We start from the raw sequence: 230,686 nt of genomic DNA on the forward strand, positions 1-230,686 counted from the left end.
CTTTTGTAATATTAAATCAATAGCCTTACTGGTTTTATTGGTGATTAAGTAGTTTGTTTTTGAAAGCTTTGATAAAAGATATTGTCGGTGGTATCAAAGAAACAACAACAATCAAAATGATAAATAAGCCAAAATATTTTTTAACAAAAGCATTATTACTAAAGAAAAATGCCAAATACACAATAGAATAAACCCAGATAAACGCACCGATAATACCTATTGCCACAAATTTAGTATATTTCATCCGTGCCATGCCAGCTGTGAAAGGCATAAATGTACGCACAAGTGGTGTAAACCTAGCAGATATAATAGCAGCTGGACCATACTTGTTAAAGAATTCTTGAGCTTTTAAAAGATGTACAGTCTTGAGAATTTTTGCATCTTCTTTAAAGATTCTTTTACCAATCATACGACCTAAGAAATAGTTACAAGAATCTCCACAAACTGCAGCTGCTACTAATATTGGCGCTACTAGGTGAACATTAAGAGTTGTCGCAGCTCCAGTAAGACCTATGGCAAAAAGTAATGAATCACCTGGCAAAAAAGGAATTATTACAAGTCCAGTTTCACAAAAAATCACTAAAAAAAGCAGTAAGCAAGTCCAGTCACCTAGTATATTTATATAAGTGCTAATAAATTGATCTAGATACAATACTATATTTAATAGTGCTGAAATTGTATCCATGGGTTATGCTTTTGAATGTTTTGTTATTTAGATTATAAAAAAATAATTTCTAAAGGTTAAGTTCTTTTTGCTTTTATTTTATTTATAATACTTTTAAGTAGCATTTGAATAATTACAGCAATGACTACTATAGTGATTAAAAGGCTTAGATTTTGTTTAACAAATTGGTTATTACTAAAGAAGTATATAGTATAGGTTATAGAAAAAGACCATATAATTGCAGATATTGTTCCTAATATGACAAATTTAGCATAATTCATTCTGCTTACACCTGCTACAAAAGGAGTAATAGTTCTAACAAAGGCGATAAAACGTGAGAAAATTATCGCTTTTGTGCCATATTTTTCTAAAAATTCTTTTGTTTTAATCAAATAAGCTTTCTTGAGAATCTGTGCATGAGTACTAAAGAGTTTTTCGCCAATAAATTTACCAGTGATGTAGTTGCACGAGTCACCGATTATAGCACCTAAGCATATTGTTAAAACTGCTAAATGAATATTTATACTTGTAGCAGCAGCTGTTATACCAATTGTAAAAAGTAATGAGTCACCCGGGAAAAATATACCTAAAACAATTCCAGTTTCACAAAAAACTATAAAGAATAATAAAATATAAAACCACACACCTAAAAGGTCAATAAAATAATTTATATACTCATTAAAATGTATAATAAAATCAAACATTGTATTTTACTCCGGTTTGATCTTTATTGATAAAGCATGAATATATGGCATTAAATTTTCAACAGCTTTGAATATTTGTTTGTGTGCTTGGATTTTTGTTATTGTGCTAAGTTTTTGAGAGTTTATATTAAGCACGAAATGATACTTACCTTGATTATAGCCTCTATGTTTTACATGTTTGTATGTTTCATCAATTACTTCGATTATAGCTTGAGGTTCAACTTTGGATAATATTTGAGTTTTTATTTGATCTGCTACAGTAGTACTATCCATAGTTATAATATCCTCGTAGGTGTAATAATTAAATCAAGCTTAATATCATGTATATCTCTGATAATAGCATTATTTTGCTGTTCATCAAAGGCTATACCTATAGTTAAAGGGTATTTATGAGTTTTTTTAAAGCTTAAGTTATAGTCATAAAAACCGCCACCCATACCAATTCTCAATTTATCGCTAGTAAAACCAACAATCGGTACTATAATAATATCAAGTTCCCAAGCTGTAACTATATCTTTAACAGAGTATATAGGTTCTTTGATTTTATATTTATTTAAGTAATAACTTTTAGAGTCTTTAGCAAACCAAAGCCCATGTTTTATAAAGGGATGAATTATAGGTAAATAGATATTTTCAAAGTGATTGTTAATAGTTTGAGTATCTATTTCATTTTTTAGTGATACAAAACTAGCTATCTTGGGATTAGTAAAATTTACTTGTATGTGGCTTATCAGTTTAGAGCTGATTTGCTCGCTAAGATAGGTTTTGTTTTTAAGAGAATTTCTAATATCTAAAAGCTGCCTACGTATTTGATTTTTATTCATGACTGCAAGTATGAAAAATTAGTTGTCCAGATTACCGTTTTTAGTCCAATATTCTTGATCCCTATAGTTTCAACGTTGGGCTTCTTTGTCAATGCTAAAGTATCAAAGCTTGCTCTCTAGTCAAAACACCAAGGCTCCTTTTTCTAAGTAGTATCGGTACAAGATTGTAACTAAATCACCAATAACCCAGACAACTAAACTCTTGATTACAAACTTATTATAAATCACTCTAAATACTGTTTGAATAATTTACACTAAAAAGTTTGTAGATATATTTCTTGACTTTTGAGTTAAGTTCTTTCTTTTGTTGATTAAATATTTGGCTGTTACTAACTACTAGCTGGTTTTAACTTTGGTTTTGAGCAGAATCTTATCAAAAAATACCTATAACTAATTATCTAGATACAGTAAAATAATTTAACAATATAATATAAAATAAAATTAATCTCTATGAAAAATGAAAAACCTAATTTTGAAGATGTCGCAGAAGCACTGAAAGTAATGCAGGCTTTAAGCTCGGCTTCTGAAGCTCATGGTTTACTTTGTGCCTTGTTTAGTTTTGGTGCTGAAGTTAAATTTACAGCTTGGTCAGATTCTCTAATGAATAAGCTAATTGAAGATGGTGATTTGATTACTAGTTCAGCTTTGAAAACTATGAAAAAACTTTATGATTACACCAAATCTCAATTCGATGAAAAAGGTCTGAGCTTTGATTTATTTATTCCAGCAGATAATGAGCCGTTAAGTTATCGAGCTGAAGCTCTTACATATTGGATAAGAGGGTTTCTATCAGGAATAGGTTTATGTGGTTTGGATTTTGAGAGTTCAAAAGATCAAGAAATCAAGGAAGCAATTAGTGATCTGATGAAAATCTCATATATGGACTATGAAGCTTTAGGTGAAGATGAAGGTTGTGAAGAAGATTTTTTCGAGTTGGTTGAGTATATAAAAGTAGCAGTTTTACTTATTAATAGTGAAAAAATTTAGGTATCAACATGAATACTAAATATGATGTGGCAATTGTTGGAGGCGGAATAGTTGGTTTATTTACTTCTCTAGCTTTAGCCAAGACTGGATGTAAAATTATTCATATTGAAAAAGATCAATTACAAGTAAAAAATGATAATAGAAGTATTGCGGTGTCTTATTCATCAATAGCTTTCTTAAATACTCTTGGTTTGTGGGATAAGGTTGCAAGTAAAACTCAAACTATTGAACAAGTTCATGTCTCAGATAAAGGTAACTATGGTCGAGCTGAGATATTTGCTAAAGATGAAAATTTGCCATTTCTAGGAGCTATTGCGCCAATACAACAGCTTCTGACAGTTGCCTTACAAAGTGTTGCTGATAATCCAAATATTGTTAAATCTTTTGGAACAAATGTTGTTAATTTAAATAAACACGATGATAAGTATTCTTTAGTAGTCAAGCAGCAAGGAGAGACTAAAACTATAGAAGCACAGCTAATAATCGCTTGTGATGGCGCAAACTCAAGTTTAAGAAAAATGCTAAATGTCGCAGCCAAGACAACTGATTATCAACAAGATGCACTTGTTTTTGATATTCAAACAGACCTTGATAATTATAATACAGCTTTTGAAAGATTTATGACTGATGGGGTACTAGCAATGTTACCTAAGGCAAAAACTACTATGGGCTGTGTTTGGACTATTGATAGAGATAATTCACAAGCAAAGTTAGTCTTAGATAATAAAGAGTTTGAACAGCTAGTCCAAGATCGCTTTGGCTACAGATTAGGAGAGATTAGACTTACTTCAAAACCCGCGGTTTTTCCTTTATATCTTGTCCAAGCTGAGCAAGTCCATAAAGACAATGTGCTTTTTTTCGGTAATGCATTACATTTTTTGCATCCAGTATCTGGTCAAGGGATGAATCTAAGTATACGAGATATTGGTTTTTTATATGATTTGCTTGCAAAGAGTGATTTTTCACAGAACTCAATTGTAGCTGTTTTAGCAGAGTTTGTCAAAGTCAGAAAACCAGATCATGATAGAACAATTTTTGTCATTCATGGTTTTGTAAAATGGTTTGTATCTAACGATGCTAAGTTAGTTGCAAGTAGAAATGCTGGTTTATATCTCTTACAAAGAAGCAAGTTAGCTAAAAAAGTTCTATCAAGAGTGATGATGGGTAAGCTTAGCAAAGGCTCAACTCTAATGAGAAAGGTGGTTGAAGATGAGCGTTAGAAATGTTCAAAAAGATGCTGTGATTGTTGGTGGTGGTATGGTAGGCTTAAGTCTTACTTTGGCATTGCACCAAAAGGGTTTGCAGGTTGCGCTTGTTGAAGCAAAAGAAATTAATGATAAGCCTTTAAGCACTGATAGAGTCGAAACTAGAGTTAGTGCTATAAACCATACCTCAAAAAGTTTTTTGCAACAATTAGGTGTCTGGCATAGTATTAAAAATAAGCGTGTATCACCATACTATCAAATGTGTGTATGGGATGGTATTCCTAGTGAAAGTATAAATATTACTGCCGAAGAAATAGCCGAACATAGCTTAGGATGTATTGTTGAAAATGATGTAATAGTTGCCGCGCTAATAGAGAAAATCAGTGCTACAGGTATTGAGATTTTTGCTAATCAAAAAATACACAAAATCCAAAGAAATGTTAATACTGAGAAAATATTTTTAGATGATAAAATCATTGAAACAAGTTTAGTAATTGGTGCAGATGGTGCTAACTCTTTTATTCGTGATTATTTTAATTTTGAAACTAAAGTTAAACCGTATAAACACACTGCTATTGTTGCAACAATTAAGCTTGAAAAAGACCATCAGCAAACAGCATATCAGCGTTTTTATGATAAAGGTGTACTGGCATTTTTGCCATTAGCAGATGCAAATAAAGCTTCGATAGTTTGGTCTGTAAAGACTGATTATGCTAATTTTCTTATGAGTTTACTAGATGAGAAGTTTGAGATAGAACTTACTAAGGCAATTGATAATAGTTTTGGTAGTCTTAACTTACTATCAAAAAGGTTTAGTTTTGAGTTAATAGAGCGTCATGCTAAGAGTTATATGCAAAACAATGTGGTATTAGTAGGTGATGCAGCACATACAATTCATCCATTAGCAGGGCAAGGAGTAAATATAGGTTTTAAGGATGTTATTGCACTAACTCGAGTTTTGAGTGAGGTTTTTGCAAAAGGGCGCTTGATTGGTCATATTTCAACACTAGATAAATATCAGCGTGAGCGTATGCTTGATAATACTAAGATGCTAGCTTTGATGAAGGCATTTAAAGAAGTCTTTGCTAGTGATAATCAATATCTCAAAAAAGCGCGTAGAGCTGGACTAGAATTTGTTGATAAGAATAGTATTTTAAAAAGTTTGGTGGTAAAGCAAGCCATGTAAACTCAAGAGAAAAAGAAACAATATGGAAAACGAAATAGTAGATGTAAAAAAGTATTTTTAGAGTTTGATAAGCAAGATGGTTTAGAAGAGATTATTGAAAATGTTGATACAATAGTAAAGTTACTATGCTTGATTTACTCAAGATGAATATTTTCACAAGTAAGCTATTTGCAGACCAAATTATCCAAATGAATACGATGATAGATGAAAATTTCGATCCTGAAAAGATACGAGTGAATTGCTTAGTAAATGTTTTGAATATGCTAATTTTTGTTTGACTTTAAAAAAATAGAAGTTTACTTATTTATGGTAAAGGTTTAAATGACTTATCAGATAAAGATTTTTTAAAAAAAATGTTTGATATTGATGATGATCAATTTATTAACGAAGTTCTTAATGACTATGAGTCACATAAAAGAAATAAAAGCAAATTTAAAAGGCACTAAAAAATAGTAATTTATAATATAAGGTTATTTATGAAAACAGATGATTTTGATTATAAATTACCAGAAGAGTTGATCGCTAGCTACCCATTAGAAAATCGTGATGCTAGTAGGTTACTAAAGTTAAATAAGCAAACAGGTGAAATAGCTGATCATAAATTTACTGATTTTATTGATTTTATAACGCCAAAAGATTTACTTGTTTTAAATAATAGTAAAGTAATGTTGGCGTGTTTGTATGGCAGCAAAACTACCGGAGCAAAGGTTGAATACCTTATAGAAAGGATCAAAACACCAAAAGTCTTTGAAGCACATATCAAAGCTAACCGTTCACCAGCCGTTGGTAGTGAAATATATATTGAGGATACATTAGCAAAAGTTTTAGACAAAGATGGTGGTATGTATCTACTTGAGCTACAAGGCGATGAAGATATTTATCAGCTGATGGAAGAGTTTGGTCATATTCCATTACCACCATATATGAAGCGCGAAGATGAAGAGTTTGATGCCGAGCGTTATCAGACTGTATATGCCAAAGATTTAGGTTCTGTTGCAGCTCCTACAGCTGGTTTGCATTTCTCACAACAGCTAATGCAACAGATAAAAGCTAAGGGTGTTGATATTGCTTATATAGTTCTACATGTTGGTTCTGGAACTTTCAAACCTGTTCAAGTTGATGATGTTGAGAGTCATAAAATGCATGCTGAGGTAATATCTGTACCAGCAGATGTTTGTCAAAAAATTCGACAAACAAAAGCAAATGGTGGTAGAGTAATAGCTATAGGCACAACTTCTGTACGCTCACTTGAGACAGCAGGACAAAATGGTCAGATTGGAACTTATCAAGGGGAGACAGATATTTTCTTATATCCTGGCAAAAAATTTAATGTTGTAGATGCGATGATTACAAACTTTCATTTACCAAAGTCTACTTTGATTATGCTTGTAAGTGCTTTTGCCAATAAACACAAAATTATGCAAGCATATCATCATGCAATAGCTAAAAAATATAGGTTTTTCAGCTATGGTGATGCGATGTTTATTTATTAAAAATATAATTTCTATAGATGCGCATATCTTTTGAATATTAGCTTAAATTGATAGGTTCCCATTTGTATTGGGAATAGCAAATATTTTAGATTATTAAGGAGAAAAATGAAAAATAAAGCGTTCTTTTTTGATATTGATGGTACTTTAGTATATGAAAACAAAGGGAAACTTTTTGTTTCAGAGAAAAATATTCAAGCAATAAAAAAATCTCAGAAAATGAGGCTATAAAACTTTCATAGCTACTGGTAGGACGCGGCTTTATTCCATTAGCGGTTCTTGAGTTACCATTACTGCTAATGGCTCAGTTGTGAGAGTCGGTGATAAACTTGTTTATAAAAAACTTTTCCCAAAAAGTGCTATAGATAGTGTTTTAGAATTCTGTGAGAAACACAATCATGACTGGCTCTTTGAGGGTGAGTATGCCTATGTAAATAACCTTGAATCATTAGGATCTCGACTATTTAATTATAATAATGTTGTTGTAAATAAAGACAAAATTATTACGACACACAACTATATAATGTCACAATCTATAGTAATTTGGTTTTAGGCAGAAATGTCGATGTTGTTGCCTTACAACATACACACGGTGATGATTATGTCACAGCTCCACATAATGAGTATGGTTATTTTGATTGTTATTTAGCTCGGCATACAAAGGCTAATAGTATTGATAAGGTAGTTGAATATCTGAGCTTAGAAGACTATGAGACTTATGCTTCTGGTAATGGTAATAATGTCTAGAGATGTTTGATAGAGTCAATGTTGCCGTTGCAATGGAAAATGTTTCACCACAACTAAAAGAAAAAGCCGATTTAATCACTAAAACAAATTAATAATAATGGTGTTTTATGCTCTAGTTAAACTAAGCTTAATTTAAACATTATATCATTTAGATGATTAATTGACTAAAGGAGAATAAAATAAAAAAATTTCTAGTTATAGCGTGAATAATATTAAAAGTTGAAAATTAGTCATTTGCTTTCCTATAGTTTTGTTAACCCTGGATAGTTGTGAACAGAGGATTAAAAACCTGCTATAATATAGCAAAATAGTTTATCAATAACAAATAAATTTTTGACAAGGAGTTCGGGTGCGCTTTGCTCATGTGATGTTGCGTGTAAAAGACTTAGATAAATCTGTATATTTCTATACAAATGTACTAGGCATGAAGTGCAAAAAACTGATAATCTATAATGTAAGTACACTTTAGCCTTTCTAGGTTATGGAGATATATCTAACCATACGGTTCTAGAGCTGATATATAACTGGGGTGAGGATGAGTATGATCATGGCACTGCTTTTGGACATTTATGTATGCAAGTAGAAGATATTTACAAAGCTTGTGATGATGTTAAAGCAAAAGGTGGGGTTGTAACTCGTGAGGCAGGTCCAGTAAAAGGTGGTACACAAATTATTGCATTTATAAAAGATCCAGATGGATATCAAATAGAACTTATTGAAAAAGCTTAATGAATAAAGACAGATTAAATATATTAATTATAAGAGGCTATTACAGTAAGAGTGATAGCATTGAGCATGTTGATGTTGATGGTATAAAAGTTAAGGTAACTACAGTAGCTTTGGGACGCCCTATTTTTGTCAAACGAAAATTAAAGCGTATTATTAATAAATACAAGATTAGTGCAGATAACTATGATCTAATTTATGCAATATCAATGTCTGCTGGCATTTCATCATTAATAGATGAGGCACTGTATCAGAAGCTTCACTTGATTACACCATTTTTTATTCATCATAAAACTATGCGTGTACTTGGTAAGGTCAAGATTAGGAAAATGCTTGGAGCATATTTTTTATTATTGATGAATGGTAAATTAGGTAAGTTTCATGAGGCTATTCAGGTTACCTTAGCAGAGAATGATCAAATCGTTGATAATATTTTTTTTTGAGAGTAAAGGTAATGTAAGTTATATCAAAAACATCGATCACACTCTTACCAAGAAAATTGTTGAAGAGATTATCCACAAAGATATTGATAATCTAAGAAAAGAAGTTTTTGGTGAGTTAGCTTTACCCTCGTGAGAAGGTTGAGTGATGAAATAGCCAATATATCAGCAATCCCCAGATACCAAATACTAAACCAACTAAAATCCAAATATTTTTTGGTAACAAAATAGTTGTAAGCCTTCTGTCTAAAACTTTGGGTATATCTTTGGCTATTCCTAGTCCACAGAAAATGTGAATCAAAACATTAAAAGCTGCGATTATAGGTAAAGAGTTGTTTATTAATGTTGCTGACATAGTGTTAATATCCATATATAAACCTTTAAAAAATTACTTTTGCGTGTTCTTTAGCATGATAAGAATTTTGATAGTAGTCTCGAATAATTTCAATAACCTCTTCAATAGTATCAACAAGGTGTAAAATTTTAAGATCATTTTTATCTATAACACCATTTTCTATCATTGTTGTCTTTATCCAATCTACCAACCCTCCCCAGAAATCTTTACCAAAAAGAATAATTGGCATATACGCTTTTTTCTTAGTTTGAACGAGAGTTGCAGTATCAAAAAGTTCATCCATGGTGCCAAAGCCTCCAGGCATTACTATATAAGCCATAGAATGCTTAATGAACATTGCTTTTCGAGTAAAAAAATATCTATAAAGTAGGCTAATATCTTGGTATTTATTAGGAGTTTGTTCATGTGGTAGAGTTATATTTAATCCTACACTATAAGAGCAACCCAAAGAAGCTCCTTTATTACCTGCTTCCATAATGCCTGGGCCACCACCTGTAATTATTGTAAAACCATGGTTAGATAGTTTTTCTGCTATTTTAACAGCTTCTAAGTAATATCTATTATTCTCTTTTAGTCTAGCTGATCCAAATATGCTTATAGCAGGAGTAAGTTTATCTAGACGTTCATATCCTTCTACAAGCTCGGATGTTATTTTCATAATATTCCAAGTTTCTTTAGCTCTATCAAAGTTTACTTCGCCATTCTGTGTAAGAACTATTTTTTTATTTTTACAATTCATAAAGTATAAATTAGTCTAGTGTTTTATTTTATGACTAATTATAATTATATAATACTTTGAAATATTTGTACTATATAATCAAGTTGAATGGATTCTAGTACTTAGATTTAATTTTTAAAAATAAAACATTCACAAAGGAGAGTTTAATGGGTTTTCTAGCAGGAAAAAAAATATTAATTACAGGACTTTTAAGTAATAAGTCAATTGCTTATGGTATCGCAAAAGCTATGCATAGAGAAGGAGCTGAGCTTGCTTTTACTTATGTTGGACAGTTCAAAGATAGAGTAGAAAAATTGTGTGCAGAATTTAATCCAGTAGCAGTTTTGCCTTGTGATGTAACTTCTGATCGAGAGATTAAAGATTTATTTGCAGAGCTTGGTAAAGTTTGGGATGGTCTAGATGGTATAGTTCATTCTATAGCTTTTGCACCGCGTGACCAGTTAGAAGGCAATTTTATTGATTGTGTAACTCGTGAAGGTTTTAGTATTGCTCATGATATTAGTGCATATTCTTTTGCAGCATTAGCTAAAGAAGGTCGTAGCATGATGAAAAATCGTAATGCTTCTATGGTAGCACTTACTTATATTGGTGCAGAAAAGGCTATGCCAAGTTATAATACTATGGGTATTGCTAAAGCTTCTTTAGAAGCTACAGTTAAATATACGGCTTTAGCTTTAGGTGAAGATGGTATTAAAGTAAATGCTGTATCAGCAGGCCCTATCAAAACTCTTGCAGCTTCAGGCATCTCAAATTTTAAAAAGATGCTTGATTATAATTCTATGGTTTCTCCACTTAAGAAAAATGTTGATATTATGGAAGTTGGTAATACCGTAGCGTTTTTATGCTCAGATATGGCAACAGGTATAACAGGAGAAATCGTCCATGTGGACGCTGGCTATCATTGTGTGTCTATGGGTAATGTTCTTTAGTTCTATCTTTTCAAACAAAGCTACTACTAAATTTAATCGTTCTTGTGATTATGTATAATAATTTCTTATATATAAGTATTATTAGTTTTTATTTATTATAATAATCATTGATAATGGCCTTATCAAAGAGATAAAAGGTTATTTTATGAATAAAAATATTTTAAATTTGACTCTTACATCTATGCTCACTATAGGTGTTTCACATGGTATTGCTAAAACTTCACCATAGTGCTTGGATAAGTTTTTACGTTGTAATTATTGGACTCTGGTGGACCTATAACTGATGATGCTAAGGGTATCAGCTGGAGAGGTTATATGGTTAGATGGTAAATCTAATATATTAATAGATGCTTGTGGTGGAACTTACATTAGGTTTGGTCAATCAGGCACTTGTTTAGAAGATTTAGAAATAATTAATATGACGCATTTTCATGCTGATCATTCTGTAGATTTACTTGCAATATTAAAAGGCGCATATTTTTCTGATAGAAAAACAAGCTTACCCTTATCTGGTCCAATTCATGGAGGACTTTTCCCAAGTGCTACAGAGTTTCTTAACATGATGCTTGAGAAAGCTACAGGTGTTTTGCATACCTACATTGGATATTTACAGGAACAGATGGTTTTTTCAAATTAGATCATGTTACTAACATTGATTATAAAAGTACGAGTCCTACAAAAGTTTTTTCGAAGAAAGAGTTTACAGTTTGGGCGTTAGGAATTCCAAAAGGAGATATGCCAACTTTAGCCTATAAGATTGTATCTGAAAAAGGAACTATTGTGGTAACAGGTGCTGGTGGTAGTAATCAGGCAGATAAATTTAGAGATGCTTTTATCACTTTTGCTAAAGGAGCAGATATTTTAATGATGCCTATGCCAATTGATGAAAATGCATATGCAGCGGACATTTTCTTAAATATAAAACCATAAACTATTATTAAAATTGCTGCTGTAAATCCAAAAGTATTAGTTTTGAACCATTTCTTAGGTAGAGGTCTAGTACTTAAAGATGAGTCTACAAAGATAGCTAAAAAATATTATAAAAGACCTGTTTATGAAGGTCGGAATTTAGCATGTTTTCCAGTTAGCGGAATTAAGTAAGGAGAGTTAATATGAAAAGTAAAATATCTTTAACAATTGTTTTAACAGCATCTATATCTTTTGGAATACTCTTGCAGAAGATGCAAAAGCTTCAAATACACACAAACACAGAATATTGAAGATTCTGAAGAAAGTAGTCCAATCGCTCAAGGTGAAGGTAAATGTGCTAGTAGTAAGGTGTGGATCGCTTAAAAAATTATGGGTTGTAGATGTTGATGTAGATGAGGCTGATAGTAAGCTAGTTAGAGTTCGAGATGGTAATTGTGGTACTAAAGTTGAAAATGCTTATAGCAAACAAAACAAAAAAGAGATAGCACAGTTAGGAAATGCTCTAATGGAGTTTGGTAGTCAATGATTAGCAAAGCTCAAGGTATTGGACTTAGATCTGAGCATCAATCAATACTTTCAACACAAAAAGTTACTGGAATTGATTTTTTAAAACTTTCTCCATAAAATTGGATAGGTTTAGGCGGCTTTAAAAGTGATTACCTAGATAAAGTTACAGAGAGATATCCAATAATAGCTCATGAACTTAATCTATCAATTGGTGGATTTCGACCTTTAAATAAGAAGTTTTAAAATGAGATCAGAGCTTTTTTAGATGATTAATAATATAGAAATATACAGTGATCATTTATGTTTTTCAGATGATAAGAAAGGTTATTTATCTGATCTTTTGCCAGTACCTATAGAAAAAGAAAATATTTTGTATATTTCTAACAGGATTGAGCAAGTTCAAGATATTCTTAAAAAGACCTCTAAGTTTAGAAAATATCTCCTATTATTATCAATACGATAATGATATGAATGAGCTTGATTTTATAAATGTTATTCTAGATAAAAGTGGCGCTAAATTACTTCTTGATATAAACAATGTTTATGTTAATAGTCATAATTATAATTATAATTATTATCCCTATGAGTTTATAAGAGGTATTAGAAAAGATAGTATCAGCTATTACCATATTGCAGGACACTATAAAAAAATGACTTTATCTTAGATACACATGGGAAAGATGTAATTCATAAGGTCAAAGAGTTAACTAAGTTTACAATAACTGGGCATGGCTGGCATCCAATACTACTTGAGCGAGATCATTTTGTTCTAAACTTGATAATTTAGTTAAAGAGCTAAATAGCATAACTAATTTTATATAGGAGAAAGTATGGATATTTCAGAACTGTAAAAATTAAGATGCAAAATTTTACTCAAGCAATACGTTATGGTAATTCAAATAGAGAATTTATTATTGGTAATGTATTAGGAGTTTTAGATAATACTTTTACATATTTTAGTTCTTATGCTTGTATAGAAATATCAGCTTCTAGAGTATATGAGAATGCAAAAAATTATTAAAGATATTAAGTTTAAGGATATTAAAAATATTCAAATAAACCGAATTTTGACATTTATATCTTTACCATTTGATGTAAGTAATTTAGATAAAAAGCTAATTAAAGAATCAGAGATTTTCTATGCGATTTATCGTAATACTAACCATAAAACTTCTTATAAAAAAATATCTAATCTAGAGTTTGTAACTATAAGTTTAACAGTTGAAAAAGGGGAGTGATATTTTTGGTTCTGAAGATTTTCAAAAATAAACAATAACTTTTAAAAGCATTTAATTCAAAAAATAATTGCTTGGCACAATCAAAATATGATTGTTTTATCAATCTAAGGGAGTGATTTATGATAAACAAAATATATGATATGTATTCTAGAACTGTTATAAAGTTTCAGTTTATAGATTTTTTTACTTTTGTTGGATATAAGACTTTATTTTGTCACTACGATGTTTGTAGGAGCTAGATCAAAGATTGAGGGGTTTCATACAACAGTAGTTTGGTTTGCAGCTCCAGCCTTTCAAAGGAGGACTAGGTCTGCCATTTCCTGAATTAATTGCAAGCTACATCTACGGAAGTTATTGGTTGTATAGGGTGTATAGTTTTGGGCTTGTTTACTAGATTAGTGTCTATACTAATGATGTTTGTCATGGGAGTTGCTAGAGCTATGGTGTATTGGACTCATGGTTGGCCAGCTATTGCTGATAAGGGTGCCGAGTCGACACAAAGTACTTGGTTAGCTAATAATTTTCCAGATAGATATAACTATGTAACATCTTTAGGTGATCCTGTAATGTTGAATGGTGGTATGGATTTTGCTGTTACATATTTTATTATGCTATTTACATTATTTTTATATGGTTGTGGTAGATATGTAAGCGTAGATCATTGGTTAAAAAATTTTATCAAATAGAAATAAATCAAATTTCTTTATCTAAGCCCAATTTTGACAAGATCATGCATCGTTATTATTCCTAGTATGTTATGATCTTCATCGATTACAGCTAAACTTGTAATTTCATATTTTTCCATTTTTTCGAGGGCGTTTACAGCCATTTTTTCTTTAGAGACGGTTTTAGGGTTTTTTGTCATGACTTCACAGATAGCTCGCTGAGAATTGAAACTCTCAGCTTCAAACATTCTTCTTAAGTCGCCATCGGTGAAAATACCTAAAATTTTGCTATTTTCAACAACTAAGGTACTTCCAACGCCTTTATCACTGATTTCTAATATTGCTTTACGGATATTATCTGTCGGTTTAACTATTGGTATCTCATTACCTTTACGCATAATATTTTCAACTTTTAAAATTAGTTTTTTACCTAAGGCACCATTAGGGTGTGAGAAAGCAAAGTCTTTTGCTGAAAAGTTTTTTGCCTTAAGTAATGCAATCGCTAAAGCATCACCTAATACTAAAGTTGCTGTAGTGCTTGATGTAGGAGCAAGGTTAAGTGGGCATGCTTCTTTGTCAACATTTAGATTAAGAATAACATCACTATTTTTAGCAAGTATAGATTTTGGATTACTAGTCATAGCAATTATTGGGATATCAAGGTATTTTAACATTGGCATTAATCCCATGATTTCTGAGGAGGTTCCAGAGTTGGAAATGGCTATTAATACATCACTTTTGGTAATCATACCAAAATCGCCATGTCCAGCCTCACCTGGATGTACAAAGAAAGCAGGTGTGCCTGTGCTAGCAAGTGTTGCAGCCATTTTTTTACCGATATGACCTGATTTTCCCATACCTGTTATTATTACTCGACCTTTTTCACGACTATTTTTTAAAATAATTTCACATGCTTTTTCGAAATTCTCATCGATAGAGTTTTTTAATTTTTCTAATGTTTCTATTTCTAAACGAAATGTTTCTACAGCATTTTTAATATGACCAGTCATGTTAATCTCCAAATAATAAAGCTTTCTAAACTTGCTAATAAATCTTTTTAACTAATATCTATAAGCATAAATTTTATATTTTATATAACCAGATTTTACTTTCAATATGATAAAATTTTCAAGTATATAATAATATATTTAAACTAGCTATTATGAAACATATTCAAATAAATCTTTCTATACTCTTTGCAGATCTTGCTAGATTAGGCGATGATGTTAAAGCAGTTTTAGCATCTGGGGCTGATAACATTCATTTTGATGTTATGGACAACCACTATGTACCTAATTTGACATTTGGACCTATGGTACTTAAAGCTCTAAGGAACTTTGGTATAACTGCTGGAATGGATGTTCACCTTATGGTTAAACCAGTAGATACTTTGATTGAGGGTTTTGCTAAAGCTGGAGCAACTAGTATCGTTTTTCATCCTGAAGCAAGTGAGCATATTGATAGAAGCTTAAAGCTAATTAAATCTTTTAGTATTCAAGCTGGACTTGCTTTAAATCCTGCTACTGGGATAGATTGTTTAAAGTATGTTGAGAAAAATATTGATAGAGTATTAATAATGTCAGTAAATCCTGGTTTTGGTGGACAAAAGTTTATTCCGGCTATGCTTAATAAAGCTAAAGAAGTCTCGCAATGGATTAAATCTACAGCTAGAGATATTTTGCTAGAGATAGATGGTGGGGTAAATCCTCAAAACATCGCTGAAATAGCAGCATGTGGGGTAAATGCCTTTGTTGCCGGTTCAGCTATTTTTAATTCTAATAGCTATAAGCAAACTATTGATAAGATGAGAGATGAGCTTAATAAAATTTAATTTAGCGATCATTCTCAAAACAATAGAGCTAGTGATATCTGTAATACTTGTATTACTAAGTTACTCTATACCTTTACATCTATTAAATTATGATACTAGTAATTTTAGTAGTTTTGACTTCATGGTGGTTTTTATAGCAGTAACATCTTTATTAATTTTTCTTATCGCTGAATATACTAATAGTGAAAAAGTATCTAAATCAAGGAATGTTCTAAAAGTTTTATTATGTGGATTAGCTATTGCAATTGTCATAACATCGTTAGCATTCTTTCTAAGGAGGTTCTCATTTCCGCGTAGCTTAATCATTTTGGGCTTTTTACTGCAACTGGTAATGTTATGCGTATCACGAAATATTTTTAGGTGGTTGATAAGAAATACTATCTATAGCAAAATCCTAATTATTGGTTTAGATCGAGAACAAGAGTGGCTTTGTGCGAAGGCAGAGACTACCAAGCTACCTAGAGAAATAATTGCTGGATATTTAAGTATAGATATCGATGGTTTTAACTTAGCTGATGTGGCATATAGTTATACAAAAGCATTTATCTCAGATAAGGCATTGAAGCTATTAGATGATAATGACTTATTAATTCTAGCAAATATAACCTTGAAGTGGTTCTCATCCCAAGAAAGTATGAAATATCAATTTGGGGTGCAATCCTAGTTCCTCTTGGTGATAGCTTAGCTATGAGTGTAAAAAATTTTGGTTTATCTTATGAAGCAAAAATTATCAAAAGAATTTTTGATATCTTTTTTGGTTTAGTAGTTATTATCTTAACATTGCCAATCATGTTACTAATAGCTGTGGCGATTTATTTAGAAGATAGAAGTTCACCATTTTTTATCCAAGAGAGGGTTACTAGAAATGGAAAAAGATTTAATCTAATAAAATTCCGGAGTATGAAAGTAAATGATGAATCACAAACTGGTGCAGTTTGGACTGTTGATAATGATACTAGAATTACAAAAGTTGGTAAAATAATTCGCCCTATATGGTTAGATGAGTTACCGCAGTTTTCAATGTTTTAAAAGGTGATATGTCTATAGTAGGACCAAGGCCAGAGCGACAAGAGCTGATAAATAAGTTTAGTCAAGAAATTCCAGAGTTTTCTTACAGAACAAAAGTTAAGGCGGGAATCACGGGTTATGCGCAAGTTTTGACAAGTTATGTAACTCTACCAGAGAATAAGTTAAAACTTGATCTTGTCTATATCAGAAGATGGAGTTTTGTCTTTGATTTGCTTATTATTATAGAAACTGTGAGAGTTATTACTATGAAAATTTTGCGACTGTTTATAAAAACTAAACAACAATCTCAGTCAAATTTTGTAGAGAGAAAAGATAAAAACTATATAGAGTATATTTATGAATAAAAAAATATTGGTAACAGGTGGTATAGGCTATATAGGTAGTCATGCAGTGGTAGAACTTCTTAATAAAGATTATCAAGTTGTGGTGGTTGATAATCTTTCAAATAGTAAACTATCTGTAGTAGATAGAGTTAAAAGACTCACAAATAAATATTTTGATTTTTACCAGCTAGATCTTTTAGATAAAGCTAAGCTAGCAAAAGTTTTCCAAGAATATGATATCTATGCAGTGATTCACTTTGCTGGCTTTAAAGCTGTAGGTGAAAGTGTTGAGAAGCCACTAGAGTACTACCATAATAATATCCAAGGCACGTTAAATTTACTTAAGCTAATGCAAGAGTATAAAGTTTATAACTTTGTCTTTAGCTCATCAGCGACTGCATATGGGGTGAATAATCAACCACCGTTTACAGAGGATATGCCTCTAAGTACAACTAACCCTTATGGTGCAACTAAGCTGATGTTAGAAGATATTTTGCGAGACTTGCAAAATGCTAATAATAACTTCAATGTCACTTGTCTTAGATATTTCAATCCAGTAGGAGCTCATAGCAGTGGTATGATAGGTGAGGATCCACAAGGTATACCTAGTAATCTCATGCCTTATGTAGCACAAGTAGGTGCTGGCAAGTTAGCTAAACTGAGTATCTTTGGTGGTGATTATGAGACTAGAGATGGGACTGGAGTGAGAGACTATATACATGTGGTAGACTTAGCAGTAGGGCACATATTAGCATTAGACGAATTATCACAAGATAAACCTGCTTGGCGAGCTTATAATCTTGGTTCTGGAAATGGCTACTCCGTATTAGAGATTATCAAAACTTATGAAAAAGCCCTAGGTAAAGAGATCCCATATCAGATAGTAGCTAGAAGAGTTGGTGATATTGCAGTGAGTTTTGCAGATGTTACTAAAGCTAAAAGAGAGTTAGGCTTTGAGACACAAAAAACTATAGATGATATTTGTTATGATATGCTTAGATGGCAAAACTATGCAAAAGAGAATAATATTTAATGTCAAAAAAAATTCTGATTGTTGCAAGCGTTGTTAAAACACATATTATGCAATTTCACATACCAACTTTTAAAATGCTTAAAGATATTGGTTATGAAGTTCATGTGTGTGCGAAAAATGATTATGAAGAAGTATTGCAGTGCCAGATACCTTTTTGTGATAAATACATAAATATAAGTTTAATAGGTCACTATTATCTATTAAAAATTTCAAAGCGTATAGACACCTAAAAGAGCTTATAATCAAAGAAAAATATAATGTTGTGCATTGTCACACCAGTTCCAAGTGTTTTAACAAGACTAGCAATAAAAAATATTAAGAAAAAACCTAAACTAATATATACAGCTCATGGTTTTCATTTTTATAAGGGAGCATCACTTAAAAATTGGTTAATTTTCTATCCAATAGAAAAATATCTATCAAAATATACAAATGTTTTAATAACTATTAATCAAGAAGATTATAATATAGCTAAAGATAAATTTAGAGCAAAAAATACTAAGTTAATAAACGGTGTTGGAACTAACCTGGGTAAGTTTAAACCATTATCAGCTTATGAAAAATTACAACTTAGAGAAAAGCTGGGTTTTCAAACAAATGATTTTATAATCATATATGTTGCTGAACTAGTCAAGAACAAAAGACAAGAGGATTTAATAAAAGCAGTACAACAAATTAAAAATAAAAAACTAAAATTATTATTAATTGGTCAAGGCAAAGAATATTTTAATTATACTAAATTTATCAAAGATGATAATTTAGATAAAAGAGTAAGGTTGCTAGGATATCAAAATAATATAAACGAATGGTTAAATATTGCAGATTTATATGTTTCATCATCACAGAGAGAAGGATTACCTGTAAATATACTTGAAGTGTTTGCTGTAGGATTACCTGTCTTCGCTTCAGATTGTAGGGGTAATAGAGACTTAGTTGCAGAAGAGTATTTGTTTGAGGTTGGAGATGTTGATAGGCTTAAAGACTTGATAGTTAAAAAGGTAAACACTATTCAAAAGTATACAACTAAAATCAATATAAAAGACTACAGACTAGATAAGTGTATTAGAGAGTTAAGGAAGTTTTATGACTCTTAATTTGAAACTATTGGAAGGATTTAAAAAATATTTCTTAAATACCGGATGGTTATTTATTGGTAATATATCAAGAATGCTAGCATCTCTACTAGTAGGAATATGGGTTGCTAGATACCTAGGGCCAAAAGAGTTTGGTGTTTTTAATTATGCTAGTAGTTTTGTGGCACTTTTAGTGTGCTTACAACTCTAGGACTAGATGGAGTAGTTGTCAGAGAATTAGTAAAGATTCAAATAAATCAAATACTATTCTGGGAAGCGCTTTAAGTTTGCTGTTGCTTGGTTTTTTTGTATTTTTGGTGATACTATCAGGGACTCTTTATCTTTCAGATGAGAGTTTTTATACCAAAGTATAATTTAGTAGTAGCTATTTCTACTATGATGCAGAGTTTTAATGTCCTAGATTTTTATTTTCAGAGTCAAGTAAAGAGTAAATTTGTAGCGCTAGCGAATTTAATATCTTTAATAATATCATCAACTACAAAAATAATACTTATACTATGTGGAGCTAAGCTAATCTATTTTGCTGCAGTTGTCGTTTTAGATAGCTTTACTTTATCACTAGGATTTATATATTTTTATCAATCTAAAAAGTTTGGCAATATCAGAAAATGGCGCTTTAAGTTTGCTGCTGCAAAATCATTATTAAGAGATAGCTGGCCTTTGATCTTGAGTGGTTTGGCAGTATCTATATATATGAATATAGACCAGGTTATGATAAATCATATGCTTGGAGTAGAAGAGGTTGGACAGTTTGCTGCAGTTGTGAAGATAAGTACAGTTTAGTATTTCGTACCAACAGTTATATCATCATCTCTTTTTCCTGCTATTATCAATGCAAAAAAGTAAGTGAACACTTATACTATACAAGGCTTCAAAGACTTTATGATTTGATGGTATGGATGGCTATAGCTATTGCAATTCCTATGACATTTTTAAGTGATTGGGAAGTTAATTTGTTATATGGGCAACAGTATAATCAAGCAGGTAGTGTGCTTATGATTCATATTTGGGCTGGGGTGTTTGTATCAGTTGGGGTTGCTAGTAGTAGATGGCTTTTAACTGAGAATTTGCAAATATTTTCTACGATAAATACTTTTATTGGGAGTGCTATTAATATTTTGCTTAACTATATTTTTATTACATATGTAGGAATTCAAGGAGCCGCACTAGCTACTTTAATATCATACTTTATAGCTGCATATTTTAGTCTTGTTTTTTGGCAAAAGACTAGAAAGAACTTTTTTAGTTTATCAAAAAGTTTTTTGATTTTGAGGATATTAAATGTTAAAAAAAGTTATTAAAATTATGTTACCTCAGGCAGTAAAAGATAAATTAAAGTATTTTAAAAATACTTATTTAGATGGATATGCTACCAAATCTTATTCTTAAGAGGGTGAAGATTTGATTCTAAATAGGATTTTTGAGTACCAACAAGAAGGCTTTTATATAGATGTTGGGGCTCATCACCCTAAGAGGTTTTCTAATACTTATTTTTTTATAAAAAAGGTTGGATGGGAATAAACATAGATGCAATGCCGGGTAGTATGAAATTATTTAATAAATTTTCCCAAGGGGATATAAATATAGAAAAACTAATTTCGGATAAAACACAGACTCTAACTTATTATGCTTTTAATTAACCGGCATTAAATGGTTTTTCAAAAGAGATATCAGAAGAAAGAGATGGTGAAGATAATTACTTTATAAAATTTACAAAAGACATTCAAACATTAACCTTGGCAGAAGTTTTTAATAAAAATTTATCTGAACATCAAAAAATAGATTTTTTGTCGATTGATGTTGAAGGTTTGGATTTTATTGTGATTAAATCTCATGATTTTAAAAAAATATAGACCAAAAGTTATATTGATTGAGATTCTAAAAAATAATCTAAGAGATATTTTCAATAATGAGATATTAAAGTTTTTGTATATTAAGGATTATTTAGTATATGCAAAATCAGTAAATACAATATTTTTTATATGTAAAAATTTTTATAAAGAAAGGTACGCGTGAAAATAACAATAGTAGGCTTAGGTTATGTAGGCTTAAGCAATGGTATTTTATTGGCGCAAAATAATGAGGTTTGCTTTTTAGATATCGATGATATTCGAGTTAATTTACTTAACAACAAAATAGCGCCAATTAAGGATGAACTTATACAAAAGTTTTTGTCAGAAAAATAGCTAAACTATTTTGCAACTATTGACAAGGACATAGCCTATGAAAATGCTGAGTATATTGTTATATCTGTACCGACAGATTATGATGATACTATAGATACTTTTGATGTTTCTATTCTAAAAGCTGTTATCAAAGATTGCTTAAAAACATCCTCAAGTCCAACGATTGTTATTAAATCAACAGTTCCAATCGGCTTTACAAAATCTTTAAAGCAGGAGTTAGGGGGTAGATAATATTATATTCTCACCAGAGTTTCTAAGAGAAGGAAAGGCATTATACTATAATCTCTATCCTATTAGAATTATTATCGGAGAAAAATCAGAGGTTGCTAGAGGTTTTGCAAACTTGTTAAAAGATGGCACATTAAAAAAAGATGTTCCAATTTTATATACGGACTCTACAGAAGCAGCAGCTGTGAAGCTTTTTACTAATACTTACTTTAGCAATGCGAGTGGCATATTTTAATGAGCTTGACACCTATGCCGAATCACATAATTTAAATACTCAAAATATTATCAAAGGAGTATGTCTAGATCCTAGAATAGGAGATTATTATAATAATTCTAGTTTTGGCTATGGAGGTTATTGTTTACCTAAAGATACTCAGCAGTTAAAAGCAAATTATTTAAACATTCCCAATAATTTGATTATTGCAATTGTACAGTCTAACCAAACATGCAAAGATTTTATTACACACCAGATATTAGATAGAAAGCCAAATGTTGTTGGCATATATAGGCTAGTAATGAAAGAAGGTAGTGATAATTTTAGGAAATCTGCAGTATTTGATATTATTGACAAGTTAGTTAAATCTAACGTTAAAGTGATAGTGTATGAGCCAATATTAAAAACTATTGATAATAATTTTGTTAAAGTAGATTGTTTAAAGACTTTTAAAAGTCTTTGTGATTTAATTATCACTAATAGAAATGATAAAAATCTACTTGATGTAGAATATAAAGTTTACACAAGAGATATATTTAAAAAAGATTAGTCTAAATAAGATGCAGAAATTAGCGCCCATAGTACTATTTGTATACAATCGTCCTTTGGCATACACAACAAACAATTGAAGCTTTACAAAAAAATAAGCTTGCTATAGATTGAGTTATTTATATATTCTGATGCTCCTAAGAATGAAAATACTATAGAAAAAGTCCAAGTAGTGCGAAATTATATTAAAACTATCAAGGGTTTTAGAAAAGTAACTATTATAAAAAGAGAAAAAACTGGGGACTTGCTGACTCTATAATTGATGGGGTTACTAAAATAGTTAATCAATATGGCAAAATAATAGTAATTGAAGATGACATAGTTACAAGCTCGTACTTTTTGAAATTTATGAACGATGCTTTAGAGTTTTATAAAAATGAAGAAAAAGTTTGGCATATTAGTGGCTGGAATTATCCAATAGAAATTGAAAACTTTAGTGATACATTTTTATGGAGAGTGATGAATTGTTGGAGTTGAGCTACTTGGGCTGATAGATGGGAATATTATAAAAAAGATGTGGATGAGACAATTAGAAAGTTTAATAAAAAAGATATCTGCAGGTTTAATCTAGATGGTGTTGAGAATTTTTGGGAGCAAGTATTGTCTAATAAAAATAGAAATATTAATACTTGAGCTATATTTTGGTATACAACAATTTTTTAAAATAATGGATTGTGTTTAAACCCAGCAAAAACATTTGTTGAAAATATTGGCCATGATTCATTAGGTGAGCATTGCGGAAATTCAAATAGTTATAAAAATAATAATTTAAACCTAAAGGAAAGCATAGAGTTTACTAGAAACATTAAAGAAAACTCAATCGCAGTTTTTAAGATAAAAGAATTTTATTTATTATCAAGAGAATCATTTTATAAGAAAATAAAAAGAAGTTATTAAAGCTATTGTAAGTAGAAGTGTTATATAGTGAACATCGATTTTTCAGATAAAAATCTATCAGATGTAGAAAAAAGAGATAGAAAAATTTTTAAACAGAAAAAGCCAAAACTTAAATGACCTTGAACAAATGTGGAGCTTTATGGATTTGGTTTGGGACAAATATGGTTGTCGATAATAAACACTTTGACTGGGATAAAATAAGTAAGTTTTATGCTCATCCCGTTTGGCTTTTGAACGGTCTTTTCATAGAACAACATGAAGAATCTATGAGACATTGCCATGTTATTAGCGATTGGATAGTACAAAGTAAGTTTAAAAATATATTAGATTATAGAGTAGGCTTTGGGACTTTAGCTAGACTGATTGCTCAAAAAAACAAAGCTACTACAGTAAATATATATGAGCCACATCCAAGTGAGTTTGGTCTTAAGAGAAAATTAGAATTTAATAAAATTAATATAATAAGCAAACTTGATCAGAATTATGATTGTTTAGTATCAGCTGATGTTTTAGAGCATGTTCCCAATCCAATTAATGATTTCGTTAATATAATAAAAAGTGTGAAAACAGATGGTTATTTAGTTATAGCTAACTGCTTTCATTCTGTAATAAAATGTCACCTACCACAAATCTTTCATTTAAAGTATACTTTAAATCAGTTTGCAAAGATGTTGGGGCTTGAGGTTATTGGATTGCTTGAAGACAGTCATGCAACAATTTATAAAAAAGTAGTTGATGTAAATCTATTTGGAAAGAATAAAGTTATATGAAAAGCTGTCAAAAATTATATTTTCTACTAATGGCGGAGCTGGTATAGCAGTGTATTAGACTACATAACTCTTTATTAGATGCTGATATGGATAGCCAAATGCTAGTTTTGGATAAAAGAAGTGATGATTATAGATTATTAGCTCCAGAATCAAATCTTGAAAAATTATCTGCTTTTTAAAAACCTAGAATAGAGTAAGTTTTAATTAGAAAAAAATATAAAAATAAATCTAAAGTACTATTTAACTCAGCAAATATATCATATAAAAATCTTGTGAAAAAGATTAATGCTATTAATCCTTATATCGTCCATTTACATTGGATTAATGGAACAATGCTAAAAATAGAAGATGTTCCTAAAATCAGAGCACCAATAGTATGGTCTCTTCATGATATGTGGGCATTTACTGTAGGGTGTCATTATACTAATTAGTGTTTAAACTATCTAAAAGGCTGTGATAATTGTCCAGTACTATCTAGTAATAGCTTAAATGATTTAAATAAAAAAATTTTAAAAGAAAACAAAAAACTTATAACAAAATAAATATGACTATTATTGGAATTAGTAAATGGTTAAATGAAACTTCTAAAAATAGTCCGCTTTTAAGAGATAAGAAACATATAAATTTACTAAATCCTATAAATACAGAAACATATAAACAATTTAATAAAGACCTATTAAGAGAATTGTGGAATTTACCTAAAAATAAGAAACTTATACTTTTTGGAGCTATGAGTGCAATAAGTGATAATAGGAAAGGTTTTGAAGAACTAAGTTTAGCATTAGAAAAAATATTAAATGCTAATAGCATTGAGTTAGTAATAGTGGGTTAGTAGTCAACCAAAGAATCCACCAGATTTTGGCTTTAAATCGCATTATTTAGGGATATTAAATGACGATGTTAGTTTAGCTACATTGTATAGTACGGTAGATCTTATGGTTGTGCCTAGTAAGCAAGAAGGTTTATCAAATGTGATTATGGAAAATCTATCTTGTAGTACCCCAGTTGTTGCTTTTGATATTGGGGTAATACAGATATGATGGAGCATAAAATAAATGGCTATCTAGCAAAACCATTTGATAGTCAAGATTTAGCTAGTGGTATAAACTGGGTTTTAGATAATGAACACTAAGATGAGCTTTGTAAAAATGTTCGAGCTAAAATTTTGGCTGAGTTTGATACTAGGTTGGTTGTACAGAAATATATTCAAATATACACAGGTTTTTTAGAAAATGAAAAATGATATCAAGCCTCTAATTACAGTTATAACAGTTGTATACAATGGAGAAGCATATTTAGAGAAAATAATTCTAAGTGTCATAAATCAAACTTATGAGAGTGTTGAGTATATTATTATAGATGGAGGATCTACAGATGGTACTATCGATATTATCAAAAAATACGAGTCTAAAATAAATTATTGGATTAGTGAAGCTTATAATGGTATCTATGATGCTATGAATAAAGGTATAAAATTAGCTACTGGTGACTGGATTAACTTTATGAATGCTGGAGATCTGTTTTATAATCTTAGTGTTTTAGAGAGGCTGCATAAGAATTTTAGTTTAGATTTATCTATTTTGTCTGGTAAGGTTGCTATGTTTTATTGATAAGAGTTTTATGGATGAGTATGGAGATCAGATGTGATACCACATCAAGCAACATTTTTTAATTCAAAAGATATTAAGCAACTAAATTTAATATAAAGTATAAGATTTTAGCAGATGGTGAATTGTTAAGTAGAATGAAACTTTTAGAGCACTATTGTTGTCAATATGTTGATATATTTATTGCCAAATTTCATTTGGGAGATGTTGGTAATAATCCCAAATATCTCTTTAAAAGAATAAAAGAACAGTGGGAAATAAAATCAGAGACGCAACAGAAAATATCATATAAATGGATATTGTTTAATTTATATAATATTTTAGGTCTATGTTTTTATAATATATTTGGTGAGAGAGGTTATATTATGTTTTTTTCTAAAAATAACTTTGCCTATTGTAAGGAATAAAAGGCGCTAAAGTATGATTAAGCAATTTGTATCAAGAATAATAAGAAACAAAATATTTTATCCATTTTGGAAGAAACTCAATTTTTTGTCATATTATTAGAATGAATTTTGGCGTAGCTAGTGGATTGCTAACTATAGTGGAGAACTTTATATTATCAAAAAAGTTAAAAAATTGTTATAGCCCCTAGTAAGTGGTTTAATGATGTTAGAATTAAGCAAGATGATATATGCCATAAATCATGGATAAGAATATGAATAATGTAAAGATATCAGTGATTATGTCAGTATATAATGCTGAGAAATATATAGCTCAAGCTATTGAAAGTATTTTACAACAATCATTTAAAGACTTTGAGTTTATCATTGTAAATGATGGTTCAACTGATAATAGTTTGGCTATAATCAAAAAATATGAGGAAATTGATAGTAGAATTAGGATTATATCTAGAGAGAATAGAGGTATTATTTACTCTCTAAACGAAGCTATTTTTTTAGCAAATGGTGAGTATATAGCTAGGATGGATGCTGATGATATTGCAGATAAAACTAGATTTGCGAAACAAATGGATTATATTACAAAGTATGGTTATGATGTTGTTGGAACTAATTTAGAATATATAAATAGTCATGGGGAAATAATAGATACAAAGACTTTCCCAGAAAGTAATAGAAGTATTAGGAAGAGAATATATTATAAATGTATAATCTCTCATCCATCTGTAATGTATAAAAAAGAAACCATTTTGAAATATAATTGTTATATGGGTGGTAAAGCTAGTGAAGATTATGATCTTTGGCTTAGATTAATGAGAGATGTATCTATAAAATTCTACAATATTCAAGAAAATCTAATGCAATATAGAATACATGTTGGGCAAATTAAAGGAGATAAGACTGCTTTTGCTGAGGTAGCAGGTTATTTTTTGAGAGAGGCTTTATATATGAAATCACTTAAATCTTTAGTGGAGTGTTTTGCCTATATTCTTAAAATATAATATGGACTTAAAAAGTATTAAAAAAATGAAAATCTACGTCTTTGATCTTGATAACACACTTTATTCTTACAAAAATGGTTTATTTGATAGCCAAATGGCGAGAATGAGTGAGTATATTAAACTAAAACTAAATATCTCAGCAGAGAAAGCAAATGCAATCCGTGATGAGCTATATTATGAGTTTGGTTCAACTATGCTTGGAATGATGCGTTATCATAATATTGAGCCTAAAGAGTTTCTAAACTATATCGATGATATTGAGATTAGTCACTTTATGCCGAATCAAAAACTAAACAATTATATCAATGATTTAAGAAAAAATAATCGTACTTATATTTTTACTAATGCTTCTGATTTCCATGCTAATAGAGTATTTAAGCAACTTGGTTTAGATAAAAGTTTTGATGGTATATTAACAATACAAGATACAGGCTTAGTTTCTAAACCAAAGATCAAATATTTTAAAATAGGTAGAGATAAATTTGATATTAATTTTGAAAAGACTATTTTCTTTGAAGATTCATCACATAATTTAATACCAGCAAAGCATTTAGGTATGCAAACAGTATTAGTCCATGCAGATGATCATAAATTAGAGGCTAATTTTTATGACAATTAGGAGATAGATTATTATGTTGCAGATATCGAGTCATTTTTTGAGGGTAGATATATAGCTACCAGGAAATAACCGTTACTTTTTTATCTAAACCACAATTCATTTTTGATTTTATTTTCTCAAGGCTTTCTGATGTTTGTAACCCTGATTTTGCATTAGGATATTGGGTTACATGACTTGCATTAATTAGAGCAAACTTTATAGAATTTTCGATATTATTTCCTTTGTAAATATTTGCACAGAAGGTTGAACTAAATGCATCACCGGCACCTAGTGTATTTATGACATTTTTAATACGTAGTGATTCACTATAGTATATTTTATATTTAGTTGCAGCATAGACACCATTAGCGCCATCTGTAACTACTATTATCCTTACACCTAGATCTAGACAGATCTTAAAGAAATCTTTAAGTCTAAAAGTGGAGTTTAAAAAGTTACTTTTTTCTTCATTAAGAGGCGTTTCTAGTCTATCTTTAGATTCAACAATATCTTTACCATCAGAGGATAGTAATGATAACATCAATTTTTGTGCTTCTTGGAAGTTTAGTACAAGAATATCAATACCGAACATTGAGTCTTTTATAAAGCTTTCACCAACACTTAGCTGACTAGAGCCAGGATTGATAGCAACTTTGGTGTTATTATCTGCTGCTAATTTAACTATTTCGGGTAACCTTGCTGCAGATGATTTACTCAATGATGTGATATATATAAAATCACTTACTATAATTGCTTGTGATGGTAAATCATCTTTTAGAATATCTTTGTTAGCACCGCGATAGGCAAAAATTGTTCTATCACCACTTAGAGCAGGCACTACATATGAGGTGGCAGTACCATATTTATTAGAATAGCGAATGTTAGAGATATCTATGCCATGATTTTTTAGTTCTTTAGTGATTTGCTCTCCTGCAATATCTTTACCAATTTTCCCAAAAAAGCTGACATCTATGCCTTGTTTTTTGAATGAAACAGCAGCATTAGTAGCCCCACCACCAGAAAAAGATTTTTGATCTGTCACTTCAATCTTAGCTCCTTCTTCAAGAAGCATAAAAGATTGGGTGGTATTTTTCTTTTGCATATTCATGGTGAACATTTCTTCATACTCAATAATCGTATCAAGTGCTGCACCACCAATTGTTAGAGCTTTGAGATTTTTCATTTTAGTTAGTTTAAATTAAATAATTATGTGATAGCATATCATCAATTATCAAGAGCGTAAATAATATTTGATGCGTATCAATTTATATCCTAAAAATAAACCTTTTTTATAGAAAAATTTTCAATTAATTAGTATTTTTTTAGCAAAACGCTATTTAGCGTATATGATTTAATATTATATATAAAGGAAATTTTTAAGATGCTTTCTAAGCCAGTAAAAAAGACCAGTGTGCGTATATAATGCCGATTGGTGGTGGTGAAGATAAGTTCGCAAGCCCACAGTTCTAGAAAAATTTGTCCAACTATCGGGTGGTGGTGAAGCAAAAATTGCTGTTATTCCAACAGTATCAAAACTTCCAGATACAGGAGATATTTATGTTGATATCTTTACAAAAATTGGAGTCAAAGAAGTACATAACCTAAAAATAGAAACACGTCTTGATGCTACTACTAGTAAAAGAATATCAAGATATACTTTCCAAGTGTACAGGTATCTTTATGACTGGAGGTAACCAACTTTTACTTTCAACTACTCTTGGCGGCACACCAGTAGTACAGCTTATTTATAGGTTAAATGCAAAGGGTGTCAATGTAGCAGGGACTTCGGCAGGTATAATGTTTATATCTGGCTTTATGATCGCAGGTAGTCAAGCAAGCCTTATTTCTAGATGTAATATGTTAACCTAGCTCCTGGTTTAAGTTTAACAAATAAACTTCTAGTAGACCAGCATTTCTCTCAAAGAGATAGACTAGGTAGATTTTTAGCCGCACTTTCATACAATCCGTATATGGTTGGTGTAGGTATTGATGAAGATACTTCAGCTTTACTGAATGCTGAAAATGTTATAGAGGTTATTTTGGCTCATGGTATGGTTACAATTAATGGATTTCTCTCACCTTAAGCACTCATCACTACATAACGTGAGTAACAATGCACCAATCAGCTTAGTTGATATTCGTATGTATATGTTATTAGAAGATCAAAAATTTGATTTAAATACTTGTCTAGTAGAGTTTTGATATTTTAGCTATATTTACTCTTTTTATTTGTCATTATCAATATTTAAAATCTAGTTGTAGCTTCATATAACTGTTTAGCTTTACTATCTATAAAGATGTGATTTTAATTTTATATTAATTTGTTTGTATTTTTGATTTAACCTAATTACTTTAATTGTATGAGTTTAATAATAATTTGGTTATAATCTGTCTAATGTAACTAAATACATAAATGGATATATTATGCAAAAAATTATAATTCACGGTGGTTGTGGAGCTAGAGAAGATAAAAACTTTTTACCAAGAAAAAATGTTATAAAATACTTAATATTAGTATTGACTTGAATATATCTATATATGTATAATACCTGTCATTGGCCAGATAGCTCAGTCGGTAGAGCAGAGGACTGAAAATCCTCGTGTCGGCAGTTCGATTCTGCCTCTGGCCACCATTAATTTTAAAATTGTCGGAGCATAGCGCAGTTTGGTAGCGCATCTGGTTTGGGACCAGAGGGTCGGGGGTTCAAATCCCTCTGCTCCGACCATTTTTGATGCGTCCGTAGCTTATCTGGATAGAGCATCGGCCTTCTAAGCCGAGGGTAGCAGGTTCGAATCCTGCCGGACGTGCCATTATAATGACATAGTAATTTGTAATGGTGGTTGTAGCTCAGTTGGTAGAGCCCCGGATTGTGATTCCGGTTGTCGTGGGTTCAAGTCCCATCAATCACCCCATTTATTGCGGACGTGGCGAAATTGGTAGACGCACTGGATTTAGGTTCCAGCGGGCAACTGTGGGAGTTCGAGTCTCCCCGTCCGCACCATTGTAATTTTAAAATTTTCAATTTTGAGTAAATAATTATTTAGTAGTTTTATTTAATTTTTTAAATAAAACTGATTATTTGATTCAATTGATAATCTATTATTTGCAAAGTTGCTTTTTTATATATAAAGTATAGCCTTTAGAATAATCAATTCTTTAAAATAAATGAAACGCTTTTCCAAAAGACATGCTTTTTTTGCCTCGGCAAGTACTATTGTTGAGTGGTATGATTTTATGCTTTTTGCATATTTAACTCCTGTGATAGCAAGTATATTTTTCCCTGATTTTAGTAAATATACCTCAATTCTTATGACTTTTGGGGTTTTTGCTGCAGGGTTTTTTATGGGGCCTATAGGTAGTGTAGTTATGGGAAGCTTTGGTGATCGCTTTGGTCGTAAAAAAGCTTTAGTAGTATCTATTATTATGATGATACTACCGATGCTGGTGATAGCTATATTACCAACTTATAGTAGTATTGGAGTTTTGGCGCCAATCATATTAGTGGTAATGCGATTACTACAAGGATTCTCTATTGGCGGCTCTTATGGTGGGGTGATGGTTTTTATGATTGAATCAACTAAGCCAAACCGTCGTGGTTTTATTGCTAGTTTTGCTACTATGTCATCTGGAACAGGAGTTTTCTTAGCTTCACTAGTTGTAATGTTATTGTTTGGATTGTTTAGCCGAGAGATTCTTGATTTATGGGGTTGGCGAATAGGTTATATTATTGGTTTAGTATTAGCATTAATGGCTTTAGTAATGCGCTTAATTATACCAGAGAGTTATTCTTTTGAAGAGTTGGAGGCACAAGGAGATATTTCTATTAAACCAGTAAGAGAGATGTTTAAAAAGCAGACTAAGCCGCTATTTCTAGCAATAGCCTTATCAGCTTATGCTAATATTATGTATTATTTGGTACTTTCTTACTTAAGTAGTCATTTTGTTGAACTGCATTATTCAGAGTTTTTTTCTTTGGCAGTTGTCACGATATTTAGTTTAATTTTCTCTTTTTCAGCACCATTATGGGGTTTATTGAGCGATTATTTAGGTAGAAAACCTTTGATGAAGTTTTCGATTTGGGTATATTTAATACTTGCATATCCTAGTTTTATATTAATGGATATGGGAGTCATTTACTTATTGTGGGCTATGTTTTTTTTAAGTGTTCCATTGATGGCGATATGGGGAGCTTATGGGGCAGCTGCACCTGAGCTATTTGATACTAAATATCGTTATAGTGGCAATGGATTAAGTTATAATATAGGTAACTCATTTTTTGGTGGAACTATACCATTTATAGCTACTTCATTAGTAGTTACATCAGGTAGTATGCTAGCGCCAGCATGGCTTTTAGTAGTAGCTTCTATTATTATGATACCAGTACTTTATTATATGCCTGAGACAAAATTTACTGATATTTAATGAGATTAAATTTTAATGACTTTGTATACTAATATTCTCAGTGATATAATTAATAATGTAATTTGTTACATTAAAAGGTAGCTACATTGGATTTTTGGTTAATTATAGGCGTATTTGCTATTTTATGCGTGTATCTAATAATAGAAAACATAGTACATAATACCAGTATTAAAAGTATTCCAATTAGAATTCATGTCAATGGTACTCGAGGTAAGTCAAGTGTTGCTAGGCTTATAGCAGCTGGTGTCAGAGCTGGTGGCTATAGAACTGTAGCTAAAACTACCGGAACTTTAGCTAGATATATCGATGTTGATGGTTCAGAGACACCTGTATTTAGGATAGGCTTTAGTAATATCGCTGAGCAAGTTAAAATTATGTTTAAGGCAAGAAGAGCAAAAGCTGACGCTATCGTTATTGAATGTATGGCTTTGCAACCACTTTTGCAATCGCTATGTGAGCTAAAGCTTGTTAAAGCAACACATGGAGTTTTGACAAATGCCCGCCCTGATCATTTAGATGTTATGGGTCCTACAGAAAGAGATGTCGCCAAAGCATTAGCAGCTACTGTTCCTGTTGAGGCTAAATATTTTACTGCAGAAGATATCCATTTAGATTTTTTTGAATATGCTTGTAAAGAGCGTGGTACAGAACTAATAGCAGCTACAGCACAAGATGCTGAGAAAATATCTGATGAAGAAATAAATAAATTTGTTTATTCAGAATTTAAGATAAATGTTGCTCTAGCATTAAAAGTAACAGATGATTTAGGTATACCTAGAGAGATCGCTCTTAAGGGAATGTGGGAAGCAACTCCAGACCCAGGGGCGATGACAGAGTATAATTTTAATATTAAAAATGCTGAAATAAATTTTGCTAATGCTTTTGCCGCTAATGATCCTGTATCAACAAAAATGCTTTGGGATAAGCTTTGTGATAAATATTCAGGCTGCAATAAAAAAGTACTAGTTGTAAATTGTAGAGATGATAGAGAAGATCGCTCAAAACAAATGGCAGAAGCTGCCTTAGGCTGGCAAAAACAAGATTTAATTATTCTAATAGGTACTGGTACAGAAGTTTTTACTTCCTTTTATAAAAAATATGCAAAATCACTAAATAAGCCAATGACTATAGTTATAGTTTGTGAAGAGATGACACCTATACAAATACTTGAGAAAACAGTTGAGTCAAATCCGGCGGAATCTTATATCCTCGTTGGTGTTGGTAATATTAAAGATATTGGTATGGAATTAGTAGATTTTTGTGATATTAGCCAAAAGAAGCATAATTTATAGTTTTAAGATTAAACAGGAGAAAATATGGATCTATTAACGCTCTCGATAGGGATTGGTCTTGTAGTTGGTCTAGTTTTTGTGTCACTACTAGGATTGTCTACAGGTGGTATGGTTGTACCAGGATATTTTGCTTTAGAGATGGGAGCTCCTGATAGAGTTATAGTAACTATTATCATCTCAATAATCACATTTGGTATAGTCAGATTTATGTCTAAATTTATGATTATTTATGGTAGACGAAGAATTGCTATTACAGTACTTTTATCATTTATATTAGGTGCTGTTTGTAATATGCTTTTTTCACAATATTTGACTATGAGTTTTTACTCAAATCAAGTTCAGGTAATTGGTTATATTATCCCTGGACTTATAACTTTATCTATAGATAGACAAGGACTTATAGAAACAATAGGATCTTTATTAATAGCTTCTATTATTATACGTTTGTTACTAATAGTTTTAATTGGACCTGAGATAGTAGGAATATAATGTGAAAACGATGTATTGGCACCGTAAATTTTTATCACGCTATATAATAGTGTTTTTAAGCGCATTTATGATTATATCTTTATATATAGTTGAGAAGAATCTAGTTGATGAAACAAAAGGTTATACACAAAAGCTTGTAGCTGCCGAATTAGCTGATGATGCATTTGCATTGACACAATACTTTTTTATGTCAAAAGGTTATCTGTGTAAGACAATGGGCGATGTTTCTTGTACTGGATTGATTGGTCTGTCAATGACTGAGATAACTACAGATTCTGGTGATCTTTATGCAAAGAGATCTTCGGTTAATCCAAATATGGCAGCAATATTTGTTGAATGGTTAAGCGAACTTGATCTTAAAGAAGGTGATATAGTAGCTATACAAGCAACTGGATCGTATCCAGCTTTAGATACAGCGATGTTGGCAGCTATTAAGACCTTGAAACTTAAGCTGTTAATTATATTCTCTGCTGGGGCATCACAATTTGGTGCAAATAGACCAGGCTTTACTTGGCCTGATATATATCATAATCTTGTCGAGAAAGGTATATTTGATTATGATATCTTAGGTATTACTTTAGGTGGTTCTCATGATAATGGTTATGGAATGACTCCAGGAGCTATCTTAAAACTTAATGATGCAATAAAAAGGAATGGTTATAAAGTCATTAATATTCCATACAAGCATGCAACAAATACATCTATTGCAACGCGTATAAAAATGTACAAAGAGGCCACAGGTGCTGACGATAAAATTAAAGCTTATATAAATGTTGGTGGTAACATGGCTTCGATCGGGCTAAAACATCCACAAATTAAATCATCAGATGTAGATATTAAGGATAATAAAAAATCTAAAAAATCTAGTACTAGTAATGCTGATGAGAGTATTATAAAGTTACCTAGTTTTCCTACTGGAGTGACTAAGAGTTTACCTCCAGAATATAAAACAGTTAATTCTGTGGCTGTGGATTTCTTAAAAGAAGGAGTACCAGTTATTAATGTCAGGGACATAAACTCAAGTATAATTAAAAAATATGGTATGGTTTATAATCCTAGCAGTGTAACACCACCGGGTCATGGTGCTATTTTTGCACAGAAAAAATATAATACTATGCTAGCAGCTATCTTACTTGTTATTGATATTGGTTTGGTAATATTTATGGCAATTATTTCAAGAAAATATCTAATTTCTTTCAAAACAAAGTAGTTATAAATTGCTTTGATCTATGATTCAATTTATCATTTAATTAGGTATTGTAAAAATATTTTGCTAAATATGTTTTGTTTCTATGACCTTAATCAATTAATTTCTAAATATCTTCCTGAAGCAGAAAGGTTAAAGATTGCTCAAGCATTTATATTTGGTGCTGATGCTCATGAAACCCAGGTTAGAAGTTCTGGAGAGCCTTATTTTACCCATCCTGTTACTGTAGCATGTATACTTGCTGAGCTTAGGATGGATGTTGATACAATTATTGCAGCTTTATTGCATGATGTTGTTGAGGATACTGAATATACCGTTGAGGATATTATCAATCTTTTTGGTGAAAAAGTTGCCCAACTTGTTGAGGGAGTGACTAAACTTACTCAAATAAGGCATAAAAATAGAGCAGAACAACAAGCAGAAAATTTCCGTAAAATGCTACTTTCTGTGACAAAAGATGTCCGTGTAATATTTATCAAGCTAGCTGATAGGCTTCATAATATGCGTACATTAGCGCCACTAAAACCTGAGAAAAAGCGTCGAATATCTAAGGAAACTTTAGATGTGTTTGCACCTCTTGCTCATAGATTAGGTATAAATACTCTTAAAGAGCAGTTAGAAACTTTAGCATTTGAGGGTATGTATCCTTATCGCTATCATATTTTAGAAGAAAAAGTAAAAAAAGTAGAAAAAAATAAAGAAAAGGTCTTTTATGAGGTAAAAGAGGCCTTAGCTGAAAAACTTGATGATTTAGTCTCATCAGAAGATATCAAAGCACGTAAGAAAACCTTGTATAGTATATATAACAAGATGCGTAAAAAAGGTATATCTTTTGATGAAATTATGGATATGTATGCTTATAAGATTATTGTCCCTAATAGAATAGATTGTTATGTTACCCTAGGTAGAGTTCATGAATTGTATAAGCCAATACCACAAAAATTTAAAGATTATATTGCAACTCCAAAAGCAAATGGCTATCGTTCGTTACATACGGTTGTCTTAGGACCATACAATATACCTTTAGAAATTCAAATAAAAACAGAGAAAATGGACCGTCAAGCTGAATATGGTATTGCAGCTCATTGGAGTTATAAAATAGGTGAGAAAACTGATAAAGCATTACAAAGATGGCTTAAGAAGATTTCTGATATCAATGTATATACTGCTAGTTCAGTAGAGTTTTTAGAAAATGTCAAAACAGATATTTTTAATAATGATGTATTTGTATTTACTCCTCAAGGGGAGATTGTCGAGCTGCCTGTAAATTCAACTTGTATTGATTTTGCTTATTATATACATACTGATATTGGTAATAAATGTATCTCAGCTAAAGTAAACCGCAAGATTGTTCCACTTAACTATAGGTTAAAGCAAGGTGATAGTGTTGAGATTATTACTTCAGCGATTGCCGATCCTAACCCAGCATGGTTGAAATTTGTCGAGACTAATAGAGCTAAATCAGCTATAAAAGACTTCTTGAAACAGCAATATCGTAATATTGATTATATTCGCGGTAAGGATATAGTTGAAGGTGAGCTTAGACTTTTAGGTGTTGAACTAAGAGAAGTTCCAAGTGAAATTGTTGATGGAGCATTATTCAATTATGAAGGAATAGATACAATAAATCGTTTTTATTTAGATACTGGTTTAGGTCTTATTGATCCAAATAACTTTATTGATTTTATTGTTAAGCATTTTGATGGCATGCGCAATGCTTATAAAAAATCATCATTATCAAAGCTACAAATCAGATATGGTGATGATCCTCGTATTGCTGATTGTTGTTTACCTCTGCCAAATGATGAAATAATTGGAATTGTCAACGAGGAAGGCAATGTCGAGATTCATAGGAAAAGTTGTAATGAATTATATACAAAACTTAAAGACGGTCAGACTAAAGAGATTCAAGCTGATTGGTTCACAAATAGTGATGATGATCCTAGTTTTAAAGCTAGGCTTGCAGTTACACTCAAAAATATTCCTGGTTCGATAGCGAAGATAACAGCAACTTTAGCACGAGAGGGTGTTGATATTAGAAGTTTTGATATGATGTCTGTAGATAATAAACAAGCCAAACTTGCTTGTGTAGTGGTAGTTAGAAATAGGCAAAAATTATACTTACTAATCCGTTTAGTAAGAAATTTAGATGTTTGTTTAAATATCGAAAGAATACTTAATAAGTAAATTATTATTAAATATTAGTTCTTGCATTAAAGGCATATAGTAAAGTTTGCTGATCTAAATATTCTAGTTCACCACCAAATGGTACACCAAAACCTATGCGAGAGATCTTTATATCTTTAGCAATCATTTGTGAAATAAAGTGAGCTGTTGTTTCACCTTCTACAGTAGGACTAATTGCAAGAATTACCTCATCAATTTCTCTATCGGTGATAATTTGTTCTAAAATGTTTAGCTTTAATTCACTCGGACCTATACCATCTAATGGAGAAATTCTACCATTTAAAATAAAATACTTACCTCTGTAGATTCCAGCTTCTTCAATAGCAATCATATCAAACATACTTTCTATTATACATAGTTTGGTGTCATCTCGATTAGTGTTACTACAGATATTACAAACATCATTCTCAGTAAGTGCTTGACAATATTTACATTTTTTGATACTTGCACTAGCATCCAAAAGAGAATTAGCAATAGTAACAGCTGTTTCTGGTGATTTGTCTAGCAGGTATAGAGCAAGTCTTTGAGATGTTTTTTTACCTATAGTTGGAAGCTTGTGTAAAGATTCTATTACAGCAGTAATTTTTGAAGAAAAAATTTTACTAGTCATTATTTAAAAGGAAAGTTAATACCACTAGGTAAGTCAATACCTGCGTCTTTTGCCATCTTATGGATATCTGTGGATACTGCTGAATTTTCTTCTACTTTTTTTACAGCGCTATTGACAGCAGCAGCAACTAAATCTTCAAGTATCTCTTTATCTTCAGACATAAGCGAATTATCGATACTGACATATTTGACATCATATTTACCTGTCATTATTACCGTAACAAGACCCGCACCAGATTCACCAATTACCTGCATATTTTCACGCTCTTGTTGAGCTTTTTTCATTTGTTCTTGCATTTTCTGTGCTTGTTGCATTAGCTTTGACATATCAAAGTTCATTTTGAATCCTTTACTTGTTGTTTAAAATTTCTTTTACACAATCTAATATTTGTTCACTTGAGTTTTTTATCAATGTTTTTTTTGCCATTTGTGACATTTGCTCAAGTTTAAATTTATCTTGATTAAGAGGCTTTATTATAGCGAGTAAATTTTCTAAAGTCATCTGTTGTTGTCTTAAACAAAAGCCAGCATTATTATTCACTATATTTTGAGCATTAAAAAACTGATGATCATCAACCGCTGATGGTAATGGGATAAATATAGCTGGTAGCCCAGCAATAGCACATTCTGATACAGTCAGTGCACCAGCTCGACAAATTACCAAATCAGCCCAATTATATGCTGTAGCCATATCATCTATAAAAGCAGCTATATCTTTGATATGGTTTTGTGATATATCTTTATAAGCATCTTTAGTTGCTTGGAATGATAGTTTACCAGTTTGATGCCAGATTTTTATATTTATGCCTTGCTCGCTTGCTTTTTGAATTAATTTGGGAATGATTTCATTTATTGCTTTAGCGCCTTGGCTACCACCTAGAACTAATATCTTTAATGTTGATGAGTCAGTGTATTTTTTTGTTTTATCATTAAGCGCAACAATATCTTTACGAACTGGATTACCGACAATTTTTGTTCTTGCCAATTGTTTAGAACTAAACTGATTATGGAGATTTTCGATCTCAAAAGCTAAGCATATCGTTGTTGCAAGTTTAGCTAATATACGATTTGTTAGGCCAATTTTTGCATTTTGCTCATGGATGATTATTGGGATGTTTATTTGTGCAGCTGCTAGACATATCGGCCCAGAAACATAACCACCAAAACCAATGACCAGATCTGCCTTAAGTTTTTTTAATAGAGTACGAGATTTTAAGGTATTGTAAGCAAGCTTTATCGGAAAAGTAATCTTTTTCATAATTCCTTTTCTCCTAACACCTGATGATTTAATATATTGGATATTAAAATAGTAAGGAACTATTGTAGTCTCCATACTATTAGGAGTACCAACCCAAGTTACATTGGCTTTATTTTGCTTGAGTAATTCAGCTACAGCCAGTGCTGGGTATATATGACCACCTGTTCCACCAGCTGTTATAATTATGTTTTTGTTTTCTAGACTCATATTTACATCATGAACTTTTATTTTTACAAATTAATTTTAAAGGATTTTTATGCTATTATCATTCTATTAGCTAAAATAAAGGTAGAGTTTTATTTAAGAGGAATTATGACTGAAATAAATCAAAATTATTTATATACAGATTCTAACCTATGGGTTGAGGTTAAAGGTAATATTGCAAGAGTGGGTATAGATGATTACTCTCAAGATAAATTTGGTGAAATTGTCTATGTTGATCTACCTAAAATTGGTCAAGAATATGCCAAAGACGATGAGATTTGTGTCATAGAATCAGTAAAGACCACATCTGATATTTACACACCGTTATCTGGAAAAGTTGCAAAAGTAAATCAAGAATTATTAGATAAACCAAAACTTATAAACCAATGTTGCTATGGCAAAGGCTGGATATTTGAAATTGAAATAGCTAATCTAGAAGAGCTTAAGAGCCTAATAAATCCTCAAGACTACCAAAACTATGTTAGCTAGAGTTTTATTAATTTGTATTTTAATTTTTTTATCATTATCTAGTTTTGCTGTAGAAGTATATCTTAATATACTATAAGATATATAACCTAAAAAAAGGTATAGAGTATGAGATATATACCAAGATATCTGTAGATTTTTGTAAATATTACTTAGAAAAATGTAATAAAGGATACGATAATAAATGTATTGCTAAAATGAATGGCTATCAGCGACTTTATAATACTAATTACTATGGATGTATTATATAATGTTGATTTTGATAGACTAAATAATTAATCAAATCTTTTTAATATTGTTATATCAAAATATAGAATTTAAAAGTATGCTGAAATTATATTCAGCATACTTTTTATTTTAGTGCTTATTTGATACGGCAAGTGACACTATTTAAATCACCGTTAACCAAATATGTAGCACTTATTTGGTTATTTTTAGGAAGTGGACATTTTACATAAGCAGAACACTAGCTTGGTGAGTTTTATTCCAAAGAATAATCGTTACTTGATAATTAGCTAAGTTAATATTACCAAGACTACTACTAACCATGCTCTAGTAATTACAGAATCATTTGAGTTGACTTGATAATAAGGTGTATTTGACTCAATACTAACATTAACATCTTGGTTTGTTGGTGGAGGATTATCATTATCATCAGCTATCTCTGAACTTACAACTTTAATGTTTATATCCTTCTGCCAAGCTTTTGCTTCAGCAAGTTCACTTGAGATTAATAAGTTTATAGTTTCCAGCTTTGATATTATCAATCTCTAAAGCTAGACCATAAGTATCCATAGGTGAAATCTCAATATCTGCTTTTCTATAAACTTGATTACCATTTTGATTTTACAAAACTACTGTTACATTAGCAGTTGTAGAGCTATGAGACATTATTTTTGCGTTTATATAAAGCTTTTCATTCGAACTAATATTGTACTGATCTTTGAAATCCATAAAATGAAGATCATTTTTTAGGTTTTGGCTAGCCTAATGATAGTAAAAGCTAATCTCATCATATGGTTTATCTACTGTTTGATAGATATATATAGCATTGCTATTAGGGATTTGTATTATTACTATCTTTAACACCAGCAATAATCTGGTTACTAAGATACTCGATCCTAATTTTATTAATTTTTTCAGTAAGTTCTAAGAACAAATCATTTGTACTGATTGCTTTAGGAACTGTAAGTAATGGGTAATCTGTAATAGTGCCATCTTTGAATACTTGTAGTGTGATCTTATCACCTTCTTTAATTTTTTTAGTAAATTTATCGTGAATTTTGTTGCTTCAAGAGGGAATTTATCAGAAGGATTATTTTGCTGTTGGTGATCTCTTATAAATGACTAAGATCCCTATTGTTCAACACTCAACTGTTGACCTGGGTTTACATACCATTTGTTTTGATAAACTTTGCCTTCAAAGATTATTTCAGTTTCTGGTGTTGGATATGATTTAGTAGGATCGTATGTTGGTGTTCCAGACGGTTGTGAACCATTATTATTACTGCTAGAACCATCAGGTAGAATTATAGTCAAAGCTGGCTTGCTAGTTGTAAAATCTAAGTCTAGTAAGATAGAAACTCATCCTGGTGTCATCAACATCCCATTCAGCCATAATGATTTGATAACCTAACCTATTTGGTATTGTACATGTAAATGTCAGACCATCTTTAGGTGGTTGGTTAGGTGCTACCCAAGTTGGCTGAGGATCATAACAATTTAGAGGTTTTTCTCCAAAGATATCTTGATTTAGTAGTTTATCAGAGTCCCAGTTAGACTTAGTTATATAGAATTTAAAATGCTTAGTTTATGATTGGCTATAAATTGCCATTTAATCTTTAAATGTTGTCCAGGTTGAACAACAGTTTTTGCTCAACGGCTTTGTTTTTGCTCATCAAAGGCCAAAACCAGCTACATCTGCGCTTCCGATATTATTATCTAAAACACCTAAATTAAATAGCTCACCGGCTTGCTCTATTGATTGAGGCTCATATTGAGCTCTTGAACCACAATTTTTATTTTTACCTTCTTTACATAGTAATACACGAGAAGCAGGGTTTTCGGCATAGCCATACGAATATGCTTCTGAACTAATTAATAAATGCTAAGCCAGTTAGTAATGTAATTTTATTTAGTTTCATGATAAGATTCCTTATCTATATTGTTTAAAAAACACAGCTAGTAAATAAACTATCTGTAGATTTAATCATACCAATTCTATTTAAGAATCCAAAATGGTAAAAATAGCTTTGCTTTATATCTAAAATAGTTGTTGAAAGGTTGTTTTTAAGCTAAGTACATGATTTTTAGCAGAATAATAAACATATGATTAATATTTAATTAATATTATTATTTTTGAGGGAAATATATTGACATTTTGATAATTTTTCATATCTTATATAATTATTTCTTATTACTTTTGATAACTTATATAAGATCTTTATATAAAGTTGATCACAGATTCATTTGCTTGTAAATATTTCAACATTTTTTATAAATAATTTACATAATTATAGCCATACAATATAATATATGCTATATGTGGATTTCATTAACAAATATAAAAATTAAGTATACTATAAATGATAAATATTAGATTTCCTGATGGTTCGATAAGAGAGTTTGAAAAGAGTGTTAATTCTTTAGATGTTGCTAAATCAATATCTCCAAGCTTAGCTAAAACTATAATAGTTGCATATATTGATAATCAGCTCAAAGATGCAAAAGATAAGATTAATAATGATTGTGAATTAAGATTGATAACAGTAAAAGATCCAGAAGGTCTTGAAACTCTAAGACATTCTTGTGCCCATCTCTTAGCTCATGCTGTCAAAAAATTATATCCAAGTACTGAAGTAACAATAGGTCCAGTAGTTGATAATGGCTTTTATTACGATTTTTCTTTCAAAGAGCCGATAGGTGAAGCAGAATTGCTGGTTATCGAAAAGAAAATGAAAGAACTAGCAAAGAAGTCTATGCCAGTTAGTTATAGAGTAGTTCCTAAAACTGAAGCAATTGCATTTTTTAAAGCTCAAGGTGAGAACTATAAGGTCGAAATCATTGATAGTATCGCTGATGAGCAAGTAAAAATATATACACAAGGTGATTTTAGTGACTTGTGTAGAGGTCCTCATATTCCAAATACTTCAGTACTAAAAGCATTCAAGCTAACAAAGTTGGCAGGTGCTTACTGGCGAGGCAACTCTGATAATGAGATGCTGACTAGAATCTATGGTACATGCTGGGCAACTAAAGAAGACTTGGAGCAATATTTAAATATACTCGAAGAGGCTGAAAAACGCGATCATAGAAAAATTGGTAAAGTTCTCGATTTATTTCATTTCCAAGAAGACTCACCAGGTATAGCATTTTGGCATGATAATGGCGTAAGGATCTGGCGCCAAGTAGAAGACTATATGCGTGCTTCTAATAATAAATATGGTTGTAGTGAGATTAGAACCCCACTTATTGCAGATTTTCGCTTATGGCAAAAGTCTGGTCACGCATCTAAGTATGCTGAGAATATGTTTGCAGCAAAATCTGAGAATAGAGATTTTGCTATTAGACCGATGAACTGTCCTACTTGTGTACAGGTCTATAACACAAAGCTGCATAGCTATAGAGATCTACCTATAAGAATGACTGAGTTCGGTATAGTACATAGAAATGAACCATCTGGATCGTTGCATGGGCTACTAAGAGTGAGAAGTTTTACTCAAGATGATGGGCATATTTTCTGTACACTGGGGCAAGTTGAAGAAGAAGTTATTTTGATGGTACAGCAGTGTTTTGAAGTATACAAAGATTTTGGTTTTAATGATTTTGTTGTCAAGATTGCTCTTAGACCTGAAAACAGGATAGGAGATGATGAAACTTGGAATAAATCTGAACAGATGCTCAAAAATGCTCTTGATACAAATAATGTTAGCTATGAACTACTTCCAGGTGAGGGTGCGTTTTATGGTCCTAAGATTGAGTTCCATCTCAAAGATGCAATTGGAAGAAGCTGGCAGTGTGGTACTATACAGCTAGATTTCTCAATGCCACAAAGACTAGGTGCTATATATATCGATAAAAATGGTGAGAAACAGGTACCAGTTATGTTGCACAGAGCAATTGTTGGTTCTTTGGAGAGATTTATCGGTATGCTTATTGAGCACTATGCTGGAAATTTACCATTGTGGCTAGCACCGGTGCAAGTAGCTGTGATGGGAATCAGTAATAACCAAGATGACTATTGCCAAGAAGTATTTACAACACTTGAAAAAAGTAGTGTTCGCACTAAATTAGACTTGAGAAATGAGAAAATTGGGTTTAAAATACGTGAGCATACTCTTTTGCGTGTGCCGTACTTTGTTATTCTTGGTAAAAATGAGCAAGATCAAAAGATTATCACAATAAGAAAGCATAATGGTGAAGGTCTAGGACGGATGTCTATAGGTGATTTTTGTGCTTTTTTAGATAAGCAAATACAAGCTAAAGAATAATAATTTCTGCGGAGGGAAAAGATTATTAAAACTGATAAAAAAATACCTATAAATGAGCAAATTAAAGCAAAAGAGGTGCGTCTAGTGGGTGTTGATGGTAAACAAATAGGTGTTGTATCTATCAATGAGGCTTTAGCATTGGCTGAAGAGGCTGGTGTTGATTTGGTTGAAATGGTAGCAAATGCTAATCCACCTGTTTGTCGTTTGATGGACTATGGTAAGTACTTATTTGAACAAGGAAAGAAAAAAGCACAAGCTAAAAAGAACCAAAAACAGACACAGGTAAAAGAAGTAAAGCTTAGACCTGTGACTGATGTAGGGGATTATCAGGTAAAACTACGCAACCTGATAAAATTCCTTGAGAAAGGCGATAAAGTAAAAGTCACATTGAGATTCAGGGGTAGAGAAATGTCACATAAAGAGCTAGGTATGGAAATGCTTCAGCGTATGGCAAATGATGCTGCTGAACATGGTGTGATGGAACACCAACCTAAACTGGAAGGTCGTCAAATGATTATGGTTTTAGGACCAAAAAAAAAGTAGAAAATAAATATAACAACTAATCACAAAATGCGGAGTATTTAAATATGCCAAAGTTAAAAACTAAAAGTGGTGCTGCTAAGCGCTTTAAAAAGACTGGTAAGGGTGGTTTCAAACACCGTTGTGCAAACCGTGCTCATATCAACACTAAAATGACAACTAAGAGAAAGCGTCATTTAAGAAGTATAAACCAAGTAGCTAAAGTTGATACTGCTAGCTTAGTTCAACAAATGCCTTATGCATAGGTTTGTTTATCAATTTTTAAAGTGGAGATTAAATTATGTCAAGAGTAAAAAGAGGCGTAATAGCACACGCACGTCACAAGAAGGTTTTAAATCAAGCTAAAGGTTACTACGGTGCTCGTTCTAGAGTATATAGAGTAGCTAAGCAAGCTGTGATTAAAGCAGGTCAATACGCTTATAGAGACCGTAAAATTAAGAAAAGAACATTTAGATCTTTATGGATCATTCGTATTAATGCTGCTGCTAGACAACACAATATCAGCTATAGCCAATTAATCAATGGTTTAAACAAAGCTGGTGTTGAGCTGGACAGGAAAGCATTGGCTGAATTAGCAGTATATAACAAAGATGCTTTCACTGCTGTTGTAGAAAAAGCAAAAGCTGCTTTAGCTTAATTTATTGTATTGTCTAAAATAATTTTTTTAAAAATCTAAGTGAAACATCAAAACCCCTTACTTATTAAAAAACTATTTTTAATATTCTTTTTGAGTTTTGGAGTTTTGTTGTTTTTAGGCTTCAATGGTTATAAATATTTGATCTAGATAAGCTTAACCTTGTGTATATTAGGGCGAATGCTTATGTTGATGAGGATATTATTTTAGCTTGTTTTAGCTATGCTTGTATTTATATTTTAACAGTGTTTTTTTCTGTGCCTATAAAACCATTTTTGAAGATACTAGCAGGTCTTTTATTTGGATTGGCTTGGGGTTTTATAGTTTGTCTATTTGCAGCTACTGTAGGGGCAATGCTAGCTTTTTTATTTATAAAATATTGGGGTGAAACATCTACTACTAATCCAAAATATAAAATTGTCTCTAAATTTAAATCTTTAGTAGAGAATTACCCTATAACTATACTTTTTGTCGCAAGGCTATTGCCAATACCTTTTTTTGTACCAAATATATTGGCAGGTATCTTAAAGGTTAAAAATAGTATTTTCTTTTTTACTACTTTAATTGGTATCATACCTGTGACATTTATTTATGTCTGGTTTGGAGTACACTTTAAAGAGGCTGTAATTCAAGGAAGTAAAGAAAACTTTATTGATACTAAGTTTATCTTAGCTTTGGCTTTTTTAGGAGTAATGGCTTTTGTCCCTATTTTTATAAAAATAATCTTTAGAAAACTTAACAAAATGAATGATGTTAGCTTTTAAAGTTAGCTATTTTATATTGTGATATAATATTATTATAACTGAAGTTAAATCTTAATTCTTTAAATAATTTTAAAACCTTTTTTTGACTATATTGAGAAGTTAGCATCTGATTTTACTTGGAAAATACTTGTTATATTTATATGTTTAGTTATTTTATTAGTTACAGTTTTTTTATCTATGATACATATACTTCAACGAACTAACTATCAAAATATGAGTGAGCAACTAATATTCTTGTAAAACTTGATCAAATTAAACATTATACTAAAACATCTCAAGAAGTTATGAATAATATCTATGAAGGGCTTAATGATATAGTTGTTGCTAAGCTTTTTGTTATTAGTGTCTTTACAAGAATATGACAACATTATTAGTAGCCTTTACCTTGGCTTATTTTTTACTTATTATTTGTGCCTAGTTATGTTAAAGGTAATAGTGATGATACATCAAGCATTGTTAGTAGGACTCTATTTTTAGCATCGGTTATGGTGATATTCTGTTATTTTATTCCTACAACTTGGCCTATATGGATAAGGTTTGGAGCTTTTCATTTTGGATTTAATTTTATTATATTGTATTGTTGATGTGGTATGGTAATAGAAAGAAGTAGATAAGGTTTTATAGGTTACTGAAAGTAAGTATTTTACTTAAAATCTTTCAATCTCACCATTTTTCTTTGCCATAATTACTATATCAGCTGGCTTAAGAGCAAAAATACCATTTGTTACAACACCTGTAATTTGATTTAGTTCAGTTTCTAATTTTAGAGGGTTATCAATTTTTAGATTGTAAACATCTAAGATAACATTACCATTATCTGTGATTGTTTGTTCTCTATATACTGGTTGACCACCAAGCTTTACTATTTGACGCGCAACATAGCTTCGTGCCATAGGTATAACTTCTATAGGAAGAGGGAAGTTACCTAGAGTATTAACTTTTTTTGACTCATCAATGATACAGATAAACTTCTTAGCTGCAGCGCCACAAATTTTTTCACGTGTTAGAGCACCACCACCACCTTTGATAAGTTCTTTGTGATTATTACACTCATCAGCACTATCAATATATAAATCAATTTCCCCAGCGTAGTTAAGGTCAATTACATCAAAACCTAGTGCTTTAAGTTTACGAGTAGAATCTTCTGAACTTGATACTACAGTTTTAATTTTATTTCTATAGTTTACAAGCTCTTCTATTAAAAATGCTACTGTACTTCCAGTACCTACACCTAGTGTGATTTCTGAGGTAATACTTTTAGTAGCTTCAATGACTGCAAGCTTTTTTAACTTGTCTTGGTTATTTTTTTTATTAAAAAACATTTTAAAACTTTCTCTTGTTAAATATATTGCTAAAAAATACTTACCTTGACAATATAGATAATCATACATGCCAAAGCAGCGATAAATTGCCGTATTATATAGGTATTGGTAAGAATATATAACCAATTGTAACAATAATGCAGATAAAAGGTATCATTATTCTCAGCATAATATTAAACAGAGGTGAAAGTCGAGTGTTTGTATTTTTGAGTATTTCATAACTAAGTTTTTGAGCATCATAAATCCAACCAACTATCAATACATCAAATAAAAATATAAAAATAATCACTAAATGTAGTCCAAACATTTTAGAGAAGTCTATATTAGCTATACCAGATTCTATAAATGTAATAGTCATAACAAATGGTATAAGTAAAACTAGGAGCTTTGTATAAAGTTTAGAACCAATTTCGAAGATATATTTTAATGCAGCAATAAAAACAACTAAATTAAGAGTTGTAAATATTACTTCAAGAAGTAAATAATACATCGGCGAATTGAGTTTAACGATTTTGAAAAAAGTCGTGATTTGTAAGCCTTCGGTCGATTGTAAATAGCTTCTATAATTACCTAAAATAGCATATATAGTAACGCAAATGATAAATGAGAAAATTATATTATAAAAAATACTCTTAAAAGCACTAGTTTTAAGCTTACTATAATTATCATCGCCGATATTTATTATATTTTTATAGAATGCTATTGATATAAAGTTACTTAAGATTGCATATATTAGTGCTAAAGCAAACATTTGACGCAATTGACTAATCTTTTGGTAATTTAAGTCTAAAAGAAAGTCTTTAATACCTAATATTCCTTGCGGTGAATATATTACTATTAGCATTAAAATAGTAACTAAATACAAAGATATATGGGCTGTAGTTTTTAGAGTTTCATTTAAATTTAGCTTTCTTTTATTAGCTAAAATAAACATTAAAAGGATTACAATAAATACTACAAGTAGTGAGACATATATAGGTAGGTTGTTATTAAATTTGAGACTCTCATCGTTTAAGCGATCAATAGCTGAGATGTTGTCAAAAAAATCTAAAACATAAGTTGCCATGTCAAACATTATCAAAGCTACTAAAATTATTATACAACCAGTTAATAAAACACTGATGGGCCTAAACTTAGAGCTTCCGGTAATTTTATTTACTAGCTTGCTGTGTGAGTTTAAATCAGGGAAAGCTTTTTGAAAATATATTGCAGCTATATTCATTGGATAACACAGCAATATAAGAAAAACTATGTAAGCATAAAAGAATTCAAGCCCATTGTATTTAAAAACATTTGTAAAGAAGCTAAAGCTAAAACAAATTGAGGCAGAAATAAGACCTGTAACTAGAGGTGTTGAAGTTTGTTTGATGTTCATTGTGGTTCCCTATTTAGTTTAGTTACGCAGTAATTACTGCAGAAAGTTATATTTTTAATAATCTTAGTATTTTTATCTATCGATACCAAAATTATATACATTAGTGCACCAAATTGGCCAAAGCGTGGGCTTCTATTTGCTATTATAAGACTATTCATAGGGGTTACCGGCATAGACTGAAGTGTTTGGATTAACAGCCTTACGAGAATATAAACACATGTTTCAATATTTGGGTCTATAGATACTTGGATTACATTTTGTGACATACTAAATTCTTGCATATAAGCATCAATATTTTTGCCAATCCATGCTTTTTTGTTGATCTATACTATTTCTGTCTGGTAGCACAGGAAAAAAGCATAGTAACTAAGCATGCTAATATAATTATTTTGGAGTAATCTCTTTTCATATCTTTTCCTATTTTATAAAACCAGTTTTTTCATATATATAGTCAATAATGATATAGCTGCAGGAGTTATACCTGGGATACGTGATGCCTCTCCTAATGTCGTAGGCTTTTGTTCAGTCAGTTTCTGTAGAACTTCATTAGATAGCCCTTTAACTTGAGTGTAATTAAAATCTGTAGGGATAACTTTTTGCTCAAGGGTTGCTGATTTTGCAATATCTTTATGTTGACGTTCTATGTAGCCAGAGTATTTTGCTGAGATTTCTATTTGTTCTATTACAGCCTCATCTTTTAAGTTTAGATTTAGCTCAGATATTTGTTGTAATTTGCTGTAATCTATTTCTGGTCTTTTGAGTAAGTCAAATAAAGTACTTTCACGTGTCATTTTTTTATCTAAGAATTTCTCTAAATCACGAGCTTTCTGTGTTTGTGGACCTATCCAAGTGTTTTTCATCATTGCTATATTTTCATTAATAGCATTTTTCTTATTGATGAAGTGTTGTTGATCTTCTTTATTTAAAAGCCCGAGTTCACAAGCTTTATCAGAAAGACGTAAATCAGCATTATCTTCACGTAGAATCAGTCTATATTCTGCACGAGAGGTAAACATTCTATATGGTTCTTTTGTACCTTTAGTAATCAGATCATCAATTAACACTCCAATATAACTGTTTGCACGAGTTGGGTACCATGATTTGTCACTATCTAAGCTAATAGCGGCATTAATACCAGCTACTAAACCTTGAGCACCGGCTTCTTCATAGCCAGTAGTACCATTAATTTGTCCAGCAAAATAGAGATTTTTGATATGTTTTGTTTCTAATGTTGGCTTTAGATCTCTTGGATCAAAGAAATCATATTCAATCGCATAACCTGGGCGTATTATAAAAGCTTTCTCAAAACTTTTAATTGATTGAATATAGTTACATTGAACCTCAAAAGGTAAGCTGGTTGATAAACCATTTGGATACAGCTCGATACTATTTAAACCCTCTGGTTCAACAAATATTTGATGTCTTTCTTTGTCAGCAAATCTAACCATTTTGTCCTCGATAGAAGGACAATAGCGTGGACCAATACCTTCTATTAAGCCACTGTACATAGCTGATTTATCAAGGTTATCAGTAATAATTTTGTGTGTTTCGTAATTAGTGTAAGTGATATAACAAGGTATTTGTTGAGGATGCTCTATCTTACCTTTTGAGAAAAATGAGAAATAAGGAGTAGGGTTATCACCATGCTGTACTTCCATAACATTAAAATCTACTGAGCGTCTATCTATACGTGGCGGCGTGCCAGTTTTAAGTCTATCCACTCTAAATGGTAACGATCTAAGGCGTGCAGCTAGTGCATTTGATGGTTGATCTCCTGCTCTGCCACCAGGATTAGAGACTTTACCAATATGTATCTTACCACCTAAAAATGTACCAACAGTAAGCACTACCTTTTTGGCCCTAAATGTAATTCCTGTTTTTGTAACAGTACCACAAACGGTATTGTTTTCAACAACCAAATCATCAACAGAATCTTGAAAAATATCAAGATTTTCTTGATTGTTGATAAGAGAATTTATAGCTTTTTTGTACAATACCCTATCTGCTTGTGCTCTTGTAGCACGTACAGCAGGGCCTTTACGTGAGTTGAGTATTCTGAATTGGATACCAGACATGTCAATAGCTTTTGCCATAATACCACCCATAGCGTCTATCTCTTTGACTAGGTGACCTTTGCCTATGCCTCCGATAGCCGGATTACATGACATTTGCCCAATAGTGTCAATATTGTGAGTTAGTAGCAGTGTCTTCGCGCCGATACGAGCTGAAGCTGAAGCAGCCTCAACACCTGCGTGACCACCACCAATAACTATAACATCATAAGTGAAATCATAAATCATAATAAGATAACTGTAATATGTAATTTCTAGCATATAAATTTTACTACATTTTATTCTAAAAAATAACTACTGAAATGATATTAATTATCTAAGTTTTACAATATGATTTAGGCTACGCTTTAAATACCTTAATTTAGTTTTTTTGTGCTTAGTTTAAATGAAGTTTATTCAAAATACATTGATCAAGATCCAATGCTGATTTTTCAGGATGGTGCTGTAAAATGTGTAGTTATACTTTTCTATTTTTTAGCGATAACTTCATTTTTTAATATCAATAAGAATTTGATTAGTGTGTCTATTTTATTTATCGCTAATCTAAGTGGGAATATTTTACTCGGGAGTATACAAGCTAAGCGTATAGTGTTTGTGATGTATTTAATTTCGGCAATAGTTGTTATTAATCTTTCAGCCTATGTACATAATATCTTTGAAAAAGATTTTATACTTTATTGTATTTGTGGTTTTTGTTGCGTTTTGGATTAGAAGATTTGGTGAGGCTTTTACAATATTTCCGATAATGGTAGTAGTTAACATGTATATGTTTTATTAGATTTACATTAGCAGAATATAATCATCTAAGTTTTACATTTACTGCAATACTTATAGGCTTAGCTTTTTACATTTTGATTATCAGAAACTATAAGATTATGAAGTCCGAAGATATCAAAAAAATAGTTCATGAGTTTATGTGCTTATATATAAGAAATTATCTAAATACTTTTGATAAAGCAAAGAGTGGAAAATTTACACAAACAGATATAGTAAGCGTGAGTAATCTAAAGTATCAGAATATAAATTCATTAAAAAATCATGGCTTGATGTTTTTACGCAAGAATACTCAAGAGAGCTGGAGATATTTAACTCATAACTTTATAGTCTTTAATAGATTAACACCAAAGTTTATCTTAAGTTATAAAAGACTAAGCTCAAATTATGTACTTTTGGGTTTTGAAGACAATCATGAAATTAAAGAGCTTTCACAAGATTTAGAAAGAGTCTTTAAAGAAACATTATTCTTGATGTTATATGTCCAAAAGAAAGCAGAATTATTTAAGAAAAAAGTGATGATATTGAACATTTGAAGTATAAATTAGAAATTGGTTATATCCAAAAATATCAGTCTGATAAACAAAAAAGAAAGTTGCTTTTCGATTGTATATTGCTACTAGATGATATGTTTATTAGTTTAAAGAATATTAAAGAGGCATATTATGATCTTTTTTTAAAGATAGAACTATAGATAAACTATCTGATACGACACTACTAGCTTATAGGGTTTTGATCGCTTCGACATTAGGATTAGTTATTTGTTACTCATCTTTAGTTATAGTGGTGATAGTGACTTTAGTGATAGAATATATTGGGTTGTTATAGCTGTAGTAAGTGTTGTAGCTAGTACCAGTACTAGTGTTGTATATACTCGAGTAAAAGCGATTATAATATTTTCGCTCCTAGAAACATCCACAGGCTCAGTAATATTAATGTTAGTACAAAAAAGTACACCTGATAACTTCACTATAGTAGCAAGCAATATTGTGCGGTATGGCTTTAGCATTATATATCTATACATTATTTGTTAATTTATGTAGCTAGTGTTTTCTTAATTCATATTTATTTGGTGATGTTTTTTGGTTTATTTATCGGTTGAGACAAAGAGTTTTTTTAGTACGGATTACTTGTATAGCTATCGGTACTATTTGTATTGTCTTAATTACTTTTCTAACTCGAGGGCAGAAATACAGAATTCTCTTTAATAAGGAAATGTATAGTTTATATGGCGAGCTAGAAAAACTCGTAGATGATGTTGATAAAATTGTCAAAAACCGCAGGCTTATTTCATTGATTGAACAAACTATTAAGCTTAATGAAACACTTTTAAATGCCAAATGTCAGTTTCCAACGATAAAAAAATATTATGAATATAAAATATAATTGTCTTGATTGATGAGTTGCTAATTCAATCTAAAAACATATAGAACCTTATTTATCCGGCAAAAAAACATAAAGATGATTTATCATAAAGAGTTAATTGATCATACTAAGCAACAAGTTAGAAGAAATTTTAAAAAAATAACAATTCGTTATGATAAGATTCTTTACCAATATATATTAGGTAGGTAAATTTTTAAACTGAACTATTTTTTGTATGAAAGCATTTCTAGATATAATTGGTTAAAATGTTGTTTTAGGTATTTTATCAATGAGTTTATTTTCTTAAGTTGATGTTTCACCAGTAGTGAAATAATAGATAATTTGGTAGTTTCAGCATAATCTAGCAAGACTTCGATTAAATTTCCATTTTTGATATTAGACTCTACATAAATATCTACAAGTCGAGCAATTCCTAACCCTGCTAATACGCTTGTTTCATAACTCTGCCACTGGTGACATGAATACTATTATTATGAATATGAAGAATATATCTATCCTTAGTCAAAACTAATGAGCATTGTTTGACACTGCCATAAATTAGTGGTAGGATCTTCGAGCCTGGGATTAGTTTTTGTCCGTGCTTTTGAATAAAATCACGACTAGCAGCATATTTGGTAGCAACAGTACGTAAAGATGAAACTATAAGGTTAGAATCAGCAAGGTTACCCATGCGTATTACTAAGTCGTAATCACTATCCAAAAAATTCACTCTGTGACTAGAAAAATCTAAATAAATATTAACTTTAGGGTTTTGTCTGTGAAAGCTCAGCAATATTGGAGCTATTACTTCTTCACCAAGTATTCCACCAATGCTATTTACTTTTATAATTCCATTAAGGTGATTACTTTCTTGGCTAGTAAGTTCGGTAGCAATAACTAAATCTTTGAGAGCTTTTTTGCATTTTTGATAATACTCTTGTCCTATTTCTGTTAGCCTGACGACATGCCTGTTGCTTCTAATAAAGTAGCTGTACTTTAAAATGATTTTCAAGATTTTTGATATTTTGACTAAGATTTGATTTTGCAATGCTTAGTTATCTACAGCCTTAGTAAAGCTTTGTTGTTCTGCTACATGGATAAATGAGTAGATACCACGCCAGTGGATATTGTTCATTATTATATATACAATGTTTTATTATTAGTATTTATCAGTCTAATAATATCCTATAGAATTTATAATGATAAAACACAGTAAAATAAAAAAATATAGGAGAAGTAAAATGCATAAATCATTAGTTGTAATTACGGAGCAAGTTCAGGAATTGGTGTAATTATTGCAAAACGTTTTTCTGAAGCTGGACATTCACTTTTGCTAATTGGTATAAAGAGTAGAAAAAATTGAAGAATTAAATCTACCAAATACACTGATTCGTAAGTTTGATGTGATAGATGCACAACTTTAGGAAATGCAATAAAAGAAGCAGAGGCGCAATATGGATCTGTAGATTGTCTAGTAAGTAAGGGCTAATCCTACTTGTTAAAATTGATACTTAAGATCCAACTGAGTGGAAAAAAGTATGATGTAAATGTATTAGCCATTGCTTAATGGCATACAAGCAGTACTAACTGATATGAGATCTAGAAAAACTGGGACAATTATCAATATAAGTTCAATCGCTGGTAAAAAGTCACTTGCCAACCATGCTGCGTATGTTGGAACAAAATTTGCAGTTTCTTCCATAAGTGAGAATGTACGTGAAGAGGTCGCAGATGATAATGTAAGAATTATGACAATCTGCCCAGGTGTTGTTGAAACCGAGGTTCTAAGTCATACTACTTCTGAAAAATAAAAGAAGATTATCAAAGCTGGAAAAAATCTATGGGTTCTTCTTTAGAAGAATTAACTAATACATAAAAACTTGAGTAGAGTCAAAATCTTATGTTTAGAAAATCCGAAAAAAATTATTTCGACTATTTCAATCAACTTTTAGTATTAAATCAACAGTCTAAATTATTTTACAAATAAGCTATACCATTCTAAATTATTAATCAACTTAAAGGTATGTTAAAATTCTAAACTAATAATTTAAATGAAATAAAAATTCGTATTTTAGATGTTTAGTAATCAGACTTTCTTATTTTATGATTTAGAGACTAGTGGCATAAATAATTCTTTTGATCAGGTTTTACAATTTGCTGCGATTAGAACTGATTTAGATTTTAATGAGATTGAGAGATTTAATTTTTTTGTAAAACTAAATCCTGATACAACACCATCACCTATGGCAACAATCACTCATCATATTTCTATTGCTCAAGCAAATACTGGGATATCAGAATATCAAGCAATCCGAAAAATTCATAAAATTATCAATATACCAGGAACTATAAGTATAGGTTATAACACTCTTGGTTTTGATGATGAGTTTTTAAGATTTGCATTTTATAAAAATATGTTACCACCATACAATCATCAATTTAAAAATGGTTGTTTTAGAGTTGATTTGTTTCCGATAGTTACTTGTTATTACTTATTCTGTACTCAAGTACTAAATTGGCCTAAAATTGTTGATGAGGAGGGTCAAGAAAAAACTTCTCTTAAACTGGAAAATTTAAATGAAATTAATAATCTCTATAGCGGTGGTAGAGCGCATAATGCTATTACAGATGTGATTGTCACTGTAGAGTTAGCTAAAAAGCTAAGAGTTGCAAATCCAAAGATTTGGCAATTTTTACTAGCAAAATTTAATAAGCAAAATGATGAAAATACCTTAGCACAACTTGATATTGGTCTAGATGTTAGTGATCATAAATATAAACAAGCTATTGCAATCAGCGGTATATTTGGCTCGAAGAATAATTTTATCTCGGCAATATTAGACTTAGGGCAACATCGACACTATAAAAACCAAGAAATATTTTTGTGTTTAGATAACTATCTTTTTAGTGAATTTATACAAAAATTTGGTAGTTTAGAAGCAGAGCACTGGCGCCTAACTTTAAACAAAAAGTGGGGCGATATCCCTCTCATTTTACCAGCTAAAACTCGTTTTGTAGGTAAGTTGCCACAGGATAGGCTAGATTTGATAAAAGCAAATAAAGAATTTATCCAAGGTAATCCAGAGATTTTTGCTAATTTTGTCGAGTATGTATTAGAGTATCAATATCCAGAAATTGAAAACATTGATATTGATGTAAGTATTTATCAAAGTGGTTTTATGAATATGGCTGACGAGAGAGGTTGTGATAAATTTCATAGCTTACCTATCACGCAAAAAGCACAAATGCTTAATCAATTACCAAAATCTTATTATGACAGAGCTGTGCGTATAATTGGTAGATTAGACTTCTCAAAATTACCAGCAAAAGCACAAATGGAGTTTCAAGACTATCTTAGCAAAATTGTCAGCCTCAATGCAGATGAGCTTTTGATTGATCATAAAGGTAAAACCCGTAAAACTCTAGAAGAAATTTACCAAGAAATCCAAGAGCTAAGAGCAAATCATGATTTGACTGAAGAGCAACAAGCATTGCTACATGAGTTAGAGGAGTATCTTTTTTAAGATGAACAAATTTAAACTAGTAACAAAATATGCTCCAGCAGGTGATCAGCCACAGGCAATACAAAGTCTTGTTGAGGGTATAAATAATGGCTTACAGCATCAAGTTTTACTTGGTGTAACCGGCTCTGGTAAAACTTATACTATGGCAAATGTCATCCAACAAACACAAAAACCATGTTTGATACTTGCACATAATAAAACCTTAGCAGCACAGTTATATTCTGAGTTTAAGCAATATTTTCCAGATAATGCCGTTGAATATTTCGTTTCATATTATGATTACTATCAACCAGAAGCTTATGTAGCCGCATCAGATACTTACATAGAAAAAGACTCATCTGTAAATGAGCATATTGAACAAATGCGTTTATCAGCAACTAAGGCAATACTTGAGCGTAATGATGTGATAATAGTTGCTACTGTCTCAGCAATATATAGTCTAGGTGATCCAGAGCAATATATGCAAATGTTGTTACATATTAAGGTTGGTGAAGATTTAGGACTCAAGAAAGCTCAAGCTAAACTTGTTGAGATGCAATATTCGCGTAATGATATAGATTTTAGTCGTGGAAGCTTTCGTGTGCGCGGAGAAGTTTTAGATATTTTCCCATCAGACTCTGAGAAAGATGCTATTCGTGTAGAGTTTTTTGATGATGAGATAGAGGCAATAAGCATAATTGATTCACTAACATTAAAGAAAATCAAATCACTGCATCGGGCTACAATTTTCCCAGGTACTCACTATGTTGCATCAAAAGAACGTAAAGAAATAGTAATAGAGGAAATCAAAAAAGAGCTCAAAGAAAGAGTTAAATATTTTGAACAAGAGGAGAAACTTCTTGAAGCGCAAAGGATTGAACAACGCACAAAATATGATATTGAGATGATTCAAGAACTTGGATACTGTACTGGGATAGAGAATTACTCAAGATTGCTTTCTGGAAGAGCTACAGGTGATCCACCACCTACTTTGATTGATTATCTTCCAGAGAATGCTTTAGTGATAGTTGACGAGTCACATGTGACATTACCACAGTTTAGAGGAATGTATAAAGGTGATCTCTCACGTAAGGCTAACCTTGTAAATTATGGCTTTAGGCTTCCATCAGCATTGGATAACCGCCCACTGAAATTTAATGAGTTTGAGAAACTACTCCCACAGACAATTTATGTATCAGCAACGCCAGCAACTTATGAATTAGAAAAATCTCAAAATACAGTTGAGCAAGTAATTCGTCCAACGGGATTATTAGATCCAGAAGTTTTTGTCCGTCAGGTCGCGATACAAGTTGAAGATGCTTTGTCTGAGATTAATAATGCTATTGCTAAAGATGAGCGAGTGCTAATAACTACACTTACTAAGAAAATGGCAGAAAATCTCGCTGAATATTTATCTGAACATGGAGTTAATGTCAGATATTTACACTCAGATATCGATACTGTTGAAAGGGTACAGATAATTCATGATCTTCGTCATGGGGTGTTTGATGTACTAGTGGGGATTAACCTTCTTCGAGAAGGTCTTGATATGCCAGAAGTGGGTCTACTACTAATATTTGATGCTGATAAAGAAGGTTTTTTACGTTCGGAAAAATCTCTTATTCAAACTGTTGGTCGTGTGGCAAGAAACCAAAATGGTAGAGCTATCCTATATGCAGATATTGTTACAAAGTCAATGCAAAAAGCCATGGATGAGACATTACGCCGGCGTAAACTCCAAGATGAATATAACCAAAAGCACAATATAACTCCAAAAACTATTATTAAGAATATTGATGATATGCTTGATAGTTCTCCAGAGATGCAAAAACGTGCTTATAAAAATAATTTGCGCTTAAAGGTTGATGATGTAGATGTTTCGGCTATACTAGGTATGACTGAGGCTTCAAAGGTTATCAAAACTCTTGAAAAGCGTATGCGAGCTTATGCAAAAGAGCTTGAATTTGAAAAAGCTACAACTATTAGAGACAAGATAGCTGAAATAAAGCAGAAGTTTATTAACTTGTGATTTTTGTTAGATTTTTTAAAAAGAAGTATTATTAATCATGGCAATAGAAAGTAGACTAAAAAAGGATAGACTTTTTTTGCGCTTTACTTGGGCACGGTTGCGAAACTACCTGATTAGAGCGAGAAAAAGCTTGTATGCCTCTATCATACTCTGTGGTTTGATAGTAGGAGTTGATTTATATTTAGGGAATGTTGAATTTGTGACTCAGTCGCTAGAGATTGGTATTACTCTAGCATTTGTATTATTTGTATTTTTTTTCTTAATAACAAAAGATGACAATCTTGTAGATATAATTATTTCTGGTGCAGAGGGTGAGACTACTGTACTTGATGAGTTAAAAAAGCTTGATAACAACTTTGTATTATTCAATAGAGTTGTTTTACCTGATGAAAAATCAACAGTAGGTAATAGAGAGATTGATTTTATCGCAATATCACGCAAAGGTATATATATTATCGAAGTTAAAAATAACCGTGGTTATATTGAAGTTGAAAATATGGCTGAGCGATGGAACGTATCTAAGACCTCACAGAATAATAAGGTTTATGCTAAGACAATTAAAAATCCTATCAGACAGACTTTTGCACAGAAAAAAGTTTTACAGACATTCCTTTACAATCAAAAGATTTATATCAAAGGTGTACCTGTAGTTACGATAGTTATTTTTGCAAATGCAGATGCACAATTAAGTGAAAATTTCATTGCTGATGATGCTAACCAAGCAGTTCTTTCTTTAGAGAATTTAATACCTTTTATTAAGGCAAAAGAAGAATATCTTGAGAAGATGTCTACTCGTTCACGCCGAAAAATTATTAGAAAACTTGAGAAAAAATAATGCTTAATAATAGACCTATAGGCGTTTTTGATTCAGGTATTGGTGGTTTGACTGTCGTTAAAAACCTTATGAACATATTACCAAATGAGAATATTATCTATTTTGGTGATATAGCTAGGATACCTTATGGAACAAAATCGCGAGCTACAATTCAAAAGTTTGCAGCACAAACAGCAAAATTTTTGATTGAGCAAGAAGTCAAAGCAATAATTATTGCTTGCAATACTATTTCAGCTATTGCTAAAGATATTGTCCAAGAGATTACTAAAACTATACCCATAATAGATGTAATAACTGCTGGGGTAAGCTTGGTAGATAATCTAAATACAATTGGTGTAATTGCCACACCAGCAACTATCAATAGTAATGCCTATGCTTTACAGATACACAAGAAGAATCCTAATATTGAAGTCTATAGTAATCCTTGTGGTTTATTTGTCTCAATGATAGAAGAAGGCTTTTTTAGTGGTCAGATAGTAGAACTAGTAGCTAAAGAGTATCTTAGTTATTTTTATGATAAGAATATACAAGCTTTAATTTTAGGTTGTACGCATTATCCAATTATCAAAGAGAGTATTGCAAAAATTTTAGGTGTGAAACTTATAGATCCATCATTGCAAGCTAGTAAAATGCTTTATTTGTTACTCTTTGAGAATAAGCTTTTAAATAAAGCTAACTGTAATCCGCAATATAGATTTTACGTAACTGATATTCCTTTGAATTTTAGATCAGTTGGTGAGATGTTTCTTCAAACACAGATGCAACATCTTGAGATAGTCAGCTTAGATAGATATTAAAAAAACTCTTTTGTAAACATTTCTTCTAAACAAAAATAAAACCATATATGATTTGCTAAATGTCAATTAACAACATTAGTGATAGAGATGTACGATAGAGATAATAAAAATGTTATATTACTTACTGGGGTTGGTACAATCTTTGAGTTTTATGATTTTGTTTTATACATGATTTTTCAAAAGAAATTTCAGCAACATTTTTTGCAGAAATAGATAATCCAACTATAAGGCATTTTTGACTGTTTTAATATTTTCAATCGCGGATCTGGTAAGACCTTTTGCAGGAACTATTCTTGGTATCGTTGGTGATTTGATAGGGCGTAGGCGACTTTTGTTATTTACAATATTACTTATGTGTGATTGTGAATAAGCAAAATAATGTGATGGTACTGATGTTAACTTAAATCCAAGTATTTTAGCTTTCTTATTCAAAAGATGAGATAAGGCTAACATAATACTTAACCCCAGTGAGCATATTAGCTAATAAATCTTGTATATTAACTGATTGAATGTGAAAATTACTAGATAATATATTTAGTAGACACTACGATGCAACAATCACTAAAATTAAGTGAATTTCTTGAACTTATAAAAAGTACTATAGAAATGAGCTTTGGCTATGAAGGTTTCTGGATAGTTGCGGAATTGTCTGAATGGCGTAAGTCTGGAAAACACTATTATGGTGAACTTATTGAGCATGATGGTATAAGTAAATATCCTATTGCTAAAATTAGGTGTAATTGTTGGGCAAATAAAGCTGATTACATTCATAACAAGTTTGGCTTAGCAACTGGAGAAAAACTTAGTTCTGATATGAAAGTCTTAATGAAAGTTATAGTAAGCTACCATATCAGTTTTGGATTGAGTCTAAATATTGTCGATATTGATCCAGCTTTTACACTTGGTGATAGACAAGCTCGCAAAATAGAAATTATTGAGAAATTAGCTAAAAAAAGCATACTAGAAAAAAATAAGTCTCTAGCTATCCCTTATGATTTTACAAGTATTGCTGTGATTACAAGTATAACAGCAGCAGGAAAGGGCGATTTTTTTGAAGAAGCTGATAAACTTCAATATTTAGGACTATGCAAGTTTGATATTTATGAGGCAAAAATGCAAGGTGTAGAATGTGCAAAAAATGTCTCTGAAGCTTTTGCTAAAATACAGCATCAGGCTGATAGTTATGATGCGATTGTACTTATCCGTGGTGGAGGTTCTCAAGCTGATCTTGATTGGTTTAACAATATCGTACCTGCTGAAAGTATTTGTAACAGTAAAATACCAGTGATGGTTGGCATAGGGCATGAGCGCGATTCTACAGTTTTAGATGAGATATGTACTAAAAGGTTTGATACACCATCTAAAGTCATAAATTTCATCACAAATACAATTATAACTAATGCTAAAAATGCCAAGTATAATTATGCAGCTATACTCAAGATTACGAGTAGTTTAGTAAGACAAAATAAACTCCAATTAGATAGTTTATATCATAATTTTAAAACTAAAATTGAATATTATTTATATCAAGCTAACCAAAATATTGAGAATAATTACAAATCAGCTATATCTATAACCAGAGGATTGGTAAAATTATATGGCAAATCTATAGATATGCAATATGATAATGTAATTTCTAATTCGCAAAACCTTATAAAAAAATCTCATAACAATCTTGAGGAGTCATATAATTACTCAATAAGTATCGCTAAAAATGTTATAAAATATTACAATCAAGCAAGTGCTTACTTATATAAGCAGATATTATCGGTATCTATTGAGCCTACTTTGAGAAGAGGATTTAGTATAACTAAAACACAAGATGGTAAGTATGTTATTAGCCAAAAGCAAGCACAAAAATACCTGAATTTAGAAATAGTCTATACAGATGGTCAAGTACAAGTAGAGGTGAAAAATAATGGCAACACAAAGTAAAAAATTCGCAAAAAACTATGATATATTAGCAGATATAAATGAGAAACTACAAGAGCAGCAAGATAATCCAGCATTACTAGATGAGTTAGCACCTATGCTTGAGCAAGCTTCAAAAAGCTATCAGCTATGCAAAGAGAGAATTGCTGCAGCACAAAAATTTATTGATGAATTTAAAAAAGATTAACTTAATCATTACTTATTTATTATTAATCATGCTCTGGCTTTGGAGTATTTTTAGGTATAGTGGTAGTATTTATATTTTCAAGCTTTTTATCAGAATCTCAAATGCATAGTTATGGGTGGAGATTGTGTTTTGTGATTGGTATGGTAATGTCATTATTAATGCTGCTTATATCATCGGCAACAGCAACATTTGTAGTTACTATTAATGAGCTATTTCCGACACATCTTAGATTTAGTGGTGTTGCAACTGGTTATAATGTTAGTAATACACTATTAGGCGGAACTGTACCATTAGTTTTAAGTATTTTGATTGTATATTTTGGTCATATGGCACCAGCATTGTATACTATTATAGCTTCAATAATGATTGTAGTGATTATTACAAGAATGCCTGAAACTAGAGTGATTGAGTTGGAAGAGTAGCTATTTATTAGCATCTATATCAAACAAACTCTTATCCATCAAATGACTAGGTAATACATTTGAAAGAGAGTTTAGAATATTACTTGGTACTTTTGGATTCTCATGTACCAAATCTTGAATAAGTTTTTTGACTTTCTTTCTTTTGAGATTTTCTTGCGAACCACATAGGTTACATGGAATTATTGGGAAATTCTCTTCTTTAGCAAATTCTATTAGGTCGCGTTCTTGTACTAAAACCATTGGGCGAATGACAGTATTTTCACTATCTTGAGTAATAAATTTAGGTGGCATAGATTTAATCTGACCTTGGTAGAGTATTGATATTAGTAATGATTGAATTAAATCATCACGATGGTGCCCAAGAATTATTTTATCCATTTTATGCTCTTTTGCATATCTGTAGATATTACCACGATGAAGTCTAGAACATAGTGAACAATAGGTTTTACCCTCTGGAACTTTATCAATAACCACTCCATAAGTGTTTTTTGTCTCGATTTCATAAGATACACCTAAATTATCAAGGTATTTTCTAAGTTGGCTACCATCCCAACCTGGTTGAGACTGATCTAGAGTATATACATGAAGATCAATATCGTAAGTTTTATCTTCAATAAAACTATGTAAGACTTTTAGAAGTCCAAAAGAATCTTTACTACCAAATAGGCAAAGCATAACTTTATCACCTTTATCAAGAAGCTTGTAGTCTGCAATAGCTTTGGTGATATAATGGCGCAGTTTTTTCTCAGTCTTCGTCATTTATTTATAAGCCTTTTTAAATAACCTGTCTTTTTCACGTGCCCAATCTTTGTCTTTTTGTACTTGGCGCTTATCATTAACTTTTTTACCTTGAACTAATGCTATTTCTACTTTTACTCGCGGACCTTTCCAATACATAGCAAGAGGTACACATGTAAAACCTTTTTGCTCAATTCTACCCATGATTTTATCAATCTCACAGCGATTAAGAAGTAGCTTACGCGTTGTTGCAGCATCTGCGACCACATGCGTTGAGACGGATAGTAATGGCGTAATTATACAATTAAGAAGCCACGCTTCACCATGCTTAATATGCACATGACTATCAACCATTTGTACTTTACCAGCGCGAATACTTTTTACTTCCCAGCCTTGTAGAACTATTCCAGCTTCAAATTTCTCTAAAATAGTATAATCATGCCAGGCTTTTTTATTTTTAGCAATAGTCGTTGGAGAAGCTTTATGTTTACTCATAACTTTATTATTTTTTGTAAAAAAATATACAATGTAAGGATTATATATTATCAGCAAATCACAAAAGATTAAATAAATGAATAAGGTTAATAAATCTGCAGTTGTAAATTATAGTGCTGCACAAATGTATGAGCTTGTAAATGATATTAGAAGCTACCCTAAATTTTTACCAATGTGTTATGATATTGAAATCTTTGAGCAGACTGAAATAGAAGCAGTAGCATCATTAAAAATAAAGTCTGGATTTGTCAGACTTGATTTTGCGACTCATAATACAATGGTCAAAAATGAGCATATTCATCTAAACTTAATGAACGGACCATTTAAAAGCTTAACTGGTGATTGGAAGTTTGAGCCACAAGGTGAAAACTCATGTAAAGTTTCATTAGATATGGAATTCAGCTTTGAAAATAAATTTGTCGAAATGGCGCTTGGACCAGTTTTTCGTGGTTTAGCAGATAAGATGTTAGGCGCTTTTTGTAAGCGTGCAGAAGAGGTTTATAAATAGTGAAAATAGAAGTTATCTACGCTTTAGCTAATGAGCAAAAGTCTTTTTTTGTTGAAGTTGACGAAGCTATAACTGTCAGACAAGCTCTCAAATTATCTAAAATATCACATAAATACCCAGAGTTAGAGGATATCGAGAATTTAAAAGTTGGTATATATAGCCAGCTAGTAGATTTAGATTATCAGCTAAAAGATAGAGATAGGATAGAAATTTATAGAAATCTAACTATAGATCCTAAGCAGGCACGCATGCTAAGAGCTGAACAAAAGCGTAAAAAAGAAGGTATTAGACTTTTTGGAGCATGATAAATAAAAAAATAGCTATTATCGGTGCTGGGCTTGCTGAATGTTCATTGGCGTATGAATTAAGTAAAACAATTAGCTTTGATATAACTATATTTGATAGGAGTTGTGAAGTAGCTCATGAAGCATCAGGTAATTTTGCTGGTATATTAGCACCATATTTAACTTCTGATAATAACTTTTCTGATCAATTTTATACTCTTGGTTATAGCTTATTAATAGATTTTATAAATGAGTACAGAAATTACATAGAAATTTACAATCAAGGAGTAATACAACTTTTAAGTGATCTAAAAGAGCAACACAGATATCAAAAAATTTTCACAAATAGAAATATAGATTCAAATGTGGCTAAATTACTATCAGCTACACAAGTTTCTCAACTTATAAATACAACTACTTCAAAAAGTGCTGTTTATTATCCAAATGCTTTAGCATTAGTACCTAAAAGTATTTGTCAACTATGGCTTAAATTAGCAAATGTGAAATTAAATTTACAGACCAAGCTAATGGTAATTAGTACAAATCAAAAAGGAAATTGGCAATTAGAATTTGATAATTTTAACCAAGATTTTGATATTGTAATTTTTGCAGGTGGATACCAACTATTTAAGCAAATAACTCAACTCCAAAAAATCCCAGTATATCCATCACAAGGTCAACTAACAGTTATCAAAAAAAGTTTTGATATCACAAAAACTATTATGGATAAGGGTTATATAATTCCAAACTATAAGCAAAATTTACAAGTTATCGGTGTAACCTTTCGTGATAATAGTGATACTAATACAGATATCAGAGAAGAGGATAATAACTTTAATATAACTCAAATAAAAGAAATGCTAGGTAATAGCAGTATAGCAAGTATAAATATAGTTGATTCAAGAGTAGCTACAAGATGTGTGACATCAGATCATTTACCACTAGTTGGTAAACTAGTTGATTATACTAAGTTTGAACAAGACTTTTATAAGCCATTATTAAAAGGCTATCTAAAAGCAAAAATGCCAAAGATTGAATATCAACAAGGCCTATATGTATCTTCAGGTTTTGGTTCAAAAGGTTTATGTTCATCATTGTTAGCAGCCAAGATTATAACTGCACAAATAACTAATCAAACACCACCATGTTGTGATAAATTATTAGAAGCTTTATCTTTAGAGCGTTTTTGGATTCGCGGCTTTAAAAAGGGTATAAAGTTTTTATAAAATTATTACTAAGCTTATTTATACATCACAATTATTGGCTATAATACTAAATTTTTTTAAGCTAAATCATAAAACTATGAAGTTAAGAGTAAAAGTTAGTAACTATTTAGAATGGGATGGTCTAGTTGTGGGATTAAATGGGAAACACCCATAAATGACAGTGATCCTTATGAGAAATATAATAGAAAAGTTTTCTATTGGAATAACAAGTTATATAGTTTTTTTACACCTGTTGTAAAAGCCTATAATTTTGTTGTTCCTGATGCAGTTCAGACAGGTATATTTAATATTTTTCAGAATTTGTTTGAGCCTAGTAGAGTGGCAAATGATCTATTCCAAGGTGAGTGGGGTTATGCAGGTGATAATAGCATGTGTTTATTAGCTAACGCTACACTTGGAGTTGTAGACTTCTTTAATGTTGCAAATAGTTGGTTTAATCTATCAATGAGGTACTACCAAGATTTTGCTGTGACATTACATAAATGGGAATTATATAAAAAGGGCTATGTATTGCCGTATATAATCTGACCAATTTTTGGTCCTGTAACTATAGAGGGATTAGTGATAGTGTTAATGCGCTGTTTAATCCACTTACATATTTATTTTTAGCTCCAGGGAGTAGGCACATTTACTGCGTATGTGGTTAACTATAGTGTTTATGGCTTATATTTATAAACCAAGGGGTTTCATATTTACCAGCATATTAAAATTTAGAAGAAGTTTCTATTGATCCATGTGCAGCTTTGCGTAATGCTTATATACAAAATTATGATTACGGTATGGCAAAAGTCCTTAAGCAAAAGATCCAGCATTAGATTCAACACAACAGAATAATCAAGCAATACTTATTATGTTCAAAAATCACACTGAGGTTATTAATGGAAAAACTATTTAGTAAATTTAATGTCATTGTTAATACTTTTACCAAGTTTAACTTTAATTGCTGCACCATTACTAACTGGTTATGATTTTATCCCCATTCAAGAAGAAATGTAGATTGCCCAACCAGTTGTGCAAAAGCATGGTATAGTTGCATCTCAAGAAGCTCTAGCAAGTAAAGTAGGTCTTGAAATTCTTAAACAAGGTAGTAATGCTGTTGATCTTGCTTTAGCTATTAGCTGTCACTCTTACCAAGAGCAGGTAATCTTGGTGGTGAATTTATGTTAATTTACCTAAAAAATAGCATAAAGTTGTTGCGATTAATTATCGAGAAAAAACTCCAGCAAAATCTTTTAGTGATATGTTCCTAAATGGTAAAGGTGATGTTGACTATAGTAAAGTCTCTAGTTCATACAATGCTTCAGGTGTCTCGGTACGGTTGCAGGCTTAATTGATGCGCAACAAAAATATGGTAAATTTGTCGATAAAGATGACAATATGGTTTCAAACACTTATACGCTAAATTACTACCAGGTAGTGGAATTTTGTTAAATAATGAAATGGATGATTTCGCTGCTAAAGTTGGCATGGCAAATGTCTTTGGTTTAGTTCAAGGTGAAGCAAATACAGTTACACCAAACAAAAGACTGCTAAGTTCAATGACTCCAACGATAGTATTTAGATAAAGATGGTAATCCTTTCTTAGCTACAGGTTCATCCTGGTAGCAACCATATTATTATAACAACTTTGCAAGTGATTTTAAATATCATTGATTTTAATATGAATCTTCAAGCAGCTGTGTTAATAACTCTCATGTTTATAGTCAATTATGGCCAGATGAGTTAGGTGTAGAGCAGGGTATATCTGTAGATACAATAAATCTACTTAAAGAAATGGGTAATAATGCTGTACCTTATGCTGCGATGGGAATAGCTGAATCAGTAATCTCTGATGGGCAATATGTCTATGGTGTAGCAGATTCACGTAGAGTGGGGCTTTAGCTGTTGGGTATTACTTTATATTGTCTGTCTTTTAATTTTTGATATGACATTTAAATATAATTGGCCAAATAACAGTATATAATTTTGTACTATTTTCCCTGATTCTTTAAACTTATCATAAAATCCTAGTTCAATTATAGAGCATTTTCTGTGACTTTTGAGGTATTTAGCATAAGCAGAAAAAGATTTGAGATATTCGATAAAACTATCGAAATTCATTTGTTTAGTTTGTTTAAAATCTGGAGCATCTAACTTGGGTAGATTAATATTGATATCTTTGTAAAAGTTATCACTATGTTCTTGTGGGAAGTACGGACGAATAATTCTATAAAACTCTTGGTAAATAACTTCAACCTTTGCGTTGATAGTAATGTTATGGTGGTATGCCCAAATAGCTACAATTCCATTAGGTTTAATTATGCGTAAGCATTCTTTTTTAAATTTAGTCATATCAAACCAGTGAGCAGCTTGTGGAAACTGTTATTAGATCTACACTTTGATCCGCAAACATACTATTAGTCTCATCTATTTTAAAGTATTTTATACTATTACGTTTTAAAGCTTTAGCTAGTTGTGCATTGCTAATATCAGTAGCATGAATCTCATTGATAAATTCAGCTAATTTGATTGCTGTTTGACCATTACAGTACCACAATTCCAAGCTTTTCCATTGGAGGTCATTTTTTCTTTTAGAAATCTTATAATCTCAACAGGAATACTAGGTCTAGCTTTTTGATATAGTGTTGCAACAGCACTAAAATCAACTTTTTACATTATTCATTATTATATATTAAAATTTGAATTTTAATGTTTACATATTTAAATATAGTATACTATTTATAAGTAGTTATTACACTTTTTTTGGAGCTGCTGAGCTATCAGCAAGAATTTCCCCATCGACATTTAACTCAACTTGTAACATATTTTGATTCATCTGCTGCCAAATATAATGCTGCATAAGCTACATCTTGAGCTTATCCCATGACTTTTAGAGGAATATAATTAATAATTGCTCTTATTGCTGCTTGTTTGTGATTTTCGTCTTTAGATAGTATTTCATCTCACATTCGTGTCAAGATAGCTCCAGGATGAATTGAATTACGGCGAATACTATATCTCATATTAGTGTAATAATAAAGCAACCGATTTTGTATGGTTTCTTACAGAAGCTTTACTTAAAGCATATGCTACAGCTTGAGATATTCCTACAAGTCCAGATCGTGAAGAAATATTAACTATACTTACACCTTTTTCTTTTATAAGTTTAATAGCATATTTACATCCTAAGACTACTCCATTATAATTCACAGAATGTACTTTCTGCTAAGAAGTCACATCTAAGTCTTTAGGATTATGTGGACCAGCACTTTCTATAAAACCTGTAATTCCTGTATTAAACTAAGATATTTAATTTACCAAATTTAGCTTTAATATATTTATAAAATTCTATCCAATTATCCTCATTACTGACATCTAAATGCTTGTATTCAATACTTTTGTATACAATACTTTTGACAAAACTACTACTTAAACTATCGTTGATATCAGAAAAAATAACTATAGCATTCTCATTAGCAAATAAAATTCTGCTGTTGCTCTACCTATTCCTCTAACAGCGCCTGTAACTAAAGCTATTTTATTTTCTAATCTTTTAATTATTAGGAGTCTTTAGTTTTTTAGATAGCTGAAGGTTAATTTTGTGGTAAATATAAAAATAATCTCAAATTAATGATGGTTAAAGAGTACCACGAGAAGCTTTTTTACGGTCTGATTCTTTTAGGTGTTTTTTTCTTAATCTAATGGATTTTGGTGTAATTTCAACAAGTTCGTCATCTACGATAAATTCTAAAGCATACTCAAGAGTAAGCTTAATTGGTGGTACTAGAGTTACAGCTTCATCTTTACCAGAAGCACGGATGTTAGTAAGTTGCTTACCTTTACAAGGGTTTACGATAAGATCATTGTCTCTGTTATGAATCCCGATAATCATACCTTCATAAACATCAGTACCATGGCCGATAAACATTCTGCCACGCTCTTGTAGGTTAAATAGAGCAAAAGCTAAAGCCTTACCAGATACCATCGAAACTAAAGTACCATTTTGACGAGCTTCAAGAGTTTGTTTTTTCATCGGGCCATAGTGGTCAAATACTTTATTTAAAATACCTGAACCTGATGTAATAGTTAGGAATTCTGTATAGAAACCTATCAAACCACGTGAAGGAATTATAAATTCAAGTTTGACACGACCTTTACCATCTGGCTCCATATTTTTAAGCTCGCTTTGGCGTAAGCCCATTTTTCCCATTACAGTACCTTGATGCTCTTCATCAATATCTATAATAGCTTGTTCATATGGCTCATGCTTTTCACCATTGATATCTTTGAAAATTACTTGTGGGCGCGATACTGCAATTTCAAAGCCTTCACGACGCATATTCTCAAGTAAGATTGATAAATGTAATTCACCACGACCAGAAACTTTGAATTTATCAGGATCATCTAGCTGCTCAACTCTTAGAGCAATATTGTGAATAAGTTCTTTTTCGAGTCTTTCTTTGATTTGTCGTGATGTTACAAACTTACCTTCTTTACCAGCAAAAGGCGAGTTATTAACTTGGAATGTCATACTGATAGTTGGCTCATCTACAGAAAGTGCAGGCAGGGCTTCAACATGCTCTGGATTACATAATGTATCAGAAATTTTTAGACCTTCCATACCTGTTACGCAAACTATATCACCAGCACTAGCTTCTGGTACTTCTTTACGCTCAAGTCCAAGGTAACCTAGTATTTGTAGCACACGTCCACTTCTTTTCTCACCTGCAGCATTTACAATTGTTACAGGAGTATTTGTCTTGATTCTACCTCTCTGGATACGGCCAATACCGATAGTTCCAGTGAAGTTTGAATAATCTAGTGAAGATATTTGCATTTGGAATGGACCATGCTCAATCAACATTAGGATACTCAATATTTTCAACTATAGCTTTGAAAAGGTCAGTCATATCATCTTTTTTTTGATTAATATCATTAGTTGCCCAACTATTAATTGCAGAAGTATATATAACAGGGAAATCTAATTGCTCATCAGTTGCACCTAATCTATCAAATAAATCAAAAACTTGATCAACAACCCAATCAGGGCGTGCACCATCTCTATCAATTTTATTAATTACAACTATAGGCTTTAGACCTTTTGCAAAAGCTTTTTCAGTTACAAATCTAGTTTGAGGCATAGGTCCATCAACGGCATCAACTAATAGTAATACAGAGTCTACCATTGAAAGTACACGCTCAACTTCACCACTAAAGTCAGCATGGCCTGGGGTATCTACGATGTTTATTCTATAATCATTCCACTTAAGAGCAGTGTTTTTAGCTAAGATTGTGATTCACCTTTCTTTTTCAATATCATTTGAGTCCATAACTCTTTCAACTTCCGGCCCACGTGTTTTAAGTGTTCCAGATTGTTGTAATAATTTATCAACTAGGGTTGTTTTACCATGGTCAACATGTGCAATAATTGCAATATTTCTTAAATTTTTAATCATTCAGTATTACCTATTTTTATAAAATCACATATTTAATTATAGACTAATAGAAGGTAAAAGTACTTAAAAACTTAAGAACTTTAATTTGAAATTAGTTTTCTATTCTTAGTTATAACCAACAAAGAAAATAATAAATGATAAAAATCTAAATAAGATAACTTAGATAACTTGTAAATCTATATAATGATTATATATTATATTGAAATATCACAATTAAACTCATAATTGATGCATTGTAATGATATATAGTTAATTAATAATCCAAAAATATAGCCAAAAACTAATAAACTACTGTCTACATATACAACTATTCCAAAGATAACTGATATGACCAATCAGTATCTGCAAAAGGAGATATAGGCAAAGTCAGATAATTTAAATTAGTATCATTAGTATAGTAATAAAATTAAAAATTTACAGTTAATAGCTTATCTTTAGTTATTTTCTTTGGTTGGATACTAAATCTATTATAAACAAGTATTGCAACTAATGGTAGTATTAGGTCATGGCTATACACTGCTAAATTATCAAAATACCTACTACTAATATTATGAAGAATCAATAAACTGAAACGAATCGATTATAGTTGCCAGCAGGTAGAAATACCAAGCATCTATTTTTGAAAGGACAAATCTTTATAGCAAAAATTAAGCTGAAGATTAGTATAAAAACCGCCATATTATAAGACAGCACTCATCTAAAATTATTTATTATTTAATTTTTAATAATAATAGAATAGTTAGTATAAATCTTAAGTAAATAAATATTTGACTTATTGATTAAAAAAATATAAAATATTGCTATACAATATTTAATTGTAAGTAAGTATTTGGCTTAACAACAATTTAAAAACATTTGCAGTATGGAGTTATTTTATGCGTAAATTATTTATTGGGTTTTTATATACTTTTTAAGCTTTTGCATTGCAGTATCTATGTACTCAGAAAAAGATATTGGATTAGAGTATATATCAGAAAATTTGAAAACAAGGCCAATAAAAGAAGAAGATCGAGATTTCTGGTACGATTTACATGCATCGGAATCTGTTTGTAAATATTTTAGAGATGGTAAAACAAGGAGTGCTGAGCAGGTTAAAGCGCAATTTGACAGAAGTCTCGCAAGGTTTAAAAATGGTGATCCAAGATATTTACATATGATAGAACAATTAATAGAAGGTAAATGGATTAGAGTAGGTGTTGTTATATTAGGCGGCTCTTCTAAACCTAAGTTTTTAGAATGTGCTATGATTACACACCCAGCTTTCGATACAGAAAATAACCAATATTTAGATATTGATTTCAAAAATAAAACTCTTGAACCACATAATCAAAAAGAAGTTAAAAATTCAATCACCCAATTTGGGGGAATAAAAATGCATCACGTATATTACAATGGGGGTTAAAAAATTATATTCCATTTATTTTAGAAACTAAAGCTAAATATTCTTGGGAAAATGACCAGGGAGAAGTGTTTGAAGAAGTATTTGATGGTTCACAATATATTGGGATCTATGCAACTGCAACAAATCCAGCTTCTATGAAAGTTCTAACAAATTATGGTTTTACTGAGAAAGGTAAAAGTGAATGCAATTGGGGTAGTAAGTATATATATGAATACTTATTTTAATATTTAATTAGGTTCTAGAACAAAAGTTTGTAAATTAATGGCTGATGTAATTAAATATAGCTTCCGAAGCTAAATAACTGCATCAATGGCAAATAAAATATTATATTCATGAATCTAATTGGTCAACTATATTGTCTTTTTTACAAGTTCAAAAAGCTTTATACAAAAGACTTACAAAAGTTTAGGAAATTTATTAAAGCTGTATATTACGTACTTAAAACTGATATCCAATGGTTAATAATCCAGAATATATGGTAAAAGTAGAGCTATTCATAAGAGCTATAAGGCATGGGCAGATAAGAGTATTTGCAGTGAACTAATATGGTTTAGATAAAGATTTAAAACAAGTTAATTTGATCAATTAAGTATCGTAAGCAAGAAGAAATGTAAGAACGATTTTTGTCAGTAATTAAGATCTTATCAGAATTTATACTTGGCAAAAAAAGCTCAATGTCACAAATCATAGTGATCAAGCACGAAATAATAAAATAGCTTATGAGATTTTGTCTAAGTCACATCCGACAAGTAAAGAAATCTTTTATGTTTTTAAATTACATTTTAGCAAGAAGATGGCAGAGTTTGCCGAAATAGTATACCTGCATCATGAAAATGGTTTCCCTATAGATACATAGTCAAACAAACAAAACCTTAAAAAATTTTATAAACAAATAACCAATCACCAAAATATGCCTATAGAGCTAAAAGATAAGTTTTTGAAAGCATTAGTAGATGAGTATGCTAGACTAAAGTATAGTATAGATAAAAAGGTTGGTTTTAAAACAAAGATTTACAATAGTGGTGGTCAATATAATCTTTTTTGACTTAGATTATTCTAACAATACTATTAATCTTATTAATCTTTTTATTGAATTACTTTCTGGGAGAAAAATATATTATTGTTAGAGTAGTATCAAAGTTTACTGATGTAAAAAAAGATTATTTATTTAACTCTATAGAAATTTTGAGAATTAAAGTAATTGAAAAATATAACCATGTCTTAGGACTTATAAGTAATGTTTTTAAACTGTTACTACTGTTATAGCACCGAGATTGAATTTAAAAGAGGTGATAAATGTATCTAATGATAATCTAGTAAATATCAAAAAACTTGAGATATCTTTTACACAGCTACACACTAGAAAACTAAGTAAAAAACTAAGAAAACAAGTATTACAAACTAAAAATAGATTCAATCAAAATGTATGCATAATAAAAACTCAGCTAAAAAGGTTAGATACTTAACTACAACAATGGCATAGATTATCTTTTAGTAAAGATGAGAAATTAACCAATAACATCGAACATGAGTTGGTATATGTTTTTCTTGAAGATAAAATGAGAATGTTTTTGTCATATCAGATGTATGAGTATATAAATCATAATCATAACTTTCAAACAAAAGAACAATATATCAAAGCTTATGCAAGATAGATTGTTAAAATCTTAAAAGAGCCATTAAACTTAGAAGACTCTTTAGTTTTAACAGCTATAGAGATGTCTCAGGCTATAAATCTTAGTTTATTAATTTAGTTAATCAAAAATTAGATACTACTTATAATTTATGTAAATATATTAAAACGAATATTTTTGAACTTAGAAGGCAAATACAAAAAATTTTAGTTGCACAATATGTCTAATTGATAAATCTTCTGTACCTTGCTAACATCGTTTGATTACCACTAATCCCGTCACAATGGATGTATATAATTGGTTTTGGTAGTTGATGATATTTTGCTAATAAAGTACGCCAAGCTATTGGATCATAAAGTAAATCAAATTCGATTTTTGTTTCTCTAAGTAGTTTTAGGTAGATATCGTAGTTGGCGATATCTAATTGACCAAAGCTATTTTTAAAATTTGGCGAGATGATCTTAGGATGAGCTAATTTAGCATCTATACTGGCAAATTGTTCTTTTAGATAGTCTGAGCTACCAACACATGGGATTGTATAGACTTTATTTGCTAAATATTTCTCAAGATATAACGCTGTTGTACCCGTGCCAGCTGCAATTACAACACTATAGTTATTTATATTATTTATTTGGCAATACTTGTTAATTTCTAAAGCACATGCAGCTATACCTTCTTCAGCATCGGCATTTCTACCGCCTTGATCAAAAAAATAAAGACTATTTTCTATCTGATAATTTGTTTTTACACTTTCTAAATTTAGAGGGTTTGTGATTTCAAATAGTTGCATACCATTTGCTAAAGCTAGTTTAAGATTACCATTTTTATTTTGCTTAAGAAACTTAGGTAGAGGTTTTATCCAGTAATGAAAATTCCAACCTTTAAGCTTAGCTAATTGTGATAATACCAACATAAAATTAGACTGATTACCACCGAAAGATACAATCGTTTGGATATGTGAGTATTTATCAGGATTGTTTAGAGTATAAGCAAGTTTTCTAGCTTTGTTACCAGAAAAGATAGAGTGGCTTAGGTCATCCCTCATTACAATAAAATCTTTATTTTCAAAAGATATTTTTTGAAATAAGGATAACATATAGAAAATTATTCTTCTAGAAGCTCAAACTCATCTTTACTAATACCACAGTCAGGACATTCCCAATCTGCTGGGACATCTTCCCATCTAGTGCCTGGTTCAATACCATCTTCTGGCCATCCTTCAGCTTCATCATAAATCAAACCACAAACGATACAAATGTATTTTCTATATTCCATAACTAACTCTAAAAAAAATTGATTAATAAATAAAAAGTTGCAATATTTTAGCATTATAAAAATTATATATCCAGTATCTTTATAACAACCTTACAAAAGGTTATCCTTAAATTCATCAACACCTATTTTATTTGATTTATTCGAAAAAAATATTATGTTATTTTCGACGAAAAGATTAGTTATTTGTTTAGGAATATCTTTGTCTAAATGTCTTCTAATAAGACGATAAAAAGCATCTTTATTATTTTTATTAAAATGTTTTTTGAAAGTTTTACAATTCTAGGTGATGGGCGTACTACATTATAGGTGAATATAAAAAGCCAAACGGTGAGTTGGTTGATTTTCATCTAAAAGGTGCTGGTTTAACAAAGTTTTCAACAGGAGATGATGACAAAGAAGTTTTAACACCTATGCTTAGAGAATATATATTTGGTGAGGCAATGTATAGCCTAGGTATACCAACTAGCTGTATCCTAGCTGTGATAACTATTGGTGAAAACACTCAAAGGAAATGAGCTACAACAAGGCATAATAGCTGTTAGAGTGGCTAGTAGTCATATCCACGTAGAAACTTTTCAATATGCAGCAATCTTAGATACTAAATATAATCAAGAGCTTTTAGACTATACGCTAAAAAGACATAATTATAAGTTATGAAGAGAATAAAGCAGCTCTAAGCCTACTTGATTATGTGATTGATAAACAAACAAGTTTAATAGCAGAGTGGGAAAGAGTAGGTTTTATTCATGGTGTTATGAATACAGATAATATGACTATCTTGGATAAAACTATTGATTATGGCCCATGTGCTTTTATGAATAGTTATGATCCAGATACAGTGTTTAGCTTGATTGAGTGATGGGAGATATACTTTTGCAAATCAAGCATCAATCGCTGGCTGGAGTATTCCAAGATTAGCAGAGAGTTTGTTGAAACTTATTTCAGAAGATAAAGAAGATGCTATTAAACTAGCTCAAGATAAATTGCAACGCTTTTCTGAAATTTATAAGAATAAATGGAAACAAATATTTCTAACTAAACTAGGTTTTGAGATTAGTCAACCAGCTGGTGATGAATTAATTTCAGACTTACTTATAGCAATGTTTGAAAATAAACTTGACTATACCAACACCTTTTACAATTTAACTTATAAAAACTTTGTAGCATTAAAAGATAGTGGTTTACGAGATTGGTTAGATAAATATATGATTAATAATGAGATAAATTTTGCAAATATGAAGAAAACAAATCCTGTAATTATTCCTCGCAATAACCAGGTAGAGAAAGTACTTAAGTCTTCCGAAGATACTAAGCTTGGCGATTTATATAATCTTGTAGCAGCATTTAAAACACCTTATGAATTTAATAGTCTAACTGAGAAATATATGGCAGAACCGGCTAAAGAAGAAACTTATAATTAGAGCAATCATCTGCCATGGCAAGCCAAAATAAGAGAAAACTACACCTGCTGCAATAAAAGCTGTACCAGGTATCCCTGAGACTCCAAGTGAAGCTAGCATACAGATTAGTGAAATTAGTACTACTGTTGAGGAAGTAATATCAACGCTAGTAGTATTCATAGTCATGATTGCTAATACTGCTGGAAATACGCCTGTACAGCTATTCATACCTAGAGTTGTGCCCATAGTTGGTACAAATGTGGCAATACTATAGTTGTAACATATTTATTTAAGCCATCAATTGATAATGGCAGTGTGTCCCCATACTCGATCTAGAAGTAGCAGCTACGAGCATAGCTTTCCAAATACTTTTGTAGAATCTAACAATATTAGTTCTAAATAAAATTAGAAGTATAATGTGTATTATCAGAACAATTATATAATGCAATATAACAAGTTAAGATAAAATACAAGACTGTTGAAATACTGTTCTTATCAAGCTCAATACTCATTTGTACCACCAAGACAAGTACACCGTACGGAGTGATAGCAATAATAATTCTAGCTAATTTTTTTATCCAAAAAAATGCTGAGTCAATAAAGCTAATAAAAGGAGCAGCTAACTTACTATCTTCGCGATGTGCAATTAGCATTGAAAAACCAAGAAGTATCGCAAATATTACCATAGCCATTACATTATTATTATCTATTTGATGGAGAATATTATCAGGTAAAAAGTCCAGATATACTCGAAGTCTTCATATCTTTAGTAACATTACCAGTAATAGATGTGATATATATCCCGTGTCCTAAATGCATAATAATAGCAACACTAGCACCTATTGCAGCACTTATACCTGTTAGGATTAAAAGTATAACTATTGCTTTATAGGAAAGTCTTATAACATAAGATCCTTCACAGTTTTTAAAGTTAATTACTGAGTGAGTGATTGATCTTAATACAACAGGGATAATCAACATCTTAAGTAAAGAAAATATAGTTATCAACTAAGATGTTACTAATTTGTATAAAACTATCACTATAGTAACTAGTAGAATTATTAGATAATACCAATAACGACACCAATGATTAAAGCAAGTATAGTTCTGAAATTAAAACTAACTTTTTCAGATGTAGAATTATTAAGTATTAAAAAAATTATAAGTAAAACTGACAACTACAAGTCTTAACATTATTCACTAAATCAGTTTACTATATAAACTATTAAAACTACTAGTACTGATTAAAAATTAATATATTCACTCAAAAATTGATATGATTTTTTGTTGTAAAAACAAAAAATCGCGCTTATAACGATTTAATCATAACTTTTTTATTTAACAGTAAAGATGACAACACTTATGTACCAAGAGGCAAGTAGTAGTTTTACCAAAGTCGCTAACTAGCTAAAATTAAACAAATATATCACTAGCTCAATAGTTAAAACACTTAAACAAAAACATATCAAAAGAATTATCACTATTGCTCGAGGTGGTTCAGACTGTGTGGCAAATTTTGCAAAATATTTGTTTGAAACTCATCTTGGTTTTAGTGTTTCTTCATTACCACCATCTATAACGACAATATATAGTAAAAATATAGGTGATGACCAAACACTAGCTATAGCTATCTCCCAGTCTGGGGAGGTAGTCCAGATTTACACTTAGCTTTAGAAGGTTGTAAGAAAGCAAGATGTACTACACTAGCGATAGTTAATGTAGAAAAATCTCCTCTAGCAGAAAGTGCAGATTTAGTTTTACCAGTAAGAGCAGATGTAGGAAATGCTGTTGTAGCTACAAAAAAGTGTCATTACATCTTTGGTGGCGCATTTGTAATATTACTAGCTGGTTTTATTACGGATATTATTGGTAGAAAGAGAACACTAATTGTCTCAGGGTTGATATTTATAATAATCAGTAATAATGGTTTACATGTCAGATAATTATGTTGAGATCCTTTTTGCTCGTCTAGTTTAAGGTATTTCAGTAGGTTTCGTTACTGTAACTATACCACATATTTTACAGAAACAGTTCCTGGAACTATTAGGGGTATTGCTGTAACATGCTTTCATCTCTTTCTAACTGCGGAAATATTGATTTCAAACTATGTTGGTCTTTTATTCGAAGTAACAGCAAATTGGCGTGGAATGTTTTTATCAGCACTAGTTCCCCAGAAGCAATATTTTTTATTGACGCAATTTTTTATGTAAATTGCCAAGATAGCTAGTATCGGTAGGTAAAGACAAAGAAGTAGAGAGTGTGCTTAATAAAATATTTGAGAAAAATGCCGTACAACGAAAATTAACTGAAATCAAAGAAGTTATTGAAAAATCTAAACAAGAAGGTAGTATTTTAAAATCTCTAAGCTATAGACACTATTTAATTTCTATGTTAATTATTTTTTGCAATAGCAATTCTAGCACAAATGACAGGTATTAATAGTATATTACAATTCTCAGCAACAATACTCAAAGAATTCAGGTCTTGGCTCTAATTATGTTGCTATACTTGGAGATGTTACAATCACTGTAATAAACTTTTTAGTAACTTTAATAGCAGTGTTTATAGCCGATAAATTTGAGAGAAAATTTATCATCACTTTTGGCTTTTATGGTTTCATTATCACTAATAGCCACCGGTTTAGTTATGTCACTAATTAGGCTTAGTGAAACTCAAGGTTGGCTAATCCTTGCGGGAATGGTTAGCTTTATCTTTTTTTTGCTATTGGACCTGGTGCTTATATTTGGGTAATTATGTCAGAATTATTACCAGGGGCTATTAGAAGAAGTAAGGTGCTAAGTATAGCACTATTTTTGAATAGTATGGCCATCAGCATTATTAGTATCAGTATTTTTACCTATTAACAATTTCTTAGGAAATAGCAGCATGTTTTATATATGTGGTACACTACTTTAGTATATAGTTTTATTGTATTTATAATTTGTGTCAAGAACTACTAGTCGTTCCCTAGAAGATATCAAAGCAGAGTTCATGAAATAATTTTTTGATATTTTTTAGTGTTTAATATAAAAATTTTTCGATAAATATTGTATTATAAGTTAGTTCTGAACAAAAACATCAAAGATAAATACTCAAAAGACTAACTCTAACAGTTATATTATTAATTTTTTCATTTAACCTATATGCACAACAGCTAATAAATCTCGACAAAATTGCTATTCCAAACAGTTTAGCTCTTTTGCCGCCACCCCCAGCTATTGACAATATTGCTTTTATGAATGATAAAGCAATATCTCAAGTGACATTTTTATCTAAAAATAAAACCACTCAGCGCTATATTCAAGCAAAGATTGATGCTGAGTATACTATAAAAGAGATAGCAGAGAATTTTTCTGAAAGCTTTGGTCAACAAATTTCTAAAGAGAAAACACCAGTTATAATATAATCTAATAGATATAGCTAGCGAAGTTGCATCAAAGTCAGAAAGCTACGCTAAGAAAGAATATATGCGGGTAAGACCATTTGTATTTTTTGATAAAGCTACTTGTAATCCACCAGGAGAGAAAAAATTAAGAAACAATGGCTCTTATCCTTCCGGTCATACCACAGAAAGTTGGGCTGTAGCGTTATTACTTGCGGAAATAAATCCAGCAAATCAGCAGCAAATTCTAAAAAAAGGTTATGAATATGGACAAAGTAGAATAATCTGTGGTGCCCACTAGCCTAGTGATGTACAAGCAGGATATCTACTTGGTAGTGCGGTGTTTTCTGCACTAAATGCAAATGATGATTTTAGAACTTTGATAACTCAAGCAAAGAAAGAATTAAAAACCAACTAGGCTGGATTAGCTATATCTATAAATTTTGTCTCAAAGTCAAACTTTTGTTTGAGTAAATCTGCAATAGCTTTTGCACCTTCTTTTTCTGTAGCGTGATGACCTGCTGAGATATAGTTTATACCTAGCTCGTAAGCAAGATGGGTTGTCCTTTCGGAAATTTCACCTGATATAAAAGTATCAGCCCCAGCTTGGTATGCGTACTCGATAAAATCTTGAGCACTACCAGTGCAGATAGCTACTTTGTTATTTTGCTGCTTAACAGCTATTACAGTAGGTTTTCTCTCAAGTTTATTTTCTATTAAATCGCTAAAATCATTCAAATCTAATTTACACTGACCAATTACTGAAATATCTGGTTTAGATCCTGTTTCAAAAAATTCTAAGTTACTTAAGCCTAGTTTATTGGCTAGTAGGATATTGTTGCCAATTTCACTATGACCATCTAAAGGGAGATGGTAAGCAAAAAGATGTATACCATTTTTGATAAGTTTAGCTATACGCTGATATTTAATGCCAATTATTGGATAGTTTTCACCTTTCCAAAAATAGCCATGATGCACGACAATAGCATCAGCATTTTCAGTAATTGCTTGATCAATGAGTTTTTGGCATGCTGTGACGGCTGTTATAACTTTTTTGATATTTCTATCGCCTTGGACTTGTAGTCCATTAGGACAGTAATCTTTGAATTGCTCAATAGCAAAATAATTATTCAAGTAATTTTCTAATTTTTTAAAGTGCATAGCTTATGAAAATTGATGTTTATAATGATATAATCTTAGATTGTATACTTTTCGAAGAATTATTTAAAAAAATATGATTTTTGGGTGCTTATATGAATAAAACAAGTGTTGTAAAAGTTGGAAATGTTTTGATCGGTGGTGATAATCCAGTTGTTGTTCAGTCAATGACAGATACGTATACTGCTGATGTTGAAAAGACAGTTAAACAGATTTTAGTCCTACATAAAGCTGGTAGTGAAATAGTCAGAATTACAGTTAATGATGAGCCAGCTGCTGCTGCAGTTGCTGAGATTGTCAAAGAACTTACTAAGCATGACTGTCATGTGCCTTTAGTTGGTGATTTTCATTATAATGGTCATACTTTACTGAGCAAATATCCAGAGTGTGCTAAGGCTTTGGCAAAATATCGTATAAACCCAGGTAATGTTGGCTTTGGTGAGAAAAAAGATATTCGGTTCACGGAGATTATACAAATTGCAATAGCAAATGACAAACCTGTGCGTATAGGTGTCAATTGGGGAAGTTTAGATCAAGTTTTATTGGCAAGACTAATTGATGAAAATAATGTTCAAGAGAATCCACTAAGCTTACAACAGATAATACATAAGGCACTTATAACTTCAGCTTTAGAAAGCGCTAAATACGCAGAGGAGTTTGGACTAGCAAAAGATAAAATCATAATCTCATGCAAAGTAAGTGAAGTGCAAGATTTAATCGTAGTATATCAAAAGCTAACTAAAGAGTGTGATTATCCTTTACACCTGGGATTAACAGAAGCTGGTATGGGTACCAAAGGTATTGTTGCTAGTGCTGTGAGTTTAGGAATTTTATTACAACAAGGTATCGGTAATACTATTAGAGTTTCATTAACTCCAGCACCAAATGCACCGCGTACAGAAGAGGTGCGTGTATGTCGTGAGATATTACAAAACTTAGGGATTCGTACATTTACCCCAAGTGTGACATCTTGCCCTGGTTGCGGTAGGACTACTAGTTCATTCTTTAGAGAGCTTACAAGTAAAGTTAAAGATCATTTAGATGAAAAAATGCACACTTGGAAAAAGCAATATCATGGTGTAGAAGCAATGAAAGTCGCTGTAATGGGTTGTGTAGTCAATGGTCCGGGAGAGTCAAAAAATGCTGATATTGGTATAAGTCTGCCAGGTTGTGGGGAGTCACCTGTTGCACCAGTTTTTATCGATGGTAAAAAAGCGCATACCCTAAGAGGAGATAACATCTCTGAAGAGTTTATAGAAATTTTAGGAAATTATGTTAAAAATCGTTATGGTAAAAAATAGGTAAATTTTAGAAGATGTCAGTAGTTTTTGTTAATACGCCTTTTGCTAGACTTAAATTAGGTTATACAAACAATACCCAAGGCTTTAGTAAAGAAAAATATGCTAAGTTTAATCTAGCTGATAACGTTGGTGATAAATACTTAGCTGTAGAAAAAAATCGTAACTTATTTAAATCGTATCTTAATGCTGAGATAAAGTGGCTAAGACAAAACCATACTAATATTGTTAAAAGTTTCGATGAATATAATGGTGATTTTTGTGATGCTATTATCACTGATAAACCTAGGCAAGCTTGTGTAGTTTTAACAGCAGATTGTTTACCTATTATCTTATTTGATAAGAAAATGACAAAAGTTGCTGCAATCCATGCAGGTTGGCGAGGTTTATCTCAAGGTATACTAAAAGTAGCTTTGAAAGAGTTTGTTGGGCTAGAGTTAGTAGCTTGGTTTGGTCCTTGTATATCTGCTAATTTCTATGAGGTTAGCAGCGATGTTTATGATAAATTTATTGAGCAACATCAGACATTTGGTCAAGCATTTCGTTCAAAAGTAAAGATAAATATCTTTTTGATATGAAGCTAGTTGCTAGACAGATATTAAATGATAGTCATTATTTTGATATAGTTTATTCTGGTGTGTGCACTTATAGTAATAAAAGACTTTACTCTTATCGTAAAGATGGTGTCACAGGCAGACAAGCTACATTTGTATGGTTTAAGTAAGTTTTAATAGGGGATAATATGTCTGAGAAATTACAAATCTTAAGAAATTTAATGCAAGAAAAAGACTATGATTTTTATATTGTACCTTCTGTAGATGATCATAATAATGAGTATGTTCCTAAGTGTTGGCAGTACCGTGCTTGGATAAGTGGATTTGATGGTTCAGCTGGAGATGTTTTAGTTGGTATGGATAAAGAATATCTTTCTACTGATGGTAGGTATTTTCTCCAAGCTGAGCAACAATTAGACAAAGATGATTTCGAACTAATAAAGCAGTCAGATTTTACACCTGGAATTGTCAAGTGGCTATGGAAAAATGCTAAAGGAAAAACTATCGCTGTAGACCCAGCTAAGCTTAGTTACAAAAGTGCTTTAGAGTTGTTAGATTTTCTTAATAGCAATGATTATAATGTGGTTTTTGATCAAAATAACCTTGTGCATAAAGCTCAGCAAGAGCTTGGTCAATTAGCTGATATACCATATACAGCAATACAAGAGCATGCTATTCAATACTCTGGTAGAAGTGTTGCTTCTAAAATTGAAGAGCTAAGACATACAATTAAAGAGACAAGCTCAGATTTTTATGTGGATTCAAAATTAGATCATATAGCATGGTTATTAAACATTAGAGGTAGGGATGTTGAATGCACACCTTTAGTGATAAGTTATTTATTTGTTTCTCTAAATGAGATAATTCTATATGTTGATGATAGAAAGGTTACTCCAGAAATAAAAAAATACTTCGATAATAATCATATTCAAATTAGGGATTATTATCAATTTTACCAAGATTTAGAATCAACTACAGGTAAGTATTTATTAGATGGCACTAATATCAACTATAAAGTTACACAAAGTATCAATCAAAATCAAAATAGTAGCTGCTATTTCTTAATGGTCGACTCTCCAGTAGGTCTGAGCAAAGCTCTAAAAAATCCTGTTTAAATTAACGGTGCAAAAGAAGCTCATCGTAAAGATGCTGTAGCATTTATATCATGGTGGTATTGGATCGAGAATAACTATCAAGGAGTTGATGAGATTCAAGCTGCAGCTAAGCTAAGAGAATTTCGTGCACAACAACAAGGCTACGTTGAAGATAGTTTTTCGTACATAGTAGGTCATGCAGCAAATAGCGCAATTATTCATTATATGGCAAAAAAAGATGTTAATTTGAAAAAGATTGATGACCAAACACCTCTTTTATGTGATTCTGGAGGACAGTATAGAGAGGGGACTACAGATATGACTAGAGTACTTCACTTTGGTAAACCATCAAAAGAACACAGAAGGTACTATACTTTAGTTCTAAAAGGTCATTTAGGACTTGGTAGAGCAGTATTTCCTAAAGGTACTACAGGATCACAGCTTGATTTTTAGCACGCGAGTATTTATGGCATTTCTGTGCAGATTATGCGCATGGAACAGGTCATGGAGTAGGAAGTTTCTTAGGAGTACATGAAGGACCACAAAGAATAAATTCAGCCTCAAAAGTTGAGCTAATGTCTGGGATGATTTTAAGTAATGAACCAGGAGCATATTTCCCAGATGAGTTTGGTATCAGAATAGAAAACTTATACTATGTGAAACAGTGTAATCAAGAGTCGCCTACAGGTCATGGACCATTTTACTGTTTTGAAGATCTGACTTTGGTACCTTATGAATACAAACTAATTGAAACTTGGATGCTAACTTATACTGAAAAGAAAACTATAAATAATTACTATAGTAGAATTAGAAAAGAGGTATTACCTTTGATAAATGATCCACAAGTTAGAGAATTTTTATTATTCAAAACAAGACATATAAAATAGTCAAAATACTATTATCTTTATCAGTTAAACAATAGGGTAATTTTTAGGTATGAAAAGCTAATAGCTTTTAATATTTTGAAAATAAACAAAAAAGTATTTAAACATGACAAAAAAAACACCAAAAGATACTAAAAGGCAAACGACTAAGAAGCTGATAAGTTTTAAAATATTTGTACTACTAGCTTTGACTATAGGTAGTGGCCTCTCTGGTATCTTTTTTGATAAATTTGACTTAAAAGAAAAGTTTATAAACTTTAGACATTCAGCATATAACTATTTCACTAGTGAGCCAATAAAGCACTATACTGCCAAAGATAACGAGAATATTATTGCTAGATTTTTTTCACAAAGTGATGAGACGAAAAAGCAACAGCAACAATCAAATGAATTTGATAATCTTAAGCAGTATCCACCAGTTAGAACTCTACCAGCAGTTACTGATTATTGTCATAGTTTTCTAGCTTATGGTAATCCTAGTTATGGTGTAACTGAAGGTTTAGGACAGGCAAATCTTTATCTATGTCGTGATGGTTATGTTGTAGGTTATAATTATCAAACCAAAGAGGCAAGCTGGGTAGCATTTAAGTTGACAAAATCAAAAGTAGCCAATCATCTTAAACGTGATGATAAATTCAAAGAAGACAATGATGTACTATTTGTCTATAGAGCGACATTAGATGATTATTCTCATTCCGGTTATGACAGAGGGCATTTAGCTTCGTATGCATCTATGGATTTTAGCAAGAAATCTGCAGATCAGTCATTCTTGTTATCAAATATGTTACCACAAAAAGTAGGGCTAAATAGGCAAGGATGGGAAAGACTTGAGACAGATGAGCGAATCTGGGCAAGTATGTATAATAGTATATATGTCTATACAGGACCAATATACGAAAAACAAAAAATTCATAAAACTATAGGTGATAATAAGATAGCTGTACCTGGTTATTTCTTTAAGATAATTTATGTACCTTCTAATAATAAGGCAATAGCTTTTGTAATGCCAAACGCAAGGGTTGATAAAACTAAGATTGCTAACTATAGAGTATCAATAAAAGATATCCAAGAGCGTACAGGATTGAAGTTTTTGACTAATATTCCAGATCGAGATTTTGTGATAAATAATGTCTCCTCAATGTGGCGTACTGCTTATTTATAACTGTTGGTTAGATCATTAGTTATCAACTTAGTAGCTTGCTGAATAATTTCTTCATTTTTGTGCATTTTTATCATTGGGATTTGGATATAAAATTCCTAGTGCAATAGGTTGCTGATTTTTAGACCATATAATAGCTACATCATTAGTCGCTGCATATTAACCGTTCCAGTTTTATCACCAATTATCTAATTTTTAGGCGTACCGAAAGTTATTTTATTTGCACCAGTATTGTTATCTTGTAGATACTTTATAAAAATATCTTTATGTTTTTTATTTAGAATATCACCAAATGCTAGTTTATAAATATCTTTAATAATAGCTTTTGGAGTTGTTTTATGTTATATCACTATCTCTTAGCTGAGTGTAATTAACTTCTGGTTCATCAGCTGCGATTATAGTCTCGTTATCACCTAATTTTTTTATAAATTTATTTAAGTTTTGTAAACCACCTAGTTGTCTAACTAAGATATTAGCAGCAGGATTATCACTTAAAATAACAGCATAACTAAGTTGCGAAATGGTTAATCTCTTCACATTTTTAGCAGTGATAGGTGCATAGCCAAATGTACCAATATCATTTTTTGATATTAGAATCTTTTTTCTAAGAAGCCTTGATTATGCATATAATAATCTAAAACTGCACCAACTAATAAAAACTTGAAAACACTACAAATAAGGAAGTGATAGTTTTGATTATATATTTATTATTTAGACTTAAATTATATAACAAATTACTTAAATCTTAAGACTATAATTTTTATATCAGTAATTGTGAAATTATTTAAAAAGCCTAGTGAGTCTGCTACAATAAATTTAGGAAATGCTATAGTATAAGAAACAAAATATTTATTAAAAAAATTTTATGCAATTACCAATATCTCAAAGCTTAAAATATCGTTTAATTTCCCGAAGTGATCAAGATAAGAAATTATGTACATACCTGGATACTAATCCTAAAAATAGAGAGTTTTTTCCAAACGGAGCTTTAACTGAAAAAGATATTTCAGCAATGTTAGAAAGATTTGTTGTAGGCTACGAAAAATATCAGGTTCCGGTTTTTTGATATTTGATAAAAATGATAATTTCATAGCTAGGGCAGGTTTTGCTTATGCACAAGAAATAGATGTTATTGAAATTGGTTATGTAATTGATCATAAATATTGGGGTAAAGGTTATGCTACAGAGATAGTTACGAATCTACTTAATTGGGCAGAAAATAATTTAGAACATAAGGAAATTTTTGCTTTTACTCTAGTAGCATTTAGCATCTATAAAAGTAATGCAGAAGGCACAAATGGAGTTTATAGATATAAGAGTGCTTAAAGGTGTTGAATGTGTTGTATATAGAGAATTATTATAAATTATTTTGAGTATTTCTCTTTTATAATTAGTCCAATCGCTATACTAAATATCAATAATAACCAAACTAGCAACATACCAACACTCATCCAAATAGTACGATAATCATTTAGATATATAGTTTGCTTAAGTGTGGCACGAGTATCTTTAGGTAGCTCTTTAATTATTTTCCCATTAGGTTCAATAACAGCGGTGATACCATTACTAGTAGTTGTAAGAACATATTTAGCATTTTCTATTGCTCTGACTTGAGATATTTGTAGTTGTTGCTCACGAGCGATTGAGTCACCAAACCAAGAGTCATCACTAATGATAGAAATAAGCTTAGCACCTTGTAGCTGATCACGGACCTGCTCAGGATATGTAACTTCATAGCAGATAAAATTAGCTAGAGGTTGACCAAAAGCTGTCATAATTGGTTGAATCTTGTCACCAGCATTGAAGCTACTTAAACCGACACTATCAACATAGCCAAAAAATTTGATTGGGAAATATTCACCAAATGGAACTAGGTGATGTTTATTATATACCCCTTGACCATTACCAATAATAATCGAACTATTGTAAATTTTAGCTCTAGATGCTGTTTGATCAATACTTAGTGAGCCAATAAGCATAGCATTATTATTTTTATCAACTAGCTCTTTAAGATTACTAAAATATGAGCTCATATACTGTCTATAATTAGGAATCGCATTTTCAGAGAGAATTATTAATGAGTTTTTATATTCAGCTGCGGCTTGTTGATAGTATTTTTGCATCCTAGCAAAATTATCAGGATTCCACTTAAATCCTTGGACAAAATTTCCTTGGATTAATACCACCTTTTGAGGTTGTTTTGTTTGAGTCTCAGGCTGGCAATATTTGATAGTGACACCACCTATATATAAAGAAGTTATGATAAAGATTACACTAACTGTTTTCTTCAAAGTAGTTTTATTACAAATATAGAAAGTTATCAAACATGCAATAAAAGTAATAATATAACTAACTAAATAAACACCACCAATATTAACATACCATATTAGAGGCGATTCAGTCTGTGAATAGCCTAATGATACCCATGGAAAGCCACCCCAGAGTAGATTAGCTTTAACTATTTCAAAAAGTGTCCACAAAGCAGAGTAGATTAGTAGTTTGGCAAAATTATTGGCTTTGCACGTGAGGATATAGCTAAATGTACCAAAAGGTATTATATGTAAGAAATTTGACAAGATTACCAAAGCAATTGCTGCAGATAAACCAGCAGCGATTGATTCAGTAAATAAATGTATACTTATATATACCCACGATATACTAGTGCCAAAGAAACCAATCCCAAATAATACTGCGGTAAAAAATGCACTGCGAATTTTAGTTGCTTTATTTAGCTGATAGAAAAAAAGTACTAAAGATACTAATGCTAGTATATCAATACGGAAAGGTGCAAAAGCTAAATTAAGTATAGCACCACTTAATAGCGGCGGAATTATTCTAAATATTAACTTTTTCATTATTTCTTAAACTTTTCAACTAAAATGTTAATAATTTTTCTATTATTAGCCTCTTGTACTGTAAATATCAAGCCATGAACGACGATGATATCACCCTTTTGAGGTAAACACTCTAAAGTTTGAATAATCATCCCAGCAATAGTATCATAATCGCTATTATCATCTATTGATGTACTAAAATATTCATTGAAGTCTTCTATTGTAGTTGTAGCATCTAATATAAACTTATTATCTGCCACTTTAACTATGTTTTGGCTAGTAATATCAAATTCATCTTCAATATCACCAACAATTTCTTCTAAAACATCCTCAATAGTAATTAATCCAGAAATAACACCATATTCATCAACAACTATGGCAATATGATTTTGACTATTTTTGAAATCTCTAAGCATTGCATTAAGTTTTTTAGTCTCTGGGATAAAGATAGCAGGACGCAGAATATTTTTGATATCTTCGGCTTTTAGTTCTTCATCATCAGCTGATTCAATTTCTTTTTCAAAGATTAGTTTTAGCAGGTCTTTTGAGTGTAAAATTCCTAACACTTCAGATTTGTTTTCACAGTAGACAGGCAAGCGTGTATGACTAGAGTTTATTGTTTTTTTTAAGATTTCCCTAATAGACATAGACATATCTAAAGCAATAATTTTTGTATGCGATATCATAATGTCACCAACATTTAGTGATGATATTTTCATCGCACCTATTAGCATATTCTGTGATGTTTTATCAATGACCTCATTAGCTGTAGCTCTATTGATAGCATTAATAAGAGCATCTTCACTTTTTATATTAAAAATGCTTGAGGTAAGTCTTTTTATAAAAGGATTACTGTCTGCCATTTTGTTTCTCTTGTTCAATATATGGATTAGCTATTCCTAGCTGTGCTAGTAGTTGTATTTCTAAATTCTCCATTACTTCGGCTTCTTGATCATCTTGGTGATCATAACTAAGCAAGTGTAACAAACCATGGATAAAAATATGCTGCCAATGATCATTAAGTTTCTTGTTTTGCTCTTTGGCTTCTTTCTCTATTACCATTGGTGCTATGATAATGTCACCTAAGAAATCAGCAGCAATATCATCAGGTAAGCCTTGAGGCTTCTCAAATTCAAAAGAGATAATATTTGTTGGCTTATCTTTATTACGGAACTGTTTATTTATCTGCTGAATTTCATCATTCGAGACAATACTTACATTCACTTCAGCATGGCTGATATGATGTTTATCTGCTACAAGTTGTAGGCATTTTAGCAGTAAATCTTGGCTAGGTATGGGATATTCGTCATCATTGATGACATTTATATTTAGACTATCCATTTTTAGTTTTCTCTTCATGCTTATCGTAAGCATTAACTATTTTCCGAACTACTTGATGGCGGACAATATCAACTAATTTCAAGTAGCTAATAGCTACACCTTCGATATCATTAAGGATTGATAATGCATGGCTTAATCCTGATGTGACATTTTTTGGTAAATCTATTTGGGTGATATCGTCTGTTATAACGGCTGTAGTATTAAAACCAATTCTTGTTAAGAACATTTTCATTTGCTCTTTTGTGGTATTTTGGCTCTCGTCAAGGACGATAAAAGAGTCATTAATCGTTCTACCACACATATATGCCAGCGGAGCAATCTCAATAGCTTGCTTTTCTATTAGCTTGGTGACTTTTTCTACTCCCATAAAATCAAACAAAGCATCATACATTGGGCGTAGATATGGATCAATCTTTTGGGTTAGATCACCTGGTAAAAAGCCAAGTTTCTCACCAGCTTCAACAGCAGGTCGTATTAGTACAATTCTTCTAACTTCACCTTTCTCATGAGCTGCTACAGCACAAGCAATTGCTATGTAGGTTTTACCTGTACCAGCAGGACCAATACCAAATGTGACAAAGTTATTTTTAATATTTTCTAAATATATTGCTTGGTTGTGTGTACGCGCTTTGAGCTTTTTGCTTCTTAGTTGAACTTCAGCTTCTTCAACTTTTTTGCGTGACTTAGCAGTGGCAGTGGCTTTATCTTTGGCAGCAGCATTGAGGATAGTTGTAATCTGCTCTAAATCAAATTCAGTATTACCAGCTAAAATCTCAGCATAGTAAGATTTGATAAATCTTTTTGCTTGGGTATTATTAGCGCTTGAATCACTAGTAATCTCAAACTCATCAGCACGATACCTAATCTCAACATCAAAATAATTTTCGATAGCATGAATATTTTCATCAAGATTGCCACAAAGTAGCATCATCGCATCGTATTTATAAGGTTCAAGAACAAATTGAGCTTTATTCATAGATTAAATAAGTTCTCCCTCTTAGAGAGTTTGGTAGGCTTTCAGTTATTTTAACCATAGCGAACTGACCAATCAAAGATTTATCAGCCTTAAAGTTTACAACTCTGTTATTTTCTGTTCTTCCAGCAAGGATATTATGATCTTTTTTAGATGTTCCTTCGACTAGAATTCTCTGGTTAGTGCCAACCATTTGTCTAGAGATTATTTGAGCATTACTATTTAGCAAATCCTGTAGTCGCTTAAGACGATATTTTTTGACTTCCATAGGAGTGTCATCTGGTAAATCAGCAGCTGGAGTACCAGGGCGCTTGCTATAGATAAAGCTAAATGATTGGTCAAAGTTGATTTCTTTTACTAAATTTAGTAGTTTTTGGAAATCTTCTTCTGTCTCACCAGGAAAACCAACAATAAAATCAGATGAAATTGTAATATCAGGGCGAATTGCTCTTAATTTTTTAATTTTTTGTTTAAACTCTAAGATAGTATGGTTTCTTTTCATATTGATAAGAATTCTATCTGAACCATGTTGAACTGGTAAATGTAAGTGGTTAGCAAGTTCTGGTACAGTTGCATAAGCATCGATCAAGTTTTGTGAAAACTCAACTGGATGTGAAGTAGTAAATCTAATTCTTTCAATACCATCTATCTCGGCGATGAAGTGGATTAGCAAAGCAAGGTCTGCTATTTGACCATTCTCCATTGGACCTAAGTAGTGGTTGACATTCTGTCCAAGTAAGGTGATTTCTTTCACGCCTTGTTCTGCTAAGATAGCACATTCTGCTAAGACATCTTCAAATAATCTATTTACTTCTGGGCCGCGGGTATATGGTACTACACAGTATGAGCAGTATTTATCACAACCTTCCATAATAGATACATACGCCTTAGCACCTTCAGCTTTTGGCTCTGGTAGATAGTCAAATTTTTCAACCTCAGGAAATGATATATCAACTTGAGATTGTTGAGTTTTTTGTTTTTGCTTAATCATCTCTGGAAGTCTATGAATAGTTTGCGGACCAAAGACTAGATCAACAAAAGGCGCTCTTTTGATAATATTTTCACCTTCTTGTGAAGCAACACAACCACCGACACCGATTATTAGATCTTCGTTAGTTTTTTTTAGACCTTTCCATCTTCCAAGCTCATGGAATACTTTTTCTTGAGCCTTTTCTCTAATAGAGCAAGTATTAATTAAGATGATATCTGCATCTTTATAATCATCTGTTTTTACAGTATGAAAATACTCATTTAGAACTTCATGCATTCTAGTAGAGTCATATTCATTCATTTGGCAACCCAAAGTTTTTATGAAAACTTTTTTTGTTCTTTCATTTAATCGAACCCCCTTTATTTTTGTATTGTAGTATAGTTAAAGTGCTATTAATTAATATCAAAATACACATAACTGATCTATGCTAATCTTGGCACGATTTCATTAAAGTTATATTTTAAAACTCTTACTTTGGGATATAAGAGGTTATTTTAAGCCCCAAAATTCTACCACAAAATTTAACTAAAAGCACTCTTAGAGTCTAGACTAATTTGCTTGATTAATGCAAAATACTCAGAGCTTTTTTAACATATTAATTTCGATGAAGCAAAATCAATTTATACAAGATGATATTTGGCAGTATTGTCTTGAGCATACTAGTGATTTATCAGATAATCTCAAACAGCTATGCAATTACACCTGCGAAAATATTAACGGTGCGCAAATGCTTTCAGAAAAGATAGTCACTAAATTGCTACAATTTTTTGTTTTTTCTACTAGGGCGAAAGTGTGTGTTGATGTTGGTACATTTACAGCGATGTCTGCAATTGCAATGGCTGAGGCATCGCTAGATACTAAAGTATATACTATAGATAGACCTAATCAAGCAGGTGAGCAGCTAGTAAAAGAGTTTATTGCTAAATACCCAAATATCGAATATTGCCAAGGTAATGCTATAGATATTTTACCAACATTACCAAATCAAATAGATATTGCTTTTATTGATGCTGATAAAAAACAGACACAAGAGTATTTTGACATTTTAGTCGCTAAACTAGCGGATACTGGTGTAATCATAGTTGATGACATCCTCTGGCGTGGTGAAGTTTTAGACCCTCAAGACAAGCGCAGTAAAGCCTTAGACAATTTTAACAAATATGTAAATCAACACGATGACCTAGAAACATTAGTCTTACCTATTCGTCATGGTATCAATATCATAAGAAAAAGAACTTATAAATATCGCTGAGAAAAATAATATTAATCTTTGTGATTGTTATGCAGTTTTGTTTTGTCACAGCTTATGCAGCTACATGTGATAGTGTAAATATTGATGGTGTTAAGTAGTATCATGATTCTGATGAAAAAAGAGCAATCTATCTAGAGATCTATAATTTAGCAGCACATAGAATAAAGCATCAAGTTAAAAAAGAGCATCTAAAAAGGTACATGGGGTGTTATATTGGATGTTGATGAGACAGCTTTAGATAACTCATGGCAAGAGTATGATAACTATAAAGATTATAGTGAAGAAGAGTTTCGAAAAGACGTAATTAAGTAAAAAGTAAAAAGTTTACCTGGTGCTGCTAAATTAACTAATCTTGTCCATAAACTAGGTGGGTATGTAAGTTTTGTAACTAATTGCTATGATTCAGATGATAAAATGATCAAAGCAACAGAACTAAACCTTACTGAAGAAGACATTTATTACGATCAAATTTTATTCTATAGTGAAAATGCTAAAAATCCTCATGATAAAAACTCAAGATTTGAGGTAGTTAAATCAGGTAAATATGCTGATGATATTATAGTTATAAGAGCTCCCAGCACATAAGGTGATAGCTTATTTTGGTAATAATATACCAGATTTTCCTCATATGACGCAAAAAAATATATACAATGTTGATAATAATAAGTATGCTGTTTTTGGTAGGAGATATTATATTTTTAAAAATCCGATATATGGTAGCTGGGAAATAGTAGAAGGCTTTGTTAGTGGCGAAATTATATTTTAGATATTCGGCAATGGATGCTGGTAAGACATTAGATCTTTTAAAAGTTGCCTATAACTCAGAAGATAGAGGTAGAAAGCCTCTAGTTTTAACATCAGCGATCGATAAAAGAGCAGGTTTGAATAAGGTCATATAGATCAAGATGCTTACTCATTGACTGACAGGGATAACATCTTTGAATTTGCCAAAAAATAATAATAGCAGAGATAAGATAGATTATGTCTTGATAGGTGAAATTCATTTTTCACTCAAGAGCAAGTTTGGCAATTAGCAGAGATAGTTGATGAACTAAATATACCGGTGATTTGTTATGGGCTACGCACAAATTACTTAGGCCATCAATTTGAGACATCAGCGCTATTTTTAGCTATTTCAGATACTCTCGAAGAGGTCAAAACAATTTGTCATTGTGGTAAAAAGACAAGCTTTAACATGATGGTGCAGAATGGCAAAGCAATAAAAAAAGTAATCATATAGTAGTTGATGATGATTCACTTAAAGAGATAGATACCAAATGTATATGTGTGTCGTAAGCATTTGAAAGATGGCGTGTATGAATAATAGCCATATAGTTTAAAATGGTAGCTACTTACCAAGACAAAGTAACTATCGATAGCGAAACAACGATAAACGTTTAAAATCAGGCTATAAGCAAATAGAAAAAGAAGTCCACAAAGTCCAAGTGCTAGATCTAGCAACTGGTACAGAAACATTTTTAGCAGAGGCGATTAAGTTTATCTACAATAACAACTTCAAATATATCCAAGGTGCTTGGAGTGGTTATGTAGAAGAGCATCTAATCCCTAGGTTAAATGGCTTTGAGCTACTAATGGTAAGCTATGCAATGGCACATCTAAAGTTAGATATGCTTTTGACAGAGACAGGCTACAAGCCAAAATCATCAAAAAGCCAACGCTTTCATATTTATTTGACAAACTCACTAGAAGAGTATCACTCTGACACTGGGATACTATTTGCTGACTGTCTAAGTAATGAAGCCAATGAGGCAAATCAAATTAAAAAAGATACTCCAGAGTAATGGTAGTAATAGGTAATCCGCTATATAGTGGCGAAAGGCCAATAAAAGCAAGTGGATAATCGACTTGATGAGGACTACAAAAAGAACCAATAGGTAGCAAGCTCAAGCTCAGGGAAAGAAATCCTAAATAGATAAATGATGACTATGTCTAATTTATGCGTTATAATCAGTATCATACTGAGAAAAATGGTAGCGGAGTTTTGGCATTTATTAATCAGCATGGTTTCTTGGATAATCCTACTTTTAGAGTTATGCGCTTATAGCCTGTAAAAACTTATGACAAAATTTATACTATAGATTTGCGTGGTAATTCTAAGAAAAAAGAGACTTGTCATGATGGCTCAAAAGATGAAACTGTCTTTGATGTTATGCAAGGTGTATCTATCAATATTTTTGTAAAAACCGGTGAAAAGAAAAGAGCGAGCTAGCAGAAGTATATCACTATGATTTATACGGTAAGAGAAATGACAAATATGAGTTTTTAGCTCAAAATAGTCTGAAAAATATACAATGGTCAAAGATTGAAAATATAGCTTTATAATACTACTTTGTGAAAAAAGATTGGGAGCTAGAATAAACAATATGAAGGTGGATTTAGTTTGCAGAATTTATTTCCAGTAAATAACGTGGGTATAGTTACAGCTAGAAATAAATTTATAATTCATGATTCTAAGCAAGAAGTACAAAATACGATTGAAAAATTTTTACGGTTAGATGACGAGGAAGCAAGAGCTAAATTTCATTTAGGTAAAGATGTATGGGATTGGAAAGTAAGTTATGCAAGAGCAGATTTAGAAGCTAATTATCAAAATGAAGGAGTTTTTACAGAAGTTGTTTATAGACCATTTGATAAAAATGGACTTTTTATATAGGTCAATCAAAAGGCTTTCATTATTATCCAATAAATGACACTATTAAACACATGCTTAAAGGCGAAAATGTTGGTATTGCAGTAGGGAAGGACAGGGGCAAGCTACTGGCTCTAAAAATTGGGATGTTGTATCGATAACAGACACGATTACAGATCTTAACTACTATAGAAGAGGCCGTGAAGTAGTATTTCAGCTTTATCTCTACCCAGATGATAACTCTTTAGATTCTAACAGAGCAACAAATTTGGATATGACTATTGTTAAGGATATTGATAAGAGTTCAGAGTTGAAGCCCGTAGCTAAGCCATACCCCGCCGACAAGTCGGCACGCCTCTCAAGAAGGGAATATTTCCCTTCGAGTGTCAAAGGGGTGGGCTGTGGAGTAGGTCATGGTAGTATTTCAAAAAACTAAACCTTTCTACTTAAAACCTTATACAAAACATAAGCAATCACAGCAGCTGCAATATTTACAAAAAATATCGCCTCAACAACTGAATTATAAACAGAGCCACTAAATAGTGTTGGCGAATTTAGAATCGTATAAATAGCAAAAAATATCAAACAAGCAGTTTTAAACTGATTATTTTTAAATAATGCTAAAATTGAAAATAAAAATAGCGCTAATTGAAAAATTCCTATCTGAAAAACAGCGGGAGTGAAAATCCATCCTTGAAATTTACTCATGCTATCCCCATCTGCTAAGTATACATAACTATTAATCAAAGTATAGAGACTTATATTACTGATTATAAAGTAGTTTGCGTAGATGTTCGCATGGTGCTTGGTATGAATAATGCTTGAGTGTAAAAACGCTATTATGAAGGGTGTGATTAGTAAACAAACACTTACAGTTGTAGTTACCATAAGTCATCAAAAATATTGTAGAAAATAGCTAGATTTTACAATAAATGCTTTGGCTTGTCATATGTTTAATAATAAACATATAGGCAATCTAATAGATGATAGTTAAAATTTGCTACTAGAAAATTGTTAAATAAATAAAAAGGAAAACTTAATAATGCAATTTACTGTAGAGAAAAAAGAAGGAATTCACTGTTCACTATTAATCGAAGTGCCAGCTAACGAAATTGATAGTGTAGTTTCAAAAGAAATCAATAGAACTGCAAAAACTATCAAGATGAATGGTTTCAGACCTGGTAAAGTACCTGCTGGGATGGTTAAGAAGAAGTATGGCGAGCAAATCCGTATGGAAGTGATTTCTGATCTTATTCCTCAAAAATATTCTAAAGCTATTCAAGATGAGAAGCTAGCAGTTGCTGGTATTGAAGTTGAATTAAAAGAAAATAAAGAAGGTCAGCCACTTAAGTTTGTTGCTAATCTTGAGCTTTTCCCTGAGTTTAAAGTAACTGGTTTTGACAAAATCGAAGTTCAAAAGCCTGTTGTTGAATTAACTAATAAAGAAGTTAAGCAAATGATCGAAAATCTTAGAAAGCAGTTTGCAATTTTCTCAGAAGTTGACAAAACTGTAGAAAAAGATGACAAAGTAACAATAGATTTCGTTAGTAAGAAAGATGGCGAAGCTTTCCAAGGTAGTACAGCAAATGATACAGATGTTATCATTGGTTCTGGTCAAATGATTCCAGGCTTTGAAGATGGTATCATCGGTATGAAAAAAGTGAGCAAAAAACTATTACTGTAACTTTCCCACAAGACTACCAAAGCAAAGATCTTGCTGTAGCTGAGGTTACTTTTGATATCACTGTTAAGAAAATTCAACAAGCTGAGTTACCAGAAGTTGATGATGAGTTTGTCAAGAAGTTTGGTGTAAAGGGTGGTGGTGATACTTTTGAGAACGAAATCAAAGAAAATATGCAGCGTGAGCTTAAATTCATCCTACAAAGAAAAGTAAAAGATCAAATTTTCAAAGGTTTAAGAGAAATCGCTGAGTTTGAAACTCCTAAATCTTTAATTAAGAGAGAAATTAATGCAGCTAAACAAAACCTACTTAAGCAAATGGGTGGTGCTAAAGGTTTTGATGTTAATCAACTTCCATATAACTTATTTGAAGCTAAAGCTAAGCAAAAAGTAGAAACTAGCTTAATTCTAGATAGTATTGTGAATTCACAAGAGTTCAAGGCAGAAGATGCTGAAGTTGAGAGTTTATTAAATGAGCTAGTACAAGCTTATGAAGAGCCAGAGAAAACTAAAGAGCAAATCAAGAAAAATGATAAAGAAATGGCTAATTTAAAAGTGCTAGTGATAGAGAATAAACTAACAGACTGGGGGTATTGGAGAAAGCTAAAGTAACAGAGAAAACAGAAGATTTCTTTGAGGTTATTAAGGAAAATATGCAAGCTCAACAGGCTGGGTTCTGAACTAGCTTTTAAAGAGAGGTTTAAATGATAACTAATAATTTGGTTCCTACCGTAATTGAAAAAACAGCTGGCAGTGAGAGAGCTTTTGATATTTACTCAAGACTACTTAAAGAGCGTATAGTTTTTTTAAATGGTGAGGTGAATGATCACTCAGCTAACCTTGTGATTGCGCAGCTGCTGTTTCTAGAGTCAGAGGATCCTGATAAAGATATTTATTTTTATATAAATTCTCCAGGTGGCATGGTTACAGCGGGCATGGGTGTCTATGACACTATGCAATTTATCAAACCTGATGTAAGTACTATCTGTATTGGTTTGGCTGCTAGTATGGGATCGCTTTTATTAGCTGGTGGGGCTAAGGGTAAAAGATATAGCCTACCAAGCTCACAGATTATGATTCATCAACCTTTAGGTGGTTTTAGAGGTCAGGCATCTGATATTGAGATTCATGCAAAAAATATCTTACGTATCAAGGATAGACTAAATAAAGTCTTAGCGCATCATACTGGTCAGGATTTGGAAACTATTGTGAAAGATACTGACAGAGATAAGTTTATGATGGCTAATGAAGCTAAAGAGTATGGTCTGATTGATCATGTGATTGAATCTCGCGAAGCAATTATTAAATAATTAAAGGAAGTCAACTTAATAAAATGGCTAGAATTCTATATTGTTCTTTTTGTGGTAAATCGCAACAGGAAGTCAAAAATATTATCTCAGGAAGAGATGGTAACATATGTAATGAATGTGTAAGTAAATGTTCCGAAAAAATCCGTAGTGCCGGTAGTACTACTGTAGAAGATGTTTCATTTGATAAGCTGCCAAAGCCAGTAGAAATCAAAAAATACTTAGATGATTATATTATTGGTCAGGATAATGCTAAAAAAGTATTGTCAGTAGCAGTATACAACCACTATAAGAGAATCACATCTACTCCAACAAAAGATGATGATATTGAGCTTAAAAAAAGTAATGTACTATTAATTGGGCCAACAGGCTCAGGTAAGACATTATTTGCCCAAACTTTAGCAAATTTACTAAATGTACCTTTTGCTATTGCTGATGCTACAACTCTTACTGAAGCTGGTTATGTTGGTGATGATGTTGAGAATATAATAGTCCGTCTTTTACAAAATGCTGATTTTGATGTTGCTAAGGCGCAAAAGGGTATTATCTACATTGATGAGATAGATAAAATTGCACGCAAATCAGAGAGTACATCAATAACTCGTGATGTATCAGGTGAAGGTGTGCAGCAAGCATTATTGAAGCTTATAGAGGGTACTGTGTCTTCTGTGCCTCCTAAAGGTGGTAGAAAACATCCTAATCAAGATATGATTCAAGTAGATACTACAGATATATTATTTATTTGTGGTGGAGCATTTGCTGGTATTGAGAAGGTTGTTAAGCATAGAATGTATAAGGTTAGTATTGGTTTTAATGCTGATGTTATTCAACAAAAAAATAGTTTAGATAGTGATAAACTAATGCAAAAGGTTGGGAGTGAAGATTTAACTAGATTTGGTCTTATTCCAGAACTAATTGGTCGCTTACCAATAGTTACAGTTCTAAAAGAGCTTAAGGAAGAGGATTTAGTTAAAATTCTTATAGAACCTAAAAATGCTTTGATTAAACAATATATTAAGCTGTTTAAATTTGATGATGTAAGTATTGAGTTTACAGATCAGGCTCTTGTTGAGGTAGCTAAAAAAGCAATTGCTAAAAAAACAGGTGCAAGAGGACTAAGAACTATTTTAGAAAATGTACTTCTTGAAGTGATGTTTCATGTACCTTCATATGAAGATATTGAAAAAGTTATTATCAATGACAAAGTAATTCTAGAGCAACAAGAACCAATCTTAGTGACAAAAACACAACAGCAAAAACAATTTAAAGATATAATCTAAAAATTTACAGGAGGATGTAAGTTTATGTCAGAAGCTCTAAATATCGTTCCTGTTATTCCTTTAAGAGATGTTGTTATTTATCCATCAATGACTCTTCCACTGAATGTTGGGCGTAAAAAGTCAATAGAGGCAGTTAAACAGGCATCAAATAATTATAATAACTATATTTTATTAGCTACACAAAAAAATGGCTCTAATGGGGGTGATTTTGTAGAAAACATTTATGATATTGCAACTCTTGCCAAAATTGTCCAGATTATGAAACTTCCTGATGGTAGTTTGAAAATAATAATTGAGGGTATCGCTAAAAGACTAGTAGTTAAGTATGAAGATATTGATGGTTGTATTTACGCTAATTTAGATAGTCTACATGTTGATGATAACTATGATCCTAGCCAAGTTGATAAAGAGCTAAAAGCTATTTTACTATCAGTTTCTAATTCGCTTAAAAAATTTGTTGATATCAGTGGTAGAGTTTCAAAAGAGTCGTTAGCTACACTAATAAATACAGAAGAGCCTCATAAGTTTATTTATGAAATTGCAACTATTCTTAATACAGAGATAGCTAAAAAACAAAAGATTCTTGAAGCAATGGATATAAAAAATAAAGCTTTGCTACTGCTTTCATATCTTTATGAAGAGTTAGAAATACTAGAGCTAGAAGCTAAGATTAAAGATAGAGTCAAAGCACAAGTTGATAAAAATCAACGTGAATACTACCTAAATGAGCAAGTCAAGGCTATATATAAAGAGCTTGGTGAAACTGATGAAGAATCAGAAGTGACTGCTTTGAAAAAAAGGATTGAGCATACTAAGATGTCTAAAGAGGCAAAAGAGAAATGCTTAAAAGAGCTTAAAAAGCTTAAAGCAATGCCACCTTCTTCTTCAGAGTCAGCTGTTTCAAGAAACTACATCGAGACTATACTTTCTCTACCATGGGGTAAGAGAGTGAAAGTTAAAAGAGATATTAACCTTGCTGAGAAAGTTTTAGAAAAAGATCATTATGGTATCAAAAAAGTTAAAGAAAGAATTCTTGAGCATTTAGCTGTTCAGATTAAAAGAGATAGCAATACCAAAGCGCCAATTTTATGCCTAGTTGGACCTCCAGGTGTGGGTAAGACATCTATAGGACAGTCGATTGCAAGAGCAACAGGGCGTGAGTATGTGCGTGTGGCATTAGGTGGGGTGCGTGATGAATCAGAAATCAGAGGACATCGTCGTACTTATATAGGTTCTATGCCAGGTCAAATTATCCAAAAGATAATTAAATCAAAGACAGAAAATCCTCTTTTCTTATTAGATGAGATTGATAAGATCTCATCTGATTTCAGAGGTGATCCATCTGCTGCGTTGTTAGAGGTACTTGATCCAGAGCAAAATAGTACATTTAATGATCATTATCTTGAGATAGATTATGATTTATCAAAGGTAATGTTCGTTGCAACAGCAAACTCGCTAGATATAGATCCAGCATTGCGTGATAGATTAGAGATTATCAATCTATCAGGCTATACAGAGATTGAGAAACAAGCTATTGCAAAACAGTATTTAATACCTAAAGCACTAGAAAATAATGGTTTAACTAAGGATGAAATTAATTTTACGCCAAAAGCTATTCTTGATATTATTAGATATTATACAAGAGAGGCTGGGGTAAGAAATTTACAGCAAAAGATAGATGGTGTCTGTCGTAAAGCAGTTAAAAATCTCTTAAAAGATCCAAATACTGGCAAAATTTCGATTACACAAAAAAATCTCGAAGATTATCTAGGAGTGTATCAGTATGATTATGGTGTCAAAAATGTTAAAGCAAAGGTTGGTCAAGTAACAGGCTTGGCTTGGACATCAGTTGGAGGTGAGCTTTTGACTATAGAAGCTCTAGCAATGCCTGGCAAAGGAAAAGTCAAATATACTGGTAGTTTAGGTAATGTAATGAAAGAGTCAATAGATGCAGCATTTAGTGTAATGCGCTCTATATCTAAAGACTATAAGCTAGAAGAGGACTTTTATGAGAAGAAAGATGTCCATATTCATGTTCCTGAAGGAGCTACTCCAAAAGATGGACCAAGTGCTGGTATTGCAATGACAACTGCTTTAGTTTCCGTATATACAAACAAGCCAGTTAGAAATGATGTTGCGATGACAGGTGAGGTAACATTGCGTGGTGAAGTGTTAGCTATAGGAGGTTTAAAAGAGAAGCTTTTAGCAGCATTAAGGGGTGGAATCAAGGAAGTTTTGATCCCTAAACAAAATGTCAAAAACCTTACGGATATTGATAAAGAAATCCTTGAAAAACTCGAAATAACTCCTGTAAGTAGTATAAAAGAGGTTTTAGATAGAGTTTTTTGATATTTAGGTATTGAAACACTGCATTTTTAGTGTTATAAAGTTAAGTGACACTTGTCAATTGTATAAAAATAAAGGAGTTTAAAACATGAATAAAAGTGAATTAGTAAGTGCTATAGCTAAAGAAGCAGATGTTACTAAAGAAGTTGCGAGCAATACTCTAGATGCTACTATTGCTGCAGTAACTAAAGCTTTGAAAAGTGGTGATAGCGTAACTCTAGTGGGTTTTGGTACTTTTCAAGTAAAAGAAAGAAGCCCTAGAGAAGGCAGAAACCCAAAAACTGGTGAAACTATTAAGATTCCTGCTTCTAAAGTTCCTAGCTTTAAAGCTGGTAAAGGTCTGAAAGACGCTGTAAAATAATAAAAATTTACAAAAAAGTAATTTTTACAAAGGCATGCTTAACAAGTATGCTTTTTTTTATCTATAATATTTACAAATTAATAAATTAATAAATTAATCATTATGAATTAAGGTCAATAAAATGTTACAGTTTTTAAATGATAGACTTAAAGGTCCTTTTACTTGGATTGTGGTTATCTCGATAAGCTTTATTTTTGTAATCTCAGGGATGACATTCTTTTTTACAAATATTGGTAGTAGTAGAACTTATGTTGCTAAAATTGGCGATAATGAAATAAGCTCACAGCAATTTCAACAATACGCTCAAAATGCTACTACAGATGCACAAAAGAGAGCTATTTTAGCTCAAATGATAGATCAGTATTTGTTATTAGCTGATGCACAACGCCACAATATTGTAGTGTCAAAATTAGCTCTACAATCAGTAATATTTACCAATCCAATGTTTTTTGATAAAGATGGTAAGTTTTCTGCTGGTAAGCTAAAACAAGTTGTTACATATTTAGGTGGTATGGATAGGTTAGAGCAGATATTAGCCCAAAATATCCAAGCAACAATAATTCCTAAAACTATAGTAGATACATCATTTACTACAGATTATGATAATAAATCGCTTGCAAGTATATACTGTGTAAATAAGTATATAGAATATTTCAAGGTTTCTCCTGCTGATTTTAAATCACAAATTAAACCAAGCCAGCAAGATTTACAAAGCTATTATGATACTTATAAAAATGAGTATATAATACCAGCAGAAAATACGATTCGCTACTTCATGATTACAAAAGATGATTTTACAACAAAAAATAATATTAATAACAATGAGTTAGAGACTTATTATCAAACCCATAAAGAACTCTTCAAAGATTTTGATGATAATACTAAAGCTACTATCCAAAAGATAATTCAAAATAGGCATGCCTTAGAGCAGTTTAATAAGTACACACAAAATGTTGATAGCATTAAATATGCTAAATTAGAGAAACGACTTGGCAAAGCTAAAACAGCTACAATTGTTGATAATAATGATACGAAAATTAGTAATATTGCTAATAGCCAGTTTTTTGCAAACTCAGATAAGTATGCAAGCATTTTTATAGCTAATAATAAGCTTCTGGTTTATCAAGTAGATAACTCAACCAAAGCAACTGAGCAAAAACTAGCTGATATTAAAGATAAAATTTCAAAGGCGTATATTGAGCAAAAATCACAACAACTTGCTGTACAGCAGGCACAAAACCTTTTAAATGATTTAACTAGTGGTAAGAAGATAGATAAAAGCTTTAAACAAGCCACAGTAAATAGTGACTCACAAGTGTTTAGCAAAGATTTTAATGATTATGTAATGTCCAATAGTAATAATCAATACCATGATTATAAGACTACTAATGGTGATATCTATATCTATAAGGTAGCTAAAGTTGAGCCAATAACTAATAAATCTACTCAAGTACCTAATCAAGTTATCGATACATATAAACAAGAAGAACTAAACTTCTATTTACAGGTAATTAAACAACAAATTCCAATTCAAGTTAATTATAAAAATATCTAAATGTGTAAATCAATCTATGGTCTGGCTGGACCAACAGCTTCTGGTAAAACTTCGTTGTCAATATCGTTAGCTAAAAACATCAATGCTGAAATTATTAGTGTCGACTCATCTCTTGTTTATAGAGGCATGGATATTGGTACAGCTAAGCCAACTCTACAAGAGCAAGATGGTATTAAGCATCATCTTATTGATATCACTGAGCCAACAGATAATTTTTCTGTAGCAGATTTTATATCAAGCGTAAATACTCTTAAAAAAGAGATATGGGCTAGAGGTAAAGAAGTTTTACTTGTTGGTGGTACAATGCTTTACTTCAAAGGTTTGATAGAAGGTTTATCTGCACTACCACAATCTCAAGCTGAGATAAGGCAAACGCTTGAATTAGAGAGAAAAGCAAAAGGCTTACAATATTTTCATCAGCAACTCAGCAAAATAGATCTAGAATCTGCTCAAAAAATTAATCCTAATGATGAGCAAAGAATCTTTCGCGCTCTTGAGGTTATTATGATAAGTGGTAAGAAATATTCTGAGCTTGTCAAAACATCTAAAATTGGTGGTTTAGAAGAAGAGCTAAAACTATGTGCTTTAGTACCAAATGATAGATCGATACTGCATAAAAATATTGAACTTAGATTGAGACAAATGCTGGCAGAAGGTTTTTTAGCTGAAGTACAAAAGCTTAGAGATAATCCAAATTTGAGTATAGATAGCACAGCTATTAGAAGTGTCGGTTACCGCCAAGCATGGCAATATCTTGATGGAGGTATTAGCTATGATGAGTTTGTCAATAAAGGTATAGTAGCTACACGCCAACTTGCTAAGCGTCAGCTTACTTGGGTTCGTAATTGGCAGAATCCTATAAATATAGTTACTATGGAGAGCGAAACTAAAGAGTTAGATATTTTAAAATATTTTGGTTATAAATAAGATTTGCTGATAGATATAAATCTTGCTAGAATATACGCGAAGTTTAATTGTTAAACTTGATAAAATAATAACTATAACAAAATAATTAAAAGGAAGTAAGACAATGTCAAGAATATCATCTTTACAAGACCCGTTTTTAAATGCTTTAAGAAAAGAAAAAGTTAGCGTATCTGTATATCTAGTAAATGGGATTAAATTACAAGGTCAAGTAGAAGCTTTTGACCAGTTCTGTATCGTGCTTAGAAACACTGTCAATCAAATGGTTTATAAGCATGCTATATCTACTATAGTACCAGCTAAAAGTGTAAGAATGGTTTATAGCTCTTTTAATCCATATCACCAAAACTCTAATGATGAGCAAGACGAGAATGTAAATGATATTCATTCTGATGATCTTGAAATTCAAGAAAATGAAGGTAATACTCACAAGTAATATAATCTTTTCTTTTTTCTTAATAATTCCATTGTGGAGTAATATTAGTTGATGGAATTTTTCCAATCTTATCAAGCAGGTAGTAAATGCCTGTTTGTAAATACAAATTTCAAGTACCATCGTGATCTTAATGCTGATTTGACTGAGTTAGAAGGCTTGGTTACAGCAGCAGAAAAATTGTATTGCAAAGTTTAGATTTTAATCATCCTGAACCTGATTATCAAATATTTTTGTGGTATAGGTAAAATCGAGATGATAAAAAATAAATGCGATGAACTAGACGCGGATTTAGTTGTTTTTAATCATCCTTTAACTCCTTCGCAAGAGCGCAATATTGAGAAATTTCTTGAGTGTAAGGTTATGGATAGAACTAGGTTAATTCTAGAAATATTCTCACTTCGAGCAAAAACTCATGAAGGTAAGCTTCAAGTTGAACTTGCGCAACTTAACTATCAATCAACACGTTTAGTCAAAGGATGGACTCACCTAGAGCGACAAAAAGGTGGTATTGGCGTACGTGGTGGACCTGGTGAAACACAGCTTGAGATAGATAGATACCTAATTAGACAAAGAATTAAGCAGATTACGCAAAAACTTGAGAAAGTAAAACACCATCGTAATTTAAGTAGATCTTCACGTAAGAAAAATAACATTCCAACAATTTCGTTTGTTGGCTATACAAACGCAGGTAAATCAACTTTATTTAATAAAATCACAAAAGCCAATGCTAAAGATCAGCTATTTGTGACTTTAGATCCTACTTTGCGTAAAGTGACTGTACCAAAGCTTGGTGAAGTTATATTTTCTGATACTGTAGGATTTATTAAGAATCTACCACATGATTTAGTTGAGGCTTTCCATGCTACTTTAGAAGAGGCTATAGAATCTGATCTTTTAGTACATGTCATAGATTATGCTGATGAAAATCATAAAAGTTATATTGAGCAGGTCGAAAAAGTACTTAGTGAAATTGGTATAGCAGACAAAGAGATGATTTGTGTATATAACAAGATTGATAAGCTAGAAAATATCAAGCCAAGTTTTTGTTCCCCTTGAGGATTCTGATAGTAATGTCGTCGCTAGAGTATATTTATCTGCACAAAATGGTGATGGTTTAGCAGAGCTCTATCAAGCATTAGCAACATTTTTTAATAAAGCATGGATAAATCAAACTATAGAGTTACCACCTAAGTATTCGAAAATTAGATCCAATATGTATGAGCTTGATGTTGTTGATAAAGAAGAGATTTCAGAGCAGGGTAATTATCTACTACAAATAAAGATATCAGAAGATGATTTTGAAAGATTTAATAGAGAGCTTAATTTAAATTTAGCCGAGTTTTTTACTCAAAAATAAGCTTACTCATACTTATAAGCTTTTCCAAACGTGAAAATATATTTTCTTAATTTGTAATTTTTATAGTTATATTTGCATTTTTTATTTTTAGATTAAAAATATCTCTAATTAGAACCATATTTAGAATTATCAATACAAGCTCTGCTAAGCATTTGTTAAATATTTGCTGATAGTGCAAAAAAATATAGAAATTTTTATATATAATAGTTAATGTGTGAGCTAAAAATACTTTATAAAGTGTATAGGAATGATAATTTATGATTAAAAAGATAAAACAAAAATGGTTTTGGAGTAAAAATTCGGAGCAAGGACCACCAGATTTAGAAGAAATGATTAAAAGATTCTTTGGTAAGAAGAACAAAACTAATAATGATGATAATGAGAGTATTTACTCAAAAAATGCTAATAAAAACAAAACAACATTTAACAAACCACCAGTTGCTAAAATAGCTACAATAATAGTGGCTCTGCTTATAGTTGCATGGGTTGGTTTTGGTTTTTATGTTGTACAGCCAGCTGAGCAAACTGTGGTACTTAGATTAGGTAAGTTTTCTAAATTAGTAGAACCTGGTTTATATTGGCATCCTTTGGGTATTGATAAGGTTTATAAAGAAAATGTTCAAGAGTTGAAAACTATTTCTCTAAAGCGTGACATGTTGACATCTGAGGAGAATATTGTACATATTTCTTTTACAGTTCAATATCGTATTGCTGATTTGGAAAAATACTTATTTGCTAATACAAATCCTACCCAGTTATTACAACAAGCTCTAGAAAGTGCGGTTAGACAGGTGGTCGGTGAGAATAAGTTAGAGCAAATATTAACTACTAATCGTGCTGTAATCACTCAGCAGGTTAGAAAAGAAATGGAAGCATTACTAAAAAACTATAATTCAGGTATTTATATAAGTGAAGTAATAATGCAGCCAGCTCAAGCTCCAGATGCGGTTAAAAGTGCCTTTGATGATGTAATTAAGGCGCGTGAAGATCGTGAGAGAGAACAAAACGAAGCTGAAGCATACGCAAATAGAGTAGTGCCAGTAGCACAAGGTAAGGCTCAAAGGATATTAGATCAAGCCAATGCATATAAGCAAAAAATTGTTCTAGAAGCTCAAGGTGAAATTGCTCAATTTGAACAATTATTACCGATTTATAAACAGTCTCCAGATATTGTGATGAATCAAATGTATTTTAACACTATCTCAAGTATACTACAGCATAATAAGATATTTTTGATAGATGGTGATGGTGCTAAGAATATTTTTTATGGTCTAAATAATACACAAAAACAAGCATTATTATCAAATATACAAGGAGGAAACTAAGATGAGTAAATTTCTAAAAATATTCCTAGTGCTTGTAGTAGTTTTAGCTATAATGGTATTAAGTACAAAATTTATTGTCAAACAAGGCTCGGAAGCAGTTATTCTAAGACTTGGTGAACTCGTAAAGGATAAAGATGGCAAAGCTGTAGAGTATGAGCCAGGTTTACATATTAAGATTCCATTTATAGATACTGTTAAAATTTATGACATGCGTAATCGAGTTTTAGAAGCTGATTCTGCATGTGTAGTTACTAAAGAACAAAAAGATGTCTTGATTAACGCCTATGTAGTTTGGAAGATAAATAATAACAATATTTCTACATTCTACACAAGTACTAGCAGTAGTGTTGATCGAGCTGAGACATTATTAAAACAATTCTTAGAGTCTTCTTTAAGAGCAGAGGTCGGTAATAATGATATTCAAAGCTTGATTAATAACAATCGTGATAAGCTAATGATTGCTTTAACTAAGAGTGTCCAACAACAAACCAAGCAAATTGGTGTAGATGTTATCGATGTAAGAGTTAAACAGATAGATTTACCAGATACAGTTACAGACTCTATCTATCAAAGAATGAGATCTTCACGTCAAAAAGTAGCTACTTCAATTCGAGCAGAAGGTAAGCAATTAGCTGAGAAAATAAAAGCCGCAGCAGATGCTAAAGTAACAGTTACACTAGCAGAAGCAGAAAAAGAATCCAAAACTATAATGGCAGAGGCAGATGCCAAAGCAGCTAAGATTTTCACAGAAGCTTATTCTAAGTCAGTACCATTGTATGAGTTTCTAAAGAGTATGAACTCCTATAAAGAGAGTTTCAATGGTGAAAATGAAGTTGTATTTATGCTTAGACCAGATAGCAAGTTTTTCCAAGGGTTTAAATTAGAATCTAATAGTAAGTTTACCGAAGATATGAAGGAAGTTAAATAAATGAATAAAGTAAAAGTACTTTTTGTATGTAAAGGTAATATTTGTAGATCACCGACTGCTCATGGTATTTTTCGTAATATCGTTAAGCAGCATAATCTCGATAAGCATATAGATGTAGCATCTTGTGGCACAAGCTCACGCATATGGGGACATGAAGGACATGGGGCTGATATTCGCACATTAGAAATAGCTAAGAAATATGATTGTGATCTTTCAGATCAAGTGTCTCAGCAGTTAGAGGAGTCTGCTTTTGTCGAATATGACTATATCGTTGCGATGGATCAAGAAAATATTGATACAATAAAAGAGATGTTTCCAAATGCTGATTTTTCAAAAGTCTCTAGGATGTTAGAATATACTCCTAATATTGCTTTAAATGATGTGCCAGATCCATATTTTGAAAACAATTTTGAAAAAGTTTTTTTGATGATAGCTACAGCATGTCAAGGGCTTTTTGAAAAGATAAAGTTAGAGTATAAGTTATGAACTATAGTAAAGCAAAATATATAATGGGTGTGGCAAAAGTTTCGCAACTTCCAGAAGATATTGGTGTCGAGGTCGCTTTTGCAGGGCGTTCAAATGCTGGTAAATCAAGCGCATTAAACACTCTTACAGATCAAAAAGGTCTTGCTAGGGTAAGTAAAACACCAGGGAGAACACAGATTATTAACCTATTTGATTTAGGTGATAATAATAGGTTGGTAGATTTACCTGGTTATGGTTATGCTAAGGTTTCAGAAACTATCAAGCGTCAATGGCAAAGTGAGATGGAGAATTATTTGACATCGCGTAAATGCTTAAATAGTATAGTACTTTTAGTAGATTCACGTCATGAGTTAAAAGAATTTGATTCTTTGATGATAGAGATAGCGATATCTTTTGGCTTGAACTTACATATATTACTGACAAAGGCTGATAAGTTAAATAATAAAGAACGAGCTCAAGCTAATAGAATGATAGAGAGTTTTCTAAAAACCTTTGTCACTATAGATAAAATATCATATCAATTATTTTCATCACTAACTAAGATGGGTCTAGATAAGTTTAAAGAAAAGCTTGATAGCTGGTACGAGACGAATGTCTAATAACCTTGGGTAAGCATTCAATTTACTTAAGCTAAGCAACCTTCTTTAAAAAATTCTCAATAAACTCGATTCTTTGCTCTGCAGTTTTTGTGGTTTTTATGATTAGTAGATCATGCTCTTTAGTAAGTCTAAAATCACTAGGCTGTGATTGAATAAGTTTTATTAGCTTTTGTGGTTCAAATTTTGCATTATTTGAGAAACTAATTTTACCATATGTTGCAAACATTTTTATTTGAGCAATCCCTAGTACTATTGCATCTATTTTTATATGTGCTACTTTTAGTAGATAAAGAACTTCTAAAGGTAGTTTACCAAAGCGATCAATTAGCTCAATCTTGATATTAACTAGCTCTTTGTGATTAGCTTTAGATATGCGTTTATAGATGTTCAAACGAGTATTGACATCATTAATATAATAGTCAGGAATTAATGTTGGAATATTTAACTCAACTTCGCAGATTGTAGAGTTAATAACCTCTTCAATATTTAGTTCTTTACCAGTTTTTAGATTTGCAATAGTTTTATCGAGTAGATCCATATATAGATTTAGACCAATACCATCGATATTACCACTTTGCTCCTCCCCAAGTATTTCACCGGCACCACGAATTTCTAAATCATGATTAGCTAAAGTAAAACCGCCACCTAGTGATTCAGTGTTGTTGATGGCTTCAAGCCTTTTTAGCGCATCTTTAGTAATACTTGCTTCTTTGGTATTAGCATATATGCATAAGCTTGGTGATGTGAACGACCAACTCTACCTCTTAGTTGGTGAAGTTGAGCTAAGCCTAGATTATTAGCATCTTCGATAATTAGAGTATTTGCATTGGGAATATCAATACCAGTCTCAATAATTGTTGTACAAAGTAAGATATGATATTTGTTATGTTTGAAATCAAACATAACTTTTTGGATTTCTTTTTCGCTCATTTGTCCATGAGCTATAGCTATGCGTAGGTGTGGGAATAATTCTTGAAGAATTTCTTTTTTCTTTTGAATAGTCTCAACTTTATTATAAAGATAAAAAATCTGCCCACCACGAATAGTCTCACGACTTACAGCTTCACGGATTATATTGTTATCATATTCTTTGACAAAAGTTTTAACTGATAAACGTTTTGCAGGAGGTGAGGCGATAATTGATAGGTCTCTTAGTGCAGAGAATGCTATACTTAAACTACGCGGAATAGGTGTTGCAGACATAGTCAAAATATCTATCTCAGCTTTTAGAGCTTTTAACTTTTCTTTTTGAGCAACGCCAAAACGATGTTCCTCATCAATAATTAGTAAACCTAAGTTTTTAAAGTCAATTTTTGATGAAATTAGTTTATGAGTGCCGATGATTATATCTACTGTTCCTTTTTTGAGGTTTTCAAAAAGTTGCTGCTGAGCTTTTGGAGTTTTTGAACGGGTGATTACTTCGATATTAACAGCAGTATTAGCGAATCTATCTTTGAAGCTATTATAATGCTGTTGAGCTAAGATTGTTGTAGGTACTAAGATTGCTACTTGTTTTTGATTTTGTGTAGCTAGAAAAGCCGCACGCATCGCAATCTCTGTCTTACCAAAACCTACATCACCACAGATTAGTCTATCCATAGGTTTGGCTGAGATCATATCTTTAAATACATCATTAATAACTGAAAGCTGATCAGGAGTTTCCTCATAAGGAAAACCTGCACAAAATCTAAGATATTCCTCCTCATCTAAGCTATTGCTAAAACCTTGACGCATTTTTCTTTTTGCATAAATTTTGAGAAGATTTGCTGCTACATCAATAATCTTTTTGATAGTTTTTTCTTTTTGTTTTTTCCACTTATCTGTACCAAGTTTATTTAGAGCTATCTTTTCGGTAAGTGAAGAGCTGTAAATAGAGATTAAATTTAACGATGTGATTGGTACATAGATTTTGGCATCATTTGCATATCTTAGTAATATAAACTCACTTTTTTACCATTTAGCTCAATACTTTCTAAGCCTTCATACCTACTGATACCATAGTCAATATGGACAACATACATTCATGGTTTTAAATCTGTAAGATCTTTAAGGTCAACACTAGAGTGGTAATCATGCTGTGAAACTTTAGTGGAGTTATAACTATGTTCAGGAAATAAATCTGCTTCTGTAATTAAAACAATTTTTTTGTCTATAATTACCCCTTCTTGAAAAGGTGAAATTATTAAGCAGAACTTAGCAGCTACTTTTAAAGCTTCATTAAAGCTTTTACAGCTTTTTATATTTAGATTAAGCTTATTTAAGTGCTCTAGAAGCACTTCAGCACGCCCATTTGAATTAGTTGAGAAAATAACTTTATCAAAGTTAGTTTTATCAACAAGCTGTTGCAAATCTCTAAATGGATTTGCAAGCTTGTAGTTTGCTGAGATTTTTTCTAAATGGTTTACTTTGAGTGTTTTAGATTTTGACTTTGGCTGTTGAAACCATTTGATATTTTTATATTGTCGATAGATATCTTGTATCTCTTGCTGTGAGTAAAAAATTTCTTGATAGGGTAGAATTGGTTTATCACTATCATGCTTAAGCTCATTATATCTAAATTTTACTTCTTCAGAGAAAGCTTCGATTGAATTAGCAATATTATCAACTAAGTGAATATTTGTTGATTGTGGTAAATAATCATAAAGACTAGTAAGCTTGTCATAAAACAAAGGTAAATAAAACTCAATGCCACTGAAATATTCATTATTCTTTATATATGTTGCAATAGTTGAATTAAGAGCTTTCTCACCGCATAATCTTTTGAGTTTATCCAAAGCAAAAGCAGTATTTTGATCGTTATATACTAGCTCATGAGATGGCGTAATGTTGATTGATTGTACTTGATTACCAGAGCGTTGAGTTTTGGTATTAAGCTCTTTGATACTATCAACCTCATCATCAAAAAAATCTATCCTAAAAGCAATTTTTGAGCCAATAGGGTATATATCGATAATGCTACCACGAATACTAAATTCACCTTTCTCAAAAACATTGTTTACTAAAGTATAACCTGCTTCTGTAAGGAGCATTTTATATTTGCTGATATTTAAGTTATCACTTGTTTTGAGTATAAAGCTATGCTCCTGTATAAAACTTGCTGGTGCTAGTTTTCTTAGTGTATTTGAGATACTTGTTATTATTAGAGTATTTTTGGGTTGATGTGTTATTTTATGTAAAATCTCTTGACGTCTAGATATAATATCTACAGCAGTTGAGAATCTATCATAAGGAAGGATTTCTAAATTTGGAAAAAATAGAATATCTATCTTTAGATTATCTTTATTGAGATATTTTAATTCTTTGTATATCTTATGTGCTTGTTGTGAGTCTTCAGTGACGATTAAATTAAACTGATTATTTTGCTTGATATACTCATTAAATAAAATACTAAAAGCAGAGCCATAAGCACCAGATACAACTGTATCATTGGCAGATATTTGGTTATTAAGCATTAGAAAATTATTAGATTAGAAATTTTAAGATAAATGATAATATAAATTATTATTCTCTATCGCCTATAGTACCAAAGATTTGTAATAGAGTTACAAATATGTTAAATAAAGAAACATAAATATTTACAGTAGCTAAGATGTAATTAGTTTCCTCACCTCTTACTATAGCATTTGTTTGCCACAAGATAAAACCACCAGATATAAATGCAAATACTAGTGACATAACTAAAGCCAAAGCAGGAAGTTGTAGGAATATATTAATAACTAAAGCTACTAAGGCTACAATAGCACCTATAGCACAGAATGAACCCACTCTGTTAAAATTTCTCGTAGGACTCATTGCAACTACAGATAAACCAAGGAAGATAAGACCTGTAGTTCCAAATGCCATCATGATTAGTTCAGCACCATTTTTAAACATAGTAAGATACATATTTAGTATAGGGCCTAATGAATAGCCTAAAAGCCCCGTTAAAGCAAAAGTTAAAACTATGCCCCATGGTGAATTTTTAGTAGCATTAATACCAAATAGTAAACCAATGTAAACTACTAGCATTAGTAATGGATTCATTATTGTTGCGCCTGTGCTCATCGCTATAAATGCTGTAAAAGCACTAAATAGTAGTGTCATAGATAGCAACCAATATGTGTTTCTAAGAACTTTGTTTGCTCTTAGTACAGACTCTTGAGAGAGTAAATTTATTACACGAGTGTTATTTTCAAAGTTATTCATTTTTTCTCCTTTAAATTTGTCTTGTATATTCAATAAAAGCTTATTAGCAAATAATTATGAAAAATTATAACATAATTGTATAGTGTTAGATATGAGGCGTAAAGCTAAATTTACAAAAAATTATTTATAAACTAATAGAAATATCATACAAGAAAGATACAAATATTAGCGATGAGAATATTAAATATAGTAGCGTTGTAGTGATAATTTCATTTTTGCCACCTACAAGTATTTTGCCAAGAGAGAAATATATTGGCACAATCAAAATATTTAAAACCAAAGCTAAAATGGTAGCAATCATAAGGATTATGTTGCTGATTAGGATATTATTTGTAAATATTGCTATCATTAAAATAAACACTCGTATAGCTTCGATATACAGCATCGTTTTGATGATATGCGAGTTTGTGATTGACTCAATACGCAGAGTTATAAATTTAAACCTCTAACCAAAATACATTATTATGCATAATAAATAGCCAGCTAATAAAAATAAAAAAGTACTAATCGCAGAATTTAGGTACTTTGGATTTACTACATGTTCGTATCTGAGAAAACTAAGATAAAAGATTTTATTTATAACTATAAGTGTTAGACTGAAGTAGATATATTTTAAGAGATTTTTACCATTTTCTTTGTTATTAGAAACCGTAAGAATATGTAAGTATATCAGCGATAGAGGTAGAATAATTAAGTTTAAACTGTTAAAAACATTTAGATTAACAAATAAATAAAAAAGTATAAAAGCAAATATAAAGAAAATCAAAAATACCCCATAAAAGCTTAAGTTGACTCTTTCTGTTTGACTTGTTAATGAGGTATTAAGCTTATAACTATTCTTAAGGAAAAATAACAATAAAAAGATTACTATAAAAAGATAGAGAATCTTAAAATGGTATATACTTTTAAGAATTAAAAAGTAAATAATAATTCCAGCAGCAACTCCAAGTAAAGCACTTGAATATACACCAATAAAGCCATATATTCTGCGAATATCTGTCTTGAGGTAAAAAGCACTTAAGTTAAAAAGTAAATTAACAATAACTATTGCAAGGCCAATCCATAATACAGCACAACTAAATAAAACCATATTATGAATAAAAGATAGAATAATCGCTACTATAATAAACTGTAGACCATGAATAATTGACTTAGTTGAGCCAAAAATATAGTTGCTAATACAGCCAAAAATCCCAGCAAAAAATACTACAAAAAGATGGTCATTACGATTATAAAAGAAGTTAATATTACCATAGTCATTTTTTATAGTCATAAAAGGAGCTATACATAAACATAAGCAAAAAGTTATAAAGGCTATAATATGTAAACCTTTAGGTTGCTTAAAGTTAATATTTACTTTTGAGATCTTTGTAGAATTTCTCATTATATAAGTGCTAACTCTTGTAGTTTGGTTAAATAGTTTTGTTCATCTGGGAGAGTGTTATATTTTTGTGATTTCCACATCTCCTCTGCAAGGTAGTCTATCATAATATGATGTACTTTATGTTCATCATTATTATATTTGTTTAGAAGTTGCTGATAAACATTAGTTATGCCAAATGGGCGATTAATTTGGATTTGTTCAATAATTGCTAAATGTAGACTTATATGTAAGAAAGGATTTATTTGTCCGATTTCTGGTGAGTAGTCTTTGTCAATATTATCAAGAGTAATCTGTTTATGATACTCTGGATGTAACTCTATAATCCTAGCTATTTGCTCTTCTAAGGCAGTCAAAGGCTTGTTATTAACAAACTTATCCCAGCTATCGATAAAAAGCTTGCGTAATTGGTATCTATCTTGAGAGAGAATCATCGATATTTTTCCTTATTTTTAAATTCACAATAATCATAAATTATACAATTACGACATTTAGGTCTCTGGGCTGTACAGATGTAGCGACCATGCAATATTATCCAGTGGTGAGCATCATGTAGATACTCTCTAGGAATAACAAGCAGAAGTTTTTTTTCAACTTCATTAACATTTTTACCCTTAGCTAATGGGATACGATTTGCAAGCCTAAAAATATGTGTATCAACCGCTATTGTCGGTTGCCCAAAAGCTGTATTAAGAACTACATTTGCAGTTTTTCTGCCTACACCAGCTAAAGATATCAGATCATCAAAATTATTTGGTACTGTACTATTAAACTTTTCAATCAAATCTTTACATGCTGCTATGACATTTTTAGCTTTGGTTTTGTAAAGTCCAATAGATTTTATATACTCAGCTAATTTTTGCTCACCTAAAGCGTATATTTGTTCCGGAGTGTTAGCAACCTTGAACAATATTTTGGTAGCTTTATTGACACCTATATCAGTTGCTTGAGCTGATAAAATTACTGCGATTAGAAGTTCAAAATTAGATGTATATTCAAGCTCTGTTGATGGTTTTGGGTTATTTCGTTTCCATGTTTCAAAAATTTGGATTCTTTTTTGCTTATTCATTAATTGGTGAAGATTTCTTTTTATTTCTAAACTTAGCTAATGAAGCCGCGATATAGGCTTTTTTGTCAATTTCTTCGGCAGTAGTGATATTTTTATAAACTTCTCTTTGTTTAGCCTTCGTTTGACTTACTCTTCGCTTATGATAATCGTATCTATCACGATAGTTATTTTTTTGATCTGTATAAACATCATCACTTAGATTATTAGGTTGTTTATTTGCAGATAAATCTACTAAAGATATACAGTCCATTGGACATGGTTCTACACATAGCTCACAGCCTGTACATTCTGCTTCAATTATAGTGTGCATGAGCTTTTTTGCGCCTACTATAGCATCAACAGGACATGCAAGTAAGCATTTCTCACAACCAATACACATTGATTCATCAATCTTTGCAACAGCTCGTGGTTTTTCTTGTCCTAGTGAACTATCTAAAGCTATTTCAGGTTTATTTAAAAGTTTTGATAGCTCTTTTAAAGTTTTTTCTCCACCTGTGATACATTTATTATGCTGTTTGCCATTTGTAATAGCTTTAGCGTAACTATAACAGTCAGGGTAAGTACATTTTTGGCATTGTGTTTGTGGTAATACTTTATCAATTGCTTCTATGGATATAATCATTTTAGTATAATTCTATGTTTGTTTTAGCTTCAATATTTTTTATATAATTGGTAATATTTGTTGGTATTTCAAGTAAATCTCTAGCCATTGTTAGGATAAAAAATATTGGAAGAATATTTATATCATCCCAAGAAAACTTCTTACCATTGATAAAAGGGGTTTTTATCAAAGGATCAATCTTTGCAAGTATTCGGTTTATTGCTCTGATCGAGTCATAAGGAGGATTTCTAAGTAAAGCATCAAAATCACCAATATATTGTGTTTTTTTATTTATAAAATATTCTTTAGCGCTTTGCGTTGGGAAGTCACATTCATTAAGTGGGTGATGAGGAATTCGTGGATATACAATTTTGCGGTAATGTGGTGCTAGTTCAACAATACAATCTTTGACAAAACTATCAATAGTTGATTCTGCAATCTCAAAATTCTGGGTCTTGGCAATAAACTTACAGATTTCATCACTTTCTTTGATAAAAGTGCCATCATTTTTTTCTAAAAACGGTACTTGTTTTGAGCCAATTCTATCGATATGAACTTTTTCATCATCATTTGCTAAGGTTATCATTTGATAGTCTAAATTGCTTAGGTCAGCAACTAGTCTTACTTTTATGCAGTAAGGGCAATGGTGATACATATATATTTTCATAATTGTTTATTTATACATTTATAATTTTGCTTAATTATATCATTTCTTGAGATTAGGTAAACTTGTTTAGGTAATCAGATACTATGTTAAAAAATACAAAATTTGCTAATTTTTATTTTTAGAAAAGATATTAGTATAAAATTTATTTTCTTTCGGAAATACTATGTTTAAAGATCTAAAAACAAAGCAAAGCTTTACAATTGCTACAATTACATTCTGGGAGTAGTTCGCCACTTATAGTTTCAGTGTTATTTTAATTCTTTATCTAACAAAGTCTGTTATAGATTATGGTATTGGATTTTTTGAGAACTACGCCTATTCATTTCAGGGTATATATATAAAGCCATGAATTATTCAATTATTATGTTTGGTGGTTATCTAAGCAGATAGATACCTTGGTTTGAGAAGGTCAATATTTTTAGGAAGTTTATTACTTGCTTTTGGTTATTTAACTGTGTTTTTAAGTGGTTTTTTGTCAAAGTAAGCAATGAATTTTTTATTTTTGTTTTTGCTCTAATACCTATATGTGGTTCATTACAAATAGGAACAGCCTCTACAATGGTATCTAAAATATATAGTGAAGATCCTAGTAAATGCTAAGAGTGCTATGACAATGTTTTATATATCTATTAACTTAGGTAGCTTACTAGCATTTATTATTGTTCCTATACTAATTGGTTATAAATTTGGCACATTGGCAGTCTTGAGTGTGGTATTTGTTGGTAAATTACTAGCTATAACTAATTTCGCATACTGATATAAAATATATGATAATGTTGTTGATGAGATTGATAAAAAACCAGTAACAACTGTAGTTAAAAAAATTGTTTTTAGTTATCTTGTTATAGTCTATATTTTACCCTTATTTGTTATCTCTATAGAAGAGACTATGCAAATGTTGTTGTAGCCGGTATTAGCACGATGTGTTTATTACTATTTATTAATTAAGAACAATGTTTTTCTTAAAGTCAGATGTACGTATTAAACAAATAGTTGGTTTGATATTGATAATTGTAGCTGTGGTATTTTTTGTTATTTTATAATCAAATGGAATCAACGCTTGTTATGGCAGCAAAAAATAACTCAGATCTCTTAATGTTTGGTTTTAGTTAATGCTGCGAGCTATCAGATGGTTAATCAAATTTTGATAATATTTGGTGGTGTGCTTTAAATAAGAATATATCCAATGTTTCCAAGATTTTATATACCCATATCAATTTGCAATAGGAGTTTATTAGCAGCTGCATTATTTATAATGTACTATGGCTAACTCTATAACAGGATTATTAAATCAAGTAGTTGCTCTACCAAAAGATGGAGTGAGCGCTTTAGAAAGTGCTAGTATGTATCAGAGTTATTTTTTTGATACTAATGTAAGTGTTATGTTAATTGGATTTTTAGTACTGATATGGGCATACTTTTAAATAAGATTTATTAAAGGAATATAAATTTTGCTTAGAAATTACTTAGTAAAGGTGCATTAAAATTTCTTTTAGCAGCTTCTTGATCTAGTAAATATAAACCACTGTCTTTGACAAGTTTGATTTTATTAATCATATTGCCAACTGTTGCTTCTTCTTCGACTTGTTCATCTATAAACCATTGTAGGAAACTCTTAGTAGAGTGCTCTTTCTCTTCTAAAGCTATATTCATTAGGTTATAAAATCTAGTAGAGACTTCTTGTTCATGTGCAAGAGTTGCCTCAAAAACTTCAAGTAATGAATTAAATTTATTTTGTGGTGGTGCAACAGATTTAACTTCGATACGACCATTTTTATCATTGATGAACTTCATGATTTTTTTGCATGAAAAAGTTCTTCTTCATACTGTGCCATAAACCAATTAGTAAAGCCGCCAAGGCCAAGATCTGTAGTATAGCCAGCCATAGCTAAATAAATATTTGCTGACTCTAACTCGTAGTTAAACTGATCATTTAAAGCATCTAATAATCTTTTTGATATCATTATATGTCTTCCTTGTTTTTTTATATATTTATTAAAGTCTAAAGGTTTTTGAAAGTATCTGCAAATTTATAATATTAAAAAATTGTTTGATAATCTTAATAACTAACTGGTAACTTAGGAATAAAGATAATCTTGAACTAATTATTTATAAATAGGAGTTTATCTTTTATAATGTAGGGAAATTATAGCTTAAGCGAATATGCTAAAAATATTATGAAAGAAATATCTAGTATAAAAGTAAAAGTCGAAAGTGGTAGTAAATATACTACAGATCATGGTTTTCATGCTGTCAAAGATGGCATCAGAAATAAGAAAGGTAATGCTGTGCATGTGCGTAAACCAGATTGGTTGAAGGTGCAAAAACAAGATTCTAAAGAATATCTAAAAGTTAAGTCTATAACAAAAAAACATAAACTATCAACAGTTTGTGAAGAGGCAAGATGCCCAAATATCAATGAATGTTGGTCCCATGGTACAGCAACAATTATGCTAATGGGAAGTGTATGTACTAGAGCTTGTAAGTTTTGTTCTGTAGATACAGGTAATCCAAAAGGTTGGTTAGATAAAGATGAGCCTATGAATGCTGCAGAGAGTGTCAAGCTTATGGGGCTTGAATATGTTGTACTAACATCGGTAGATCGTGATGATATAGAGGATGGCGGTGCTGGACATTATGCAGCAACTATTACAGCTATTAAAAATCTTGATGAGAATATCAAAGTAGAAGCATTGACCCCAGATTTTGCTGGTATTAAGGAAAATATTGATAAAATCATAAATACAAAAGTAAATGTAATTGCACAAAATATTGAAACTGTAGATCGTCTTACTCATCCGGTGCGTGATCCACGTGCAGGGTACTGGCAAACATTAAACTTCTTAAAATATGTTAAACAAAAATCTCCAAATGTGCTTACCAAAACTAGTATTATGGTAGGTTTAGGAGAGGCTGATGAGGAAATATACAAGACTATGGATGACGCGCGAAGTGTAGGAGTTGATATAATCACGCTAGGACAATATATGCAACCGACAAAGCATCATTTAAGTGTTGAGAGATTTGTGACGCCACAACAATTCGAAGAGTATCGCAAAGTAGGTCTCGAAAAAGGTTTCCTAGAAGTAGCATCAGGACCTATGGTAAGATCAAGCTATAGAGCTGATAGAGTTTTCAAAAGAAATAATTTAGATTTGTAAAATCAAAAAATATGTAAAGGTGAATAAAAATGGCAAAAGTAGCGATAGTATTATCTGGATGTGGTTATCTTGATGGTTCAGAAATATACGAAACTGTATTGGCAATATTAGCATTAGAAAAACAAGGTGTAGAATGGCAGGGTGTTGCGCTAAATACAGATCAAAAGCAGGTGATTAATCATTTGCATCAGTCTTTAGATAGCAAAGCATCAGCGCGTAATATTCTTGAAGAATCAGCACGCATTACCAGAGGGAATGTTATCGATATAGCTGATGCAGATAGCGATGATTATGATGCTGTAATCTTCCCAGGTGGTTTTGGTGCGGCTAAAAATATTATGGATTTTGCTTTTGTTGGCGATGATAGCTATCAAATGGATGAAGAAGTTTTAAAATTTGCACGAGCTTTTTATCTAGCTGATAAACCTGCTGGTTATATATGTATAGCACCATTGATGATACCTTTGGTATATCCAGAAGGTACAAAAGCTACTGTTGGTACAGATGAAAATACCACAGCTATACTAGCAAAAAAAGGTGCTGAAGCTATAATTATGGATGCTACGGATATTTGTGTTGATGAGAGTGTCAAAGTTGTGTCAACTTCAGCATATATGTGTGCAAGAAATATCTTAGAGGCAGCTCAAGGAATTGAAAAATTAATAGAAAAAATAGTTAGTTATATTTAGATAAAAGGTGTTAAAATGGCAGGTCATAGTAAATGGGCTAATATTAAGCATAAAAAAGCAAAAGAAGATGTAAAACGTGGCAAAATCTTCACAAAGTTAATTAGAGAAATAACTGTTGCTGCAAGATTAGGTGGTGGTGATAAAGATGCTAATCCACGTTTAAGAGCTGCAATAGCAACTGCTCTAGCAAATAATATAAGTAAAGACACTATCGAAAGAGCTATATTAAAAGGTGCAGGTGGTGATGAAAGTGGAAATGTAGAAGAAGTTCGTTATGAAGGTTATGGTCCTGGGGGTGTAGCAATTATTGTTAACTGTATGACTGATAACCGTAATCGTACTGTTGGTGAAATTCGTCATGCATTTATGAAAAGTGGTGGTAATCTTGGTACAGATGGTTCAGTTGCATACATGTTTACTAAAAGAGGAATCATCTCATTTCCACCTAGTGTAGATGAGGATACATTAATGGAAGTCGCTTTGAAAGTTGGTGCAGAAGATATAATCACTCATGAAGATGGCAGTATAGATGTATACACAGATCCACATGATTTTTCTGATATACAAGAGGCTTTAATTGAAAAAGGTTTTAATTCTGAAAGTGCTGAAGTTACTTTTGATGCTGAGACAAAAGCAGAATTAGATATAGGAACTGCAGAGAAAGTTATGGCACTTATTGATAAGCTAGAAGATTTAGATGATGTACAAAGTGTTTATTCAAATGCTAACTTTACTCAAGAGCTAATCGAGCAACTTGGTTAGGCTTTTTTATTCGACTATCATTATTATATAGTTTTCTATATATTTTTATTAAGCTGTAGTAAAATCTTGTAGTCATAGGGTGATTAATAAGTATTAAATGGTTATTTTAGGAATAGATCCAGGCTCAAGGATAACAGGTTTCGGAGTCATAAAAGTCCAAGATAATAAAATCTATTACGTCGCAAGTGGCTGTATTCGTATTACAGAAACAACTACGGCAAGAAGACTCAAGCAGATTGCTGATGGTATAACACAGATTATAAATATATACGCACCGACTGAGGCTGCTATTGAACAAATATTTATGTTTCAGAATCCTATGGGCGCTATTAAACTAGGACAAGCTAGAGGGGTGGCTATGTGTACGCTAGCAATTAATAACCTAGAGGTTAGAGAATACTCAGCCAAACAAATCAAACAAGCTGTAGTAGGTACTGGAGGAGCTGCTAAATCACAAGTCCAGCATATGATACAGTCTTTGTTAGGTTTGAGTAAAAAACCTCCAGAAGATGCAGCAGATGCTTTAGCAATAGCAATATGTCATTATCATAGTAGTAAATCATTGGCAAAAATCTCTGGAGCGAGCCGAGTTGCTCAAAAGAGAATTAAATGAAATATCAAAAAAATCATTTGTCTAAGTTTGATGTCAAACTTATAATAGCTTTATCATAAAAATTTACCAGTATTATTTTTATATGGGCACAAAGTATTATATTCGAGCTTGTACAATATGGCTTATCGGCGCTACATTTTTCTTTTATGAATTTTTTCTAAGGGTGTTGCCCAATTCACTCCATCAAGATATAGTTGATAGTTTTCATGCGACAGCTTTTAGTTTTTCATTGTTTGGTGGAGCTTTTTATCTGTGCTATTCATTATTACAAGTGCCAGTAGGATTTTTATTTGATAAGTATGGTATAAAAAAATCACTATTTTTTGCTACTATCACTTGTGCTTTAGGAGCATTACTTTTTTTACTAACGTCTAGCTTATATGTAGCTGTTTTTGCAAGATGCCTAATGGGTATCGGTGCAGCTTTTGGTTTCTTAGGTTTATTAATAATATCAACACAATGGTTCCCGATGAGGTATATGGGTATTTTATCTGGATCTACACAAATCTTAGGGACTTTAGGTCCTATTTTAGCTGGCGGTCCATTACTATTTTTTGTGAATTATTTGGATAGTTGGAGATTAGTTATATTAATATCAGCTATCGTAGGAATTTTTCTAGCAGCATTAATTCTGATTTTTGTTAAAGAGGGTGCTAAAGCTGTAGAAACTTTGAGCAAACAGGAAGTAAATAGTGAGATAAAAAGTAATCTTTTAAATAAAAAATTAATTACTATATATTTTTATGCTTTCTTTATTTACTGTTCTATACCTACATTAGGAGCTATTTGGGGAGTGAGCTTATTAGAAACTAAGGGGCTTAGTATCACTCAAGCTTCTTATTCTGTGGATTTTTTATGGTTAGGGCTTGGCATTGGAAGTCCTTTTTTTGGTTTAATGTATGATAAGTTTAAAGATAAGATAAATATACTATTTGTGGTTTCTTTACTAGGATTTACCTGTGTTTGTGCATTGTTATTTTTACATTTAAATCAAATAATAAGTATGATTTTACTATTCTTGATTGGTTGTGCTGCTGCTGGTCAGACACTTTCATTTACGGTGATAGCAAACTACAGGGGACAAAAACCTAAATCTATATTTTTTGGTATAAATAATACTGTAGTAATGTTTTCAGGGTTTATCGTGCCGATTATTGTTGGGGTATTAGTTAATAGTTTTAATTTAGATATTTCTTTAGCTCTTTTAATTCTTCCGATCGCTTTTATAGTAGCACTTATAATAAGCTTAAAATTACCAACAGTTCAAAGCAACTAAGGAATATTATTGATGATAAGTTTTATAAAAGGTGTATTGATAGAGAAAGATCCAACAGCTTTACTTATTGATGTAAATGGTATTGGTTATGAGGTTTTTGTACCGATGACAACATTTTATACATTAGGTGATATTGATAGTCAGGTTAGTCTTTATACACATTTTGTAGTTCGTGAAGATGCTCAGCAGCTCTATGGATTTAAATCAAAAGTTGATAAGAAAGTTTTTCAAGAGTTAATTAAAGTCAATGGTATAGGAGCTAGAACAGCTATTGCTATTTTATCTGGGATGGATTCAAAAACGTTATTACATTGTATCGAAAATAAAGATTATACCTTACTAGCTACAGTGCCTGGTATTGGTAAGAAAACAGCAGAGCGTTTAGTTGTAGAAATTTATGATAAATTATTGAAAATGGCTAATGAGATTTATTCTCAATCTTCAGATTCTACTATAACTCATCTAGATTCACAAGCCCAACAAACACCAACACCTACAGCGTTAGTAAACTCAATATTTAACGAATCTGTTGATGCATTGTTAGCCTTGGGTTATAAGCAAAAAGATGCCGAGAAAATGGCTCGCTCTGCTATAGGTGATGCAACTACAGCCGCGGAAGTAATTCGTAAAGCTTTACAAGGGTCAATAAAATCAAAGAGATAATCTAGAAACAGTATATAAATTCCTAGTAATAACTACTTACGTTTGAAGAATAAAATTAATAATAAGTAAATTTTAACTAGATAATTTATTGAGGAGTTAAATTAATGATAGTTGTAATTGGATTAATTAGTATTTTCGTAATAGTTCTATTTGTAATTCTTTTTATATTGTTTAACAAAAAATCCTCACAAGTTGATAATATCTGCCAAGCATTTGAGCAATACAAAAACTCTACACAAGAGGAGTTAGTATCACTAAGAAGTAAAGAAGTTACATTTAATATACTACTAAATCAAGAAAAACAAAAGAACATAGAATTAAAGCATGATAGCGTACAACGCATAGATGAGCTAAAACTAGAGTTAAAATTAGAGAGAGATAAAGCTTATAACTATATTGAAGAGATAAAAAATTATAAATCACAAATAGCAACGCTTGAAACTCAACTTAAAGAGCAAAATAATGCTCTAAGAGAGAAAATAGAATTATTGCAAAATAGTGAAACAAAGCTCAAATCTGAGTTTGAGAATTTAGCTAATAAAATTTTTGAAGATAGTTCAAAAAAACTCACTAAACGAAATCAAGAAAGTTTAAATAGTGTCTTAAATCCTGTCAAAGAGCAATTAAGAGATTTTAAGCAAAAAGTTGAAGATGTTTATGATAAAGAATCTAACGCCAGAAGTGCATTACAAAATGAGCTCAAAACTCTTAAAGAACTTAATCAAAAAATGACTACAGAGGCACATAATCTCACAAATGCTCTGAGAAGTAGTACTAAAAAGCAAGGTATATGGGGTGAGATGGTACTTGAAAATGTTCTTGAAAAATCAGGGCTTAGAAAAGGTTTTGAGTATTTTAGAGAGAAGCAGACTACAGATGATGAGGGTAAATTATATCGACCTGATGTCGTTATCAAACTACCTGATAATCGTGATGTTATCATAGATGCTAAGACTTCACTATTTGCTTATAATGACTATATGGTGGCTGATGATGATCACAAGTATTCTCACCTAAAATCTCATATTAGATCAATCAGAGAACATATCAAAGGGTTAGCCAATAAAAACTATGAAAATCTAAAAGGTATAAATTCATTAGATTTCATATTTATGTTTATACCAGTAGAGGGGGCTTTGTTACTTGCTCTTGATAATGACACAAGTTTATATGATGAGGCATTTAAGCAAAAGATAATTCTTGTTAGTCCAACTACTTTACTAGTCGCGCTTCGTGCTGTTGAAAATACTTGGCGATATGAAAAACAAGCTCAAAGTATCACAGATATATATACTAGGGCAGAAGAGCTATATAAAAAATTTGTTAGTTTTGTTGAAGATTTAGAAAAAGTAGGTAAGTCTATAAATGACGCTAATAAATCTTATGAAAATGCTTTTAATAAACTAAAAACTGGTCGTGGTAATCTAATAGGACAAGTTGAAAAACTTAAGCTAGTTTCAAATATAAAACCAAAAAAAGAGCTTGATAATAGTTTAGTTGAGAATGCAGTGATTGATAGCTAAATCATATTTTATATTAGCTAAGTTATTAATTTTAAAGTAAAATGTAAGATGTAATTTATAAAAAAACTATATTTTTCCTTAGAATCATTTTGGCAATATTTAGGACAGTCGTAGGATAAGAATTTTTGCCTTTTGCATTATTACTATAGCTATTTTGGTTATTATTCAAATTGTTGATAGTAATTTTGTACATACTCGTTACGGTCTGAGTTGGGGGAGCTTATGTATATATCTGTGATGGTGTGCTTATTGCTGTTTTAAGTATCTTTTTGCTATTCGCAGTATTCTATAAAAAAGCATTCGCTATTATTATCCTTATTTATTTAATGATTATTCATCTCTTAAATCAGATTTATCTGAGCTAGTAAAACTAAGACTGCCAAATGCAAGAAGTGGAAGTATAGTAGTAATTGTTCAAGGTTTTAGTTTACTAGCTTTAAGTATAGCTTGGATTTCTGAGAATATTTGGTTTATTGCTTGGAATTTCCAACTTGATTATGCTTAAAATTTAGAAGACTGACATAAAACTCTAGTTGCTTTTTTATTTCATGGAAAATATTTGTAAAGCTTTTATACTAAAAAACTTTTAAAAATTTCTGTTAACTTAGATAATCTATGATATATAGACACAAAAAATATTATTAAGCTATGGATATAATAGATTCACATATTCATTTTTGGGATATAAGAAATGGTTATAACGATTGGGTTAAAGATACGAACTTACCAGAACTAGTAACACCAGAACATTTGAATGCTAGTGCTTTTGTACATATAGAAGCTCATAGTGAAAAATTTGATTCTTTATGTGAATATAATTGGTTAAAATCTAAATTTAATAATAGAAATATTAAAATAGTAGCTTTTGTTGATTTTACTTTAGAAATTTCTCAGTTTGAAAAAAATCACATACTTAGCTGAACATGATGATATTGTTGGTATACGCCAAATTATGTCGAAAACATATAAATCAAGATATAGTCCATTTGAAAAGTCTATACCAAAAGATTTAGAACAAAAGTTAAAAATTCTAAAAGATCATAAACTTATTTTTGAAGCGCAAATGTATCCAGAACAGTTTTTACCTATTTTAGAAAAAATTAATAATTCTGATGTAAAAATGGTTGTAGAACATTTTAGTCTACCTTTATTTGGGCGTAATAATAATTTAATAGAATGGCAAAGATTTATACAAGAATGTAGTCAAAATACTAACTGGAATCTTAAGCTTTCTGGATTTGATTTAAATAATGAAATATCAAATGTAGAGAAAGCACTAGGCTTTGTTTTTGAGAATATTTCATTTCATCAATTATGTTATGGTTCAAACTTTCCTGTTTCAAATCATGATGATTATAATTCTTGGCAGAAATTTTTATATAAATAACTTAATAATAATGAAATATCTAAACATATCTTTAAAAATGTAGCACGTAGGGTTTACTTTGATAATCAAAAAATAGCATCATAAGGATTAATAATGAAGATAGTAGCAGTAGAAATATTTGATATATATTGTGATAAAAGACCATCTTGGTCACCAAGTATTTGTAAAAATAATAACTGATGAAGGTGTCACTGGTGTCGGTGAAGCGGGACTTGCTTATGATTTGGGTCATTCAGCAGCAGCAAATATGATTAAAGAGTTTGCACAAGAAATGGTCATAGGTTCAGATCCTTTTGCAAGTGAAAAATTATGGGATAGGATGCTACGTGAGAGCTTTTGGGAACTTGGTGGAGGTCCTGTGATTTATGCAGCAATGAGTGCTATTGATATTGCATTATGGAATATAAAAGGAAAAGCCCTAAGAATGCCGGTGTATCAGCTTTTAAGAGGTAAAACTAACAAAAAGCTTAGAACTTATGTAAGTCAACTTCAGTTTGATTGGGATGAATATGAGCGTAAAACATTATTTAAACCAGAAGATTATGCAAAAGCTACAGAAAAAGCTGTGGCAGAGGGTTATGATGCTGTTAAAATTGATCCTATGATGTTTGATAATAAAGGTGATACTCTTTATGATTGTACACTACCATTTCGCCGCGATCATTTGAATTTAATTCGTCAAAGAATGCAAGCTGTCAGGGATGTGCTTGGAGAAAATGGTGATATTATCTTTGAATGTCATAGCTTACCAAGTTTAACTTCAGCATTACAGTTAGGGGAAATTGCTCAAGATTTTAATTGTTTATATTTTGAGGAACCAGTTAATTATCTGAATAGTAAGCTTCATAAACCTTTAAAAGATAAGCTTAGAGTACCAATAGTTGCGGGTGAAAGGTTATATTTGAGACATGGTGTTAGAGAGAATACATAGAAAAACAAACAATTGATATTCTGCAACCAGATATTGGACTATGTGGTGGTCTTACAGAAGCTAAGAAAATCTGTGATTATGTCGATATGTATGATGTGAAAATTCAAGCACATGTTTGTGGGGGGCTATAGCTACGGCAGCAAGCTTACATTTAGAGAGTGCTATTCCAAATTTTATAATTCATGAACATCATACTTATGCTATTAAAGATTTTAATAGGGAACTTTGTATCCAAGATATTTAGCCCATTAATGGATATTTTGAAGCTCCAAATACTCCAGGCTTAGGTATAGAAATAAATGAAAAAGCTCTTTCTAGAAAAACAAATAAAATAGTTGTTAAATAAGATTTATCTATAATTTTTTGTTAGTGTTTTAAATACCTCAAATTCTAAATGGCAAGTGTTTATTTTGGTAAACTGCTCTACAGTCTTTTTACATATTTCTTGAGGAATTTGTCTAATTTTTTGACCTGTAGCGAGAGTTTTTACTTCAATTTCAATAGCTTGTTCAAAATAATAGTGCTTGTAAATTGCTTTTTCAATCGACTCTGCAGTTGTGATAATTCCATGATTATCCTAATATCATCATACTATTTTTTTTACCCAGACTAGTTACAATTGCTTTACCTTCACTATCTAGAGCTAGTCCATCATAATGGTGATATGATACATCATCATAAAATCTTAATGATTGTTGATTAGTAAACTGCATACCACATTCTAATGAAGATAATATTACAGCATACTTACTATGTGTATGGATAATAGCATTAATATCCTTTCTAGCTTTATATGTTTCTAAATGAATATTAGCAGCTTGTGGCATTACTTTATAGCTATTATCTGAAACTATTTCTCCGTTAGGTGTTACTGTGACGATATTTTTCTTAGTAACTTTATCAAAGGTTACATTGTGTGGTGTAATAATTATATTTCCATTTGGAAGCCTTGCTGATATATGTGTAGCGAGTAAGTCATCCCAACCATAATAATGTATTAAATGATGACAAACTGCCAATTTTTTCTGAATACTTTTTCTGTAGACATGTCTCAATAATTCACTTATAACTTGTTATTTTAAATTTTATCACTTAATTATAAATTTAATCTAGTTTTAAATTATTATATGTCTAAAGATTTATTTCTTCGATACAAAAATACTATCTTTGATATAAAATCTGTATGGCATATCTTTTGCTTTTGATATACCGATTCTTTGTGTCTGAACTATATCATTGTCATTGATTAAATCATTATTATATCTAAGATGAATAGGACTATTTATATCAAGTAAGTTAATACCATTATCTTTTAAAGTAATATTTAATGCCTGTGTTAATTTTGCTGGGCCTGAACATAAATCTGTTAGAATTATTTTTGATCTATTAATCTGCATTTGTTCAATTCTAGCTATTGGCTCAAGTGCTCTTATAAGTACAGCCTCACCAATCCCAAAATCTGATGTCACAACATTGATACAGTAATGCATTCCATAGGTAAAGTATACATAACTAGTCCCTGCTTGTGCATACATCATTGAATTCCTCTTTGTTTTATTGTTATATGAGTGACAAGCAGGGTCATTATACAAATATGCTTCGGTTTCAACTATTTTCCCTACTAATATTTTATTATTATATTTACTCACTAAAAAATGCCCTAGTAATTTTTTTGCAACATCAATAGTTTTAAGTTCAAGGATTGCTTCTAAATTATTCATGGTTCCAAATTAATAACTCTTTATTGGTTATAATTTTAGCAAAATTCAATAGATGTTATATTGATTAAGCTGCAAGGATTATATAGTATCTACTAAGATATTATTAACTAATAACGGTAATATATGTCTAAATTATTAGTTGTCATTGATATGCAAAAAGGTTTTGATTACCCTGAAGCTAGAGCTATAATTGTAAATCTCAATAAGTTTTATTCTTATTTCAATAATGTTAATTTTGCAATGTTCGAAAATAGAAAAAATTCTCTTTTTGAAACTCAATTAAAATGGGTTAATTTTCAAAATGAAGAAGATAGAAAGCTTATTGATAGTATAGAATTACCAGAAAATGTTCATTTTACCAATCATCATAACTATACGGTATACAATGATGAGCTTAAGGCCTTAATAAAAAAACTTAAACCGACAAAAATCTATCTTGCTGGATTGTTTTCAGATGTTTGTTTATTAAAAACAGCTATGGATATGTTTGATGATGGTATTGTTGCTTATGTTGTCAAAGATTTGAGTGCTTCACCACATGGTGATGTTACCAATCATATTGCTTTTGCAACTATGAAAATGATTATAGGAGCTGATCGTATAATATCTACTAGAGAGGTAGCTAATGGATAATATATATCAATGGATAGTATCATCATTTTATGATTATCAATCATATTTTGAGTTAGTTGCTGCTGCAACTGGCGTAGCTGGAGTATATTTTTCATATAAAAGAAATATTTTAGTATATATTGTCAGTTTTATATCATCAGCAATATATGTATGTTTGTTGTATGATTGGGAGCTTTTTGGTGATATGTTACTGAATTTTTATTATTTAGTAGCAAATGTTATCGGCTTTTTTGCTTGGGTAAAGCACTTTGAAGGCGATAGTAAGATACACGTTTATGTAACAAAAGCAGACAGTCATCAGAAAAAAAATTCTTTGTATATATTTATAATTACTTTTGCTATTACACCATTTATTTACGCACTACAAAAACAAACTTCTATTATAGATTTACCTATATACTCATTTATAGATGCGTTTGTTACAGCAATATCTTTTGCTGGGGTTTATTTGCTGATAAAAAGAGCTATAGAGAGTTGGTATTTGTGGGCCATAGCAGATATTATTTCGGTACCTTTATTCATTTATAAAGGTTATAATGTCACCGCTTTGCAATATGCAATATTCTTGATATTAGTTTATCTAGGTTATAAAGAGTGGCTGCGTGATTATAACCAAAATAAACATCATTCAATTTAATTCCATATAGTCTAGAATTATATTTATTATAATCAAGCAAGAAATCTAATATCTAAGTTGTAAGATGATTAAAACAAATATATTAGATCATTTAGTATTGACAGTCAACGATATTGTTAAAACTGTTGAGTTTTATACAAAAATTGGTATAAAAACAATTAATTTAAACAAAACCGCGTAGTATTAAAAATTTGGTGAGCAGAAAATTAAATTACATTTATTTAAGTAGTGAGTTTGAGCCTAAAGCGCAAAATGTAAAAGAAGATAGGTGCTAATTTATGCTTTATTGTAGATACTAATTTAGATGAGGTTATAAAAGAACCTAATAAACTAAATATAAATTTATAGAAGAAGAAATAGTAAATAGAATAGGAGCTATTGGAAAGAGAAGATCAATCTATGTTAGAGATCCTGATTTTAATTTAACCGAACTATAAAATTATTATTAGACATACTATAGAATTTTAGTTTGAGTTTTTATAAATTTTATCTAATTTTTATTTACTAAAAGACTATAAAAAAGTTAGATATGTATAATCAAAATAAACAACCACTAATAATATTAAAACTTAGTGTAATTTATTATAGTATATGCAGTATCATTATTCTAATTACTTCCAGAATATATAAATATGCATAACGAACCTCTAATTCCAATTTTTGTTTTTGTAATGCTAGGTATTCTGGTAGTTACAATTGTCTTAAAAAAATTAAAGCAACCATATGTAGTTGCATATTTGCTAACAGGGATATTACTAGGACCATATGGTTTAAAATTAATTCAAGATCAAGAAAATCTTGCGAGATTAGGTGAGATAGGGGTTATTTTATTATTATTCTTTGCAGGAATGGAGGTTTCGCCACGCAAGTTTGCTGAAAATTGGAAAGTTCCAACTATTGGGACAATACTGCAAATGCTTATAACAAGTCTAATTGTTTCGATAATTGGTCTAACGCTAGGATGGAGCCTTGCAAAAATATTACTTTTTGGTGCAGTTATTAGTTTAAGTAGTACTGCTGTAGTACTTAAATTATTAAATGATAGTGGCAGCATGAAAACTCGTTTAGGACAAAATGTCCTAGGGATTCTTCTAATCCAAGATTTAACAGTAGTACCGATGCTTATTCTTGTAAGACTAATAGGTGGAGAGCAACCATCAATTAGTCAGATAGTAATTCAGATTTTGGGAGGTATTCTTGTAATATCTATAGCAGCAATTATGGCGGTAAAAAAGAATATTAAAATATCTTTTATTTCTGTATTAGGAAAAGATGAGGAAATGAGAGTTTTTGCTGCTTTAGTAATTTGTTTTGGGATGGCAGCGCTTACTGAGTCATTAGAGCTATCATCAGCTCTTGGAGCTTTTGTTGGAGGAATGATTGTTTCTACTCTTGAAGAGACAGAGTGGGTTGGTCATAGTCTTTCAACCGTTAAGACGATATTTATGGCATTATTTTTTATTTCGGTAGGTATGTTGATCGATTTGAAATTATTTTGGGATCATGTATCTTTATTTGTTTCTCTTCTATTATTGACTTATTTATTAAATACAACTATTAATGCACTTATATTTAAAGCCTTAAGACAGAGAACTGAAGAGGCTTTGATAGGAGGTGCAATGTTATCACAAATTGGAGAATTCAGCTTTGTATTGATTTCTATGGGTTATGTTTCTGAAATTTTAAGTTCGACAATGTATCAGTATTGTATTACATTAATATCTTTATCATTATTATTTAGCCCATTATGGATTAGTGGAGTTAATCTTTACATTAAGAAATTTATCAAGAAGAGAGCTCAGAGCTAATTTCTTTGATAAGCTCTTGAATATATAGTTGTTCGATCTCTTTTTTATGTTCGACATAACAATAAAAACTAGCTTGCACATTTACAATATTCTCTTTATAGCTAAAGTTTTTACTTCAATATATAGTTTGAAATCATTAATGTTATAATTCTTGAATTTATTTTACTAATAACTGAGTTTTTTGAGAAATCACTACTAAAAAAATATTTATCAGCAATGATTCTTTTGATTAATTGTTCAAGCTTTTTAGCAATTTCGAGAGAATTTTTTTCTGCAGCTATAAGCCAGCACTTTATTCATATTTTCATCATTAGTAAAAGCTGTGATAATACTTGTATTACTATAGCATTAGGAAATTTTAAGAGTTTTCCAGTTATTCTTTTATCGCCATATTCAATAGTTCCATACATTCTAAAATAAAATAATTTTATCTCGGTAACATACCCATGATAATTTTGTACTTGGATATAGTCACCTTCAGAAAATAGGTCGCGCCAATTCATAATGATCTAGCCAAAAAGTTCATAACAGTTTCTTTATTAACTATTATCGACCAGCGGCAACTAAACTTAACATAGTAAGTAGGTTAGTGATTCCACCAAGCCATATTTTTATAAGAGCTAGGAAAAAACAATTATGCCAACATAAATTACCCACGATTTTATTTTTTGATCTGTTTAATGGATGTTACGCTCTTTTTTTAGTAAGTAAAAAGCCTAAGCTTGCTATTTATAGTTATCAATATCATGCTTAGTGATGAGTTTAGGGATATTACTATTTAGCTATGGCTATGACCCAACTCTGCTAGCAATGCTTATAGGTAGAATTCTTATAGTTATTGGATCCTCAGTGGCTTTATTGGTACATTAAAAGTAGCACTGATGTTTTATCTGAGAGAGTATTTCTAATTGCTGTTGGTTTTACATACTATAGGGGTAGTGGATATTTGGTTAGCTATTTTTGAGTTATCTTGTTATGCTGCATGGTTGGTAGTTGGCTTTAGTATTGATAGGATATTTTGGCATATTTTGGAGTGTTGTAATTATAGTAGTATTAAATTCTCCTACTACTAGTATTATTAACAGTAATAATTATAAGTTTAAATATCTAAGCTTTGCTCAAAGTTTTAAATTACTTTTAAATAAAAAACTTTGGCTTTTAGCTATATACGCTGGTCTAATGGTTGGTATAATAGTTAATTCTTTTTCTGAGTTATATGATGTTTTATTTTTAGAACAAGCTTATGGTTTATCACAGCATCTAGCAGCTAAAGTAAGTATGATGATGTTTATAGGTATAGCAGTTGGGTCCATCTCATGGTTTTATTGCTAGCTTATTTGGTGAAAAGGGTATGGATGCTAGTTTGTAATATTATTTATATGTAGCATTTTCAGTAGTGATAATTTTTACTGATTTTATTTCATTAGATAATTTATATATAATCTTTTTTGTGATTGGCTTTAGTGTATTGGGTATGCTTTTGGTATTTTCAGTGGTTGAGGAAATATTTCCACCACAGATTAAAGCAACCAGTTAATATGGTTATGCCTGTGTGGAGCTATTTTTCAATACCTAATCAGCTATATTAGTGTCTATATAAATGGTGGACCTTTGATTGGGGAGATAAATATTAATGTTTTTGATCGAGCTTTTATATATCTGATAATCCCACTTTTATTAAGCACTATTATAATCTTTGCTACTGTAGTAGAGAAATATAGAACTAGAGACATTAGTCTTAATAGTTTAAGTATATTCTAAGATCTATTAGATTATATCTAAAAATATAACCTCTTTTGTTGAGCAACAGAAAGTTTATTTAATCAAAAATACACTAATTAATACAACTAAAGCTATAAATCCTAGGAGGATACTTAAGCTGATTTGATAACCTGTGATTGTTGGATAAATTTTTGACCTTTTAATAAGTCTATTTTACACATTACACTTTGTATTTCAGCAATACCGACTTAATAATTTATTTGCCTCACCAGCTTCATAACAGATAAAAGGAATATCTAAATCTTGATGAATTCTACGAATACTAGATTGATTCATATTTACTGTGGTAATTACCAATGTTTGAAAAGCTCTAGCCATTTTTTATAGACTCTTCATCTTCACCGTTGAAATATACTTGTGGGAGTATTTTGTGATTTATGGCTCCTGTTTTAATTTGGATAGAGTAGTTTGCTTTTTTTATAATCTCTTGGGTTATTCTATAAGCGTAATGGTGCATATATGAACCATTCTCATCTCCTAGAAAAGCTTCTCTAAGGTATGGTTATACTTGATACTATGCACTAAATCAAAGACATTTAGTACAGGGATTGCTATGATTGTACCATTTAGTTGTTTAGGGTTAGTTTTTTCTAAAAGAGAGTTGATAATTTTCGATACTATTAAATTCATCACCATTAACCATGCCAAAAATCAATATATAACGACCTTCATTAACCCCATTAAGAATCTTTATTGGCAGATACATCGTCACACAAGAATATTGACTTGGTAATGGCTTAGCTAAAGTAGCCATTTCTCCCGGTTGAAAAGTATTGTCAAAAATTTTAAATTTCATAAATTTTCATATCAGATTTAAATTATTTGATTTAAAGGTAACGATAGTATAGCAAAGTGAAAATATTAATTCAAAAAGCGCCAAAGCCTGAGTATTGTCTACATAAACCCTAAAATAATTGTCGAAATACTCTATTTAGGCTTTTTAAAAATTGAAAAAACATTAGAATTAGTATTTTGTAGGGTATGTGAATTTTAAAGGTTAATGAAATGTCAGAAGATTTGATGATTTTTAGTGGTAATGCTTCTAAAAAGCTTGCTAGTGAAGTAGCTAAAGAGCTAGGTGCAACTCTTGGTAATGCAACAGTTGATAGGTTCAAAGATGGTGAAATACATGTTGTACTAAACGAGAATGTGCGTGGTAAGGATGTTTTTGTAATTCAATCAACTTGCCCACCAGCGGATAATCTGATGGAGCTTATTCTATTGATAGATGCGCTTAAAAGGTCATCTGCTGAGAGAGTAACAGCGGTTTTACCATATTTTGGTTATGCTAGACAAGATAGAAGATCAAAATCAGCAAGAGTACCAATATCTGCTAAAGTTGTAGCAAATCTTCTTCAAGCAGTTGGCTTAGATAGGATACTATCGGTAGATATCCATGCTGAGCAAATTCAAGGATTCTTTGATATACCGTTTGATAATGCTTTTGCAACTAAAATATTTCTAGAATATGTGCGTAAAAATCCAAAAAAATATCAAAATATTAAAATAGTATCACCTGATATGGGTGGCGTGGTAAGAGCTAGATCTGTAGCTAAAAACTTAGGTGTTGAGATTGCTGTAGTTGATAAAAGAAGACCTAAACCAAATGTTGCCGAGGTTATGAATATAATTGGTGAGGTTGATGGCAAACATTGTATACTAGTTGATGATATCATGGATACTGGTGGCACAATGTGTCAGGCAGCAAAAGCATTGATAGAGAAAGGTGGGGCTGCTAAAGTAACAGCATTTTGCGTGCATCCATTACTCTCTGGCGATGTAATTAAAAATATCGAAAATTCCGCAATTGATGAGCTTATTGTCACTGATTCTATACCTCTTAAGCCTCATGCTGAGGAGTGTAGCAAAATTAAAGTTATAACATTAGCGCCATTACTTGCTCAAATTGTTGAAAAAACTAACGGTGAGGAATCAGTTAGTGATATTTTCCGTACTGATGGTTTAGTCGATTAATTACTTGCATTAATAAATATAATTTACTACAATACAACAATTAATCTAGGGTCGCATAGATTAAGTTTATTTGTTTAAAAATTAATAAGGAATCTAACAATGGCAAATTTTGTTTTTAAAGCTGAAAAGAGAGAAGACTTAGGTACTGGTGCGAGCCGCCGTCTAAGAAGAGCTAGTAAAATTCCAGCTGTTATATATGGTGGTGACAAAGAAGCGGTATCTGTAGTACTTGATCATGATAAAGTTTTACATTCAACAGAAGACAAAGTGTTCTTTTCAAGTGAAATAACTTTAGATATCAATGGTAAGCAAGAGAAAGTAATCATCAAAGCATTACAAAGACACCCATATAAAGTTAAGCTTATCCATGCTGACTTTATGAGAGTATAATTATTTTATATTTATATTTATATTTATTTCCCTATATATTTTTCTATTAAAAAATGCTTGTGTTAAACTAGTAAATTAGTTGTAATTATATATTTATTAGATGAGTACTTATACTGTAGTTATTATTATATTTATACTTATTTGTACATCTGCTTTTTTCTCAAGCTCTGAGACGGCAATGATGTCATTAAATAAATATAAACTTAAGCATTTAGCTAAAAAAAATCATCGTGCTGCAAAAAGAAGTCTATGTTTAGTACACAATCCTGAGAGGTTATTGATTGCTATTCTTATTGGTAATACTTTTGCAAATATCTTTGCTGGAACTGTTATTTCATCATATTCTGAAGATCATTTTGGTGATATTGGACTGCTTATTGCAACTATTATCGTAACTATTTTAGTTTTGGTTTTTGGTGAGATAATCCCTAAATCTTTTGCAGCTATTTACCCACAAAGACTGACTTTTCCTTTTTCTTTACCATTAAAAATAATCATACTAATTTTATATCCAGCAGTAATATTTTTAAGTATGGTTTCAAAAGTAACATTAAAACTTTTTGGGGTCAAAATAGAGGCTGCTAATAATGAGTCTTTGGATAAAGAAGAGATTCAGACTGTTGTCAATGAATCAAATGCAAAACTTGGAGCTAAAAATAAAAATATGCTCTTGGGAGTTTTGGAGTTAGATAAAGTTTTAGTCCAAGAGGTAATGACTCCTTTAAATAGGATTGAATATATTGATTTAAGTAATTCAATCGATAAAATTTTAGCCAGAATTGCAAAGATGAGATCATTAAATATTATTTTGTGTGAGAATAATGTAAATAATGTTATTGGAGTTATTAGATTAAAAGAGATAACTAATTTATTAATCTCATTTAAAAAAGATCAGATATCCAAAGCAGCATTACGCACAATCTCCCAAGAAGCATATTTTATTCCTGAAACTGTCTCATTACAAACACAACTTATAAACTTTCAACAAAAAAGTAAGCACTTTGCAATTGTTGTTGATGAGTATGGCGATGTATGTGGCACAGTTACAATTGAAGATATTATGGAAGAGATAGTTGGCGAATTCTCTGATAGGTTTGATGTCAATAATAATATCCGTAAACTTGCAGATAATAGTTATCTGATAGGTGGTAGTGCTACTTTAAGAGAGATTAATCGTCATATAGGTATAGAATTTGAAAGTGAAGATGCTAAGACATTGTCTGGTTTTATAATTGAAGAGATAGAGGATTTACCATCTGGACCTTGTTGCATAAAATATAACAATACTCTATTAGAAATAATGAATATTAGAGATAATAAAATAGTCTCAATAAAGTTAACTAATATTTAGATTATTCCTTTTAGCGCGTAGATTTTTACAATTTATAGCGAGTTTAGCTGTTGTTATATTTATTATCTATTTTTAGATGTTTGTGCTTTGTTATTTTTAGAGAAGTATAACTATTGAGTAGAAATCATCATTTATAATATATACATCCATTCTATTACAATTAATATTTTGCATAAATTGACTTGGTTGAGTAAACCCAGTTTCTTAATAATATTGACCTTGATAAGTATATGGGCTAGTTTCCATTTGTTCAACACTCTGTTGAAAGTAGCCATGTATTAAATCATCCTTATTAATAGTATGTACCGCTTAGTTGATAGTTAGGTAGTATAAAACTAGTATTACAACCTATAATACAACTAAGCACTAATCAAATAAGGCCACTATGAGTTGTTTTATTAGCCATATGAAAGTGAATTAGACATTAAATCTAAAGTTAACTACATCACCATCTTTCATGATATATTCTTTACCTTCAAGGCGAGTTTTACCAGCTTCTTTAGCACCTTTTTCACCATTATATTTAATATAGTCATCGTATGCGATAACTTCAGCTCTGATAAAACCATGCTCAAAGTCAGTATGAATTACCCCAGCTGCTTGAGGTGCTGTTGCTCCTACAGGAATTGTCCATGCTCTGACTTCTTTAACACCTGCTGTTAGATAGGTGTGTAAGTTTAGTAAGGCATAACCAGCTTTAATAATTCTATCTAATCCAGTCTCAGATAGACCCATATCAGCCAAAAATTCTAGTTTTTCATCAGGCTCTAGCTGAGATATTTCTTGCTCCATAGCAGCACAAACAGGCACAACATTTAAGTTCTCTACTTTGGCATACTCTATAACTTTATCAAGAAGAGGATTGTTCTCAAAACCATTATCATTAACATTAGCAATATATAATACTGGTTTGCTAGTTAGTAGGGGAGTTTGTTTGAGCCATTTAGCTTCATCATCAGTTAACTCAAAAGTTTTTGCTGGCTTTTCTGATTCTAAATGATCTTTTAATTTAGTATAAAAATCTGCTTTAGCTAAGGTTTCTTTATCCCCTGATTTTTTCATTTTTGAGAATCTTTGTACAGCTTTATCACATGATTCTATATCAGCTAGAATTAGCTCCATATTGATAGTATTAATATCATCTATTGGGTCAACTCTACCGCTGACATGAATTATATTGTCATCTTCAAAACATCTTACAACATGAGCTATAGCATTTGTTTCACGAATATTTGCAAGGAACTTGTTACCTAAGCCTTCGCCTTTACTAGCTCCAGCTACAAGTCCAGCAATATCTATAAACTCCATCGTTGTCGGTATTATTCTTTCTGGATTAACAATTTTTGCTAATTCGTTAAGTCTTTGGTCTGGTACAGAAACGATCCCAACATTTGGATCAATTGTACAAAAAGGGTAGTTTTCTGCATCAATTCCTGCTTTTGTAAGAGCATTAAAAAGAGTTGATTTTCCAACATTTGGCAAACCCACAATACCACATTTAAATCCCATTATTCTATTCCTTATATATTATTTTGTATGTAGCTTCTGCATCACAGGCTCTAATTTGTAGTTTATTATATCATTTAAAAAACAGATACTATTATTAATAGCATCATCTATATCTTTTTTCTGAGCTATAGATGGGTTTGATAATACATAGTTAGCTACTTTTGATTGATGTCCTGGATGACCAATACCAATTCTAAGGCGTAGATAGTCATTAGTACCTAAGTGTTGGTTAATACTTCTTAGACCATTATGACCACCATGACCTCCGCCTTTTTTTAGACGAATTTCTCCAGAGTCTATATCTAGTTCATCATGTACTACAAGTATTTCTTCTGGCGCGATTTTATAAAAATTAGCGACTTTTGTTATAGCTAAACCACTGTTATTCATATATGTCGTAGGAAATACTAGTATCACATTATTGTAATCAATACTAACTTTAGCTATGTTACAATTAAGCTTAGGATTTGAGATAAAACTTTGTTTTTTATCTTGAGCTATTTTAGCAATAAACCATTCACCAACATTATGACGTGTATCTTGATATTCTTTGCCTATATTCCCTAGGCCAACAATCATTTTTATTTTAGGCATTTTTTGTAGTATTATTTAGTTGTAGTCTGTCTAGGGGTATTTTAGTTACTTCTTTAAGAATTTTACTATTTGGCTTAGCATTTTTCTGTAATTGGGTATAAAAATTGCCATTATGACAGCTCTATTATCATCAGGCCAAATAATAGCAATATCATTTGTTGTACCATATTGACAAGTGCCAGTTTTATCACCAACTTCCCATTTATTAGGTACTTCAGCAGCAATACGATTGTTACGAGTACTACTAGCTATAAGCCATTTTTTAAACCTTAAGCGATGTTTTATATCAAGTATAGCATTGCTAAAAGCAAGTTTATTAATATCTCTAGCCATAATTTTTGGTGTGGTTTTATTCTCGTTTGTTATTAGACTGACATGATTGACTTTAGGTTCTAAATTAGCAATTTTTGTCGTATGATCCGCAAGGGATAAAATAAACTTATTGAGATTTTTCAAACCACCTAGTTTTTCAATTAGAATATTTGTCGCAGTATTATCACCTTGCATAGATGCTTTACAAAGTTGTTTGAAAGTCATGGTTTGGTTGATGTGCTTTCTTGTAATAGGTGAGTAGCCAACAATTTGATTTTTAGAAATTTTTACCTTTTGATTCAGTAGTTTATTATCAGCCATACTTTGTTTAAGTATTGCACCAACTACAAGAAATTTATAGATACTACATATCGGAAAATAGAAACTAGCATTAACTGCAAAGTTACTCCAGTCATTTCTATTTATAATGTAGACACCAATTTTACCACCATGTTTTTTTCTATATTTTGAATATCATTGGTAACTTGGGTATCTATTTTGGTAGTAGCAAAGCTTAAAGCTACAACTAATATACTAATTATTAACGTAAATTTTTTCATAACTTAATTTAGAAGTTAGTTGAGGTTAAAAGTAAAAATTCATTAATTTTGTTGATATTAGCTTTTGCTGCTATAGTAGCATCTGTGAGTGGAAGCTTGTTACCACCTGAGATTTTTTTAAAGCTCCTTGAGGTGTTTTATAAACAATCGTAGGGAAACCTTCAATATCACTTGATAATCTTAAGTTACTTTCAGCTTTTTCATTTTGCTGTGTTAAGTTTTGGTCATATTTTTTTGTCTTATGATACTTAATCAACGCTTCAAGTGGGTCCTTTGAGTTAAAAATACTTCTAACAATCTCTAGACTATTGCGAAGTGCGCCTAAAGGAATCCAGCGTACTGCAAGTTCTCTTGAGTTAATCGCTGGTTGAGTTGCATCAAATAGACGATTACAATAACTACAATTAGGGTCTATAATAGCATAGAATTTATATGAAGCATCATCACTACCTTGCTGGATGTACGTAGCATATTTTTTAATATCTAGATAAAGATTATTTACTTGAGGTGAAGATGTGAAATAGTTTGCATAAATATTATTTAAACTAGTTAGCTTGTTTTGATTTCTATCCCAAGCTAAAAGTTCACCATTAATAATTACACCACCATCTTCACTAGTGAAAGTTACACTATGTTTGGTAGAGTCATTTTTATCTTGTAGAATATATGCTTGCAGATGGATACCTGTATAAAAAGTCTTTATAACTTTATATTATGGAAAGGCATGCTCAACAAGATATAAGCCTTGTTTGTTATCTGGTGAGATTTTGTTAAGGTTAGTAGTGCTAAAAATATACAGCACAACTAGTAGTATAACCACAAATAAAATTAGAATAGAGAAATTTTTTTGCATTAGTTATGACTAAAATTGAATTAGCATAACGTGATTATACCATATATAGATATTATCTTTAGTTAGTAGATAAAAAAATGTAGCCAAAATTATTGCAGGTCCAAAAGGTATGACATGAGTGCGTTTAGCAACAAGATTTATAGTAATAGCAATCACAATTCCAAATATACAACTTACAAAAATTGTATATAATAACATCGGGTAGCCAAACCAATCACCTACTGCTGCCAAAAGTTTAAAATCACCATGGCCAAAACCTTCTTTGCCTGTGAAAATTTTATACACCCAAAAAACTAACCACAGTGAAAGATAGCCAATTATAGCTCCCCACACAGATTGCTCTAGAGTAGTAAAAATATTATAGTAATTAAGTATTATGCCAAGCCATAGCAATGGTATTGTCAACGAGTCCGGAAGGATTTGGTGTTTAGCATCGATAAAGAATAGTGATATAAAAAAGCTACTTAAAGTTACTAGAGCTAAGCTCTGAATTGTAAAACCAAAATAATAGAAAATAGCTACAAATAAGCTAGCAGTGATAAATTCTAGTAGCAGATATTCAAAAGATATTTTTTCTTTACAGAAGAAGCATTTACCTTTGAGTAAAAACCAACCAATTATCGGAATATTATGACGATATTTTAGTTTATTATGGCATTTTGGGCATTTAGATGGTGTTAATAAACTAAAATTCTGTAAGGGTTGGTGCTTATCAAACCCAAGTATTTCTCGAGCAATAGCTTGTTCAGCAGCAAATAGTTTATTTGGTATCCTATATATCAAAACATTCAAAAAGCTACCAATAGTTGCACCAAATAGAAATATAAACGAGAAAATTATATAGATATCGTAGTACATATTATTTATGTTCTGGTACACATTGCTTATTTTTAGATTTAAGTTTATTGACACCATCAATAGCAGCAATACGATAAGCCTCAGCCATAGTAGGGTAGTTAAATGTGGTGTTCAAAAAGTATCTGATAGTATTATGCTTACCAGGCATTGACTTGATAGCTTGACCAATATGGATAATCTCAGATACTCTATGACCAAAGCAGTGAATGCCGAGGATCTCTAGAGTCTCTTTATGGAAAAGTATCTTTAGCATACCTGTTTCACTTCTTGAAATTTGTGCACGAGCTAGATCTTTAAAATAGGCTCTACCAACTTCATAAGGAATATTCTCAGTGGTTAATTGCTCTTCAGTTTTTCCAATGCAGCTAATCTCTGGGCGGGTATAGATACCTGTTGGGATATCCTCAACTAACTTGTCATTACAAGAGCCATCTATAATATGTGTAGCTGCAAATCTACCTTGGTTAAAAGCTGATGATGCAAGTGAAGGAAAACCTATAGCATCACCCACAGCATAGATATTCTCTTGAGTAGTTTGATAATTATCATTAACTTTGACAAGACCTCTTTGAGGGTCATACTCAACACTAATCTTATCTAGATTAAGACCATTTGTATTACCAGCGCGCCCAAGAGCGAATAAGACATAATCAGATTCGATAATTTTACCTGAGTTAAGTGTTGTGACTACTTTATCGCCTTTTGCTTTGATACTTTTATAAGTTTCATTGTGCATTAGGTTAATTTTCTGATTAACAGTGAAGTGATTTGTCAATGTTTCAATAATTTCATCATCAAGAAATGACATTAATTTATTTCTAGTGTTGATAAGATTTACTTGAATATCAAGTGTTCCAAGTATAGAGGCATATTCACAACCAATTACACCTGCACCATAAATAGTAATCGATTTAATATTTTTGTCTTTTAATTTTAGAAGCTTATCACTATCTAAAATTCTTGGATGAGTAAAGTCAATATCATTAGGTTGATATGGACGAGATCCTGTAGAGAGAATGAACTTTTTCGCAGTAATGATTCCAGTTGAGCCATTTTTGCGTGAGATTTTTATTTTATGCTTGTCGATAAAACTAGCAAAACCATAGAAAACATCAATTTCATTATTAACGAAACGGTTTTTCTTAATCTCTCTTTGTTTGATAACTATTTTATAAGCAGTATCAAGCATCTCTGGGAAATCGAAGCTTTTTTTATTATACCAAACTTCACGCGATAGCTGTCTTAGAGCCTTACTTGGAATTGTTCCCCAGTTATTACAACCACCACCAATAGCATCATCCTCGATGATAGCTACTTTTTGCCCGTTCCTAGTTGCTTTCATCGCAGCCCCTTCACCACCAGGACCACTGCCTATAATAATAATATCGTAATTATATTCCATGGTTTTACTCCACACCCTCTATTTTCTTTAAAAATCGGCAAACACATTGTCAAAATAATAACATAGTATAAGTTTATATTGACTAGTTTTAGACAAATTATTGATATTTTATGAGCATTTCAGCAATTTTCTTAGTAGGTGAGACGATTTGATCAACACCAATATTATTGCAATATTTATACTTCATATTTATCAAGCTTGATAGAAATTTTTGGTTGATTACTTATTTTAGTTATCTTGTTTAAGTACTTCTTTAATTGCTAGAAGTGTTAGAATCTTTTTCATTAAGTATAAAAATACTTTTTGCTTTAATGATATTCGCTTTGATAAGTGCATCATAGTCATGTTATTATGCGTCAATGAAATGTTTTTTTGTTCTTCATCGATATTTATAAATTTTTGCTGGTAATTTTTTCTAGATAACAATAAGATTATCAATATGAGAATTTAGATAGTCTTTGATTAGACATTTAGTAATTTTGGTACAGCCACAAATTATCATATGATCTTTTATATATGAAACTCCATTTTTTTGTTTAAATTTATCAGTAACTTTATTTATGGTACTACCAGCTAATACAGTAATAATCGTTGTAAATAAACCAATACTACAATCATAATTGATATTCTAAAGAGTTTTGCATCTTCTGTAATAATAGGATGAATATCGTCATACCCAACAGTACTAAAAGTTACGATAGTAAAGTAAACAGGATCAGAGATATTTTTGACAACATCAAATTCATCGCTTAAGTAATACAAGCCTAATACACTATAGATAACAGCTAACAAGAATGTAATAGCAACAACAAACTAGTAAAAGCTTAGGTTTTCGCTATTTTTTTATTAAAAGCTTTCCTAAAATAAAACAACAAGATAATTTCTATAGCATGTGTTAGAAAGTTATCTTATAGGCTATATGTTTATCTTGAATATAATCACCAACCATACATATATAAACTGATAAATATAACTGCTGGAAACTAGAATTTTCTTTTGTGTTGATAGATATCTTTAGCGATTTTTATCATAAAATAGTCAAGTAAAGATATTATAACCTAACTCAAACCTGGAGTTATATTTCATGCTTATATTAAATATCAGAAGGTATCTCAACATGAATGTTTATCGAGAAGATTTTATTGATAATTGGTAGTATTGTAATGATACTATTTAATATCATTGTAATAGATATAAAAAGAGTAATACAGTTTGAATATTTTTCTCTAATAGTCATTGATAAATGATATTAAGGTAATCACTTAGAATGCAAAGATTATAAATTATATACTAAAGAAAATATAGTTATTATTTATCTAGATATATGTAAGCTTTCTAATTTTGGGGATTATTAGATACATAATAAATGCCGATATAGCAGCTACTATCATTAGACCAGTAAATAGTGTTAAATAGTTAGAGTTTATTTCAATAGGGGTTGTTGCATTAATATCTAGTGAAGCTACTAATATTGATAGTAAGCTTGTAATAACTCCAGAAGTACTACCGGTAACAACTATACAAAATCTCATCATTAAACCTTGAAGTTTTGGTTTTGCAAGTTTATCAACCATAGCATAGCTTGTAGGACCTATAAGTAGCTCTCCTATAGATTGAAATACATAGCTTAATATGAACCAAATCGCAGCTGTATAGCCGCACATAATATACTAATAATTAGCAATGCAAAGCCAATTGATATAAAAATAAGATTAAAGCAGAATTGCATTGGGAATGAAAAGATAAGCACTTGTGTATAATTAATAGTATACTTGGAAGTAATATACCTCCAACAGCTATCAATACTGTATTTACATTTTTAAACCATTGTGTTTGGATTGTAAAATACAGCAAGTGTTTATCTATATATTTGCTTCAGCAAACACAGTTAGAGCCATTGGCGCAAGTTGATATGCCTGACCAAAAGACTAAACCAAAAGTTGCTAATAATTACATCAGCATAAACTTTATCCTTTTGTTCTTTGATATTTTGAGTGTTAGCAATTGGGATAAACATTAACAGTAGTAATATTTCTATTACAAGGGCAAATATAGTTTGTGTTAAGTGGATATTGTAGTGCAACAAAAAACAATAACACTGTGATAAAAATTATCGAAAATAGGAAGAAATTATTTTTGAGTAATATGCTGTTTTTGTTGAATTCTCTTAACTAAAGGGGTTATCAGCTCCTGTCTTCCAGCTTGTTGCTAAGAGTACAAAAGCAATAATGTTGATAATTCGTTATTATAAGAAATAGTGTATTATAACTTTTTTTAGCTTGGTATATTCCAGCAATTGTAAAACCGGTAAAAAAGCATATATTTATACCAGCATAATTTCAGAAAAATGCACTTTTTTATCACCATCATTATTTTCAAATTGCTGCGTTAAAATCGTATTTATACAAGGAACATTTAAATCGCAACCTGGTAAAAATAATACCAAAGCTATCTAAAATAAACACGCAAATATTTGTAACACCATTCCTAATAAAAATAACGCTCTATAACTTATTAAGCGACCATCAATATATCCAACTAAGATATGTAAACCATAATTAAAGGCAACAAATTCGCCCATAATAGCACTAGCTTTAGTAACGGTAAAGCCAAGTGCCTGAGTCATAAACAATACTAAGGTTGAATATAAAACAGCGAAACTAACAGTTGAAAAGAGCTATGTTATTAGCAAAAGTCTTGAAGCTTTTTAAACAAAGTAATACTCATAGACATTTTAATTTGATTAAGTAGTAAAAAGATTTTATCGTCACAAATTAAGAAAATACATATTAGAGACGTAAAAAAATATAAAATTTAGCTTAGTTTTTATAGGATATATTGGCTTAAATCTTTGTTTTTAACTAGGTTTCCTAGTTTTTCATTGACATAGTCTGTAGTTATATTGATATTTTTTTCTTCTAGTTCTGGCGCATCAAAAGAAATTTCCTCAAGAAGCCTTTCCATAACTGTGTGAAGTCTCCTAGCACCAATATTCTCAACTTCTTCATTAACTCTGTAAGCAATTTCAGCAATTTTTCTAATAGCATCCTCTTCAAAGCTTAAATCAACACCTTCAGTTTTCATCAAAGCGATATATTGCTTGAGAATAGAACAGTCAGGTTCTCTTAAGATTCTCACAAAATCTTCTATTTCTAGAGACTTTAGCTCAACCCTAATCGGTAATCTACCTTGAAGCTCTGGTATAAGATCAGAAGGCTTAGCAACATGAAATGCACCAGATGCAATAAACAGTATATGGTCTGTTTTGATCATGCCATATTTTGTTGATACTGTAGAACCTTCAACTAATGGTAATAAATCACGCTGTACGCCTTCGCGTGACACATCAGTCCCTGAGTTACTTGACTTTCTACATACCTTATCAATCTCATCTAAGAATACAATACCATTTTGTTCAACCGCTTCTAAAGCACGAGCTTTTATGTCTTCTTCATTAACTAGTTTTGCTGCTTCTTCATTCTGAACTAATTTAATCGCATCTTTGATACGCATTTTCTTATTTTTTTTCTTATCACTGCTTAAGCTAGAGAAAAGATCTTGTAGCTGACTCGTCATATCTTCCATACCTGGAGGTCCCATTACGCCAATAGTTTTTGGAGAAACAGCTACTTCAATCTCGATTTCTTTATCATCAAGTTCACCATTTTGGATTTTCTTTCTGAAGATTTCGCGAGTTTTATTTTCTTTTTTACTTGCAGCATCTTCTGCAGGTTCATTTGCAAAACCAACCTTTGATTCTGAAGCTCTTGCAGGCGGGATTAACACATCTAGAATTCTATCTTCGGCTAGTCTAACAGCTTTTTCTGTGACTTTGTCTTTAGCTTCCTCACGCTTCATTTTGACAGCGGTTTCAACTAAATCACGAATAATAGATTCGACATCCTTACCAACATAACCGACTTCTGTAAATTTAGTTGCTTCAACTTTGATAAACGGAGCATCTGCTAATTTTGCTAATCTACGTGCAATTTCAGTCTTACCTACACCAGTTGGACCAATCATAAGAATATTCTTAGGAGTTACTTCTTGACGCATTTCATTATCAAGTTGCATTCTGCGCCATCTGTTACGCAAAGCAATAGCAACTGCTTTTTTAGCATCATTTTGACCAATTATGTGTCTTTCTAGTTCATGTACAATTATTTTTGGAGTCATTATTTGTGTCATTGTATAACTATCCTTTTTTATTTTCTAAACTTTCTATCGTTAAGTTATGATTCGTATAAATACAAGTATCTGCAGCTATTGCAAGGCTCTTTCTGACAATTTCTTCAGCTGATAAATCAGTGTTTTCAACAAGTGCAGTTGCTGCAGAACGAGCATAAGTTGAGCCTGAACCAATTGAGATAATCTCATTTTTATCAGCAGCCATTACATCACCACCACCTGATATTAATAGTGAAAGCTTTTCATCAGCGACAATAACCATAGCTTCAAGTTTACTTAGCATTCTATCTAGACGCCATTCACGAACCATTTCAACAGCTGCTCTTTCAAGATTACCTTGATAGAATTCTAATTTTTGTTCAAATTTTTCAAATAATGTAAAGGCATCGGCTGTTGAGCCAGCAAACCCTGTAAGTACTTTACCATTATTTAATTTTCTAACTTTTACTATATTATCTTTTGCGACTGTATGTCCAAGAGTAGCCTGTCCATCACCACCAATTACTACTTTGTCACCTTTTCTAACACATAGAATAGTAGTTCCTTTGATTGTTTCCATAATTATTCCTTTATTAGGCATTATTAAAATAATCTATGTAATTTTATTAAATGGTATTGATATCAAATTTTACAAGTTTTTATTATGATTTTTTATATCTTTAAATATTAGATTAGATTTTATAACACAAAAACAACAACTTTTATGTTATATTTTAACTTGTTTTATTTATTAACTGAGTGTTTTAAGTATGAGTAATTTAAATTTTAAAGAAACTATTTCGTTAGCAGCATCTATATACAAGAGAGCTTTTAAGGTAACTTTTGCATTAGCCTTTATGCTTTCATTTATCTCTGAGTTTTGTTTTGTCTATTTGATGAACCATGGTATAGATAAGTTTATCCAAAGTAATGGTGAGGGTGATGTTTCTGAGTTGCCATCTGGTAATATTTTAGTAGCTATGTTTTTGATAATTATGATTGCGACAGTATTTGTTTATGCGATGATAATTACTTTACAAGGAATTATGGTTAAGCATGAGCTAAAAGTATCAGATGCGCTAAAAATTGCCTTACAAATATTTTATAAAAGAGTTTTTGTATTTATTGGCTCATTTTTACTTTCAATGATTATAATGACTATATTCACGATGTTTTTACAATATATAGGTATCTTTTTAGCAATATTGTTGTTTTTAACTGTAATGCCTGCAGTACTGTTAGCGCAGAAGGGTATTTTTGAATCATTTTCAGCTAATTTCTATGCAGTAAAAAATAATTTTTTCTATATGTTTAGAATTTCAATAACAATATTAGCATTTATGATTATCAAGTCATCATTAACATTTGGTCTAATATATGTGCTAAGAAGTTTAAATATCGAGATCAATTCATTAGAAATGTCTATTCAGAATATTGTTGTAACAGTAGTTGATGCTTTTATTTTACCTTTTGTTTTTGCTATCAGTGTTGCGGCATTTTTTGCGATAAATTCAAAATAAAACTTGCATAAAACTAAAAACTATATACAAATTTAATTTAGCTGAAGGTTTGAAATCACACATCTATAATTGGTTGATAGTTTATTGTTCTAAGATTTTTTTAAAGAAATTGAAATCATAACTATTTTCATAGCGAATATTCTTATTGGTAAGATTTGTATTTTTATAGACATTTTTGACTTCTGTGACAATCCCAGATTCAATTTTGATTTTGATTTCTTCACTAGTTTTTGTATAAGTTTTTGTAAAAGGTAAAGTTTTACCAAACCGCCAGTTCCAGTCTTTTAAGTTTTCAATTTCTTTGGTTATTAGCTCTTTATTTTCTAAAGTGGTTTCTTCATTAATCAAGCTTAACTCAATACTTCTGAAACCTTTGATAAAAGCTCTAGTGATATCTTGAGTTTGTATATCTGGTTTTAGTTGGTAAAGATTTATAACTTTGGAACGATAAGATTTAACTCCTTTGGTATCAAGCGACTTATCTATTGGCTGATGAAGGTAATCATAGAGTTTTTTGATATTAGCATTTATTAGTAATGTGCCATGATGAAAAGCTCGATCTTTTTTCTCTCTAAAAGCGCTACCTGATACTTTATAAGTATAGTTATGATGATCAACGACGATATCATTTCTTTGGTTAGCATAGACTTCGATACCTAACTTTTTAATAGTATTACAAACTAATTCTAGGTTAGCTTGGATATCATGATCTTTTTCAGGGGAAATAATCGTATAATTTAGATTACCAAAATCATGATAAACTGTACCACCACCACTTTGGCGTCTGACCATAGGGATATTATCTTGCTGCATTGCTGTGAGATTGCACTCAAGCCAAGGATTCTGAGCTCTACCTATGACAACACAAGGTGCATTTTGCCATAAAAATAGGATTTTTTTATTATTTAGCTTTTCTAAAAAAAGCCAGTTTTCAAATGCTAAATTAAAATAAATATCATTATTTTGAGAGATATATATATTCATCGGCTATTAAATATTTTTAGTTTGTAATAAGTATAAGGTTTTATTGATTCTATAAAAGAGTTTTGTGCTATAATTTCGCTTTACTGAATAAAATTTATTAATACAAAATATAATGTCGACTATACAGCAGACTTTAGAAATTATTAAAAGAGGGACTGATGAAGTCCTAATTGAAGAAGAATTAATCAAGAAACTTGAAAAAAATAGACCGTTGGTGATTAAGTTTGGCTGTGATCCAACAGCTCCAGATATTCATTTTGGGCATACTGTAGTTATTAATAAGCTAAAACAATTACAAGATTTAGGTCATGAGATTCATTTTTTGATTGGTGATTTTACGGCTCAAATAGGTGATCCTACTGGAAAAAATGCAATAAGACCACCACTAACAGCGGCAGAGGTTGCTACAAATGCTGAAACTTATACTAAGCAAGTGTTTAAGATCCTTGATAGAGGCAAAACAGTGATCCGTCGCAATGGTGATTGGTTTAATCAAATGTCTGCTAGTGACATGATTAAGCTTACTTCTAAATCAACAGTAGCAAGAATGCTTGAGAGAGATGATTTCTCAAAAAGATATAAAAATGGTCAATCGATATCAATCCGTGAATTCTTATACCCTCTAGTACAGGGTTATGATTCTGTAACTATGGATGCTGATCTTGAACTTGGTGGTACAGATCAAAAATTTAACCTGCTAATGGGTAGAGAACTACAAAAGCAACATGGTCAAGAACCTCAAGTTATAATTACAATGCCACTTCTAGAAGGTTTAGATGGTGTCAAAAAAATGTCTAAATCAAGCCAAAACTATATCGGTATTGAAGAACCAGCAAATGAAATCTTTGGTAAGATAATGTCAATTTCAGATGAACTTATGTGGCGCTATTATGAATTACTAAGTTTTAAATCTCTAGAAACTATCACTAAATTAAAACAAGATGTCGTAGCTGGTGCTAATCCGTGTAATATTAAGATAGAGCTCGCTAAAGAACTGATTGAGAGATTCCATTCTAAAGTTGATGCTGAGAGCGCTCATCAGGATTTTATTCAAAGATTCCAAAAAAATCAGATACCTGATGATATAAATATTGTAGAATTAAACCAAGAGTTTCCGATAGCGAACTTACTAAAAGAAGCAGGCTTAGTTGCAAGTACTTCTGAAGCTAATCGTATGATTCAGCAGGGTGCAGTAAAAATCGATGGTGAAAAGGTTAGTAATAGTAAGGCTATTTTTGCTAAAGGAACAAATAATGTTTTCCAAGTAGGAAAGCGTAAATTTACAAAAATTATTATAAAATAAGGGATTGTGTAAAATGGATAAGTTTTTATCAATATTTGTTGGTGTATTAATTATAGTAACTATTGTAACTATATTTATTCATCTTTTTCCAATAGCTATAAAAGTATGTGTTATCTCAGCGATTATTAGTGCAATAATTTATGTTGTACTTAAAATGATTGAGAAATTTAGTAATTAGATTGTTTAAATTTAATAATTAAAAATAAGTATTTTAAGTATCTCTCTAAATAAGGCAATTTTTTGTCGTTCAAAAAGTAGAGAATCTAAATCTTTATATCTCCTATAAAGTTTTTTTAAATAAATATTTAAGATAAGATATGAAAATAAAAACTTTAGAATACATGATCGCACTGTATGAAGCAGGTAGTTTCAAAGAGTCTTCTGAAAGATGATTTGTATCGCAAACAGATTTGAGTATGCAAATAAAAAACCTAGAAGATCAATATGGTTTCAAGATTTTTGAAAGGACAAAGAAAAAAGTCTATACAACAGAAATCGGAGCGAAAATTGTTAAACAAATCTATAATATTTTAGATACACATAAAAGTTTAGATAGGCTCATAACAAATTATCTAAATAAACAGAGAGTTCCTATATCTATAGGAGCTTTTCAACTTTATATCTCTATCTTATGCCTAAAATTGTTCCTAAACTTAAAAAAGATTATCCTAATTTTGAAATTTCTGCAGTAGAAAATGACACACATAAGTTAATTGATATGCTTTTATAAGGATCAGCTAGATTTTGCCTTTTTAGCGGAATCTATAGAAGATAGTAATCTTCATAATGAAAGATTTTATTTATCATCAAGTATTGATATAATCCAATATCACAGAAAAAATCAGTAATATTAAAAGAGCTCTCACAACAGAAACTAATATTACTAGACAGTGAAGAAGGTCTGAAAGGCTGGATCTTAGAAATTTGTAAGTCAAATAATATTGATTTTAATTTCACCAATGGATTTAGTTTATTCACAATAAGAGAAATGGTTAGAATTAATGAAGGTGTAGCGCTTGTACCAGAGCTTGCATGTATAAATATTCAAGGGTTTTCATATCTTTCTATAAAGGATATGGATTTTTATAAAAATATTTGTTTAGTCAGAAAAAAAGTAGTGTGTTAGAAGAATATTCAACTATAGTCAAAGCAGTAACAGAAATGATTAATTTAGGAAAATAGATTTTTCTTATAGTCTTTTGTTCAAACTAAATTTAATTATCATAAAGAGAATCTATGATAAACATAAGGTTAAAATATTTCACTTAGTGATTTATTTTTTTGTATTCTGTATAAGTTTCTATTTTTTGATATAGTTTGCAAATATGGGAAAAATAACTATTAACATAAAGAATATTTATGATATTACAGATATGCACAAAGCGTTTTAAAAGAGATTACTAAGAGTTTTTTAGATTATATTGATAGTGGCTCATATCAGCAACAAACAGTGTATGAGAATGAGCAAGCATTTAGAAAAATTAGAATAAATCAAAGTGTATTTAAAGATTGTAGTTACAGAAATCAAGCTACAGAGCTATTTAGTTTCAAATCTAGTGTGCCATTTGCAAGAGCTCATGTATTGTCTGATGAAATTGTTACCCCAAGAAGTGTGACTTGTTGTGGCTTTGCTGGAGATAAAAGTTTCACTTTTCCAGAACTTAATGCTTCTGCATTATCAGGTTTAAAAGAAGAAGTTAAAGATTGTGTCTGTGGGATTTCTAATAGTAGAACTCGTGAGATAGGTTTAAGTTATCATTCTGGATTAATTTACTACTCTGCATTTGATTTATTAGATAAGCATCCGGCAGTTAAATTAGGTTTAAGGAACAAATATGAATAATTTTATACTTTATAATCCTACATGCATATTTTTTGGTGAGGGTGAAATATCAAAGTTAAGAACTGTAATCGATAAAAAATCAAAAGTTTTGATAGTTTACGGTGGAGAGAGCTTCAAAAAATATGGAGTATATAAGCAAACTCTAGAGGCTTTAGCAGGATATAGTATTTTTAAGTTTGGGGTATTGAGCCAAATCTTAATTATAGTACCTGTATGAAAGTTGTTTCATATATTTATAAGAACATGGTATTGATTTTATCTTAGCTGTTGGTGGAGCATCTGTGATCGATGCTGTTAAGTTTATTATCAGCAGTAGTGTATTTTGATGGTGAGCCATAGGACGTACTAGCTAAAGCAGTTGAGGTAAACAAAACTATGTCTTTTGGCAGTATTTTAACAGTTGCTGCAACAGCTTTAGAAATGAATTGAGCATCAGTAATATCAAGAAGAAAAACTGGTGAAAAGATAGTATTTTTTTAGTGATAAGGTATTCCCTAAATTCTCTATCTTAGATCCAGTTGTAACTTACACTTTACCAAAAAACAAATATCAAAAGGTGTGTAGTTGATGTGTTTGTTCATATTATGGAGCAATATATGGCATTTCCACAGTATGTCGATTTGCAAGATGGCTTTGCTGAGACAATTTTAAAAAGTTTAATAAATAATGGACCTAAAGCTTTAGAGAATCTAGAAGATTATAATGTGTGCTCTATATAATGTTTTCAACAACTATGGATTAAATGGCTTAATTGGCTCAGGAGTTGTAAAAGATTGGGTAACTCATCAGATAGGGCACTCTTTAAAAGCATATCATAACTTAGATCATGGTCAGACTTTAGCGATAGTTTATCCAAATGTACTTAAATATAAGAAAGCTGAAAAGCAGATGAATTAGTACAATATGCTGAAAGAGTTTTAGATATCGATAATAGTTTACCAAAAGAGCAAAAATAGATTTAGCCATAGCTAAAACAGAAAAATTTTTCAATATTATGCACAGCTTGCTACAAAATTAAAAGATTATAGTATTGCTCAAAAAGATATGATACTTTAGTTAATAATGTTGCTAAAAACTCAAATTTTACCACTAAGTGAAAGACAAGACATTTATTTTGATGATGTTAGAAAAATATTAGAAATTAGCTTATAAAATTAATCATTTCTCTTAAAGCCAATTATTTGTCTACGTTGTTTTTTTGTTGGTTTCTCTGGGCTTAGTAGATTGGCAGTTTTTCTAATAGTTGCTTTTTTTCTCTTTTTTTGATACTTTCAGGAGTTTCTGTATAGAGTTTTTGCGCTTCGGTAGCTGATTTTCTAATTTCGTCTAAAAAAGCTTCAACAACTATTGTTTTTTTGATATGAGCGTGTTGAATTTGATAGATATTACCAATATTTACAGTTTTATTTACTTTTGTTTTATACCCTTGAAAGTGTACTTCGCCACCTTCGATAGCTTTTATGCTAAAGCTCCAGTTTTGTAGAATCTAGCAGCCCACAACCATTTATCTAGTCTTACACTCATCTTTGTAAATATTGCTTAAAAGGTGGTTTTGATTATAACTAATAATATCTAGCGTTTTAACTAGTTTTAAAGTCTGTTATCCTAAAAGACAGTTTAATCTGTTTTAGAAAAGTAAAAAATGAATAAAACTATAAATTTACATAAAATGAAAACCTCTCTAGATACGGCAAATAATGCTGTATATGAGTTGGGGAATATTTATCTAAATGATTACATTGGTCAGCATCTGAAACTTGAGTTTCTTGATGAAATTAATTGTGTCGCCTGTGGAGCTAAAACTAAAAAAAGCTACTCACAAGGCTATTGTTTTATGTGTATGAGAAGATTACCAGAGTGTGATATCTGTATTGTTAAGCCAGAATTATGTCACTTTGCCGCAGGAACATGTAGAAACTCAAGCTGGGGTGAGCATAATTGTATGAAAATTCATATAGTATATTTAGCAAATACTGGTGATGTTAAGGTTGGTATTACTAAGCTTAAAAATATCCCCTCTCGTTGGATAGATCAGGGTGCTAGCCAAGCTCTACCAATATTTACTGTCGAAAATAGATTTATATCTGGCCTAGTTGAGGTTGCTATCAAAGAACATATATCAGATAAAACAAATTGGCGTAAAATGCTCCAAGGTGAGCCTAATAATATTGATTTTGTGAGTTTAAGAGATCAGCTTATTGAAAAGTCTAGGCAGAAAATAATAGAGATAAAAGCTAAATATGGTCAAAATAGTGTTAAGCTAGTAGAAGGTAAGGTACAAAATATAAATTATCCAATCCTTAAATATCCAACTAAACTAAAATCTTTCAATCTAGATAAAGATCGTATAATTGATGCAAAACTTATTGGTATCAAAGGGCAATATCTGATTTTTGATAGTGGTGTTATAAATATTCGTAAATTTAGTGGCTATAAGTGTAATTTATAGGTATAGATTTAGGTTATGTCAAAATTAGCTATTATCGGTGCTGGAGTAAGCGGTATTTTTAGTGCAAAACTCCTTTTAGATAAAGGTTTTGATGTGACTATTTTTGAGAAGACTGATAGCATTGCAGGTGTATGGTTATACCAAGCAAGGAGCTTTGTATAAAAGCTTAAAAACTAATTTACCTAAAGAAGTAATATCTTTGATAAGCAAAGTGTGTAGCTTATCAAGCAAAATAATCATTTATAGCTACGCTGAAGTTAAAGTTTATTTAGAAGAAAATGCAGATGCCTGGCAGATATATAAGCATCTACAGTTAAACTCTGAAGTTACTGCCCTAAAGCCATTAAATATAGTGTTAAAAAACCTTTGTGGTAAATTACATATATAAAAGAGCAACAAAAATATCAGCAAGAGTTTGAGTTTGTGGTAGTTTGTAATGGACGTTATAATATTGCTAAAATTCCTAATCAATGATATAACCGGTATTAATAAAGTTAGCAGCTATCTCGCATAGTAAAAGTTATAGAGCTGCGGGGTTAATCATGGTCAAAAAGTTTTATGTGTTGGCTACTCTTAATTAGGGATGGATATATTTTAAGAGTTGTTAGATAGTGTTAGAGATGTTATGTTGCTTTAAGAGATTTAGATAATAAAAAAGAACTAGACAACCTTCAAAGTTCTAAAAAAGCAATTAAATTCATATCATCACCACAAAAGCTTAGTGCTACTAAAGAAGGTTGTATAGTAACTACAACAAATTAAAATAGTATTAAAGTAGATGAAATTATATTTTGTACTGGCTATAGTTATGATTTGTGATTTTTATCACAAGATATAATTTCTACTGATAACAATATTGTAACACCACTATAACAACCAGATTTTACATCAAAAATATTTAAATCTTGCTTTTGTTGGCTTACCTTGGAAAACATTACCATTTCTTTTATCAGAATGCTAAATGATTTTCTTGGTAACTTGATGAAATAAACTTATCAAAAGTTGTCTCAAAAATGCAAACTAGTTAAACACAAATTACTAATTTTGACGAGACAAATTTAAAATATTTTCATATGCTTGGAGATCAGCAGTGGCTTGTAATCTAAATTTACTTGATCTTGTTGGGCTAAAAAGTAGTTATCATTAGCAGGGAATTGATTTGATTGGATAAGTATATCAAGATGTTCATGACTTAAAAGTAACATATCCATTTAATTATCGTCAAGCTTAACTTTGATAGATATACATATACGATATCTTTTGATCTTAAATAGTTTGTATCAGACTTGTAGGGCAAATTCTATATCTCTCTCTGATGCTGCATCATCTTTTCTATTTTTATATACACTCAGTATTTTTTGATTAGCCCTGTTTGGTAATGTTCTTTTGAGATTTGTCGTTTTTTCAGTTTTTGGATATCTTTAATTATTGATTTAATTGCAATTTTTCTACTAATTGTATAAGGCGATTGAGGGTATAGCTTAAATGCTAGCCAAAGCCCAATAGCGCCAACTATAATACTTATTCCGATAGTAAAAGATTTTGCTACTTCAAAATCCATATGATTGCTGGGCTGTATTATCGAGATAAAGCCTATACAAAATCCTAGACTGTGCATCTGATATTTAGAATGCGCTAAGGTAGCTATTCCTAATAATAAACCCCCGAGTAAAACTAATATCAGCAGCTCAAAGTAACCAACTACTTGTGATAATAGATTCAAAGTTATAAAGATACTAATAGGTATTGACAAAAATAGACCAATTACTACATTTTTTATAATATTAGCTGGATTTGGAGCTGCTATAGATATTTGTGATAATAGGCATGGAAATATCAACATCATTAGTAAACTTGAGTTACCATAATATGTATCCAAACTAAATATTCACACAGTAGTAGGCAGATTGTCCTAGAAATAGCAATAAAAGTAACAGCTGGATTTGTGTAATTTATGAAACTGTAGGATGATTCTTTATTATTACTCTTGTTAGAGGTAGAGAATAACTCTTGGTAGCTATGAAGTAAATTGTTTATTCTTTTAATAACTTTTTTATCAGATGGTTACTTGAACTACTAACTAAAGAGTACTGAGTTAGGTCAAGTTTATCTAGATTAGTTACTATATTTTCTAAGTCTTTTTTGATAGCTGAATCATCATCTTTTTTTGCTAGATGTTTGCTCAAAAAGTGAACAGCTTGGATTAGTTCAACTAGTTTATTTGAAAAAATAACATAGCCTGTTTTAGTTATATTTTCGTATTTTGCGGCGCTTAAATCATTATCAAGAGCAACAAGGCTATTAAGGATATTTTCTACTTTTATATTATATTTTTGATTATTGCTAAAGTCTTGAGTAGAAAACATTTCTTTAATGTAATTTATAGTTAAATCAAATCCTTTAGTTTCATGGTTTGTCAGTGTTTTTTCAACTCTCATTGGTAGAATATAATAGTTTACAAAACATGAGCATAAGCTACCGATTGCCATTTCTGTGACTCTAGAGTTCCAGTATGAAAAACACTTTTACTAGTTGTAGCCGCTGGATCAGCTATAGAGTAAAAAACAACTATATTACAAGTCTTATTCGCTATAGCTAGTGCATACATAAAATTTGGATGAGACATGTTAGCAGAGAAAAACATGGTTATAGCTATAAAAAGACATAAAGCCAATAAAGCTAATACAGGATATGGTAAGAAAAAATCAACTATCAAAAAACCAACACCTACCCCAATAATAGATGCACTGATTAGAACTACAGCTTTTTCAATTATAAAACCAGTTTCGGGTCGAGTTTGCAGAAATAGTGCTGCAAACATTGCCTATATTGGTTTATCTAAGTCTAGGCTCATTGATATACCAAGTGCTAATGTAATAGCTATACATCCTTTAACTGTATATAAAGCATTTTGTTTATTGAAGATTGCTGGCATGTCATTTATCAAATCTTTGATCATTTTATAATTACCGTTGCATTCATTCCTGATACAAGTTCTATATTGTTTAGTATTACATCTAAGGCAATATCAACAGGTATTCTTTTTGATAATCTTACCCGGTCATAGGTTTGTTGTACTTTGGGTAAAAGTTGGTTATTTACATCAGTATTATTATCAGCAACTGCTTTACCTATACTTACTACATGCCCATATAGTGGCGATCCACCACTCATAAGTTCTATTTTAGCTTTATCGCCTATTTTTTATATGTGGTAATTTAGTTTCTTCAAAATAGCCAGTAACATAAAATGAATCAGTTTTTACTAGAGACACCACAGGTTTAGATACTACTACATAATTACCTTGTCTTAGATCAATATTGTTAATAGTTCCATCAGCAGGAGTATAGATCTTTGTTCTATCTAAGTTAATCTTAGCTATTTCAACTTATGCTTTGGCTTTCTCAAGATATGCTTTTCTTAGTTTTTCTTGCATGGCATAATTATCTCGCTCTTCTCTACTTATTGAGTTATCTCTACCTAGCTTTATTCTTCTTAAATATTGCTTATTTGCAAGTTGCCATTCTATCATTGTATGCTTTAATTCTGCTTCTTTGCCTTCTAAAGTCGCAGTGTACCTTTGATCATCTATTGTAAAAATTAGTTGTCCTTTTTTTACTTTTTAGTTATCACTGACGTACATCTTGGTTACAAATCCGGATACATCAGGTGCTATTGTGACAATTTTTGCGCGGATTCTACCATCTCTTGTCCATGGTGAATAAAGATAATATCGCCACATCGCATAGAGTGAAAAAAGAGCTAATAAAACAATTACTATACTGACTATAGATTTAGTATTTTTGTTTGACATCTTAATCCCTAAGTATAAACATAACTAACCCAAGGTAACAGAGAAATAGGGCTAAGTTTAGCCAAGAAAGCTTTATGATTAGTATACTTGGATATAACTTTAGGAGTAATTAGGTTTGTCAACACGGTTAATACAATTACTATTGCAACAAATAATAGCAATGGTGAGAACAGTAAACCATCAAAAGTAAGTATTGGCATATTTGGCTCCTTAGTACTAAATAATTACTTAGTAATAATAACAATAAATTTTTTAATAACTATTACTAATTTAACTATTTTTATGATACACTGTATCGCAAAATGATATAATAATAGTTTGGTTATTTAATAGCAAAAAAGTTATTATTAAGCACAAAGTTGGTAAACTTAGAGAATTAGCGGGTTTTATATGAGCAAAGATAAAAAATCCAAATAATTACTAGAGCTGTAAATATACTAAAAAGTATAAGTAATGAGCCAGGTGGTATGAGCCTAGGTGATATTGCTAAACAGGTTGATTTACCACGCTCTACAGTACAAAGAATAGTTGCTGCTTTGGAAGCAGAATGCTTCACAAGAAGTGAGGGTGCTGGGAAAATCTTACTTGGATCAGAAGTATTTAGATTAGCTTCATTGTCATATGCAGATATTGCATCTTTGACACAAAGTTTATTGAGAAAGTTGAGTGAAAAACCCGTGAAACAGTGGTGTTAACACAATCAGATAGAGATGATCTTATTGTGGTACATCGTTTTATTGCTAATAGATAGTTACAAGTAATCCCAAGGATAGGAGTTCTTGAAAAGCCTATTTATAATACAGCTCCAGGTAGGGCATTACTAGTTTTGTATTCAGATGATGAAATTATTGAAATATTGGGTGAAGAAATTTCTGCTAATAAAGAGTTGTTTGCAAAATTGGCAAAGATAAGAGCTAGTGGCACAGAATTTGATTATGGTAAGACTATAGAGGGTATTGTCAGTATAGCAATAGCAATAAATACTTTCTTAGGAAGCTTTGGAGTTTCTATACTAATACCACAGTATCGTTATGATGAAAATAAAGATTTTTATATTAATGAACTCTTAAAAGTCAAAGCACAAATTTTAGCTGATATTGGTGTTAAAGGTTCTAAAATCTATTAGGCTATTTTAATCATTTAATATTAATTGTAAAAAAATAGCTTATTAAGGTTAAAGATTTGCATTTGAAAGTTGAAGCTTAATAAGTCTTTGGCATTAATTATATTTTTTCATTCAAATATTACCAACTTTCTAGAGTAACTTTCTAATTCTTTAGAGAATATTTTTATTTAAGATATTTATCAAGAAACTTAAATACAAGTTCCAAATTATTTTTGGTTTCAAATTTTTCTCCACCATGCTTAGCCCATTGATAATTGCTAATTCAACTTTGTCTTTTCCAATAACTTTAACTAATTTTTTTATAGAAATTTATACTTTGTTGGACAGGCACGACATTATCAACACTACCATGCTCTATAAGAAAAGGAGGAGTATCTTTGTTTATATATGTTTCTTGGGTCAGCCATTTTGACTTTTTGTGGGCTATTACCTATATTTACTACCAATATATAAGCTCGCAGATGAATCATCTTGTGAATGAATTGGCTTACCAAACCAGACTATCTAAATTCATCATTCATTTTACTAAAATCTGTAGGTCCAAACCAGTCAATACAATCCTGTATATTTACAAATATTCTTTGTTGCCTAAACTTAAATCATCTAGCTCGGTTATTTTGTTTCCAGATTAGCAGCAAGGGCTGCTAAATTAGCACAAGCAGAATCTCCCAAAAAAGCTATAGCATTTGTATTTAGATTGTATTTGTTAACATTTGCTTTAACAAATCTAATTGCTGCTTTGATACTAGTATTTAAGCTGGAAATTTTGCCTTATTAGCTAAGCGATAATTTACTGAAACTACAGTATAGCCATGTTTAATGCCTTCAAACATAGGTTTTAGTTGATAGTCCGCCTTATTTTCACCTAAGAATGCTCCACATGTATAGCTATTATAACATGATAGGGTTTAGCAAAATTTTACCATTAGGTAAATAAATATCTAGCTTTTGTACATCTGATATTGAAGCACAAGGTATATTTAGATATTTGTTTTTAACCAGTTAAGTTAGATCCACTGTTATCAGTAAGTATTTGATACTAATTATTAGCTTTATACTTTATATATTCCAGTTATTATCAATAGAATTATTATAAAAAGTTTTATTTTATTGTTATTTTAAAACATTTTTGAATTGCCTCACAAAAAATATTTATATATCATTTAAAATAGCTATATTACTATCAATAAATCAATATTTGTAATACTTATAGCTTTATATATAGTATAGAATAAATACTGATTTTTGATATATTTTTATTTAAAAATTGACAATTAAACGCTATATGAAAGAATTGGCAGATATTAAAAAATCATCTAGTAATTAGAATACAAATATATGTCAACTCATGATTGGAAAAAAGCACTCAAAGAATCTTTCTATTCACCTTTAGAATTATTAGAGTTTTTGCAGCTAGATAGTGATAAAGCTAAAGTTTCATTAAATATAACCAGGAAGTTTAAGATGATTGTGCCTAGGTCTTTTGTTGATAGAATGCAAAAAGGTAACATTAATGATCCGCTTTTAAAACAAGTTTTGCCGACTGTCGATGAGGAAGTGATAGATCAAACCTATAGCAGTGATCCGCTTGAGGAAAAAATTATAATAAAGTCCCAGGATTATTGCATAAGTATCACGGTAGGGTTTTATTAATTGGACAAACAAGTTGTGCGGTGCATTGTCGTTATTGTTTTCGCAAAGAGTTTAATTATAAAGATAATATCCCAGGTAGGAAAGATTGATTAAAAGCTTTTGAATATATAGCAAATGAAAGTATAGAGGAAGTTATATTAAGTGGGGGTGATCCTCTATTAAATAATGATGAGGTCTTAGAGTTTTTTATAGAAAATATTCAGCAAATACCTCATATCAAAAGGCTTAGAATTCACTCAAGAATACCTGTAGTACTACCAGAGCGGATAACTACTAAACTATTAAAGTCTCTCTCAGAGCATAGGCTAGATACGATACTAGTTATACATGTAAATCACCCGAATGAGTTAGATGATAATGTTAGCGAAGTTTTAAAAGAAATACATAAGTCCGGCATAATTATCTTAAATCAAAGTACTCTTTTAAAAGATATAAATGATGATGCTAATGTATTATATACTTTAAGTACAAAACTGATAAAAGCTAGGGTAATTCCATATTATATACATTCATTAGATACTGTCTCGGGAACTAAACATTATAATGTTGATAATGCTAAAGATATTATGAAAAAGCTTTCGGAAATTTCTTCAGGATTTATGGTTCCAGTATTAACCAAAGAAATCTCTGGCTATCCATCTAAGAAGTGGCTATCTTTTTATGAGTAAAATCTCAAAATTTACTATAAGTTTTAATACTTCTAGCAATAGCATAATCAATTAAATATAATAAATTCATATATTTTATTTTCTACTAAAAATTCAAGCAAATGACAAAAGCTTACTACTGATATAGTTTTTAAACAAGCTGAGCATTAGCTAAAGAACTTTTGAAATAGCAGCTGTTTAGCTTTTGTATTTATTATAAATTTTTTGTATTAATGTACCTTGGGTTTTACCTTGGGAAATTTGACTACATTTAAAAAATTAGTATTGAAAAATGTTTAGACATAAAAAAAACAGTATTTCTAAGGGTTTTTAAGATCGTGGAGAAAAAAGTGCTTCCTATAAAATTCAATTTTAGTCATTCAAGTCCAAAATAGTTTTCTAATATAGTAATAACAATACTTTAAGCTATAAAGTTAATTCTCAATAAGTATTGAAAAGTTCATAATAATTTTATACTTCTGGTTTAGTTAAAACATCTTCACCATTATCTATTTTTTTCTCTAAGCTCAGTACTTTTCTTTCTAGCTTCATTCAAAGTTAATAAGTGGATGTGATCCTAAGTCAAACCATTTTCGTTTTTCATTAATAGTGTATCTTAATTGCCATGTTTTATTACCGTATTTATCTACTTCTTAATATAGTCCTAAACTGTCAATTATTCTTTACTCTTTACCTGTATTTTATCTTTTTGATTTTAGTTTCTATCAACATAATATTGATGACTTCATAGTTTGTTTATCACAATCGAGAATAGCATTTGGATACCATTTATTCCTGAATCGCACTGTATGGGGCTGGATGGAGCTAGAATATATTCACATCTAAAAAACCTTTGTTTTACAGTGTTTAGCGAACTTTTGGAAATGAATGGAAACAAAAGTGGTACTCGCAACTGGATTCGAACCAGTGACCACTACCATGTCAAGGTAGTACTCTAACCAACTGAGCTATGCGAGTATGTAAGTAATATTATAATTTCATATGCTCTAAAAGCAATAGTATTTTTAGATAATTTGCTTAATTTCAGGTTCATATGATTAATTAAATAATTTACAATATACCTTAATATTTAAGTACCTACTATATTTTATGAACGTTACTAAATTTAAGAAGCTCCTTGGTACTGGTTATTGGAGTGATTTTTATATTTATCCTTTAGCTGCTATGGTTTTTTTTATCTATGGTTCTAAATTACTTAATTTTAATCTAAAAATTATACCAATATGGTTTTTAGTTGGTATTGTTCTTGGTTCATTTATTGAATATTTTATTCATAGAGTTATTTTTCATCACTGTCCTGTATTTAAAGAACTACACCAATTACATCATGATAAACCTATTGAGCTTATAGGGAATCCTACTTATGTGTCTTTACAGGTATATATAATTTGTGTTTTTTTACCGTTATGTTTTATATTAAATCTAGCATATGCTAGTATTATCTTTAGTGCATTTTTATTAGACTTACTTTTTTATTTTATAATTCATCATACTACACATCATGTTAGATCTAAGAAAGGCTCAATATTAAATTGGTACAAAAAATATCATGTGATCCATCATAAGAATCCTAATGTGAATTTTTCGGTAGCTTTCCCGATCTGGGATATAGTCTTTCAGACTAAAGAAAAACAAAAAGATTAGCTTCTAATACTGATTGTTATTTATATCAATTAATATATCATGTTAAAACATTTTCTATACATTTATATTTTCTCATGCAAAAATTTACATTTTTCGTTAGCTGTGCCAAAGGTATCAAGCTACTACTCAAGATGAGATAGACATATTAGGTATATATTCACAAGAAAAACTTGCTGAAGTGAAATTTGAAGGCTCTATCGAAGACGCTTATAAGGTTTGTATATATTCTTATTTAGCTAGTCAAGTTATGCTAAAAGTAGCTACTGATAAGGTTACAAATCAACAAGATTTATATAACTTTATATCATCTATAAACTGGATGAATTACTTTGATGTTGATAAAACTTTTAAAATTATAATCTCTGGTAATCATTATGATTTTAACAATACAATGTTTGTCTCTCAAAGAAAACAAAGATTCTATTGTTGATCAGTTTAGAAATGTTACAAATCAGCGTCCTAATATAGATACAGAAAACCCTGATAATGTCATTAAACTTCACTTATACAAACAGTTTGTAAATGTATTTTTATGCTTAAATATTGTTAGCTTACACAAACGCAATTATCGCCAATTTCAAGGCCAAGCTTCTTTGAAAAAATCATTAGCTGCTGCGATACTTATCAAAGTAAGGTAGCTAGAAGAGCTAAAAAACAGCAACCGATATTGATCGATCTAATGTGTGGTTCTGGGACTATTCTTATTGAAGCTGCTCTTATGGCAAAAAATATCGCTCTGGTGCTGCTTAATAAAAAATTTAAAATATTTAACTCAAAGTTTCATGATAAGGAGTTATGGTATAGTTTACTACAAATTGCTAAAGGCTCACAAAAAACTACTAATGCCCATTATCCAAGGCTATGATATTGATAACAACGTTTTAGATAAGGCACAAAGAAATATTTATCAAGCTGGTGTTGGGATATTGTAACTGTCAAACGCCAATACATTCGTGATCTTGAAAATGAGTTTGAGAGTGCAGGTTTGATAGTTACAAATCCGCTGTATGGTGAGCGATTATATGGTGATCAGCTTGATGAGCTTTTAGATATTTTTAACGGCTTTGGTGATAGGTTATTGCAAGATTTTTATGTTTGGAAAGTAGCAATTTTGACAAGCTTTGCAAAATCAATCAAAAAAATGAAACTACGTACTGCCAAGCAAAATAAATTTTATAATAGTGCGATTGAAACTATCCTTTATCAGTTTGAGATAAATGAACACACTAAGTTTAAACATGAAAGTCAGCTTGAGAAAAATATTTGTTTGGCTGAAGCAAGTGCACAGAAGTCTAATGAACATATAGATTTTGCAAATAAGCTCAAAAAGAATTTCAAAAGCTTAAAACCATGGTTAAAGCAAGCAGCTATTAAGTGCTATCGTTTGTATGGTGCTGATATTCCAACTTTTGCAGTTGTGGTTGATGTATATGGCGAGCATGTTTTTTTACAAAAGTACCATGCTAATGCAACTATAGATCAAAATATTGCTAAACAAAGATTTTATCAAGCTATATAGCAGATACATAAAACTCTTGATATTAAGTATGAAAATATCCATACACGAATACGCCAGCGCCAAAAGGGCAAAGAGCAGTATCAAAAAGAAAATGATAAAAATAAATTTCATATTATCAGCGAATTTGGTGCTAAGTTTTATATCAATTTTGATGATTATTTAGATACAGGTATTTTCTTAGATCACCATAAAATTAGACAACTAGTTGCAAAAGCTGCAAAAAACAAAATTTATTAAACTTGTTTATCTATACTTGCACAGCTAGTGTTCATGCTACTTCGAAAGGTGCTAAAACTACAAGTGTAGATATGTCTAATACTTATCTTGATTGGGGTAAGAATAATTTTACTCTAAACAATATCGATGCTAAAAAACATAACTTTATCCAAGCAGATTGTATGAGTTGGTTAAAAACTAATAAAGATAAATTCGAGGTGATATTTTTAGATCTACCAACTTTCTCAAGTTCTAAGCGCATGGATGGTATCTTAGACATTCAAAAAGATCATGAGTTGCTGATAAATTTAGCTATGGATTCGCTTAAGAAAGCTGTGTAATTTATTTCTCAAATAATTATAGACGGCTTTAAAATGTCACCACAGATATTAGAAAAATTTAATTGCGAAAATATTGATAAAATCTGTTTATCACGTGATTTCTTATCTAATAAAAATATCCATATTGTTGGGAAATTAAATATAAGTGATATTATCTCAAAATCTAGTATTTTAAAATCTGTAATATTTTAGCTAAGCTAGTCTATCTGTGATAAAATTTGCATAGCAATAAAAAATTTATAATTAATTAAAATGGGACGATTTCAACAAAACCTGATGTATGCGGTTATCTTAGTGATAATTTTTGCAGTCTACATGTATTTTTTTACTTCTAACAATGAAGCTGAAACAAAAGGGGTTTATCTACCTAAATACAGTGATGAATTTCCACCAACAGATCCAAGTCAAGTCAGAGTTTATAATTTACAATATCAAGGTGATACACAAGGAAATATTGGTCAAGTTAGAACCTCAACTCATGTCAGTAATGAAAAAGATTTTCAAAAACTTTGTGATAAAGATCTTAAAGAAGCTATAAAACTAGCAGCACAACATGGTGCCCATGAAATCAAATATATTTGTCTCTATCCAGAAGGGCAAATCAATGAGTTAAGTAGTGTTCAATTACGTGGATACGCTTTTAGAGATTAAGTAAATGAAAAAACTAAATATAATTTTTGCTGGAACCCCTGATATTTCAGCACAAGTTCTAAAGGATTTATATAAATCACAACATAATATCCAAGCTGTACTTACACAACCAGATAGACCAAAAGGTCGTGGTAAAAAAGTACAGTTCTCACCTGTCAAAGAAGGTGCACTAGCAAATGATACGCCAGTGTTTCAGCCGTTATCTTTTAAAAAAAATCCTGAAGTGCTAGAGCAAATTAAAGAGCTAAAACCAGATGTAATAGTTGTAATAGCTTATGGAATTATTGTTCCACAAGAGTTTTTAGATATACCAAAATATGGATGCTTAAATATTCATGTATCACTACTACCTAAATGGCGTGGAGCTGCACCTATTCAAAGAGCTATCCAAGCTGGAGATACAAAGACAGGTATCTGTATAATGCAAATGGATGCTGGGCTTGATATGGGAGATATTCTAAATACTTTAGAAATTGAAATACAAGATACAGATACTTCTCAAACATTGCATGATAAATTCGCTCAATTATCAATTAAGCCATTACTTGAAACACTAAAAAAGATTGAAACAATTAAACCACAACCACAACAAGGCGAGCCTAGTTATGCGCATAAGATTACCAAGCAAGAGGGGCTAATTGATTTTAACAAATCAGCGTGGCAAATTAGTTGTCATATTAGAGCATTTACCCCATGGCCCACAGCATTTTTTATATTAGATGAAAAATTAGTAAAAGTTGGTGATTTTGAGATACTTGACCAACATGTTGATAACAAACAAACAGGTACAATTATAGATATTAGTAAAAATGGCTTTGATATTGCGACAAGTGACAAAATTATAAGATTTAAACAACTAAAATTTCCTAACAAAAAAATGCTTAATATTGTAGATATTTTAAATGGTAAAGATTTAGATAAATATATTGGATACAAATCAGGATAAAATAGTGAAAGTTGGATTTATAATAGATAATTTAAACTCTTTTAATATCTCAAAAAATAGCACTTATATGATGCTACAGGCAGCTCAAGATAAAGGTTGGGAGATTTATACCTTTTATCTTAATGATTTATCAATAATCAATGGTAAACCAAAAGGTGATGCACTTAGGATAAAAATTCATAAAACAAAACAATCTTGGTATGAGATTTTATTGCAACATCATGATTTTTCATTATTAAATTTAGATTGTATCTTTATGCGTAAAGATCCACCATTTAATATGGAATATATTTATGTAACTTACATGCTTGATTTAGCCAAAAGAAATGATGTTTTAGTGGTTAATAATCCTCAAGCGCTTAGAGATTTTAACGAAAAAATAGCTATTGCAAATTATCCTAAATTTGCGCCTCATACTTTGATCACCAGAAGCTATAAACAGATTAATGAGTTTTATACAAAGCATAAAGATATCATTGTAAAACCTCTAGATGGTATGGGCGGTAGCTCTATCTTTAGAATTAAAGAGGGTGATAAAAACAAAAATGTAATACTAGAAACACTTACACAGCATCAAAGCTGCTATATAATGGTTCAAGATTACCAAAAAGCTATCAAAGACGGTGATAAGAGAATTCTCATAGTTAATGGTGAACCAATTAAGTATCTCTTAGCTAGAGTTCCTAGTGATAGCGATAATCGTGGTAATCTTGCAGCTGGTGCTACAGCAGAGGTTAGAGAACTTCAAGATAACGACTATAAGATAGCCAAAAAGGTTGCCCAAAAGCTCAAAAAAGAAGGAGTGATGTTTGCTGGCATTGATGTGATTGGAGATAAATTAACCGAAGTTAATATTACTAGTCCAACGGGTATACAAGAGATATACAAAGCTACAAAAATAAATGCTGCTAATTTACTAATACAAGCAGTTGAGAAAAAAATAAATAAGATAAGATAGGAACACGAAAATGGAGAATAAATTAAACTCTCAAAGTTTATTCGCAGAGGCACAACAATATATACCAGGTGGAGTAAACTCTCCAGTTAGGGCGTTTAAAAGTGTCGGTCAAGACTTCCCAAGGTTTATAAAGTCTGCAAAAGGCGCTTATCTATATGATGTTGATTGGAATAAGTATATAGACTATATCGGATCATGGGGACCAATGATTCTAGGTCATGGAGATGATGATGTCTTAGCAGCAATACAGTGTCAACTTAAAAATGGTCTAAGCTATGGAGCACCTTGTAAGCAAGAAGTTGAGCTTGCTAAAAAGATAATTGAGCTAATGCCAAATATTGAGCAAGTAAGGTTTGTAAACTCTGGTACAGAGGCAACTATGAGTGCGATTAGAGTTGCAAGAGCATATACTAGTAGAAGCAAGATTATCAAATTTGAAGGATGCTATCATGGTCATGCTGATGAGTTTCTTGTAGCTGCTGGTTCTGGTGCGCTATCTTTGGGTCAATCAAATTTTCCAGGAGTGCCTGAAGATGTAGTCAAAGATACTTTAGTAGCTAGTTTTAATGATATTGAGTCTGTCCAAGCACTTTTTGAAAAATATAAAGATGAAATTGCTTGTATTATCGTTGAGCCTATAGCTGGTAATATGAATATGATTTTCCCACAAGATGATTTCTTAGCTAAGCTTAGAACTATTTGTGATGAAAATAATAGTTTACTTATATTTGATGAGGTTATGACTGGCTTTAGAGTGGCTTTAGGCGGTGTTCAGAGTATTTATAATGTTAGACCAGATTTGACAACTTTGGGTAAAGTGATTGGTGGCGGTATGCCAGTAGGTGCTTTTGGTGGGCGTAAAGAGATTATGCAAAAAGTTTCTCCAGCTGGACCAGTATACCAAGCAGGTACACTGTCTGGAAACCCTATTGCAATGGCAGCAGGAATCAAAACTTTAGAAAAAATCTCACAACAAGGTTTCTTTGATGGACTAGGAGCTAAAGCACAAAAGTTAGTTGATGGTTTAAATGAGGCAGCTAAAGCCTATGATTTTAACTTTCATGCAAAATGTTTAGGTGGAATGTTTGGTTTATTTTTCTGTAGTAATAAAGTCGCAGTAAATACATTTGTAGATTTAGGCAAAACAAATCTTAAGATATTTAATCAATTCTTTGCATATATGCTTGATAATGGTGTATATCTATCACCATCAGCTTATGAAGCAGGTTTTATCTCGATAGCTCATAGTGACGAAGATATCCAAAAAACTATTTTTCTTGCTAAATACTTCTTTCGAGAGAATCATGACTAAATAATACTATGAATAATAAAATTAAAGATATTTTATTTGTTATAACTGTTGTTATAGTTGCTTTTTGTTTGTATCATGTGCCAAATTTTTACGCTCCTGATGAAACTAGATACTCTGAAGTAGCAAGAGAAATGCTAGCAAACCATAATTTTATAGTTCCTTATATTGATGGCATGATATTTTTTCATAAACCGCCATTAGTATATTGGCTTACTTATATATTTATGAGTATTTTGGAATACTTTGGGAGCAAGATTAGTAAATTTAGTATTACTAGGTATATTTTTAATATTTACCTATATCACCGGAAGAAAAATATTAGAATGTCGTCAAACTGCATTATTATCTTAAGGAATTTTTCTCCAAACAAGCTCTTAAAAGTCGTAAACAAAATTCAGATAAATGGTTTTTAGTTATTTGGGCAGATGATAAAATTAATTCACAATAATTTTTCTGTGGTCCAAAAGATTTTATGCTTTCTATACATGAAAAACTATTTAAAAACTCGATTAATGAAAAAGATATCTACTTTGAATTTTTTGGCCAGAAAGTATATTAAAGCTTTAAACTTTAACAGGTAGTTTTCCTATCAATTTTTTATTATCAAAAATATTTTCTAATGCAGCTTGGATATTAACTTTTAGTGATGTCTTTGTATAATTGGTTTGATCCATAGAGGTTGCTCCATATATGCAAATATAATTTTTTATATTATCAATATAGTTGATATCATAAGGAGCAAGTGCTGCGATATTTATAGTTTGCTTTGGCTTTATAGAAGTTAGATGACTATATTTATAATCATACTCACGCAAATTTGCTGAAACTAGTAAAATTACATCAGCATTTTTAATGCTATTTTCAATATTTTCATTATTAATATTTTCGCAGATAATATTAGCATTTGAGTTATTATTTATTACTACTTTTTGTAATTCATTACAAAAGTCTGCTAAACGTTGATTGTCTGTATCGATAATTAAGATATTTTGTAGCTCGCTAAGTTTACATGGAATAATTCCTGAATTTCTAACTACAGTTGTACTTTGTTTAGCTATATCTAAAGCTATTTTTTGATGTTCACAAGAGTTAACTATTTGATCGGCTAGTTTAAGCTGCTCATTTTCTGATACTTTAAATATCAAATTTTGCTCAAGTTTATGTTGTTTTTTAAATCTGATAATATTGTCATAAGCCTTATCAACTGCTATAGCAAATTTGACATTTTTAGCATACTCTTTTTCTAGCTCGCTAAAAAGATCTTCTAATTTATAAATATCTTTTTCTGACCATACCCGAATTGGCATAAGTACAATATCTACACCAGCCAATATTACTAATTTTGTTGCTTCAATAGTGCCAAAATGTTTAGCAATAGCATGCATATCCATAGCATCTGATATTACTAGCCCATCAAACCCTATTTGTTGTTTTAGAAGTTCTGTAATTATTTTATAAGATAGCGTAGCTGGCACATAAATATTTTCACCAGTTGATATTGATTTGTACTGAGTGTCATCTATGACTGGTACACTTATATGTGCGGTCATAACCATACTACAGATATTAGTAAGTTTTCTAAAAGGTAATAACTCTGTAGTTTCTAAACCATTAAGACCCTTAGCTAAGATTACATTACCTAAATGACTATCTATCGAGGTATCACCGTGACCAGGGAAATGTTTAACACAATCTATAATTTTAGCATCATGGTAACCAGCTATAGCATTTCTCGCATACTCAGTGACTACTTCTGAATTATCAGAGTATGATCTTATGCCAATAATTGGATTATTTTTGTTTGAATTAACATCGACAGTAGGTGCAAAGTTGATATTTATACCCAAGGAATATAATTCATCTCCAATTAACTTAGCCATGGTGTAAGAATTATTAGGATTATTGGTCGCTGCTAATGCCATATTACCGCAACCACTAGTGCCTTGTTGAAGACGATTTACTCGACCACCTTCTTGATCAGTAGCGAAAAATAGAGATGTAGAATTGTTTGCTTGTAACTCTCTCAATAAAGAGATGGTTTGTTGGTTATCTTGGATATTTTCTCTAAAAAGAATAAATCCACCTAAATTATAATCTTTAAAAATTCTATTGATTGTTTGATTTGCTTTTATAAATGGAATAGGTTGTTTAGTTGAATCTTCATTCCAATAGCGAAAATCCATCATAATTAGTTGACCTAATTTTTTTCTAATATTTGAGTTTGTAGACATCTATAGTTTTAAAATAGAATTAACATGAGAGTAATATAGCACAGAAGAGTTAGCTTTGTTTACATTCCCAGCCATGACTAACTAAAATTTTCTGACCTTTTAAAGTATTTATTTTAAATTCTGCTAAGAAGATAGCAATATCAGCAATATCTTGAACTGTTGTAAACTCCCTATCAACAGTACCCCCAAGCATAATATTTCTTACAACTTCTTCTTCAGAAATATTTAGCTCTTTAGCTCGCTTTGGAATTTGCTTTTCTACTAGTGGAGTTAATACAAAGCCTGAACAAATTAGGTTTGATGAAATATTATGTTCCACACCTTCTTTGGCAAGCGTTCGGACAAAACCTAGTTGAGCGTGTTTTGCAGCAACATAAGCCACCTTATTTTTTGATGCTAAACCGAATGAACAGAACCGACAACAATAGCTCTTCTACCAGTTTTTAGCTCAATCATATGTCTCATAGCTGCTTGAGTTACTAATAAAGTACCTGTTATATGGATATCAAACAATTTTCTCCATGCTGAAACACTAAAGTCAACAATAGGTGAGATTATCTGAATAACTGCGTTATTAATAATTGTATCAATACGACCAAATTTTTTGACAGTTTCATCACTCCTGATTTTATTTGCTCTTCATTTATGACATCCATTTGTACAGCTAGGGTTTCTACAGAATATTTAGCTGTTAAATCTCTTGCCACAGCTTGTGATTTGTCTAAGTCTTAATATGCAATTACAACTTTTGCACCTTGATTTGTAAACTCTATGGCCATTCCTAAACCAAGACCAGAAGAAGTAGCATCTGTAATTAAGGTAACTTTCCTTGAAATATTTTATTTAAGATAATCAAATACTACTTCACCGAAACTAAGAGTCACATCTGCGATAAAATGAGAGCCTTTGGCAATTTCTATAACTAGTAAATAATGCAGTGCAGCTTGAACATGATTTAATACTACTTATAAATCAACAGGATCAGTCCAAGCACTTTTAACTGTTATATCTTTGATATGGTATATTTGACAAGTTGACAGATACTTACATCTTTACTATTAACGTGTATTGTTTTAAGTAAAAAGTTTGGTGTTTCTTCTAAAGCTTTTTTAATAGCTTGTTTATCAAGCTCTTGATATTTATATTCCATAGTACCAAATGCAACATCTACACTATTATATTTGACTGTGCCTAATAATGTATCAGAATCTACAGTTATAGTAGGGTGAGCATATTTTTTTGGAAAATCCCAAATATCACGACCTGTGGCAATAGATGGTAAATTGTCTAACAGCATTATATGCGAGTGAATATAAGCTTTTTTACCTCCATATCCAACCTCAATAAGTTGTCCAGCTTCATTAAAGCAGCTAAAACCATTATTATATTTTTTGTTAAAAAAGAACTATCTAGAATAGCATAAATTTTGTTTATGTATTATAGTGATAATTAAGGCTACTAGCTATTCTAAAGTGTGATGTACACATGGCTGATTAGCAGCTTTAGATTATGTTGTTAATTTAGTAAATTTTAAGGTGAATTGTATGAAAAAATACCTGATAGTATCTGTTGTAATATTTTAAGGCCTATAATTCATGATCTACAAAAGATCTAAATTTGTCACTTTCTCAAGCTGGGATTTTGCCTTTTACATTCTTTATAGCATATATTATTTCAATACCTGCTTGATTATATGTTAGAAAATATGGCCCTAAGAAAATAGATTCTATTTGCTTTTTTATTAGACTCACTTGGCTCTATCTTATTTTGCCTTAAGGTTAGTTATCTTACTTATATTATAAGTTTATTTACAGTTGATACAGCTGAGGCGATATTACAAGTAGCTTTTGGCCTTTATTAAGAGTTGCTGGTAGAGAGGAGAATTATTCATTTTTTCAGTACTACAACAAGTATTCTTTGGTGGAGTATAATTTGTTAGTCCATTTGTTTTGTCTTATTTAGTAATGAATCTTCCTTATTATGGTGATAGTAATTACCTTATTATTTATGTTAGTTGGGTTGCAATATATTGGTTTAATGCAATAGTGATGTTTTTATTGGTATTATTTATTAGCTTAATTAAGTTTCCAAAAGTTGAGTTAAAAGAAGATGAAAAGCATGAAGGTTTCTCTATGGTATTAAGTCTTTTAAAAAAATAAAGTTGTATCTAATATATTTTTAGCGATATTTGCATATGTTGGTCAAGAACAAGGAGTTAATGCTTGGATTTCTAAGTTATTGAATGACTATCATAGTTTCAATACCGAAATGGTGGGTAATACTACCGTAGTGCCATTTTGGATTATACAGTGTGTAGAGGTGGTATTCTAGATATAGTTTTATTAAAGTTATATAATGTCAAAAGTATTTTAAAAATATTTATAATTTTACAGTTAATATCTTTATCTTTAGCATTGTTTGGATCAGGTACTATGGCTTTAGTATTCTTCCCTGCTTGTGGTTTTCTGACATCAATCATGTATGGTGATGTTTTCTCGTTGGGCATGAATTCTTTAGAGTTTGATCATGGAACAGTATCTGGAATATTTTGTACCGGAATAATTGGTGGAGCTATAGTGCTATTAATCTTAGGTAATATAGGAGATATTTTAGGTTTAAAAGTTGATATGTATTTTGTTCATCTAACTATAATATATATCTTATACGTTGTGATGACAGCAAATAAGTTAGTTGATAATAAAATAATAAAATTAAAAGATTTATTTACTAAATAAGCGAAATAACATGATTAAAAAACTCAAGTCAAGAATAAGATAATAATAGGTGTCGATATTGATGGTACTAAAGTAAATGCTGGCGGAGTACAAGGTGATCTATTAGATTCTTTTTTGAGTAAAATCCATGTATATACAGAACATAATGCCCAATTAGTTATAGATGTAATCAAACAAACAATAGCAAAAGTTTTTACATCAGAAATTGAAGGTATTAGGATTGGAATTCCTGGTGTAGCAGATCGAGAAAAAGGTATAGTATACGATGTTCAAAATATCAAATCATGGTAAGAAATTCCTTTAAAAGAAATACTAGAAAAAGAGTTTAAAGTGCTGGTTTTTATAGATAATGATGCAAATTGTTTTGCTATTGGACAAAGACTGTATGGCAAAGATAAACAATATGAAAATTTTGTCGGTATTACAATAGGTACTAGTATTGGTGGAGGAATTATAAATAAAGGCTCTTTGTTCAGAGACTCTAATTGTGGTGCAGGAGAATTTGGGATGTTGCCATATTTAGACGGAATTTTAGAGGATTATTGTAGTGGACAGTTTTTTATAAAGAAAATTGGTATTAAAAGTGAAGAGATTCTTAATATAGCAAAGAATAACGATGAAGATGCCATCGAAATCTATAAACAATTTGGTAAACATCTAGGAGTAGTAATAAAGTCTATAATGTACACTATAGATCCCAAAGTTATATAATAGCTGGGTCAGTAATATCAGCAAGAGAATATTTTGAAGCAACAATGTAGGATGAGATTAAAACATTTGCCTTTACTCAGTCAGCTAAAAAAAATTAAAATAGAGGGGTCAGAACTGAAGGAGATTTCCAAGTTTTTATTGCTGCTGCTGTTTATTTAGATAGATTTAGCAATTTATAAATATTGTTAAAAGAGTAAGATTAAATGAATAAAACTCAGCGACAAATATTAAACTTTTTAAATGATAAAAAAATATGTAAGTGGTAAGTATTGCCCAAAAGTTAGGTATATCTAGAGCAGCTATTTCAAAAAATATCAAAACACTTAAAGCCAACTATTAAATAATAGTATCATCTAACTCAAGAGTTGGTTATCTATTAGAAGAAAGATTAGATCTAATAAAAGTAGATGATTTAGCCAAGGCTTTTAAAAACATAAAATATTTTTGCTCTGTAGATTCAACATCAAAATACGCAATTGAGAACCAAAATAATTTTTGTGATAATACGATTTTTATCTCAGAATTTCAAACAGATGGTTTTGGACGTTTTAATCGAAAGTGGATTTCACCATTTGGTAAGAATATTTACTGTACTTTACTTGAGGTGGTTGAACTAGATATATTAAAGTTAAATGGATTATCTTTGGTTGTTGCGATGAGTATAGCTAAAATATTAAAAAGACTTGATTTAAATGCTAAATTAAAATGGCCAAATGATATTTTTATCAATGATAAAAAAATAGCTGGAGTGATTATAAATATCTCAGCAGAGGTAAATGATAGAGCTAAATTATTTATAGGTTTTGGTATAAATGTCAATATGCAACATAATCAAGAAATTTCTAAAAACTGGACTTCAATAAAGCTAGAATCTCAAAAACATGCTAATAGGACTAATTTACTCATACAACTAATAAAAGCTATCAAAAAAGATTTAACTATCTTTACTCAAGAGGGTTTTTGTTATTTTAAAGAAGAGTTTGAAAATAAAGGTTAGCCGATAAAAACTTTGATAATTGTAAATATCTAGGTTTGTCTCAGCATGGAGAGATAATTGTTGAGAATCAACAAGGAAGTCACTCATTTTCGTCAGGAGATATCAGCATATTAGCTAATTCTATAAAATTTAAATAGTCAGTATTTTGTGCTATTTTTACACTACACTTATGCTTTGATAATTCTTCTATGGTTTTTATTTGCTCATCGATAAATTCAATGTTCTTGGTACTACAATTAGCTATCCAAGCTGCTAGTCTGATATTGTGTCTATTAAGCTCATTAATTGTCAGTAGAGTATGATTAATACAACCAACTTTGATAGCTGATACAAGTATTACTGGTATTTGAAGTGCCTTTATCAAATCAAGTTGAGTTAGTTGATTTGAATATGGAGTTAGTAGCCCACCAGTAGCCTCAATAAGGATAATATCTAGATCGTTATTATATTTATCCTCAATAAACTGCTTAAGTTTAGCAATAGAAATATCTGTCCCCATTTTTGCTGCGATTATGTGAGGAGCAACAGCTTGTTCAAATGATATGAAGTTTATTTTTTGTGCTGAAAATTTATTATCATAAGCTTTTAAGATATTTTCTACATCTTCACAAAGGTTCGAAAATTGACTTTTACCAGATGCTACAGGTTTTAAACAAAGTGATTTGATATGCTGTGACTCATAGGCTTTGATAAGCTTAGTTGCGATGTAAGTTTTGCCTACTTCTGTACCTGTACCAATAATAAAAAATTTTTTCATAAATTACTACTCCTTAAAACAGATAAATATCCCAACATGATAACTAAGGTTAAACTGATTTGGACTTAAGCAGAGTTTTTTTATACTTTTATAATTCTGCTTATTTTTGTCACCGATATAAGTATTAACACCAGTAGATTTTAAATGTTTGGCTAACTCGCCAAAATTGTTAAAATTAATATCTAAATATAAATCTTGCTGATACAAACATTTTAGTTTAGCATTTTTGATAAAATCTAAAATATCATTAATATTGTGCATTTTGTTTATTCTCAAAATATCTTTTATTTGATGGAAGTTATTATCAAGAACAGTACTAAATGCGAGAATGGCACGATTGTTTAATTTGCTTGAGATATTTTTAATCAGTAGCTTAAGATTTTGGCTCCATTGAAATGACATATTTGAAAAGACTAAGTCATAATTATCACTAATCAGCTCTAAATCTTTATCAAAATTAAGCTTAAAAGTATTTATGTTATCGATATTAGTTGAACTTTTAGGTAATACGATATCACAAACATCAATTTTATTAGCGCAAAAAATTTTACTTAATTCTAATGGTTCAGAAAAATCACGCACGCCCAAATTTAGAATTGTATCGGTATGGTTATAATTAACTAACTTTGAGTGCTTAATTGTTTGTGCTAAAAGTAACTGGCGAACCTGATTTTGGGTCGTAGAATTTTTAGAGTATTCGCAAGCTTTTGAAAAGTTACTTTTAACTTGATCGTATATATTCATGATGAACCTCTTTTGAGATAATTTCTAAAGCTTGTTGAATCTCATCAAAAGTATTACTACTATGAAGTGAAAATCTTAATATTGCTTGATTTTTAGGAACAGTAGGGTATCTAAAACAAGATACTACTATTTTCTTTTGATAGAGTTTATTTTTTAGCTGTATTACTAAATTAGCATCATTTATAGATATGCTTCTAATAGCAGAGAAATCTTTAGATACTAGTTTAAGATTTTTTGCATCACATAATTCGTTAAAAAATTTGACATTCTGGTAGAGTTTAGTTCTATTAACATCAGCATTAGCTAGATTTTCTAATTGTAAAATCGCTGCTTTTAATATTAGTGGTGGTAGTGCCGTGGTATAAATATAGTTACGAGCAAATTGGATTAGATAGTCAGCGATTGTCTGAGTAGTACAGACTACAGCACCAACTCCACCAAATGCTTTACCTAAAGGAAAAACACTAATAGGGCAGTTTTTATAACTTAATTGATATTTATTAATAGCACCTCTACCATTTTTACCTAAAACACCAAAGCTATGTGCTTCATCAACTATTAGTTTATCAGTAGTAATTTTTATTAGTTTATCTAATTGAGTAATTGTCCCTGAGGTACTAAAAACTCCCTCTGTAGTTACAAAACTTTTATCATCATAAATATCTTTTAACTGATTTAATTGCTGATGTTGATATCTTTTAAGTTTTGCTTGTGAAAGTTTGATACCATCAATAATAGAAGCATGGATATATTTATCTGCAAATATTGTGTCATATTTACTAAACAATGTTGAATAGATAGCTAAGTTTGCCATAAAACCTGAGCTAAAAAATATAGCTCTAGGATAGTTAACAAAATTTGCAAACTCTTGCTCAAATTGTTGGGTCTCATTGGTATAGCCACAGACGATATTAGATCCTTTACTACCGAAACCATATTTATCAAATCCAGTGATTATTGCTTCTTTTAGATTATTAGCTGTAGATAAGTTAAGGTAATCACTAGTTGTAAAATCTATAATAGAGTCATCTTTTATAAAAGTAGTTAACTCTCTTAATAAATTATCTTTTTGATATTGGATATATTTATCTTGTAAATTTAGCATAATTCAGTATTAGATTCTAAGCCAAGTTTAGTTAATAAAAAGTTATCAGAATTAACAGTAGCATTATTTTCTGTTAGTAGTTTATTGCCATAAAATATTGAGTTGACACCAGCAAGAAAGCATAGAGTTTGAGTTTCCATAGACATATTTTCTCTACCGGCTGATAATCTTAAGCGTGCTTGTGGAAAAAGTATCCTTGTAGTTGCGATGAATCTTACTAATTCAAAGCTGTCAATTTGAGCTTCAGTGTATCTATCTCCTAGAGGAGTTCCTCTGACAGGTATTAAGGTATTTATAGGAATACTTTTAGGTGGTGAAGGTAGTTGTAATAACTCTAGCAATAAATTAAATCTATCATCTAAAGATTCACCCATGCCTAAAATACCACCACAACAGACATTTATATCAGCGTTGGCAATATTTCTTATAGTTTCAATTCTTTCATCAAATTTGCGTGTGGTAATTATTTCAGGATAAAAATCTCTTGAAGTATCAAGGTTATGATTATAATAATCTAGTCCTGCTTGCTTTAGCTTGGTTGCCTCATCAGCGTTGATACTTCCGAGAGTTACACATGTTTCTAAACCAAGTTTCTTTACTTCGCTAATAATATCTGCAATCTTATCAAAATCTTTTTTAGGAACATTTTTCCAAGCTGCACCCATACAAAATCTTTTTGAACCACTATTTTTAGCTTGTCTTGCTTCAGCTAGAATAGTTTCAATATCAAGCAGACTATGCTTCTCAACATTAGTATTATAATGACCACTTTGAGGGCAATATTTACAATCTTCAGGACATGCACCAGTTTTTATACTCTTTAATGAACAAAGTTCTATATCATTACCAAAATTTTTATTATGGGTTTCTAGAGCTTTTAGAATAAGTTCTGTTAATGGTCTAGTATAAATTTCTTTGATTTGTTGTAAACTCATTTTTATTTTTTAGGTGTATTTTGTAATTGTAAAGTATTCTATAACTTCTATACAATTTATGTCAACTTTAAACTAGCAAATAGGTTTACAATGAAATATAGTACAAATATTTGGCACCCATGCACACAAATGAAAGACTTTGAAAAAGTCCCACCATTACACATTGATAAAACCGAAGGTAGTTATTTATATACTCAAGATGGTCATAAAATTTTTGATGCTATATCTAGCTGGTGGTGTAAATCATTAGGGCACCGACATCCATATATCATAGATAATTTAAAGCAGCAGCTTGATAAATTTGAGCATACCATCTTTGCTAATACAACTAATGATGAAGTTGAGCATTTTAGTAAAAGAATATGCAAATTAACAGCGATGGATAAAACTTTATATGCTGCTGATGGTTCATCTGCAGTTGAAATTGCTCTAAAGATGGCTATACATCTAAGACAGTTGCGTCATCAATCAGATAAAATAAATTTTGTATCCATTGAAAACTCATATCATGGTGAGACTTTAGCAACTATGAGTGTCAGTGATTGTGGTTTATATTCTGAACCATATAAGGCGTTATTATTTGATAGTTTTAAACTAAAAAATATTCCTTATGTTACTGGCAAGAGTGATCCTTTATGGTTAAATGCTGAGAATCATTGGTTAAAATCAAAAAAATATCTTGAGCAGCATAAGGAGTCTATAAATGCTCTAATAGTTGAGCCAATCTGTCAAGGTGCAGGTGGTATGCTGTTGTATAGTAAAGATTATCTAAACAAGTTATGTAATTGGTGCAGAGATAATGATATCTACATTATTTTTGATGAGATAATGACTGGAGTAGGGCGATTGGGTAAATTATTTGCTTTAGATTATTTGGATATTAGTCCTGATTTTTTATGTATTTCAAAAGGCATAACATCTGGGGTGATACCTTTTAGTATTACTCTAACAAAAAATAACTACTATGATATGTTTTATAACGATAAAGTATCAGAGGCATTTTTACATTCGCATACTCATAGTGGTAATGTCTTAGGCGTAGTCGCAGCAAATAGCGTTTTAGACATATTTGCACAACAAAATATTTTAGCTAATGTTACAAAATTAGAATCGTATATGTTGGCAGCATTTTTAGAAATAAATAGTCAAATTAATATTTTCAAGAATATTCGTAATCTTGGTGGAATAATTGCCGCTGATTTGGATGTCACAAAAGATAGATTTGGCTTTGATGTCTATAGAGAAGCTATACGGTTAGGAGCATTACTTAGACTGTTAGGTAATACAATCTATTGGTTACCTCCACTTAATAGTACATTAGAAGATATTGATTCACTTAAGCAAATTACCAAACAAGCTATTATAAATGCTTTTAAAAAATTTTAGTAAAAATTATTTCTGTTTATTATTAAAGTATTCTCTATCAGCTATATATATTGTTTTATTTGCTTTAGCATAAATATTATTATCAGCATCTTCATAACAAACTGGTAAGCTAATCACAGATTTGTTTTTTGTTACCACATCTTGCTTTATCTTAGTGATAGTTTGTTGAGATAATAGAAATCTTGCATAGACATGATCGGTAATGGGCTTAAGATAGTCAATATTTGCTGATAAATCCCAGACAACATAATCATCACCAAGAATATTACATAATTGTAATGGGTAGATTGGATCTAATGAAGAATATATTGCTCCACCAAAGCCGGTACCATGATAGTTTTTGGTATTATTTGTCAGATTAAACTTTAGATGTACTTCAAGAAAGTCATCTGATACAAAAACTATCTCACCACCAGTTGCTACAAAAGCAGGTAGTCGATTAAATCTTTTAACAAATTGTTCTGATCTTTCGCCAGCTTTTTTATCTGTTTTAAAAATTGGAGTCATAATCTTAATAGTATTATTATCTTTGATTGATAAATTTAATTACCTTATCTAAAGCTATTTTAGGGTTTTCAAGTGGAGTTATGCCTAGTATACCCATAAAACCATGGAACATTTCATCATCGTAATGAGTTTCTACTAGAGTTCCTTGCTGCTTGAGTTTTTTCTCATAAGCATAGATACCATCTATTAAGATATCATGAGTAGCTGCTATAATTAATGTATCTGGTTGTTTAGTTGCTTGATAAAATAGCGGTGAGACACTTGGCTGTTTAAGTTTTTTAGGTTTTGATAAGATTCCATCCCCTAAATAAGCCTTAAGAAACATTTCACACCATTCCATAGTTAAGTGATACTTATATTCATCAAACTTTTTATTACTATCATACTTAGTATACATATCAACAGCAGGGTAGACTAAAATTTGAGCTTTAGGTATATTCTCTTGGCGTTCATGACAGATTATACTTGCAAGATTGCCTCCAGCACTATCACCCATAACAAAAATATTTTCAAATGCTATATTAAACTTGCTATTATTTTGATATAACCAGTCATAAGCATATAAAACATGTTCAACTGCTGCTGGATATTTTTGTTCAGGAGCTAAACCATATTCTAGCGAGAAGATATTTAAATTACCTTGATCACATAGATATCTACACACATGATCATAAGTATTTATTGAACCTAAACACCACCCACCACCATGGATAAAAAGTATAGCTTTATCACTAGCTTTCCTAGGTTGATAATGCCTCAAGATAATATTATTCTCTAGTTTGATATCTTCTTCTATAATATCAGGGCGCTGTAAACGCTTAATCTGTTTGATAGAAAGATTAGTAAAAATTTCACGCTGCTTTATTAAATCAAGCTTTTTGATTCTTCTGATTTCAGGGGTATCTAATAATGCTGCTAAACTTGGATGATATGGCATTGTATTTCCTTATTAAATTTTATGTACTCTTATAATTTCAATACCTAATTTCTCTAACTTTCGCGAAAGCTCTCTTGTAGCACGATCTAAGGTTGCTAGATTACTATCTTTGGTTAAACCTAAAACTGATGGTTTGCGTGAGTGACCAACTAATGCTTTTAGGTCTAGTCTTTGTTTGATTTTAATTATATTTTCTAATAAGTAATTAGCAGTATCTGATTTTTTACCAAAACCAAAGCCAACATCAAAGAAAGTATTTTCTTTTGTCACACCGTGTTTTAGAAGTACAAGTTTTTTTTGCTCTATATATTCGCAAACATTATTTATAGCATTATCTTTGTCTAAATACTGATTTTTATCTGTGATACATAAATTATGAGTTATGACATATTTTTTGTTATATTTTGCAATTAATTGGGCTTTTTGCTCAATATCGTTACATTCAACATCATTTATCATCCAGATAATATCATTATGTTTAGCGAGAATCTGTTGCATTACAGCTAGCTTGCGTGTATCAATGCTAACTAATGGTTTATAAATCAAATTTGCAAGTTGTGATTTGAGATATTCTAAAAATTTATCTAATTTGTTAAATTCTTCTTCAATCGTTATAGGCTTAGCATCAGGTTTAGTCGATTCAGCACCTATATCAATAATCTCAGCACCATTTTTTATAAGCTCATCAAGGTTTGATTTACGCTGGCTATCATCAAAATCACCATCTGAAAAAGATTGATTTGACAGATTAACGATACCTATACGCATTGTATTTGCAAGAGTTTGTTTAAGTTTTACTATCTCCCTTAGTTCTTTTAATCTTATATTAAGGTCCCATTCGACATATTTAGGGTGATGCCAGCCTTTAGATAATTCTAATAAAGGTGCTAAAGCAAAATTCCGATTAATTAATTCTTTATGTGGAATTGTAAGCTCATCTGTCTCTAGGATTAAATCTTCAGCAGCGAGAATATCCAAATCAATCACCCGAGGTGACCATATAGGAGCACTTAGATTTCTACCTATTTTTGTTTCTATATCTTTTAAGATTACTAAAAGCTCATTAGGCTTTAGCGAAGAGCTAATTTTCACAGCTGTATTTAAAAATCTGATATCCCATTCTTTTGGGGCATGTTCTTTAAGAACAGCTTTACTACTATATAAGCTTGCTTTTCTTATAACTCTTATATTTTGCTGCGATTCTAGGGCAGCTATCGCAAGATGAATATTTTCGATAGTAAAACCAATATTTGTTCCAATTCCTATAATATATTGCACACTAGTTCCTAATTACAAAACAAGCTGACCCTATCTGGGATACTGGGGGCTTTTTGATAAGTTTCAAGTATTTGATAGTTATATTACTGTAGTTTTTTTCAATAAATAGATAAATTTGTTTAGCTAAGTACTCTATAAGATTACAGCTAATATCATCACAAAATTGTTGGATATTATTTCTTAAAGTATAGTAACAAATAGTTTCGTCAAGATTATCACTATCACTAGCACTATAAACTTGGTTAAATTCTAGCTCTAGATCAAAATTAATCATTTGTTTATGAGCTCTTTCTTGTTCAGAGCAGCCTAAACTTACATATATTTCCACATCACTTAAAAATAAAGATTGTTTCATTTTGTAGATAAAATTACAGTTAAATTTTTGTATTTAAGATATTATATCAGCAAATATATAATTAATTGCTATAAAAATGAATCAGCTTAGCGAGTTTTTAGCAAATATTAAAAATTATGGCAAAAATAAATATATTTTCTTTGAAAATAGAAAATATAAATATGTTGAAATTCTGCAAAAATCATATAGTCTAGCTAGATTTTTGGAATCTTTTGGTTATAGAAAAATATATTCAAATCTCAAAAATTCACCATTATCAGTTAGCCTATACATAGCTAGTTGGATAGCCGATATAGATCTTTTTGTACCGATCAACCCAAGATTAGTCGATAATGAACTAGCAGCAATAGTAGAGGATGATAGTTTATTTATAACCGATAAACTTTGTGACTTACAAGTTAAGACATTATACATAAAGAATGAGTTAGCTTTTTTTGATAAACTTGCTCAAAAAGAAGATTTTACAATACATGCTAAAGCTTTGATAGCACATGTAAGCTCAGGTACTACGGGCTCTTATCAAAAGCATCTTCATAATATCGAGCAAACTATTGCATATGCTAAAAATAGAGTCCATGATTTAGGCCTTAAATTAGGTGATCATCTTCTAGTAGTATTATCAATAAATCATGCTTTTGCTTTTTCGTATCAAATTTTACCAGCATTAGCAATGGGATTAGATATAACAATTATCCGTGAGTTTGATGCTAAATTAGTAGCAAAGATTATTAACCAAAATAGTGTCACAGCTTTAGCATTATTACCGACGATGTATCACTTTCTAATAGCTCAAGATATTAATAGTAACAATAACTTGCACTATCTAGGTGTTGCTGGTGATGCGGCTAGTACAAGCTTAGCAACAGCTGTAAAAGACAAATTAGGCTTACCATTGCTAAATGGTATAGGTATGACAGAAGTCTTTGGTTATGGTCAAAATATCTCAGCTAGCACTACTACTAACATAGTTAAAATCTTTTCAGACACCCAAGTAAGAATAGCTAAGTTTGCAAATACTAATTACGGTAAGATTTTTATCAAAAATAATATGTTACCTTTAAATAATCAAATCCAGTGGTTAGAAACAGGAGATATCGGTAGTTTTGATAACCAAAGATATGAGCTTAGACTTTATGGTCGTTATAAAGATATAATTATTAAAGGAGGCTCAAATATTTCGCCATTTGAGTTAGAAACTATAATTTTGAAAATAGCTGGTATCAATGATTGTATTGTCACCTCTAAGCAAGATAAAATATGGGGAGAAACAATTTGGGCTTATCTAGTCGCATCAAAGCAGTATTGTTTAGATTTTATAAATAGTCAACTAAGTAAATATCTAGCTGAATATAAAAAATTAGATGGGATTGTATATATTGATAAAATTCCATTAACAGTAACAGGTAAAATTGATAGAAAGAAATTAAAAGGAATGATTAATTATGAGTAGTTATAAATTACCACAATTTACAATCTTTGAAGATACATTGAGCAAGCAGCAAAATTATTATTTCTATAATCCTATTGCGCAGATTATAGCTAATGATAAAGAATCACTAGAATTAGCTTTTTATAAGTTAGAAAAATTTCAACAACAGCGACTATTTTTGGTTGGTTACATAAGCTATGAAGCTAGCTATTATCTTAATGATAACCTGAGACATTTACGTAATACTACTACTGCTGGTAAGTTACTTCATTTTGTTGCATTTAGAGACTATTGTAATGATATACCTATTTATCTAAACTCAAATAAAAACATAGATTTAATGATAGATAGTCTTAGTTTTGTAGATTATCAAAAAAGTTTTGCAGAAGTTCAGCACGCACTTATCAATGGTGAAAGTTATCAAATTAATTTAACTAAAAATATTTCAGCTACCACAAAGCTTACTAGTCAAGAACTATATAATAAACTTAAACAACAACAATCAGTTAAATATGCAGCATATCTACCATTTTTAAACCCAGATATTATATCAATCTCACCAGAACTTTTTTTTAAAAAAAATGCTGATAATTTATTTGTCAAGCCGATGAAAGGCACAGCTAAACTTACAGGTAATGATTTAGAGGATTTAAAAATATATCAAGAATTATCATCATGTGATAAAAATAGAGCGGAAAACCTAATAATTGTAGATCTTCTGCGTAATGATTTATCAGCTATAGCAAAAACTTATAGTGTTAAAGTAGATAAACTATTCTTAATAGAGAAATATAAAAACTTATTACAAATGACCACTCAAATTTCCGCAAAAGTAGATAAACAAATATCTTTTAGAAAAATTTTAGATGGATTATTTCCATGCGGTTCAATCACAGGAGCACCCAAAAAAAGAACTATTGAACTAATCAAACAAATAGAAAAAGATAAAAGGGGAGTTTATACCGGGAGCATTGGTTATATTATGCCAAATAATGATATGTGCTTTAATGTAGCTATTCGCACTATACAAAAATATCAGGATAATTTACAAATTGGTGTTGGTGGTGGTATCACTGTATATTCAGATGTGCAATCAGAATGGCAAGAAATGAATATTAAAATAAATTTTATTCGCCAAATATACCAACCAGATTTTGGTTTAATTGAAAGTCTTTACTATCGTAACAAATTTAGAGATTTAGAGTTGCATCTAGAGAGGATTGAGAATTCTGCTAGACAATTATTTTTTGATATTGATATTCAAAAGATTAGAGATCAACTATATGATTATGTAGAGCAATTAGCTAGAGATAAAGAATATAAAATCCGTGTTGAATATCGTTATGATAGATCTATAATTATTGAACATACTCAAATTGATACCACTAAGCAACAGCTTATTAAGCTAGTAGTTTGCCCTAAGAAAATAAATTCAGCTAATAAATTATTCCAGCATAAAACCACGCATAACTCGACACGAGGTTTTTATATTCAAATGCATCAAAAATATATTAATCAAGACAAGAATTGTGAGCTTATCTATCTAAATGAAAAAGATAATATTACTGAAACTAGATTTCACAATATAATTATTGAGAAAAATAATAAACTCTACACTCCAAAACTAAAAGATGGTGTCTTAGCAGGTATCACAAGAAAATCTTTAATTCAACAAGGTAAACTTGAAGCTAAAAGCCTGACTTTAAATGATTTGAAAACTGCTGATAAAATATATCTTATTAATAGTGTTCGAGGTTTGATACCCTCATATTTGGAGATTTAAGATGGTTTTATATATCGATCACTATGATTCATTTAGTAATACGATTGTTGATTATATAACTTATCTTGGCTATCAAGCATCTGTGGTAAAAACTGATGCGCAAATAAAAAATCTTGAGCAATACAAGCATATCATAATTGGACCAGGACCAGGTCATCCAGATAAGCTTAAAGACATATACCTAATTATTGAATATTGTCAACAAAATAATCTACCTTTGTTAGGTATTTGTTTAGGACATCAACTTATTGCTCAGTATTTTGGTGCAAAAGTCATAAAAGCTAAGCAAATATATCATGGAAAACTCTCTGAGATTAAGCAACTTCACTCATCAATATTATATAAAGATCAACCAGCAAAATTTACTGTAACACGCTATCATTCATTAATCGTTGATGATATTAGAAAACCTTTGATTGCTTTAGCTTCAACTGATGATGAGATCATGGCTTTTGCTCATCAAAGTGCAAAGATTTTTGGGGTGCAGTATCATCCAGAGGCATATTTAACTGAGTATGGTTTAGTAACATTAAAGAACTTTTTGAGTCTTTGAAAGACTATTGATTTAATCGATAAAAGCTTTATAGAACAAGCAGGTTGGCTGAGCCTATCGAAGTCTTTGTTTGACTAGTTTTCAGAGTTGCATTTCGATAAGCTTAATGCTCTTACACCATTAAATCAACAGTTTTTTGATTAGAGCTTAATATATTAGCAATAATTAATAAAACTAAAAACAAGTAATAAGCTATTTTGTAGCTCATAAAAGTACCAAAATTATAATGACTAAAGTCTCTTGGATATAAGCAATAAGCAGCTAAAGGATTGATAATACTATTTAAGATGTATTCGATTAGAAATAACAGTTAAAATATACTGACAAGATAACTTTCTTACGTTTATTTACAGTATAAAAAACTATACCTGTAAGGAGCCAAAACTATTATTCCGATTAAAACTACAATCATAGAAAACATCACTGGGATATCAATACCATATTTATCAACTATAATTCCAAAAGGTATTTTCATCACTAACATCGCAATACTGTATATAATAGATATGGCAAAAAAGCTATATCAATATATAGAATAGCCGTATTGATTTATTAAAGGAACAGAAAATGCTAAAAGTTATGTATTTATCATGCGAGTGTACATGTAAAATACCACTGCACTTAACCATATTAAGATTAGAAAGATTTTTTGACAACATGATAAGCCTATCTCTAGAGTGGTATTGGATATTTTCTTCTGACTTTTTCAATATCAGCTAAGACTTAATCAGATAAATTTAGATTAATAGCATCAATATTAGTTTTAACTGCTCCATAGTTGTCGCACCAATTATACTAGATAGAGCTCATATATGCTTTTCTGATTGTGAAAGCTATTGCAATTTGACAAACATCTAAATTATGTTTCTTAGCAACTTCTAAGTATTCTACTACAGCTTTGTCAACTGTGGCATTTTGTCTAGTAGCAAATCGAGCTTTTTGCTCAGGAGATCCCATCACTTCATCAGACATTCTGCTACCAGCTGGAATATTGCCATTTAAGTCTTTACCACTTAAGATCCCATTTATAAAGGCGATCATGCTAGATAAGAGATTTTTTCTAAAGCACATGTTTTCATTACATCAGATTCATCTCTTCTTCTGAGTAAATTATACTTATTTTGCAAGATCTAAAGAGATATTTGGAAATTCACTTGTATAGCAGATTAATATAGCTATCTTAGCACTTTTATAGTTTAATAATAAAATATTCTTATCAAATTTAGTATAACCAACATTCCTCTCTTCAGGAGTTCAATAAACTTTGTCATTTTCTATTACTTGGCCATTAGGTAACCTACTAAAACAGTATTAGAGATTTTATATTTTAAAACATTTGATAATCCTGGCTTGTTTATATATTTAAGTAATTTTTAGAAAATATACTATATAAATATAAAAAAATAATCTTGAAAATTATTCAGTTTGAGATTTAATGCTTAAATACTCTGATTTTGTTTGATACATTCTTGAACCATTTTTTATCAACTTAGGAAATGCTTGTACATCTTTATTTTCTACAGCTTTATTCATAGATGTGTGAGTATCTTTGATAGATTGCCACTAATATCAACCCATTGATTAGGATTATTTGTATTTTGAGTCAAAGTTCTTTTTATAAAGCCGTTTGATCTTTGCAGATCTTGTGTTACTTTATCTGATGCTTGCAATACTTCTTGAGTAGTAGTATTTTTAGTAGTTTCAAACGAGACTATTTCTAAAATAGGCTGAGAGTTATTTTCTCTTTTGCGCTTGAAGTATTTTAAAATACAAATAAAAACCCTATTGCCATACTAAAAATAATTATAATTTTTAAAAAGATATCTTGAAAAAACACAACTTTCCTTTAACATTAGTTAAATGATTTTTAACATTATATCTCTTTGTTGAATCTTATAACAGCTCTTTTTGAATAAAATTTTCGTATCAGGTACAATCAGTTATAAGTATATTAACTAGCAATTTTATAATTACAATGATGATAGATAAATTCTTATAATTCCTAAATACTCATGAATTATATTTTGGGTTACATAGAAACTTATAAGCATCTGGGAGTATTTTTATATTTGGGACAAACTTTGATGAAGCTATACTAATCGTATTTATAGCAAATTTATCAAAAATTATTTTTGCTTTTTTATAATGAATTCCACCAGTAACTAAACAGTAAGTATTTTTATCATTTGTTAAGATTTTCTTAATAAATAAAACATTCTGATAGGTATTTTTAGAATTTTTCTCGAGAATGATTTTTGATTTTGGTATACCTAACTTATATAACACCGTAGCATAAATTGAGCTTCTGATAGTTTTTCATCAAAGGAGCTCCTCCACTTATAATGATTTGTTGTGGATATTTGTTATACAATTCTGCAACTTTAAATATACGATCATAGGCACTTAAAGCTGGCCCTAATTCACCAAAAGCTTGATTTATACCAGCTCCTAAGAGAATAATCCCTTTGGTATTAGCGCAAGCTTTAATATCTGTAGATTCTGATTTAAGTGGTAGCGCTAAAATGGTTCCTAAGATTCCATTACCTATAAGATAATAGATAACCGTTAGAGCTACAATAAAATACCTCAAATAGCCTTTTGAAAATATACAAGCAATAATCAAGGCGATTAAAAATAAACATCCAATATCTAATAAACTACTCATCTTAACATCATTTCTATTTAGCAAAAACACCACCAACCATTTGTGTATATGTTTGAGAATCTTGATTATTCACTCCTCTAAATGAAACACAAGTATGTTTAGCTTCAATCTTCACACTAACATTGTCTGTCGCTAAAATAAACTTTAAAGTTTCAAATATTTGTGTGGTCATTCGCTCTTGAATCTGCGGGCGTCTGGCAAAGAAATCACAAATACTATTAATATGACACAGACCAATAATATTGTTATCTTTAGGAATAAAAGAAACCTCAGCAGTACCCTCAAACGGTACAAAATGATGCTCACAAAATGACATAATAGTTATATTTTTTTGAGTTAGAACTCCAGTATAGTTAAATTCATTTTCATATAAAGCACAGGCAGGGAAATTAGCATAATCAAGGCCATTAAATATTTCTTGAGAAAACATTCTTGCTACTCTAAAAGGAGTTTTCTCAAATTCATGTGTGTGTAAACCAAGAGCATCTAAGATTTGTCGATATGCTTTGGCTATTGTGGCTATTTTGCTATCATTATCAAGATTAAATTCTCTGGGTTGCTCTAGACCTAGTTTGATAAGGTGTTGCTGGACATTTTTACCTAATTTAGAGCAATATCTACCTTTCATTATCAAATTTATCGTGCTGTAACTAAATTATTAGACTGTATTATATTATTTAATAAATCATCTTTATAGAGTAAATGCCAGTTATTAGTGTTAATATAGCTAGGTTTATAATATATAGGAAACAAAATATTCATGCAATTTTTAGATTTAGGTTTAAATCCTTCAATATGCAGCACTTTAGTAAAAAAGGTTATACAACTCTCCAACAGCAATCCAAGTAAAAGCTATTCCTACTATTTTGCAGGGTAGTGATGTTATCAGCAACACAAACAGGAATAGGAAAAACCATAGCTTTCACGGTACCAATTATTCATAAACTTTTACCTAAAAAAAATCCAAATACTAATGTTCTCGGCAACATTTTCATCAGCGATAAAAAATTTAGTCAATGAGTTTCTTAATAACCCACAATTTATCTCGGTAGATGCTGTAAGTACAGCTGTTAAAAAAATAACCCAAAAAATCTATATCTAGATAAATCTAACAAAATAAATGCTTTGATTGCTCTAATTAGGCAACAAAACTTGCATCAAGTACTAGTTTTATCGTGCACTAAAAATGGGGAAAATAAAATTTCAGAAAAGTTAAATAATGCTAGTATTAGCAGTAGTGTTATTAATGGTAACAAAAGTCAAACCGCACGTATCCAAAGCCTTAGCAGATTTTAAAGCTAAACAAATAAATGTTTTAGTTGCTACAGATGTTGCTGCGCGCGGAATAGATATTGCTGAACTCTCATGTGTGATAAATCTTGACTTACCAAATGTCGCTGAAGATTATGTACATATAGAATAGGTAGGTCAGCTAGAGCAGGACAAGATGGTTTAGTAATTTTTCTAGTTAGTGCTTATGAAGTAGCATCATTATCAAATATTGATATCTAATAGGACATTTGTTAACTAGCGAAGAGTTTGAAGACTTTGAGGCTCAAAGAATAATAGTAATAAAAAGCCTTCTAATCCAATAAACGTTTTGCAAAAAAATTAGACAAAAAAATCATCAAAATAAAAGTGTTAGAAAACCAAAAGCTAAAGATTAACGATCTGTTGTAATCGGTATAATAGTTTCTTCATGCATACCATGAGTACCTTCTGATACAAAATGTACTTTGGTACTCTCCATAATAGTATTTAGCCAACCGCGAGAATCCACATAATACCAGCAATTACAGCAACAAAAATACCTATAGTTAAAAAGACATGACCATAAACAAACAGTTATTCCTTCAACCTTTGTAATACAGTTCCTTCTGCTGGCGATGTCAACGCACCAACATAACCACAAATTGGCCTCAGCAACCATCATAGTTAAAGCCAACATCCCCAAGGCAAAATCACTCATTTTACGCGGGAATAATTCTGCAACCAGATACAATCCCATCAGTAGTAGTAAATTGTGGGAAGTATAGTACTAAAATGCTAGTGCACATAAAGTCATGCCAAAATAAAATTTTGTCACATGTGTACCAGGTATTTTCTTATAAACAACTGATAATAACGGTGATATTAAAACAATCATTAAAGGATTCATAACCTGCTATTGTTCACCATGTACAGTCATTCCCAAGAAATGAGGGTTTACATTATATAACCGCGAAAAAGTTTAGTAATGTCGGCATTTGTTGATACAGCACAAAAAATATAATACCTTGAATAATCAAAATCAAAGCTACAATCATTCTCTTTCTTTCATGCTATGCTTGCTTGAACATTTGTATAAAGAAATATATCAATGCAAGTATTGCTATCACAACAACTATTCGAGTATATAGTTTAGTATCTTAATGATATTTCCAATTATGAAAATTTTGATAATAGCATCTAAAATTACAACAAAAACCTTGATCCAAGACATTTTTTGCTTACCAGCTTTAGTTGCGATCTTTTAAAATTTTGGATAAAAACTATATAGCTTATCAGACCAAGCAACATCCAAAATGCTGAGCATAAAAATAACCTATTTAGCAGCTATTATAGAAGTAATAAGCATTGAAACAAAAGAGCCAATATTAAAAGCTATATAGTATAAAGTCATTGCGCCATCAAGAGCAGGATAACATTTTTCAAATAACTTTGATATTAAAGAATGAGGGACTAGCTTTAAACAAGCCTCCACCAATCGCAACTCCAGCTAGTGAATACATAACTAAGTTTTTTCTGTACTACCTATGTATTGTGCAATGACTGTACCAAAACTAAGTGATAAATATGATAAAAATAAAATCCCCGCACCAATAAATATCGTACGCTTAGTACCAAGATAGTTATCGCCAATCTAACTACCAATTAGTGGACCACCATACAGTAATACCGAAAAGAACCAAATATTAACATTGCTTCAGCATCACTAAAACCTAATTTTCTAGCAAAATAAATAGCTAATGTAGCTTACAAGCCATAATAACCAAATCTTTCCCATAATTCTAATGTCAATAACACTCAAAAAGGGGTAATATTATTTTTATTTTATAAATTTTGATCTTTAATGACTATCTAAAAACTACAGCAGTCCCATAGCAGAAGACTTCGGTACTCCCAACTAGTGTTTTATCCACTAAGACTACTTGAGGGATAGCAAATCGCGACTATTGCATTAGCTACCTAACTCTTTAGCTTGATTTATCATCTCTTGTTCAGCATGTAATATAGCTTCTTTGCAAACATTTGTAAAGGAAGTATTTTTACTACCTAATTATATTTTTCAAGCCACCCAAAATACCTTGTGTGATAGTAGGTGTTCTTACAATTATTCCAGTAACTAAACCTTTATATTTTATAATTTCTCTTTTACCAAGAGTATCTGCTATGGTTAATATCATAAATTTTCCTAAAATTTTTATGGGTAAACTTAAAAGGTCATTCTGAACTTGTTTAAGGCCTCAATAAATTTATATCTAAAGTGATATGCTAAAATAAATTCAGCACGACAATTATAATTATGGTAGGTGAATTAGCTATTTTCTAAATCAAAGTTACAAGTTCTTCAGCACTAGTAGGGTGAATAGCTATAGTATCATCAAAGTCACGCTTAGTAGCACCCATATTGATAGCTACTGCAAAACCTTGTAGCATCTCATCAACATTTAGACCAATCATATGACAGCCAACAACTTTTTCATTTTCACCAGTTACAACTAGTTTCATTACAGTAGGCATTCTATGACCAGAAATAGCACAATACAAAGCTATAAAGCGAGATTTGTAAACTTTTATATTTTGATCACCATACTTTTCTCTAGCATCTTTTTCAGATAAGCCGACAGTACCAATAGCAGGGTGAGAAAATATAACAGTTGGGATATACTCAAGTTTTGGTTTTAGGTTTGTTTCACCATTAAAAAGTCTACGCGCAAGTCTACGCCCACAAGCAATAGCAACAGGTGTTAGCTGAGCGCCTCCAGAAGCATCACCTAGAGAATATACACCTTTGACATTTGTCTCTTGCCATTCATTAGCAGGTATTACCCCTTTATCTGTAATATTGATATCGGTATTCTCTATACCTAAGTTGTGGGTGTTTGGTGCACGACCTGTAGCCCAAATTAATGTATCAATATTCTCTATAACTTGGCTTGTATTTGTTGAAATTTTTAAAGTATTACCAGTTTTCTCAACTTTAGTAATATTTGTATGGTTGAGTAACTTTAGATTAGTCATAGCCATACATTCAACTAGAGTATCACTAATATCATTATCAAAATCCATTAATGGCTTATCTCTGCGCACCATGATAGTTGTATCTGTACCATGAGCGTTCAAGACACCAGCAATCTCAACACCTATATAGCCGCCACCAACAATTAGCGCTTTTCTAGGTATTTCATCAAGCTCAAAAAACTCATCAGACGTGATACCTAGTTCAGCACCTTCGATGTTTTTTGGAACAATAGGGTAAGCACCTGGCGATATGAAAATATTATCAGCTGTTAGTTCTATACCATCATCTAGTACGATAGTTTTATTATCTTTAAATTTACCCCAATTATTAAAGTGAGTGATATTCCATTTATCTAATAATCTGTCATAAAAACTATGGATATTACTAATATATTTAGCTCTTTTTTCTTTTAAAGTTGTCCAGCTAAAGCCCTTAACCTCAATATCAAAGCCATAGCCTGCGGCATCATGTTTTAGAACCTCTGCAAGATTTGCACCATACCACATAGCTTTTTTGGGTACACATCCTCTATTTACACAAGTACCACCAAGCTCACGCTTTTCGATAATCGCAACTTTTTTGTCAAATTTAGCAGCCTGTACAGCAGATGCTATACCTCCAGAACCGCCACCTAAACTTATTATATCAAAGTAATTATTATTCATTATATTTTCTTACTTTAAAATTATGCTTACAATTTTCCGTATTTAATTTGTAAATATTTAGAGTTTTAGTTACTTGTCCATTTTCATCTACTTCACCAAAGCCTATTGCTTTGATTTTAAAGCTAGTAGGTTTTAATTTTGTGATTTTGATAATCTCGTTAAAATCCTTATTAAAACTCTCTCTTACTTGATCAGTTTGTAAATTTACCGCGAGAATACTTAGATGAGGATTAAATTCAGCAAAGGTATTTGGCGAACCATATTTTTCAAAAGATTTTAATTTATCTGGATAAAATTTTACCCAACTCGGGACAGGGTAGTCTTTATTTCTATATTTAGCTAAATCTTTTACAACTGTATTTGATAATTGTTGAAGTGTTTGCGAGTTTTGAATATCTAACATTACAAAACCACTTTTTCTAGCACTAAAACCTGTTGTTTTTATATAGAAAGGTTTAGTATTTTTAGCAATTTGTGCTAATTCATTTTGTATATCTGTAATATATTTAGTCTCAAAACTTGTCAGGTAGAGTGTTAGATGCACAGGATGGTTTTTTATAAAAGGTGTAGTTTTATATTTCTCCAGTACATTAGTTTCTGCTAAGAAGTCATCGAATTCTTTTATATATTTATCGGCTGTGTTTGCTGGAATTAGATAGATATTATATCGCTTGAAATCAGTAGCAAAACTACCTAATGCCACAAAGAACAGTGAAAATGCTAGTAATAATTTATAAAAAAATTTTTTATAATTCATATTGTATTCCTTAGATAATTATAAGTTATTTTAAATGACTCTATTATATCAGTTTTAGAAGACGGTATCAATTGTAATAATATCCTGTTGTCAAAAGATAATAATCTCTATGGCATTCTGCCAAGAAGGGTATTTATTTGGATTAGTTTTATATCTTGTTTCTATTCAATTTTGATGAGCTTGTTTATCACTACAGATTATTTGAATATTTATAACTTTAGTATTTATATCTGTAAGCTAAGTCCATAAACTTCGAGATTCATCAATAGGATTACAATAATCTATGACTACATTATTACCAAGCTCAAGATTTTATTTTGCTTGATTAATAGACTATCTCATAATTTTGTTTAGTTAGCTCTTGAGAATAAGCTTTTTTGAGATAATATTCTACAGTGTCTATTCTATAGTAGATAGTATTAGGTATGGTTTTGGCTAATTGTTTAGCTAAAGTTGTTTTGCCTACTCCTAGTAGACCTGAAAATATGTAAGCATCTACCATGTTAATTATTTTTTATTACTTTCTCATTTATGTATTTTAATATATTACTTAATAAATCAACCTCTTCTTTTAAAGACTTATTTATCTCATTTAAGAATTTAATAAGTTGTTTATGAGTTGACCTATGCATTAATTCGATATTTTCCTTTTTAAAGAAAAAATCATTATTATCATTAATAGCTACATTTATAAGAACTTAATGTTATTACAAGTTTTAATAGACTTACTTAACAATTCTTTCTTATTTATATTAATCATTTAAATAGTTTTAATAAACCATCTATATTTCTTTTCATAATCATTGCTTTTTCTCTAATCTGAGTTAAAGCTATTTCATTATTAATTTTTGTATTTTTTTGTCTTTATATGTCAGGAATGTATAAGAAATCCAAACATCTAATCCGGCAGAAACTAGAAATGTCATAAAAGTTACTAATATTGAATCCAATTAAAGCTACTTGGTTGTACCATCTCTATAAACATCTAAACCTCATAATCATAACTAATAATCAAAGGAGCATGATCTGAAAACCAAATTTCTTTATAAATATAATCAGATTCAGGTATTACCTTGTCTTTTAAAGTAGGCGTTGAGATATGATAATCAATTCTCCAACCAACATTATTTGCACGAGATTGACCACGATTTGACCACCATGTATATTGTAGAGGTTCTTGATTAATAACTCTAAAAGTATCAACCCAACCTAAATCATCAAAGATATGATCTAACCAAGCTTGCTCTTCTGGTAGTACCCCTGATGTTTTACCATAGTTAGATTTCCAGTTTTTGATATCTATCTCTTTATGTACAATATTAAAATCACCACAAACTATGAAATTTCTACCAGATTCTATTTGTTCTTTGAGTATTTCTTTGTATTTTTCAAGAAACTGCATTTTATATTCTTGACGGACATCGCCACTTGAGCCACTTGGTAAATATAAGCTCGCGATACTAAAGTTTTCATAATCAAACTGAATATAACGCCCCTCATCATCAGCCCAATCTAGACCAAGTTCTTTGATAACTTTTAGAGGCTTTTTTTTGGCATAAATAGCAGTACCACTGTAGCCTTTTTTGACAGCATCTTTAAAATCATAATAGTAGCCAATAGGGAAGTGCTCTTTGTTTTTTTCTAATTGGTGAAATTGAGCTTTTGTCTCTTGAATACACAGAAAATCAATATCTTGAATTTTGAACCACTCCCAAAAACCTTTACGTGCAGCTGCACGAATACCATTAGCATTAAAAGTCATTACTTTTATCATTGAATTATTTTTGATTTTAAAATTATTAGAATCATTTTAGCATTTTAGCGCTAACTGTGTAATAACAATTACTTATCCGATTAATAATTTTTTTTGATAGTAAATATTTTTTAAACAATTATTATCTTGGTATAAATTATCACACCGCGAAAGATTTATTTCACTAATTTATGTCTAATTATATTTCAAAACAAAAAATTAAAGTAAGTCAATCATCAACATGAGATGATATTTATGTAGAGAAGATAACTATCAAAAGCTCTGATTCATCAGCACATGGCGTATATATGCAAGCAAGTATGCACACTTCAGAAAACTACAAGGTAATACTGTAATGATAGAGCTTTTAGAGTATTTCAAAAAGTTTCAGCCTAAAGGATATGTTTACCTGATTCCTAAATGTAACCCAATTGGTAAAGATGCGTTTATAGGTGCAGTGCATCAAGATAGATTTGACTCTTCAACAGGTGATAATTTTAATAGATATTATTTTTATCCTAAAATCGATTATACAACTTTTGTCAAAGAGTATATTAATTCAACTACAGCATAATATAAATAAGCTTTTGAAAATCTACTACAACAACACGCTAAATAAAGAACTAGCAAATGAGTGGGAACTACCTAAAGCAAAAGATTAAATTTGCTTATGCAAAAAGAAGCTCAAAAGGTGGATTATGTTCTAGATTTACACATAGATACAGATGCTATTACATATTTATATACAGCAGATTTTGCAAAAACACATGCTGAAAAGTTCGGTTATAAACATATGCTAATTATCAATAATGATAAAGCTGGTGGTGCTCTAGATGAAGCTATATTTTGCCCAAGAGTGAAAAAACAAGGTCGCTGAATAAGTCCTCAAAGAAGGTTATACACTTGAGTTAGGTTTAGAGAGGAGTATATTAATTTCATTGATGCTAAGATGCAAAGCCAAGGGATTTAAAATTATTTTAAGTATAAGAATATTATCGATTCACCATTTGACACTGATTTATTACATACAGATATAAGACATATTAAGCAGTAGAAGGTAGCCAAAGCTAGTGAGATAATAGGGACAATATATTCAAACTTCATCAATGCAGAAAAAAACATTATCAATGCCATTTTTGGTGGTGTTGTAATCAGTGTTCATAATACTGGTGCAATATGCTAAGGTAGCCAACGGTTATATAAGATTTAAACTCTAGGAACAAACAAATAAATGAAAAAAACTTATAATTAATGATAAGAAAGACTTTGGTCATTCAAAAGGTGCACTTAATCAATATTTAGCTCGATATATCACAGAGTCATCTGTTCAATAAAAGTTTTAGTATCAAAACGACAATTATCGACAACGGCTATAATATTGATGATGAGATCAAAATGGCTTTGGGTTGATGCAAGTGATATACCAAATGGCAGGCTGGTGGATGGGACCTACCTTGGATAGTTAAAGAGTATATTGACGAAGTTTTTACCTCAGGTCATGGAGTTTTATATGCTAATGATGGTAGATCTTAAAATGATTCTAATAAGAAGTATGGTTCAGATGGGGTTTATTAAAAGATAAAATACATGCTGTCATTAACTTGAAATGCTCCATTAGAAGTTTTTGTTGAAAAGACCAATTATTCGAGGGGGTTGGTGTTGATGGAGTATATTTGCATTTCATAAGGTTCATTAGTTTATCTGATGTCAACACTACCAACATTTATCTGTAATGATGTTATGACAAATCCTCTCATTGACGAGTTTAAATTATAAAAATCATTTAGATACAGTTTTTAACTAATGATTAATAGTTCTAAAAAAATCTTAACATCAAAATAAACCATTTTTTTAGAACTATTAAAACTATTTTTGCTATATGAATTTTAATAAAAATATTGGTTATTTATTCTTAAAACTAGAATCAAGTTTAGGTAATTAATAAGATAAACAGTAATAAATTTAAATATATAATATATATGATGGCACAATATTTGCAGATGGATATGGCAACATGTGGCATTTCCCAGATGATTATTGGTCTTCCCAAAAAGTTTTAGATATTGCGTTTATTAATGTTTCAATATTTCTTTAGTTCTTGCCTTTTTTCATCAGGTTCACTCAATAGTAGTTTTGTTAATTCCACAAATTTTGAGAGGAATTGGATTGTAAATATACTAATACAAAGTAGACTACTAAGAAATTATACTATTAATAGAACTTAATAGAAGAGCTATAAAGAATAAATTACTAAATCATATTTGGTGACTTTGAGGATATAAAATTAAAACTCGCAAAGTGGATATGAATTTATAACTAATATATTTCCTAATTCTTATAAAATTGGCTTTAGCTAGCTCATAAAAGTTGTAATACTAACAAATTATAAAATTTTCTTGGGTTGTTTAAATTTTAAATTTAAATAGATTTCAAAACGATTATTAATAGGATGAAATATAAGTTCAAGAAATTAAAGAAAAAAATATAAGTAAATTAATTTTATTTATAATACTAACAATAATAGGAATAATGTTTCTAAACTTGGTTCATGCAAAACTTGTTGTTTTTGGTGCTATGCTGATCACAAACAATCCAGTTATCAGTATAAAAATGATCTTGCAGATATGAATAAAAATATTATACTTATTTGTAACAATAAAGATGAAAATCCAGATTTTGTCTTAGATATAAAAGATAAATTTAAACCTGAAGCTGTAAAAAAATATAAAAGAATTCTATCAACAAGACATCGTCTTCCCAGATAAATTCAGTTATTACAAATATTGTATTTAAACAGTTGCCAGGCAGTGCATTTTCTCCCAATATGATCATTAATGTAGTTTCTTAAGTAACAATGGTGATATTCCAACTGTTTCCTCAAATGTTCCAATAGGATTTCTAGAATCAAATCGACAGCTTCCTCCTAATCTAAATAAGATAAATAGTTCTTGGGTTAGTTATTATGAAGAAACAAAAAACTAAAACTTTAAACATTATTTTAGAGAAAATAATCCAAATGTAAGAAGTAAGGTTAGCATAGTAACTCAAAATGATATAACAAGCATAGATTTACAAACTGTATCTGAGTATTTTTTTATGAGCTGTTATGTTTAAATCATCACTGTGAAATAAGTATTAATAATTATAATAATATATACATTTTTTAAAATTTTGGACAAAAAAAGAGGAACCCAGTAGCTCAAATAGATTTAGTAATATCGAAATTATTAAATGTTAATCTTAACCTTAATCACCATAAAATGAAATGGAAAAATTAGTAAAGTTAAGAGCTTAGGCGATTGATAATAGCCTGTATCAAAGAATAAGGCAACAAACAATATTTTATAGTAAAGAGAATTGTGACTCTTCTTTAACTTGTTGTTTATTTTGAGAATCACGTCTTACTTGGACAGCTTCAGCTAGCATTTCTAGCATATTAAGAGTTTCTTCAAAGTCAACGCATTTATCTGTAACACTTTGTCCATAAGTAAAAGGTTTGTTATTGATATCTTGATTGCCAGCAACAAGATTACTCTCAATCATTACCCCAAAAATATCATTACTCTGCTTTATCTGCTCACAAATATCTGCTAATACGGTAATTTGCTTAGTATGGTCTTTTTGACTATTACCATGATTACAGTCAATCATTACCTTAGTATTAATATGAGCTTTTTTAAGTTTAGCAATACAGTCATCAACATGCTCTTTACTAAAGTTAGGTCCAGAAGCACCACCACGAAGAATTACATGACCATTTTGGTTACCTTTAGTTGCAAATATCGCTGTTGAACCAGATTTTGTCGCACTTAAAAAATGATGCGGATAAATAGCAGATTTAACTGCATCTACAGCTGCTTGGATATCACCATTAGTAGCATTTTTGAAACCAATCGATGCAGAAAGACCAGAAGCTAATTCTCTATGTACTTGGCTTTCAACAGTTCTAGCACCAATTGCTCCCCAAGTGATTAGCTCAGCAAAGTATTGAGGGGTGATCACATCTAGAAACTCAGTTGCACACGGCAGTCTAATACTAGTCAAATCTGATAATAAATTACGCGCAAGACGCAAACCTTTGTTTATATTATATGAATTATCAAGGTCAGGATCATTAATAAATCCTTTCCAACCAATCGTTGTGCGTGGTTTTTCAAAATATACTCTCATTATAATAAGTATATCTTTGTTAAATTTCTTAGCTTGCTCTTTTAGCTTAGTAGCATACTCAATTGCAGCAACAGGGTCATGAATAGAACAAGGTCCTACAACAACAGCGACTCTATTATCATTTCCATGGATAATATCAGCTATTTCTTTCCGAGATTTTCTTACAGTTTCAAAGGAAGTCCTTAAAAGAGGTATATCTTGGATTAGAACTTCTGCAGGAATCAATACTTTTTCTTTTTTTATATTTATATTAGAAACTTTATTAAAGTTTTTATCACCTATCACTAATTTAGATATCCTTATATTTATATATACTTATTTTCTTTTACCAAAAAGACCTGGCATATTCGCCATACCTTGCATAGCAGACATGCGTTTCATTAAGTTTGCTATACCACCTTTTTTACCAATAACGCTTTTCATCATTTTTTTCATTTGCGTATGTTGCTGAAGCAGTTTATTAAGATCTTGAATTGTAGTTCCAGATCCTTTAATAATTCTCTGTTTTCTACTATGTTTGATAAGCTCTGGTTTTTTACGCTCAATTGGAGTCATAGAATCTATCATAGCCTCAATCTTCTTGAACATATCATCACCAACATTACCTGGTAGATTTGCTGGTATATTTGGTAGTTTAGACATAATTGAACCTACACCACCCATTTTTTTCATTTGTTGGATTTGTGCTTTGAAATCTTCTAAATCAAAGCTCTTACCACTTTTAAGCTTTTTAGTTAGCTGTTCAGCAGATTTCTTTTCTGTTTTTTGCTCTATACTTTCTATCAAGCTAAGAACATCACCCATACCTAGAATCTTAGAAGCAATTCTATCAGGATGGAATGGCTCTAAAGCATCAGTCTTCTCACCAGTACCTAAGAACTTAATTGGTTTATTGGTGATCTCTCTGATTGATAAAGCAGCACCACCTCTAGCATCTCCATCAGTTTTTGTCAAAATCACACCAGTTAACTCTAAAGCGTCATTAAATGCTTTGGCTGTTACTGCAGCATCTTGCCCTGTCATACTATCAACAGTAAAAAATGTCTCGATTGGATTAGCAATTTTGTGGATTTGCTTAATCTCATCCATCATGTCATTATCGATATGCAATCTACCTGCAGTATCGATGATAAGCACATCTATAAGTTTAGTTGTTGCTGTTTTCATCACAGCTGTTACAATATCCTGAGACTGTTGTGAAGCATTTGATTCAAAAAACTCAACATTTAAACTATTTGCTAAAGTTCTTAGCTGATCGATAGCAGCAGGGCGATAGACATCGGTACTGACTACCATAACTTTTTTCTTGTGTTGCTCTTTTAGGTATTTAGCTAGCTTAGCTGTAGATGTTGTTTTACCAGCACCTTGTAAACCAGCCATTAATATAACAGCAGGTGGCTGAGTTTTTAGGTTTATTGGTACTTCCTCTTCACCTAGTGCTTTTTCAATTTCTTTTTTGACAAAAAAAATAAAAGTCTGATCTGGGGTAAGACTTTTTTTGACTTCTTCACCAATAGCTTTTTCTTTGATGTTAGCTATAAACTTTTTGACTACTGGTAAGGCAACATCAGCTTCTAAAAGTGACACTCTAATATCACGCAGCACCGATTGGATATTCTCCTCTGTTAGAGAGGTTTGACCTTTTATCTTTTTAAAAGACGATTGTAATTTATCTGATAAACTAGTAAACATATCGCTATAAGTTTCTAACTCTTAGGAATACATTATTTATAGTAAACAGAATATTAACATTTTTAAAAAAATATACTATCTAACAAACGATACTTATGGCTATTATTATAAATAATACTATACAGACTAATATATAAGTGTAATTTTTATCTCTTATAAAAAATATTAGCTCAAGAAAAATTCTTAATAATGGGGAAATTATTATCAACAAAATGCCAATACTTATAATATTTTTTGTAGTATCGTAATTTCCTAAAAAGGCATTTAGTGCGCCAATAGCTATAAACAAAATAGCTATAAATAAATTTAATTTCAAGACTTTATAAATAACATCATCCTTAATCATACTAACCCCTTAATAATCATTTGTATTGCTGATATAAATACAACCACAAAAAAAGTTAATCTAATAGCTTTAGTTGGGATATGTGGCATTAATTTTGAACCAATTGTCGCACCTAATAAAGTACCTAATGCTACAGCTGCTGTGATAGAGCTGTCTATATATCCAGCAAAGTAGTAAGTTGAAGTTGCATTAAATACAGTGATACCCATGATGAAGTTACTTGTCGAGGTACTGACTCTAAAAGGTATTTTCATAATTTTATCCATAGCTACAACTTTAAATATCCCAGCACCAATACCAAGTAAACCACCAATAAAACCAGCACCAGCCATAAAAATAAAACCAAGGATAGGGTGGTTAACATTATAATCTTGCTTTTGCCCACCTATAATAACACTATCATTAAGCTGTAGTTTATTAGCTATAAAAAATTGCTTTAGTGGTTTAGTTTCAGCGTTTGATTTTTTCTTAATGAAACTTAAAATTGCAACCACAATAAGTATGCCACCAAAAATTAAAAATAATACTTTAGCTCTAAGCATCAAAGCCAGCTTAGCTCCAAATATAGCTCCTACAGCTGTTGCTAATGCTAAAAATAAACCTAATTTATCTTTGGTTAATCCATGTGACTTTAATGAAACTAAAGATGTTGCTGTAGATGTACATATAATAGTTACTAGTGATGCACCTATGGCATAGTAAAGAGGTACTCCAAGCACTGTTGTTAGCAATGGGGTAATTACTAAGCCACCACCTAAGCCAATGACAGCACCAATACCACCGCCTAAAACAGCAACAATAAAAATTATTAATTCAAAGAATAAGTAGTTTTCCATGCCTAAATTTTCGAGTACTGAGTCCTGATAGCGAGATTATAGCCTTTTTAACAACTTATTTATTCAAAAAATTTGTGTTTTTACTTAAATGCTTTTAAAATTTGTGTAACTATTGAAAACGTAATTAATTAACTGAAGAAGAGAGGCCATATGGCGAAAGAAGATTGTATAGAAATGGAAGGTGTTGTTTTAGAAGCACTTCCAAACACAATGTTTAGAGTTGAACTTGAAAATGGACATATGGTAACAGCTCACATCTCAGGTAAGATGAGAAAAAACTATATTCGTATATTAACTGGTGATAAAGTTGTAGTTGAGATTACTCCTTATGATTTAACTAAAGGTCGTATTAAGTTTCGCAGCAAATAATAATCTTCAAAACTCTTAATATTTATTATTCCTAAAGAATTATATTTTCTAAGATTAATAAAGCAGGTGTTATTATTTTAGGCATAAGCCCAATAGTTATAGCTAGTAGCAATACTTTATTACCATAATTTATTTCTAATTACAGGGAGACAAAAATCCATAGCAGTATTAGCTACATAGCCAACTAACTCAACGGAAAGGTATCTCTTTAATAATGGGATCATGACAATAATCTAATATCTCAAGTAAGAAATCTATCAAGAAGGTAATCATTCCACAATATTCACTAAGAAAATCAGTATTTAACACTACCGATAATGAATATACTAGCCTAAACCAGAACTTATCAATAATACTCTGCTTGAGGTGATATTAGTCATAAAGCTTATAAATATCGCTGAACTAATTTATAATCCAACAACTATAATGAATATAAACAACGCTTCTTTATTCTTAAATAAATCTTTGAGTGAAATATTTTCTTAGTTTGAGTAAAACTCCTATTGTAACATTATTGCTAACAATAATAAAAAATACTATATGATCAATAATATTTGTGATATTAATATTAATAGTTTCACTTACTATATATATCCTACAATTATATAGATTAGATATTTACTTACCTTAAGAATAGTTATAAAGATATTATCTTGATTATATTGCAAAATTATTGATACTTAGTTAGCTTTTATCATTTTGTTATAGCTACAATAAATAAAAATTCCAACTATATTTGTAATAAATATAGTTGCAGTATAACCAAGACTTATACTTATAACCTCTAGAACAATAGTGTTTATATGGGTAAATATACTGAAGTAACCTGATAGAAATATTATTAATATAACTATTAAATCAAGGAAGTAATTTATTAGCCTTACAACCTTGAGAGATTTTTGAGATTAAAAGCATAATAACCTGTAATTAGAGCAAGGAGAAGTATCAATGATTCATACATTTTAATAATTTTTAAATTTGATTTTTCTATAAAATAGAAAAAACACTACAGGTATGATTGATAATACAAAACATACAGACAATATTTGAATAAATTCTAATGGATTATATAAATTATCTGGAGGGACAAAGCCAATAATTACACACAAAATAGTGCCTATAATACCTAAAAGACAAACAACAGCCATACCAATTTTTCCGCCATGGATATGAAAATCATCTGTATTTCTTACTATTTGATTGTTTATTAACTTTAGTTTTAAAGCAGCAAAAAACATCATTAGATACATCAAAGAATATATTTGTGTGCTAAGAGCTGTAAGAAGCCAGTAATAAGCTTGAACCGAAGGCACCAACTCTAACAGCAGACATATTATAGTCATAATTATAGCTTGAAGTATTAGTATACCACTTGGTGCATCATATTTATTTGTTTTATATAACATATCTGGTAAAAAATGGTCGTCAGCTGCTTGGAGTAATCCTCTTGCTGGTGAAATCATCCAGTTAATCATTGACCCTATTGACCCAACAAAAACCATTAAGCCTAAGAAATAGTAGAAAAACATTGGAATTCCTAAATCCTTTAAATAAACTTTAAAAGTTTTGATAGTACCATTAACAACATCAATTTGTGATTGTGGAAATATAATCGCAACAGCTAAAGCACCTAGAACCATTGTAAAGATTATAAATATTACTGAAATTAAAAGTGCTAGGGGAAATGTCTTTTTAGGATTTATAACTTTTCTAATATGCACAGTTGCTAACTCAAGCCCCAAGAAAGAAGCTATGATAGCTGTTAATCCCATCCATGATTCTGTAGATGTGAAACTAGGAATTAGATTATCTAGATGAAAATGGATATTTAGGTTATAACTATTAATCAACCAAATTAATGCAAATAGTACCATTAATAACATAGGGATTACCATACCAAAAAAAGTACAAGTACTAGCAAAAATTGCTGATACTCTCAGACCTTTAAGATTAAGAATTGTCAAAGACCAAAAAACGACAGTTATAAATGTAATTGTAAACTTTATATTCTGCGCAAAATCAGGATTAAATAAGTATGCAATTGTTCCTGCGAGGAACGTTAGGATACTTGGAAACCAGATAAGAGTATTTATCCATTGAAACCACACAGCTAGCATTGCGACATTAGGACCAAAAGCTTTTTTAACCCAACCATATACTCCTTCTTCACCCTTGGCAGTATACGTTGCAGTCATCTCTGCAGATACTAATGTAACTGGTGCTAAAAATAAAAAAACAGCTACGGCAAAAAAGAAGAATATGTATGTTCCTGAAGTAGCTGTGGAGGGAAGGTTTCTAATATTATCAATAGTTCCCGTCATTAATAATACTAGCAAGATTAAACCAATTTTTTCTTTTGCTGATGAGTTTACTGTCATAATTATACATTTACGGACACTTTAAATTATATAATAACTCAAGGATATCTAAATTGGCAATCATTTATGCAATATACAATGGCATTACTTGAAAAAGTTTCTCTAAGGTTTGTAATGCGTTTTTATTATCGACTTTGATGATTAATCTATCTTGATCTTGTATTAGTAAATTATCGGCATAAAACCTTGGGATATTATCAACTTTCATTATCGCAAGGATTTCTAGACCTTGAGGTAATTTAAAGTCACCGATCTTTTTACCTATAACAGTAGACACGTTCTCTTGACCATGTACTTTGAGCTCGACAAGCATTTCTTCACTATCTTCAATCTCGTACATTTTTAGCATATCAACCTGAGTTAAAAATGCCTTAATTGTTGTATATGAGAAATTATGTGGCGAAATAGAAATATCAATAAGTTTTAGATCTCTAGTAATATCATAGTATTCAGCACTATTAACTGTAGCGATAGTTTTCTTAGCCCCAAGTTTTTTTGCCAAAATTGATGACATAATATTTATCTCATCAGAATTTGTCAAAGCAAAAAAACATATTTGCTTCATCAATACCTTCAGCAATTAATAAATTATTATTAACAGGGTTATAATGTAAAATTGTTGAGTTAGATAACTCATTCAAAGCAAACTCGCATTTTTGAGCACTTGGATCTATCATTTTAATAATATATCCTTTATTCTCCAAAGATTTAGCTAAAGTGATACTTGCATAATTTATACCTGCTATAAATATCTTTCTGATGTTTGCTTTTTTGGGTTGAAATATTGATAGTATTTGTGATGAATATGCTTTTTCTGAAAGATACATAACTCTATCACCAGGATTAACTAAGACACCAGTATCATCAATATCTAATTTTTGACCACTTCTATATACAGAGATAATATCAACTTTAATATCACCTAGACCTAAATATATATCTTTAATTGCAAGACCTACAAGAGGAGAATCTGATGACACTTCAACACCTATAATCTGAACACGCTTATCAAAAAAACTTGATATAAAATATGCTCCAGATAAGAAAATTAATTGTTCTAATCTTTTTGTAGTTTCAAAAAATGACTTTATAACCAAATCGATATTATTCAGCAGTTTAGGGAATCTATTATACTCAGTATCGCGAATTCGTGCGATTTTATAAGGTGTTTTATATAACTTGTAAGCCATATCACATACAGCTATATTTGTAGTATCATTTGATGTCACAGCTATTATCATATCAGTATCTTTAAAATTAGCTTCTATCATAATATTTGGTTTTGTAACATCACCAATAATTGTTTGCACATCAAATGCTGATGAAATAAAGCCAAGTTTTTCTTCATCTAAGTCAATAACAGAAACTTGATGGTCCAAACTTAGTCTTTGAGTTAAATATACGCCTAATTGCCCAGCTCCTAAAATAGCTATTCTCATAATTAACTGTTATAATATTTAATGAATAGTGTGTAAGTTTGAACATACTAATATAAGGCAGGAAAATAATCAAATTTTTAATTTACATTTAGCCTTATAAATATTATTATACAAACATATGATACTAAATTAGTATAGATTAAAGGTAATTATGCTTAAGGTAAGTAAATTACTCGATTACGGTTTACTAGTAGTTGTTACAATAGCACAGAATGATTTTAATCCATATAGTGCTGCAAAGATTGCTGAATCTACGGGACTAAATATCCCGACAGTAAGAAAGCTACTAAATCAACTCTCTTTGACAAATATTGTAAACTCAAAGCGAGGTATCGAAGGAGGCTACACACTAGTTAAAGATCCAAGAGATATTACTGTTTTAGATATTGTTAAGTGTGTAGAAAAAGATGTAAATCTAACAGAATGTTGTGATTTGCAAAAAAAATGTAGCTTAGTAGGAAACTGTATAGTTAGTGGTTATTGGAGAGTTTTAAACAGTCAACTACTTGATTTACTATCAAAAACATCAATTTATGATATTGTCAACAACAAAGACAAGAGTTAAAAGAAAATGAGTGAAGATTTAGATAAAATCATTGAGCAAGACTATGAGCATGGTTTTGTTACTAATATTGAAGCAGAAACAATTGAAGCCGGTCTAAATGAGGATGTGATTCGTCTAATATCAACAAGAAAAAATGAGCCTGAGTTTTTATTAGAATGGCGCCTAAAAGCTTATAACAAATGGCTAGAAATGAAGTCGCCTAAGTGGGCTGATTTAAATTATCATCCTATAGATTTTCAGGCTATTAGCTATTACTCGTCTCCTAAGTCGCTAAAAGATCACCCAAAAAGCTTAGATGAGGTTGACCCAGAAATTATTGAAACTTATAAAAAACTTGGTATACCTTTGCATGAGCAAGAAATGTTAGCAGGTGTGAGAAATATTGCTGTAGACGCGGTATTTGATTCAGTATCTGTTGTAACAACATTCAAAGAAAAGTTAGCTGAAGCAGGAGTAATATTTTGCCCAATATCAGAAGCAGTGCAAAAATACCCTGAACTTATACAAAAATATCTTGGCTCAGTAGTTCCTCAAGGTGATAATTTTTTTGCAGCTCTTAATTCAGCAGTATTTAGTGATGGTTCATTTGTATATATTCCTAAAGGTGTAACTTGCCCAATGGAATTATCAACATACTTTAGAATTAATGCTATGAATACTGGACAGTTTGAAAGGACTTTGATTATTGCTGATGAGAATAGCTATGTAAGTTACTTGGAAGGCTGTACTGCTCCAATGCGTGATGAAAATCAACTTCATGCCGCAGTTGTTGAGTTAGTAGCACTAGATGGTGCTGAAATTAAATACTCGACAGTACAAAACTGGTATCCAGGTGATAAAGATGGTAAAGGTGGAATTTATAATTTTGTAACAAAAAGAGGTATCTGTTACAAAAATTCAAAAATTTCATGGACACAGGTTGAAACAGGCTCTGCTATCACGTGGAAATATCCTTCTGTAGTTTTACGTGGAGATAACTCAATTGGTGAATTCTATTCTGTAGCACTAACTCGTCATGCTCAACAAGCTGATACAGGTACAAAAATGATTCATCTTGGTAAAAACACTAAAAGTACCATCATTTCGAAAGGTATATCTGCAGGCAAGGCATCACAAGCATATAGAGGTTTAGTAAGAATTTCACCGAATGCTGCTAACGCAAGAAACTTCTCACAATGTGACTCTTTACTGATTGGTCATAATTGTGGGGCACATACTTACCCATATATAGAAAATAAAAGTAATTCCTCACAGATAGAGCATGAGGCTACAACCTCTAAGATTTCTGATGATCAGCTTTTTTATTGCAAACAAAGAGGTCTATCAGAAGAGGATGCAATTGCTATGATTGTAAATGGTTTCTGTAAAGAAGTATTTAATAGACTTCCTCTTGAGTTCGCTGTAGAAGCTCAGAAACTTATGGAAGTTAGTCTAAAAGGTGCAGTTGGTTAAGCTATAAGTTATATAATTTGATAAAAGGTTTTAAAAATGTTATTAAAAATTAAAGATTTACATGTAAGTGTTGGTGAGCAAAAAAAACAAATATTAAAAGGATTAAACTTAACAGTTGAAAAAGGTGAAGTTCATGCAATTATGGGACCGAATGGCGCTGGTAAGAGCACTTTAAGTAATGCTTTAGTGGGTAAAGATGGTTATGAAATTACTCAAGGTTCTGTCACATTTGATGGTAAAGATTTAAATGACTTAAGTATCTCAGAAAGGGCTGCAGCTGGTATCTTTTTAAGTTTACAGTATCCAATTGAAATTCCTGGAATTAGTAATGTCCAATTCCTTAAAACTGCTGTAAATAGCGTTAGAAAGCAAAATGGCAAAGATGAGATTGATGTGATTTCTTTTATGAAAAAACTAAAAGAAAATATGCAGATATTAAAAATTGATCAAAAATATATGTCACGCGGTGTCAATGAAGGCTTCTCTGGTGGTGAGAAGAAGCGTAATGAGATGCTACAACTTATGATGCTTGAACCAAAATTGGCCATATTAGATGAAACTGATTCTGGCTTGGATATCGATGCTCTACAAGTAGTATCACAAGGTGCAAATAGTATGAGATCTGTGAATAGAAGTTTTTTAGTAATTACTCATTATCAAAGACTTTTAGACCATATTCAACCAGACTTTGTCCATGTTTTAGTAGATGGCAAAATAGTTAAGACTGGTGGCAAAGAGCTTGCTCTTGAATTAGAAGAGAAAGGTTATTCTTGGTTAAACAGCTAAAGGTTGCTAAAAATGTTAATAAATAACAAATTTCTACCTACAACTAAACAAGAAAGCTGGAAGTATACAAATATTGCTTCTATTTATGACAAAAATAATATCAAAGAATTACTAAAAGAATCGCTTCAGTCAAAAGACTATCTTGAAGGCTTTAAGTTTGATACACAAGAGAATGTTGTAATAATACTTGATGGTGTGTTAGCTATTGATTATAACAAAAAATTAAAGCATATTAGTGCCTTAGAATTACACAAAGACAATAGAAATATGTCTAGACTAGCGATAGAGAATTCTAAACACTTTGGTATTAATATAGCTAAAGATACTAAAGATCGCTTAAGCCTAATCTTCATAAATACTGATATGGCTAAGAATAAATTGACAAATATATCACTAAAGCTTGATGTCAATATGTTTGCTAGTCTAAATTTAGATATTAACTTTGTAAACCTTACTGAAAATTCTGCAATAAATTTATTTTTAGATATAAATATTGCTGAAGCTGCAAAAGTCAATTTTACCAACAATGCTAATAATCCAAATAATACTAAGTTAATCACAACAGCAAACTATTTAATAAATTTAGATAGAGCTGCTGAGTTTAATGGATTTAATCTTCTTAATAAATATGCTCTATTAAGAAGTGATTTTGTAGTTAATCTCAATAAGCCTCATTCAAGATTTGATGTCAGAGGACTATACTTGGTAAATGATAATGCTATTGCTAACACTTGTTTTTTAGTTAATCACAATGCCTCATATACTTTTAGTAGTGTCAACTTCCGTGGTGTTGCTAATGGTAATGCTAAGATTTGGTTTAATGCTAAAGCGATAGTTAATAAAGGTATTGAGCAAATACAAGTATATCAAAATAATAAAAACATACAATTAAGCAATAAAGCTGAGATAAACACTAAGCCAGAGTTAGAGATTTTTGCTGATGATGTAGTCTGTACTCATGGTGCTACGATAGGGCAGCTAGATAAAGATGCTTTATTCTATTTACAATCTAGGGGACTAGAGCTTCATTATGCCCAACATTTGCTGCTAGAAAGCTTTGTTAAATTTCAGCTGACAGCCGATGATTTTCCTTTTGAAAATGAAATTAAAGAAGATATAATTGAGTCTTTATATGATATCCTCCATACTATTATTTATTAGTATTAATAACTAATAATAAATTCTTATTTATTTTTCTTATATGATAAATTAGAGCTATATTTAACTTAGTTTTTGAATAAATCTTATGAAAGAAGTTTTGATGTACTAACCAACAGCTTTTGATGTTGTTTATGCTATAAATCCATAGATGCAAGTTAATAATAAACCTAATAAAACTTTAGTGTTAAAACAATGGCAAAATCTTTATGACACTTATCAAAAACTTGGTGCAAAAATCAATTTAATTAAACAGGGTGAAAATGTCCCAGATATGGTCTTTACAGCAAACGCTTGAAGTTGTACGATAAAACACTTTTATAGCAAGTAATTTTTCATCCTATAGAAAGAAAGCCTGAAGAATTATTATTCCAAAAATGGTTTAACGATAATGGCTATCAGGTTGAAACTCTCGATTACTACAATATTGGAGAAGGAGATGTTCTAGAATATTAATAATAAGCTCTATTGTGGTTAATGGATACCGCAGTAGTTTAAATGCAACTCAACAATTAGCTAAATTAGTTGATGTTGAAGCCAATAGAATTAAAAATTGTGGATTCTTTCTTATTATGATCTTGATTTAACATTTTGTCCTTTAGGTGATAGAGCTGTGATACACTATCCAAAAGCATATGCTCAATAAAGCCAAGAAATCCTAAAACAACTTACAAATGCTATTGAACTGACTTATGAGCAGGTTGCTAATCAATTTGCAAATAGTAGTAAGCCTTTTTGCAATGACGTCATTTGCTATAGCATGTAGCAATGATTGTCCTGATCATAATACAATCAAATATTCTACTTAGGCTAAAACTACAGTTAAAAATGATAGTATACTTGTTCAGGTTACAAGCTATGCAACAACAACACTTAAAAAATAGTGTAGAAAAACAAATTTCAGATAATGGTAATTAATTAGAATATTACAAAGTAAATCTTAATAAGCTGCAAACAGCATTTGAGAACCAAGATAAATCTTCAGGTACAAGACTAGTTGTCGATGTATTATTAGATTACAATCCTCCTGTTAAAGATATACAAGTAGCAAAACAAAAACTAATGATTAAACTTTTTAATGATACTAAAGATTATCTTGCTAACTTTAATAAACAAACTAATAGTAATTATACTATCCAATCTATACAATATATTGATGTAGATGGTTATCAGCCTAGGAATAATTTAATGTTAATGAAAACAGCTTATAACGATGATGTAAGCTCAAATAGCTATAATACTATAGCTATATCTCAAGACATTAATATCAAAGCTAATGTTACATTTATGGAGAAATAAGCTATGACATTGAATAATGTTATAAAAACAGATGAAGCTAATTTTGAAAAACTTATCAATAATACAAACAAGGCTGTTTTAGTTGATTTTTACGCTGATTGGTGTGGACCATGTAAGACATTAGGTCCGATTCTTGATCAACTTTCAAAAGACTATCAAAATGCTATGATTGTTAAAGTAAATGTTGATGACAATCAAAATTTAGCTGCTAAATTTGCTATTAGAAGTATCCCGACCTTGATTATTTTTAAAAATGGTAAGCAAGTTGAGACCCTAATGGGCGTCCATACTGGCTCTCAATTAGAGCAAAAGCTAAAAGTATATGAGTAAAAAGTTCGAATCTCAAGGTTTATGCCAATGGTATTTTAAGACGCTTTTTGAAATACCAGTTAAACCAAATAAATTTCCTCAAGAATTTGCTATAATAACAGCTTATAATCCACTTAATCAAAAATTAACCAAGCAAGAAAACATTTTTAGAAATATTCTCTTAAAACACCAATTAACTAGAAAATATAACTGGGTGTATCAAATCAACGGTTTTGATAAAAGTACTCAACACAAAGAAAATGGTTTTATGTTTAATGCTAAATCTTTAGATAGCGCTTGTGAACTTGGTCAAGAATATTCTCAAGATGCTATTTATTATGTCATTGGTGATATTCTCTATGTTTGTAAGTGTGAACCAGCTAAAAGTAAGCTTATCGAAGTAGGTGAGTTTTTAGCTAGGATTTGCTGATACAAAATTAACAATTCTTTTTAACTCAGCAACATAATCAAGAAAAAGCTCTTTTCCTTTATCTGTGATTTTATAAGTTGTCATCGGTTTACCAGATTTAAAAGATTTTTTATTTATAATATAACCATTTTTAACAAAGACTTTCATATGTGTACTCATATGACCATCAGTTAATTCTAATAAAGTTTTTATATCTTTAAATGTAGCACTGTCCACCGAATATAAATAAGTAATTATTTTTGTTCTAATTGGTTGATGCAATATATCATTCAGCATATTTTACCTATTTTTTTTCAGTATTTTACCCATAAATATATAAGTTATACCTAAATATATCAGCATAAGTTGCCAATAAATGTCACTGTAATTCTTAACAAAGAATATCAATATAATACCAATTAGAATATAACTTGTGGAGATTTTTCTGATAATCTCTAATGAAAATCTTCCAAATAGGTTATATACACAAGACCTAAGGATATATATACGAAGGCAAACACTAAGTTACCATATTTATATATAGAGATAGTACTATTATAGTTGTAAATATGGTTTTTAGAATGACATCATGTATCTCATTTTGGAAAAATGGTTTTATTAAAAGTAATATAGAAATTGGTATATTTATAAACATAGTATTTTATATTATTCTTTTTAAGTTAGTTTTTATAATAACTAAAAGTACTAAAAAACATCGTTATCACCCTTCTGTTAACTCTTATGTTAAAAAAGCAATAGAGATATTTATTAAGTATTGAATGATAGGAATAAGTAAAAACACTACACCAGCAACAATTAGCTTTTGCCGTCAAAAATATATTATATATTTAAATTTTGATAATCGCTAATTACTTTTTACTCCATAGGTATTTTATAAAAAAGTACTATTAAATTAATAGTTTTTCAAGTTTTTATTTTACAATGTTTTTATCTTTATAATAGATCTTATTATAAAATAGAAAATACCAAAATCAATATAAAAATATACGAAAATGCGTTGCTCAAGATCAACAAAACATTCCTAATACAACACATGAGTTAAAGGCAATACTTAAATACTTAAATCAGGTATCAAAGGAAATCCTCATGCCTTAAAGCGGAGATTTTTAATTTGTGATGCTGTAAGAGATTTCTGAAGAAAATATTAAATTACTCAATGAAAATCAAAATGAGTCGATTATACCATATAGAGTATAGTATTAATCAGCATATATAAAGAGAAGCATCTTATGTATTTTATAGTTATATAGTTAATATCTAAAAACTTAATATATTCTAATCTGCTGTATAACCGATTTTAAAATAAAATAAGTATATGGGAAAATCTTAAGTTTAGAATAAACGTTAAAACAATGTTGTGGCATAGCAGTAATCATGCAAATAGACAAGGACTGTGCAAAAGTTTTGATTCCGCAAAAAATATTAATGAAAATTCTAAACATGCTGATATTAAGTTAACTTATAAACCATTTAAGGAAATAACCTTAAGGAATTTTTTGGACAATAATATAAAAGATGAGTATTTATCCTCACCAATACTTGCCTTAATTGCTAATATTTCAAGTAGCAATGCCTGTGTGTACATAAAGGATATAAATTCTAAATACGTTTTTTTAGTAAAAATTTTCAAAACTTAGTAGGTAGCGATTCATACCTAGAGATTGGTAAAAGTGACTATGATTTATAGGACAATAGATTAGCAACTGTGCATTTAGAAAAGATGATTTAGTTGTCTTAAAAAACAAGGAACCACACATATCGAAGTATCTAATACCTAAAGGTAAAGAGCTAGTATGGATAAAAACAGAAAAAATTCCAATCCTTGACAAACAAAATAATCCTATCGGTATACTTTGTATTGCTGAAGATTTATCACACAAAAAGATAATAAGACCTAAAGAAAAGAATCAATTACAAAAACTCCGATTAGAACAAATCAGAGAAACCCTGCATCTATGGTCTTAGAGGTAATTGAGGAAATACATAAGAAATAATTATAAGAACCAAGTAAATCTCTATGATGAATATTCATTTATCAGAAATTCATTTATCAAAAAATTATCTCGCGAATTAACAACGAAAGATGAGCAACATCTTTTCAGCCATATAAATTTAGAAAATCAATTAAAAGAAACTTTATCAATATTCATTGAGAACAGAGAATTGATAATTATTGGCACTGGGAAAGTTAATTACAAATATTATATATTTAATAATTTGTCTATGCTTCATTGAGCTATACAAAAACAAATCTCTCAGAGAAAAAATTATGATCAATATCGATGGTAACACAATTAGGCTGATGATAAACAAGACAGGTGAAAGGTATAGATGTTGCACAGATGATAACCACTCTGACCACAAATTTATAACAAATTATCTCACTTCTGATATAATAAAACTACTCAAATTAGATTTAGAAATTTTTACTATAGATGGGTTAGTTTCAGTAGTAAATGTGATAATAGATATCAAGGCATTGCCTATACTGACTAGCCATCTACAAATATTGTCTAAATCGACACAGTTAACCATAGCCGTATAGCACAGTTAGATATAAAATAATTGTGAACAAATTCAATATCATCACAAAAACCAATAATTATACAAATATCTTTTGTACTTATAATTATAGCTTCTTTTATAATTTTAATATTATTCATTTTTTCACAAGAAAAGTTGGTCAATAATTAGCTAAACAAATAACACTAACGAGAAGATTCATAGTGTGCTTGGCTATGGACACAATTAATCTGTATATGGACATATTATTGATTTTTTAGCAGTAGTTACCGCTGCGAATTACATCAGCAGGGTAGTTATAAGAGTATACCAAAACTAAATATACAAAAAGCTAAGTTTAAAGCACCACTTATATATTGGTATATTGGTATGACAATCTGGAACCTGCATTTTCAATACTTTCAGTATGTATGTAGAAATTGATTTATAAAATCAAGAACTTTTGCTATAAGAATTTTTTATAAATGACAAAAGTGATATTTTTCAATGTTGAGAGTATTTTTTGCTATTTTGCAAGACTATTTTTTCTCTTTTTCAATAGTTCTTATCTTAGGCAAGCTCATTATATTTTATGAGCCAGATACTTTAATCTGTTTTGTGAATCTTATACTACAAAAGTCATTAAAATCAATGGTTTGAAAAGTATTCAACTTTTTTCACAAATATATAAACATTCGCATAATAAATATTATGTTAAATTATTTGAATGTGTGAAAGATAAGTTTCTTCTTGTGAATAACCCCCTGTTACTGTTTGATTTCAGTTAAGTGTTTATAATACATTCTTCAAAAGTTTCATTTTTTCAAGCTTATCACCAAGAAATTTTTAATAGTTACTTATATGTCTGAAATTTTTGTCTTAGGCTTATGTAGACTTTAGCTTTATGTTCATCTAAAATTATCGCCACTGCGGCATTTTAATTTGTGCCATTTTTGTAAAAAGTAAATTAGTACTAAGAAATACATTATGTACCAAAATCATAAAAGTGAAATTTTATTAGCAACACCGCTTATAAAAGATGATACATTATTTACCAAATCAGTAATTTATTTGTGTCAAAATGACCGCTATGGCGCTATGGGTTTGATAATAAACAAACCTCTTACAGATACATTAAGAGATGTTTTTGAAGAGCTGCATATACCTCATAGTAATACTTTCGAAGAAATTTTAGAATACCCTCTTTATATGGGCGGGCCGATAAGCCCACATAAAATTATGGTATTGCATACTACTAATGGTCGCAACTATAGTTCAACGATAAAATTAGATGAGGGTTTAGCGATAACAGCTTCGATGGATATTTTAGAAGATCTTGCCAACAATATTTTGCCCGAGTATTTCTTGCCAGTTGTTGGTTATAGTTGCTGGACTGCCAATCAGCTTACAGATGAAATTAAATCAAATGATTGGATAGTAACTAATAAGCTTAGTAAGAAAATTTTGTTCAATCATGAAAACAAGGTAAAATGGCAAAATCATTTAGAACATGCTGGCTATACTTTACAAAGTCTTAATGCATTATTTAATAGAAATACAGGTAACTGCTAATGTTTCAGTCATTGATAGCTATCGATTATGGTAAAGCGCGTATCGGCTTAGCTAGTGGTCAAATGATTACAAAAACTGCAACACCGATAAGTACTGTTGAAGCTTATAACGGAGTACCTAACTGGATTGAGCTTGATAAAATTATCAAATGCTGGAACCCTTCAGATATTATTATTGGTTTACCATTAGATACCCAAGATTTTGAAACTGATATTACTAAAGCTGCTAAAGATTTTGCTAAAGAAGTACAGCAAAGATATCAAAGAAAAGTTCACCTTATTAATGAAGCTTACTCAACTCGAGAAGCTATATGGCGTCTAGAAGAAGTCAAAAGTAAAAAAGTTTCTCATATAAAAGTAGATGCTCTAGCAGCCTGTGTGATCTTAGAAACATGGATGTCTGAAAATTAATTTATAATATATTTAATAAGACTGTAATTATTTGCTTATTAAAATTCATGATCTGAGAATGTTAAGGCTTTTTATTGAACTATACAAAAAAAGCTGTCCTATTTCTCCATATTTCTTAGGTATTTAGGTATATTTTATACTTATAAGATTGGTGTTAAGCAAGATTTGGATTTAGCAATAAAATATTTTGATGTTTTTCTTGATAAAATTATGATAAACCATCACGCCACTATCATGGCTAATCTAAAGGGCAAATGAAAAAACTAATCAATATTTACTTTATCTGCTGAACTTGGCAATGCTGAAGCTATGTTCTTTTTAGGAAAATCTTATATGGCCAATATAATCAGCAATAGGAACTAATCCGCAAAAAATTTTTTTCTGGCTTAATAAAGATGATCAAAGTGGTAATATAGAAGCGATGAAATTGATATATGATAATGATTTGTATTCAAAATTTAAGAGTTAATTACAATGTGTGATAAAAAAATTAGTTATCGAACTTTTCAAAAATCTTTTATAAGCTTTGAAGATAGTCAAACTTAAAAGTATAAACTACTAATCTTTAAAGATTAGTTTGATAAGTCATTTAAAAGGTTATTGCTAGTGCTAAGCTAGAAAAGCAGTTTTAAGAAGACGAACATCTAGATATTTATCATATTTTCACTTAAAATTATTAGTATATTTTATTCAACTATAATCTAAATCTAGGTCTTAATTTCAAATGAATGAATATAATTTTAGCGATATAGAAAAATCGGCACAAGATTATTGGCGTAAAAATGCTTCTTTTAAAGCTGTAAAAGATAAAAATAAACAAAAATTTTACTGTCTTTCGATGTTGCCATATCCTAGTGGTACGCTACATATGGGACATGTACGTAATTATACGATTGGCGATGTAATTGCAAGATATCAAAAAATGCAAGGCAAAAATGTCCTTCATCCTATGGGTTGGGATGCTTTTGGTCTACCTGCGGAGAATGCTGCAATTAAGAATAAAAAATCACCATACGAATGGACAAAAAGTAATATTGCTCACATGAAATCACAACTTGACTCTTTAGGCTTTAGTTTTGACTGGTCAAGAGAAGTCACAACTTGTGATCAAGATTATTATAAATGGGAGCAATGGTTTTTTATTCAGCTATACAAAAAAGGCTTAGCATATCGTAAAAACTCAGTTGTTAACTGGGATCCAGTTGATCAAACAGTTTTAGCAAATGAGCAAGTTATTGATGGTACAGGTTGGCGTTCTGGTGCTTTAGTTGAGAAAAAAGAAATTCCTCAGTGGTTCCTAAAAATTACTAATTATGCTGATGTACTTTTACAAGGTATCACTAAATTAGAGGACTGGCCAGAAGCCGTTAAAACCATGCAAACTAACTGGATTGGTAAATCCAAAGGTTTAACAATTAAGTTCAAAATTAAAGAATCTAACCAATATCTTGAAGTGTTTACAACTCGTCCTGATACACTAATGGGTGTAAGCTATCTTGGTATTGCACCTGAACACCCTCTTGCTCTTGAAGAAGCTAAAAATAATCCAGAGCTAGCAGTATTTATAGATGAATGTAAGAAATCATCAATAATCGAAGCAGACTTAGCAACTCAAGAGAAAAAAGGATTTAAGACATCAATTAAAGTAATTCATCCTATTTCTGGTGAAACTGTAGATGTTTGGGTAGTTAATTTTGTGCTTATGGGATATGGCTCTGGTGCTGTTATGTCTGTACCAGCGCATGATCAAATAGATTGGAAATTTGCACAAAAATATAATATACCATTAAAACAAGTCATACAGCCTAATGGTAAAAACCTACAAATTGGTTTACAAAAATCTGCTTTTATTGAAAAAGGTATACTAATAAACTCAGGAGAATTTGATGGTCTAAACTTCAAAAATGCTTATCAAGCTATAAAGAAATACCTTATAAAGCAAAATAAAGGTTATGAAACTACTAATTTTAGAATTCATGATTGGGGTATTTCACGCCAAAGATATTGGGGTTGTCCTATTCCTATGATTCACTGTTATAGTTGTGGCATAATACCTGAAAAAGAAGACAACTTACCAGTAAGATTACCTACTGATGTAACCTTAATAGAAGCAGGCTCACCACTTAAGGATATTCCAGAGTTTCTGAATGTAGCTTGCCCAGAATGTGGTAAACCAGCAAAACGTGAGACTGATACATTTGATACATTTTTTGAATCATCTTGGTATTATGCAAGATATACTTGCCCTACTGCTAACCAAATGCTTGACCAAGAAGCTAATTATTGGCTACCAGTAGATAAATATATTGGTGGTATTGAGCATGCTATCATGCACTTACTATATGCTAGATTCTTTCATAAATTAATGCGTGATCAAGGATTACTTAGCTCGGATGAACCTTTTAAGAATCTCCTTACACAAGGAATGGTGCTAAAAGATGGTGCTAAAATGTCTAAGTCTAAAGGTAATACTGTAGATCCTCAAGAGCTTATTGATAAATATGGTGCTGATACTGTAAGATTGTTTAGTATGTTTGCGGCACCTCCTGAGCAATCACTTGAATGGTCGGAAACAGGAGTTGAAGGAGCAAATAAATTTCTACGCAAAGTATTTAATTATGCTGAATTAAATAAAGATATATTTGCTAAAAACATAACTCTAAAGCATCAAAAACTGACAAAACAAGATAAAAAAGTACGCTTTGAAATACACTCTAATCTAAAGCAGGCAATTTTTGATTTTGATAAGAATCAGTTTAATACTATAGTATCTGCTTGTATGAAAATTTTAAATTCCCTTAATAAGTATGATAACCTTTCTCAAAGTGTCAAGGTTGAGGGATTTAGTATTTTACTAAGAGTTCTAGCACCATTTACGCCACATTTGTGCCATCATCTATGGCAACAGCTAAATTTAGGAGAAGATATACTTCATACTAGTTTCCCAACGGTTGATAATAATGCTCTAGAGAAAGATGAATTTCTTTTAGTAGTGCAGATTAATGGTAAATTAAAAGCTAAGCTAGAATTAGATGCTTCATTATCTCCAAATCAAGTTGAAGAAGTAGTGTTAGCTGATGAATATGTTAAATCATTTATAGATAATAAACAAGTTGTTAAAGTAATTTATGTCTCACAAAAACTTATCAATATTGTAATTAAATAAGGTAAATATGATGAAAATAAAATATATTTATACTATATTTTTGTTTATTGCAACAGTCATATTAGCTAACTGTGGTTTTCATCCACGTGGAGTTTTGGCTGGTGGTAATGCAGGTAACTTTGATAGCTTATGGCACTAATTTTATATTCAAAGTAATGGATATCATAGTCTAATAAATGAACTAAGATATAATTTGATAGCTTATAAAGCGATTGTTATTAAAAATGAGGAATTGGCTGATTATATACTTAATATACAACAGGTAAATCAAAGATCTCAATTAACAAGTATTGTTGGAGGTGCATCTAATAATACTTGTTAATTAATTTATACAATAACTTACAATTTAGTAAGACCTAAGATAAAGACTCCTGTCATACCTAATACTACTATTAATTAACAAATGTTTTGGCAGTCTAACTCAAGTACACAGTTAGCTCAAAATAATGAATCAACTAGGATATATACTTATCTCCAATCAAATTTGGTTACAAAGATGATTTTACAGATAGCAGAGCTTTTACCAAGTAAGAATATACTCTCTAGCGATAATTCTGTACAATAAACCTAGAGCCTATTTTTTTATTTCAAAACAGAATATTTAACTTAAAGGTAATGCAAAACACAATGTCAATTCTAAAAAATACTATTTGGATATTTATTAATAATCATAGACTAGCTATTACATTAAGCTGTTCTACTATTATTATAATAGTACTATTAGCATCATTAATTATTAATAAATTATTCAGCAAATACATTTTAATAGCTAAAAAATTCATTATTAGGTAAGTATCTGGCTCCAATACAATTTTTTTTATCAAGCTATCACATATTGGCTCCAAGTATATCCTTATATATTATGCTAAGTTTTGCTGCTGATTATGAGTATCTTTGGACACAGCATTTAGTTACTATATATAATGCAGTTATTAGCACAAATTTATATAACTATTACTATAATTTCATTTTTGGTGTGTTTTATAAATGCCGTTTTTGACTATTTTCAAAATCTTGTTTACTTTAAGAATCATTCATTACAGCTATGCTCTCAGGTTATAAAAATTATCTTATACATAATAGGCTTTTTATTCTAGTAATATCATTGTTATTAAATAAATCACTTGTTGCATTTCTAATAGGATTAGGATATTACCTGCGGTTCTAACTAATGTTGGTATTTAAAGACACTATCTTAGGCTTTGTAACTAATGTTCAGTTTGCCGTGCTTGATTTAGTAAGAGTTGGAGAGACTGGATTACTATCCCATCTGCTAATATTGATGGTACTACAATGAATGTATCTATCAACATAGTTAAAATACGCAATTTTGATAAAATAATATCAATAATACCAAACTTATACACTAACTACTCTCTACCCAGAGTGTCAAAAACTGGCGTGGCGTGGTAGAAATTGGTGATCGTCGTTATTTAAGCTCTTAATAAATTATATCGGTATAATAAAATTCTGTGATTAACAACTTCTAGAAAAATTAAGTAAAGAAGTTCTTTTAGTAGATTTTATCACGGCTAAAGCTGATGAAAAGCTTACAAATATTAGTTTATTTCTTGCCTATATTGAAAATTACCTACACAATCATCCAAAAATACATCTCAACATCTAGGCTTGACGTTTTTGATTAGAGAACTTCAGCCTATACTCAATTTGGCTTACCTGTTGAGTTATATATATTTATAAATGATATCAACTGGGTCAACTATGAGAAAATTCAAGCTGATATTTTTGACTATGTATTTGCTAGTTTACATATGGTTGATTATTCTAAAAGCTTTCTAAGCTATTACTGATAGAATTAATAATCAGTTTTAAAAAAGTTTAGCACTTAGGTAAGGTAACACCAACTTGACCTTGGTATTTACCTCCTTTGTCAGCATAAGAAGTTTCACACTCCTCATCAGATTGGAAGAATAACATTTGAGCCACACCTTCATTTGCATAAATTTTAGCCGGTAATGGTGTAGTATTTGAAAACTCTAATGTCACATAACCTTCCCATTCTGGCTCAAGAGGAGTCACATTTACTATGATTCCACATCTTGCATAAGTAGATTTACCTAAACAGACTACTAAAATATCTCTTGGGATTTTAAACTTCTCAACTGTACGCGCTAAAGTAAAAGAGTTGGGGGAATTATACAAACATCACCTTTGAATCGACAAAATTTTTATCATTAAAATCTTTAGGATCAACTATTGAAGAGTTTATATTTGTAAATATTTTAAACTCATCTGCACAGCGCACATCATAGCCATAACTTGAAGTTCCATAAGAAACAATTTTTTGGTTATTGATAACTTTTACTTGACCTGCCTCAAAAGGTTCTATCATGTTATGCTCTTGAGACATTTTTTTATCCATTTATCTGATTTTATCGTCACGGTTTTGGTCTCTTAATTTTCTATATTTAACACCAATAGAATCTAAACTACTTGCTTTAGGTAATTTCTCAATTTCATTTAAGGTATTTTCAGCTAAAGTGATATAACTTATATTGATACTATCATCCTTGTCTAAACTGACATAAGGTTTACCGTTATCAGCATTCTCACGAATATCTTTATGCAGCGGTAAATTGCCTAAAAACTCAATATTATTTTTGCTACATAAAAGATGAGTGCCATCCTTGCCAAAAATATGTTCACTGTTACCACATTTAGGGCAAATATAATAACTCATATTTTCTACTACACCTAAAGTTTTGATATCAACTTTTTGAAACATTGCTATAGCCCTTTTTGCATCAATTAATGATAAATCTTGGGGAGTTGTAACAATCACAGCACCAGTAACTGGCATATTTTTTGATATAGTTAACTGAATATCACCCGTTCCAGGAGGTAAATCTAAAAATAAATAATCTATATGACCCCAATCTGTATCATTTAAAAGTTGCATTAGAGCTCGAGATACTATAGGACCACGCCAAATTACTGCTGATTCAGGGTCTATCAAATTACCGATAGA

At 30.7% G+C, this 230,686-nt stretch carries 201 protein-coding genes, 6 tRNA genes, 1 other RNA gene and 71 pseudogenes (1 of these 279 running past the window's edge); 172 read left to right on the forward strand and 107 right to left on the reverse strand.

Features of this window, described 5'->3' with window-relative positions; translation table 11 throughout:
* Window positions 1-34: 34 nt before the first annotated feature.
* From C9379_RS00315 to ssrS, 5 genes are all read right to left on the reverse strand, one after another.
* Window positions 35-685 carry a VTT domain-containing protein gene (locus C9379_RS00315; RefSeq protein ID WP_143385154.1) on the reverse strand — a complete coding sequence of 217 codons (651 nt, stop codon included), beginning with the start codon at window positions 683-685 and terminating at the stop codon, window positions 35-37.
* 56 nt (window positions 686-741) lie between these two features.
* Window positions 742-1,368, reverse strand: a complete 627-nt coding sequence (locus tag C9379_RS00320) for a VTT domain-containing protein (RefSeq protein WP_143385153.1) — start codon at window positions 1,366-1,368, stop codon at window positions 742-744.
* Between the two features lie 6 nt (window positions 1,369-1,374).
* Entirely contained in the window at window positions 1,375-1,641 is a 267-nt protein-coding gene (locus C9379_RS00325; RefSeq protein WP_143385152.1) for a BolA family protein, read from the reverse strand.
* 2 nt (window positions 1,642-1,643) lie between these two features.
* The gene (locus C9379_RS00330) at window positions 1,644-2,192 is read right to left on the reverse strand and encodes a 5-formyltetrahydrofolate cyclo-ligase (RefSeq protein WP_143385151.1); all 549 of its coding nucleotides are present in this window, start codon (window positions 2,190-2,192) and stop codon (window positions 1,644-1,646) included.
* A gap of 19 nt (window positions 2,193-2,211) precedes the next feature.
* Window positions 2,212-2,388, reverse strand: a non-coding RNA gene (ssrS, locus tag C9379_RS00335) — 6S RNA.
* A 254-nt stretch (window positions 2,389-2,642) separates the two neighbouring features.
* On the opposite strand from ssrS, the gene C9379_RS00340 reads away from it, so the two are divergent.
* From C9379_RS00340 to C9379_RS00380, 9 genes and pseudogenes are all read left to right on the forward strand, one after another.
* On the forward strand, window positions 2,643-3,179 hold the full coding sequence (locus C9379_RS00340) for a UPF0149 family protein (protein WP_143385150.1): 537 nt from the start codon (window positions 2,643-2,645) through the stop codon (window positions 3,177-3,179).
* Between the two features lie 8 nt (window positions 3,180-3,187).
* Window positions 3,188-4,399, forward strand: a complete 1,212-nt coding sequence (locus C9379_RS00345) for an FAD-dependent monooxygenase (RefSeq protein WP_143385149.1) — start codon at window positions 3,188-3,190, stop codon at window positions 4,397-4,399.
* The gene (locus tag C9379_RS00350; protein WP_143385148.1) at window positions 4,389-5,570 is read left to right on the forward strand and encodes a UbiH/UbiF/VisC/COQ6 family ubiquinone biosynthesis hydroxylase; all 1,182 of its coding nucleotides are present in this window, start codon (window positions 4,389-4,391) and stop codon (window positions 5,568-5,570) included. Before C9379_RS00345 ends, C9379_RS00350 begins: the two co-directional genes overlap by 11 nt.
* Before the next feature lie 22 nt (window positions 5,571-5,592).
* Window positions 5,593-6,023 (forward strand): annotated as a pseudogene (locus tag C9379_RS00355) (hypothetical protein).
* Window positions 6,024-6,046: 23 nt separating this feature from the next.
* Window positions 6,047-7,063: a tRNA preQ1(34) S-adenosylmethionine ribosyltransferase-isomerase QueA gene (queA, locus tag C9379_RS00360; protein WP_143385147.1), complete on the forward strand. Its 1,017-nt coding sequence runs from the start codon at window positions 6,047-6,049 to the stop codon at window positions 7,061-7,063.
* A gap of 105 nt (window positions 7,064-7,168) precedes the next feature.
* A pseudogene (locus tag C9379_RS00365) lies at window positions 7,169-7,943 on the forward strand (HAD hydrolase family protein).
* A 213-nt stretch (window positions 7,944-8,156) separates the two neighbouring features.
* Window positions 8,157-8,536, forward strand: a pseudogene (gene gloA / locus C9379_RS00370) (lactoylglutathione lyase).
* The gene (locus C9379_RS00375; RefSeq protein ID WP_343377489.1) at window positions 8,536-8,976 is read left to right on the forward strand and encodes a hypothetical protein; all 441 of its coding nucleotides are present in this window, start codon (window positions 8,536-8,538) and stop codon (window positions 8,974-8,976) included. Before gloA ends, C9379_RS00375 begins: the two are co-directional and overlap by 1 nt.
* Entirely contained in the window at window positions 8,957-9,109 is a 153-nt protein-coding gene (locus tag C9379_RS00380) for a hypothetical protein (RefSeq protein ID WP_343377490.1), read from the forward strand. The genes C9379_RS00375 and C9379_RS00380 overlap by 20 nt, the downstream gene beginning before the upstream one ends.
* Here C9379_RS00380 and C9379_RS00385 read toward each other — a convergent pair.
* Together C9379_RS00385 and C9379_RS00390 are read right to left on the reverse strand one after the other, a co-directional pair.
* Window positions 9,098-9,343 carry a hypothetical protein gene (locus tag C9379_RS00385; RefSeq protein ID WP_143385145.1) on the reverse strand — a complete coding sequence of 82 codons (246 nt, stop codon included), beginning with the start codon at window positions 9,341-9,343 and terminating at the stop codon, window positions 9,098-9,100. The genes C9379_RS00380 and C9379_RS00385 overlap by 12 nt on opposite strands.
* A 10-nt stretch (window positions 9,344-9,353) precedes the next feature.
* On the reverse strand, window positions 9,354-10,067 hold the full coding sequence (locus tag C9379_RS00390) for an LOG family protein (RefSeq protein ID WP_143385144.1): 714 nt from the start codon (window positions 10,065-10,067) through the stop codon (window positions 9,354-9,356).
* Between the two features lie 146 nt (window positions 10,068-10,213).
* Here C9379_RS00390 and C9379_RS00395 point away from each other — a divergent pair, with 146 nt between their 5' ends.
* The 7 genes and pseudogenes from C9379_RS00395 to C9379_RS00425 all read left to right on the forward strand — a co-directional run bounded on the left by C9379_RS00395 (window position 10,214) and on the right by C9379_RS00425 (window position 14,357).
* Entirely contained in the window at window positions 10,214-10,996 is a 783-nt protein-coding gene (locus C9379_RS00395) for an enoyl-ACP reductase FabI (RefSeq protein WP_143385143.1), read from the forward strand.
* A 145-nt stretch (window positions 10,997-11,141) separates the two neighbouring features.
* Window positions 11,142-12,097, forward strand: a pseudogene (locus tag C9379_RS00400) (MBL fold metallo-hydrolase).
* An 11-nt stretch (window positions 12,098-12,108) separates the two neighbouring features.
* Window positions 12,109-12,445, forward strand: a pseudogene (locus C9379_RS00405) (hypothetical protein).
* Window positions 12,446-12,448: 3 nt separating this feature from the next.
* A pseudogene (locus C9379_RS00410) lies at window positions 12,449-13,255 on the forward strand (MbnB/TglH/ChrH family RiPP precursor modification enzyme).
* A gap of 37 nt (window positions 13,256-13,292) precedes the next feature.
* Window positions 13,293-13,454: a hypothetical protein gene (locus tag C9379_RS00415; protein WP_318263410.1), complete on the forward strand. Its 162-nt coding sequence runs from the start codon at window positions 13,293-13,295 to the stop codon at window positions 13,452-13,454.
* Window positions 13,438-13,671 (forward strand): hypothetical protein, encoded by a 234-nt coding sequence (locus C9379_RS00420; RefSeq protein WP_343377491.1) that lies wholly within the window; start codon window positions 13,438-13,440, stop codon window positions 13,669-13,671. Before C9379_RS00415 ends, C9379_RS00420 begins: the two co-directional genes overlap by 17 nt.
* Window positions 13,672-13,790: 119 nt before the next feature.
* Window positions 13,791-14,357, forward strand: a pseudogene (locus tag C9379_RS00425) (HvfX family Cu-binding RiPP maturation protein).
* A 17-nt stretch (window positions 14,358-14,374) separates the two neighbouring features.
* Here C9379_RS00425 and C9379_RS00430 read toward each other — a convergent pair.
* Window positions 14,375-15,346, reverse strand: a complete 972-nt coding sequence (locus C9379_RS00430) for a KpsF/GutQ family sugar-phosphate isomerase (RefSeq protein WP_318263408.1) — start codon at window positions 15,344-15,346, stop codon at window positions 14,375-14,377.
* A 152-nt stretch (window positions 15,347-15,498) separates the two neighbouring features.
* On the opposite strand from C9379_RS00430, the gene rpe reads away from it, so the two are divergent.
* The 18 genes and pseudogenes from rpe to C9379_RS00515 all read left to right on the forward strand — a co-directional run bounded on the left by rpe (window position 15,499) and on the right by C9379_RS00515 (window position 28,187).
* A complete protein-coding gene (gene rpe, locus C9379_RS00435) occupies window positions 15,499-16,167 on the forward strand; it encodes a ribulose-phosphate 3-epimerase (protein WP_143385141.1) in 669 nt (222 codons plus the stop codon).
* Window positions 16,148-17,540 (forward strand): annotated as a pseudogene (locus C9379_RS00440) (sugar transferase). Before rpe ends, C9379_RS00440 begins: the two are co-directional and overlap by 20 nt.
* Window positions 17,533-18,552, forward strand: coding sequence for a UDP-glucose 4-epimerase GalE (gene galE / locus C9379_RS00445; RefSeq protein WP_143385140.1), 1,020 nt, complete (start codon window positions 17,533-17,535; stop codon window positions 18,550-18,552). The pseudogene C9379_RS00440 and the gene galE overlap by 8 nt, the downstream one beginning before the upstream one ends.
* Before the next feature lie 257 nt (window positions 18,553-18,809).
* Window positions 18,810-19,646, forward strand: a complete 837-nt coding sequence (locus C9379_RS00450; protein ID WP_143385138.1) for a glycosyltransferase — start codon at window positions 18,810-18,812, stop codon at window positions 19,644-19,646.
* Window positions 19,636-19,836, forward strand: coding sequence for an oligosaccharide flippase family protein (locus C9379_RS00455; protein WP_318263406.1), 201 nt, complete (start codon window positions 19,636-19,638; stop codon window positions 19,834-19,836). Before C9379_RS00450 ends, C9379_RS00455 begins: the two co-directional genes overlap by 11 nt.
* A gap of 137 nt (window positions 19,837-19,973) precedes the next feature.
* Entirely contained in the window at window positions 19,974-20,429 is a 456-nt protein-coding gene (locus C9379_RS00460; protein WP_318263405.1) for an oligosaccharide flippase family protein, read from the forward strand.
* A gap of 116 nt (window positions 20,430-20,545) precedes the next feature.
* The gene (locus C9379_RS00465) at window positions 20,546-20,947 is read left to right on the forward strand and encodes an MATE family efflux transporter (protein WP_318263404.1); all 402 of its coding nucleotides are present in this window, start codon (window positions 20,546-20,548) and stop codon (window positions 20,945-20,947) included.
* A gap of 435 nt (window positions 20,948-21,382) precedes the next feature.
* Window positions 21,383-21,499, forward strand: a complete 117-nt coding sequence (locus C9379_RS08600; RefSeq protein ID WP_425536904.1) for an FkbM family methyltransferase — start codon at window positions 21,383-21,385, stop codon at window positions 21,497-21,499.
* A 159-nt stretch (window positions 21,500-21,658) separates the two neighbouring features.
* Window positions 21,659-22,824 (forward strand): annotated as a pseudogene (locus C9379_RS00470) (nucleotide sugar dehydrogenase).
* 338 nt (window positions 22,825-23,162) lie between these two features.
* Window positions 23,163-23,300 carry a hypothetical protein gene (locus tag C9379_RS00475; protein ID WP_318263403.1) on the forward strand — a complete coding sequence of 46 codons (138 nt, stop codon included), beginning with the start codon at window positions 23,163-23,165 and terminating at the stop codon, window positions 23,298-23,300.
* Window positions 23,301-23,495: 195 nt separating this feature from the next.
* The gene (locus tag C9379_RS00480) at window positions 23,496-23,720 is read left to right on the forward strand and encodes a hypothetical protein (RefSeq protein WP_318263402.1); all 225 of its coding nucleotides are present in this window, start codon (window positions 23,496-23,498) and stop codon (window positions 23,718-23,720) included.
* A gap of 113 nt (window positions 23,721-23,833) precedes the next feature.
* Window positions 23,834-24,490, forward strand: coding sequence for a methyltransferase domain-containing protein (locus tag C9379_RS00485; RefSeq protein ID WP_143385137.1), 657 nt, complete (start codon window positions 23,834-23,836; stop codon window positions 24,488-24,490).
* 544 nt (window positions 24,491-25,034) lie between these two features.
* Window positions 25,035-25,322, forward strand: a complete 288-nt coding sequence (locus tag C9379_RS00490) for a glycosyltransferase family protein (protein ID WP_318263400.1) — start codon at window positions 25,035-25,037, stop codon at window positions 25,320-25,322.
* 82 nt (window positions 25,323-25,404) lie between these two features.
* A complete protein-coding gene (locus C9379_RS00495; RefSeq protein WP_318263399.1) occupies window positions 25,405-25,530 on the forward strand; it encodes a glycosyltransferase in 126 nt (41 codons plus the stop codon).
* Window positions 25,531-25,722: 192 nt separating this feature from the next.
* Window positions 25,723-26,100 carry a glycosyltransferase gene (locus C9379_RS00500; protein ID WP_143385136.1) on the forward strand — a complete coding sequence of 126 codons (378 nt, stop codon included), beginning with the start codon at window positions 25,723-25,725 and terminating at the stop codon, window positions 26,098-26,100.
* 134 nt (window positions 26,101-26,234) lie between these two features.
* Complete coding sequence (locus tag C9379_RS00505; RefSeq protein ID WP_143385135.1) at window positions 26,235-26,504, forward strand: hypothetical protein; 270 nt, start codon at window positions 26,235-26,237, stop codon at window positions 26,502-26,504.
* Window positions 26,505-26,755: 251 nt separating this feature from the next.
* On the forward strand, window positions 26,756-27,499 hold the full coding sequence (locus C9379_RS00510) for a glycosyltransferase (protein WP_318263398.1): 744 nt from the start codon (window positions 26,756-26,758) through the stop codon (window positions 27,497-27,499).
* Between the two features lie 25 nt (window positions 27,500-27,524).
* Window positions 27,525-28,187, forward strand: a pseudogene (locus tag C9379_RS00515) (pyrimidine 5'-nucleotidase).
* Here C9379_RS00515 and C9379_RS00520 read toward each other — a convergent pair.
* Window positions 28,174-29,280, reverse strand: a complete 1,107-nt coding sequence (locus C9379_RS00520; RefSeq protein ID WP_143385133.1) for a carbohydrate kinase family protein — start codon at window positions 29,278-29,280, stop codon at window positions 28,174-28,176. The pseudogene C9379_RS00515 and the gene C9379_RS00520 sit on opposite strands and share 14 nt — an antisense overlap.
* A gap of 239 nt (window positions 29,281-29,519) precedes the next feature.
* Here C9379_RS00520 and C9379_RS00525 point away from each other — a divergent pair.
* From C9379_RS00525 to C9379_RS00575, 11 genes and pseudogenes are all read left to right on the forward strand, one after another.
* A pseudogene (locus C9379_RS00525) lies at window positions 29,520-30,299 on the forward strand (cyanophycinase).
* Window positions 30,300-30,654: 355 nt separating this feature from the next.
* A tRNA-Phe gene (locus tag C9379_RS00530) sits at window positions 30,655-30,730 on the forward strand.
* Window positions 30,731-30,746: 16 nt separating this feature from the next.
* Window positions 30,747-30,823 (forward strand) — tRNA-Pro (locus tag C9379_RS00535).
* Window positions 30,824-30,831: 8 nt separating this feature from the next.
* Window positions 30,832-30,908, forward strand: a tRNA-Arg gene (locus C9379_RS00540).
* A gap of 26 nt (window positions 30,909-30,934) precedes the next feature.
* A tRNA-His gene (locus tag C9379_RS00545) sits at window positions 30,935-31,010 on the forward strand.
* 6 nt (window positions 31,011-31,016) lie between these two features.
* Window positions 31,017-31,099, forward strand: a tRNA-Leu gene (locus tag C9379_RS00550).
* Between the two features lie 164 nt (window positions 31,100-31,263).
* Complete coding sequence (locus tag C9379_RS00555) at window positions 31,264-32,520, forward strand: MFS transporter (RefSeq protein WP_143385132.1); 1,257 nt, start codon at window positions 31,264-31,266, stop codon at window positions 32,518-32,520.
* An 86-nt stretch (window positions 32,521-32,606) separates the two neighbouring features.
* Window positions 32,607-33,812 (forward strand): poly-gamma-glutamate synthase PgsB, encoded by a 1,206-nt coding sequence (pgsB, locus tag C9379_RS00560; RefSeq protein ID WP_143385131.1) that lies wholly within the window; start codon window positions 32,607-32,609, stop codon window positions 33,810-33,812.
* 24 nt (window positions 33,813-33,836) lie between these two features.
* Entirely contained in the window at window positions 33,837-34,301 is a 465-nt protein-coding gene (gene pgsC / locus C9379_RS00565; RefSeq protein ID WP_143385130.1) for a poly-gamma-glutamate biosynthesis protein PgsC, read from the forward strand.
* 1 nt (window position 34,302) lies between these two features.
* Window positions 34,303-35,511, forward strand: a complete 1,209-nt coding sequence (gene pgsW / locus C9379_RS00570) for a poly-gamma-glutamate system protein (protein ID WP_143385129.1) — start codon at window positions 34,303-34,305, stop codon at window positions 35,509-35,511.
* A gap of 69 nt (window positions 35,512-35,580) precedes the next feature.
* Window positions 35,581-37,695, forward strand: a complete 2,115-nt coding sequence (locus C9379_RS00575) for a RelA/SpoT family protein (RefSeq protein ID WP_318263397.1) — start codon at window positions 35,581-35,583, stop codon at window positions 37,693-37,695.
* 7 nt (window positions 37,696-37,702) lie between these two features.
* Here C9379_RS00575 and recR read toward each other — a convergent pair whose 3' ends face one another.
* Genes recR through murG form a run of 3 tightly spaced genes read right to left on the reverse strand, consistent with a single transcriptional unit; the run spans window position 37,703 to window position 39,769 of the window.
* Window positions 37,703-38,305 carry a recombination mediator RecR gene (gene recR / locus C9379_RS00580; RefSeq protein WP_143385127.1) on the reverse strand — a complete coding sequence of 201 codons (603 nt, stop codon included), beginning with the start codon at window positions 38,303-38,305 and terminating at the stop codon, window positions 37,703-37,705.
* On the reverse strand, window positions 38,305-38,643 hold the full coding sequence (locus C9379_RS00585; protein ID WP_143385126.1) for a YbaB/EbfC family nucleoid-associated protein: 339 nt from the start codon (window positions 38,641-38,643) through the stop codon (window positions 38,305-38,307). Before C9379_RS00585 ends, recR begins: the two co-directional genes overlap by 1 nt.
* Before the next feature lie 10 nt (window positions 38,644-38,653).
* Window positions 38,654-39,769: an undecaprenyldiphospho-muramoylpentapeptide beta-N-acetylglucosaminyltransferase gene (gene murG, locus C9379_RS00590; RefSeq protein ID WP_143385125.1), complete on the reverse strand. Its 1,116-nt coding sequence runs from the start codon at window positions 39,767-39,769 to the stop codon at window positions 38,654-38,656.
* A 105-nt stretch (window positions 39,770-39,874) separates the two neighbouring features.
* On the opposite strand from murG, the gene gcvH reads away from it, so the two are divergent.
* Together gcvH and C9379_RS00600 are read left to right on the forward strand one after the other, a co-directional pair.
* Window positions 39,875-40,255 carry a glycine cleavage system protein GcvH gene (gene gcvH, locus C9379_RS00595; protein WP_143385124.1) on the forward strand — a complete coding sequence of 127 codons (381 nt, stop codon included), beginning with the start codon at window positions 39,875-39,877 and terminating at the stop codon, window positions 40,253-40,255.
* Window positions 40,245-40,531 (forward strand): annotated as a pseudogene (locus C9379_RS00600) (hypothetical protein). The gene gcvH and the pseudogene C9379_RS00600 overlap by 11 nt, the downstream one beginning before the upstream one ends.
* A gap of 236 nt (window positions 40,532-40,767) precedes the next feature.
* Here the strand turns inward: C9379_RS00600 and C9379_RS08605 are convergent.
* Window positions 40,768-41,019 (reverse strand): hypothetical protein, encoded by a 252-nt coding sequence (locus C9379_RS08605; RefSeq protein WP_425536905.1) that lies wholly within the window; start codon window positions 41,017-41,019, stop codon window positions 40,768-40,770.
* 647 nt (window positions 41,020-41,666) lie between these two features.
* Here C9379_RS08605 and C9379_RS08610 point away from each other — a divergent pair.
* Entirely contained in the window at window positions 41,667-41,888 is a 222-nt protein-coding gene (locus tag C9379_RS08610) for a hypothetical protein (protein ID WP_425536919.1), read from the forward strand.
* Here C9379_RS08610 and C9379_RS08615 read toward each other — a convergent pair.
* Window positions 41,802-42,350, reverse strand: a pseudogene (locus C9379_RS08615) (lytic polysaccharide monooxygenase). The gene C9379_RS08610 and the pseudogene C9379_RS08615 sit on opposite strands and share 87 nt — an antisense overlap.
* A 487-nt stretch (window positions 42,351-42,837) precedes the next feature.
* On the opposite strand from C9379_RS08615, the gene thrS reads away from it, so the two are divergent.
* The 5 genes and pseudogenes from thrS (at window position 42,838) to C9379_RS00630 (ending at window position 46,680) form a co-directional block, all read left to right on the forward strand.
* Window positions 42,838-44,742 (forward strand): threonine--tRNA ligase, encoded by a 1,905-nt coding sequence (thrS, locus tag C9379_RS00610; RefSeq protein WP_143385123.1) that lies wholly within the window; start codon window positions 42,838-42,840, stop codon window positions 44,740-44,742.
* A gap of 6 nt (window positions 44,743-44,748) precedes the next feature.
* Complete coding sequence (gene infC / locus C9379_RS00615; protein ID WP_143385122.1) at window positions 44,749-45,285, forward strand: translation initiation factor IF-3; 537 nt, start codon at window positions 44,749-44,751, stop codon at window positions 45,283-45,285.
* 44 nt (window positions 45,286-45,329) lie between these two features.
* Window positions 45,330-45,527: a 50S ribosomal protein L35 gene (gene rpmI / locus C9379_RS00620; protein WP_143385121.1), complete on the forward strand. Its 198-nt coding sequence runs from the start codon at window positions 45,330-45,332 to the stop codon at window positions 45,525-45,527.
* 35 nt (window positions 45,528-45,562) lie between these two features.
* A complete protein-coding gene (gene rplT / locus C9379_RS00625) occupies window positions 45,563-45,919 on the forward strand; it encodes a 50S ribosomal protein L20 (protein WP_143385120.1) in 357 nt (118 codons plus the stop codon).
* Between the two features lie 39 nt (window positions 45,920-45,958).
* Window positions 45,959-46,680, forward strand: a pseudogene (locus tag C9379_RS00630) (TVP38/TMEM64 family protein).
* A 647-nt stretch (window positions 46,681-47,327) separates the two neighbouring features.
* Here C9379_RS00630 and rpiA read toward each other — a convergent pair.
* The 4 genes and pseudogenes from rpiA to mnmG form a co-directional block, all read right to left on the reverse strand.
* Entirely contained in the window at window positions 47,328-48,002 is a 675-nt protein-coding gene (rpiA, locus tag C9379_RS00635; RefSeq protein ID WP_143385119.1) for a ribose-5-phosphate isomerase RpiA, read from the reverse strand.
* Between the two features lies 1 nt (window position 48,003).
* Window positions 48,004-49,377 (reverse strand): annotated as a pseudogene (locus C9379_RS00640) (SLC5/6 family protein).
* Window positions 49,374-49,786: pseudogene (locus tag C9379_RS00645) on the reverse strand (hypothetical protein). The pseudogenes C9379_RS00640 and C9379_RS00645 overlap by 4 nt, the downstream one beginning before the upstream one ends.
* A gap of 8 nt (window positions 49,787-49,794) precedes the next feature.
* Window positions 49,795-51,677: pseudogene (mnmG, locus tag C9379_RS00650) on the reverse strand (tRNA uridine-5-carboxymethylaminomethyl(34) synthesis enzyme MnmG).
* A 144-nt stretch (window positions 51,678-51,821) separates the two neighbouring features.
* On the opposite strand from mnmG, the pseudogene C9379_RS00655 reads away from it, so the two are divergent.
* Both C9379_RS00655 and C9379_RS00660 read left to right on the forward strand, forming a co-directional pair.
* A pseudogene (locus tag C9379_RS00655) lies at window positions 51,822-52,917 on the forward strand (hypothetical protein).
* Window positions 52,914-53,798, forward strand: a pseudogene (locus C9379_RS00660) (FUSC family protein). The pseudogenes C9379_RS00655 and C9379_RS00660 overlap by 4 nt, the downstream one beginning before the upstream one ends.
* A 14-nt stretch (window positions 53,799-53,812) precedes the next feature.
* On the opposite strand, the pseudogene C9379_RS00665 reads toward C9379_RS00660, so the two are convergent.
* A pseudogene (locus C9379_RS00665) lies at window positions 53,813-54,723 on the reverse strand (LysR family transcriptional regulator).
* Window positions 54,724-54,829: 106 nt separating this feature from the next.
* Here C9379_RS00665 and C9379_RS00670 point away from each other — a divergent pair.
* The 9 genes and pseudogenes from C9379_RS00670 to C9379_RS00710 all read left to right on the forward strand — a co-directional run.
* A pseudogene (locus C9379_RS00670) lies at window positions 54,830-55,443 on the forward strand (SDR family oxidoreductase); the annotation flags it as partial.
* Window positions 55,444-55,663: 220 nt separating this feature from the next.
* Window positions 55,664-57,112 carry an exodeoxyribonuclease I gene (locus tag C9379_RS00675; protein WP_143385118.1) on the forward strand — a complete coding sequence of 483 codons (1,449 nt, stop codon included), beginning with the start codon at window positions 55,664-55,666 and terminating at the stop codon, window positions 57,110-57,112.
* 1 nt (window position 57,113) lies between these two features.
* Window positions 57,114-59,120 carry an excinuclease ABC subunit UvrB gene (gene uvrB, locus C9379_RS00680; RefSeq protein WP_143385117.1) on the forward strand — a complete coding sequence of 669 codons (2,007 nt, stop codon included), beginning with the start codon at window positions 57,114-57,116 and terminating at the stop codon, window positions 59,118-59,120.
* 37 nt (window positions 59,121-59,157) lie between these two features.
* The gene (locus tag C9379_RS00685) at window positions 59,158-59,955 is read left to right on the forward strand and encodes a nuclease-related domain-containing protein (protein WP_143385116.1); all 798 of its coding nucleotides are present in this window, start codon (window positions 59,158-59,160) and stop codon (window positions 59,953-59,955) included.
* On the forward strand, window positions 59,955-60,752 hold the full coding sequence (gene murI / locus C9379_RS00690; RefSeq protein WP_143385115.1) for a glutamate racemase: 798 nt from the start codon (window positions 59,955-59,957) through the stop codon (window positions 60,750-60,752). The genes C9379_RS00685 and murI overlap by 1 nt, the downstream gene beginning before the upstream one ends.
* An 87-nt stretch (window positions 60,753-60,839) precedes the next feature.
* Window positions 60,840-61,116 (forward strand): annotated as a pseudogene (locus C9379_RS00695) (MFS transporter); the annotation flags it as partial.
* 185 nt (window positions 61,117-61,301) lie between these two features.
* The gene (gene xseA, locus C9379_RS00700; protein WP_143385114.1) at window positions 61,302-62,687 is read left to right on the forward strand and encodes an exodeoxyribonuclease VII large subunit; all 1,386 of its coding nucleotides are present in this window, start codon (window positions 61,302-61,304) and stop codon (window positions 62,685-62,687) included.
* Complete coding sequence (gene xseB / locus C9379_RS00705; RefSeq protein ID WP_143385113.1) at window positions 62,671-62,871, forward strand: exodeoxyribonuclease VII small subunit; 201 nt, start codon at window positions 62,671-62,673, stop codon at window positions 62,869-62,871. The genes xseA and xseB overlap by 17 nt, the downstream gene beginning before the upstream one ends.
* Window positions 62,872-62,972: 101 nt before the next feature.
* Window positions 62,973-63,293 (forward strand): MFS transporter, encoded by a 321-nt coding sequence (locus C9379_RS00710; protein ID WP_318263396.1) that lies wholly within the window; start codon window positions 62,973-62,975, stop codon window positions 63,291-63,293.
* On the opposite strand, the gene ttcA is transcribed toward C9379_RS00710, so the two are convergent.
* Together ttcA and smpB are read right to left on the reverse strand one after the other, a co-directional pair.
* Window positions 63,294-64,052 carry a tRNA 2-thiocytidine(32) synthetase TtcA gene (gene ttcA / locus C9379_RS00715; protein ID WP_143385112.1) on the reverse strand — a complete coding sequence of 253 codons (759 nt, stop codon included), beginning with the start codon at window positions 64,050-64,052 and terminating at the stop codon, window positions 63,294-63,296.
* On the reverse strand, window positions 64,053-64,526 hold the full coding sequence (gene smpB / locus C9379_RS00720) for an SsrA-binding protein SmpB (RefSeq protein ID WP_143385111.1): 474 nt from the start codon (window positions 64,524-64,526) through the stop codon (window positions 64,053-64,055). It abuts the gene before it with no gap.
* 76 nt (window positions 64,527-64,602) lie between these two features.
* On the opposite strand from smpB, the gene C9379_RS00725 reads away from it, so the two are divergent.
* From C9379_RS00725 to C9379_RS00745, 5 genes and pseudogenes are all read left to right on the forward strand, one after another.
* A complete protein-coding gene (locus C9379_RS00725) occupies window positions 64,603-65,034 on the forward strand; it encodes a type II toxin-antitoxin system RatA family toxin (RefSeq protein WP_143385110.1) in 432 nt (143 codons plus the stop codon).
* A complete protein-coding gene (locus tag C9379_RS00730) occupies window positions 65,034-65,339 on the forward strand; it encodes an RnfH family protein (RefSeq protein ID WP_143385109.1) in 306 nt (101 codons plus the stop codon). The genes C9379_RS00725 and C9379_RS00730 overlap by 1 nt, the downstream gene beginning before the upstream one ends.
* Window positions 65,339-66,544: an FAD-dependent 5-carboxymethylaminomethyl-2-thiouridine(34) oxidoreductase MnmC1 gene (gene mnmC1, locus C9379_RS00735; RefSeq protein WP_143385193.1), complete on the forward strand. Its 1,206-nt coding sequence runs from the start codon at window positions 65,339-65,341 to the stop codon at window positions 66,542-66,544. The genes C9379_RS00730 and mnmC1 overlap by 1 nt, the downstream gene beginning before the upstream one ends.
* Window positions 66,545-66,655: 111 nt before the next feature.
* Window positions 66,656-67,391 (forward strand): annotated as a pseudogene (locus tag C9379_RS00740) (MlaA family lipoprotein); the annotation flags it as partial.
* A gap of 56 nt (window positions 67,392-67,447) precedes the next feature.
* Window positions 67,448-68,460: pseudogene (locus C9379_RS00745) on the forward strand (gamma-glutamyltransferase).
* Here the strand turns inward: C9379_RS00745 and C9379_RS00750 are convergent.
* The 4 genes and pseudogenes from C9379_RS00750 to typA all read right to left on the reverse strand — a co-directional run bounded on the left by C9379_RS00750 (window position 68,441) and on the right by typA (window position 71,979).
* Entirely contained in the window at window positions 68,441-68,875 is a 435-nt protein-coding gene (locus tag C9379_RS00750; protein WP_343377492.1) for a hypothetical protein, read from the reverse strand. The pseudogene C9379_RS00745 and the gene C9379_RS00750 overlap by 20 nt on opposite strands.
* 1 nt (window position 68,876) lies before the next feature.
* A complete protein-coding gene (locus tag C9379_RS00755) occupies window positions 68,877-69,080 on the reverse strand; it encodes a methyltransferase domain-containing protein (protein ID WP_318263394.1) in 204 nt (67 codons plus the stop codon).
* 467 nt (window positions 69,081-69,547) lie between these two features.
* Window positions 69,548-69,733 (reverse strand): SDR family NAD(P)-dependent oxidoreductase, encoded by a 186-nt coding sequence (locus C9379_RS00760; RefSeq protein WP_318263393.1) that lies wholly within the window; start codon window positions 69,731-69,733, stop codon window positions 69,548-69,550.
* 427 nt (window positions 69,734-70,160) lie between these two features.
* Window positions 70,161-71,979, reverse strand: a pseudogene (gene typA / locus C9379_RS00765) (translational GTPase TypA).
* A gap of 934 nt (window positions 71,980-72,913) precedes the next feature.
* Between typA and C9379_RS00770 the strand changes: the two are divergent.
* From C9379_RS00770 to C9379_RS08625, 4 genes are all read left to right on the forward strand, one after another.
* Window positions 72,914-73,381 carry a GNAT family N-acetyltransferase gene (locus C9379_RS00770; RefSeq protein ID WP_143385108.1) on the forward strand — a complete coding sequence of 156 codons (468 nt, stop codon included), beginning with the start codon at window positions 72,914-72,916 and terminating at the stop codon, window positions 73,379-73,381.
* A 65-nt stretch (window positions 73,382-73,446) separates the two neighbouring features.
* Window positions 73,447-73,605: a hypothetical protein gene (locus C9379_RS00775; RefSeq protein ID WP_318263392.1), complete on the forward strand. Its 159-nt coding sequence runs from the start codon at window positions 73,447-73,449 to the stop codon at window positions 73,603-73,605.
* A gap of 503 nt (window positions 73,606-74,108) precedes the next feature.
* Entirely contained in the window at window positions 74,109-74,237 is a 129-nt protein-coding gene (locus C9379_RS08620; RefSeq protein ID WP_425536906.1) for a hypothetical protein, read from the forward strand.
* Window positions 74,238-74,655: 418 nt separating this feature from the next.
* Window positions 74,656-74,847 carry a hypothetical protein gene (locus tag C9379_RS08625; protein ID WP_425536907.1) on the forward strand — a complete coding sequence of 64 codons (192 nt, stop codon included), beginning with the start codon at window positions 74,656-74,658 and terminating at the stop codon, window positions 74,845-74,847.
* Between the two features lie 391 nt (window positions 74,848-75,238).
* Here the strand turns inward: C9379_RS08625 and C9379_RS00785 are convergent, their stop codons facing one another.
* From C9379_RS00785 to C9379_RS00795, 3 genes and pseudogenes are all read right to left on the reverse strand, one after another.
* Window positions 75,239-76,111 carry a 1-aminocyclopropane-1-carboxylate deaminase gene (locus C9379_RS00785; protein WP_143385107.1) on the reverse strand — a complete coding sequence of 291 codons (873 nt, stop codon included), beginning with the start codon at window positions 76,109-76,111 and terminating at the stop codon, window positions 75,239-75,241.
* A gap of 8 nt (window positions 76,112-76,119) precedes the next feature.
* On the reverse strand, window positions 76,120-76,290 hold the full coding sequence (locus tag C9379_RS00790; RefSeq protein WP_143385106.1) for a rubredoxin: 171 nt from the start codon (window positions 76,288-76,290) through the stop codon (window positions 76,120-76,122).
* Between the two features lie 90 nt (window positions 76,291-76,380).
* Window positions 76,381-76,563 (reverse strand): annotated as a pseudogene (locus C9379_RS00795) (hypothetical protein); the annotation flags it as partial.
* Here C9379_RS00795 and C9379_RS00800 point away from each other — a divergent pair.
* Window positions 76,552-77,711, forward strand: a pseudogene (locus C9379_RS00800) (protein adenylyltransferase SelO family protein); the annotation flags it as partial. The pseudogenes C9379_RS00795 and C9379_RS00800 sit on opposite strands and share 12 nt — an antisense overlap.
* Here C9379_RS00800 and C9379_RS00805 read toward each other — a convergent pair.
* A pseudogene (locus tag C9379_RS00805) lies at window positions 77,703-78,868 on the reverse strand (cation:dicarboxylate symporter family transporter); the annotation flags it as partial. The pseudogenes C9379_RS00800 and C9379_RS00805 sit on opposite strands and share 9 nt — an antisense overlap.
* Before the next feature lie 172 nt (window positions 78,869-79,040).
* On the opposite strand from C9379_RS00805, the pseudogene C9379_RS00810 reads away from it, so the two are divergent.
* The 5 genes and pseudogenes from C9379_RS00810 to C9379_RS00830 all read left to right on the forward strand — a co-directional run.
* A pseudogene (locus tag C9379_RS00810) lies at window positions 79,041-79,517 on the forward strand (SIS domain-containing protein); the annotation flags it as partial.
* Between the two features lie 224 nt (window positions 79,518-79,741).
* A complete protein-coding gene (locus C9379_RS00815; RefSeq protein ID WP_343377519.1) occupies window positions 79,742-79,900 on the forward strand; it encodes a hypothetical protein in 159 nt (52 codons plus the stop codon).
* 543 nt (window positions 79,901-80,443) lie between these two features.
* Window positions 80,444-80,554 carry a hypothetical protein gene (locus C9379_RS00820; RefSeq protein WP_143385105.1) on the forward strand — a complete coding sequence of 37 codons (111 nt, stop codon included), beginning with the start codon at window positions 80,444-80,446 and terminating at the stop codon, window positions 80,552-80,554.
* 335 nt (window positions 80,555-80,889) lie between these two features.
* Window positions 80,890-81,096, forward strand: coding sequence for a hypothetical protein (locus C9379_RS00825; protein WP_143385104.1), 207 nt, complete (start codon window positions 80,890-80,892; stop codon window positions 81,094-81,096).
* Window positions 81,097-81,106: 10 nt separating this feature from the next.
* Window positions 81,107-81,373 (forward strand): phosphatase PAP2 family protein, encoded by a 267-nt coding sequence (locus C9379_RS00830; RefSeq protein WP_343377520.1) that lies wholly within the window; start codon window positions 81,107-81,109, stop codon window positions 81,371-81,373.
* Between the two features lie 113 nt (window positions 81,374-81,486).
* Here the strand turns inward: C9379_RS00830 and C9379_RS00835 are convergent, their stop codons facing one another.
* Window positions 81,487-82,233, reverse strand: a complete 747-nt coding sequence (locus tag C9379_RS00835) for a Nif3-like dinuclear metal center hexameric protein (RefSeq protein ID WP_143385102.1) — start codon at window positions 82,231-82,233, stop codon at window positions 81,487-81,489.
* A gap of 92 nt (window positions 82,234-82,325) precedes the next feature.
* Here C9379_RS00835 and ispG point away from each other — a divergent pair, with 92 nt between their 5' ends.
* From ispG to C9379_RS00855, 4 genes and pseudogenes are all read left to right on the forward strand, one after another.
* Window positions 82,326-83,531 carry a flavodoxin-dependent (E)-4-hydroxy-3-methylbut-2-enyl-diphosphate synthase gene (ispG, locus tag C9379_RS00840; protein WP_318263391.1) on the forward strand — a complete coding sequence of 402 codons (1,206 nt, stop codon included), beginning with the start codon at window positions 82,326-82,328 and terminating at the stop codon, window positions 83,529-83,531.
* 14 nt (window positions 83,532-83,545) lie between these two features.
* Window positions 83,546-84,252 (forward strand): annotated as a pseudogene (pgeF, locus tag C9379_RS00845) (peptidoglycan editing factor PgeF).
* An 18-nt stretch (window positions 84,253-84,270) separates the two neighbouring features.
* Window positions 84,271-86,063, forward strand: a pseudogene (locus C9379_RS00850) (M24 family metallopeptidase).
* Window positions 86,064-86,166: 103 nt separating this feature from the next.
* The gene (locus C9379_RS00855; RefSeq protein ID WP_143385100.1) at window positions 86,167-87,222 is read left to right on the forward strand and encodes a DNA/RNA non-specific endonuclease; all 1,056 of its coding nucleotides are present in this window, start codon (window positions 86,167-86,169) and stop codon (window positions 87,220-87,222) included.
* Here C9379_RS00855 and C9379_RS00860 read toward each other — a convergent pair.
* Window positions 87,213-87,920: pseudogene (locus tag C9379_RS00860) on the reverse strand (serine hydrolase); the annotation flags it as partial. The gene C9379_RS00855 and the pseudogene C9379_RS00860 overlap by 10 nt on opposite strands.
* A gap of 164 nt (window positions 87,921-88,084) precedes the next feature.
* Between C9379_RS00860 and C9379_RS00865 the strand changes: the two are divergent.
* Together C9379_RS00865 and C9379_RS00870 are read left to right on the forward strand one after the other, a co-directional pair.
* The gene (locus tag C9379_RS00865) at window positions 88,085-88,285 is read left to right on the forward strand and encodes a hypothetical protein (protein WP_143385099.1); all 201 of its coding nucleotides are present in this window, start codon (window positions 88,085-88,087) and stop codon (window positions 88,283-88,285) included.
* Window positions 88,282-88,545: a GNAT family N-acetyltransferase gene (locus C9379_RS00870; RefSeq protein WP_318263390.1), complete on the forward strand. Its 264-nt coding sequence runs from the start codon at window positions 88,282-88,284 to the stop codon at window positions 88,543-88,545. Before C9379_RS00865 ends, C9379_RS00870 begins: the two co-directional genes overlap by 4 nt.
* Window positions 88,546-88,583: 38 nt before the next feature.
* Here the strand turns inward: C9379_RS00870 and lnt are convergent, their stop codons facing one another.
* From lnt to miaB, 5 genes are read right to left on the reverse strand one after another with little or no spacing between them, the layout of a single operon-like run.
* Complete coding sequence (lnt, locus tag C9379_RS00875; RefSeq protein ID WP_143385097.1) at window positions 88,584-90,074, reverse strand: apolipoprotein N-acyltransferase; 1,491 nt, start codon at window positions 90,072-90,074, stop codon at window positions 88,584-88,586.
* The gene (locus tag C9379_RS00880) at window positions 90,074-90,916 is read right to left on the reverse strand and encodes a CorC family transporter (RefSeq protein ID WP_318263389.1); all 843 of its coding nucleotides are present in this window, start codon (window positions 90,914-90,916) and stop codon (window positions 90,074-90,076) included. The genes lnt and C9379_RS00880 overlap by 1 nt, the downstream gene beginning before the upstream one ends.
* Window positions 90,903-91,394: an rRNA maturation RNase YbeY gene (gene ybeY / locus C9379_RS00885; protein WP_318263388.1), complete on the reverse strand. Its 492-nt coding sequence runs from the start codon at window positions 91,392-91,394 to the stop codon at window positions 90,903-90,905. Before ybeY ends, C9379_RS00880 begins: the two co-directional genes overlap by 14 nt.
* A complete protein-coding gene (locus C9379_RS00890; protein WP_143385094.1) occupies window positions 91,387-92,370 on the reverse strand; it encodes a PhoH family protein in 984 nt (327 codons plus the stop codon). Before C9379_RS00890 ends, ybeY begins: the two co-directional genes overlap by 8 nt.
* Complete coding sequence (gene miaB, locus C9379_RS00895) at window positions 92,363-93,721, reverse strand: tRNA (N6-isopentenyl adenosine(37)-C2)-methylthiotransferase MiaB (RefSeq protein ID WP_143385093.1); 1,359 nt, start codon at window positions 93,719-93,721, stop codon at window positions 92,363-92,365. The genes C9379_RS00890 and miaB overlap by 8 nt, the downstream gene beginning before the upstream one ends.
* Before the next feature lie 202 nt (window positions 93,722-93,923).
* Here miaB and C9379_RS00900 point away from each other — a divergent pair, with 202 nt between their 5' ends.
* From C9379_RS00900 to C9379_RS00925, 6 genes and pseudogenes are all read left to right on the forward strand, one after another.
* Window positions 93,924-94,610: an O-methyltransferase gene (locus tag C9379_RS00900; protein WP_143385092.1), complete on the forward strand. Its 687-nt coding sequence runs from the start codon at window positions 93,924-93,926 to the stop codon at window positions 94,608-94,610.
* Window positions 94,607-95,376: pseudogene (locus tag C9379_RS00905) on the forward strand (HAD family acid phosphatase). The gene C9379_RS00900 and the pseudogene C9379_RS00905 overlap by 4 nt, the downstream one beginning before the upstream one ends.
* Window positions 95,357-95,934: pseudogene (locus tag C9379_RS00910) on the forward strand (thymidine kinase). Before C9379_RS00905 ends, C9379_RS00910 begins: the two co-directional pseudogenes overlap by 20 nt.
* 121 nt (window positions 95,935-96,055) lie before the next feature.
* Complete coding sequence (locus tag C9379_RS00915) at window positions 96,056-96,412, forward strand: hypothetical protein (RefSeq protein WP_318263387.1); 357 nt, start codon at window positions 96,056-96,058, stop codon at window positions 96,410-96,412.
* A gap of 299 nt (window positions 96,413-96,711) precedes the next feature.
* On the forward strand, window positions 96,712-96,840 hold the full coding sequence (locus C9379_RS00920; protein WP_318263386.1) for a hypothetical protein: 129 nt from the start codon (window positions 96,712-96,714) through the stop codon (window positions 96,838-96,840).
* A 171-nt stretch (window positions 96,841-97,011) separates the two neighbouring features.
* Complete coding sequence (locus tag C9379_RS00925) at window positions 97,012-97,284, forward strand: type ISP restriction/modification enzyme (RefSeq protein ID WP_143385091.1); 273 nt, start codon at window positions 97,012-97,014, stop codon at window positions 97,282-97,284.
* 408 nt (window positions 97,285-97,692) lie between these two features.
* Here C9379_RS00925 and C9379_RS00930 read toward each other — a convergent pair whose 3' ends face one another.
* Entirely contained in the window at window positions 97,693-98,148 is a 456-nt protein-coding gene (locus tag C9379_RS00930) for a DUF6790 family protein (protein WP_143385090.1), read from the reverse strand.
* Window positions 98,149-98,302: 154 nt separating this feature from the next.
* Between C9379_RS00930 and tig the strand changes: the two are divergent.
* From tig to yihA, 13 genes and pseudogenes are all read left to right on the forward strand, one after another.
* Window positions 98,303-99,620 (forward strand): annotated as a pseudogene (tig, locus tag C9379_RS00935) (trigger factor).
* Window positions 99,621-99,644: 24 nt separating this feature from the next.
* Complete coding sequence (clpP, locus tag C9379_RS00940) at window positions 99,645-100,250, forward strand: ATP-dependent Clp endopeptidase proteolytic subunit ClpP (RefSeq protein ID WP_143385089.1); 606 nt, start codon at window positions 99,645-99,647, stop codon at window positions 100,248-100,250.
* Between the two features lie 23 nt (window positions 100,251-100,273).
* Window positions 100,274-101,527, forward strand: a complete 1,254-nt coding sequence (gene clpX, locus C9379_RS00945) for an ATP-dependent Clp protease ATP-binding subunit ClpX (RefSeq protein ID WP_143385088.1) — start codon at window positions 100,274-100,276, stop codon at window positions 101,525-101,527.
* A gap of 24 nt (window positions 101,528-101,551) precedes the next feature.
* The gene (lon, locus tag C9379_RS00950; protein ID WP_143385087.1) at window positions 101,552-103,876 is read left to right on the forward strand and encodes an endopeptidase La; all 2,325 of its coding nucleotides are present in this window, start codon (window positions 101,552-101,554) and stop codon (window positions 103,874-103,876) included.
* Between the two features lie 85 nt (window positions 103,877-103,961).
* Window positions 103,962-104,234, forward strand: coding sequence for an HU family DNA-binding protein (locus C9379_RS00955; protein ID WP_014548131.1), 273 nt, complete (start codon window positions 103,962-103,964; stop codon window positions 104,232-104,234).
* 121 nt (window positions 104,235-104,355) lie between these two features.
* Window positions 104,356-105,789 carry a peptidylprolyl isomerase gene (locus C9379_RS00960; RefSeq protein WP_143385086.1) on the forward strand — a complete coding sequence of 478 codons (1,434 nt, stop codon included), beginning with the start codon at window positions 104,356-104,358 and terminating at the stop codon, window positions 105,787-105,789.
* Window positions 105,790-106,716: a tRNA (adenosine(37)-N6)-dimethylallyltransferase MiaA gene (gene miaA, locus C9379_RS00965; RefSeq protein ID WP_143385085.1), complete on the forward strand. Its 927-nt coding sequence runs from the start codon at window positions 105,790-105,792 to the stop codon at window positions 106,714-106,716. It begins immediately after the preceding gene.
* Window positions 106,717-106,819: 103 nt separating this feature from the next.
* Window positions 106,820-107,149 carry an RNA chaperone Hfq gene (gene hfq / locus C9379_RS00970; protein WP_143385084.1) on the forward strand — a complete coding sequence of 110 codons (330 nt, stop codon included), beginning with the start codon at window positions 106,820-106,822 and terminating at the stop codon, window positions 107,147-107,149.
* 51 nt (window positions 107,150-107,200) lie between these two features.
* A pseudogene (gene hflX, locus C9379_RS00975) lies at window positions 107,201-108,506 on the forward strand (ribosome rescue GTPase HflX).
* A 257-nt stretch (window positions 108,507-108,763) separates the two neighbouring features.
* A complete protein-coding gene (gene hflK / locus C9379_RS00980; RefSeq protein WP_143385083.1) occupies window positions 108,764-109,831 on the forward strand; it encodes an FtsH protease activity modulator HflK in 1,068 nt (355 codons plus the stop codon).
* Window position 109,832: 1 nt separating this feature from the next.
* The gene (gene hflC / locus C9379_RS00985) at window positions 109,833-110,759 is read left to right on the forward strand and encodes a protease modulator HflC (protein ID WP_143385082.1); all 927 of its coding nucleotides are present in this window, start codon (window positions 109,833-109,835) and stop codon (window positions 110,757-110,759) included.
* Window positions 110,760-111,245: a low molecular weight protein-tyrosine-phosphatase gene (locus tag C9379_RS00990; protein WP_143385081.1), complete on the forward strand. Its 486-nt coding sequence runs from the start codon at window positions 110,760-110,762 to the stop codon at window positions 111,243-111,245.
* The gene (yihA, locus tag C9379_RS00995; protein WP_143385080.1) at window positions 111,242-111,844 is read left to right on the forward strand and encodes a ribosome biogenesis GTP-binding protein YihA/YsxC; all 603 of its coding nucleotides are present in this window, start codon (window positions 111,242-111,244) and stop codon (window positions 111,842-111,844) included. Before C9379_RS00990 ends, yihA begins: the two co-directional genes overlap by 4 nt.
* 31 nt (window positions 111,845-111,875) lie before the next feature.
* Here the strand turns inward: yihA and mfd are convergent.
* The 7 genes and pseudogenes from mfd to grxB form a co-directional block, all read right to left on the reverse strand.
* A pseudogene (gene mfd, locus C9379_RS01000) lies at window positions 111,876-115,296 on the reverse strand (transcription-repair coupling factor).
* 49 nt (window positions 115,297-115,345) lie between these two features.
* A complete protein-coding gene (locus tag C9379_RS01005; RefSeq protein WP_143385079.1) occupies window positions 115,346-116,029 on the reverse strand; it encodes a Bax inhibitor-1/YccA family protein in 684 nt (227 codons plus the stop codon).
* 124 nt (window positions 116,030-116,153) lie between these two features.
* Window positions 116,154-117,413: pseudogene (locus C9379_RS01010) on the reverse strand (hypothetical protein).
* Window positions 117,413-117,844: a DUF1841 family protein gene (locus C9379_RS01015; protein ID WP_143385078.1), complete on the reverse strand. Its 432-nt coding sequence runs from the start codon at window positions 117,842-117,844 to the stop codon at window positions 117,413-117,415. Before C9379_RS01015 ends, C9379_RS01010 begins: the two are co-directional and overlap by 1 nt.
* Entirely contained in the window at window positions 117,841-118,479 is a 639-nt protein-coding gene (nth, locus tag C9379_RS01020; RefSeq protein ID WP_143385077.1) for an endonuclease III, read from the reverse strand. Before nth ends, C9379_RS01015 begins: the two co-directional genes overlap by 4 nt.
* Window positions 118,472-119,101, reverse strand: a complete 630-nt coding sequence (locus C9379_RS01025; protein ID WP_143385076.1) for an RnfABCDGE type electron transport complex subunit B — start codon at window positions 119,099-119,101, stop codon at window positions 118,472-118,474. Before C9379_RS01025 ends, nth begins: the two co-directional genes overlap by 8 nt.
* A gap of 1 nt (window position 119,102) precedes the next feature.
* Window positions 119,103-119,747 carry a glutaredoxin 2 gene (gene grxB / locus C9379_RS01030; protein ID WP_143385075.1) on the reverse strand — a complete coding sequence of 215 codons (645 nt, stop codon included), beginning with the start codon at window positions 119,745-119,747 and terminating at the stop codon, window positions 119,103-119,105.
* Window positions 119,748-120,324: 577 nt separating this feature from the next.
* Between grxB and C9379_RS01035 the strand changes: the two genes are divergently transcribed.
* Both C9379_RS01035 and C9379_RS01040 read left to right on the forward strand, forming a co-directional pair.
* Window positions 120,325-120,504: a hypothetical protein gene (locus C9379_RS01035; RefSeq protein ID WP_343377493.1), complete on the forward strand. Its 180-nt coding sequence runs from the start codon at window positions 120,325-120,327 to the stop codon at window positions 120,502-120,504.
* Window positions 120,505-121,009: 505 nt separating this feature from the next.
* Window positions 121,010-121,171: a hypothetical protein gene (locus tag C9379_RS01040; protein ID WP_318263385.1), complete on the forward strand. Its 162-nt coding sequence runs from the start codon at window positions 121,010-121,012 to the stop codon at window positions 121,169-121,171.
* A gap of 31 nt (window positions 121,172-121,202) precedes the next feature.
* Here the strand turns inward: C9379_RS01040 and C9379_RS01045 are convergent.
* Window positions 121,203-121,711 (reverse strand): annotated as a pseudogene (locus tag C9379_RS01045) (ferritin).
* 213 nt (window positions 121,712-121,924) lie between these two features.
* Here C9379_RS01045 and lipA point away from each other — a divergent pair.
* The 11 genes and pseudogenes from lipA to C9379_RS01100 all read left to right on the forward strand — a co-directional run bounded on the left by lipA (window position 121,925) and on the right by C9379_RS01100 (window position 130,996).
* Window positions 121,925-122,908: a lipoyl synthase gene (gene lipA, locus C9379_RS01050; RefSeq protein ID WP_143385074.1), complete on the forward strand. Its 984-nt coding sequence runs from the start codon at window positions 121,925-121,927 to the stop codon at window positions 122,906-122,908.
* 29 nt (window positions 122,909-122,937) lie between these two features.
* Window positions 122,938-123,597 (forward strand): isoprenoid biosynthesis glyoxalase ElbB, encoded by a 660-nt coding sequence (gene elbB, locus C9379_RS01055; RefSeq protein WP_143385073.1) that lies wholly within the window; start codon window positions 122,938-122,940, stop codon window positions 123,595-123,597.
* Window positions 123,598-123,612: 15 nt separating this feature from the next.
* On the forward strand, window positions 123,613-124,359 hold the full coding sequence (locus C9379_RS01060; protein WP_143385072.1) for a YebC/PmpR family DNA-binding transcriptional regulator: 747 nt from the start codon (window positions 123,613-123,615) through the stop codon (window positions 124,357-124,359).
* A 97-nt stretch (window positions 124,360-124,456) separates the two neighbouring features.
* On the forward strand, window positions 124,457-124,972 hold the full coding sequence (ruvC, locus tag C9379_RS01065) for a crossover junction endodeoxyribonuclease RuvC (RefSeq protein WP_143385071.1): 516 nt from the start codon (window positions 124,457-124,459) through the stop codon (window positions 124,970-124,972).
* Window positions 124,973-125,054: 82 nt separating this feature from the next.
* Window positions 125,055-126,248, forward strand: coding sequence for an MFS transporter (locus tag C9379_RS01070; protein ID WP_143385070.1), 1,194 nt, complete (start codon window positions 125,055-125,057; stop codon window positions 126,246-126,248).
* 12 nt (window positions 126,249-126,260) lie between these two features.
* A complete protein-coding gene (gene ruvA, locus C9379_RS01075) occupies window positions 126,261-126,911 on the forward strand; it encodes a Holliday junction branch migration protein RuvA (RefSeq protein ID WP_318263384.1) in 651 nt (216 codons plus the stop codon).
* 104 nt (window positions 126,912-127,015) lie between these two features.
* Window positions 127,016-128,434, forward strand: a complete 1,419-nt coding sequence (locus C9379_RS01080; protein ID WP_143385068.1) for a DNA recombination protein RmuC — start codon at window positions 127,016-127,018, stop codon at window positions 128,432-128,434.
* Window positions 128,435-129,082: 648 nt separating this feature from the next.
* A pseudogene (locus C9379_RS01085) lies at window positions 129,083-129,905 on the forward strand (amidohydrolase family protein).
* A gap of 46 nt (window positions 129,906-129,951) precedes the next feature.
* Window positions 129,952-130,752 carry a mandelate racemase/muconate lactonizing enzyme family protein gene (locus tag C9379_RS01090; protein ID WP_318263383.1) on the forward strand — a complete coding sequence of 267 codons (801 nt, stop codon included), beginning with the start codon at window positions 129,952-129,954 and terminating at the stop codon, window positions 130,750-130,752.
* A gap of 32 nt (window positions 130,753-130,784) precedes the next feature.
* Window positions 130,785-130,883: a hypothetical protein gene (locus C9379_RS01095; RefSeq protein WP_343377521.1), complete on the forward strand. Its 99-nt coding sequence runs from the start codon at window positions 130,785-130,787 to the stop codon at window positions 130,881-130,883.
* Window positions 130,868-130,996, forward strand: coding sequence for a hypothetical protein (locus C9379_RS01100; protein ID WP_318263382.1), 129 nt, complete (start codon window positions 130,868-130,870; stop codon window positions 130,994-130,996). The genes C9379_RS01095 and C9379_RS01100 overlap by 16 nt, the downstream gene beginning before the upstream one ends.
* 105 nt (window positions 130,997-131,101) lie before the next feature.
* Here the strand turns inward: C9379_RS01100 and C9379_RS01105 are convergent.
* A pseudogene (locus C9379_RS01105) lies at window positions 131,102-131,807 on the reverse strand (class II aldolase/adducin family protein).
* 84 nt (window positions 131,808-131,891) lie between these two features.
* Window positions 131,892-132,473 carry a DNA-3-methyladenine glycosylase gene (locus tag C9379_RS01110; protein ID WP_143385067.1) on the reverse strand — a complete coding sequence of 194 codons (582 nt, stop codon included), beginning with the start codon at window positions 132,471-132,473 and terminating at the stop codon, window positions 131,892-131,894.
* A 123-nt stretch (window positions 132,474-132,596) separates the two neighbouring features.
* Here C9379_RS01110 and C9379_RS01115 point away from each other — a divergent pair, with 123 nt between their 5' ends.
* The 3 genes from C9379_RS01115 (at window position 132,597) to C9379_RS01125 (ending at window position 135,551) form a co-directional block, all read left to right on the forward strand.
* The gene (locus C9379_RS01115) at window positions 132,597-133,106 is read left to right on the forward strand and encodes an isochorismatase family protein (RefSeq protein WP_143385066.1); all 510 of its coding nucleotides are present in this window, start codon (window positions 132,597-132,599) and stop codon (window positions 133,104-133,106) included.
* Window positions 133,099-133,743 (forward strand): nicotinamide riboside transporter PnuC, encoded by a 645-nt coding sequence (gene pnuC / locus C9379_RS01120; RefSeq protein ID WP_143385065.1) that lies wholly within the window; start codon window positions 133,099-133,101, stop codon window positions 133,741-133,743. Before C9379_RS01115 ends, pnuC begins: the two co-directional genes overlap by 8 nt.
* Before the next feature lie 632 nt (window positions 133,744-134,375).
* On the forward strand, window positions 134,376-135,551 hold the full coding sequence (locus C9379_RS01125; RefSeq protein WP_143385064.1) for a cation:proton antiporter: 1,176 nt from the start codon (window positions 134,376-134,378) through the stop codon (window positions 135,549-135,551).
* A 296-nt stretch (window positions 135,552-135,847) separates the two neighbouring features.
* Here the strand turns inward: C9379_RS01125 and C9379_RS08630 are convergent.
* A pseudogene (locus C9379_RS08630) lies at window positions 135,848-136,299 on the reverse strand (mechanosensitive ion channel domain-containing protein).
* Here C9379_RS08630 and C9379_RS01135 point away from each other — a divergent pair.
* Window positions 136,287-137,312 (forward strand): annotated as a pseudogene (locus C9379_RS01135) (MFS transporter); the annotation flags it as partial. The pseudogenes C9379_RS08630 and C9379_RS01135 sit on opposite strands and share 13 nt — an antisense overlap.
* A 119-nt stretch (window positions 137,313-137,431) precedes the next feature.
* Here the strand turns inward: C9379_RS01135 and C9379_RS01140 are convergent.
* A pseudogene (locus C9379_RS01140) lies at window positions 137,432-138,129 on the reverse strand (M14 family metallopeptidase); the annotation flags it as partial.
* A 209-nt stretch (window positions 138,130-138,338) separates the two neighbouring features.
* Here C9379_RS01140 and C9379_RS01145 point away from each other — a divergent pair.
* The 3 genes from C9379_RS01145 (at window position 138,339) to C9379_RS01155 (ending at window position 141,048) form a co-directional block, all read left to right on the forward strand.
* Window positions 138,339-139,307 carry a ribose-phosphate pyrophosphokinase gene (locus C9379_RS01145; protein ID WP_143385063.1) on the forward strand — a complete coding sequence of 323 codons (969 nt, stop codon included), beginning with the start codon at window positions 138,339-138,341 and terminating at the stop codon, window positions 139,305-139,307.
* 99 nt (window positions 139,308-139,406) lie between these two features.
* A complete protein-coding gene (gene rplY / locus C9379_RS01150) occupies window positions 139,407-139,697 on the forward strand; it encodes a 50S ribosomal protein L25 (RefSeq protein WP_143385062.1) in 291 nt (96 codons plus the stop codon).
* Between the two features lie 100 nt (window positions 139,698-139,797).
* Complete coding sequence (locus tag C9379_RS01155) at window positions 139,798-141,048, forward strand: HlyC/CorC family transporter (protein WP_143385061.1); 1,251 nt, start codon at window positions 139,798-139,800, stop codon at window positions 141,046-141,048.
* Window positions 141,049-141,144: 96 nt separating this feature from the next.
* On the opposite strand, the pseudogene C9379_RS01160 reads toward C9379_RS01155, so the two are convergent.
* The 12 genes and pseudogenes from C9379_RS01160 to hslV form a co-directional block, all read right to left on the reverse strand.
* A pseudogene (locus tag C9379_RS01160) lies at window positions 141,145-141,415 on the reverse strand (hypothetical protein).
* Between the two features lie 50 nt (window positions 141,416-141,465).
* Window positions 141,466-142,557, reverse strand: a complete 1,092-nt coding sequence (ychF, locus tag C9379_RS01165) for a redox-regulated ATPase YchF (protein WP_143385060.1) — start codon at window positions 142,555-142,557, stop codon at window positions 141,466-141,468.
* Between the two features lie 18 nt (window positions 142,558-142,575).
* Window positions 142,576-143,151 (reverse strand): aminoacyl-tRNA hydrolase, encoded by a 576-nt coding sequence (gene pth / locus C9379_RS01170; protein ID WP_143385059.1) that lies wholly within the window; start codon window positions 143,149-143,151, stop codon window positions 142,576-142,578.
* Window positions 143,144-144,023 (reverse strand): annotated as a pseudogene (gene bla / locus C9379_RS01175) (class A beta-lactamase). Before bla ends, pth begins: the two are co-directional and overlap by 8 nt.
* Window positions 144,024-144,031: 8 nt before the next feature.
* Window positions 144,032-144,876, reverse strand: a pseudogene (locus tag C9379_RS01180) (DsbC family protein).
* 9 nt (window positions 144,877-144,885) lie between these two features.
* A complete protein-coding gene (locus tag C9379_RS01185) occupies window positions 144,886-145,734 on the reverse strand; it encodes a prepilin peptidase (RefSeq protein WP_143385058.1) in 849 nt (282 codons plus the stop codon).
* Window position 145,735: 1 nt separating this feature from the next.
* Entirely contained in the window at window positions 145,736-147,136 is a 1,401-nt protein-coding gene (gene sthA, locus C9379_RS01190; RefSeq protein WP_318263380.1) for a Si-specific NAD(P)(+) transhydrogenase, read from the reverse strand.
* Window positions 147,137-147,709: 573 nt separating this feature from the next.
* Entirely contained in the window at window positions 147,710-147,898 is a 189-nt protein-coding gene (locus C9379_RS01195) for an ion channel (RefSeq protein ID WP_318263379.1), read from the reverse strand.
* Between the two features lie 554 nt (window positions 147,899-148,452).
* Window positions 148,453-148,800: a hypothetical protein gene (locus tag C9379_RS01200; RefSeq protein WP_318263378.1), complete on the reverse strand. Its 348-nt coding sequence runs from the start codon at window positions 148,798-148,800 to the stop codon at window positions 148,453-148,455.
* 788 nt (window positions 148,801-149,588) lie between these two features.
* Window positions 149,589-149,762 carry a hypothetical protein gene (locus C9379_RS01205; protein ID WP_318263377.1) on the reverse strand — a complete coding sequence of 58 codons (174 nt, stop codon included), beginning with the start codon at window positions 149,760-149,762 and terminating at the stop codon, window positions 149,589-149,591.
* Window positions 149,763-149,962: 200 nt separating this feature from the next.
* Window positions 149,963-151,324, reverse strand: coding sequence for an ATP-dependent protease ATPase subunit HslU (gene hslU / locus C9379_RS01210; protein ID WP_143385056.1), 1,362 nt, complete (start codon window positions 151,322-151,324; stop codon window positions 149,963-149,965).
* Window positions 151,325-151,331: 7 nt separating this feature from the next.
* On the reverse strand, window positions 151,332-151,883 hold the full coding sequence (gene hslV / locus C9379_RS01215; RefSeq protein WP_143385055.1) for an ATP-dependent protease subunit HslV: 552 nt from the start codon (window positions 151,881-151,883) through the stop codon (window positions 151,332-151,334).
* A gap of 190 nt (window positions 151,884-152,073) precedes the next feature.
* Here hslV and C9379_RS01220 point away from each other — a divergent pair, with 190 nt between their 5' ends.
* The gene (locus tag C9379_RS01220) at window positions 152,074-152,823 is read left to right on the forward strand and encodes a hypothetical protein (protein ID WP_143385054.1); all 750 of its coding nucleotides are present in this window, start codon (window positions 152,074-152,076) and stop codon (window positions 152,821-152,823) included.
* Window positions 152,824-152,904: 81 nt separating this feature from the next.
* Here the strand turns inward: C9379_RS01220 and C9379_RS01225 are convergent, their stop codons facing one another.
* Window positions 152,905-153,807 (reverse strand): lipoyl protein ligase domain-containing protein, encoded by a 903-nt coding sequence (locus tag C9379_RS01225; protein WP_143385053.1) that lies wholly within the window; start codon window positions 153,805-153,807, stop codon window positions 152,905-152,907.
* A gap of 112 nt (window positions 153,808-153,919) precedes the next feature.
* Here C9379_RS01225 and tyrS point away from each other — a divergent pair, with 112 nt between their 5' ends.
* The 8 genes and pseudogenes from tyrS to C9379_RS01260 all read left to right on the forward strand — a co-directional run bounded on the left by tyrS (window position 153,920) and on the right by C9379_RS01260 (window position 157,850).
* A complete protein-coding gene (tyrS, locus tag C9379_RS01230; RefSeq protein ID WP_143385052.1) occupies window positions 153,920-155,110 on the forward strand; it encodes a tyrosine--tRNA ligase in 1,191 nt (396 codons plus the stop codon).
* Window positions 155,111-155,123: 13 nt separating this feature from the next.
* Complete coding sequence (locus C9379_RS01235; RefSeq protein ID WP_003039421.1) at window positions 155,124-155,288, forward strand: hypothetical protein; 165 nt, start codon at window positions 155,124-155,126, stop codon at window positions 155,286-155,288.
* Between the two features lie 229 nt (window positions 155,289-155,517).
* Window positions 155,518-155,802 (forward strand): annotated as a pseudogene (locus C9379_RS08635) (LysR family transcriptional regulator); the annotation flags it as partial.
* Between the two features lie 134 nt (window positions 155,803-155,936).
* Entirely contained in the window at window positions 155,937-156,236 is a 300-nt protein-coding gene (locus tag C9379_RS01240) for a LysR substrate-binding domain-containing protein (protein WP_143385050.1), read from the forward strand.
* 214 nt (window positions 156,237-156,450) lie between these two features.
* A pseudogene (locus tag C9379_RS01245) lies at window positions 156,451-156,687 on the forward strand (alpha-hydroxy-acid oxidizing protein); the annotation flags it as partial.
* A gap of 258 nt (window positions 156,688-156,945) precedes the next feature.
* Complete coding sequence (locus tag C9379_RS01250) at window positions 156,946-157,170, forward strand: iron-containing alcohol dehydrogenase (RefSeq protein ID WP_318263376.1); 225 nt, start codon at window positions 156,946-156,948, stop codon at window positions 157,168-157,170.
* Between the two features lie 352 nt (window positions 157,171-157,522).
* Window positions 157,523-157,672 carry a hypothetical protein gene (locus tag C9379_RS01255; protein WP_318263375.1) on the forward strand — a complete coding sequence of 50 codons (150 nt, stop codon included), beginning with the start codon at window positions 157,523-157,525 and terminating at the stop codon, window positions 157,670-157,672.
* The gene (locus tag C9379_RS01260; RefSeq protein ID WP_318263374.1) at window positions 157,656-157,850 is read left to right on the forward strand and encodes a hypothetical protein; all 195 of its coding nucleotides are present in this window, start codon (window positions 157,656-157,658) and stop codon (window positions 157,848-157,850) included. The genes C9379_RS01255 and C9379_RS01260 overlap by 17 nt, the downstream gene beginning before the upstream one ends.
* Window positions 157,851-158,107: 257 nt before the next feature.
* Here C9379_RS01260 and C9379_RS01265 read toward each other — a convergent pair.
* Window positions 158,108-158,477 (reverse strand): annotated as a pseudogene (locus C9379_RS01265) (RNA-binding S4 domain-containing protein).
* 118 nt (window positions 158,478-158,595) lie between these two features.
* Between C9379_RS01265 and C9379_RS01270 the strand changes: the two are divergent.
* Both C9379_RS01270 and C9379_RS01275 read left to right on the forward strand, forming a co-directional pair.
* On the forward strand, window positions 158,596-159,402 hold the full coding sequence (locus tag C9379_RS01270) for a DUF2797 domain-containing protein (protein ID WP_143385049.1): 807 nt from the start codon (window positions 158,596-158,598) through the stop codon (window positions 159,400-159,402).
* 15 nt (window positions 159,403-159,417) lie between these two features.
* Window positions 159,418-159,564: an NAD(P)-binding protein gene (locus C9379_RS01275; RefSeq protein WP_143385048.1), complete on the forward strand. Its 147-nt coding sequence runs from the start codon at window positions 159,418-159,420 to the stop codon at window positions 159,562-159,564.
* A gap of 644 nt (window positions 159,565-160,208) precedes the next feature.
* Here the strand turns inward: C9379_RS01275 and C9379_RS01280 are convergent.
* The 7 genes and pseudogenes from C9379_RS01280 to C9379_RS01310 form a co-directional block, all read right to left on the reverse strand.
* Window positions 160,209-160,337, reverse strand: a complete 129-nt coding sequence (locus C9379_RS01280; protein ID WP_318263373.1) for a hypothetical protein — start codon at window positions 160,335-160,337, stop codon at window positions 160,209-160,211.
* 413 nt (window positions 160,338-160,750) lie between these two features.
* Window positions 160,751-161,281 carry an FUSC family protein gene (locus tag C9379_RS01285; RefSeq protein WP_343377494.1) on the reverse strand — a complete coding sequence of 177 codons (531 nt, stop codon included), beginning with the start codon at window positions 161,279-161,281 and terminating at the stop codon, window positions 160,751-160,753.
* 154 nt (window positions 161,282-161,435) lie between these two features.
* Complete coding sequence (locus C9379_RS01290) at window positions 161,436-161,840, reverse strand: hypothetical protein (RefSeq protein WP_343377495.1); 405 nt, start codon at window positions 161,838-161,840, stop codon at window positions 161,436-161,438.
* 17 nt (window positions 161,841-161,857) lie between these two features.
* Window positions 161,858-162,223: an FUSC family protein gene (locus tag C9379_RS01295; RefSeq protein WP_318263370.1), complete on the reverse strand. Its 366-nt coding sequence runs from the start codon at window positions 162,221-162,223 to the stop codon at window positions 161,858-161,860.
* 3 nt (window positions 162,224-162,226) lie between these two features.
* On the reverse strand, window positions 162,227-162,361 hold the full coding sequence (locus tag C9379_RS01300; RefSeq protein ID WP_318263368.1) for a hypothetical protein: 135 nt from the start codon (window positions 162,359-162,361) through the stop codon (window positions 162,227-162,229).
* Window positions 162,358-163,216 (reverse strand): annotated as a pseudogene (locus C9379_RS01305) (efflux RND transporter periplasmic adaptor subunit). The gene C9379_RS01300 and the pseudogene C9379_RS01305 overlap by 4 nt, the downstream one beginning before the upstream one ends.
* Window position 163,217: 1 nt before the next feature.
* Window positions 163,218-163,416, reverse strand: a pseudogene (locus tag C9379_RS01310) (hypothetical protein).
* A 267-nt stretch (window positions 163,417-163,683) separates the two neighbouring features.
* On the opposite strand from C9379_RS01310, the gene C9379_RS08640 reads away from it, so the two are divergent.
* Together C9379_RS08640 and C9379_RS08645 are read left to right on the forward strand one after the other, a co-directional pair.
* Window positions 163,684-163,911, forward strand: a complete 228-nt coding sequence (locus C9379_RS08640; RefSeq protein WP_425536908.1) for a helix-turn-helix domain-containing protein — start codon at window positions 163,684-163,686, stop codon at window positions 163,909-163,911.
* 131 nt (window positions 163,912-164,042) lie between these two features.
* The gene (locus C9379_RS08645) at window positions 164,043-164,342 is read left to right on the forward strand and encodes an IclR family transcriptional regulator domain-containing protein (protein ID WP_425536909.1); all 300 of its coding nucleotides are present in this window, start codon (window positions 164,043-164,045) and stop codon (window positions 164,340-164,342) included.
* Window positions 164,343-164,505: 163 nt separating this feature from the next.
* Here C9379_RS08645 and C9379_RS01320 read toward each other — a convergent pair.
* Window positions 164,506-165,448, reverse strand: a pseudogene (locus tag C9379_RS01320) (alpha/beta hydrolase fold domain-containing protein).
* 232 nt (window positions 165,449-165,680) lie between these two features.
* On the opposite strand from C9379_RS01320, the pseudogene epmB reads away from it, so the two are divergent.
* Window positions 165,681-166,663: pseudogene (epmB, locus tag C9379_RS01325) on the forward strand (EF-P beta-lysylation protein EpmB).
* An 880-nt stretch (window positions 166,664-167,543) separates the two neighbouring features.
* Here the strand turns inward: epmB and C9379_RS01330 are convergent.
* Window positions 167,544-167,620 (reverse strand) — tRNA-Val (locus tag C9379_RS01330).
* A gap of 132 nt (window positions 167,621-167,752) precedes the next feature.
* Between C9379_RS01330 and C9379_RS01335 the strand changes: the two genes are divergently transcribed.
* The 7 genes and pseudogenes from C9379_RS01335 (at window position 167,753) to C9379_RS01365 (ending at window position 174,663) form a co-directional block, all read left to right on the forward strand.
* On the forward strand, window positions 167,753-168,307 hold the full coding sequence (locus C9379_RS01335; protein ID WP_143385045.1) for a sterol desaturase family protein: 555 nt from the start codon (window positions 167,753-167,755) through the stop codon (window positions 168,305-168,307).
* A 74-nt stretch (window positions 168,308-168,381) separates the two neighbouring features.
* Window positions 168,382-170,532 (forward strand): annotated as a pseudogene (rlmKL, locus tag C9379_RS01340) (bifunctional 23S rRNA (guanine(2069)-N(7))-methyltransferase RlmK/23S rRNA (guanine(2445)-N(2))-methyltransferase RlmL).
* 103 nt (window positions 170,533-170,635) lie between these two features.
* Window positions 170,636-171,034, forward strand: coding sequence for a Francisella virulence factor A (gene fvfA / locus C9379_RS01345; protein WP_143385044.1), 399 nt, complete (start codon window positions 170,636-170,638; stop codon window positions 171,032-171,034).
* Between the two features lie 4 nt (window positions 171,035-171,038).
* The gene (gene fmt, locus C9379_RS01350) at window positions 171,039-171,980 is read left to right on the forward strand and encodes a methionyl-tRNA formyltransferase (RefSeq protein ID WP_143385043.1); all 942 of its coding nucleotides are present in this window, start codon (window positions 171,039-171,041) and stop codon (window positions 171,978-171,980) included.
* Between the two features lie 4 nt (window positions 171,981-171,984).
* Complete coding sequence (gene gshB, locus C9379_RS01355) at window positions 171,985-172,938, forward strand: glutathione synthase (protein WP_143385042.1); 954 nt, start codon at window positions 171,985-171,987, stop codon at window positions 172,936-172,938.
* Window positions 172,939-172,948: 10 nt separating this feature from the next.
* The gene (gene hemL, locus C9379_RS01360) at window positions 172,949-174,250 is read left to right on the forward strand and encodes a glutamate-1-semialdehyde 2,1-aminomutase (protein WP_143385041.1); all 1,302 of its coding nucleotides are present in this window, start codon (window positions 172,949-172,951) and stop codon (window positions 174,248-174,250) included.
* Window positions 174,251-174,258: 8 nt separating this feature from the next.
* Window positions 174,259-174,663 (forward strand): ArnT family glycosyltransferase, encoded by a 405-nt coding sequence (locus C9379_RS01365; RefSeq protein ID WP_318263367.1) that lies wholly within the window; start codon window positions 174,259-174,261, stop codon window positions 174,661-174,663.
* 150 nt (window positions 174,664-174,813) lie between these two features.
* Here the strand turns inward: C9379_RS01365 and C9379_RS01370 are convergent, their stop codons facing one another.
* From C9379_RS01370 to C9379_RS01385, 4 genes are all read right to left on the reverse strand, one after another.
* Entirely contained in the window at window positions 174,814-176,481 is a 1,668-nt protein-coding gene (locus C9379_RS01370) for a glycoside hydrolase family 3 protein (RefSeq protein WP_143385040.1), read from the reverse strand.
* Between the two features lie 49 nt (window positions 176,482-176,530).
* Window positions 176,531-176,863: an SDR family oxidoreductase gene (locus tag C9379_RS01375; protein ID WP_318263366.1), complete on the reverse strand. Its 333-nt coding sequence runs from the start codon at window positions 176,861-176,863 to the stop codon at window positions 176,531-176,533.
* A gap of 14 nt (window positions 176,864-176,877) precedes the next feature.
* Window positions 176,878-177,108, reverse strand: a complete 231-nt coding sequence (locus tag C9379_RS01380; protein WP_343377522.1) for an SDR family NAD(P)-dependent oxidoreductase — start codon at window positions 177,106-177,108, stop codon at window positions 176,878-176,880.
* A gap of 376 nt (window positions 177,109-177,484) precedes the next feature.
* Complete coding sequence (locus C9379_RS01385) at window positions 177,485-177,826, reverse strand: acetoacetate decarboxylase family protein (protein WP_343377523.1); 342 nt, start codon at window positions 177,824-177,826, stop codon at window positions 177,485-177,487.
* Between the two features lie 195 nt (window positions 177,827-178,021).
* Here C9379_RS01385 and C9379_RS01390 point away from each other — a divergent pair.
* The 4 genes and pseudogenes from C9379_RS01390 to C9379_RS01405 all read left to right on the forward strand — a co-directional run bounded on the left by C9379_RS01390 (window position 178,022) and on the right by C9379_RS01405 (window position 180,924).
* Window positions 178,022-179,216 (forward strand): annotated as a pseudogene (locus tag C9379_RS01390) (MFS transporter).
* Window positions 179,217-179,258: 42 nt separating this feature from the next.
* Window positions 179,259-180,106 (forward strand): annotated as a pseudogene (locus tag C9379_RS01395) (ROK family protein).
* An 80-nt stretch (window positions 180,107-180,186) separates the two neighbouring features.
* A complete protein-coding gene (locus C9379_RS01400) occupies window positions 180,187-180,267 on the forward strand; it encodes an HTH domain-containing protein (RefSeq protein WP_343377524.1) in 81 nt (26 codons plus the stop codon).
* A 135-nt stretch (window positions 180,268-180,402) separates the two neighbouring features.
* The gene (locus C9379_RS01405; protein WP_343377525.1) at window positions 180,403-180,924 is read left to right on the forward strand and encodes a biotin--[acetyl-CoA-carboxylase] ligase; all 522 of its coding nucleotides are present in this window, start codon (window positions 180,403-180,405) and stop codon (window positions 180,922-180,924) included.
* A gap of 79 nt (window positions 180,925-181,003) precedes the next feature.
* Here the strand turns inward: C9379_RS01405 and bioD are convergent, their stop codons facing one another.
* The 4 genes from bioD to bioB are packed head-to-tail and all read right to left on the reverse strand — an operon-like array spanning window position 181,004 to window position 184,465.
* Window positions 181,004-181,681, reverse strand: coding sequence for a dethiobiotin synthase (bioD, locus tag C9379_RS01410; protein WP_143385039.1), 678 nt, complete (start codon window positions 181,679-181,681; stop codon window positions 181,004-181,006).
* 6 nt (window positions 181,682-181,687) lie between these two features.
* Entirely contained in the window at window positions 181,688-182,425 is a 738-nt protein-coding gene (locus C9379_RS01415; protein WP_143385038.1) for a methyltransferase domain-containing protein, read from the reverse strand.
* The gene (locus tag C9379_RS01420; protein WP_143385037.1) at window positions 182,403-183,530 is read right to left on the reverse strand and encodes an aminotransferase class I/II-fold pyridoxal phosphate-dependent enzyme; all 1,128 of its coding nucleotides are present in this window, start codon (window positions 183,528-183,530) and stop codon (window positions 182,403-182,405) included. The genes C9379_RS01415 and C9379_RS01420 overlap by 23 nt, the downstream gene beginning before the upstream one ends.
* A complete protein-coding gene (gene bioB / locus C9379_RS01425; protein WP_143385036.1) occupies window positions 183,524-184,465 on the reverse strand; it encodes a biotin synthase BioB in 942 nt (313 codons plus the stop codon). Before bioB ends, C9379_RS01420 begins: the two co-directional genes overlap by 7 nt.
* A 90-nt stretch (window positions 184,466-184,555) precedes the next feature.
* Here bioB and bioA point away from each other — a divergent pair, with 90 nt between their 5' ends.
* Window positions 184,556-185,851 (forward strand): adenosylmethionine--8-amino-7-oxononanoate transaminase, encoded by a 1,296-nt coding sequence (gene bioA, locus C9379_RS01430; protein WP_143385035.1) that lies wholly within the window; start codon window positions 184,556-184,558, stop codon window positions 185,849-185,851.
* Window positions 185,852-185,857: 6 nt separating this feature from the next.
* On the opposite strand, the gene C9379_RS01435 is transcribed toward bioA, so the two are convergent.
* From C9379_RS01435 to C9379_RS01450, 4 genes are read right to left on the reverse strand one after another with little or no spacing between them, the layout of a single operon-like run.
* Window positions 185,858-186,358: a PaaI family thioesterase gene (locus tag C9379_RS01435; protein ID WP_143385034.1), complete on the reverse strand. Its 501-nt coding sequence runs from the start codon at window positions 186,356-186,358 to the stop codon at window positions 185,858-185,860.
* A 16-nt stretch (window positions 186,359-186,374) separates the two neighbouring features.
* On the reverse strand, window positions 186,375-187,295 hold the full coding sequence (gene bioJ, locus C9379_RS01440) for a pimeloyl-ACP methyl ester esterase BioJ (RefSeq protein WP_143385033.1): 921 nt from the start codon (window positions 187,293-187,295) through the stop codon (window positions 186,375-186,377).
* A gap of 12 nt (window positions 187,296-187,307) precedes the next feature.
* Window positions 187,308-188,573, reverse strand: coding sequence for a 2-amino-4-hydroxy-6-hydroxymethyldihydropteridine diphosphokinase (folK, locus tag C9379_RS01445; RefSeq protein WP_143385032.1), 1,266 nt, complete (start codon window positions 188,571-188,573; stop codon window positions 187,308-187,310).
* A gap of 1 nt (window position 188,574) precedes the next feature.
* Window positions 188,575-188,928 carry a dihydroneopterin aldolase gene (locus C9379_RS01450; RefSeq protein ID WP_143385031.1) on the reverse strand — a complete coding sequence of 118 codons (354 nt, stop codon included), beginning with the start codon at window positions 188,926-188,928 and terminating at the stop codon, window positions 188,575-188,577.
* Between the two features lie 76 nt (window positions 188,929-189,004).
* Here C9379_RS01450 and C9379_RS01455 point away from each other — a divergent pair, with 76 nt between their 5' ends.
* From C9379_RS01455 to C9379_RS01465, 3 genes are read left to right on the forward strand one after another with little or no spacing between them, the layout of a single operon-like run.
* Window positions 189,005-190,378 (forward strand): class I adenylate-forming enzyme family protein, encoded by a 1,374-nt coding sequence (locus tag C9379_RS01455; RefSeq protein ID WP_318263365.1) that lies wholly within the window; start codon window positions 189,005-189,007, stop codon window positions 190,376-190,378.
* The gene (locus C9379_RS01460) at window positions 190,371-192,140 is read left to right on the forward strand and encodes a bifunctional chorismate-binding protein/class IV aminotransferase (protein ID WP_143385029.1); all 1,770 of its coding nucleotides are present in this window, start codon (window positions 190,371-190,373) and stop codon (window positions 192,138-192,140) included. The genes C9379_RS01455 and C9379_RS01460 overlap by 8 nt, the downstream gene beginning before the upstream one ends.
* A gap of 1 nt (window position 192,141) precedes the next feature.
* The gene (locus tag C9379_RS01465) at window positions 192,142-192,693 is read left to right on the forward strand and encodes an anthranilate synthase component II (RefSeq protein WP_143385028.1); all 552 of its coding nucleotides are present in this window, start codon (window positions 192,142-192,144) and stop codon (window positions 192,691-192,693) included.
* A 723-nt stretch (window positions 192,694-193,416) separates the two neighbouring features.
* On the opposite strand, the pseudogene C9379_RS01470 reads toward C9379_RS01465, so the two are convergent.
* The 6 genes and pseudogenes from C9379_RS01470 to folE all read right to left on the reverse strand — a co-directional run.
* Window positions 193,417-193,820: pseudogene (locus C9379_RS01470) on the reverse strand (aldo/keto reductase); the annotation flags it as partial.
* Window positions 193,813-194,015 (reverse strand): annotated as a pseudogene (locus C9379_RS01475) (nitrilase-related carbon-nitrogen hydrolase); the annotation flags it as partial. The pseudogenes C9379_RS01475 and C9379_RS01470, both read right to left, overlap by 8 nt.
* Window positions 194,016-194,109: 94 nt before the next feature.
* A pseudogene (locus C9379_RS01480) lies at window positions 194,110-194,530 on the reverse strand (EbhA protein).
* A 173-nt stretch (window positions 194,531-194,703) separates the two neighbouring features.
* Entirely contained in the window at window positions 194,704-194,979 is a 276-nt protein-coding gene (locus C9379_RS08650) for an ElyC/SanA/YdcF family protein (RefSeq protein WP_425536910.1), read from the reverse strand.
* Complete coding sequence (locus tag C9379_RS08655) at window positions 194,969-195,382, reverse strand: hypothetical protein (RefSeq protein WP_425536911.1); 414 nt, start codon at window positions 195,380-195,382, stop codon at window positions 194,969-194,971. Before C9379_RS08655 ends, C9379_RS08650 begins: the two co-directional genes overlap by 11 nt.
* On the reverse strand, window positions 195,372-195,992 hold the full coding sequence (gene folE / locus C9379_RS01490) for a GTP cyclohydrolase I FolE (protein ID WP_143385027.1): 621 nt from the start codon (window positions 195,990-195,992) through the stop codon (window positions 195,372-195,374). The genes C9379_RS08655 and folE overlap by 11 nt, the downstream gene beginning before the upstream one ends.
* Window positions 195,993-196,118: 126 nt before the next feature.
* Between folE and C9379_RS01495 the strand changes: the two are divergent.
* Window positions 196,119-197,025 (forward strand): annotated as a pseudogene (locus tag C9379_RS01495) (helicase-related protein).
* Here the strand turns inward: C9379_RS01495 and C9379_RS01500 are convergent.
* The 6 genes and pseudogenes from C9379_RS01500 to C9379_RS01525 all read right to left on the reverse strand — a co-directional run bounded on the left by C9379_RS01500 (window position 197,022) and on the right by C9379_RS01525 (window position 202,839).
* Window positions 197,022-198,424: pseudogene (locus C9379_RS01500) on the reverse strand (oligopeptide:H+ symporter). The pseudogenes C9379_RS01495 and C9379_RS01500 overlap by 4 nt on opposite strands.
* Before the next feature lie 50 nt (window positions 198,425-198,474).
* Window positions 198,475-198,804, reverse strand: a pseudogene (locus C9379_RS01505) (YbjQ family protein).
* 142 nt (window positions 198,805-198,946) lie between these two features.
* A complete protein-coding gene (gorA, locus tag C9379_RS01510) occupies window positions 198,947-200,308 on the reverse strand; it encodes a glutathione-disulfide reductase (RefSeq protein WP_143385026.1) in 1,362 nt (453 codons plus the stop codon).
* The gene (locus tag C9379_RS01515) at window positions 200,301-201,065 is read right to left on the reverse strand and encodes a 2'-5' RNA ligase family protein (protein ID WP_143385025.1); all 765 of its coding nucleotides are present in this window, start codon (window positions 201,063-201,065) and stop codon (window positions 200,301-200,303) included. Before C9379_RS01515 ends, gorA begins: the two co-directional genes overlap by 8 nt.
* Window positions 201,062-201,567: pseudogene (locus C9379_RS01520) on the reverse strand (P-loop nucleotide/nucleoside kinase family protein). Before C9379_RS01520 ends, C9379_RS01515 begins: the two are co-directional and overlap by 4 nt.
* 483 nt (window positions 201,568-202,050) lie before the next feature.
* Entirely contained in the window at window positions 202,051-202,839 is a 789-nt protein-coding gene (locus tag C9379_RS01525; RefSeq protein WP_143385024.1) for an exodeoxyribonuclease III, read from the reverse strand.
* Window positions 202,840-203,173: 334 nt separating this feature from the next.
* On the opposite strand from C9379_RS01525, the gene C9379_RS01530 reads away from it, so the two are divergent.
* The 3 genes and pseudogenes from C9379_RS01530 (at window position 203,174) to C9379_RS01540 (ending at window position 204,622) form a co-directional block, all read left to right on the forward strand.
* Complete coding sequence (locus tag C9379_RS01530; RefSeq protein ID WP_318263364.1) at window positions 203,174-203,392, forward strand: hypothetical protein; 219 nt, start codon at window positions 203,174-203,176, stop codon at window positions 203,390-203,392.
* A gap of 96 nt (window positions 203,393-203,488) precedes the next feature.
* The gene (locus tag C9379_RS01535; protein WP_143385023.1) at window positions 203,489-203,695 is read left to right on the forward strand and encodes a M14 family metallopeptidase; all 207 of its coding nucleotides are present in this window, start codon (window positions 203,489-203,491) and stop codon (window positions 203,693-203,695) included.
* Window positions 203,696-204,062: 367 nt separating this feature from the next.
* Window positions 204,063-204,622: pseudogene (locus C9379_RS01540) on the forward strand (NAD(P)H-dependent oxidoreductase).
* Window positions 204,623-206,160: 1,538 nt separating this feature from the next.
* Here the strand turns inward: C9379_RS01540 and C9379_RS01545 are convergent.
* From C9379_RS01545 to C9379_RS01560, 4 genes are all read right to left on the reverse strand, one after another.
* On the reverse strand, window positions 206,161-207,273 hold the full coding sequence (locus tag C9379_RS01545; protein ID WP_143385022.1) for a 3-deoxy-7-phosphoheptulonate synthase: 1,113 nt from the start codon (window positions 207,271-207,273) through the stop codon (window positions 206,161-206,163).
* Window positions 207,274-207,303: 30 nt separating this feature from the next.
* On the reverse strand, window positions 207,304-208,680 hold the full coding sequence (ffh, locus tag C9379_RS01550) for a signal recognition particle protein (protein WP_143385021.1): 1,377 nt from the start codon (window positions 208,678-208,680) through the stop codon (window positions 207,304-207,306).
* A gap of 79 nt (window positions 208,681-208,759) precedes the next feature.
* Window positions 208,760-209,026, reverse strand: coding sequence for a DUF1634 domain-containing protein (locus C9379_RS01555; protein ID WP_143385020.1), 267 nt, complete (start codon window positions 209,024-209,026; stop codon window positions 208,760-208,762).
* On the reverse strand, window positions 209,023-209,862 hold the full coding sequence (locus C9379_RS01560; RefSeq protein WP_143385019.1) for a sulfite exporter TauE/SafE family protein: 840 nt from the start codon (window positions 209,860-209,862) through the stop codon (window positions 209,023-209,025). The genes C9379_RS01555 and C9379_RS01560 overlap by 4 nt, the downstream gene beginning before the upstream one ends.
* Window positions 209,863-210,012: 150 nt before the next feature.
* Between C9379_RS01560 and infA the strand changes: the two genes are divergently transcribed.
* Window positions 210,013-210,231, forward strand: a complete 219-nt coding sequence (gene infA, locus C9379_RS01565) for a translation initiation factor IF-1 (protein ID WP_070084311.1) — start codon at window positions 210,013-210,015, stop codon at window positions 210,229-210,231.
* 962 nt (window positions 210,232-211,193) lie between these two features.
* On the opposite strand, the gene C9379_RS01570 is transcribed toward infA, so the two are convergent.
* Together C9379_RS01570 and trkA are read right to left on the reverse strand one after the other, a co-directional pair.
* Window positions 211,194-212,615 carry an APC family permease gene (locus tag C9379_RS01570; RefSeq protein WP_318263420.1) on the reverse strand — a complete coding sequence of 474 codons (1,422 nt, stop codon included), beginning with the start codon at window positions 212,613-212,615 and terminating at the stop codon, window positions 211,194-211,196.
* A gap of 58 nt (window positions 212,616-212,673) precedes the next feature.
* A pseudogene (gene trkA, locus C9379_RS01575) lies at window positions 212,674-214,048 on the reverse strand (Trk system potassium transporter TrkA).
* A gap of 151 nt (window positions 214,049-214,199) precedes the next feature.
* Here trkA and C9379_RS01580 point away from each other — a divergent pair.
* From C9379_RS01580 to C9379_RS01615, 8 genes and pseudogenes are all read left to right on the forward strand, one after another.
* Window positions 214,200-214,613 carry an SUF system Fe-S cluster assembly regulator gene (locus C9379_RS01580; protein WP_143385017.1) on the forward strand — a complete coding sequence of 138 codons (414 nt, stop codon included), beginning with the start codon at window positions 214,200-214,202 and terminating at the stop codon, window positions 214,611-214,613.
* A gap of 6 nt (window positions 214,614-214,619) precedes the next feature.
* The gene (gene sufB, locus C9379_RS01585) at window positions 214,620-216,065 is read left to right on the forward strand and encodes a Fe-S cluster assembly protein SufB (RefSeq protein WP_143385016.1); all 1,446 of its coding nucleotides are present in this window, start codon (window positions 214,620-214,622) and stop codon (window positions 216,063-216,065) included.
* Between the two features lie 36 nt (window positions 216,066-216,101).
* On the forward strand, window positions 216,102-216,851 hold the full coding sequence (gene sufC, locus C9379_RS01590; protein WP_143385015.1) for a Fe-S cluster assembly ATPase SufC: 750 nt from the start codon (window positions 216,102-216,104) through the stop codon (window positions 216,849-216,851).
* A 12-nt stretch (window positions 216,852-216,863) separates the two neighbouring features.
* The gene (sufD, locus tag C9379_RS01595; RefSeq protein ID WP_143385014.1) at window positions 216,864-218,012 is read left to right on the forward strand and encodes a Fe-S cluster assembly protein SufD; all 1,149 of its coding nucleotides are present in this window, start codon (window positions 216,864-216,866) and stop codon (window positions 218,010-218,012) included.
* Between the two features lie 148 nt (window positions 218,013-218,160).
* On the forward strand, window positions 218,161-218,307 hold the full coding sequence (locus C9379_RS01600; RefSeq protein ID WP_318263363.1) for a hypothetical protein: 147 nt from the start codon (window positions 218,161-218,163) through the stop codon (window positions 218,305-218,307).
* Window positions 218,308-218,701: 394 nt separating this feature from the next.
* Window positions 218,702-219,308: pseudogene (locus C9379_RS01605) on the forward strand (hypothetical protein).
* A 3-nt stretch (window positions 219,309-219,311) separates the two neighbouring features.
* Window positions 219,312-219,638 carry a thioredoxin gene (gene trxA, locus C9379_RS01610; RefSeq protein ID WP_143385013.1) on the forward strand — a complete coding sequence of 109 codons (327 nt, stop codon included), beginning with the start codon at window positions 219,312-219,314 and terminating at the stop codon, window positions 219,636-219,638.
* Window positions 219,631-220,047 carry a DUF3293 domain-containing protein gene (locus C9379_RS01615; protein ID WP_143385012.1) on the forward strand — a complete coding sequence of 139 codons (417 nt, stop codon included), beginning with the start codon at window positions 219,631-219,633 and terminating at the stop codon, window positions 220,045-220,047. Before trxA ends, C9379_RS01615 begins: the two co-directional genes overlap by 8 nt.
* On the opposite strand, the gene C9379_RS01620 is transcribed toward C9379_RS01615, so the two are convergent.
* Window positions 220,030-220,323, reverse strand: a complete 294-nt coding sequence (locus C9379_RS01620; RefSeq protein WP_143385011.1) for a winged helix-turn-helix domain-containing protein — start codon at window positions 220,321-220,323, stop codon at window positions 220,030-220,032. The two genes, C9379_RS01615 and C9379_RS01620, sit on opposite strands and share 18 nt — an antisense overlap.
* A gap of 3 nt (window positions 220,324-220,326) precedes the next feature.
* A pseudogene (locus C9379_RS08660) lies at window positions 220,327-220,621 on the reverse strand (hypothetical protein); the annotation flags it as partial.
* Window positions 220,622-221,399: 778 nt separating this feature from the next.
* On the opposite strand from C9379_RS08660, the gene C9379_RS01625 reads away from it, so the two are divergent.
* Window positions 221,400-221,684 (forward strand): hypothetical protein, encoded by a 285-nt coding sequence (locus C9379_RS01625; RefSeq protein WP_343377496.1) that lies wholly within the window; start codon window positions 221,400-221,402, stop codon window positions 221,682-221,684.
* 1,714 nt (window positions 221,685-223,398) lie between these two features.
* Here the strand turns inward: C9379_RS01625 and C9379_RS08665 are convergent.
* Window positions 223,399-223,486: pseudogene (locus tag C9379_RS08665) on the reverse strand ((deoxy)nucleoside triphosphate pyrophosphohydrolase); the annotation flags it as partial.
* Between the two features lie 50 nt (window positions 223,487-223,536).
* Between C9379_RS08665 and C9379_RS01630 the strand changes: the two are divergent.
* From C9379_RS01630 to C9379_RS01650, 5 genes and pseudogenes are all read left to right on the forward strand, one after another.
* Window positions 223,537-224,121 carry a YqgE/AlgH family protein gene (locus tag C9379_RS01630; RefSeq protein WP_143385009.1) on the forward strand — a complete coding sequence of 195 codons (585 nt, stop codon included), beginning with the start codon at window positions 223,537-223,539 and terminating at the stop codon, window positions 224,119-224,121.
* Window positions 224,121-224,531, forward strand: a complete 411-nt coding sequence (gene ruvX, locus C9379_RS01635; protein ID WP_143385008.1) for a Holliday junction resolvase RuvX — start codon at window positions 224,121-224,123, stop codon at window positions 224,529-224,531. Before C9379_RS01630 ends, ruvX begins: the two co-directional genes overlap by 1 nt.
* Before the next feature lie 724 nt (window positions 224,532-225,255).
* Window positions 225,256-227,697 carry a leucine--tRNA ligase gene (gene leuS, locus C9379_RS01640; RefSeq protein ID WP_143385007.1) on the forward strand — a complete coding sequence of 814 codons (2,442 nt, stop codon included), beginning with the start codon at window positions 225,256-225,258 and terminating at the stop codon, window positions 227,695-227,697.
* A gap of 7 nt (window positions 227,698-227,704) precedes the next feature.
* Window positions 227,705-228,262, forward strand: a pseudogene (locus C9379_RS01645) (LPS-assembly lipoprotein LptE).
* A gap of 728 nt (window positions 228,263-228,990) precedes the next feature.
* On the forward strand, window positions 228,991-229,110 hold the full coding sequence (locus tag C9379_RS01650; RefSeq protein ID WP_343377497.1) for a hypothetical protein: 120 nt from the start codon (window positions 228,991-228,993) through the stop codon (window positions 229,108-229,110).
* Between the two features lie 426 nt (window positions 229,111-229,536).
* Here C9379_RS01650 and dcd read toward each other — a convergent pair.
* Together dcd and C9379_RS01660 are read right to left on the reverse strand one after the other, a co-directional pair.
* Window positions 229,537-230,100, reverse strand: a pseudogene (dcd, locus tag C9379_RS01655) (dCTP deaminase).
* A protein-coding gene (locus tag C9379_RS01660) for a P-loop NTPase (RefSeq protein ID WP_143385006.1) crosses the window boundary here: on the reverse strand, window positions 230,081-230,686 show its 3' portion. It continues 288 nt past the right edge of the window; only the last 606 of its 894 coding nucleotides appear in the window; the start codon falls outside the window, past its right edge — the gene reads right to left on this strand; its stop codon occupies window positions 230,081-230,083. The pseudogene dcd and the gene C9379_RS01660 overlap by 20 nt, the downstream one beginning before the upstream one ends.

It is taken from the genome of Francisella-like endosymbiont, from assembly GCF_003069505.1.
GTDB lineage: Bacteria > Pseudomonadota > Gammaproteobacteria > Francisellales > Francisellaceae > Francisella.

Bases quoted from the DNA above. Each gene is read 5' to 3' on its own strand.
- C9379_RS00315 (WP_143385154.1), bottom strand. From the start codon at position 685: ATGGATACAATTTCAGCACTATTAAATATAGTATTGTATCTAGATCAA.
- C9379_RS00320 (WP_143385153.1), bottom strand. From the start codon at position 1,368: ATGTTTGATTTTATTATACATTTTAATGAGTATATAAATTATTTTATT.
- C9379_RS00325 (WP_143385152.1), bottom strand. From the start codon at position 1,641: ATGGATAGTACTACTGTAGCAGATCAAATAAAAACTCAAATATTATCC.
- C9379_RS00330 (WP_143385151.1), bottom strand. From the start codon at position 2,192: ATGAATAAAAATCAAATACGTAGGCAGCTTTTAGATATTAGAAATTCT.
- C9379_RS00340 (WP_143385150.1), top strand. From the start codon at position 2,643: ATGAAAAATGAAAAACCTAATTTTGAAGATGTCGCAGAAGCACTGAAA.
- C9379_RS00345 (WP_143385149.1), top strand. From the start codon at position 3,188: ATGAATACTAAATATGATGTGGCAATTGTTGGAGGCGGAATAGTTGGT.
- C9379_RS00350 (WP_143385148.1), top strand. From the start codon at position 4,389: ATGAGCGTTAGAAATGTTCAAAAAGATGCTGTGATTGTTGGTGGTGGT.
- queA (WP_143385147.1), top strand. From the start codon at position 6,047: ATGAAAACAGATGATTTTGATTATAAATTACCAGAAGAGTTGATCGCT.
- C9379_RS00375 (WP_343377489.1), top strand. From the start codon at position 8,536: ATGAATAAAGACAGATTAAATATATTAATTATAAGAGGCTATTACAGT.
- C9379_RS00385 (WP_143385145.1), bottom strand. From the start codon at position 9,343: ATGGATATTAACACTATGTCAGCAACATTAATAAACAACTCTTTACCT.
- C9379_RS00390 (WP_143385144.1), bottom strand. From the start codon at position 10,067: ATGAATTGTAAAAATAAAAAAATAGTTCTTACACAGAATGGCGAAGTA.
- C9379_RS00395 (WP_143385143.1), top strand. From the start codon at position 10,214: ATGGGTTTTCTAGCAGGAAAAAAAATATTAATTACAGGACTTTTAAGT.
- C9379_RS00415 (WP_318263410.1), top strand. From the start codon at position 13,293: ATGCAAAATTTTACTCAAGCAATACGTTATGGTAATTCAAATAGAGAA.
- C9379_RS00420 (WP_343377491.1), top strand. From the start codon at position 13,438: ATGCAAAAAATTATTAAAGATATTAAGTTTAAGGATATTAAAAATATT.
- C9379_RS00430 (WP_318263408.1), bottom strand. From the start codon at position 15,346: ATGACTGGTCATATTAAAAATGCTGTAGAAACATTTCGTTTAGAAATA.
- rpe (WP_143385141.1), top strand. From the start codon at position 15,499: ATGAAACATATTCAAATAAATCTTTCTATACTCTTTGCAGATCTTGCT.
- galE (WP_143385140.1), top strand. From the start codon at position 17,533: ATGAATAAAAAAATATTGGTAACAGGTGGTATAGGCTATATAGGTAGT.
- C9379_RS00450 (WP_143385138.1), top strand. From the start codon at position 18,810: ATGTTGTGCATTGTCACACCAGTTCCAAGTGTTTTAACAAGACTAGCA.
- C9379_RS00455 (WP_318263406.1), top strand. From the start codon at position 19,636: ATGACTCTTAATTTGAAACTATTGGAAGGATTTAAAAAATATTTCTTA.
- C9379_RS00460 (WP_318263405.1), top strand. From the start codon at position 19,974: ATGAGAGTTTTTATACCAAAGTATAATTTAGTAGTAGCTATTTCTACT.
- C9379_RS00465 (WP_318263404.1), top strand. From the start codon at position 20,546: ATGGCTATAGCTATTGCAATTCCTATGACATTTTTAAGTGATTGGGAA.
- C9379_RS00485 (WP_143385137.1), top strand. From the start codon at position 23,834: ATGACCTTGAACAAATGTGGAGCTTTATGGATTTGGTTTGGGACAAAT.
- C9379_RS00490 (WP_318263400.1), top strand. From the start codon at position 25,035: ATGACTATTATTGGAATTAGTAAATGGTTAAATGAAACTTCTAAAAAT.
- C9379_RS00500 (WP_143385136.1), top strand. From the start codon at position 25,723: ATGAAAAATGATATCAAGCCTCTAATTACAGTTATAACAGTTGTATAC.
- C9379_RS00505 (WP_143385135.1), top strand. From the start codon at position 26,235: ATGAAACTTTTAGAGCACTATTGTTGTCAATATGTTGATATATTTATT.
- C9379_RS00510 (WP_318263398.1), top strand. From the start codon at position 26,756: ATGAATAATGTAAAGATATCAGTGATTATGTCAGTATATAATGCTGAG.
- C9379_RS00520 (WP_143385133.1), bottom strand. From the start codon at position 29,280: ATGAAAAATCTCAAAGCTCTAACAATTGGTGGTGCAGCACTTGATACG.
- C9379_RS00555 (WP_143385132.1), top strand. From the start codon at position 31,264: ATGAAACGCTTTTCCAAAAGACATGCTTTTTTTGCCTCGGCAAGTACT.
- pgsC (WP_143385130.1), top strand. From the start codon at position 33,837: ATGGATCTATTAACGCTCTCGATAGGGATTGGTCTTGTAGTTGGTCTA.
- C9379_RS00575 (WP_318263397.1), top strand. From the start codon at position 35,581: ATGTTTTGTTTCTATGACCTTAATCAATTAATTTCTAAATATCTTCCT.
- recR (WP_143385127.1), bottom strand. From the start codon at position 38,305: ATGACTAGTAAAATTTTTTCTTCAAAAATTACTGCTGTAATAGAATCT.
- C9379_RS00585 (WP_143385126.1), bottom strand. From the start codon at position 38,643: ATGAACTTTGATATGTCAAAGCTAATGCAACAAGCACAGAAAATGCAA.
- murG (WP_143385125.1), bottom strand. From the start codon at position 39,769: ATGAGTCTAGAAAACAAAAACATAATTATAACAGCTGGTGGAACAGGT.
- gcvH (WP_143385124.1), top strand. From the start codon at position 39,875: ATGACTGAAATAAATCAAAATTATTTATATACAGATTCTAACCTATGG.
- thrS (WP_143385123.1), top strand. From the start codon at position 42,838: ATGATAAATATTAGATTTCCTGATGGTTCGATAAGAGAGTTTGAAAAG.
- rpmI (WP_143385121.1), top strand. From the start codon at position 45,330: ATGCCAAAGTTAAAAACTAAAAGTGGTGCTGCTAAGCGCTTTAAAAAG.
- rplT (WP_143385120.1), top strand. From the start codon at position 45,563: ATGTCAAGAGTAAAAAGAGGCGTAATAGCACACGCACGTCACAAGAAG.
- rpiA (WP_143385119.1), bottom strand. From the start codon at position 48,002: ATGTTTTTTAATAAAAAAAATAACCAAGACAAGTTAAAAAAGCTTGCA.
- C9379_RS00675 (WP_143385118.1), top strand. From the start codon at position 55,664: ATGTTTAGTAATCAGACTTTCTTATTTTATGATTTAGAGACTAGTGGC.
- uvrB (WP_143385117.1), top strand. From the start codon at position 57,114: ATGAACAAATTTAAACTAGTAACAAAATATGCTCCAGCAGGTGATCAG.
- C9379_RS00685 (WP_143385116.1), top strand. From the start codon at position 59,158: ATGGCAATAGAAAGTAGACTAAAAAAGGATAGACTTTTTTTGCGCTTT.
- murI (WP_143385115.1), top strand. From the start codon at position 59,955: ATGCTTAATAATAGACCTATAGGCGTTTTTGATTCAGGTATTGGTGGT.
- xseA (WP_143385114.1), top strand. From the start codon at position 61,302: ATGCAACAATCACTAAAATTAAGTGAATTTCTTGAACTTATAAAAAGT.
- xseB (WP_143385113.1), top strand. From the start codon at position 62,671: ATGGCAACACAAAGTAAAAAATTCGCAAAAAACTATGATATATTAGCA.
- C9379_RS00710 (WP_318263396.1), top strand. From the start codon at position 62,973: ATGCATAGTTATGGGTGGAGATTGTGTTTTGTGATTGGTATGGTAATG.
- ttcA (WP_143385112.1), bottom strand. From the start codon at position 64,052: ATGACGAAGACTGAGAAAAAACTGCGCCATTATATCACCAAAGCTATT.
- smpB (WP_143385111.1), bottom strand. From the start codon at position 64,526: ATGAGTAAACATAAAGCTTCTCCAACGACTATTGCTAAAAATAAAAAA.
- C9379_RS00725 (WP_143385110.1), top strand. From the start codon at position 64,603: ATGAATAAGGTTAATAAATCTGCAGTTGTAAATTATAGTGCTGCACAA.
- C9379_RS00750 (WP_343377492.1), bottom strand. From the start codon at position 68,875: ATGACTAAATTTAAAAAAGAATGCTTACGCATAATTAAACCTAATGGA.
- C9379_RS00770 (WP_143385108.1), top strand. From the start codon at position 72,914: ATGTACTCAGAAAAAGATATTGGATTAGAGTATATATCAGAAAATTTG.
- C9379_RS00785 (WP_143385107.1), bottom strand. From the start codon at position 76,111: ATGTTATCCTTATTTCAAAAAATATCTTTTGAAAATAAAGATTTTATT.
- C9379_RS00790 (WP_143385106.1), bottom strand. From the start codon at position 76,290: ATGGAATATAGAAAATACATTTGTATCGTTTGTGGTTTGATTTATGAT.
- C9379_RS00820 (WP_143385105.1), top strand. From the start codon at position 80,444: ATGTCAGAATTATTACCAGGGGCTATTAGAAGAAGTAAGGTGCTAAGT.
- C9379_RS00835 (WP_143385102.1), bottom strand. From the start codon at position 82,233: ATGCACTTTAAAAAATTAGAAAATTACTTGAATAATTATTTTGCTATT.
- ispG (WP_318263391.1), top strand. From the start codon at position 82,326: ATGAATAAAACAAGTGTTGTAAAAGTTGGAAATGTTTTGATCGGTGGT.
- C9379_RS00855 (WP_143385100.1), top strand. From the start codon at position 86,167: ATGACAAAAAAAACACCAAAAGATACTAAAAGGCAAACGACTAAGAAG.
- C9379_RS00865 (WP_143385099.1), top strand. From the start codon at position 88,085: ATGCAATTACCAATATCTCAAAGCTTAAAATATCGTTTAATTTCCCGA.
- lnt (WP_143385097.1), bottom strand. From the start codon at position 90,074: ATGAAAAAGTTAATATTTAGAATAATTCCGCCGCTATTAAGTGGTGCT.
- C9379_RS00880 (WP_318263389.1), bottom strand. From the start codon at position 90,916: ATGGCAGACAGTAATCCTTTTATAAAAAGACTTACCTCAAGCATTTTT.
- ybeY (WP_318263388.1), bottom strand. From the start codon at position 91,394: ATGGATAGTCTAAATATAAATGTCATCAATGATGACGAATATCCCATA.
- C9379_RS00890 (WP_143385094.1), bottom strand. From the start codon at position 92,370: ATGAATAAAGCTCAATTTGTTCTTGAACCTTATAAATACGATGCGATG.
- C9379_RS00900 (WP_143385092.1), top strand. From the start codon at position 93,924: ATGCAAAATACTCAGAGCTTTTTTAACATATTAATTTCGATGAAGCAA.
- C9379_RS00930 (WP_143385090.1), bottom strand. From the start codon at position 98,148: ATGGTAACTACAACTGTAAGTGTTTGTTTACTAATCACACCCTTCATA.
- clpP (WP_143385089.1), top strand. From the start codon at position 99,645: ATGATAACTAATAATTTGGTTCCTACCGTAATTGAAAAAACAGCTGGC.
- clpX (WP_143385088.1), top strand. From the start codon at position 100,274: ATGGCTAGAATTCTATATTGTTCTTTTTGTGGTAAATCGCAACAGGAA.
- lon (WP_143385087.1), top strand. From the start codon at position 101,552: ATGTCAGAAGCTCTAAATATCGTTCCTGTTATTCCTTTAAGAGATGTT.
- C9379_RS00955 (WP_014548131.1), top strand. From the start codon at position 103,962: ATGAATAAAAGTGAATTAGTAAGTGCTATAGCTAAAGAAGCAGATGTT.
- C9379_RS00960 (WP_143385086.1), top strand. From the start codon at position 104,356: ATGTTACAGTTTTTAAATGATAGACTTAAAGGTCCTTTTACTTGGATT.
- miaA (WP_143385085.1), top strand. From the start codon at position 105,790: ATGTGTAAATCAATCTATGGTCTGGCTGGACCAACAGCTTCTGGTAAA.
- hfq (WP_143385084.1), top strand. From the start codon at position 106,820: ATGTCAAGAATATCATCTTTACAAGACCCGTTTTTAAATGCTTTAAGA.
- hflK (WP_143385083.1), top strand. From the start codon at position 108,764: ATGATTAAAAAGATAAAACAAAAATGGTTTTGGAGTAAAAATTCGGAG.
- hflC (WP_143385082.1), top strand. From the start codon at position 109,833: ATGAGTAAATTTCTAAAAATATTCCTAGTGCTTGTAGTAGTTTTAGCT.
- C9379_RS00990 (WP_143385081.1), top strand. From the start codon at position 110,760: ATGAATAAAGTAAAAGTACTTTTTGTATGTAAAGGTAATATTTGTAGA.
- yihA (WP_143385080.1), top strand. From the start codon at position 111,242: ATGAACTATAGTAAAGCAAAATATATAATGGGTGTGGCAAAAGTTTCG.
- C9379_RS01005 (WP_143385079.1), bottom strand. From the start codon at position 116,029: ATGAATAACTTTGAAAATAACACTCGTGTAATAAATTTACTCTCTCAA.
- C9379_RS01015 (WP_143385078.1), bottom strand. From the start codon at position 117,844: ATGATTCTCTCTCAAGATAGATACCAATTACGCAAGCTTTTTATCGAT.
- nth (WP_143385077.1), bottom strand. From the start codon at position 118,479: ATGAATAAGCAAAAAAGAATCCAAATTTTTGAAACATGGAAACGAAAT.
- C9379_RS01025 (WP_143385076.1), bottom strand. From the start codon at position 119,101: ATGATTATATCCATAGAAGCAATTGATAAAGTATTACCACAAACACAA.
- grxB (WP_143385075.1), bottom strand. From the start codon at position 119,747: ATGAAAATATATATGTATCACCATTGCCCTTACTGCATAAAAGTAAGA.
- C9379_RS01040 (WP_318263385.1), top strand. From the start codon at position 121,010: ATGGCTAACTCTATAACAGGATTATTAAATCAAGTAGTTGCTCTACCA.
- lipA (WP_143385074.1), top strand. From the start codon at position 121,925: ATGAAAGAAATATCTAGTATAAAAGTAAAAGTCGAAAGTGGTAGTAAA.
- elbB (WP_143385073.1), top strand. From the start codon at position 122,938: ATGGCAAAAGTAGCGATAGTATTATCTGGATGTGGTTATCTTGATGGT.
- C9379_RS01060 (WP_143385072.1), top strand. From the start codon at position 123,613: ATGGCAGGTCATAGTAAATGGGCTAATATTAAGCATAAAAAAGCAAAA.
- ruvC (WP_143385071.1), top strand. From the start codon at position 124,457: ATGGTTATTTTAGGAATAGATCCAGGCTCAAGGATAACAGGTTTCGGA.
- C9379_RS01070 (WP_143385070.1), top strand. From the start codon at position 125,055: ATGGGCACAAAGTATTATATTCGAGCTTGTACAATATGGCTTATCGGC.
- ruvA (WP_318263384.1), top strand. From the start codon at position 126,261: ATGATAAGTTTTATAAAAGGTGTATTGATAGAGAAAGATCCAACAGCT.
- C9379_RS01080 (WP_143385068.1), top strand. From the start codon at position 127,016: ATGATAGTTGTAATTGGATTAATTAGTATTTTCGTAATAGTTCTATTT.
- C9379_RS01110 (WP_143385067.1), bottom strand. From the start codon at position 132,473: ATGAATAATTTAGAAGCAATCCTTGAACTTAAAACTATTGATGTTGCA.
- C9379_RS01115 (WP_143385066.1), top strand. From the start codon at position 132,597: ATGTCTAAATTATTAGTTGTCATTGATATGCAAAAAGGTTTTGATTAC.
- pnuC (WP_143385065.1), top strand. From the start codon at position 133,099: ATGGATAATATATATCAATGGATAGTATCATCATTTTATGATTATCAA.
- C9379_RS01125 (WP_143385064.1), top strand. From the start codon at position 134,376: ATGCATAACGAACCTCTAATTCCAATTTTTGTTTTTGTAATGCTAGGT.
- C9379_RS01145 (WP_143385063.1), top strand. From the start codon at position 138,339: ATGTCAGAAGATTTGATGATTTTTAGTGGTAATGCTTCTAAAAAGCTT.
- rplY (WP_143385062.1), top strand. From the start codon at position 139,407: ATGGCAAATTTTGTTTTTAAAGCTGAAAAGAGAGAAGACTTAGGTACT.
- C9379_RS01155 (WP_143385061.1), top strand. From the start codon at position 139,798: ATGAGTACTTATACTGTAGTTATTATTATATTTATACTTATTTGTACA.
- ychF (WP_143385060.1), bottom strand. From the start codon at position 142,557: ATGGGATTTAAATGTGGTATTGTGGGTTTGCCAAATGTTGGAAAATCA.
- pth (WP_143385059.1), bottom strand. From the start codon at position 143,151: ATGCCTAAAATAAAAATGATTGTTGGCCTAGGGAATATAGGCAAAGAA.
- C9379_RS01185 (WP_143385058.1), bottom strand. From the start codon at position 145,734: ATGTACTACGATATCTATATAATTTTCTCGTTTATATTTCTATTTGGT.
- sthA (WP_318263380.1), bottom strand. From the start codon at position 147,136: ATGGAATATAATTACGATATTATTATTATAGGCAGTGGTCCTGGTGGT.
- C9379_RS01200 (WP_318263378.1), bottom strand. From the start codon at position 148,800: ATGTGCGGCTATACAGCTGCGATTTGGTTCATATTAAGCTATGTATTT.
- C9379_RS01205 (WP_318263377.1), bottom strand. From the start codon at position 149,762: ATGACTCAGGCACTTGGCTTTACCGTTACTAAAGCTAGTGCTATTATG.
- hslU (WP_143385056.1), bottom strand. From the start codon at position 151,324: ATGACACAAATAATGACTCCAAAAATAATTGTACATGAACTAGAAAGA.
- hslV (WP_143385055.1), bottom strand. From the start codon at position 151,883: ATGGAAACAATCAAAGGAACTACTATTCTATGTGTTAGAAAAGGTGAC.
- C9379_RS01220 (WP_143385054.1), top strand. From the start codon at position 152,074: ATGAGTAATTTAAATTTTAAAGAAACTATTTCGTTAGCAGCATCTATA.
- C9379_RS01225 (WP_143385053.1), bottom strand. From the start codon at position 153,807: ATGAATATATATATCTCTCAAAATAATGATATTTATTTTAATTTAGCA.
- tyrS (WP_143385052.1), top strand. From the start codon at position 153,920: ATGTCGACTATACAGCAGACTTTAGAAATTATTAAAAGAGGGACTGAT.
- C9379_RS01235 (WP_003039421.1), top strand. From the start codon at position 155,124: ATGGATAAGTTTTTATCAATATTTGTTGGTGTATTAATTATAGTAACT.
- C9379_RS01250 (WP_318263376.1), top strand. From the start codon at position 156,946: ATGAATAATTTTATACTTTATAATCCTACATGCATATTTTTTGGTGAG.
- C9379_RS01260 (WP_318263374.1), top strand. From the start codon at position 157,656: ATGTGTGCTCTATATAATGTTTTCAACAACTATGGATTAAATGGCTTA.
- C9379_RS01270 (WP_143385049.1), top strand. From the start codon at position 158,596: ATGAATAAAACTATAAATTTACATAAAATGAAAACCTCTCTAGATACG.
- C9379_RS01275 (WP_143385048.1), top strand. From the start codon at position 159,418: ATGTCAAAATTAGCTATTATCGGTGCTGGAGTAAGCGGTATTTTTAGT.
- C9379_RS01280 (WP_318263373.1), bottom strand. From the start codon at position 160,337: ATGTTTTCCAAGGTAAGCCAACAAAAGCAAGATTTAAATATTTTTGAT.
- C9379_RS01290 (WP_343377495.1), bottom strand. From the start codon at position 161,840: ATGAGAGTTGAAAAAACACTGACAAACCATGAAACTAAAGGATTTGAT.
- C9379_RS01295 (WP_318263370.1), bottom strand. From the start codon at position 162,223: ATGTTTGCAGCACTATTTCTGCAAACTCGACCCGAAACTGGTTTTATA.
- C9379_RS01300 (WP_318263368.1), bottom strand. From the start codon at position 162,361: ATGATCAAAGATTTGATAAATGACATGCCAGCAATCTTCAATAAACAA.
- C9379_RS08640 (WP_425536908.1), top strand. From the start codon at position 163,684: ATGAGCCTAGGTGATATTGCTAAACAGGTTGATTTACCACGCTCTACA.
- C9379_RS01335 (WP_143385045.1), top strand. From the start codon at position 167,753: ATGAACGTTACTAAATTTAAGAAGCTCCTTGGTACTGGTTATTGGAGT.
- fvfA (WP_143385044.1), top strand. From the start codon at position 170,636: ATGGGACGATTTCAACAAAACCTGATGTATGCGGTTATCTTAGTGATA.
- fmt (WP_143385043.1), top strand. From the start codon at position 171,039: ATGAAAAAACTAAATATAATTTTTGCTGGAACCCCTGATATTTCAGCA.
- hemL (WP_143385041.1), top strand. From the start codon at position 172,949: ATGGAGAATAAATTAAACTCTCAAAGTTTATTCGCAGAGGCACAACAA.
- C9379_RS01365 (WP_318263367.1), top strand. From the start codon at position 174,259: ATGAATAATAAAATTAAAGATATTTTATTTGTTATAACTGTTGTTATA.
- C9379_RS01370 (WP_143385040.1), bottom strand. From the start codon at position 176,481: ATGTCTACAAACTCAAATATTAGAAAAAAATTAGGTCAACTAATTATG.
- bioD (WP_143385039.1), bottom strand. From the start codon at position 181,681: ATGAAAAAATTTTTTATTATTGGTACAGGTACAGAAGTAGGCAAAACT.
- C9379_RS01415 (WP_143385038.1), bottom strand. From the start codon at position 182,425: ATGAATATATACGATCAAGTTAAAAGTAACTTTTCAAAAGCTTGCGAA.
- C9379_RS01420 (WP_143385037.1), bottom strand. From the start codon at position 183,530: ATGCTAAATTTACAAGATAAATATATCCAATATCAAAAAGATAATTTA.
- bioB (WP_143385036.1), bottom strand. From the start codon at position 184,465: ATGAGTTTACAACAAATCAAAGAAATTTATACTAGACCATTAACAGAA.
- bioA (WP_143385035.1), top strand. From the start codon at position 184,556: ATGAAATATAGTACAAATATTTGGCACCCATGCACACAAATGAAAGAC.
- C9379_RS01435 (WP_143385034.1), bottom strand. From the start codon at position 186,358: ATGACTCCAATTTTTAAAACAGATAAAAAAGCTGGCGAAAGATCAGAA.
- bioJ (WP_143385033.1), bottom strand. From the start codon at position 187,295: ATGCCATATCATCCAAGTTTAGCAGCATTATTAGATACCCCTGAAATC.
- C9379_RS01450 (WP_143385031.1), bottom strand. From the start codon at position 188,928: ATGAAACAATCTTTATTTTTAAGTGATGTGGAAATATATGTAAGTTTA.
- C9379_RS01455 (WP_318263365.1), top strand. From the start codon at position 189,005: ATGAATCAGCTTAGCGAGTTTTTAGCAAATATTAAAAATTATGGCAAA.
- C9379_RS01460 (WP_143385029.1), top strand. From the start codon at position 190,371: ATGAGTAGTTATAAATTACCACAATTTACAATCTTTGAAGATACATTG.
- C9379_RS01465 (WP_143385028.1), top strand. From the start codon at position 192,142: ATGGTTTTATATATCGATCACTATGATTCATTTAGTAATACGATTGTT.
- gorA (WP_143385026.1), bottom strand. From the start codon at position 200,308: ATGAATAATAATTACTTTGATATAATAAGTTTAGGTGGCGGTTCTGGA.
- C9379_RS01515 (WP_143385025.1), bottom strand. From the start codon at position 201,065: ATGAATTATAAAAAATTTTTTTATAAATTATTACTAGCATTTTCACTG.
- C9379_RS01525 (WP_143385024.1), bottom strand. From the start codon at position 202,839: ATGATAAAAGTAATGACTTTTAATGCTAATGGTATTCGTGCAGCTGCA.
- C9379_RS01530 (WP_318263364.1), top strand. From the start codon at position 203,174: ATGATAGAGCTTTTAGAGTATTTCAAAAAGTTTCAGCCTAAAGGATAT.
- C9379_RS01535 (WP_143385023.1), top strand. From the start codon at position 203,489: ATGCAAAAAGAAGCTCAAAAGGTGGATTATGTTCTAGATTTACACATA.
- ffh (WP_143385021.1), bottom strand. From the start codon at position 208,680: ATGTTTACTAGTTTATCAGATAAATTACAATCGTCTTTTAAAAAGATA.
- C9379_RS01555 (WP_143385020.1), bottom strand. From the start codon at position 209,026: ATGATTAAGGATGATGTTATTTATAAAGTCTTGAAATTAAATTTATTT.
- C9379_RS01560 (WP_143385019.1), bottom strand. From the start codon at position 209,862: ATGGAAAACTACTTATTCTTTGAATTAATAATTTTTATTGTTGCTGTT.
- infA (WP_070084311.1), top strand. From the start codon at position 210,013: ATGGCGAAAGAAGATTGTATAGAAATGGAAGGTGTTGTTTTAGAAGCA.
- C9379_RS01580 (WP_143385017.1), top strand. From the start codon at position 214,200: ATGCTTAAGGTAAGTAAATTACTCGATTACGGTTTACTAGTAGTTGTT.
- sufB (WP_143385016.1), top strand. From the start codon at position 214,620: ATGAGTGAAGATTTAGATAAAATCATTGAGCAAGACTATGAGCATGGT.
- sufC (WP_143385015.1), top strand. From the start codon at position 216,102: ATGTTATTAAAAATTAAAGATTTACATGTAAGTGTTGGTGAGCAAAAA.
- sufD (WP_143385014.1), top strand. From the start codon at position 216,864: ATGTTAATAAATAACAAATTTCTACCTACAACTAAACAAGAAAGCTGG.
- C9379_RS01600 (WP_318263363.1), top strand. From the start codon at position 218,161: ATGCAAGTTAATAATAAACCTAATAAAACTTTAGTGTTAAAACAATGG.
- trxA (WP_143385013.1), top strand. From the start codon at position 219,312: ATGACATTGAATAATGTTATAAAAACAGATGAAGCTAATTTTGAAAAA.
- C9379_RS01615 (WP_143385012.1), top strand. From the start codon at position 219,631: ATGAGTAAAAAGTTCGAATCTCAAGGTTTATGCCAATGGTATTTTAAG.
- C9379_RS01620 (WP_143385011.1), bottom strand. From the start codon at position 220,323: ATGCTGAATGATATATTGCATCAACCAATTAGAACAAAAATAATTACT.
- C9379_RS01625 (WP_343377496.1), top strand. From the start codon at position 221,400: ATGTTGTGGCATAGCAGTAATCATGCAAATAGACAAGGACTGTGCAAA.
- C9379_RS01630 (WP_143385009.1), top strand. From the start codon at position 223,537: ATGTACCAAAATCATAAAAGTGAAATTTTATTAGCAACACCGCTTATA.
- ruvX (WP_143385008.1), top strand. From the start codon at position 224,121: ATGTTTCAGTCATTGATAGCTATCGATTATGGTAAAGCGCGTATCGGC.
- leuS (WP_143385007.1), top strand. From the start codon at position 225,256: ATGAATGAATATAATTTTAGCGATATAGAAAAATCGGCACAAGATTAT.
- C9379_RS01650 (WP_343377497.1), top strand. From the start codon at position 228,991: ATGAATGTATCTATCAACATAGTTAAAATACGCAATTTTGATAAAATA.